Source organism: Escherichia sp. WS338 (genome assembly GCF_046486405.1).
Lineage (GTDB): Bacteria > Pseudomonadota > Gammaproteobacteria > Enterobacterales > Enterobacteriaceae > Escherichia > Escherichia coli.
This window is the reverse complement of record NZ_JBJQLL010000010.1, coordinates 1-171,637: the sequence shown is the minus strand read 5'-3', so window position 1 is coordinate 171,637 and position 171,637 is coordinate 1. Positions and strand designations below refer to the sequence as shown.

General features: G+C 50.5%; 159 protein-coding genes, 1 tRNA gene, 2 pseudogenes and 1 other annotated feature. Of the genes and pseudogenes, 102 read left to right on the top strand and 60 right to left on the bottom strand.

Features of this window, described 5'->3' with window-relative positions; translation table 11 throughout:
* Positions 1-445: 445 nt before the first annotated feature.
* Both ACJHWT_RS11955 and mdtD read left to right on the top strand, forming a co-directional pair.
* Positions 446-1,138, top strand: a complete 693-nt coding sequence (locus ACJHWT_RS11955) for a FadR/GntR family transcriptional regulator (protein WP_001131162.1) — start codon at positions 446-448, stop codon at positions 1,136-1,138.
* Positions 1,139-1,160: 22 nt separating this feature from the next.
* Positions 1,161-2,588 carry a multidrug transporter subunit MdtD gene (gene mdtD / locus ACJHWT_RS11950; protein WP_001280857.1) on the top strand — a complete coding sequence of 476 codons (1,428 nt, stop codon included), beginning with the start codon at positions 1,161-1,163 and terminating at the stop codon, positions 2,586-2,588.
* Here the strand turns inward: mdtD and rbsR are convergent.
* The 7 genes from rbsR to kup form a co-directional block, all read right to left on the bottom strand.
* Complete coding sequence (gene rbsR / locus ACJHWT_RS11945; protein WP_000224470.1) at positions 2,554-3,546, bottom strand: ribose operon transcriptional repressor RbsR; 993 nt, start codon at positions 3,544-3,546, stop codon at positions 2,554-2,556. The two genes, mdtD and rbsR, sit on opposite strands and share 35 nt — an antisense overlap.
* 3 nt (positions 3,547-3,549) lie before the next feature.
* Complete coding sequence (gene rbsK, locus ACJHWT_RS11940) at positions 3,550-4,479, bottom strand: ribokinase (RefSeq protein WP_001361088.1); 930 nt, start codon at positions 4,477-4,479, stop codon at positions 3,550-3,552.
* 125 nt (positions 4,480-4,604) lie between these two features.
* The gene (gene rbsB, locus ACJHWT_RS11935; RefSeq protein ID WP_001056273.1) at positions 4,605-5,495 is read right to left on the bottom strand and encodes a ribose ABC transporter substrate-binding protein RbsB; all 891 of its coding nucleotides are present in this window, start codon (positions 5,493-5,495) and stop codon (positions 4,605-4,607) included.
* Between the two features lie 24 nt (positions 5,496-5,519).
* Positions 5,520-6,485: a ribose ABC transporter permease gene (gene rbsC / locus ACJHWT_RS11930; RefSeq protein WP_000211858.1), complete on the bottom strand. Its 966-nt coding sequence runs from the start codon at positions 6,483-6,485 to the stop codon at positions 5,520-5,522.
* Positions 6,486-6,489: 4 nt separating this feature from the next.
* Positions 6,490-7,995, bottom strand: a complete 1,506-nt coding sequence (gene rbsA / locus ACJHWT_RS11925; protein ID WP_000387770.1) for a ribose ABC transporter ATP-binding protein RbsA — start codon at positions 7,993-7,995, stop codon at positions 6,490-6,492.
* A 7-nt stretch (positions 7,996-8,002) separates the two neighbouring features.
* Positions 8,003-8,422 carry a D-ribose pyranase gene (rbsD, locus tag ACJHWT_RS11920; RefSeq protein WP_001318146.1) on the bottom strand — a complete coding sequence of 140 codons (420 nt, stop codon included), beginning with the start codon at positions 8,420-8,422 and terminating at the stop codon, positions 8,003-8,005.
* Between the two features lie 166 nt (positions 8,423-8,588).
* Complete coding sequence (kup, locus tag ACJHWT_RS11915) at positions 8,589-10,457, bottom strand: low affinity potassium transporter Kup (RefSeq protein ID WP_000102323.1); 1,869 nt, start codon at positions 10,455-10,457, stop codon at positions 8,589-8,591.
* A gap of 222 nt (positions 10,458-10,679) precedes the next feature.
* Here kup and ravA point away from each other — a divergent pair, with 222 nt between their 5' ends.
* Together ravA and viaA are read left to right on the top strand one after the other, a co-directional pair.
* Entirely contained in the window at positions 10,680-12,176 is a 1,497-nt protein-coding gene (gene ravA / locus ACJHWT_RS11910) for an ATPase RavA (RefSeq protein WP_001318145.1), read from the top strand.
* Entirely contained in the window at positions 12,170-13,621 is a 1,452-nt protein-coding gene (gene viaA / locus ACJHWT_RS11905; protein WP_000956642.1) for an ATPase RavA stimulator ViaA, read from the top strand. Before ravA ends, viaA begins: the two co-directional genes overlap by 7 nt.
* A gap of 4 nt (positions 13,622-13,625) precedes the next feature.
* Here the strand turns inward: viaA and asnA are convergent, their stop codons facing one another.
* The gene (asnA, locus tag ACJHWT_RS11900) at positions 13,626-14,618 is read right to left on the bottom strand and encodes an aspartate--ammonia ligase (protein ID WP_000845104.1); all 993 of its coding nucleotides are present in this window, start codon (positions 14,616-14,618) and stop codon (positions 13,626-13,628) included.
* Positions 14,619-14,769: 151 nt separating this feature from the next.
* On the opposite strand from asnA, the gene asnC reads away from it, so the two are divergent.
* The 30 genes and pseudogenes from asnC to ACJHWT_RS11750 all read left to right on the top strand — a co-directional run bounded on the left by asnC (position 14,770) and on the right by ACJHWT_RS11750 (position 48,227).
* Complete coding sequence (gene asnC, locus ACJHWT_RS11895) at positions 14,770-15,228, top strand: transcriptional regulator AsnC (RefSeq protein ID WP_000432970.1); 459 nt, start codon at positions 14,770-14,772, stop codon at positions 15,226-15,228.
* 89 nt (positions 15,229-15,317) lie between these two features.
* On the top strand, positions 15,318-15,761 hold the full coding sequence (mioC, locus tag ACJHWT_RS11890; RefSeq protein ID WP_000763742.1) for an FMN-binding protein MioC: 444 nt from the start codon (positions 15,318-15,320) through the stop codon (positions 15,759-15,761).
* A 378-nt stretch (positions 15,762-16,139) separates the two neighbouring features.
* A complete protein-coding gene (gene mnmG / locus ACJHWT_RS11885) occupies positions 16,140-18,029 on the top strand; it encodes a tRNA uridine-5-carboxymethylaminomethyl(34) synthesis enzyme MnmG (protein WP_000499788.1) in 1,890 nt (629 codons plus the stop codon).
* A gap of 63 nt (positions 18,030-18,092) precedes the next feature.
* Positions 18,093-18,716 carry a 16S rRNA (guanine(527)-N(7))-methyltransferase RsmG gene (gene rsmG, locus ACJHWT_RS11880; protein WP_000932863.1) on the top strand — a complete coding sequence of 208 codons (624 nt, stop codon included), beginning with the start codon at positions 18,093-18,095 and terminating at the stop codon, positions 18,714-18,716.
* Positions 18,717-19,332: 616 nt separating this feature from the next.
* Positions 19,333-19,713: a F0F1 ATP synthase subunit I gene (gene atpI, locus ACJHWT_RS11875; RefSeq protein ID WP_000116695.1), complete on the top strand. Its 381-nt coding sequence runs from the start codon at positions 19,333-19,335 to the stop codon at positions 19,711-19,713.
* An 8-nt stretch (positions 19,714-19,721) separates the two neighbouring features.
* Positions 19,722-20,537 carry a F0F1 ATP synthase subunit A gene (gene atpB, locus ACJHWT_RS11870; RefSeq protein WP_000135618.1) on the top strand — a complete coding sequence of 272 codons (816 nt, stop codon included), beginning with the start codon at positions 19,722-19,724 and terminating at the stop codon, positions 20,535-20,537.
* 46 nt (positions 20,538-20,583) lie between these two features.
* Positions 20,584-20,823 (top strand): F0F1 ATP synthase subunit C, encoded by a 240-nt coding sequence (gene atpE, locus ACJHWT_RS11865; RefSeq protein ID WP_000429386.1) that lies wholly within the window; start codon positions 20,584-20,586, stop codon positions 20,821-20,823.
* Positions 20,824-20,884: 61 nt separating this feature from the next.
* A complete protein-coding gene (gene atpF, locus ACJHWT_RS11860) occupies positions 20,885-21,355 on the top strand; it encodes a F0F1 ATP synthase subunit B (RefSeq protein WP_001052219.1) in 471 nt (156 codons plus the stop codon).
* A gap of 14 nt (positions 21,356-21,369) precedes the next feature.
* Positions 21,370-21,903, top strand: a complete 534-nt coding sequence (gene atpH, locus ACJHWT_RS11855; protein WP_001288587.1) for a F0F1 ATP synthase subunit delta — start codon at positions 21,370-21,372, stop codon at positions 21,901-21,903.
* 12 nt (positions 21,904-21,915) lie between these two features.
* Positions 21,916-23,457 (top strand): F0F1 ATP synthase subunit alpha, encoded by a 1,542-nt coding sequence (gene atpA / locus ACJHWT_RS11850; RefSeq protein ID WP_001176745.1) that lies wholly within the window; start codon positions 21,916-21,918, stop codon positions 23,455-23,457.
* 50 nt (positions 23,458-23,507) lie between these two features.
* Positions 23,508-24,371, top strand: a complete 864-nt coding sequence (atpG, locus tag ACJHWT_RS11845) for a F0F1 ATP synthase subunit gamma (RefSeq protein WP_000896498.1) — start codon at positions 23,508-23,510, stop codon at positions 24,369-24,371.
* Between the two features lie 26 nt (positions 24,372-24,397).
* A complete protein-coding gene (gene atpD / locus ACJHWT_RS11840) occupies positions 24,398-25,780 on the top strand; it encodes a F0F1 ATP synthase subunit beta (RefSeq protein ID WP_000190506.1) in 1,383 nt (460 codons plus the stop codon).
* A 20-nt stretch (positions 25,781-25,800) separates the two neighbouring features.
* Positions 25,801-26,220: a F0F1 ATP synthase subunit epsilon gene (locus tag ACJHWT_RS11835; protein WP_001251965.1), complete on the top strand. Its 420-nt coding sequence runs from the start codon at positions 25,801-25,803 to the stop codon at positions 26,218-26,220.
* A gap of 353 nt (positions 26,221-26,573) precedes the next feature.
* Positions 26,574-27,944, top strand: a complete 1,371-nt coding sequence (gene glmU, locus ACJHWT_RS11830; RefSeq protein WP_000933736.1) for a bifunctional UDP-N-acetylglucosamine diphosphorylase/glucosamine-1-phosphate N-acetyltransferase GlmU — start codon at positions 26,574-26,576, stop codon at positions 27,942-27,944.
* Between the two features lie 161 nt (positions 27,945-28,105).
* The gene (gene glmS, locus ACJHWT_RS11825) at positions 28,106-29,935 is read left to right on the top strand and encodes a glutamine--fructose-6-phosphate transaminase (isomerizing) (protein ID WP_000334086.1); all 1,830 of its coding nucleotides are present in this window, start codon (positions 28,106-28,108) and stop codon (positions 29,933-29,935) included.
* A 307-nt stretch (positions 29,936-30,242) separates the two neighbouring features.
* A complete protein-coding gene (lpfA-O113, locus tag ACJHWT_RS11820; protein ID WP_000827818.1) occupies positions 30,243-30,815 on the top strand; it encodes a long polar fimbria major subunit LpfA-O113 in 573 nt (190 codons plus the stop codon).
* Between the two features lie 47 nt (positions 30,816-30,862).
* Positions 30,863-31,594, top strand: a complete 732-nt coding sequence (gene lpfB-O113, locus ACJHWT_RS11815) for a long polar fimbrial chaperone LpfB-O113 (RefSeq protein WP_000088121.1) — start codon at positions 30,863-30,865, stop codon at positions 31,592-31,594.
* A 24-nt stretch (positions 31,595-31,618) separates the two neighbouring features.
* Entirely contained in the window at positions 31,619-34,141 is a 2,523-nt protein-coding gene (gene lpfC-O113, locus ACJHWT_RS11810; protein WP_000989201.1) for a long polar fimbrial usher protein LpfC-O113, read from the top strand.
* A gap of 10 nt (positions 34,142-34,151) precedes the next feature.
* Positions 34,152-35,222, top strand: coding sequence for a fimbrial protein (locus ACJHWT_RS11805; RefSeq protein ID WP_001318144.1), 1,071 nt, complete (start codon positions 34,152-34,154; stop codon positions 35,220-35,222).
* A 247-nt stretch (positions 35,223-35,469) separates the two neighbouring features.
* Positions 35,470-36,510, top strand: a complete 1,041-nt coding sequence (pstS, locus tag ACJHWT_RS11800) for a phosphate ABC transporter substrate-binding protein PstS (RefSeq protein ID WP_000867146.1) — start codon at positions 35,470-35,472, stop codon at positions 36,508-36,510.
* Between the two features lie 86 nt (positions 36,511-36,596).
* Positions 36,597-37,556: a phosphate ABC transporter permease PstC gene (gene pstC, locus ACJHWT_RS11795; RefSeq protein ID WP_000741620.1), complete on the top strand. Its 960-nt coding sequence runs from the start codon at positions 36,597-36,599 to the stop codon at positions 37,554-37,556.
* Complete coding sequence (gene pstA / locus ACJHWT_RS11790) at positions 37,556-38,446, top strand: phosphate ABC transporter permease PstA (RefSeq protein WP_001251985.1); 891 nt, start codon at positions 37,556-37,558, stop codon at positions 38,444-38,446. The genes pstC and pstA overlap by 1 nt, the downstream gene beginning before the upstream one ends.
* A gap of 90 nt (positions 38,447-38,536) precedes the next feature.
* Positions 38,537-39,310 carry a phosphate ABC transporter ATP-binding protein PstB gene (pstB, locus tag ACJHWT_RS11785; RefSeq protein ID WP_000063125.1) on the top strand — a complete coding sequence of 258 codons (774 nt, stop codon included), beginning with the start codon at positions 38,537-38,539 and terminating at the stop codon, positions 39,308-39,310.
* Between the two features lie 14 nt (positions 39,311-39,324).
* Positions 39,325-40,050 carry a phosphate signaling complex protein PhoU gene (gene phoU, locus ACJHWT_RS11780; protein ID WP_000377784.1) on the top strand — a complete coding sequence of 242 codons (726 nt, stop codon included), beginning with the start codon at positions 39,325-39,327 and terminating at the stop codon, positions 40,048-40,050.
* 285 nt (positions 40,051-40,335) lie between these two features.
* Complete coding sequence (gene bglG / locus ACJHWT_RS11775; protein ID WP_001312208.1) at positions 40,336-41,172, top strand: transcriptional antiterminator BglG; 837 nt, start codon at positions 40,336-40,338, stop codon at positions 41,170-41,172.
* 133 nt (positions 41,173-41,305) lie between these two features.
* Positions 41,306-43,180 (top strand): PTS beta-glucoside transporter subunit IIABC, encoded by a 1,875-nt coding sequence (bglF, locus tag ACJHWT_RS11770; RefSeq protein WP_001318143.1) that lies wholly within the window; start codon positions 41,306-41,308, stop codon positions 43,178-43,180.
* Between the two features lie 18 nt (positions 43,181-43,198).
* Positions 43,199-44,592 (top strand): annotated as a pseudogene (bglB, locus tag ACJHWT_RS11765) (6-phospho-beta-glucosidase BglB).
* A gap of 85 nt (positions 44,593-44,677) precedes the next feature.
* Complete coding sequence (gene bglH, locus ACJHWT_RS11760) at positions 44,678-46,294, top strand: carbohydrate-specific porin BglH (RefSeq protein WP_000489882.1); 1,617 nt, start codon at positions 44,678-44,680, stop codon at positions 46,292-46,294.
* 26 nt (positions 46,295-46,320) lie between these two features.
* Complete coding sequence (locus ACJHWT_RS11755) at positions 46,321-47,490, top strand: alpha/beta hydrolase (RefSeq protein ID WP_001318142.1); 1,170 nt, start codon at positions 46,321-46,323, stop codon at positions 47,488-47,490.
* A 14-nt stretch (positions 47,491-47,504) separates the two neighbouring features.
* A complete protein-coding gene (locus ACJHWT_RS11750; RefSeq protein WP_000766879.1) occupies positions 47,505-48,227 on the top strand; it encodes a glucosamine-6-phosphate deaminase in 723 nt (240 codons plus the stop codon).
* 81 nt (positions 48,228-48,308) lie between these two features.
* Here ACJHWT_RS11750 and ACJHWT_RS11745 read toward each other — a convergent pair whose 3' ends face one another.
* Both ACJHWT_RS11745 and yieH read right to left on the bottom strand, forming a co-directional pair.
* Positions 48,309-48,782 carry a protein CbrB gene (locus ACJHWT_RS11745; protein WP_000116758.1) on the bottom strand — a complete coding sequence of 158 codons (474 nt, stop codon included), beginning with the start codon at positions 48,780-48,782 and terminating at the stop codon, positions 48,309-48,311.
* Positions 48,783-48,848: 66 nt separating this feature from the next.
* Positions 48,849-49,514 (bottom strand): 6-phosphogluconate phosphatase, encoded by a 666-nt coding sequence (gene yieH, locus ACJHWT_RS11740; RefSeq protein ID WP_000078056.1) that lies wholly within the window; start codon positions 49,512-49,514, stop codon positions 48,849-48,851.
* Between the two features lie 166 nt (positions 49,515-49,680).
* On the opposite strand from yieH, the gene adeP reads away from it, so the two are divergent.
* Positions 49,681-51,018 (top strand): adenine permease AdeP, encoded by a 1,338-nt coding sequence (gene adeP / locus ACJHWT_RS11735; RefSeq protein WP_001318140.1) that lies wholly within the window; start codon positions 49,681-49,683, stop codon positions 51,016-51,018.
* A 53-nt stretch (positions 51,019-51,071) separates the two neighbouring features.
* Here the strand turns inward: adeP and yieF are convergent, their stop codons facing one another.
* The 13 genes from yieF to ACJHWT_RS11670 all read right to left on the bottom strand — a co-directional run bounded on the left by yieF (position 51,072) and on the right by ACJHWT_RS11670 (position 62,391).
* Positions 51,072-51,638, bottom strand: coding sequence for a class I chromate reductase YieF (gene yieF / locus ACJHWT_RS11730; protein ID WP_001291252.1), 567 nt, complete (start codon positions 51,636-51,638; stop codon positions 51,072-51,074).
* 21 nt (positions 51,639-51,659) lie between these two features.
* Entirely contained in the window at positions 51,660-52,409 is a 750-nt protein-coding gene (locus ACJHWT_RS11725) for a 4'-phosphopantetheinyl transferase family protein (protein ID WP_001296581.1), read from the bottom strand.
* Positions 52,410-52,565: 156 nt separating this feature from the next.
* On the bottom strand, positions 52,566-53,525 hold the full coding sequence (yidZ, locus tag ACJHWT_RS11720) for an HTH-type transcriptional regulator YidZ (RefSeq protein WP_000748500.1): 960 nt from the start codon (positions 53,523-53,525) through the stop codon (positions 52,566-52,568).
* Positions 53,500-54,675 carry a multidrug efflux MFS transporter MdtL gene (mdtL, locus tag ACJHWT_RS11715; RefSeq protein ID WP_000085998.1) on the bottom strand — a complete coding sequence of 392 codons (1,176 nt, stop codon included), beginning with the start codon at positions 54,673-54,675 and terminating at the stop codon, positions 53,500-53,502. The genes yidZ and mdtL overlap by 26 nt, the downstream gene beginning before the upstream one ends.
* A 258-nt stretch (positions 54,676-54,933) precedes the next feature.
* A complete protein-coding gene (gene tnaB, locus ACJHWT_RS11710; RefSeq protein WP_000132070.1) occupies positions 54,934-56,181 on the bottom strand; it encodes a low affinity tryptophan permease TnaB in 1,248 nt (415 codons plus the stop codon).
* A gap of 91 nt (positions 56,182-56,272) precedes the next feature.
* Positions 56,273-57,688 carry a tryptophanase gene (tnaA, locus tag ACJHWT_RS11705; protein ID WP_001295247.1) on the bottom strand — a complete coding sequence of 472 codons (1,416 nt, stop codon included), beginning with the start codon at positions 57,686-57,688 and terminating at the stop codon, positions 56,273-56,275.
* 220 nt (positions 57,689-57,908) lie between these two features.
* A complete protein-coding gene (gene tnaC, locus ACJHWT_RS11700; protein ID WP_001364348.1) occupies positions 57,909-57,983 on the bottom strand; it encodes a tryptophanase leader peptide in 75 nt (24 codons plus the stop codon).
* 241 nt (positions 57,984-58,224) lie between these two features.
* The gene (mnmE, locus tag ACJHWT_RS11695) at positions 58,225-59,589 is read right to left on the bottom strand and encodes a tRNA uridine-5-carboxymethylaminomethyl(34) synthesis GTPase MnmE (RefSeq protein WP_001282346.1); all 1,365 of its coding nucleotides are present in this window, start codon (positions 59,587-59,589) and stop codon (positions 58,225-58,227) included.
* A 105-nt stretch (positions 59,590-59,694) separates the two neighbouring features.
* Positions 59,695-61,341, bottom strand: a complete 1,647-nt coding sequence (gene yidC, locus ACJHWT_RS11690; RefSeq protein WP_000378258.1) for a membrane protein insertase YidC — start codon at positions 61,339-61,341, stop codon at positions 59,695-59,697.
* Between the two features lie 2 nt (positions 61,342-61,343).
* The gene (gene yidD, locus ACJHWT_RS11685; protein WP_001307474.1) at positions 61,344-61,601 is read right to left on the bottom strand and encodes a membrane protein insertion efficiency factor YidD; all 258 of its coding nucleotides are present in this window, start codon (positions 61,599-61,601) and stop codon (positions 61,344-61,346) included.
* On the bottom strand, positions 61,565-61,924 hold the full coding sequence (gene rnpA, locus ACJHWT_RS11680) for a ribonuclease P protein component (RefSeq protein ID WP_000239730.1): 360 nt from the start codon (positions 61,922-61,924) through the stop codon (positions 61,565-61,567). Before rnpA ends, yidD begins: the two co-directional genes overlap by 37 nt.
* Positions 61,925-61,940: 16 nt before the next feature.
* The gene (gene rpmH / locus ACJHWT_RS11675; protein ID WP_000831330.1) at positions 61,941-62,081 is read right to left on the bottom strand and encodes a 50S ribosomal protein L34; all 141 of its coding nucleotides are present in this window, start codon (positions 62,079-62,081) and stop codon (positions 61,941-61,943) included.
* Positions 62,082-62,310: 229 nt separating this feature from the next.
* Positions 62,311-62,391 carry a hypothetical protein gene (locus ACJHWT_RS11670; RefSeq protein ID WP_122134670.1) on the bottom strand — a complete coding sequence of 27 codons (81 nt, stop codon included), beginning with the start codon at positions 62,389-62,391 and terminating at the stop codon, positions 62,311-62,313.
* 296 nt (positions 62,392-62,687) lie between these two features.
* On the opposite strand from ACJHWT_RS11670, the gene dnaA reads away from it, so the two are divergent.
* From dnaA to yidA, 6 genes are all read left to right on the top strand, one after another.
* Complete coding sequence (gene dnaA, locus ACJHWT_RS11665) at positions 62,688-64,091, top strand: chromosomal replication initiator protein DnaA (RefSeq protein WP_000059111.1); 1,404 nt, start codon at positions 62,688-62,690, stop codon at positions 64,089-64,091.
* A gap of 4 nt (positions 64,092-64,095) precedes the next feature.
* Positions 64,096-65,196 (top strand): DNA polymerase III subunit beta, encoded by a 1,101-nt coding sequence (gene dnaN / locus ACJHWT_RS11660; RefSeq protein WP_000673464.1) that lies wholly within the window; start codon positions 64,096-64,098, stop codon positions 65,194-65,196.
* The gene (recF, locus tag ACJHWT_RS11655; protein WP_000060112.1) at positions 65,196-66,269 is read left to right on the top strand and encodes a DNA replication/repair protein RecF; all 1,074 of its coding nucleotides are present in this window, start codon (positions 65,196-65,198) and stop codon (positions 66,267-66,269) included. Before dnaN ends, recF begins: the two co-directional genes overlap by 1 nt.
* 28 nt (positions 66,270-66,297) lie before the next feature.
* Positions 66,298-68,712, top strand: a complete 2,415-nt coding sequence (gene gyrB / locus ACJHWT_RS11650) for a DNA topoisomerase (ATP-hydrolyzing) subunit B (RefSeq protein WP_000072059.1) — start codon at positions 66,298-66,300, stop codon at positions 68,710-68,712.
* 239 nt (positions 68,713-68,951) lie between these two features.
* Positions 68,952-69,350, top strand: a complete 399-nt coding sequence (locus ACJHWT_RS11645; RefSeq protein WP_001318139.1) for a YidB family protein — start codon at positions 68,952-68,954, stop codon at positions 69,348-69,350.
* Positions 69,351-69,464: 114 nt separating this feature from the next.
* On the top strand, positions 69,465-70,277 hold the full coding sequence (yidA, locus tag ACJHWT_RS11640; RefSeq protein WP_000985549.1) for a sugar-phosphatase: 813 nt from the start codon (positions 69,465-69,467) through the stop codon (positions 70,275-70,277).
* A 43-nt stretch (positions 70,278-70,320) separates the two neighbouring features.
* On the opposite strand, the gene ACJHWT_RS11635 is transcribed toward yidA, so the two are convergent.
* Positions 70,321-70,977, bottom strand: a complete 657-nt coding sequence (locus ACJHWT_RS11635) for a hypothetical protein (RefSeq protein WP_000772923.1) — start codon at positions 70,975-70,977, stop codon at positions 70,321-70,323.
* 276 nt (positions 70,978-71,253) lie between these two features.
* Between ACJHWT_RS11635 and dgoR the strand changes: the two genes are divergently transcribed.
* The 5 genes from dgoR (at position 71,254) to ACJHWT_RS11610 (ending at position 75,976) form a co-directional block, all read left to right on the top strand.
* Positions 71,254-71,943: a D-galactonate utilization transcriptional regulator DgoR gene (gene dgoR / locus ACJHWT_RS11630; protein ID WP_000174305.1), complete on the top strand. Its 690-nt coding sequence runs from the start codon at positions 71,254-71,256 to the stop codon at positions 71,941-71,943.
* A complete protein-coding gene (gene dgoK / locus ACJHWT_RS11625) occupies positions 71,940-72,818 on the top strand; it encodes a 2-dehydro-3-deoxygalactonokinase (protein WP_000127052.1) in 879 nt (292 codons plus the stop codon). Before dgoR ends, dgoK begins: the two co-directional genes overlap by 4 nt.
* Positions 72,802-73,419, top strand: a complete 618-nt coding sequence (gene dgoA / locus ACJHWT_RS11620) for a 2-dehydro-3-deoxy-6-phosphogalactonate aldolase (RefSeq protein ID WP_001198707.1) — start codon at positions 72,802-72,804, stop codon at positions 73,417-73,419. The genes dgoK and dgoA overlap by 17 nt, the downstream gene beginning before the upstream one ends.
* Positions 73,416-74,564, top strand: coding sequence for a galactonate dehydratase (gene dgoD, locus ACJHWT_RS11615; protein WP_000705001.1), 1,149 nt, complete (start codon positions 73,416-73,418; stop codon positions 74,562-74,564). Before dgoA ends, dgoD begins: the two co-directional genes overlap by 4 nt.
* A gap of 74 nt (positions 74,565-74,638) precedes the next feature.
* A complete protein-coding gene (locus tag ACJHWT_RS11610; protein ID WP_000253453.1) occupies positions 74,639-75,976 on the top strand; it encodes an MFS transporter in 1,338 nt (445 codons plus the stop codon).
* Here ACJHWT_RS11610 and cbrA read toward each other — a convergent pair.
* Positions 75,937-77,037 (bottom strand): colicin M resistance lipid reductase CbrA, encoded by a 1,101-nt coding sequence (gene cbrA / locus ACJHWT_RS11605; protein WP_001318137.1) that lies wholly within the window; start codon positions 77,035-77,037, stop codon positions 75,937-75,939. The two genes, ACJHWT_RS11610 and cbrA, sit on opposite strands and share 40 nt — an antisense overlap.
* Before the next feature lie 100 nt (positions 77,038-77,137).
* Between cbrA and ACJHWT_RS11600 the strand changes: the two are divergent.
* A pseudogene (locus ACJHWT_RS11600) lies at positions 77,138-78,357 on the top strand (DUF3748 domain-containing protein).
* A gap of 3 nt (positions 78,358-78,360) precedes the next feature.
* Here the strand turns inward: ACJHWT_RS11600 and ACJHWT_RS11595 are convergent.
* Complete coding sequence (locus ACJHWT_RS11595; protein WP_001334468.1) at positions 78,361-78,693, bottom strand: YceK/YidQ family lipoprotein; 333 nt, start codon at positions 78,691-78,693, stop codon at positions 78,361-78,363.
* 239 nt (positions 78,694-78,932) lie between these two features.
* Positions 78,933-79,005 (top strand) — a sequence feature (ROSE (Repression Of Heat Shock gene Expression) occurs in the 5'-region of heat shock genes and acts as an RNA thermometer to modulate expression.).
* Between ACJHWT_RS11595 and ibpA the strand changes: the two genes are divergently transcribed.
* The 3 genes from ibpA (at position 78,999) to ACJHWT_RS11580 (ending at position 81,809) form a co-directional block, all read left to right on the top strand.
* Positions 78,999-79,412, top strand: coding sequence for a small heat shock chaperone IbpA (ibpA, locus tag ACJHWT_RS11590; RefSeq protein WP_001243437.1), 414 nt, complete (start codon positions 78,999-79,001; stop codon positions 79,410-79,412). It overlaps the preceding feature by 7 nt.
* A gap of 111 nt (positions 79,413-79,523) precedes the next feature.
* The gene (ibpB, locus tag ACJHWT_RS11585) at positions 79,524-79,952 is read left to right on the top strand and encodes a small heat shock chaperone IbpB (RefSeq protein ID WP_001243431.1); all 429 of its coding nucleotides are present in this window, start codon (positions 79,524-79,526) and stop codon (positions 79,950-79,952) included.
* Positions 79,953-80,147: 195 nt separating this feature from the next.
* Positions 80,148-81,809: a putative transporter gene (locus ACJHWT_RS11580; RefSeq protein WP_001279774.1), complete on the top strand. Its 1,662-nt coding sequence runs from the start codon at positions 80,148-80,150 to the stop codon at positions 81,807-81,809.
* An 89-nt stretch (positions 81,810-81,898) separates the two neighbouring features.
* Here the strand turns inward: ACJHWT_RS11580 and ACJHWT_RS11575 are convergent, their stop codons facing one another.
* Entirely contained in the window at positions 81,899-82,765 is an 867-nt protein-coding gene (locus ACJHWT_RS11575) for a helix-turn-helix transcriptional regulator (RefSeq protein ID WP_001318136.1), read from the bottom strand.
* A gap of 166 nt (positions 82,766-82,931) precedes the next feature.
* On the opposite strand from ACJHWT_RS11575, the gene ACJHWT_RS11570 reads away from it, so the two are divergent.
* From ACJHWT_RS11570 to ACJHWT_RS11550, 5 genes are read left to right on the top strand one after another with little or no spacing between them, the layout of a single operon-like run.
* Positions 82,932-84,647: a solute:sodium symporter family transporter gene (locus ACJHWT_RS11570; RefSeq protein WP_001087170.1), complete on the top strand. Its 1,716-nt coding sequence runs from the start codon at positions 82,932-82,934 to the stop codon at positions 84,645-84,647.
* A complete protein-coding gene (locus ACJHWT_RS11565; RefSeq protein WP_000828511.1) occupies positions 84,644-86,137 on the top strand; it encodes a sulfatase-like hydrolase/transferase in 1,494 nt (497 codons plus the stop codon). Before ACJHWT_RS11570 ends, ACJHWT_RS11565 begins: the two co-directional genes overlap by 4 nt.
* Before the next feature lie 59 nt (positions 86,138-86,196).
* The gene (locus ACJHWT_RS11560) at positions 86,197-86,544 is read left to right on the top strand and encodes a YidH family protein (protein WP_000703959.1); all 348 of its coding nucleotides are present in this window, start codon (positions 86,197-86,199) and stop codon (positions 86,542-86,544) included.
* Entirely contained in the window at positions 86,534-86,896 is a 363-nt protein-coding gene (locus ACJHWT_RS11555) for a DUF202 domain-containing protein (protein ID WP_001113432.1), read from the top strand. Before ACJHWT_RS11560 ends, ACJHWT_RS11555 begins: the two co-directional genes overlap by 11 nt.
* Positions 86,893-87,390 (top strand): radical SAM protein, encoded by a 498-nt coding sequence (locus ACJHWT_RS11550; RefSeq protein WP_000148034.1) that lies wholly within the window; start codon positions 86,893-86,895, stop codon positions 87,388-87,390. The genes ACJHWT_RS11555 and ACJHWT_RS11550 overlap by 4 nt, the downstream gene beginning before the upstream one ends.
* Positions 87,391-87,397: 7 nt before the next feature.
* On the opposite strand, the gene emrD is transcribed toward ACJHWT_RS11550, so the two are convergent.
* Positions 87,398-88,582, bottom strand: a complete 1,185-nt coding sequence (emrD, locus tag ACJHWT_RS11545; protein WP_001696327.1) for a multidrug efflux MFS transporter EmrD — start codon at positions 88,580-88,582, stop codon at positions 87,398-87,400.
* A gap of 81 nt (positions 88,583-88,663) precedes the next feature.
* On the opposite strand from emrD, the gene ysdE reads away from it, so the two are divergent.
* Positions 88,664-88,738 (top strand): protein YsdE, encoded by a 75-nt coding sequence (gene ysdE, locus ACJHWT_RS11540; protein WP_211180519.1) that lies wholly within the window; start codon positions 88,664-88,666, stop codon positions 88,736-88,738.
* Positions 88,739-88,861: 123 nt separating this feature from the next.
* Here ysdE and tisB read toward each other — a convergent pair whose 3' ends face one another.
* Positions 88,862-88,951, bottom strand: coding sequence for a type I toxin-antitoxin system toxin TisB (gene tisB, locus ACJHWT_RS11535; protein WP_000060506.1), 90 nt, complete (start codon positions 88,949-88,951; stop codon positions 88,862-88,864).
* 563 nt (positions 88,952-89,514) lie between these two features.
* Here tisB and ivbL point away from each other — a divergent pair.
* The 7 genes from ivbL (at position 89,515) to uhpT (ending at position 96,842) form a co-directional block, all read left to right on the top strand.
* Positions 89,515-89,613, top strand: coding sequence for an ilvB operon leader peptide IvbL (gene ivbL, locus ACJHWT_RS11530; RefSeq protein ID WP_001312198.1), 99 nt, complete (start codon positions 89,515-89,517; stop codon positions 89,611-89,613).
* Positions 89,614-89,718: 105 nt separating this feature from the next.
* Entirely contained in the window at positions 89,719-91,407 is a 1,689-nt protein-coding gene (ilvB, locus tag ACJHWT_RS11525) for an acetolactate synthase large subunit (protein ID WP_000168476.1), read from the top strand.
* 3 nt (positions 91,408-91,410) lie between these two features.
* Positions 91,411-91,701 carry an acetolactate synthase small subunit gene (gene ilvN, locus ACJHWT_RS11520; protein WP_001181706.1) on the top strand — a complete coding sequence of 97 codons (291 nt, stop codon included), beginning with the start codon at positions 91,411-91,413 and terminating at the stop codon, positions 91,699-91,701.
* Between the two features lie 72 nt (positions 91,702-91,773).
* On the top strand, positions 91,774-92,364 hold the full coding sequence (uhpA, locus tag ACJHWT_RS11515; RefSeq protein ID WP_000633668.1) for a transcriptional regulator UhpA: 591 nt from the start codon (positions 91,774-91,776) through the stop codon (positions 92,362-92,364).
* The gene (gene uhpB, locus ACJHWT_RS11510) at positions 92,364-93,866 is read left to right on the top strand and encodes a signal transduction histidine-protein kinase/phosphatase UhpB (protein WP_001318135.1); all 1,503 of its coding nucleotides are present in this window, start codon (positions 92,364-92,366) and stop codon (positions 93,864-93,866) included. Before uhpA ends, uhpB begins: the two co-directional genes overlap by 1 nt.
* Positions 93,867-93,875: 9 nt before the next feature.
* Positions 93,876-95,195 (top strand): MFS transporter family glucose-6-phosphate receptor UhpC, encoded by a 1,320-nt coding sequence (gene uhpC / locus ACJHWT_RS11505; RefSeq protein ID WP_001696326.1) that lies wholly within the window; start codon positions 93,876-93,878, stop codon positions 95,193-95,195.
* A 255-nt stretch (positions 95,196-95,450) separates the two neighbouring features.
* Positions 95,451-96,842 carry a hexose-6-phosphate:phosphate antiporter gene (gene uhpT / locus ACJHWT_RS11500; protein WP_000879194.1) on the top strand — a complete coding sequence of 464 codons (1,392 nt, stop codon included), beginning with the start codon at positions 95,451-95,453 and terminating at the stop codon, positions 96,840-96,842.
* Between the two features lie 46 nt (positions 96,843-96,888).
* Here uhpT and adeD read toward each other — a convergent pair whose 3' ends face one another.
* Positions 96,889-98,655: an adenine deaminase gene (gene adeD, locus ACJHWT_RS11495; protein ID WP_001065682.1), complete on the bottom strand. Its 1,767-nt coding sequence runs from the start codon at positions 98,653-98,655 to the stop codon at positions 96,889-96,891.
* Between the two features lie 174 nt (positions 98,656-98,829).
* Between adeD and adeQ the strand changes: the two genes are divergently transcribed.
* The 3 genes from adeQ to nepI all read left to right on the top strand — a co-directional run bounded on the left by adeQ (position 98,830) and on the right by nepI (position 102,070).
* Positions 98,830-100,164, top strand: a complete 1,335-nt coding sequence (gene adeQ, locus ACJHWT_RS11490; protein ID WP_001696325.1) for an adenine permease AdeQ — start codon at positions 98,830-98,832, stop codon at positions 100,162-100,164.
* Positions 100,165-100,216: 52 nt separating this feature from the next.
* Complete coding sequence (locus ACJHWT_RS11485) at positions 100,217-100,669, top strand: DUF1198 domain-containing protein (protein ID WP_001295241.1); 453 nt, start codon at positions 100,217-100,219, stop codon at positions 100,667-100,669.
* Positions 100,670-100,879: 210 nt separating this feature from the next.
* Entirely contained in the window at positions 100,880-102,070 is a 1,191-nt protein-coding gene (nepI, locus tag ACJHWT_RS11480; RefSeq protein ID WP_001696324.1) for a purine ribonucleoside efflux pump NepI, read from the top strand.
* 40 nt (positions 102,071-102,110) lie between these two features.
* On the opposite strand, the gene yicS is transcribed toward nepI, so the two are convergent.
* Entirely contained in the window at positions 102,111-102,404 is a 294-nt protein-coding gene (yicS, locus tag ACJHWT_RS11475; RefSeq protein ID WP_001297978.1) for a protein YicS, read from the bottom strand.
* A 221-nt stretch (positions 102,405-102,625) separates the two neighbouring features.
* On the opposite strand from yicS, the gene nlpA reads away from it, so the two are divergent.
* Complete coding sequence (gene nlpA / locus ACJHWT_RS11470) at positions 102,626-103,444, top strand: lipoprotein NlpA (RefSeq protein WP_000779405.1); 819 nt, start codon at positions 102,626-102,628, stop codon at positions 103,442-103,444.
* Positions 103,445-103,447: 3 nt separating this feature from the next.
* Here nlpA and ACJHWT_RS11465 read toward each other — a convergent pair whose 3' ends face one another.
* The 4 genes from ACJHWT_RS11465 to ACJHWT_RS11450 form a co-directional block, all read right to left on the bottom strand.
* Positions 103,448-104,371 (bottom strand): carboxylate/amino acid/amine transporter, encoded by a 924-nt coding sequence (locus tag ACJHWT_RS11465; RefSeq protein ID WP_000535959.1) that lies wholly within the window; start codon positions 104,369-104,371, stop codon positions 103,448-103,450.
* A gap of 166 nt (positions 104,372-104,537) precedes the next feature.
* The gene (locus tag ACJHWT_RS11460) at positions 104,538-105,035 is read right to left on the bottom strand and encodes a hypothetical protein (RefSeq protein ID WP_000509808.1); all 498 of its coding nucleotides are present in this window, start codon (positions 105,033-105,035) and stop codon (positions 104,538-104,540) included.
* Between the two features lie 569 nt (positions 105,036-105,604).
* Positions 105,605-106,642 carry a virulence RhuM family protein gene (locus ACJHWT_RS11455; protein ID WP_001280586.1) on the bottom strand — a complete coding sequence of 346 codons (1,038 nt, stop codon included), beginning with the start codon at positions 106,640-106,642 and terminating at the stop codon, positions 105,605-105,607.
* 52 nt (positions 106,643-106,694) lie between these two features.
* Positions 106,695-106,789: transfer RNA gene (locus ACJHWT_RS11450), tRNA-Sec, on the bottom strand.
* A gap of 292 nt (positions 106,790-107,081) precedes the next feature.
* Here ACJHWT_RS11450 and ACJHWT_RS11445 point away from each other — a divergent pair.
* The 10 genes from ACJHWT_RS11445 (at position 107,082) to ACJHWT_RS11400 (ending at position 118,030) form a co-directional block, all read left to right on the top strand.
* Positions 107,082-108,464, top strand: coding sequence for a glycoside-pentoside-hexuronide family transporter (locus ACJHWT_RS11445; RefSeq protein ID WP_000834421.1), 1,383 nt, complete (start codon positions 107,082-107,084; stop codon positions 108,462-108,464).
* A gap of 9 nt (positions 108,465-108,473) precedes the next feature.
* A complete protein-coding gene (gene yicI / locus ACJHWT_RS11440) occupies positions 108,474-110,792 on the top strand; it encodes an alpha-xylosidase (RefSeq protein ID WP_000702930.1) in 2,319 nt (772 codons plus the stop codon).
* A gap of 294 nt (positions 110,793-111,086) precedes the next feature.
* Positions 111,087-112,640: a BglG family transcription antiterminator gene (locus ACJHWT_RS11435; RefSeq protein WP_001318115.1), complete on the top strand. Its 1,554-nt coding sequence runs from the start codon at positions 111,087-111,089 to the stop codon at positions 112,638-112,640.
* A 26-nt stretch (positions 112,641-112,666) separates the two neighbouring features.
* The gene (locus tag ACJHWT_RS11430; protein WP_000355548.1) at positions 112,667-113,137 is read left to right on the top strand and encodes a PTS sugar transporter subunit IIA; all 471 of its coding nucleotides are present in this window, start codon (positions 112,667-112,669) and stop codon (positions 113,135-113,137) included.
* Positions 113,138-113,154: 17 nt separating this feature from the next.
* Complete coding sequence (locus ACJHWT_RS11425) at positions 113,155-113,469, top strand: PTS fructose transporter subunit IIB (protein ID WP_001028073.1); 315 nt, start codon at positions 113,155-113,157, stop codon at positions 113,467-113,469.
* A 24-nt stretch (positions 113,470-113,493) separates the two neighbouring features.
* Entirely contained in the window at positions 113,494-114,585 is a 1,092-nt protein-coding gene (locus ACJHWT_RS11420; RefSeq protein ID WP_000654324.1) for a PTS fructose transporter subunit IIC, read from the top strand.
* An 11-nt stretch (positions 114,586-114,596) separates the two neighbouring features.
* A complete protein-coding gene (locus ACJHWT_RS11415; protein WP_000457133.1) occupies positions 114,597-115,448 on the top strand; it encodes a class II fructose-bisphosphate aldolase in 852 nt (283 codons plus the stop codon).
* Between the two features lie 80 nt (positions 115,449-115,528).
* Positions 115,529-116,389, top strand: coding sequence for a ketose-bisphosphate aldolase (locus ACJHWT_RS11410; protein ID WP_000961378.1), 861 nt, complete (start codon positions 115,529-115,531; stop codon positions 116,387-116,389).
* A 47-nt stretch (positions 116,390-116,436) separates the two neighbouring features.
* The gene (locus ACJHWT_RS11405) at positions 116,437-117,369 is read left to right on the top strand and encodes an ROK family protein (RefSeq protein ID WP_000559088.1); all 933 of its coding nucleotides are present in this window, start codon (positions 116,437-116,439) and stop codon (positions 117,367-117,369) included.
* On the top strand, positions 117,350-118,030 hold the full coding sequence (locus tag ACJHWT_RS11400) for a D-lyxose/D-mannose family sugar isomerase (RefSeq protein ID WP_001318114.1): 681 nt from the start codon (positions 117,350-117,352) through the stop codon (positions 118,028-118,030). Before ACJHWT_RS11405 ends, ACJHWT_RS11400 begins: the two co-directional genes overlap by 20 nt.
* 42 nt (positions 118,031-118,072) lie before the next feature.
* Here the strand turns inward: ACJHWT_RS11400 and ACJHWT_RS11395 are convergent, their stop codons facing one another.
* Both ACJHWT_RS11395 and xanP read right to left on the bottom strand, forming a co-directional pair.
* Positions 118,073-119,782: an AsmA family protein gene (locus tag ACJHWT_RS11395; protein WP_000668608.1), complete on the bottom strand. Its 1,710-nt coding sequence runs from the start codon at positions 119,780-119,782 to the stop codon at positions 118,073-118,075.
* A gap of 120 nt (positions 119,783-119,902) precedes the next feature.
* Positions 119,903-121,294, bottom strand: a complete 1,392-nt coding sequence (gene xanP, locus ACJHWT_RS11390; protein ID WP_001295238.1) for a xanthine/proton symporter XanP — start codon at positions 121,292-121,294, stop codon at positions 119,903-119,905.
* 278 nt (positions 121,295-121,572) lie between these two features.
* Here xanP and gltS point away from each other — a divergent pair, with 278 nt between their 5' ends.
* A complete protein-coding gene (gene gltS, locus ACJHWT_RS11385) occupies positions 121,573-122,778 on the top strand; it encodes a sodium/glutamate symporter (protein WP_000468836.1) in 1,206 nt (401 codons plus the stop codon).
* Positions 122,779-122,953: 175 nt separating this feature from the next.
* Here the strand turns inward: gltS and recG are convergent, their stop codons facing one another.
* The 5 genes from recG to gmk are packed head-to-tail and all read right to left on the bottom strand — an operon-like array spanning position 122,954 to position 128,817.
* Positions 122,954-125,035 (bottom strand): ATP-dependent DNA helicase RecG, encoded by a 2,082-nt coding sequence (recG, locus tag ACJHWT_RS11380; RefSeq protein WP_000678399.1) that lies wholly within the window; start codon positions 125,033-125,035, stop codon positions 122,954-122,956.
* Between the two features lie 5 nt (positions 125,036-125,040).
* A complete protein-coding gene (trmH, locus tag ACJHWT_RS11375) occupies positions 125,041-125,730 on the bottom strand; it encodes a tRNA (guanosine(18)-2'-O)-methyltransferase TrmH (RefSeq protein ID WP_001070187.1) in 690 nt (229 codons plus the stop codon).
* A 6-nt stretch (positions 125,731-125,736) separates the two neighbouring features.
* A complete protein-coding gene (gene spoT, locus ACJHWT_RS11370; RefSeq protein WP_000280488.1) occupies positions 125,737-127,845 on the bottom strand; it encodes a bifunctional GTP diphosphokinase/guanosine-3',5'-bis pyrophosphate 3'-pyrophosphohydrolase in 2,109 nt (702 codons plus the stop codon).
* A gap of 18 nt (positions 127,846-127,863) precedes the next feature.
* Positions 127,864-128,139, bottom strand: coding sequence for a DNA-directed RNA polymerase subunit omega (gene rpoZ, locus ACJHWT_RS11365; RefSeq protein ID WP_000135058.1), 276 nt, complete (start codon positions 128,137-128,139; stop codon positions 127,864-127,866).
* A gap of 54 nt (positions 128,140-128,193) precedes the next feature.
* Positions 128,194-128,817 carry a guanylate kinase gene (gene gmk, locus ACJHWT_RS11360; RefSeq protein WP_001295237.1) on the bottom strand — a complete coding sequence of 208 codons (624 nt, stop codon included), beginning with the start codon at positions 128,815-128,817 and terminating at the stop codon, positions 128,194-128,196.
* A 257-nt stretch (positions 128,818-129,074) separates the two neighbouring features.
* Between gmk and ligB the strand changes: the two genes are divergently transcribed.
* On the top strand, positions 129,075-130,760 hold the full coding sequence (gene ligB, locus ACJHWT_RS11355) for an NAD-dependent DNA ligase LigB (protein WP_001318113.1): 1,686 nt from the start codon (positions 129,075-129,077) through the stop codon (positions 130,758-130,760).
* Here ligB and ACJHWT_RS11350 read toward each other — a convergent pair.
* Positions 130,757-131,374 (bottom strand): trimeric intracellular cation channel family protein, encoded by a 618-nt coding sequence (locus tag ACJHWT_RS11350; protein WP_000924289.1) that lies wholly within the window; start codon positions 131,372-131,374, stop codon positions 130,757-130,759. The two genes, ligB and ACJHWT_RS11350, sit on opposite strands and share 4 nt — an antisense overlap.
* A 251-nt stretch (positions 131,375-131,625) precedes the next feature.
* Positions 131,626-132,489, bottom strand: coding sequence for a YicC/YloC family endoribonuclease (locus tag ACJHWT_RS11345; RefSeq protein WP_000621330.1), 864 nt, complete (start codon positions 132,487-132,489; stop codon positions 131,626-131,628).
* A gap of 126 nt (positions 132,490-132,615) precedes the next feature.
* Between ACJHWT_RS11345 and rph the strand changes: the two genes are divergently transcribed.
* Positions 132,616-133,332, top strand: coding sequence for a ribonuclease PH (gene rph, locus ACJHWT_RS11340; protein WP_001247093.1), 717 nt, complete (start codon positions 132,616-132,618; stop codon positions 133,330-133,332).
* A gap of 65 nt (positions 133,333-133,397) precedes the next feature.
* On the top strand, positions 133,398-134,039 hold the full coding sequence (gene pyrE, locus ACJHWT_RS11335) for an orotate phosphoribosyltransferase (RefSeq protein WP_000806177.1): 642 nt from the start codon (positions 133,398-133,400) through the stop codon (positions 134,037-134,039).
* A gap of 36 nt (positions 134,040-134,075) precedes the next feature.
* Here the strand turns inward: pyrE and slmA are convergent, their stop codons facing one another.
* From slmA to coaBC, 3 genes are all read right to left on the bottom strand, one after another.
* Complete coding sequence (gene slmA / locus ACJHWT_RS11330; protein ID WP_000818601.1) at positions 134,076-134,672, bottom strand: nucleoid occlusion factor SlmA; 597 nt, start codon at positions 134,670-134,672, stop codon at positions 134,076-134,078.
* Positions 134,673-134,778: 106 nt separating this feature from the next.
* Positions 134,779-135,237, bottom strand: coding sequence for a dUTP diphosphatase (gene dut / locus ACJHWT_RS11325; RefSeq protein WP_000976070.1), 459 nt, complete (start codon positions 135,235-135,237; stop codon positions 134,779-134,781).
* Positions 135,215-136,435, bottom strand: coding sequence for a bifunctional phosphopantothenoylcysteine decarboxylase/phosphopantothenate--cysteine ligase CoaBC (coaBC, locus tag ACJHWT_RS11320; protein ID WP_000050139.1), 1,221 nt, complete (start codon positions 136,433-136,435; stop codon positions 135,215-135,217). The genes dut and coaBC overlap by 23 nt, the downstream gene beginning before the upstream one ends.
* Positions 136,436-136,606: 171 nt before the next feature.
* Between coaBC and radC the strand changes: the two genes are divergently transcribed.
* The 4 genes from radC (at position 136,607) to mutM (ending at position 138,823) form a co-directional block, all read left to right on the top strand.
* Positions 136,607-137,275: a RadC family protein gene (gene radC / locus ACJHWT_RS11315; protein WP_001318112.1), complete on the top strand. Its 669-nt coding sequence runs from the start codon at positions 136,607-136,609 to the stop codon at positions 137,273-137,275.
* A 216-nt stretch (positions 137,276-137,491) separates the two neighbouring features.
* On the top strand, positions 137,492-137,728 hold the full coding sequence (gene rpmB / locus ACJHWT_RS11310) for a 50S ribosomal protein L28 (protein ID WP_000091955.1): 237 nt from the start codon (positions 137,492-137,494) through the stop codon (positions 137,726-137,728).
* A gap of 20 nt (positions 137,729-137,748) precedes the next feature.
* A complete protein-coding gene (rpmG, locus tag ACJHWT_RS11305) occupies positions 137,749-137,916 on the top strand; it encodes a 50S ribosomal protein L33 (RefSeq protein WP_001051798.1) in 168 nt (55 codons plus the stop codon).
* A gap of 97 nt (positions 137,917-138,013) precedes the next feature.
* Positions 138,014-138,823 carry a bifunctional DNA-formamidopyrimidine glycosylase/DNA-(apurinic or apyrimidinic site) lyase gene (mutM, locus tag ACJHWT_RS11300; protein WP_001114537.1) on the top strand — a complete coding sequence of 270 codons (810 nt, stop codon included), beginning with the start codon at positions 138,014-138,016 and terminating at the stop codon, positions 138,821-138,823.
* Between the two features lie 38 nt (positions 138,824-138,861).
* Here the strand turns inward: mutM and coaD are convergent, their stop codons facing one another.
* Positions 138,862-139,341 (bottom strand): pantetheine-phosphate adenylyltransferase, encoded by a 480-nt coding sequence (gene coaD, locus ACJHWT_RS11295; RefSeq protein ID WP_001171866.1) that lies wholly within the window; start codon positions 139,339-139,341, stop codon positions 138,862-138,864.
* Positions 139,342-139,348: 7 nt separating this feature from the next.
* Entirely contained in the window at positions 139,349-140,626 is a 1,278-nt protein-coding gene (gene waaA, locus ACJHWT_RS11290; protein WP_000891562.1) for a lipid IV(A) 3-deoxy-D-manno-octulosonic acid transferase, read from the bottom strand.
* Between the two features lie 412 nt (positions 140,627-141,038).
* Between waaA and rfaQ the strand changes: the two genes are divergently transcribed.
* From rfaQ to ACJHWT_RS11245, 9 genes are read left to right on the top strand one after another with little or no spacing between them, the layout of a single operon-like run.
* Complete coding sequence (rfaQ, locus tag ACJHWT_RS11285; RefSeq protein WP_000360409.1) at positions 141,039-142,097, top strand: lipopolysaccharide core heptosyltransferase RfaQ; 1,059 nt, start codon at positions 141,039-141,041, stop codon at positions 142,095-142,097.
* The gene (locus ACJHWT_RS11280) at positions 142,094-143,218 is read left to right on the top strand and encodes a glycosyltransferase family 4 protein (RefSeq protein ID WP_000634244.1); all 1,125 of its coding nucleotides are present in this window, start codon (positions 142,094-142,096) and stop codon (positions 143,216-143,218) included. The genes rfaQ and ACJHWT_RS11280 overlap by 4 nt, the downstream gene beginning before the upstream one ends.
* Entirely contained in the window at positions 143,211-144,008 is a 798-nt protein-coding gene (gene rfaP, locus ACJHWT_RS11275) for a lipopolysaccharide core heptose(I) kinase RfaP (RefSeq protein WP_001318111.1), read from the top strand. The genes ACJHWT_RS11280 and rfaP overlap by 8 nt, the downstream gene beginning before the upstream one ends.
* Before the next feature lie 15 nt (positions 144,009-144,023).
* Positions 144,024-145,040 (top strand): lipopolysaccharide 3-alpha-galactosyltransferase, encoded by a 1,017-nt coding sequence (waaO, locus tag ACJHWT_RS11270; RefSeq protein WP_001272737.1) that lies wholly within the window; start codon positions 144,024-144,026, stop codon positions 145,038-145,040.
* Positions 145,041-145,056: 16 nt separating this feature from the next.
* On the top strand, positions 145,057-146,052 hold the full coding sequence (locus ACJHWT_RS11265; protein WP_001001722.1) for a glycosyltransferase family 8 protein: 996 nt from the start codon (positions 145,057-145,059) through the stop codon (positions 146,050-146,052).
* Between the two features lie 9 nt (positions 146,053-146,061).
* On the top strand, positions 146,062-146,754 hold the full coding sequence (gene rfaY / locus ACJHWT_RS11260; protein ID WP_000633081.1) for a lipopolysaccharide core heptose(II) kinase RfaY: 693 nt from the start codon (positions 146,062-146,064) through the stop codon (positions 146,752-146,754).
* A gap of 25 nt (positions 146,755-146,779) precedes the next feature.
* Positions 146,780-147,808, top strand: a complete 1,029-nt coding sequence (locus ACJHWT_RS11255) for a UDP-galactose--(galactosyl) LPS alpha1,2-galactosyltransferase (protein ID WP_001696312.1) — start codon at positions 146,780-146,782, stop codon at positions 147,806-147,808.
* 31 nt (positions 147,809-147,839) lie between these two features.
* Positions 147,840-148,613, top strand: coding sequence for a glycosyltransferase family 25 protein (locus tag ACJHWT_RS11250; RefSeq protein WP_001052922.1), 774 nt, complete (start codon positions 147,840-147,842; stop codon positions 148,611-148,613).
* Positions 148,614-148,647: 34 nt separating this feature from the next.
* On the top strand, positions 148,648-149,901 hold the full coding sequence (locus tag ACJHWT_RS11245; RefSeq protein WP_000453200.1) for an O-antigen ligase family protein: 1,254 nt from the start codon (positions 148,648-148,650) through the stop codon (positions 149,899-149,901).
* Positions 149,902-149,948: 47 nt separating this feature from the next.
* Here ACJHWT_RS11245 and rfaC read toward each other — a convergent pair whose 3' ends face one another.
* The 3 genes from rfaC to rfaD are packed head-to-tail and all read right to left on the bottom strand — an operon-like array spanning position 149,949 to position 152,900.
* Positions 149,949-150,908 carry a lipopolysaccharide heptosyltransferase RfaC gene (gene rfaC / locus ACJHWT_RS11240; RefSeq protein ID WP_001264589.1) on the bottom strand — a complete coding sequence of 320 codons (960 nt, stop codon included), beginning with the start codon at positions 150,906-150,908 and terminating at the stop codon, positions 149,949-149,951.
* A gap of 3 nt (positions 150,909-150,911) precedes the next feature.
* Entirely contained in the window at positions 150,912-151,958 is a 1,047-nt protein-coding gene (rfaF, locus tag ACJHWT_RS11235) for an ADP-heptose--LPS heptosyltransferase RfaF (protein WP_000699228.1), read from the bottom strand.
* 9 nt (positions 151,959-151,967) lie between these two features.
* The gene (gene rfaD / locus ACJHWT_RS11230; protein ID WP_000587750.1) at positions 151,968-152,900 is read right to left on the bottom strand and encodes an ADP-glyceromanno-heptose 6-epimerase; all 933 of its coding nucleotides are present in this window, start codon (positions 152,898-152,900) and stop codon (positions 151,968-151,970) included.
* Positions 152,901-153,113: 213 nt separating this feature from the next.
* On the opposite strand from rfaD, the gene kbl reads away from it, so the two are divergent.
* The 3 genes from kbl (at position 153,114) to waaH (ending at position 156,618) form a co-directional block, all read left to right on the top strand.
* A complete protein-coding gene (kbl, locus tag ACJHWT_RS11225) occupies positions 153,114-154,310 on the top strand; it encodes a glycine C-acetyltransferase (RefSeq protein ID WP_001213834.1) in 1,197 nt (398 codons plus the stop codon).
* A gap of 9 nt (positions 154,311-154,319) precedes the next feature.
* Positions 154,320-155,345: an L-threonine 3-dehydrogenase gene (tdh, locus tag ACJHWT_RS11220; protein WP_000646014.1), complete on the top strand. Its 1,026-nt coding sequence runs from the start codon at positions 154,320-154,322 to the stop codon at positions 155,343-155,345.
* 238 nt (positions 155,346-155,583) lie between these two features.
* The gene (waaH, locus tag ACJHWT_RS11215; protein ID WP_000982099.1) at positions 155,584-156,618 is read left to right on the top strand and encodes a UDP-glucuronate:LPS(HepIII) glycosyltransferase; all 1,035 of its coding nucleotides are present in this window, start codon (positions 155,584-155,586) and stop codon (positions 156,616-156,618) included.
* On the opposite strand, the gene ACJHWT_RS11210 is transcribed toward waaH, so the two are convergent.
* The 3 genes from ACJHWT_RS11210 to gpmM are packed head-to-tail and all read right to left on the bottom strand — an operon-like array spanning position 156,605 to position 160,405.
* The gene (locus tag ACJHWT_RS11210) at positions 156,605-157,564 is read right to left on the bottom strand and encodes a divergent polysaccharide deacetylase family protein (protein WP_000483826.1); all 960 of its coding nucleotides are present in this window, start codon (positions 157,562-157,564) and stop codon (positions 156,605-156,607) included. The two genes, waaH and ACJHWT_RS11210, sit on opposite strands and share 14 nt — an antisense overlap.
* Positions 157,565-157,567: 3 nt before the next feature.
* Entirely contained in the window at positions 157,568-158,827 is a 1,260-nt protein-coding gene (gene envC, locus ACJHWT_RS11205) for a murein hydrolase activator EnvC (protein WP_000196271.1), read from the bottom strand.
* Between the two features lie 33 nt (positions 158,828-158,860).
* Positions 158,861-160,405 (bottom strand): 2,3-bisphosphoglycerate-independent phosphoglycerate mutase, encoded by a 1,545-nt coding sequence (gene gpmM / locus ACJHWT_RS11200; protein ID WP_000116566.1) that lies wholly within the window; start codon positions 160,403-160,405, stop codon positions 158,861-158,863.
* 244 nt (positions 160,406-160,649) lie between these two features.
* Between gpmM and ACJHWT_RS11195 the strand changes: the two genes are divergently transcribed.
* The 5 genes from ACJHWT_RS11195 to cysE all read left to right on the top strand — a co-directional run bounded on the left by ACJHWT_RS11195 (position 160,650) and on the right by cysE (position 163,924).
* On the top strand, positions 160,650-161,081 hold the full coding sequence (locus tag ACJHWT_RS11195) for a rhodanese-like domain-containing protein (RefSeq protein WP_001156181.1): 432 nt from the start codon (positions 160,650-160,652) through the stop codon (positions 161,079-161,081).
* A 140-nt stretch (positions 161,082-161,221) separates the two neighbouring features.
* Positions 161,222-161,473, top strand: coding sequence for a glutaredoxin 3 (gene grxC, locus ACJHWT_RS11190; protein WP_000024392.1), 252 nt, complete (start codon positions 161,222-161,224; stop codon positions 161,471-161,473).
* Positions 161,474-161,536: 63 nt separating this feature from the next.
* Positions 161,537-162,004 carry a protein-export chaperone SecB gene (gene secB, locus ACJHWT_RS11185; protein WP_000003382.1) on the top strand — a complete coding sequence of 156 codons (468 nt, stop codon included), beginning with the start codon at positions 161,537-161,539 and terminating at the stop codon, positions 162,002-162,004.
* Positions 162,004-163,023: an NAD(P)H-dependent glycerol-3-phosphate dehydrogenase gene (gene gpsA / locus ACJHWT_RS11180; protein WP_001076194.1), complete on the top strand. Its 1,020-nt coding sequence runs from the start codon at positions 162,004-162,006 to the stop codon at positions 163,021-163,023. Before secB ends, gpsA begins: the two co-directional genes overlap by 1 nt.
* A gap of 79 nt (positions 163,024-163,102) precedes the next feature.
* Entirely contained in the window at positions 163,103-163,924 is an 822-nt protein-coding gene (cysE, locus tag ACJHWT_RS11175) for a serine O-acetyltransferase (protein WP_001277560.1), read from the top strand.
* Positions 163,925-163,976: 52 nt separating this feature from the next.
* Here the strand turns inward: cysE and trmL are convergent, their stop codons facing one another.
* The 5 genes from trmL to ACJHWT_RS11150 form a co-directional block, all read right to left on the bottom strand.
* Positions 163,977-164,450, bottom strand: a complete 474-nt coding sequence (gene trmL, locus ACJHWT_RS11170) for a tRNA (uridine(34)/cytosine(34)/5-carboxymethylaminomethyluridine(34)-2'-O)-methyltransferase TrmL (protein ID WP_000932347.1) — start codon at positions 164,448-164,450, stop codon at positions 163,977-163,979.
* 72 nt (positions 164,451-164,522) lie between these two features.
* Positions 164,523-165,713, bottom strand: a complete 1,191-nt coding sequence (gene lldD / locus ACJHWT_RS11165; protein ID WP_000586975.1) for a quinone-dependent L-lactate dehydrogenase — start codon at positions 165,711-165,713, stop codon at positions 164,523-164,525.
* Positions 165,710-166,486 (bottom strand): transcriptional regulator LldR, encoded by a 777-nt coding sequence (gene lldR / locus ACJHWT_RS11160; protein ID WP_001318110.1) that lies wholly within the window; start codon positions 166,484-166,486, stop codon positions 165,710-165,712. Before lldR ends, lldD begins: the two co-directional genes overlap by 4 nt.
* A complete protein-coding gene (gene lldP / locus ACJHWT_RS11155; protein WP_001297977.1) occupies positions 166,486-168,141 on the bottom strand; it encodes an L-lactate permease in 1,656 nt (551 codons plus the stop codon). The genes lldR and lldP overlap by 1 nt, the downstream gene beginning before the upstream one ends.
* 411 nt (positions 168,142-168,552) lie before the next feature.
* Positions 168,553-171,637, bottom strand: a 3,085-nt coding sequence (locus tag ACJHWT_RS11150) for a YadA-like family protein (protein WP_368463189.1), incomplete at its 5' end; no start/stop codon positions are given.

The following is a 171,637-nucleotide window of genomic DNA, read 5'->3' as shown; positions in this document are numbered from 1 at the left end:
GAATTACGTGTTCACTCTTGAGACTTGGTATTCATTTTTCGTCTTGCGACGTTAAGAATCCGTATCTTCGAGTGCCCACACAGATTGTCTGATAAATTGTTAAAGAGCAGTGCCGCTTCGCTTTTTCTCAGCGGCGCGGGGTGTGCATAATACGCTTTCCCGCTACAGAGTCAAGCATTTATTTTTGCTTTCTCTGCCGGAATTCTCAGGAGAACCCCGCTAACCCGGCGGCGTGTTTGCCGTTGTTCCGTGTCAGTGGTGGCGCATTATAGGGAGTTATTCCGGCCTGACAAGAGGAAATTTAAAATAATTTTCTGACCGCGCATTTTTTCAGCAAAAGCCCCGTTAATGTGCCATAAAACAAGCAATTTGCCGTTTTTGCAACCGTAATCACACTTCCTGGTGGCATACTAAGGAGGAATAAAAAGAAAAAGGAAGATTAGTAATGCCTTTAAGCGCACAACAGTTAGCTGCACAGAAAAACCTTTCGTATGTTCTGGCTGAGAAGCTGGCGCAACGCATCTTAAAAGGTGAATATGAACCCGGCACCATTTTGCCTGGTGAGATTGAGCTGGGCGAGCAATTTGGAGTGAGTCGTACAGCGGTACGCGAAGCGGTCAAAACGTTAACGGCAAAAGGGATGGTTTTACCGCGACCGCGAATTGGTACCCGGGTCATGCCACAATCAAACTGGAATTTTCTTGATCAGGAATTGCTTACCTGGTGGATGACAGAAGAGAACTTTCATCAGGTCATCGATCACTTTCTGGTTATGCGTATCTGTCTGGAGCCGCAAGCTTGCCTACTGGCAGCAATGGTTGGCACCGCGGAACAGAAGGCGCATCTCAATACGTTAATGGCCGAAATGGTGGCATTAAAAGAGAACTTTCGCCGTGAACGCTGGATTGAGGTCGATATGGCCTGGCATGAGCATATCTATGAAATGAGCGCCAATCCGTTTTTGACCTCATTCGCCTCGCTCTTCCATTCGGTTTATCACACTTACTTCACGTCAATTACCAGCGACACAGTGATAAAGCTGGATCTGCACCAGGCGATTGTTGACGCGATTATCCAAAGCGATGGCGACGCGGCATTTAAAGCTTGTCAGGCGCTGCTACGCTCACCTGATAAGTGACACCCCGATAACAGGACATTGAATGAGCGATAAAAAGAAGCGCAGTATGGCGGGTTTGCCGTGGATCGCGGCGATGGCCTTCTTCATGCAGGCACTTGATGCCACTATTCTGAATACCGCCTTACCCGCAATCGCTCATAGCCTTAATCGTTCTCCTCTCGCGATGCAATCAGCCATCATCAGTTATACGCTGACGGTGGCGATGCTTATTCCGGTAAGCGGATGGCTAGCCGATCGCTTCGGTACGCGTCGCATATTTACTCTTGCCGTGAGTCTGTTCACGTTGGGTTCTCTGGCCTGCGCACTTTCTAACTCGCTACCACAGCTGGTTGTCTTCCGGGTTATTCAGGGGATAGGCGGCGCAATGATGATGCCTGTTGCTCGGCTGGCCTTACTGCGCGCTTATCCTCGTAATGAGCTTCTTCCTGTATTGAATTTTGTCGCCATGCCGGGTCTGGTGGGGCCAATTTTAGGCCCCGTTCTTGGCGGCGTGCTGGTCACCTGGGCAACCTGGCACTGGATATTTTTAATCAATATCCCCATAGGTATTGCGGGCCTTCTTTACGCGCGCAAACATATGCCCAATTTCACCACCGCACGACGCAGATTCGATATCACTGGCTTTTTGCTGTTTGGCCTTAGCCTTGTTCTCTTCTCAAGCGGAATAGAGCTATTCGGGGAAAAGATTGTCGCCAGTTGGATTGCCTTGACGGTAATTGTCACCAGCATCGGGTTACTGCTTCTCTATATTCTCCATGCACGACGCACGCCAAACCCATTAATTTCATTAGATTTATTTAAAACCCGCACTTTCTCGATCGGTATCGTAGGCAATATTGCAACCCGTCTGGGGACCGGTTGTGTACCGTTCCTTATGCCATTGATGTTACAGGTAGGATTTGGTTATCAGGCTTTTATTGCCGGCTGTATGATGGCACCGACAGCGTTAGGTTCCATTATTGCAAAATCGATGGTTACCCAAGTCTTACGTCGTCTGGGCTATCGCCATACGTTAGTTGGGATCACGGTGATTATTGGGCTAATGATCGCTCAGTTCTATTTGCAATCACCGGCAATGGCGATATGGATGCTGATCTTGCCGTTGTTTATATTAGGGATGGCTATGTCGACGCAATTTACCGCGATGAATACCATCACACTTGCCGATCTGACCGATGACAACGCCAGCAGCGGTAACAGTGTTCTGGCGGTCACGCAGCAACTGTCTATCAGTTTAGGCGTTGCTGTAAGTGCGGCCGTCCTTCGCGTTTATGAAGGGATGGAAGGCACAACGACAGTCGAACAATTCCACTATACGTTTATCACGATGGGCATTATTACTGTTGCTTCAGCAGCAATGTTCATGCTTCTGAAAACAACTGATGGTAATAATTTGATCAAAAGACAGCGTAAATCTAAGCCGAACCGCGTTCCATCAGAATCGGAGTAAGTTGTAATCGTTGTTGCTGAAGGGTCGGCTGGGTTATCCGATGGATGAGTACATCAATCGCCAGTTCCCCCAGTTCATCTTTCGGTTGGTGGATAGTGGTTAATGGTGGCGTCATAAAGCTTGCCAGTTCGATATCGTCATAGCCAATCACCGCGATATCCTGCGGAACCTGTAACTCTGCCTGATACAGCGCCTGGTAAACGCCAACAGCCATAGCGTCATTTCCGGTAAAGACGGCCTGAGGACGCAGCGGATGTGATAACAGTTGGCGCATGGCGTCAAACCCGCCGTTAAATTCAAAATCACCAGTGACTTCATAGCCATCAGGAATGTTGAGACCCGCACGTTTCATCGCCGCCCGATAACCTTCCAACCGCAGGCGCGCCGGAGTTTTATCCAGCGGACCGGTAATACAGGCGATACGGGTATGACCTTTATCGATCAGATATTGCGTTGCTAAGTCTCCGCCCAGCAACGAGTTATCCTGAATAAGATCGCTGTCGCCATCGAACGGAGCCCAGTCCATCATCACAGTAGGCACTGTCGGATAACGTTGCATGATTTCACGCGAAGGTTGATGCGTTTCGGTGCACAGTAACAGCAAGCCATCAACGCGTTTTTGCATCAGCGTTTCCAGATTGCGATTCATCCGCTGTTCATCGCCTTCGGTATTGCAAAGGACGAGACTATAACCGCGTTCGAAGCAGCTGCGTTCAACGCCACGCACCAGTTCTGAATAGAAAGGATTGGTACTGGCAGTGATCAACATGCCAATGGTATGTGTTTGATTGAGTTTGAGGCTACGCGCCAGGGCTGATGGCGCGTAATTGAGTTCTTTAATCGCCGCTTCAACTTTGGCGGTAATCGCTTCACTGACGAAGCGATCTTTATTGATAACGTGAGAAACTGTTGAGGTAGAAACGCCCGCCAGGCGGGCAACATCTTTCATTGTAGCCAAGCGTCACCTCTGCCTGTCTAAAAATGCGTCGATCTCTTCACGCCACGGTACGGAAGGTTGTGCGCCTTTACGTGTTACGGCAATCGCAGCGGCAGCATGGGCAAACCGAATCGCCTCTGGCAATGGTTTTTCTTCCAGCAACGCCGTGATTAACGCGCCGTTAAAGGTATCTCCGGCAGCAATGGTATCGACAGCCTGCACCCGGAATCCAGGAACGCGCTGACCTTCACCATTCACGCTAGCCCATACACCACGACTTCCTAAAGTAATCAGTACAGTACGGATACCTTTTTCATGCAGTACCTGCGCCGCCTTCGCTGCATCTTCATCATTTTCAACACGAATACCGGTGAGCTTTTCTGCTTCCGTTTCGTTTGGCGTAATAATGTCCACCAGCGCCAGCAGTTCGTCAGGAAGTTCGCGAGCCGGAGCCGGGTTAAGCGCAACGATAGTCTTATTTTGATGGGCGATTTTCGCCGCTGCCATCACACTTTCGAGTGGTGATTCCAGCTGCATTAATAATGCTGACGCGTTGGCAATACGCTCACGTTGCGCTTCCACCAGCGCCGGGGAAAGGGCAGCATTAGCGCCGGCATGAATACCAATGACATTCTCACCTTCGCCATTAACAAAAATCAGCGCCACACCTGTTGATTCGCCTTTGATCACGCTGACCGGAGAAATATCGATGTTATCAGTGGCGAGCTGCTGGCGAACGCTCTCGCCAATGCTGTCATCGCCAGTACAGGCAATAAACGCGATATTCGCACCGCTACGCCCAGCAGCCACAGCCTGATTCGCGCCTTTGCCGCCAAATGCAACCTGATAGTGGTTACCGGTTACGGTTTCGCCTGGGGTAGGAAAAGATTGAAGATTAAGAATGTGGTCAGCATTAATGCTGCCAAGAACAACGAGGCTGCCTGCGTTTTGCATATTCGGGATGTCCATAAAATGCGCCACCGTGTTAGGGTGGCGCGTGCCCTGCTTTTCTTTATATTACACGTTCATCTGTCGATGCCGTATTTATGTCACCATCAGGTCATACAACCTGATTAAAACTACTGCTTAACAACCAGTTTCAGATCAACCGGATACTTAGCCTGAACTTTCTCGCCTTTCAGTACTTTATCTGCGGTTTCGACGCCTTTCGCGCCAATCTGATCGGGTAGCTGAGCGATAGTCGCTGCTAGTTTGCCATCATTCACCGCTTTTTCGCCATCCGGTGTACCATCAAATCCGACGACCATCACATCCGATTTACCGGCAGTTTGCAGTGCGCGCAGCGCGCCCAGCGCCATTTCATCATTCTGCGCGAATACAGCCTGAACATCCGGATGTGCGGTCAACAGGTTCTGCATTACGTTCAAACCTTTGGTGCGATCAAAATCTGCTGGCTGGCTGGCAAGAACATTAAACTTGTGAGCAGCAACAGCCTGCTGGAAGCCTTCGCCACGTTCACGGGCTGCGGATGTACCAGCAATGCCTTGCAGCTCGATAACTTTGGCACCTTCGCCCGCTTTCTTCGCGATGTAATCACCGGCGATTTTGCCGCCAAGTACGTTATCAGAAGCAATGTGGCTCACCACTTCACCTTTCGTTGCCTGGCGGTCAAGAGTGATAACCGGGATGTTCGCCTGGTTAGCCATCTTCACAGCATTACCCACTGCGTCGGAGTCGGTCGGGTTAATCAGCAGAATTTTGGTGCCGCGAACGGTTAAGTCCTGTACGTTCGCCAGCTCTTTCGCCGGGTTGTTCTGGGAGTCCAGCACCACCAGGTTATAACCAAGTTTATCCGCCTCTTTCTGCGCGCCATCTTTCAGCGATACAAAGAACGGGTTGTTAAGCGTGGAGACCACCAGCGCGATGGTGTCTTTTGCCATCGCATTCGCACTGACGGTGGCGCTTAGCGCAACAGCGGAAACCAGGGTAGCCAGTTTTTTCATGTTCATATTCAAGATGTCCTGTAGTCGTTATTACTGCTTTTTGTTGTCTACCAGCACCGCCAGCAAAATCACCACCGCTTTGACGATCATCTGGTAATAGGAGGAAACACCTAACAAATTCAATCCATTATTAAGGAAGCCAAGAATTAATGCACCGATCAACGTTCCAACAATGCGACCTTTTCCGCCCGCCAGACTCGTACCGCCCAGAACCACCGCAGCAATAGCATCCAGCTCATAGCCAGTCCCCGCCGTGGGTTGTGCGGAGGAGAGACGCGCCACTTCAATGATCCCGGCCAGCGATGCCAGCAGACCACAAAGAGAATAGACGATGATTTTGATTTTATTGACGTTGATACCAGAAAGACGCGTTGCCGCTTCGTTGCCGCCCAGCGCGTAGATGTAACGCCCCAAACGCGTGTGATGCAGCATGTACCAGGCCGCGAGGAAGACAATACCCATGATCCAGACTGGCGTCGGTACGCCCAGCGGACGACCAATACCAAACCAGCCAAACAGATCGGCGTTCTCAGTAAAGCCGGTATTCACTGGGCTACCGTTGGTATAAACCATGGTCACGCCGCGCAGTAAAAGCATCATAACCAGCGTAGCGATAAACGCCTGGACGCGACCTTTCGCTACAATCACCCCGGTTACCGCACCAATTGCGGCACCTAACGCGAGAGCAGCAGCAACAGCCACCAGCGCATTGACTTCAATGCCAACGATAGATGCAGCAACTGCGCCGGTCAGCGCCAACAGAGAACCTACCGACAAGTCGATGCCCGACGTCAGGATCACCAGCGTCATCCCGACTGCCATAATGGCGTTCACCGAGGTTTGCTGGAGAATATTGAATAAGTTATTGATGGTGAAAAAGTTCGGACTTAACGTCGAGACAATCGCGATCAGCACCAGCAGAGCGATAAGCGATTTCTGCTCCATCAGCCACGCTTTCGTGAAATAACGGCGACCAGAGACAGTCTGGGTTGTCATTTTTTTACTCCTGATTCACGCGATTAAGCTTGCCCACAGCGGCAGCCATTAACACTTCCTGGGTGGCCTGCTCACGAGTAAATTCCCCGCTGAGATGCCCTTCATGCATGACGATGATGCGATCGCTCATGCCTAATACTTCTGGCATCTCCGATGACACCAGAATGATGCTCAAGCCATCGGCTTTGAACTGGTTAATCAGTTGATAGATCTCTTTTTTCGCGCCGACATCTACGCCACGGGTAGGCTCATCGAGGATCAACACTTTGGGGCGTGTCATCAGACCACGGGCAATCGCCACTTTTTGCTGATTGCCACCGGAAAGCAGACCAATTGCCTGTTCCATCGACGGCGTTTTCACATTAAACAGACGAATGAAATCACTTACTGCCTGCTGTTCATCGGCATGCTTCAAACTGCCGCCAGCGCGGCTGAAGTAGCGCAGCGCGGTCAGCGACATATTCTCTTTTACTGACATGCCCAGCACTAAACCGTCACGTTTACGGTCTTCGGAGATATACACAATGCCGTTTGCCAGGCCATCCTGTGGTGAACGGGTAACGACTTCATGCCCATCCAGGGTGACGTAACCGCTGGTGCGCGGCAGTGCGCCGTAGAGCACTTTCATCAGTTCAGTACGACCTGCGCCCATCAAACCAGAGACGCCAAGGATTTCGCCTTTGCGTAAAGTAAAAGAGACATCGTTAACGCCAGGTCCGCAGAGATTATCGACTTTCAGGCGAATATCTCCCGGCGCTTTGTCCAGGTGTGGATATTGATCTTCCAGCTTGCGGCCCACCATCATCTCAATCAGCGAATCTTCGGTCAGTGATGCTACTTCACGCTCAGCAATAAATTGCCCGTCACGAAAAACGGTAACGTCATCGCAAATCTCGAAGATTTCTTTCATGCGGTGGGAAATATAGACAATACCGCGGCCTTGCGATTTCAGCTCGCGGATGACGCGGAACAAGGATTCGGTTTCGGTATCGGTCAGCGCATCGGTCGGTTCATCCATAATGATGACTTTCGACTCAAAGCTCAGCACTTTGGCTATTTCAACCATTTGCTGGTCACCGATGGAAAGATCGCCCACCAGCTTGTCGCTTTTAAAGCGCAGGTTAAGTTTAGCCAGCAATTTATCCGCTTCGGCATACATGGTTTTCCAGTCAATTTTGCCAAAGCGATTAACAAACTCACGACCGAGGAAAATGTTTTCGGCAATGGTCAACTGCGGGATCAGGTTCAGTTCCTGATGGATAATCCCAATCCCGGCTTCCTGGGAAGATTTCGGCCCGGTAAACGTCGTTTCTTTCCCCAGCCATAAAAGCGTACCGGCATCGCGAGTATAGATACCCGTAAGCACTTTCATCATGGTGGATTTACCCGCACCGTTTTCGCCCACCAGCGCCATCACACGGCCCGGATAGACATTTAACGCTGCGCCCGAGAGGGCTTTTACGCCCGGGAAGGCTTTATCGATGCCTTTAAGCTGAAGTAATGCTTCCATGACGGCCTCAGAACGTCACGCCAGCACAGAGAATGATATTCGCATACGGAGAACATTCTCCGCTGCGAATTACCGCCTGACTTTCTGCGGTTTGTTGTTTGAATTGTTCATGCGTGGTGTAACGAATTTCAATGGTATTTCCCTGGTGTTGTTGCAGCTGCTCAAGGTGAGTGAGCAACGTTTCGTGGAGATGCGGATTATGTTGTTTGATCTCTTCCGCGATAATGGCCGCCTCGACCTGCATTTCATTTGTGACGACGCCCAGCACCTGCATAAAAGAAGGTACACCCTGGGTTAATGCCATATCGATACGCGTTGTACTTTTGGGGATGGGTAAACCAGCATCACACACCACCAGCGTATCGGTATGTCCCAGACGGGAGATCACCGATGAAATATCAGAATTAAGAACGGTGCCTTTTTTCATTTTTTTCTCCATCAGCGAAACGTTTCGCTGACCCGCAGTTTAATCCTGACTGAGTTGGGAAAACCATCGTGACGTTACGGAAATGTGATCAACCTCGAAACGTTTTACATGGTGATTAACCATGAAAACAAAAACGCCCCCTTATGGAGAAAGGAGGCGTCTGGCGTTAGATTTCGACCTGAGTACCCAGTTCGATAACCCTGTTTGGTGGGATTTCAAATTGATCCGGCGCACGCAGCGCATTACGTTGCAGCAGCAAGTACAGCTTGCCGCGCAGACGCAAATACCACGGGCGTTTGCCGAGGATCAACGACTCATGCGACATAAAGAAGGAGGTTTCCATCATCCGGCAACTTAATCCTTCCAGACCGCAGCGGTGGAAAACTTCTTCCACGTTTGGCGTTTCTCGCCAACCATAACTTGCCACCACGCGCCAGAAAGTGGGCGACAGTTGTTCAATCTGTACCCGACGGACGTTATGGACATATGGCGCGTCTTCGGTGCGCAGAGTTAACAGAATCACCCGCTCATGCAATACCTTGTTATGTTTCAGGTTATGCATCAGCGCAAAGGGAATGACGTTGATTGCACGCGACATATACACCGCGGTCCCAGGCACGCGAACGGGCGGTGATTTCTCCAGCGAAGCAATCATCGCTTCCAGAGAGTTACCATGTTCATGCATCCGCCGCAGCAAGCGGAAACGCTCGCTCTTCCAGGTGGTCATCACGATAAACATCACCGTACCGAGGCTCAATGGCAACCAGCCGCCGGAGAGCAGTTTATCGAGGTTAGCGGTGAACAAGGGAATATCGACACAAAGGAAAGCAATCAGGATCAGCACAACAAAATACTTATTCCAGTGCCAGTTCTGACGTGCCACGGTAGTCGAGAGAATAGACGTCAGCACCATGGTTCCGGTCACCGCAATCCCGTACGCCGCCGCCAGGTTGCTGGAGTGCTCAAAGCTGACAATCACAATCACGACCGCGACATAGAGCATCCAGTTCACAAAGGGAATATAGATTTGCCCTGACTCCATTTCGGAAGTGTGAATAATGCGCATCGGCGACAAATATCCCAGACGTACCGCCTGACGCGTCAATGAGAAGACGCCAGAGATAACCGCCTGCGAGGCAATTACCGTCGCCAGTGCGGCGATGATCAGCAGCGGGATCAGCGCCCAGTCCGGTGCCAACAGGAAGAACGGGTTCTTAATCGCTTCCGGATTCTTTAACAACAGCGCTCCCTGGCCGAAGTAATTAAGGGTTAAGGAAGGCAATACGACGGTGAACCACGCCAGACGAATAGGGAACTTACCAAAGTGCCCCATATCAGCATACAGCGCCTCGACCCCCGTAATCGACAGCACCACTGCCCCTAATGCAATAAAAGAAACCGTTTTGTATTCAAGGAAGAAATGCACCGCCCACATCGGATTCAGTGCATGCAGCACTTCCGGGTTAGCAATAATGCTACGTAACCCCAGCCCTGCCAGAATCAAAAACCAGGTCAGCATGATCGGCGCAAACAGCTTACCGACCATAGCCGTGCCATGTTTTTGAATCATGAATAATAATGTGAGAACGATAATTGAGAGGGGAACTATCCAGGTATCCAGCTGCGGGGCGACGATTTCCAGACCTTCAATGGCGGACATCACCGAAATAGCGGGTGTTATGACGACTTCACCATAGAAAAAGCTGCCGCCGATTAGCCCCATAATCACCAGCATTGATGTGGTTCGCGCCGACGTATTACGCCCGGCAAGCGACATCAACGTCAGGATCCCCCCTTCACCGGCGTTATCTGCCCGCATCACGAAGGTGAGATATTTAATGGAAACCACAAAGATTAGCAGCCAGAAGATCAGCGATAAAAAGCCAAACACGGCATCGCGTTCAACGCCAAAACCAAACTGGCCGGACAAACATTCACGAAGTGTATATAACGGGCTGGTACCAATATCGCCGTAGACAACTCCAATCGCCGCGAGGGTAATCGCGGGCAATGATTGCTTATTATCAGTGCTCATAGACTAGTCTTTCGTTGAAATATGAAATGTGTGCTTAGTCCCTTGGCCCACAAAAAAGCGCACAGTATGCACGATTAACGGCAAAATCGTACTCCTAAATGCGGCCACATTAACCTGGCTCAAAGAAAAATACCCCCCCTTTGAGACTATTTTAGCCACCAGCAAGAAACGTCTATACTCGCAATTTACGCAGAACTTTTGACGAAAGGACGCCACTTCATTATGGCTCACCCTCATTTATTAGCGGAAAGAATTTCCCGCCTGAGCAGTTCGTTGGAAAAGGGGCTTTATGAACGTAGCCACGCCATCCGCTTGTGTTTATTAGCGGCATTAAGTGGTGAAAGTGTGTTCCTCCTTGGCCCGCCAGGTATTGCCAAAAGTTTGATCGCCCGGCGCTTAAAATTCGCCTTTCAGAATGCCCGCGCGTTTGAATATCTGATGACTCGCTTCTCCACGCCGGAAGAGGTTTTTGGTCCCCTTTCTATTCAGGCGCTAAAAGATGAAGGGCGCTATGAACGTTTAACCAGCGGTTACCTGCCGGAAGCAGAAATCGTCTTTCTGGATGAGATCTGGAAAGCGGGTCCGGCAATTCTTAATACCCTGCTCACCGCCATTAACGAGCGCCAGTTCCGCAACGGTGCACACGTAGAAAAAATCCCGATGCGCCTGCTGGTGGCGGCCTCCAACGAGCTGCCGGAAGCAGACAGCAGTCTGGAAGCGTTATATGACCGCATGCTGATTCGTCTGTGGTTAGATAAAGTGCAGGATAAAGCGAATTTCCGCTCCATGCTGACCAGTCAACAGGATGAAAACGACAATCCGGTTCCTGCCTCCTTGCAGGTCACAGATGAAGAATATGAACGCTGGCAGAAAGAGATTGGTGAAATTACGCTGCCCGATCATGTATTTGAGCTGATTTTTATGCTGCGCCAGCAACTGGATAAATTACCGGATGCGCCTTATGTCTCGGATCGTCGCTGGAAAAAAGCGATCCGCTTATTGCAGGCCAGCGCCTTTTTTAGCGGTCGCAGTGCCGTTGCCCCGGTAGATCTCATTTTGCTGAAAGATTGCCTGTGGTATGACGCGCAAAGCCTGAATTTGATACAACAACAAATTGATGTATTGATGACCGGTCATGCCTGGCAACAGCAAGGGATGTTGACCCGCCTGGGCGCGATTGTGCAACGTCACCTGCAACTCCAGCAGCAACAAAGCGATAAAACAGCCTTAACGGTAATTCGTCTGGGCGGCATTTTCAGCCGTCGTCAGCAGTATCAACTTCCTGTTAACGTTACTGCTTCCACTCTGACTCTGCTGCTGCAAAAACCGTTAAAACTGCATGATATGGAAGTGGTTCATATCTCCTTTGAGCGTAACGCGCTGGAACAGTGGCTGAGTAAAGGTGGTGAAATTCGCGGCAAACTGAACGGTATTGGCTTTGCCCAGAAACTGAATCTGGAAGTTGATAGTGCCCAACATCTTGTTGTACGCGATATAAGTTTACAAGGCAGTACGCTGGCACTTCCCGGTTCATCGGCTGAAGGTCTACCAGGTGAAATAAAACAACAACTGGAAGAGCTTGAAAGCGACTGGCGCAAGCAACACGCTTTATTCAGCGAACAGCAAAAATGTCTGTTTATCCCTGGCGACTGGTTAGGTCGCATTGAAGCCAGCCTACAGGATGTCGGTGCACAGATTCGCCAGGCACAACAATGCTAACGCTGGATACGCTTAATGTGATGCTGGCCGTCAGCGAAGAGGGATTGATCGAAGAGATGATCATCGCGCTGCTGGCCTCACCGCAGCTGGCGGTCTTCTTTGAAAAATTCCCACGACTGAAGGCGGCAATCACTGATGATGTTCCCCGCTGGCGTGAGGCGCTGCGCAGTCGGCTGAAAGATGCCCGAGTCCCGCCGGAACTCACCGAAGAGGTGATGTGCTATCAGCAAAGCCAGCTCCTCTCCACGCCGCAGTTTATTGTGCAGCTACCACAGATCCTGGACTTACTGCATCGTCTGAATTCTCCATGGGCAGAACAAGCCCGACAGTTGGTTGATGCTAACAGTACGATCACTTCAGCGTTACACACGCTTTTTCTCCAGCGCTGGCGTTTAAGTCTGATCGTGCAAGCAACGACGCTAAATCAGCAGCTATTAGAAGAAGAACGCGAACAACTGTTGAGTGAAGTTCAGGAACGCATGACGCTGAGCGGGCAACTTGAACCGATTCTCGCAGATAACAATACCGCAGCTGGTCGTCTGTGGGATATGAGCGCCGGTCAGCTTAAACGCGGCGACTATCAGTTGATTGTGAAATACGGTGAATTTCTTAACGAACAGCCGGAACTGAAACGCCTGGCAGAACAGTTGGGGCGTTCACGGGAAGCCAAATCAATACCGCGCAACGATGCGCAGATGGAAACCTTCCGCACCATGGTGCGCGAACCGGCGACGGTTCCTGAGCAGGTTGATGGTCTGCAACAAAGCGATGATATTTTACGTCTCCTGCCGCCAGAACTGGCGACACTGGGGATAACGGAACTGGAGTATGAGTTTTACCGTCGGCTGGTGGAAAAACAGTTGCTCACCTATCGCCTGCACGGTGAGTCGTGGCGTGAAAAAGTGATCGAACGCCCGGTGGTACATAAAGATTACGACGAACAGCCGCGCGGACCGTTTATTGTCTGTGTGGATACTTCCGGCTCAATGGGCGGCTTTAATGAACAGTGTGCGAAAGCGTTCTGCCTGGCCTTGATGCGCATTGCTCTCGCTGAAAACCGGCGCTGCTATATTATGTTATTTTCCACCGAGATCGTCCGTTATGAGCTTTCAGGCCCACAAGGCATCGAACAAGCAATCCGTTTTTTAAGCCAGCAGTTTCGTGGCGGCACCGATCTTGCCAGTTGTTTTCGCGCCATTATGGAACGCTTGCAAAGCAGGGAATGGTTTGATGCCGATGCGGTGGTGATTTCTGATTTTATCGCCCAGCGGTTGCCTGACGACGTGACGAGTAAAGTGAAAGAGCTACAGCGCGTACATCAGCATCGCTTTCATGCCGTGGCGATGTCTGCACATGGCAAACCCGGCATCATGCGCATTTTCGATCATATCTGGCGCTTTGATACCGGGATGCGAAGCCGCCTGCTCAGACGCTGGCGGCGATAAATTATTACAGCAGAGAAGGGACGCTCTCGCGAACAGCTGCCGGCCATACACCACACTGAACCTGGCCGATATGTGGCAGTTGCAGCAGCAGCATGGTCAAACGAGACTGCCCGATACCGCCGCCGATGGTCTGCGGCATTTCACCGCGCAGCAGCGCCTGATGCCACTCCAGCTCCAGGCGATCTTCATCACCGGTCAGCGCCAGCTGATGTTTCAACGTATCGGCATCCACGCGGATCCCCATGGAAGAAAGCTCAAACGCATCTTCCAGTACCGGGTTCCATACCAGAATATCGCCGTTCAGACCCGCATGGCCCAGCTCTGACGGGGTGCTCCAGTCATCATAATCCGGTGCGCGCACGTCGTGACGATGACCATCACTCAACTTGCCGCCAATCCCGACGAGGAATACCGCGCCAAGATCTTTCGCAATCGCCCGCTCACGCCCTTTGGCATCGAGATCCGGATAACGAGACAGTAACTCCTGGCTGTGTACGAAGTGGATCTGATCCGGCAGGAACGGTGCCAGGCCAAACTCTTCGCTAACCGCAGCTTCGGTTGCTTTAATTCCCGCCCAGATCGCCTCTACCGTGCTTTTCAGAGTCGAGAATTGACGCTCACCGTCGCCCATTACGCGTTCCCAGTCCCACTGGTCAACATAGACCGAGTGCAACGGAGAAAGACGGTCTTCATCGGGGCGAAGGGCTTTCATGTGCGTGTACAGCCCTTCGCCCGCGCTGAAGTCGTGTTGCCCTAATGTCTGACGTTTCCACTTCGCCAGTGAATGAACCACTTCGAACTGGGCATCAGGCAGAGCTTTCACTTTTACCTGCACCGCTTTTTCACAGCCCGACAAGTTATCCTGCGTGCCATCCCCCACACGGCTAAGAATCGGCGCCTGGACTTCGATCAGCCCCAGACGTTCTTCCAGTTGACGGGAAAAGTGAGATTTCACGAAGCTAATTTGACGTTGTTTGGCAATGTAAGCGGTTTTCATTTTTTATACTCCTGCGTCCTGTTGCTTATGATTAAGCAACAAAAACCGACACGCATGCAATAATCATTCAATAAAAAGCCTAACTCACTTTTGATTCATTAAAAAAGAAGGCTAAAATAGAATGAATCATCAATCCGCATAAGAAAATCCTATGGAAAATTATCTAATCGACAATCTGGACCGTGGCATCCTGGAAGCATTAATGGGCAATGCGCGCACCGCTTACGCCGAACTGGCGAAACAATTTGGCGTCAGTCCGGGGACGATTCACGTTCGAGTAGAGAAAATGAAGCAGGCGGGGATCATTACCGGGGCGCGTATTGATGTCAGCCCGAAGCAGCTCGGTTATGACGTAGGCTGCTTTATCGGCATTATATTAAAGAGCGCCAAAGACTATCCTTCCGCGCTGGCGAAACTGGAAAGCCTTGATGAAGTCACTGAAGCCTATTACACCACCGGCCACTACAGCATCTTTATAAAAGTGATGTGCCGTTCGATCGACGCTCTCCAGCATGTACTTATCAACAAGATCCAAACAATTGATGAAATTCAGTCCACCGAGACATTGATCGTCCTGCAAAACCCGATCATGCGTACCATCAAGCCCTGATCGGCTTTTTTAATCCCATACTTTTCCACAGGTAGATCCCAACGCGTTCACAGCGTACAATATGCCACTCTTAATAAAGGTGGCGGTTTATGGCAGATATCACTCTTATCAGCGGCAGCACCCTCGGCGGTGCCGAATATGTAGCAGAACACCTGGCTGAAAAGCTGGAAGAGGCGGGTTTTACCACCGAAACGCTGCACGGTCCGCTGTTGGAAGATTTATCTGCCTCTGGGATCTGGCTGGTTATCAGCTCAACCCACGGTGCCGGAGATATTCCGGACAACCTTTCTCCTTTCTATGAAGCATTGCAGGAACAGAAGCCCGATCTTTCTGCGGTCCGCTTTGGCGCAATCGGTATTGGTAGTCGTGAATATGACACCTTTTGTGGGGCTATCGATAAACTCGAGGCAGAACTCAAAAATTCCGGTGCAAAACAGACAGGCGAAACACTGAAGATCAACATTCTTGATCACGACATTCCGGAAGATCCGGCAGAAGAATGGCTGGGATCGTGGATTAATTTACTCAAATAAGTATACAGATCGTGCGATCTACTGTGGATAACTCTGTCAGGAAGCTTGGATCAACCGGTAGTTATCCAAAGAACAACCGTTGTTCAGTTTTTGAGTTGTGTATAACCCCTCATTCTGATCCCAGCTTATACGGTCCAGGATCACCGATCATTCACAGTTAATGATCCTTTCCAGGTTGTTGATCTTAAAAGCCGGATCCTTGTTATCCACAGGGCAGTGCGATCCTAATAAGAGATCACAATAGAACAGATCTCTAAATAAATAGATCTTCTTTTTAATACCCAGGATCCCAGGTCTTTCTCAAGCCGACAAAGTTGAGTAGAATCCACGGCCCGGGCTTCAATCCATTTTCATACCGCGTTATGCGAGGCAATCACCATGTTTTATCCGGATCCTTTTGACGTCATCATCATTGGCGGGGGTCATGCAGGCACCGAGGCCGCGATGGCCGCGGCGCGTATGGGTCAACAGACTCTGCTTTTGACACACAATATCGACACTCTGGGGCAGATGAGCTGCAACCCGGCGATCGGCGGTATTGGGAAGGGACATCTGGTAAAAGAAGTGGATGCACTCGGCGGTCTGATGGCGAAAGCGATCGATCAGGCGGGTATCCAGTTTAGGATACTAAACGCAAGCAAGGGACCGGCGGTTCGCGCTACCCGAGCTCAGGCGGATCGTGTGCTCTACCGTCAGGCGGTACGTACGGCGCTGGAGAACCAACCGAACCTGATGATCTTCCAGCAGGCGGTTGAAGATCTTATTGTCGAAAACGATCGCGTGGTCGGTGCTGTTACCCAAATGGGACTGAAGTTCCGTGCCAAAGCCGTCGTGCTCACCGTTGGGACGTTCCTGGACGGTAAAATTCATATCGGTCTGGATAACTACAGCGGTGGCCGTGCTGGTGATCCGCCGTCCATTCCGCTTTCTCGCCGTTTGCGTGAACTGCCGCTGCGCGTTGGTCGTCTGAAAACCGGGACTCCGCCGCGTATTGATGCTCGAACCATAGACTTTAGCGTGCTGGCGCAACAGCATGGCGATAACCCAATGCCGGTATTCTCGTTTATGGGTAATGCGTCCCAGCATCCACAGCAGGTGCCGTGTTATATCACTCATACCAACGAGAAAACCCATGATGTGATCCGCAGTAACCTCGATCGTAGCCCAATGTACGCAGGGGTGATCGAAGGTGTCGGCCCACGCTACTGCCCGTCGATCGAAGACAAAGTCATGCGCTTCGCCGACAGAAATCAGCATCAGATCTTCCTTGAACCGGAAGGGCTGACCTCAAACGAAATTTATCCGAACGGTATCTCCACCAGCCTGCCGTTCGATGTGCAGATGCAAATCGTCCGCTCCATGCAGGGGATGGAAAACGCGAAGATCGTGCGTCCAGGTTATGCCATTGAGTATGACTTCTTCGATCCACGCGACCTGAAACCGACGCTGGAGAGCAAGTTTATCCAGGGGCTGTTCTTTGCTGGTCAGATTAACGGCACTACCGGTTACGAAGAAGCCGCTGCGCAAGGTTTGCTGGCTGGTCTTAACGCTGCCCGTCTGTCTGCAGACAAAGAAGGTTGGGCTCCAGCGCGTTCTCAGGCGTATCTCGGCGTACTGGTTGATGACCTGTGCACTTTAGGAACCAAAGAACCGTATCGTATGTTTACCTCGCGCGCAGAATATCGTCTGATGCTGCGCGAAGATAATGCAGATCTGCGTTTGACTGAAATCGGTCGTGAACTGGGCCTGGTGGATGACGAACGTTGGGCGCGCTTTAACGAGAAACTTGAGAATATCGAGCGTGAGCGTCAGCGTCTGAAATCGACCTGGGTAACCCCGTCGGCGGAAGCTGCAGCCGAAGTGAATGCTCACCTGACTGCGCCGCTTTCCCGTGAAGCCAGTGGTGAAGATCTGCTACGTCGTCCTGAAATGACTTATGAAAAATTAACCACGCTGACACCGTTTGCCCCTGCGTTGACAGATGAACAGGCTGCGGAACAGGTTGAGATTCAGGTTAAATACGAAGGTTATATCGCGCGCCAGCAAGATGAGATCGAAAAGCAGCTGCGTAACGAGAATACCCTGCTACCAGCGACGCTGGATTACCGCCAGGTATCCGGTCTTTCTAACGAAGTGATCGCCAAACTTAACGATCACAAACCGGCCTCTATTGGCCAGGCTTCGCGTATTTCTGGCGTCACGCCTGCGGCTATCTCCATTCTGCTGGTGTGGCTGAAAAAACAGGGTATGCTGCGTCGTAGCGCATAACGCATTAAAAATGCCTGGTAAGCACCCGCTTACCGGGCAACGCATCAAGAACAGGTAATCACCGTGCTCAACAAACTCACCTCTCTGCTGAAAGACGCAGGTATTTCGCTTACCGATCACCAGAAAAACCAGCTTATTGCCTATGTGAATATGCTGCATAAATGGAATAAAGCGTACAACCTGACTTCGGTCCGCGATCCTAATGAGATGCTGGTACGCCATATTCTCGATAGCATTGTGGTGGCACCGTATCTGCAAGGTGAACGGTTTATCGATGTCGGCACCGGTCCAGGACTGCCTGGCATTCCACTCTCTATCGTGCGTCCTGAAGCCCATTTCACTCTGTTGGATAGCCTTGGTAAACGCGTGCGTTTCCTTCGTCAGGTGCAACATGAGCTTAAACTGGAGAATATTGAGCCAGTACAGAGCAGGGTAGAAGAGTTTCCTTCAGAGCCGCCATTTGATGGCGTAATTAGCCGCGCTTTTGCCTCTCTGAACGATATGGTGAGCTGGTGTCACCATCTTCCTGGTGAGCAAGGCCGTTTCTACGCGCTGAAAGGCCAAATGCCGGAAGATGAAATCGCTTTGTTGCCCGAAGAATATCAGGTCGAATCAGTGGTTAAACTTCACGTTCCGGCCCTGGATGGCGAACGTCATCTGGTGGTGATTAAAGCAAATAAAATTTAATTTTTATCAAAAAAATCATAAAAAATTGACCGGTTAGACTGTTAACAACAACCAGGTTTTCTACTGATATAACTGGTTACATTTAACGCCACGTTCACTCTTTTGCATCAACAAGATAACGTGGCTTTTTTTGGTAAGCAGAAAATAAGTCATAAGTGAAAATATCAGTCTGCTAAAAATCGGCGCTAAGAATCATCATTGGCTGTTAAAACATTATTAAAAATGTCAATGGGTGGTTTTTGTTGTGTAAATGTCATTTATTAAAACAGTATCTGTTTTTAGACTGAAATATCATAAACTTGCAAAGGCATCATTTGCCAAGTAAATAAATATGCTGTGCGCGAACATGCTCAATATGTGATCTGAAGCACGCTTTATCACCAGTGTTTACGCGTTATTTACAGTTTTTCATGATCGAACATGGTTTGCAGAAAAGTCGCAATTGTATGCACTGGAAAAATATTTAAACATTTATTCACCTTTTGGCTACTTATTGTTTGAAATCACGGGGGCGCACCGTATAATTTGACCGCTTTTTGATGCTTGACTCTAAGCCTTAAAGAAAGTTTTATACGACACGCGGCATACCTCGAAGGGAGCAGGAGTGAAAAACGTGATGTCTGTGTCGCTCGTGAGTCGAAACGTTGCTCGGAAGCTTCTGCTCGTTCAGTTACTGGTGGTGATAGCAAGTGGATTGCTGTTCAGCCTCAAAGACCCCTTCTGGGGCGTCTCTGCAATAAGCGGGGGCCTGGCAGTCTTTCTGCCTAACGTTTTGTTTATGATATTTGCCTGGCGTCACCAGGCGCATACACCAGCGAAAGGCCGGGTGGCCTGGACATTCGCATTTGGCGAAGCTTTCAAAGTTCTGGCGATGTTGGTGTTACTGGTGGTGGCGTTGGCGGTTTTAAAGGCGGTATTCTTGCCGCTGATCGTTACGTGGGTTTTGGTGCTGGTGGTTCAGATACTGGCACCGGCTGTAATTAACAACAAAGGGTAAAAGGCATCATGGCTTCAGAAAATATGACGCCGCAGGATTACATAGGACACCACCTGAATAACCTTCAGCTGGACCTGCGTACATTCTCGCTGGTGGATCCACATAACCCCCCAGCCACCTTCTGGACAATCAATATTGACTCCATGTTCTTCTCGGTGGTGCTGGGTCTGTTGTTCCTGGTTTTATTCCGTAGTGTAGCCAAAAAGGCAACCAGCGGCGTGCCAGGTAAGTTTCAGACCGCGATTGAGCTGGTGATCGGCTTTGTTAATGGTAGCGTGAAAGACATGTACCATGGCAAAAGCAAGCTGATTGCTCCGCTGGCCCTGACGATCTTCGTCTGGGTATTCCTGATGAACCTGATGGATTTACTGCCTATCGACCTGCTGCCGTACATTGCTGAACATGTACTGGGTCTGCCTGCACTGCGTGTGGTTCCGTCTGCTGACGTGAACGTAACGCTGTCTATGGCACTGGGCGTATTTATCCTGATTCTGTTCTACAGCATCAAAATGAAAGGCATCGGCGGCTTCACGAAAGAGTTGACGCTGCAGCCGTTCAATCACTGGGCGTTCATTCCTGTCAACTTAATCCTTGAAGGGGTAAGCCTGCTGTCCAAACCAGTTTCACTCGGTTTGCGACTGTTCGGTAACATGTATGCCGGTGAGCTGATTTTCATTCTGATTGCTGGTCTGTTGCCGTGGTGGTCACAGTGGATCCTGAATGTGCCGTGGGCCATTTTCCACATCCTGATCATTACGCTGCAAGCCTTCATCTTCATGGTTCTGACGATCGTCTATCTGTCGATGGCGTCTGAAGAACATTAATTTACCAACACTACTACGTTTTAACTGAAACAAACTGGAGACTGTCATGGAAAACCTGAATATGGATCTGCTGTACATGGCTGCCGCTGTGATGATGGGTCTGGCGGCAATCGGTGCTGCGATCGGTATCGGCATCCTCGGGGGTAAATTCCTGGAAGGCGCAGCGCGTCAACCTGATCTGATTCCTCTGCTGCGTACTCAGTTCTTTATCGTTATGGGTCTGGTGGATGCTATCCCGATGATCGCTGTAGGTCTGGGTCTGTACGTGATGTTCGCTGTCGCGTAGTAAGCGTTGCTTTTATTTAAAGAGCAATATCAGAACGTTAACTAAATAGAGGCATTGTGCTGTGAATCTTAACGCAACAATCCTCGGCCAGGCCATCGCGTTTGTCCTGTTCGTTCTGTTCTGCATGAAGTACGTATGGCCGCCATTAATGGCAGCCATCGAAAAACGTCAAAAAGAAATTGCTGACGGCCTTGCTTCCGCAGAACGAGCACATAAGGACCTTGACCTTGCAAAGGCCAGCGCGACCGACCAGCTGAAAAAAGCGAAAGCGGAAGCCCAGGTAATCATCGAGCAGGCTAACAAACGCCGCTCGCAGATTCTGGACGAAGCGAAAGCTGAGGCAGAACAGGAACGTACTAAAATCGTGGCCCAGGCGCAGGCGGAAATTGAAGCCGAGCGTAAACGTGCCCGTGAAGAGCTGCGTAAGCAAGTTGCTATCCTGGCTGTTGCTGGCGCCGAGAAGATCATCGAACGTTCCGTGGATGAAGCTGCTAACAGCGACATCGTGGATAAACTTGTCGCTGAACTGTAAGGAGGGAGGGGCTGATGTCTGAATTTATTACGGTAGCTCGCCCCTACGCCAAAGCAGCTTTTGACTTTGCCGTCGAACACCAAAGTGTAGAACGCTGGCAGGACATGCTGGCGTTTGCCGCCGAGGTAACCAAAAACGAACAAATGGCAGAGCTTCTCTCTGGCGCGCTTGCGCCAGAAACGCTCGCCGAGTCGTTTATCGCAGTTTGTGGTGAGCAACTGGACGAAAACGGTCAGAACCTGATTCGGGTTATGGCTGAAAATGGTCGTCTTAACGCGCTCCCGGATGTTCTGGAGCAGTTTATTCACCTGCGTGCCGTGAGTGAGGCTACCGCTGAGGTAGACGTCATTTCCGCTGCCGCACTGAGTGAACAACAGCTCGCGAAAATTTCTGCTGCGATGGAAAAACGTCTGTCACGCAAAGTTAAGCTGAATTGCAAAATCGATAAGTCTGTAATGGCAGGCGTTATCATCCGAGCGGGTGATATGGTCATTGATGGCAGCGTACGCGGTCGTCTTGAGCGCCTTGCAGACGTCTTGCAGTCTTAAGGGGACTGGAGCATGCAACTGAATTCCACCGAAATCAGCGAACTGATCAAGCAGCGCATTGCTCAGTTCAATGTTGTGAGTGAAGCTCACAACGAAGGTACTATTGTTTCTGTAAGTGACGGTGTTATCCGCATTCACGGCCTGGCCGATTGTATGCAGGGTGAAATGATCTCCCTGCCGGGTAACCGTTACGCTATCGCACTGAACCTCGAGCGCGACTCTGTAGGTGCGGTTGTTATGGGTCCGTACGCTGACCTTGCCGAAGGCATGAAAGTTAAGTGTACTGGCCGTATCCTGGAAGTTCCGGTTGGCCGTGGCCTGCTGGGCCGTGTGGTTAACACTCTGGGTGCACCAATCGACGGTAAAGGTCCGCTGGATCACGACGGCTTCTCTGCTGTAGAAGCAATCGCTCCGGGCGTTATCGAACGTCAGTCCGTAGATCAGCCGGTACAGACCGGTTATAAAGCCGTTGACTCCATGATCCCAATCGGTCGTGGTCAGCGTGAATTGATCATCGGTGACCGTCAGACCGGTAAAACCGCACTGGCTATCGATGCCATCATCAACCAGCGCGATTCCGGTATCAAATGTATCTATGTCGCTATCGGCCAAAAAGCGTCCACCATTTCTAACGTGGTACGTAAACTGGAAGAGCACGGCGCACTGGCTAACACCATCGTTGTGGTAGCAACCGCGTCTGAATCCGCTGCACTGCAATACCTGGCACCGTACGCTGGTTGTGCAATGGGCGAATACTTCCGTGACCGCGGTGAAGATGCGCTGATCATTTACGATGACCTGTCTAAACAGGCTGTTGCTTACCGTCAGATCTCCCTGCTGCTCCGTCGTCCGCCAGGACGTGAAGCATTCCCGGGCGACGTATTCTACCTCCACTCTCGTCTGCTGGAGCGTGCTGCGCGTGTTAACGCCGAATACGTTGAAGCCTTCACCAAAGGTGAAGTGAAAGGGAAAACCGGTTCTCTGACTGCGCTGCCGATTATCGAAACTCAGGCGGGTGACGTTTCTGCGTTCGTTCCAACCAACGTAATCTCCATTACCGATGGTCAGATCTTCCTGGAAACCAACCTGTTCAACGCCGGTATTCGTCCTGCGGTTAACCCGGGTATTTCCGTATCCCGTGTTGGTGGTGCAGCACAGACCAAGATCATGAAAAAACTGTCCGGTGGTATCCGTACCGCTCTGGCACAGTATCGTGAACTGGCAGCGTTCTCTCAGTTTGCATCCGACCTTGACGATGCAACACGTAAGCAGCTTGACCACGGTCAGAAAGTGACCGAACTGCTGAAGCAGAAACAGTATGCGCCGATGTCTGTTGCGCAACAGTCTCTGGTTCTGTTCGCAGCAGAACGTGGTTACCTGGCGGATGTAGAACTGTCGAAAATCGGCAGCTTCGAAGCCGCTCTGCTGGCTTACGTCGACCGTGATCACGCTCCGTTGATGCAAGAGATCAACCAGACCGGTGGCTACAACGACGAAATCGAAGGCAAGCTGAAAGGCATCCTCGATTCCTTCAAAGCAACCCAATCCTGGTAACGTCTGGCGGCTTGCCTTAGGGCAGGCCGCAAGGCATTGAGGAGAAGCTCATGGCCGGCGCAAAAGAGATACGTAGTAAGATCGCAAGCGTCCAGAACACGCAAAAGATCACTAAAGCGATGGAGATGGTCGCCGCTTCCAAAATGCGTAAATCGCAGGATCGCATGGCGGCCAGCCGTCCTTATGCAGAAACCATGCGCAAAGTGATTGGTCACCTTGCACACGGTAATCTGGAATATAAGCACCCTTACCTGGAAGACCGCGACGTTAAACGCGTGGGCTACCTGGTGGTGTCGACCGACCGTGGTTTGTGCGGTGGTTTGAACATTAACCTGTTCAAAAAACTGCTGGCGGAAATGAAGACCTGGACCGACAAAGGCGTTCAATGCGACCTCGCAATGATCGGCTCGAAAGGCGTGTCGTTCTTCAACTCCGTGGGCGGCAATGTTGTTGCCCAGGTCACCGGCATGGGGGATAACCCTTCCCTGTCCGAACTGATCGGTCCGGTAAAAGTGATGTTGCAGGCCTACGACGAAGGCCGTCTGGACAAGCTTTACATTGTCAGCAACAAATTTATTAACACCATGTCTCAGGTTCCGACCATCAGCCAGCTGCTGCCGTTACCGGCATCAGATGATGATGATCTGAAACATAAATCCTGGGATTACCTGTACGAACCCGATCCGAAGGCGTTGCTGGATACCCTGCTGCGTCGTTATGTCGAATCTCAGGTTTATCAGGGCGTGGTTGAAAACCTGGCCAGCGAGCAGGCCGCCCGTATGGTGGCGATGAAAGCCGCGACCGACAATGGCGGCAGCCTGATTAAAGAGCTGCAGTTGGTATACAACAAAGCTCGTCAGGCCAGCATTACTCAGGAACTCACCGAGATCGTCTCGGGGGCCGCCGCGGTTTAAACAGGTTATTTCGTAGAGGATTTAAGATGGCTACTGGAAAGATTGTCCAGGTAATCGGCGCCGTAGTTGACGTCGAATTCCCTCAGGATGCCGTACCGCGCGTGTACGATGCTCTTGAGGTGCAAAATGGTAATGAGCGTCTGGTGCTGGAAGTTCAGCAGCAGCTCGGCGGCGGTATCGTGCGTACCATCGCAATGGGTTCCTCCGACGGTCTGCGTCGCGGTCTGGATGTAAAAGACCTCGAACACCCGATCGAAGTCCCGGTAGGTAAAGCGACTCTGGGCCGTATCATGAACGTACTGGGTGAACCGGTCGACATGAAAGGCGAGATCGGTGAAGAAGAGCGTTGGGCGATTCACCGCGCAGCACCTTCCTACGAAGAGCTGTCAAACTCTCAGGAACTGCTGGAAACCGGTATCAAAGTTATCGACCTGATGTGTCCGTTCGCTAAGGGCGGTAAAGTTGGTCTGTTCGGTGGTGCGGGTGTAGGTAAAACCGTAAACATGATGGAGCTTATTCGTAACATCGCGATCGAGCACTCCGGTTACTCTGTGTTTGCGGGCGTAGGTGAACGTACTCGTGAGGGTAACGACTTCTACCACGAAATGACCGACTCCAACGTTATCGACAAAGTATCCCTGGTGTATGGCCAGATGAACGAGCCGCCGGGAAACCGTCTGCGCGTTGCTCTGACCGGTCTGACCATGGCTGAGAAATTCCGTGACGAAGGTCGTGACGTTCTGCTGTTCGTTGACAACATCTATCGTTACACCCTGGCCGGTACGGAAGTATCCGCACTGCTGGGCCGTATGCCTTCAGCGGTAGGTTATCAGCCGACCCTGGCGGAAGAGATGGGCGTTCTGCAGGAACGTATCACCTCCACCAAAACCGGTTCTATCACCTCCGTACAGGCAGTATACGTACCTGCGGATGACTTGACTGACCCGTCTCCGGCAACCACCTTTGCGCACCTTGACGCAACCGTGGTACTGAGCCGTCAGATCGCGTCTCTGGGTATCTACCCGGCCGTTGACCCGCTGGACTCCACCAGCCGTCAGCTGGACCCGCTGGTGGTTGGTCAGGAACACTACGACACCGCGCGTGGCGTTCAGTCCATCCTGCAACGTTATCAGGAACTGAAAGACATTATCGCCATCCTGGGTATGGATGAACTGTCTGAAGAAGACAAACTGGTGGTAGCGCGTGCTCGTAAGATCCAGCGCTTCCTGTCCCAGCCGTTCTTCGTGGCAGAAGTATTCACCGGTTCTCCGGGTAAATACGTCTCCCTGAAAGACACCATCCGTGGCTTTAAAGGCATCATGGAAGGCGAATACGATCACCTGCCGGAGCAGGCGTTCTACATGGTCGGTTCCATCGAAGAAGCTGTGGAAAAAGCCAAAAAACTTTAACGCCTTAATCGGAGGGTGATATGGCAATGACTTACCACCTGGACGTCGTCAGCGCAGAGCAACAAATGTTCTCTGGTCTGGTCGAGAAAATCCAGGTAACGGGTAGCGAAGGTGAACTGGGGATCTACCCTGGCCACGCACCGCTGCTCACCGCCATTAAGCCTGGTATGATTCGCATCGTGAAACAGCACGGTCACGAAGAGTTTATCTATCTGTCTGGCGGCATTCTTGAAGTGCAGCCTGGCAACGTGACTGTTCTGGCCGACACCGCAATTCGCGGCCAGGATCTCGACGAAGCGCGAGCCATGGAAGCGAAACGTAAGGCTGAAGAGCACATTAGCAGCTCTCACGGCGACGTAGATTACGCTCAGGCGTCTGCGGAACTGGCCAAAGCGATCGCGCAGCTGCGCGTTATCGAGTTGACCAAAAAAGCGATGTAACACCGGCTTGAAAAGCACAAAAGCCAGTCTGGCAACAGGCTGGCTTTTTTTTACGCGTATTGACCCGTCCTGAAAAGCGTTCACATAGATCCTGATGATATAAAACACCCCTGTTTTCCCGTTTATTCATTGATCGAAATAAGAGCAAAAACATCCACCTGACGCTTAAATGAAGGTACTGCCTTAATTTTCTGCAGACAAAAGGCGTGACGATGGTCGAAAATGGCGCTTTCGTCAGCGGGGATAATCCGTTATTGAACAATTTATCCTCTGTCCATTTCACGATGAAAAAAATGTAGTTTTTTCAAGGTGAAGCGGTTTAAATTCGTTCTCAAATTACAGTCAGGACGCGTATGTTGAATAATGCTATGAGCGTAGTGATCCTTGCCGCAGGCAAAGGCACGCGCATGTATTCCGATCTTCCGAAAGTGCTGCATACCCTTGCCGGGAAAGCGATGGTTCAGCATGTCATTGATGCTGCGAATGAATTAGGCGCAGCGCACGTTCACCTGGTTTACGGTCACGGCGGCGATCTGCTTAAACAGGCGCTGAAAGATGACAACCTGAACTGGGTGCTTCAGGCAGAACAGCTGGGTACAGGTCATGCGATGCAGCAGGCCGCACCTTTCTTTGCCGATGATGAAGACATTTTAATGCTCTACGGCGACGTGCCGCTGATCTCTGTCGAAACACTCCAGCGCCTGCGTGATGCTAAACCGCAGGGTGGCATTGGTCTGCTGACGGTAAAACTGGATGATCCGACCGGTTATGGACGTATCACCCGTGAAAACGGCAAAGTTACCGGCATTGTTGAGCACAAAGACGCCACCGACGAGCAGCGTCAGATTCAGGAGATCAACACCGGCATTCTGATTGCCAACGGCGCAGATATGAAACGCTGGCTGGCGAAGCTGACCAACAATAACGCTCAGGGTGAATACTACATCACCGACATTATTGCGCTGGCGTATCAGGAAGGGCGTGAAATCGTCGCCGTTCATCCGCAACGTTTAAGCGAAGTAGAAGGCGTGAATAACCGCCTGCAACTCTCCCGACTGGAGCGCGTTTACCAGTCCGAACAGGCTGAAAAACTGCTGTTAGCAGGCGTTATGCTGCGCGATCCGGCGCGTTTTGATCTGCGCGGTACGCTTACTCACGGGCGCGATGTTGAAATTGATACTAACGTTATCATCGAGGGCAACGTGACTCTCGGTCATCGCGTGAAAATCGGCACCGGTTGCGTGATTAAAAACAGCGTGATTGGCGATGATTGCGAAATCAGTCCGTATACCGTTGTGGAAGATGCGAATCTGGCAGCGGCCTGTACCATTGGCCCGTTTGCCCGTCTGCGTCCTGGTGCTGAGTTGCTGGAAGGTGCACACGTCGGTAACTTCGTTGAGATGAAAAAAGCGCGTCTGGGTAAAGGCTCGAAAGCTGGTCATCTGACTTACCTGGGCGATGCGGAAATTGGCGATAACGTTAACATCGGCGCGGGAACCATTACCTGCAACTACGATGGTGCGAATAAATTTAAGACCATTATCGGTGACGATGTGTTTGTCGGTTCCGACACTCAGCTGGTGGCCCCGGTAACAGTAGGCAAAGGCGCGACCATTGCTGCGGGTACAACTGTGACGCGTAATGTCGGCGAAAACGCCCTGGCGATCAGCCGTGTGCCGCAGACTCAAAAAGAAGGCTGGCGTCGTCCGGTAAAGAAAAAGTAATTCTGGCTGGGAAATCCGGTCATATGGGATGAGGAGATAACATAATCTCCCGCCCACAAGCAGTAACTATAAAAATAACCCCACTCTCTACAAGGCTCGGGGCGCCCGAAAAAACGGGCATACAGGTTGACCGACAACGATATAAATCGGAATCAAAAACTATGTGTGGAATTGTTGGCGCGATCGCGCAACGTGATGTAGCAGAAATCCTTCTTGAAGGTTTACGTCGTCTGGAATACCGCGGATATGACTCTGCCGGTCTGGCCGTTGTTGATGCAGAAGGTCATATGACCCGCCTGCGTCGCCTCGGTAAAGTACAGATGCTGGCTCAGGCAGCGGAAGAACATCCTCTGCATGGCGGCACCGGTATTGCTCATACTCGCTGGGCGACCCACGGTGAACCTTCAGAAGCTAACGCGCATCCGCATGTTTCTGAACACATTGTGGTGGTGCATAACGGCATCATCGAAAACCATGAACCGCTGCGTGAAGAGTTAAAAGCGCGTGGCTATACCTTCGTTTCTGAAACCGACACCGAAGTGATTGCACATTTGGTGAACTGGGAGCTGAAACAAGGCGGTACTCTGCGTGAGGCTGTTCTGCGTGCTATTCCGCAACTGCGTGGTGCGTACGGTACAGTGATCATGGACTCCCGTCACCCGGATACCCTGCTGGCGGCACGTTCTGGTAGCCCGCTGGTGATTGGTCTGGGCATGGGCGAAAACTTTATCGCTTCTGACCAGCTGGCGCTGTTGCCAGTGACTCGTCGCTTTATCTTCCTTGAAGAGGGCGATATTGCGGAAATCACTCGCCGTTCGGTAAACATTTTCGATAAAACTGGCGCGGAAGTAAAACGTCAGGATATTGAATCCAATCTGCAATATGACGCGGGCGATAAAGGTATTTACCGTCACTACATGCAGAAAGAGATCTATGAACAGCCAAACGCGATCAAAAACACCCTTACCGGGCGCATCAGCCACGGTCAGGTTGATTTAAGCGAGCTGGGACCGAACGCCGACGAACTGCTGTCGAAGGTTGAGCATATTCAGATCCTCGCCTGTGGTACTTCTTATAACTCCGGTATGGTTTCCCGCTACTGGTTTGAATCGCTGGCAGGTATTCCGTGCGACGTCGAAATCGCCTCTGAATTCCGCTATCGCAAATCTGCCGTGCGCCGTAACAGCCTGATGATCACCTTGTCACAGTCTGGCGAAACCGCGGATACCCTGGCGGGCCTGCGTCTGTCGAAAGAGCTGGGTTACCTTGGTTCGCTGGCAATCTGTAACGTTCCGGGTTCTTCTCTGGTGCGCGAATCCGATCTGGCGCTGATGACCAACGCCGGTACGGAAATTGGCGTGGCCTCCACCAAAGCATTCACCACCCAGTTAACTGTGCTGTTGATGCTGGTGGCGAAACTGTCTCGCCTGAAAGGTCTGGATGCCTCCATTGAACATGACATCGTGCATGGTCTGCAGGCGCTGCCGAGCCGTATTGAGCAGATGCTGTCTCAGGACAAACGCATTGAAGCGCTGGCAGAAGATTTCTCTGACAAACATCACGCGCTGTTCCTGGGACGTGGCGATCAGTACCCAATCGCGCTGGAAGGTGCATTGAAGCTGAAAGAGATCTCTTACATTCACGCTGAAGCCTACGCTGCGGGCGAACTGAAACACGGTCCGCTGGCGCTGATAGATGCCGATATGCCGGTTATCGTCGTTGCGCCGAACAACGAGTTGTTGGAAAAACTGAAATCTAACATTGAAGAAGTTCGCGCGCGTGGTGGTCAGTTGTATGTCTTCGCCGATCAGGATGCGGGTTTTGTAAGTAGCGATAACATGCACATCATCGAGATGCCGCATGTGGAAGAGGTGATTGCACCGATCTTCTACACCGTTCCGCTGCAGCTGCTGGCTTACCACGTCGCGCTGATCAAAGGCACCGACGTTGACCAGCCGCGTAACCTGGCAAAATCGGTTACGGTTGAGTAATCTCCATCGTTGATAAAAAAGGGCTGCCGACCGGCGGCCCTTTTTCATAAGTGATATCAATAAATTCATTATTCATATACCCATCGATATAAATATATTCTGAATTATTATTAATGTCTGATAATAAACTTGATTTTTTGCTGTTTTAATAATATTTAAATAATTAATTTATATTAAAATGCGACCAATTAATATTATTTTTAGATAAAATCATCTCTTTGATGTACTATGCCTTTGAATCAAAAAGGTACCTATTAATATAGGTGATGATTCATGGTAAAGGATATATTATATCAATGGAGTTTTTATGAAGCGTAATATTATAGGCGGTGCATTCACTCTGGCATCTCTAATGCTGGCCGGTAATGCACTGGCAGAAGATGGTGTTGTTCACTTCGTCGGTGAAATTGTCGACACGACTTGTGAAGTTACCTCCGATACAGCCGATCAAATTGTCCCACTGGGTAAAGTCAGTAAAAATGCTTTTTCAGGTGTAGGTAGTCTGGCGTCACCACAGCAGTTCAGTATTAAGCTTGAAAAGTGCCCGGCAACCTACACTCAGGCAGCCGTTCGTTTTGATGGTACAGAAGCGCCTGGCGGCGACGGCGACCTGAAAGTGGGTACGCCGCTTACAGCGGGCAACCCTGGCGATTTTACCGGTACAGGACAAGCGATTGCGGCAACGGGTGTCGGTATTCGTATTTTTAACCAGTCAGATAACTCGCAGGTTAAACTTTATAACGATTCTGCCTATACCGCTATCGACGCTGAAGGCAAGGCTGAAATGAAGTTTATTGCACGCTATGTGGCAACCAATGCAACCGTAACGGCGGGTACGGCGAACGCCGATTCACAATTTACTGTCGAATATAAGAAATAATTTATCAAGGGCCTTTTTATTCAGTTGGCTTTGGCCAGGGAGTCGTTATGTCCAGAAAAAGTTGTTTAATCAGGCTCTTTAAAACAACCGTTTCATGTAAGTTATTTACCGCGATTATACTCAGTGTTTTTTTAGTCCAACCAGCATTAACCTATGCAGGCGTTGTCATTGGTGGTACACGGGTAGTTTACTTAAGTAATAACCCAGATAAATCTATTTCTGTATTTAGCAAGGAAGAAAAAATTCCTTATCTCATCCAGGCATGGGTAGATCCGTTTAATAAAGAGGATAAAATCAAAGCACCGTTTACCGTTATTCCTCCGGTATCACGATTAGAACCCGCGCAAGAAAAAGTATTACGCATTATTCATACCAAAGGTGTGTCATTGCCTGATGATCGCGAGTCAGTCTTCTGGCTGAATATTAAAAATATTCCGCCCTCTGCGAGCAACAAAGCGGCGAACTCACTGGAAATCGCAGTTAAAACGCGTATCAAGCTGTTCTGGCGACCGGCAAGCATTCGCCTGATTCCCGAAGATGCTGCACCGAAGGTGAAGTGGCACCGGGAAGGACGAAACCTGATTGCAGAGAATCCCAACCCGATTCATATCAGTGTGATGGATGTCATCGTTGATGGTCATGATGTGCCCCTCAACATGATCCGTCCTTTTGAAACGCTCACGTTACCTTTACCTGCTAATTCTGCGGGAGGCCAAATGATCTGGCGATTTATTAATGATTACGGCGCAGTCAGTGACCCGATAAAAATGACGCTGTAAGCAAGGGAAAAGGATAGGCGTATTATGATGACGACCAGAATAAAGGTTGGCCTCACGGCAGGGACGTGTCTGATTTTCTCGCAAAGCCTGATGGCCGAGGTCAGTGTATTCAATCCGGCGCTTCTGGAAATCGACCATCAATCCGGAGTCGATATTCGCCAGTTTAATCGGGCAAACCTGATGCCCCCAGGTGTTTATAGCGTTGATATTTTTATCAACAGTAAAATGTTTGAACGTCAGGATGTGACCTTTGTTCAGGATAATCCCGATGCTGATTTACACGCCTGCTTTGTCGCTATTAAAAAAACGCTAACCACCTTTGGCGTAAAAGTTGATGCGCTGAAATCGCTCAATGATGTAGATGAAACAGTCTGTATTGATCCTGGGCCACGCATTGAAGGCTCATCATGGCAGTTCGACAGCGATAAACTGCAACTGAATATCTCCATTCCCCAAATCTATATGGATGCGATGGCTTATGATTACATCAGCCCCTCGCGTTGGGATGAGGGGATTAACGCGCTCACCATCAACTACGATTTTTCTGGTTCACATACTCTACGTTCGGATTATGGTTCACAAGAGACAGATACCAGTTATCTCAATCTGCGCAATGGACTGAATATTGGGCCGTGGCGATTACGCAATTACAGCACCTTAAATACGACCGATGGCAGTGCAGAATACAACTCTATAAGCACCTGGATACAACGTGATATAGCTGCGTTAAGAAGCCAGATTATGATAGGTGATACGTGGACGGCGAGCGATATCTTCGACAGTACGCAAATTCGTGGCGCACGCTTGTATACCGATAACGATATGTTGCCTGCCAGCCAAAACGGATTTGCCCCCGTAGTGCGTGGGATTGCAAAGTCTAACGCCACTGTCATTATTCGCCAGAATGGCTACGTGATTTATCAGTCAGCCGTTCCACAAGGTGCTTTTGAAATTACCGACCTCAACACCGCCAGTACAGGTGGTGATCTGGACGTAACCATCAAAGAAGAAGACGGTAGCGAACAACGATTTACTCAACCTTATGCGTCGTTAGCCATCCTCAAACGTGAAGGTCAAACTGATGTTGATGTCAGTGTGGGAGAATTACGCGATGAAGATGGCTTTACCCCTGACGTTCTTCAGGTGCAGATCCTTCATGGTTTTCCCTACGGTTTCACCTTGTATGGAGGTATGCAGGCTGCTGAAAAGTATGGTTCTGCCGCTTTGGGTGTCGGTAAAGAGCTTGGCGCACTGGGTGCAATTTCTTTCGATGTGACACATGCCCGTGCGAAATTTAGCCATGCTGATACGGAAACCGGTCAGTCTTATCGCTTTCTGTATTCGAAACGCTTTGACGATACGGATACCAGCTTGCGCCTGGTTGGCTATCGTTACTCCACCGAAGGTTACTATACTCTCAATGAATGGGCGTCGCGGCGTAATAATCCTGAAGATTTCTGGGAAACCGGTAACCGCCGCAGCCGTGTGGAAGGAACGTTAACGCAATCACTGGGCAGAGACTATGGCAACTTATATCTGACATTAAGTCGCCAGCAGTACTGGCATACCGATGATGTTGAACGATTAATGCAATTTGGCTACAGCAGTAGCTGGAAGCGTCTCTCGTGGAACGTCTCCTGGAGTTATTCCAATACTGCCCGGCAGGGGACGGGGAACAACCATGCCAGTGATAACACCAGTGAGCAGATCTACATGCTCTCTTTATCTGTTCCTTTATCGGGCTGGTGGGGAAATAGTTACGCCACCTATTCTGTTTCACAAAACGATAATTCCGGTAGCTCACATCAACTTGGACTCAGCGGTACGGCGCTGGAAAGAAATAACCTTTCCTGGAATTTAATGCAGTCCTATAACAGCCATGATGATGAGGTTGGCGGTAATATGTCCCTGACCTATGATGGCACTTATGGCACGGTGAACGGCAGCTATAACTACAGCCAAAATTCTCAGAGGCTGAATTATGGTATCAGAGGGGGAATTCTGGCGCACAGCGAAGGCGTAACGTTAAGCCAGGAGTTGGGTGAAACCATAGCTCTTGTTAAAGCACCAGGGGCTGCCGGGTTAGAAATAGACAATATGCGCGGTGCTGCGACGGACTGGCGCGGCTATACGGTCAAGACACAGCTAAACCCTTATGATGAAAACCGGGTAGCAATCAGCGATAACTATTTCTCGAAGTCGAATATAGAACTTGATAATACCGTCGTTACGATGGTTCCCACCCGTGGTGCAGTGGTTAAGGCCGAATTTGTTACTCGTGTTGGTTATCGTGTGCTTTTCAGGGTTGCGGGTACAAAAGGTAAACCAGCACCTTTTGGCGCTATTGCTACAGTACAAAATACAAGCTCCGCTGATTCAGGAATTGTCGGTGACCAGGGGGAGCTTTATCTCTCGGGCCTTCCTGAAAAAGGGCAGGTGATGCTCTCCTGGGGAGAAAATGCCGCCACTACATGCACCTTCGATTATTCACTTTCAATACCAGAAAGTGAAAGCGGCTTAATTGAACAAGGTGTGACATGTCATTAAAAGGATTTTTATGAACAAGTATATTATACCATGGTGCTTTATTGTTTTTATCTTCTCCTTTAGTGGCGCAACATTTGCGGCCCCAAAAGGTATCTGCACTTCAGATAATGGGTCCTTTCATAGCACACTTGATTTTTCCGGCTATCTGATTACGGCAGACGAGAACAGAGTGGGAAAGACCTTTAATAAAACCGTGACAAATGGGGACTCTTATCCTGCTCACTGCCATTGTGATACAGGGAACGTGGGAGAGTTTCCTTATATTTATTATACAGCGAGAATAAACGAGTCCTTAGGTTATGCAGGTGTTCGTTCTAATGTAAACTACTTTAATTTGAATCCTAATCTGGATGTTGGAATATCGATAGACCTTCTCGGTGTAGGATACATTAATGCACCTTTTGAATACCATGCTAACAGGCCTACTGGAGGTTCATATAAATGTAGTCGCACGGACCCATTAAGTATTTCCAGTGGTGCAAAAGCAATAATTTATTTTTATATTAAGAAGACTTTTGCTGGAAAGTTAATTATTCCTGAAACTCTCGTGGCAAAATTGTACGGAACCATAAGCCGTGACACTCCGGTTGATTACTCACAACCTATGGCGGATGTTTATATTCGTGGCGATATCACTGCACCGCAAAGCTGTGAAATTAACAGTTTAAGACCCATTAATTTTGATTTTAAAGAAATTCCTGCGGCAGATTTTTCTTCGGTAGCTGGAAGTACCGTGACAACGCATAAAATTACCAAAACCGTCACCATTGAGTGTGAAAATTTAGGAATACTAAATACTGATGATATCAGTACCTCTTTTTATGCTACCGAACCCAGTACTGACAACTCAATGGTCGTGACATCAAACCCGAACGTTGGGATTAAAATTTATGATAAAAATAATAAGGAAATCAATGTTAACGGTGGTGAACTGCCGACAGATATGGGTAAATCAACCGTCTTTGGTGAAAAAGCCGGTAGCGTCACTTTTTCTGCTGCTCCTGCAAGCCTTACGGGGGCTCGCCCCGCGCCAGGAACATTTACCGCGACTGCAACGATAACAATTGAGATTGTACGCTAAACGAACTGACAGCGGTGTTCCTCACACCGTTGTCATCTTACGCATTTTTGTCCGCGAGTTTTCACTCTGCATGATAAAAAGATGACATTACTTTTCTTTTTCTTAGTCAATAAAATCAAAAAGTTAATTAATAATTCTGATTTGTCATAAAACTGTCATAAACCTTACATATAACTGTCACCTGTTTGTCCTATTTTGCTTCTCGTAGCCAACAAACAATGCTTTATGAATCCTCCCAGGAGACATTATGAAAGTTATGCGTACCACCGTCGCAACTGTTGTCGCCGCGACCTTATCGATGAGTGCTTTCTCTGTGTTTGCAGAAGCAAGCCTGACAGGTGCAGGTGCAACCTTCCCTGCGCCGGTGTATGCCAAATGGGCTGACACTTACCAGAAAGAAACCGGTAATAAAGTTAACTACCAGGGTATCGGTTCTTCCGGTGGCGTAAAACAGATTATCGCTAATACCGTTGATTTCGGTGCCTCTGACGCGCCGCTGTCTGACGAAAAACTGGCTCAGGAAGGCCTGTTCCAGTTCCCGACCGTGATTGGCGGCGTAGTGCTGGCGGTTAATATTCCAGGTCTGAAGTCTGGCGAACTGGTGCTGGATGGTAAAACCCTCGGCGACATCTACCTGGGCAAAATCAAGAAGTGGGATGATGAAGCCATCGCCAAACTGAATCCGGGTCTGAAACTGCCTTCACAGAACATTGCTGTAGTACGCCGCGCAGATGGCTCCGGGACTTCCTTCGTCTTCACCAGCTACCTGGCGAAAGTGAACGAAGAGTGGAAAAACAACGTTGGTACTGGCTCTACCGTAAAATGGCCGATCGGTCTGGGCGGTAAAGGTAACGACGGTATCGCCGCGTTCGTTCAGCGTCTGCCGGGTGCAATTGGTTACGTTGAATATGCTTACGCGAAGCAGAACAACCTGGCGTACACCAAACTGATCTCCGCTGATGGCAAACCGGTGAGTCCGACCGAAGAAAACTTCGCTAATGCAGCAAAAGGCGCAGACTGGAGCAAAACCTTCGCTCAGGATCTGACCAACCAGAAAGGCGAAGATGCATGGCCTATTACCTCTACCACGTTCATTCTGATCCATAAAGATCAGAAGAAACCAGAACAAGGCACCGAAGTGCTGAAGTTCTTCGACTGGGCATACAAAACCGGGGCTAAACAGGCGAACGACCTGGATTATGCCAGCCTGCCGGATAGCGTAGTTGAACAGGTTCGCGCTGCGTGGAAGACCAATATTAAAGACAGTAGCGGCAAGCCGCTGTACTAATAAAACTCCAGGCCGGGTACGGTGTTTTACGCCGCATCCGGCATTACAAAATGACTTTGTAAACGCGTTTAACTGAAGAGTAACTTATGGCTGCAACCAAGCCTGCTTTTAACCCACCGGGTAAAAAGGGCGACATAATTTTCAGCGTGCTGGTAAAACTGGCGGCGCTGATTGTGCTATTGATGTTGGGTGGCATTATTGTCTCTCTGATCATCTCCTCCTGGCCGAGCATTCAGAAATTTGGTCTGGCTTTCCTGTGGACCAAAGAGTGGGATGCGCCGAACGATATCTACGGGGCGCTGGTGCCGATCTACGGTACGCTGGTGACCTCGTTTATCGCGCTGCTGATCGCCGTCCCGGTGAGTTTTGGTATCGCCCTGTTCCTGACCGAGCTTGCGCCTGGCTGGCTGAAACGCCCGCTGGGTATCGCCATTGAGCTGCTGGCTGCCATTCCAAGTATCGTTTACGGCATGTGGGGCCTGTTTATCTTTGCGCCGCTGTTCGCCGTTTACTTCCAGGAGCCGGTCGGCAATATCATGTCGAATATCCCGATTGTCGGCGCGCTGTTCTCCGGCCCGGCCTTTGGTATCGGTATCCTCGCGGCAGGCGTGATCCTCGCCATCATGATTATTCCGTACATTGCGGCGGTAATGCGCGATGTATTCGAACAAACCCCGGTGATGATGAAAGAGTCGGCCTACGGTATTGGCTGCACCACCTGGGAAGTTATCTGGCGTATCGTTCTTCCGTTCACCAAAAATGGTGTTATCGGCGGCATTATGTTGGGGCTGGGGCGCGCGCTCGGTGAAACCATGGCGGTGACCTTTATCATCGGTAACACCTACCAACTCGACAGCGCCTCGCTGTATATGCCGGGCAACAGTATCACCTCTGCGCTGGCCAACGAATTTGCGGAAGCGGAATCCGGTCTGCACGTCGCTGCACTGATGGAACTGGGCCTGATCCTGTTTGTGATTACCTTCATCGTCCTCGCCGCATCGAAGTTTATGATTATGCGCCTGGCTAAGAATGAGGGGGCACGCTAATGGCTATGGTTGAAATGCAAACCACTGCGGCACTGGCTGAATCCCGCCGCAAAATGCAGGCGCGTCGCCGCCTCAAAAACCGTATTGCGCTGACGCTCTCAATGGCGACGATGGCCTTCGGTCTGTTCTGGCTGATCTGGATTTTAATGTCCACCATCACTCGCGGTATCGACGGTATGTCGCTGGCGCTGTTCACCGAAATGACGCCACCACCCAATACGGAAGGCGGTGGTCTGGCGAACGCCCTGGCGGGTAGCGGCCTGTTAATTTTGTGGGCTACCGTATTCGGTACGCCGCTGGGCATTATGGCGGGGATTTACCTGGCTGAATATGGTCGTAAATCCTGGCTGGCAGAAGTGATTCGCTTCATTAACGACATTCTGCTCTCTGCGCCGTCGATTGTGGTTGGTCTGTTTGTTTACACCATTGTGGTGGCGCAGATGGAGCACTTCTCCGGCTGGGCGGGCGTGATTGCGCTGGCGCTGTTGCAGGTGCCGATTGTTATCCGCACCACCGAGAACATGCTGAAACTGGTGCCGGACAGCCTGCGTGAAGCGGCTTATGCGCTGGGTACGCCGAAGTGGAAGATGATTGCCGCGATCACGCTGAAAGCGTCGGTGTCCGGGATCATGACCGGTATCCTGCTGGCGATTGCCCGTATTGCTGGTGAAACCGCGCCGCTGCTGTTTACTGCGCTCTCCAACCAGTTCTGGAGCACGGACATGATGCAGCCGATCGCCAACCTGCCGGTGACGATCTTTAAGTTTGCGATGAGCCCGTTTGCGGAATGGCAGCAACTGGCCTGGGCCGGGGTGTTGATCATTACCCTGTGCGTACTGCTGCTGAACATTCTGGCGCGCGTTGTTTTTGCGAAGAATAAACACGGTTAACACTTTGCTGGATGCGGCGTAAACGCCTTATCCGGCCTACGGTAAGCCTGATTCGCGAAGTGCATCAGGCACGATGAGGAAAAGATTGCAATGAGTATGGTTGAAACTGCCCCGAGTAAAATTCAGGTTCGTAATTTGAACTTCTACTACGGCAAATTCCATGCCCTGAAAAACATCAACCTGGATATCGCCAAAAACCAGGTTACGGCGTTTATCGGGCCGTCCGGCTGCGGTAAATCAACGCTGCTGCGTACCTTCAACAAAATGTTTGAACTGTACCCGGAACAGCGTGCGGAAGGTGAAATTCTGCTCGATGGCGACAACATCCTGACCAACTCTCAGGATATCGCCCTGCTGCGTGCGAAAGTGGGCATGGTGTTCCAGAAACCGACGCCGTTCCCGATGTCCATCTACGACAACATCGCTTTTGGCGTGCGTCTGTTTGAGAAGCTCTCCCGTGCTGACATGGACGAGCGCGTGCAGTGGGCATTGACTAAAGCCGCATTGTGGAACGAAACCAAAGATAAATTGCACCAGAGCGGTTACTCTCTCTCTGGTGGTCAGCAACAGCGTTTGTGTATTGCGCGTGGTATCGCCATTCGCCCGGAAGTGCTGCTGCTCGACGAACCATGTTCGGCGCTCGACCCCATCTCCACCGGGCGTATTGAAGAGCTGATTACCGAACTGAAGCAGGATTACACCGTGGTGATCGTCACCCACAACATGCAGCAGGCTGCGCGTTGTTCCGACCACACGGCGTTTATGTACCTGGGCGAATTGATTGAGTTCAGCAACACGGACGATCTGTTCACCAAGCCAGCGAAGAAACAAACAGAAGACTACATCACCGGTCGTTACGGTTGATTCAGGAGTGCGTTATGGACAGTCTCAATCTTAATAAACATATTTCCGGCCAGTTCAACGCCGAACTGGAAAGCATCCGCACGCAGGTGATGACCATGGGCGGCATGGTGGAGCAGCAGCTTTCTGATGCGATCACTGCAATGCACAACCAGGACAGCGATCTGGCGAAGCGCGTCATCGAAGGCGACAAGAACGTCAACATGATGGAAGTGGCGATCGATGAAGCCTGCGTGCGCATTATTGCCAAACGCCAGCCGACGGCGAGCGACCTGCGTCTGGTTATGGTGATCAGTAAAACCATTGCCGAGCTGGAGCGTATTGGCGACGTGGCGGACAAAATCTGCCGTACTGCGCTGGAGAAATTCTCCCAGCAGCATCAGCCGTTGCTGGTAAGTCTGGAGTCGCTGGGCCGTCATACCATCCAGATGCTGCACGACGTGCTGGACGCGTTCGCGCGGATGGACATTGATGAAGCGGTACGTATTTATCGTGAAGATAAAAAAGTCGATCAGGAGTACGAAGGTATTGTTCGTCAGCTGATGACCTACATGATGGAAGATTCGCGCACCATTCCAAGCGTACTTACCGCGCTGTTTTGTGCGCGTTCAATCGAACGTATCGGCGACCGCTGCCAGAATATTTGTGAGTTTATCTTCTACTACGTGAAGGGGCAGGATTTCCGTCACGTCGGTGGTGACGAGCTCGATAAACTGCTGGCAGAAAAAGATAGCGATAAATAATTCACCAAGTAAATCCCAATAATTTAATTATTGGGATTTGTTATATATAACTTTATAAAATCCTAAAATTACACAAAATTAATAACTGCGAGCATGGTCATACTTTTATAAATAGAGCATTGCTATTTTCTCTGCACGCAACTAAATTAATTTTCGAACCTGGATGTTCGTTATAAAAACCATTGATTAATGACTGGATTGTTACTGCATTCGCAGGCAAAACCTGACATAACCAGAGAATACTGGTGAAGTCGGGTTTTTTTGTTTATAAAAAAGGTCCTTGCTATGAACATGCAAATCACCAAAATTCTCAACAATAATGTTGTGGTGGTTATTGATGATCAACAGCGGGAAAAAGTCGTCATGGGGCGCGGAATTGGCTTTCAAAAACGCCCAGGCGAAAGAATTAACTCAAGTGGAATAGAAAAAGAGTATGCCTTGAGCAGTCATGAACTGAACGGGCGATTAAGCGAACTCTTAAGTCATATGCCTCTTGAGGTGATGGCAACCTGTGATCGTATTATCTCTCTGGCGCAGGAGCGTCTGGGAAAGTTGCAGGACAGTATTTATATCTCGCTAACTGACCATTGCCAGTTTGCGATTAAACGCTTTCAGCAAAACGTGCTACTGCCCAACCCGCTGCTGTGGGATATCCAGCGACTTTACCCGAAAGAGTTCCAGCTAGGGGAAGAAGCGTTAACCATTATTGATAAACGGTTGGGCGTGCAGTTACCGAAAGATGAAGTGGGCTTTATTGCCATGCATCTGGTCAGTGCCCAAATGAGCGGAAATATGGAGGATGTTGCAGGTGTCACGCAATTAATGCGAGAAATGCTGCAATTAATAAAATTTCAGTTCAGCCTTAATTACCAGGAAGAAAGCTTGAGTTATCAGCGACTGGTTACGCATCTGAAATTTTTATCCTGGCGTATTCTTGAACATGCATCGATTAACGATAGTGATGAATCATTACAACAAGCAGTAAAGCAAAATTACCCGCAAGCATGGCAATGTGCGGAGCGGATCGCCATTTTTATTGGTTTGCAGTATCAACGTAAAATCTCACCTGCAGAGATTATGTTTTTAGCCATAAATATAGAGCGCGTGCGCAAAGAACACTGAAATATTATTACTGAATAAAGGATTGTTACCGCACTAAGCGGGCAAAACCTGAAAAAAATTGCTTGATTCACGTCAGGCCGTTTTTTTCAGGTTTTTTTTTGGAGTTTTGCCGCAAAGCGGTAGAGGGCAAGTTATGACGGAGTTAGCCAGAACAATAGTCGCAGGAGTCGGGGGCGCAGATAACATTGTGAGTCTGATGCATTGTGCAACGCGATTACGTTTTAAGTTAAAGGATGAAAGCAAAGCGCAAGCTGAGGTACTGAAAAAGACCCCCGGTATTATTATGGTGGTGGAAAGCGGTGGCCAGTTTCAGGTTGTCATAGGTAACCATGTGGCCGATGTCTTCCTGGCGGTTAACAGCGTGGCAGGCCTTGGCGAAAAAGCGCAACAGGCACCGGAAAATGATGATAAAGATAATCTGTTAAACCGCTTTGTTTATGTTATTTCAGGTATTTTTACGCCTCTGATCGGTTTGATGGCGGCAACCGGGATCCTGAAAGGTATGTTGGCTCTGGCACTCACTTTTCAGTGGGCGACCGAACAAAGTGGTACTTATTTAATTTTATTTAGCGCCAGTGATGCCTTGTTTTGGTTCTTCCCGATAATCCTGGGCTACACCGCAGGGAAACGCTTCGGCGGCAATCCATTTACTGCCATGGTGATTGGCGGAGCGTTAGTGCATCCATTAATTCTGACTGCCTTCGAGAACGGGCAAAAAGTGGATGCGCTGGGGCTGGATTTCCTGGGTATTCCGGTCACATTGTTGAATTACTCGTCATCGGTTATTCCCATTATTTTTTCTGCCTGGTTGTGCAGCATTCTGGAACGCCGACTTAATGCGTGGTTACCTTCGGCAATCAAAAATTTCTTCACACCCTTGCTATGTCTGATGGTCATCACGCCCATCACATTTCTGCTGGTGGGGCCGCTATCAACCTGGATAAGTGAACTGATTGCTGCCGGTTATCTCTGGCTTTATCAGGCGGTTCCTGCATTTGCAGGCGCGGTAATGGGCGGCTTCTGGCAAATCTTTGTGATGTTCGGTCTGCATTGGGGTTTGATACCTTTAATTATCAATAACTTCACCGTGCTGGGCTACGACACCATGATCCCGCTGTTAATGCCCGCCATTATGGCGCAAGTCGGGGCGGCGCTCGGCGTCTTCCTCTGCGAACGCGATGCACAGAAAAAAGTGGTGGCGGGATCAGCGGCGTTGACAGGTTTGTTTGGTATCACCGAACCAGCGGTATATGGCGTCAATCTGCCGCGTAAGTACCCCTTCGTTATCGCCTGCATAAGTGGGGCATTGGGGGCCACCATCATTGGCTACGCGCAAACGAAAGTTTACTCCTTTGGTTTGCCAGGTATTTTCACCTTCATGCAAACCATCCCGTCAACGGGGATTGATTTCACCGTATGGGCCAGCGTTATTGGCGGTGTCATTGCCATCGGTTGCGCATTTGTCGGTACGGTGATGTTTCATTTCATCACCGCTAAGAGTCAGTCAGCGCAAGTTGCCCAGCAAGAGAAAACACCAGAGGTTATTACACCTGAGCAGGGCGGTATCTGTTCACCGATGACGGGAGAGATTGTGCCGCTCATTCACGTCGCTGATACCACGTTTGCCAGCGGCCTGTTGGGTAAAGGTATTGCCATTCTGCCCTCTGTTGGTGAAGTGCGTTCTCCGGTGGCGGGTCGAATTGCTTCGTTGTTCGCCACATTACATGCCATCGGCATTGAGTCAGATGATGGCGTGGAGATCCTGATTCATGTCGGTATCGACACCGTAAAACTGGACGGCAAATTCTTTTCCGCTCACGTCAACGTGGGTGACAAGGTCAATACAGGCGATCGGCTGATTTCTTTTGATATCCCTGCTATTCGCGAGGCCGGATTTGATCTGACGACGCCGGTATTAATCAGTAATAGCGATGATTTTACGGACGTATTACCCCACGGCACGGCGCAGATAAACGCTGGTGAGCCGCTGTTATCCATCATTCGCTAACGATAAAAGGAGTTAATTATGAAAGCATTTCCAGAAACATTTCTTTGGGGTGGTGCAACAGCTGCCAATCAGGTGGAAGGCGCCTGGCAGGAAGATGGCAAAGGGATCACGACCTCAGATTTACAGCCTCATGGCGTAATGGGAAAAATGGAACCGCGCATCCTGGGGAAAGAGAATATCAAAGATGTCGCCATCGATTTTTATCACCGTTACCCGGAAGATATCGCGTTATTTGCCGAGATGGGCTTCACCTGTCTGCGTATTTCCATTGCCTGGGCGCGAATTTTTCCTCAGGGCGACGAAGCCGAACCGAATGAAGCGGGGTTAGCGTTTTACGATCGGCTGTTTGATGAAATGGCGCAGGTGGGGATCAAGCCGCTGGTAACGTTATCCCATTACGAAATGCCATATGGGCTGGTGAAAAACTACGGCGGTTGGGCTAATCGGGCGGTCATCGATCACTTCGAGCATTACGCACGCACGGTCTTTACCCGCTACCAACATAAAGTAGCGTTATGGCTGACGTTTAATGAAATCAACATGTCATTACACGCGCCATTCACGGGCGTGGGGCTGGCAGAAGAGAGTGGCGAGGCGGAAGTTTATCAGGCGATCCATCATCAACTGGTTGCCAGTGCGCGGGCAGTTAAAGCCTGTCATAGCCTGATCCCCGAAGCGAAAATCGGCAATATGCTTCTCGGTGGGCTGGTTTACCCCCTCACCTGCCAGCCACAGGATATGTTGCAGGCCATGGAGGAGAATCGGCGCTGGATGTTCTTTGGTGATGTTCAGGCGCGTGGTCAGTATCCCGGCTATATGCAGCGTTTCTTCCGCGACCACAATATCACCATTGAGATGACTGAAAGTGACGCAGAAGATTTAAAACATACCGTAGATTTCATCTCTTTTAGTTATTACATGACCGGTTGTGTTTCCCACGACGAAAGCATTAATAAAAATGCGCAGGGCAACATACTGAATATGATCCCAAATCCGCATCTGAAAAGTTCAGAGTGGGGGGGCAAATTGATCCGGTTGGATTACGGATTCTGTTAAATACGCTTTGGGATCGTTATCAAAAACCGTTATTTATTGTCGAGAACGGATTAGGCGCAAAAGACAGCGTTGAAGTGGATGGTTCGATACAGGACGATTATCGAATTGCCTATTTAAACGATCACCTGGTACAGGTAAATGAAGCAATTGCCGATGGTGTGGATATTATGGGGTACACCAGTTGGGGGCCAATTGATTTAGTCAGTGCATCTCATTCACAAATGTCTAAGCGCTACGGCTTTATTTATGTGGATCGTGATGATAATGGTGAAGGAAGCCTCACAAGAACGCGTAAGAAAAGCTTCGGATGGTATGCAGAAGTGATCAAAACTCGGGGGCTATCATTAAAAAAATAACCAATAAAGTACCTTAATTATCGTCGCATCCAGAACAGTCTGGATGCGATGCGTTAATTCTTTCTTTGCACCATAAAGGGATATTATGTTTAGACGAAATCTTATTACCTCTGCCATCTTATTAATGGCACCGTTAGCCTTTTCCGCACAATCATTGGCTGAATCATTAACAGTGGAACAACGCCTTGAGCTATTAGAAAAGGCGTTAAGAGAAACGCAAAGCGAACTGAAAAAATATAAAGATGAAGAGAAGAAAAAGTATACGCCAGCGACGGTGAATCGTAGCGTAAGTACGAATGATCAAGGATATGCCACCAATCCGTTCCCGACCAGTAGTGCCGCAAAACCTGATGCCGTACTGGTCAAAAATGAAGAGAAAAATGCCAGTGAGACGGGCTCGATTTATTCTTCCATGACACTGAAAGATTTCAGTAAATTTGTGAAAGATGAAATTGGCTTTAGTTACAACGGCTATTATCGTTCTGGTTGGGGTACAGCCTCTCATGGTTCACCTAAATCATGGGCGATTGGTTCTCTTGGCCGCTTTGGTAACGAATACTCCGGTTGGTTTGATTTGCAGTTAAAACAACGAGTCTACAACGAAAACGGCAAACGGGTTGATGCCGTTGTGATGATGGATGGTAACGTTGGTCAGCAGTATTCTACCGGCTGGTTTGGCGATAACGCCGGTGGTGAGAACTTTATGCAGTTCTCTGATATGTACGTTACCACCAAAGGTTTCCTGCCCTTTGCGCCAGAGGCTGATTTCTGGGTGGGTAAACACGGTGCGCCGAAAATTGAAATCCAGATGCTTGACTGGAAAACGCAGCGTACCGATGCTGCCGCAGGTGTAGGTCTGGAAAACTGGAAAGTCGGTCCGGGTAAAATTGATATCGCGCTGGTTCGTGAAGATGTCGATGATTACGATCGCAGCCTGCAAAACAAACAGCAGATTAATACCAATACCATTGATTTACGCTATAAAGATATCCCGTTATGGGATAAAGCCACCTTAATGGTGAGCGGTTGTTATGTCTCAGCAAATGAAAGCGCATCGGAAAAAGATAATCAGGATAATAACGGGTATTATGACTGGAAAGATACCTGGATGTTTGGTACATCTTTAACGCAGAAATTTGATAAGGGTGGCTTCAACGAATTCTCCTTCCTGGTTGCGAATAACTCTATCGCCAGTAACTTTGGTCGTTATGCTGGTGCAAGTCCATTTACTACCTTTAATGGTCGTTATTATGGTGATCACACAGGCGGAACTGCAGTTCGTCTGACTTCGCAGGGCGAAGCTTATATCGGCGATCATTTCATTGTGGCTAACGCGATTGTTTACTCCTTCGGTAACGATATTTATAGCTACGAAACAGGCGCACATTCTGATTTCGAATCTATTCGTGCGGTTGTTCGCCCGGCCTATATTTGGGACCAATATAACCAGACAGGTGTTGAACTGGGCTATTTCACCCAGCAAAACAAAGATGCGAATAGCAATAAATATAATGAGTCTGGTTATAAAACCACGCTCTTCCATACCTTTAAAGTCAATACCAGTATGTTGACCTCGCGCCCGGAAATTCGTTTCTACGCTACATATATCAAAGCTCTGGAAAACGAACTGGATGGCTTCACCTTTGAAGACAATAAAGACGACCAGTTTGCTGTCGGTGCCCAGGCTGAAATCTGGTGGTAATGGAACTTAATAAAAGGAATATTACGATGAATATAAAAATTGCTGCTTTAACGCTGGCTATTGCCAGCGGTATTTCTGCTCAATGGGCCATAGCAGCGGATATGCCAGCCAGCCCGGCACCCACTATTCCGGTGAAACAGTATGTGACTCAGGTCAATACCGATAACAGCGTGACCTTTCGCTACTTTGCCCCTGGGGCAAAAAATGTCTCTGTAGTGGTGGGTGTTCCGGTTCCGGACAATATTCACCCGATGACCAAAGACGAAGCAGGAGTCTGGTCGTGGCGCACGCCTGCTCTGAAAGGCAACCTGTACGAGTATTTTTTCAATGTTGATGGTGTACGCAGCATTGATACAGGTACAGCAATGACTAAGCCTCAGCGCCAGGTTAACTCCAGTATGATTCTGGTACCGGGCAGTTATCTGGATACACGTTCTGTTGTGCATGGTGATTTGATCGCCATAACTTACCACTCCAACGCATTGCAATCCGAACGTCAGATGTATGTCTGGACCCCGCCAGGATACACCGGCATAGGCGAGCCTTTGCCAGTGCTCTATTTCTATCACGGCTTTGGTGATACCGGACGTTCCGCTATTGATCAGGGGCGTATCCCGCAAATCATGGATAACCTGCTGGCTGAAGGGAAAATTAAACCGATGCTGGTGGTGATCCCGGATACCGAAACCGATGCGAAGGGCATTATTCCCGAAGATTTCGTTCCTCAGGAGAGACGTAAAGTCTTTTATCCGTTAAATGCTAAAGCGGCAGATCGCGAATTGATGAACGATATTATCCCGCTGATTAGCAAGCGTTTTAATGTCCGTAAAGATGCCGATGGTCGCGCACTGGCAGGGCTTTCACAAGGTGGGTATCAGGCACTGGTATCGGGAATGAATCATCTGGAAAGCTTTGGCTGGCTGGCCACATTCAGTGGTGTTACCACGACGACCGTACCAGATGAAGGGGTCGCTGCCCGGCTGAACGAGCCGGCAGCTATTAACCAGCAACTACGTAATTTTACTGTGGTCGTGGGCGATAAAGATGTCGTAACCGGCAAGGATATCGCCGGGCTGAAAACTGAGCTTGAGCAGAAAAAAATTAAGTTTGATTACCAGGAATATCCCGGTCTGAACCATGAAATGGATGTCTGGCGACCAGCCTATGCAGCCTTTGTACAGAAATTATTTAAATAAAATAAGGCATTAAGATGAAATTGATCATTACCGAAGATTACCAGGAAATGAGCCGTGTCGCGGCACATCATCTGCTTGGTTATATGTCGAAGATGCGCCGTGTTAACCTGGCAATTACCGCCGGGAGCACGCCCAAAGGCATGTACGAATACCTCACCACTCTGGTAAAAGGTAAGCCCTGGTACGATAACTGCTATTTCTACAATTTCGATGAAATTCCATTTCGCGGCAAAGAGGGAGAAGGCGTAACGATTACCAATCTGCGTAATCTGTTTTTCACCCCTGCGGGGATCAAAGAAGAGAGTATCCAGAAGCTCACTATTGATAACTACCGCGAGCATGATCAGAAACTGGCGCGTGAAGGCGGCCTGGATTTGGTGGTGTTGGGATTAGGTGCAGATGGTCATTTTTGTGGCAATCTGCCAAATACGACCCATTTCCATGAGCAAACCGTGGAGTTCCCGATCCAGGGAGAGATGGTTGATATTGTGGCGCATGGCGAGTTGGGCGGCGACTTTTCATTAGTGCCTGACAGCTACGTGACGATGGGGCCGAAAAGCATCATGGCGGCGAAAAACTTGCTGATAATTGTCAGTGGCGCAGGTAAAGCGCAGGCACTGAAAAATGTTCTGCAAGGTCCGGTTACCGAAGATGTTCCAGCTTCCGTATTGCAGTTGCACCCTTCGCTGATAGTCATCGCTGATAAAGCCGCTGCCGCAGAATTAGCGCTCGGTTAAGCTTAAAAATAAGGCCGGATGTGTGAATTACGCTCCGGCCTGTTCTCCAACATTTAATGACAAATAGATAAAGCATTCCGCTTAGCTTAAAGAGTCTGTTTCAGGACATGAAATATCCAATCCGGGTAGATGTGTAATGATTCTGCTCATCACTACGCCTGCCAGCAATGCTGGGATGATGCGGACAACGAGATTTTCACCAGAAAGAATGTTTTCAAACAACGCTGAGGAAGCCATGTCCTTAATATGTACGATAACAGCGCAATAGATCTCGGTGATAACGACTCCACCTATGCCGCCAACCAGACAACGATAACGTTTCTGTGACCCGATCTTTTCCGGCAGACAGGCGACCATTACGCCAGTTAACATTGCAGGAATAGCTCCCGTAGTTATCGACATTAAGAGAAACAATGGAAGTACCTGTATTATTACCAAAAGAATCAGCGGTTCTTTTGCGAAGAATATGTAGAGGACAAGAAACAGAACACCAATTAACGGCCCTAAAACCGCAAAATACAGTCCGTGATGAATTACCCGACGTGAAACAGACATATCAAACTCCCTTTACTTACCTTTGCGTGCCAATTTAAGTGGAGTAAGTGAAGGGAGTGTGAATAACTATGCCGTAATATCCCAACCACGCGCCTTCCACAGTTCCGGTAATTGCGAAAGATGGGTAAAGGTGGTGACTTTCGGGTGAACGATCTGTTTATTGTGCGGGTCAGCGCAGAAGTAAAACACTTCCATTCCGGCATCTATCCCTGATTGCGCACCTGCGCTGGAGTCATCGACCAGAATGCAGTTTTCAACGTTCACATTCATCGCTTTTGCCGCATGGAACATTAATGCCGGATCGGGCTTCCAACGCTGGATATCATAGCCGCTGAACAGTTTTTCCGGGAAGTAGTGCAGCATGTTGAGCTTACCAAGCGAATGCTGCATTTTGCTGACCGGACCGTTAGAGACGACGCACATCGGCACGTTAATGCTCGCCAGCAATTCGTTCGCTCCTGCGATGTCCGCAAGTTCGGTATCAAACAGACGTGCTACTTCTGCGCGGTAAACGTGCTCGGCATCGGCCTGGACCATCGTCACGCCCTGTTCTTTACTGATGATATCGATGATTTCGTAGAGTTTTACGCCTTTAAAACGGGTAAAAATCTCTTCCAGGTCAACGTGAATGCCAAATTCCCTGAACATCGTGACATAGGCGCGAGAGCAAATGACCTCGCTATCGACCAGCGTACCGTCGCAGTCGAAAAATACCGCTTCTATCTGGGACATGTCTTTCCTTTATCGTTAGTTTAACGTTTTCGTCATGCCAATTCGCATCACGCAATCGTTGCCGTATAAGCAAATACAATGAAAAAAAGTTATCTTCAGCCGTCCATATTGTCTCATTTTGGTATACGATAGCGACGGATTTTCCCTCCTTGTTCGGAAATAGATAATGAGTCAACAACACACAACCCAGGCTTCTGGCCAGGGGATGCTGGAACGCGTGTTTAAACTGCGCGAACATGGCACGACGGCACGGACCGAAGTGATCGCCGGTTTTACCACCTTCCTGACGATGGTTTACATCGTTTTTGTTAACCCGCAAATTCTTGGCGTTGCTGGCATGGATACCAGCGCCGTCTTCGTTACTACCTGTCTGATTGCTGCATTCGGCAGTATTATGATGGGACTGTTTGCTAACCTGCCAGTTGCACTGGCACCCGCTATGGGCCTGAATGCGTTCTTCGCTTTTGTGGTTGTGCAGGCGATGGGCTTGCCGTGGCAGGTCGGGATGGGCGCAATCTTCTGGGGCGCGATTGGTCTGCTGTTACTGACGATTTTCCGCGTTCGCTACTGGATGATAGCCAACATTCCGGTGAGTCTGCGTGTGGGCATTACCAGCGGTATCGGCCTGTTTATTGGCATGATGGGACTGAAGAATGCAGGTGTGATTGTCGCTAACCCGGAAACGCTGGTGAGCATCGGTAATCTGACTTCTCACAGCGTACTGCTGGGGATCCTCGGCTTCTTCATCATTGCTATTCTGGCCTCACGCAACATTCACGCGGCGGTGCTGGTTTCCATCGTGGTGACGACGCTGCTGGGCTGGATGCTGGGTGATGTCCACTACAATGGCATCGTTTCTGCGCCGCCGAGCGTAATGAGTGTCGTGGGTCATGTAGATTTAGCCGGGTCGTTTAACCTCGGGCTGGCAGGGGTGATTTTCTCTTTCATGCTGGTCAACCTGTTTGACTCCTCCGGTACACTGATTGGCGTGACCGATAAAGCAGGACTGGCGGATGAAAAAGGTAAATTCCCGCGCATGAAGCAGGCACTGTATGTCGACAGCATCTCTTCCGTGACCGGTTCGTTTATCGGGACTTCTTCTGTTACGGCGTATATCGAGTCTTCTTCCGGCGTTTCCGTTGGGGGGCGTACCGGCCTGACGGCAGTGGTTGTCGGTCTGCTGTTCCTGCTGGTTATCTTCCTGTCGCCGCTGGCGGGGATGGTGCCGGGATATGCCGCAGCTGGCGCGCTGATCTATGTGGGCGTACTGATGACCTCAAGTCTTGCTCGCGTGAACTGGCAGGATCTTACTGAATCTGTTCCGGCGTTTATTACCGCTGTGATGATGCCGTTCAGCTTTTCGATTACCGAAGGTATTGCGCTGGGCTTTATCTCCTACTGCGTGATGAAGATTGGTACCGGACGTCTGCGTGACATTAGCCCGTGCGTAATCATCGTTGCGCTGCTGTTTATCCTGAAGATTGTGTTTATCGACGCTCACTAAAATCGATAGCGCGTTAAAAACCCGCCATGCATGATTGCTGGCGGGTTTTTTATTTAGATCTTAACTCGCTGAATAAACTCACCAAATGCGGTCAATTGCCCGGTCAGGTGGTCCAGCGTACCCTGATCAATCACTTCCCCGGTTTGCGGATCAACTTTGTTCTGAATCACGCCGCCCATAAATTCCGGCTTGTTCATCACCATTGCATCGAGGAAAACCAGAATCTGGCGCAGGTGATACTGACAGCGCGCGCCGCCAATCACGCCCATTGAGCTGGTCTGAATCAATACCGGTTTACCTGCCAGCGGTTGATCCGGCAGGCGGGAAAGCCAGTCGATGGCATTTTTCAGCCCACCCGGTACCGAGTAGTTATATTCCGGCGTGACGATCACCACACCGTCAGCCTGACGGATCTGTTCCGCCAGAGCTTCAACCGTTGCTGGAAAACCGTCTTCCTGCTGTACGTCAGCGTCATACAGGGGAATGTCGGCAATGGAAGGTAACGCATTGATTTCCATGCTCGCCGGAGCAATTTTCGGCAGGGTACGTGCAACCATGCCATTAAATGAGCCTTTGCGCAGGCTCCCCAGTAACGTAACCACCTGCAATTTTTCAGACATGATGACTCCTGTGGTTGTCTATCAATTTGGCGAAAAAGCCTTCACGGTAGAGAGCTGGGCAAAACGCATCATCCGGCTGGTAGGATTGTTGGCGCGGCTGTGAATATCGGGCAGGCTTTTCCAGCCATGTTTGCCATCTAACTCCCAGACACTGAGCTTTTCAATCGTGGGCGTGACCGCCACGGACCACACCAGCACGTCCTCCGCGTCGCATAACGCTTCTACATGATTTACATGAGCACATTTCAGGCGTCCGGCAATGGGCAGTAGTTGCAGATCGCGCGGATCGTCATTCAAAACATCACCGGTTAGTTTTAGCACGCTTCGGCGCAGCGTGATGAGCTGCGCCCGCGCTTCGTTAGGATCGTTTTGTTTACTGATCCATAGCGATTCATTGCTGGAAAAGGTGTGGTTATCGGGCGCGTGTGGGCTATGAAACCCGCGTGTCGCACGCTGTAGTTCCATATCGAGGCCACATTCACCTTCGGTTGTTAACGCCACGCCGACCATATTCCCGGCATAGGAAATAGAAAACGAAGGCAAATTTTTATCGCTGAAAACCGGTTTTCCTTTCGGCAGGGTGACGATTTCCGGCAATTCGCCAATGCCATACAGCATGAACATCAGTTCTGCGAGTAAACCTCTGGACGCCAGAAAACGGCTTTGACGATGAGGGGGAATGTTTCGGGCTTCTTGATGACACTGGGAGGGGAGACGAACAGAAATCAGATGTCCTTCCGTTAAAATCCCTCGGGCAAAGTGAGTCGCCATTTTTCGCTCCATGCTTAATGGTCCATTATGAATACAAGAGTAATCATTTACTGGAATGATGGACAGACTAAAGCGGCTAAAAGTTCGATTCAGACAAGCTTATTACAACTTTTTTACATTTTATTGTGAAATTGGGTCGCGTTTCATACGATTCGGTTATGCCATCGACGCGTAAAGATTTTTAATGGTTTCCCGTAACCAGACGATCTTCGGATTACGGCTGTTCCGTTTATGCCACAGAAGGGTAAAAGGGACTTCCAGCTTTTTTTGCTGGCTTTCATCAAACGGGAGAGGAAGAGCAACCAACGGCAGTTGGTGGAGTTGATTGTAGTACTGGCAGTAGCGCGGCGCGGTCGCCAGTAGCAGATTGTCGGGCTGTGCTGCCATAAACAGTGACTGCTCGAATTCCGGCAGGCTCATAGCAATCGTGCGTTCGCGCCCCAGCTCCTGTAACACATTGTCCAGCGCCCAGGTATCGCTCTGTTCCCAGCAAATGCTGATATGCGGATAACGTAAAAAGGTGTCCAGATTCCATGCTTCATGCAGTGCCGGATGATCTTTGCGTAACCAGACGCAGGGCACATCACTAAACAGCACTTCATAATCAATGGCTAACGGTAGCGAGCTTAACAGCTCCCGCGAACGGGGATGACTTTCGCGACCGGAAAAACCAATATCCACTTCACCACGAGTAATGGCATCTAAGGAATCGTAATCCCAGTTACGTAATTTGATGGTCGCCTGCGGGTAACGTTGGTAGATCCGTTTCGACAGCGCATTAAGCATGATCATCATTAGCGGTGATTCTGCTGCCAGTTCAAACTTCAGGCCGCGCGGTGTCTGGTGGTGCGGTTTATCCAGCAGCAGGTTGCTCATTTGCATCCACTCCGCCAGATTTTGCTCCATGCTGACCATTAGCGGTGTGGGCGACAGCCCCAGCGGTGAGTTCACAAAGAGCGGGTCGTCAAACCACGCTCTTAACTTTGCCAGCGACTTACTCACCGCCGAAGGGGTCACGTTCATCCGCTTCGCCGCTTTGGTCACGCTGCGCTCCTGCATCAGCAGTTGCAGACAGAGCAGCAGATTGAGATCAAGCGTGGTGATGGATTTCTTCATGAGCGGCAATCGGGCGTCCAGGCGCGACGAACATAATCAGCAACAGGCTCACTATGCTACAGGCAATCAGAATCCCGATCAGCATATTCCATGCGCCGATACCAACCACCGCCGCCAGCCAAATCCACAGTGACGAACCGCAAACTTGCGCAATACCTAAGGTCGAGCTGGCTACGCCCGCGCGTAATGAAAACGGCCCTAACGCCTGACTCATCGCTACGCCAAAACCTACCGAGAAACCGGCGCAAATCAGCGTGATACCAAACAGCGAAACCGCATGGGAAGGTGAAACGGCAAGGGTGATCCCCGTCGCCAGGAATAACACCTGCGAGGTGATCATCAACGTACGTGGCTTAAAAATTCCCAGCGCAAATGGTGTGGAAAATGAAACGGTCATGCTGACGCCAGCGGTCAACGCCATAATGGTGGCGTATTCTCCGCGCTCAAAACCCATGATTTCCATCAGCAATACTGGCGACGTGTTGACGAAGGTGAGGATCACCGAAACGCTGAGGGTGGTGATAACAACACGGCTGAGGAAAAACCGGTTAAGCAGTGACTCGCTATTTTCTCGTGGTTTGTCCGAAGTTGTGGGGGCCGCAGGGCGCGTTTCTTTTAAAATAAACAAAGACAACATCAGTACTGCGATGCCCATTATTGCCATTGTCCAGAACAGACTCTGCCATGGGAATTTAAGCATAATCAGGTGTCCGAGCACCGGCGCTAACACCGGAATGATGCAGGTAATGCCGTTGAGTAACGACAGCACTTTAGCCCGACGTCGATCATCCAGTGTGTCGCGTAAAATGGCGAACGCAACCACGTAACAACAGCCCGCGCCCAGCCCCTGTAGAAAGCGCCCTGCAAGAAATAACGTGCTGGTTTCAGCCAGTGAACAGAACACCGAGGCGATAATAAATAGCGCCGCGCCGGGTATGGCGACAGGCTTTCTCCCTGAACGATCGGCCACTTTACCGGCAAATAACATCGCAGCTGCCATGCCCGCCAGATAAACGGAGAACGCAATATGCAACTGCGCTTCGCTGGCATTGAGATCGGCGGCGATGCGCGGTAAACCAACGAGGTACATATCAATCCCGGCGGGATAAAGTAAAACCAGGGCAAAACTACAAATCAAAAAGCGGGACATGGGCTAAAGCGTCCTGATAGTAAGGTGACGCAAAGCATACGTGGTGAAGGAGGATCAGGCGAGTTGCCATTTGGACATAAGTGATTTCCTGAGAGGCAAGAAGCCAGCGAATGGCTGGCTTCTATACTCGTCATACTTCAAGTTGCATGTGCTGCGTCTGCGTTCGTTCACCCCAGTCACTTACTTTAGTAAGCTCCTGGGGATTCACTCACTTGTCGCCTTCCTGCAACTCGAATTATTTAGAGTATAAGTGGCTGTTTAGCCAAATTTAGGTAACACGTTAAAGACGTTACCGAACCAGCATAAAATTACGGTTATACCAAAGAGAATGACAATCGCCGGAATAAGATTGCCGCCCCAGACCGTGAACATCTGATTGGGAAACTTCTTGCGAGCTTTGATTGCCAGCACCGCGGGGATAATGACCGCCCAGATGGTGGCACACAGTCCGGCACCGCCGATCCCGTAAATGAAGCCGTTCGGGAAGATCAGATACAACAACGCAGGTGGCAGGAAGGTTAACAGCACGGTTTTGAAACGCCCGGCGTGGGAGTTATCAATCTTAAACAGATCCGCCAGATAATCGAACAATCCCAGCGTGACACCAAAGAACGAACTGGCAACAGCTAAGTTGGAGAACACCAGCAGGCAAAACTCGATAATGCCATGCTGTTTGGTGCCGAGGAACGATTTCACCAGCGAATCAACGTTGCCGCCTGAGGAGATTATCGCCTTAAAGCTTTCTCGCGGGATATTCCCCATCGTGCAATAGAGCCAGAAGAGATAAATCACCAGCGCCAGCAGCGAACCGAAGACCACGCTTTTGATTAGCTTATCTTTGCGTTTGCCATAGCAAATAATCAGGCTGGGAATATTGCCGTGGAAACCAAATGACGCCAGACACACCGGCAAAGCCATAAAGATATACGGGAAATAAGATGTTCCCGCCGTGGTGCTGGTGGCATCGCGCAGAATGGAGTAATCGACCTGGAAGAAGAAAGAACCAAAAACAATTACAAAGGAGATAATCTTCAGCCCAAGGAACAATGAGGTAATACGACTGGCGGCTAACGAACTTATCCACAATACGCTGGCAACGAAAATGGCAGTGCAGATCCCGACAATACGTGGATTAGCATGATAACCCAAATTCATTGATATCGTTTCACTAATGATCGCACCATTAGCAGAGATATAGGCATAAGTGAGGATGTAGAGAACGAAGGCAACGGTAATACCGCTGATAATGTTCCAGGTGTTACCGATTAAATCTTTGGTGATGGTGTTAAAACTGGATCCGACGGGATAATTTAAGTTTGCTTCTAATAATAATAGCCCTGAATGTAACATTGAAAACCAGGCGATAATAAGAATAAAAGCGCCCCAAAAAAACCAGGCTCCGGCAAGGTCAACAGGTAAAGCAAACATCCCACCGCCAATTACTGTACCGGCTATAACCATAACACCCCAAAATGCAGAGTGTTTTTTTTCTGATTGATCAGTCATGATGCCACCTTTAGAGGAAGGCTATTTTTGTTATTGAGGATGTAGGGTAATAGAGTGGCTAACATCCTTATAGCCACTCTGAGTGTTTTAATTAAACTTCTTTCAGTTTTGCGGTGAAGTGACGCAATACTTTCGGTTCGTAGGTAAAGGTTAACCCTTTAATATTCGCCGCGTTCTCTTTCACATGTTTAAAGGCTTCAATAATGAAGTCCATATGTGTTTGAGTATATGTTGCGCGCGGAATGGTTAAACGCAGCAGTTCAGCCGGGCATGGCAGTTGTTTACCGGTTTTCGGATCGCGGCCTAACAGGAAAGAGCCAATTTCTACCGCACGGATACCGGCGACTTTATACAGCTCGCAGGCCAGCGCCTGTGCCGGGAACTGATCTGCCGGGATATGCGGCAACAGTTTACCTGCATCAACGAATGCCGCGTGACCGCCCGCCTGCTGACAGACAACGCCAATCTCTTCCAGACCATCGACCAGATACTGCACCTGCGCGATACGATAAGCCAGCCAGTCCAGATTCATGCCGTCATACAGACCTACCGCCAGACGCTCCATAGCGCCGCCTTCCAGGCCGCCATATGTCGGGAAGCCTTCCTGCACCACGCAAAGGGTTCTGCATTCGGTATACACATCAAAGAAGCTGTCGTCTTTCATGCACAGCAGGCCGCCCATCGGCACCATCGCATCTTTCTTGGCGGACATCGCCAGCATATCGGCATATTTGTAGGTTTCGCGGGTGATCTGCTCGATGGTCCAGTCTTTGTATTCTGCTTCACGCTGCTTGATGAAATAGGCGTTTTCGGCAAAGCGTGCGGAGTCCATGACCACCGGAATATCGTATTTCTTCGCGATGCTGTACATCGCTTTTAAGTTTGCCAGTGAAACCGGCTGACCACCTGCGGAGTTACTGGTGATGGTTGCAACGATATACGGCACGTTATTCGGGCCAACTTCTTCAATACCGCGTTCTAATCCCTCAAGGTCAAAGTTGCCTTTAAAGTCGTAACGCACGCCAGTATCGAAGGCTTCTTTGATATAGACGTTACGCACGGTACAGCCGTTAATCTGGCTATGGCCCTGAGTGGTATCAAAGAAATAGTTAGAGAACGCCACCATTTTGCTGCGATCCAGGCCTTTTTCCTGCTCGCGTTTTTTAATCAGTACCGGAATATAGATTTGCTCTGCACCACGGCCCTGGTGAGTCGGAATAGTGTATTGATAACCAAAGATATTTTTCACTGACTCGGCTAACGCGTAGTAGCTGCGGCTGCCGCTGTAGGCTTCGTCGCCACGCATCATCGCGGCCTGCATACTCTGCGTCACCGCCCCGGTGCCGCTGTCGGTCAGTAAATCGATAAACACATCTTCGCTATCCAGCAGGAACGGGTTCATACCGGATTTAATAATTGCCTCTTCACGATAAGCGCGAGTGGTACGTTTTACTGGCTCAATAACACGAATGCGGAACGGTTCAGGGAGATGTTTAAAGTTTTCCATTACATAATCCTTCATTTATTTTAATTACAGTGATCCCTGTGAATATTACATTTACAATATCTATTAATTCGCCAGATATATATGCAAGCACCATCATTTACTAAAACAAGTAAATAAACGAGAGATGGCCTTTGTAAAAGGCAAAATTAAGATATAGCAAACAAATAGATCACATTGAATCTAATCGGTTTGGCTCTGGTGATGGCTACAGAAGGGCAAATCAAGGGCGGTGATCGACAATCTTGTTGTCAATATTAAACCATTTTGAGGTCACACATATATGTAAGATATTCATAATGCACTTATCCTCGAAAGACACGAGGCTACAGTATAATACTCAAGGAATTTGTCTATTCTGAAATTGTTTAAATGTGAATCGAATCACAATCGTTCGGGACGCAATATTAAATATCTTTTTTAAAGATTATAAATTACGTAAGAATTTTAATGTTTAAAAAAGGGTTGAGGAATAACAGGAGTGCTAACAATGAAGCGAAGCCGCATCTGACAGTCAGAATGCGGCTTCGCAAGCGCGGTTACTTACCAATACAGAAGCTGGAGAAAATTCGCCCCAGCAGGTCGTCAGAAGTAAATTCCCCGGTGATCTCGCTTAAGTTCTGCTGCGCCAGACGCAGTTCTTCCGCCAGCAGCTCGCCTGCCCAGGCTCCTAACAGTTGCGCTTTACCCTGTTGCAGGTGCTCTGCCGCCTGTTCCAGTGCCTGTAGGTGACGACGACGCGCCAGGAAGCCGCCTTCCATATTGGTGTCAAAGCCCATGCTCTGTTTGAGATGGTTACGCAGCACATCCACGCCTTCGCCAGTCCGCGCCGAAAGACGAATTAACGCGTGACCGTTCACTTCGCTCATCCCCAACGTTTCGCCGGTGATATCGGCTTTATTGCGCACCACGGTGATCGGCAGTTTCGCTGGCAGACGGGCGATAAATTCCGGCCAGATCTCTGCCGGATCAACGGCGTCTGTCGTGGTGCCATCGACCATAAACAGCACGCGGTCTGCCTGTTCAATTTCCTGCCATGCGCGCTCGATACCAATACGTTCAACTTCGTCACTGGCTTCACGTAGCCCGGCGGTGTCGATGATATGCAGCGGCATTCCGTCAATGTGGATATGCTCACGCAACACGTCACGCGTAGTTCCGGCGATATCGGTTACGATTGCTGCTTCACGGCCAGCCAGCGCGTTTAACAGGCTCGATTTACCGGCGTTAGGACGTCCGGCAATCACCACTTTCATCCCTTCGCGCAACAAACTACCCTGACGTGCTTCAGCACGCACTGCATCGAGATCGGCAATCACGTCATTAAGCTGGGCTTCAATTTTGCCGTCGGAGAGGAAATCGATCTCTTCATCGGGGAAATCAATTGCCGCTTCAACGTAAATGCGCAAGTGGGTGAGGGCTTCTACCAGATGATTAACCCGTGCGGAGAATGCGCCTTGCAGCGAGTTAAGTGCCGAACGGGCCGCCTGTTCCGAACTGGCGTCGATAAGATCCGCAATCGCCTCGGCCTGGGCTAAGTCGAGTTTATCGTTAAGAAACGCGCGTTCGGAAAACTCACCAGGGCGAGCAATCCGCAGGCCGGGAATGGTCAGAATGCGTTTTAACAGCAGGTCGAGGATCACCGGACCGCCATGACCTTGCAGTTCCAGCACATCTTCGCCGGTGAACGAGTTCGGGCCAGGGAACCATAGCGCAATCCCCTGATCGAGCACGCTGCCGTCGGCGTCTTTAAACGGAAGATAATCGGCGTAGCGCGGCTTAGGCAGTTTACCCAGCACGGTTTCGGCAACTTCACGGGCTTTGAAGCCGGAGATGCGCAGGATGCCAACGCCGCCACGTCCCGGAGGCGTGGCCTGGGCTACGATAGTGTCATTATCGCTCATGATGTTCCTGTTGCTTTGTGTGGCGGATGTGCGGTGCTTATCCGCCCTACGAAAAGAAAAAAGGCGGTCAACTGACCGCCCTTATTTTAGCGAAAACTCACCGAATCAGGATTTTTTCTTCTCGCGGCTATGCAGGCCACGTTTTTCCAGACCACGGTAAATCAGCTGCTGCTGAATAATGGTTACCAGGTTGCTGACGATATAGTACAGCACCAGACCTGACGGGAACCACAGGAAGAACACAGTGAAGATGACCGGCATAAAGGTCATGATCTTCTGCTGCATCGGGTCGGTCACAGTGGTCGGCGACATCTTCTGAATGAAGAACATCGTTACGCCCATCAGGATCGGCAGGATGTAGTACGGGTCCTGTGCAGACAGGTCGTGGATCCACAGTGCAAACGGTGCCTGACGCAGTTCAACGGAACCCATCAGCATGTAGTACAACGCCAGGAAGATTGGCATCTGGATCAGCAGTGGGAAGCAGCCGCCCAGCGGGTTAACCTTCTCAGCTTTGTACAGCGCCATCATTTCCTGGCTGATACGCTGTTTGTCATCGCCCAGACGCTCACGCATTGCCTGAATCTTCGGCTGCAGCATACGCATCTTCGCCATGGAGGTGTACTGCGCTTTGGTCAGCGGGTACATGATGCCACGAACGATAAAGGTGATGATGATAATGGAGAAGCCCCAGTTACCCACAAAGCTATGGATCCATTTCAGCAGTTTGAACAGCGGCTGAGAGATGAACCACAACCAACCGTAATCAACGGTCAGATCCAGGTGCGGAGCAACAGCTGCCATTTTGTCCTGAATTTCCGGGCCAACCCACAGGGTGCTGTTCATCGCGCCAGTCTGACCAGGCTGAACCAGTACCGGCTGAGATTTATAGCCGATAGCGGCGATGCCGTTACCCAGATTAGCGGTATAGAAGTTGTTGGTACCGTCGTTATGCGGGATCCACGCCGTCGCGAAATACTGTTGCAGCATTGCCACCCAACCACCTTTCGAAGAGATGTTCAGGTTTTCGTTATCGGCAATGGTATCGAACTTGTATTTCTCGTACTTCTCGTCAGGCGTGGAGTACGCCGCGCCGCGGAAGGTGTGCAGTGCGAAGTTGCTGCTTCCGGTATCGAGATGCGGTGGCAGAGTGATGGATTGCTTCAACTGACCAAAGGTGGAGATTTCCAGCGGTTTCTCGCCAGCGTTCTGCACGTTGTAGTTGACGTTGACAGCGTAATCACCACGTTTCAGGACAAACGTTTTGGTAAACGTGTTACCTGCCGCGTCGGTATACGTCATCGGCACCTGCAGTTCGTTTTGACCTTCAGCCAGCACATAAGCGTCTTTTTCAACGTTATACAGCGGACGCGGGCCGTTAGCCGGGTTATCCGGGCCATCACGACCGGTCAGACCGCTCTGTGCCTGATAAATAAACTGCGGTGAAGTTTCCAGCAGCTGGAACGGCTGGGTAGAGTTCAGCTCTTTCGGGTAAGCAGGCAGCAGAGCTTGCTCAACATCACCACCACGGGTGTTGATGGTCAGATCAAGCACGTCGGTCTTAACCGAGATCAGTTTCCCCTGGCCACTGGCCGGTACGCCCTGGTCGGCGGCGCTACCCGCTGCGGTGGTCGTTGTCTGCGTGGTCTGTTGGGCCTGAGGTTGCGGGTTTTTATCCTGCTCCCAGGCTTGCCAGATCATGAAAGACACGAACAGCAAAGCGATGACTAAAAGATTGCGTTGCGAATCCATCGTTAGTGTTCTCTGGTATCAAATGGTCCGGGCGGGACGGGATCGTCACCACCAGGGTGTAAAGGGTGGCATTTTAATACGCGTTTCACCGTCAACCAACTGCCTTTTATCACTCCAAACCTGCGCAATGCCTCAATTCCGTAGCTTGAACAGGTTGGAGTGAAACGACAATGCGGCCCGAGTAGCGGACTAATCAGGCGTTGATAGACCCGAATGAGGGCTATCAGGACCCGCGAGCCAGGCGACAGTGGCGGCGCCATAATTTTTCCAACGCTTCCGAGAGAGCACGGTTATCGAGGTCGGCAACCCCTTTTTTCGCCACCACCACGAAATCCATAGCCGGGAGTTCATGTTGGCGCAGACGGAAGCTTTCACGCGTCAGACGTTTAATCCGATTGCGTTCATGGGCGCGTCGAACGTTTTTCTTGGCGACTGTAAGACCGATACGGGGATGCCCCAGCGAATTCAGGCGGCCGAGAATGGTAATTTGCGGCGTGCCAGCCCGTTGTGGCTGCTGGAAGACGAATGTGAATTGACTGGGAGTTAACAAGCGTAACTCCCTAGGAAATGCGAGCTTAACCACTCAGGGGTTAGCTTTATTACTTAGAAACGGTCAGACGAGCGCGGCCTTTAGCACGACGACGTGCCAGAACCTGACGACCATTTTTAGTAGCCATACGAGCACGGAAGCCGTGAGAACGGTTGCGCTTCAGTACAGACGGTTGAAAAGTGCGTTTCATGGCGATTTCTACCTAAACTTGAATAAATTCAATGGCTTTATTGGATATCCGCCGAAAAATGAAACGATGGACACCGAAGCCATGGGTGATTAAAGAGGCCGGATTGTAATAATTGTACACTCCGGAGTCAATTCTCTTTCCTTATTTACCGCGCTTTTCCGCACCTTTTCGCAGGGAAAACGTACGGCCTCACACCAGTGAAAACCAGCATGGCGCGCCGGGTGGAGGATTATACGGGCTGACGGGTAAAGCGCAAGGATCGTCCTGGATCTTTATTAGATCGATTAAGCCAATTTTTGTCTATGGTCATTAAATTTTCCAATATGCGGCGTAAATCGTGCCCGCCCTGCGGCAGGATCGTTTACACTTAGCGAGTTCTGGAAAGTCCTGTGGATAAATCGGGAAAATCTGTGAGAAACAGAAGATCTCTTGCGCAGTTTAGGCTATGATCCGCGGTCCCGATCGTTTTGCAGGATCTTGATCGGGCATATAACCGCAGACAGCGGTTCGTGCGTCACCCTCATGCAGGGTCTTTTCGACGTACGTCAACAATCATGAATGTTTCAGCCTTAGTCATTATCGACTTTTGTTCGAGTGGAGTCCGCCGTGTCACTTTCGCTTTGGCAGCAGTGTCTTGCCCGATTGCAGGATGAGTTACCAGCCACAGAATTCAGTATGTGGATACGCCCATTGCAGGCGGAACTGAGCGATAACACGCTGGCCCTGTACGCGCCAAACCGTTTTGTCCTCGATTGGGTACGGGACAAGTACCTTAATAATATCAATGGACTGCTAACCAGTTTCTGCGGAGCGGATGCCCCACAGCTGCGTTTTGAAGTCGGCACCAAACCGGTGACGCAAACGCCACAAGCGGCAGTGACGAGCAACGTCGCGGCCCCTGCACAGGTGGCGCAAACGCAGCCGCAACGTGCTGCGCCTTCTACGCGCTCAGGTTGGGATAACGTCCCGGCCCCGGCAGAACCGACCTATCGTTCTAACGTAAACGTCAAACACACGTTTGATAACTTCGTTGAAGGTAAATCTAACCAACTGGCGCGCGCGGCGGCTCGCCAGGTGGCAGATAACCCTGGCGGTGCCTATAACCCGTTGTTCCTTTATGGCGGCACGGGTCTGGGTAAAACTCACCTGCTGCATGCGGTGGGTAACGGCATTATGGCGCGCAAGCCGAATGCCAAAGTGGTTTATATGCACTCCGAGCGCTTTGTTCAGGACATGGTTAAAGCCCTGCAAAACAACGCGATCGAAGAGTTTAAACGCTACTACCGTTCCGTAGATGCACTGCTGATCGACGATATTCAGTTTTTTGCTAATAAAGAACGATCTCAGGAAGAGTTTTTCCACACCTTCAACGCCCTGTTGGAAGGTAACCAGCAGATCATTCTCACCTCGGATCGCTATCCGAAAGAGATCAATGGCGTTGAGGATCGTCTGAAATCCCGCTTCGGTTGGGGACTGACTGTGGCGATCGAACCGCCAGAGTTAGAAACCCGCGTGGCGATCCTGATGAAAAAGGCCGACGAAAACGACATTCGTTTGCCGGGCGAAGTGGCGTTCTTTATCGCCAAGCGTCTACGATCTAACGTACGTGAGCTGGAAGGCGCGCTGAACCGCGTTATTGCTAACGCCAACTTTACCGGACGGGCGATCACCATCGACTTCGTGCGTGAGGCGCTGCGCGACTTGCTGGCATTGCAGGAAAAACTGGTCACCATCGACAATATTCAGAAGACGGTGGCGGAGTACTACAAGATCAAAGTCGCGGATCTCCTTTCCAAGCGTCGATCCCGCTCGGTGGCACGTCCGCGCCAGATGGCGATGGCGCTGGCGAAAGAGCTGACTAACCACAGTCTGCCGGAGATTGGCGATGCGTTTGGTGGTCGTGACCACACGACGGTGCTTCATGCCTGCCGGAAGATCGAGCAGTTGCGTGAAGAGAGCCACGATATCAAAGAAGATTTCTCTAATTTAATCAGAACATTGTCATCGTAAACCTATGAAATTTACCGTAGAACGTGAGCATTTATTAAAACCGCTACAACAGGTGAGCGGTCCGTTAGGTGGTCGTCCTACGCTACCGATTCTCGGTAATCTGCTGTTACAGGTTGCTGACGGTACGTTGTCGCTGACCGGTACTGATCTCGAGATGGAAATGGTGGCACGCGTTGCGCTGGTTCAGCCGCACGAACCAGGGGCGACGACCGTTCCGGCGCGCAAATTCTTTGATATCTGCCGTGGTCTGCCTGAAGGCGCGGAAATTGCCGTGCAGCTGGAAGGTGAGCGGATGCTGGTGCGCTCCGGGCGTAGCCGTTTTTCGCTGTCTACCCTGCCAGCGGCAGATTTCCCGAACCTCGATGACTGGCAGAGCGAAGTCGAATTTACCCTGCCGCAGGCGACGATGAAGCGTCTGATTGAAGCGACCCAGTTTTCTATGGCACATCAGGACGTTCGCTATTACTTAAACGGTATGCTGTTTGAAACCGAAGGTGAAGAACTGCGCACCGTGGCGACCGACGGCCACCGTCTGGCGGTCTGTTCAATGCCAATTGGTCAATCTTTGCCAAGCCATTCGGTGATCGTGCCGCGTAAAGGCGTGATTGAACTGATGCGTATGCTCGACGGCGGCGACAATCCGCTGCGCGTGCAGATTGGCAGCAACAACATTCGCGCCCACGTTGGCGACTTTATCTTCACCTCGAAACTGGTGGATGGTCGCTTCCCGGATTACCGTCGCGTTCTGCCGAAGAACCCGGACAAGCATCTGGAAGCTGGCTGTGATCTGCTCAAGCAGGCGTTTGCCCGTGCGGCAATTCTCTCTAACGAGAAATTCCGCGGCGTGCGTCTGTATGTCAGCGAAAACCAGCTGAAAATCACCGCCAACAACCCAGAACAGGAAGAAGCGGAAGAGATCCTCGACGTTACCTATAGCGGTGCGGAGATGGAAATCGGCTTCAACGTCAGCTATGTGCTGGATGTTCTGAACGCACTGAAATGCGAAAACGTCCGCATGATGCTGACCGATTCGGTTTCCAGCGTGCAGATTGAAGATGCGGCCAGCCAGAGCGCGGCTTATGTTGTCATGCCAATGAGACTGTAATGTCCCTCACCCGCTTGTTGATCCGCGATTTCCGCAACATTGAAACCGCGGATCTCGCCTTATCTCCCGGCTTTAACTTTCTGGTAGGTGCCAACGGCAGTGGCAAAACCAGCGTGCTGGAAGCCATCTATACGCTCGGCCACGGTCGGGCGTTTCGCAGTTTGCAGATTGGTCGCGTCATTCGCCACGAGCAGGAGGCGTTTGTTCTACACGGGCGATTACAGGGCGAAGAGCGCGAGACGGCGATTGGCTTAACCAAAGACAAACAGGGCGACAGCAAAGTCCGCATCGACGGTACAGACGGGCATAAGGTCGCGGAACTGGCGCACCTGATGCCAATGCAGTTGATAACGCCAGAAGGGTTTACTTTACTCAACGGCGGCCCCAAATACAGAAGAGCATTCCTCGACTGGGGATGCTTTCACAACGAACCCGGATTTTTCACCGCCTGGAGCAATCTCAAGCGTTTGCTCAAGCAGCGCAATGCGGCGCTGCGCCAGGTGACACGTTACGAACAGCTGCGCCCGTGGGATAAAGAACTGATCCCGCTGGCAGAGCAAATCAGCACCTGGCGCGCGGAGTATAGCGCCGGTATCGCGGCCGATATGGCCGATACCTGTAAGCAATTTCTCCCTGAGTTTTCTCTGACTTTCTCTTTCCAGCGCGGCTGGGAGAAAGAGACAGAATATGCTGAGGTGCTGGAACGTAATTTTGAACGCGATCGCCAGCTAACCTACACCGCGCATGGCCCGCATAAAGCGGACTTACGCATTCGCGCCGACGGTGCGCCGGTGGAAGATACCTTATCGCGTGGGCAGCTTAAGCTGTTGATGTGCGCCTTACGTCTGGCGCAAGGAGAGTTCCTCACCCGTGAAAGCGGGCGGCGGTGTCTCTACCTGATAGATGATTTTGCCTCTGAGCTTGATGATGAGCGTCGCGGGCTGCTTGCCAGCCGCTTAAAAGCGACGCAATCACAGGTCTTTGTCAGCGCGATCAGTGCTGAACACGTTATAGACATGTCGGACGAAAATTCGAAGATGTTTACCGTGGAAAAGGGTAAAATAACGGATTAACCCAAGTATAAATGAGCGAGAAACGTTGATGTCGAATTCTTATGACTCCTCCAGTATCAAAGTCCTGAAAGGGCTGGATGCGGTGCGTAAGCGCCCGGGTATGTATATCGGCGACACGGATGACGGCACCGGTCTGCACCACATGGTATTCGAGGTGGTAGATAACGCTATCGACGAAGCGCTCGCGGGTCACTGTAAAGAAATTATCGTCACCATTCACGCCGATAACTCTGTCTCTGTACAGGACGACGGGCGCGGCATTCCGACCGGTATTCACCCGGAAGAGGGCGTATCGGCGGCGGAAGTGATCATGACCGTTCTGCACGCAGGCGGTAAATTTGACGATAACTCCTATAAAGTGTCCGGCGGTCTGCACGGCGTTGGTGTTTCGGTAGTAAACGCCCTGTCGCAAAAACTGGAGCTGGTTATCCAGCGCGAGGGTAAAATTCACCGTCAGATCTACGAACACGGTGTACCGCAGGCCCCGCTGGCGGTTACCGGCGAGACTGAAAAAACCGGCACCATGGTGCGTTTCTGGCCAAGCCTCGAAACCTTCACCAATGTGACCGAGTTCGAATATGAAATTCTGGCGAAACGTCTGCGTGAGTTGTCGTTCCTCAACTCCGGCGTTTCCATTCGTCTGCGCGACAAGCGCGACGGCAAAGAAGACCACTTCCACTATGAAGGCGGCATCAAGGCGTTCGTTGAATATCTGAACAAGAACAAAACGCCGATCCACCCGAATATCTTCTACTTCTCCACCGAGAAAGACGGTATTGGCGTCGAAGTGGCGTTGCAGTGGAACGATGGCTTCCAGGAAAACATCTACTGCTTTACCAACAACATTCCGCAGCGTGACGGCGGTACTCACCTGGCAGGCTTCCGTGCGGCGATGACCCGTACCCTGAACGCCTACATGGACAAAGAAGGCTACAGCAAAAAAGCCAAAGTCAGCGCCACCGGTGACGATGCGCGTGAAGGCCTGATTGCGGTCGTTTCCGTGAAAGTGCCGGACCCGAAATTCTCCTCCCAGACCAAAGACAAACTGGTTTCTTCTGAGGTGAAATCGGCGGTTGAACAGCAGATGAACGAACTGCTGGCGGAATACCTGCTGGAAAACCCAACCGACGCGAAAATCGTGGTTGGCAAAATTATCGATGCTGCCCGTGCCCGTGAAGCTGCGCGTCGCGCGCGTGAAATGACCCGCCGTAAAGGTGCGCTCGACTTAGCGGGCCTGCCGGGCAAACTGGCCGACTGCCAGGAACGCGATCCGGCGCTTTCCGAACTGTACCTGGTGGAAGGGGACTCCGCGGGCGGCTCTGCGAAGCAGGGGCGTAACCGCAAGAACCAGGCGATTCTGCCGCTGAAGGGTAAAATCCTCAACGTCGAGAAAGCGCGCTTCGATAAGATGCTCTCTTCTCAGGAAGTGGCGACGCTGATCACCGCGCTTGGTTGTGGTATCGGTCGTGACGAGTACAACCCGGACAAACTGCGTTATCACAACATCATCATCATGACCGATGCGGACGTCGACGGCTCGCACATTCGTACGCTGCTGTTGACCTTCTTCTATCGTCAGATGCCGGAAATCGTTGAACGCGGTCACGTCTACATCGCTCAGCCGCCGCTGTACAAAGTGAAGAAAGGCAAGCAGGAACAGTACATTAAAGACGACGAAGCGATGGATCAGTACCAGATCTCTATCGCGCTGGACGGCGCAACGCTGCACACCAACGCCAGCGCACCGGCATTGGCTGGCGAAGCGTTAGAGAAACTGGTGTCTGAGTACAACGCGACGCAGAAAATGATCAACCGCATGGAGCGTCGTTATCCGAAAGCAATGCTGAAAGAGCTTATCTATCAGCCGACGCTGACGGAAGCCGACCTCTCTGATGAGCAGACCGTTACCCGCTGGGTGAACGCGCTGGTCAGCGAACTGAACGACAAAGAACAGCACGGCAGCCAGTGGAAGTTTGATGTCCACACCAATGCCGAACAAAACCTGTTCGAGCCGATTGTTCGCGTGCGTACCCACGGTGTGGATACTGACTATCCGCTGGATCACGAATTTATCACTGGCGGCGAATATCGTCGTATCTGCACGCTGGGTGAGAAACTGCGTGGCTTGCTGGAAGAAGATGCATTTATCGAACGTGGCGAACGTCGTCAGCCGGTAGCCAGCTTCGAGCAGGCGCTGGACTGGCTGGTGAAAGAGTCCCGTCGCGGCCTCTCCATCCAGCGTTATAAAGGTCTGGGCGAGATGAACCCGGAACAGCTGTGGGAAACCACCATGGACCCGGAAAGCCGTCGTATGCTGCGCGTTACCGTTAAAGATGCGATTGCTGCCGACCAGTTGTTCACTACGCTTATGGGCGACGCCGTTGAACCGCGCCGTGCGTTTATTGAAGAGAACGCTCTGAAAGCGGCGAATATTGATATTTAATGGCGTTAACAATGCGAGCGTGCCTGATGCGCTACGCTTATCAGGCCTACGAGACTCCTGCAATATATTGAATTTGCATGTTTTTGTAGGCCGGATAAGGCGTTCACGCCGCATCCGGCAAGAAGCTATAAGAAAAGGGCGGAGATCATCTCCGCCCTTTTTATTCCTGCAATCCGCAATTATCATCCCACAGAACTATACTTTTTGAGTCAACACGTAACGCTTTACAGGTGATTATCATGGGCCTTTTTGATGACGTTGTCGGCGCCTTTCTGAAAGGCGATGCGGGGAAATATCAGGCGATTTTAAGTTGGGTTGAGGAGCAGGGCGGCATTCAGGTGCTGCTGGAAAAACTGCAAAGTGGCGGTTTAGGTGCCATTCTCTCAACCTGGCTGAGTAATCAACAGGGCAACCAACCAGTTAGCGGCGAGCAACTGGAATCGGCGCTCGGCACAAATGCAGTGTCCGATCTCGGGCAAAAACTGGGCGTGGATACCAGTACAGCTTCCAGTTTACTGGCAGAACAATTGCCGAAGATTATTGATGCACTCTCACCGCAAGGTGAAGTGTCACCACAAGCCAATAACGATCTGCTTTCCGCAGGCATGGAACTGCTGAAAGGGAAACTCTTCCGCTAAGCAAAAGGGGAGCACGCAACGCGCGTTGCATCCCCCTTTTCCCTCGGGTGTTGTACTGATTTTTGAGCGGAATCGCGTTAGCATGGGTCAGGAACCAATCTACCTGGGGAACTCATGGCTATCAAACTCATTGCTATCGATATGGATGGCACCCTTCTGCTGCCCGATCACACCATTTCACCCGCCGTTAAAAATGCGATTGCCGCAGCTCGCGCCCGTGGCGTGAATGTCGTGCTAACGACGGGTCGCCCTTATGCAGGTGTGCACAATTACCTGAAAGAGCTGCATATGGAACAGCCGGGCGACTACTGCATTACTTATAACGGCGCGCTGGTACAGAAGGCCGCTGATGGTAGCACCGTGGCGCAAACCGCTCTCAGCTATGACGACTACCGTTTCCTGGAAAAACTCTCTCGCGAAGTCGGTTCTCATTTCCACGCCCTGGACCGCACCACGCTGTACACCGCCAATCGTGATATCAGCTACTACACGGTGCATGAATCTTTCGTTGCCACCATTCCGCTGGTGTTCTGCGAAGCGGAGAAAATGGACCCCAATACCCAGTTCCTGAAAGTGATGATGATTGATGAACCTGCCATCCTCGACCAGGCCATCGCGCGTATTCCGCAGGAAGTGAAAGAAAAATACACCGTGCTGAAAAGTGCGCCGTACTTCCTCGAAATCCTCGATAAACGCGTTAACAAAGGTACGGGTGTGAAATCACTGGCCGACGTGTTAGGTATTAAACCGGAAGAAATCATGGCGATTGGCGATCAGGAAAACGACATCGCAATGATTGAATATGCAGGCGTCGGTGTGGCGATGGATAACGCTATTCCTTCGGTGAAAGAAGTGGCGAACTTTGTCACCAAATCCAACCTTGAAGATGGCGTGGCATTTGCTATTGAGAAGTATGTGCTGAATTAATTAGTGAATGGGCAAACGGCATGAATGCGTTTGCCCGCAGCGATTAACAATTTCTGGTCGTGCATAAAATCAGGAACTGGAGTGGTGACGTTACTATATCCAGCGTAAGAGTGACTGGCAGCAGCGCATTAACGAGGCCGCGCGGGACGCCATCTGTTGCTTTGTACTCATAAAATCCCACCGTAAAGGGTTGATGGAAAACCATCACGTTTGAGTAATCCGCTTTTTTATTTTTCTGGTGGATTGAGCCTTTCAAACCGTCCAGCATCCATGTACAACGCCGGGTATCACAAATAAAACCATATTGTGTTGCCAGTGCCTTATCTTCTTCGTTGTTCCAGTCGTAATAGAGCGTAATAGCACCAGAGAAATTCTTATTACTGCTGCTTAAAATAAATTTCGCGTTATCAGAAACGGTGATTCTTTCACCATGGATTGCCGGATCGTTCAGCATTTTAACCACCTCATCGCCGCCGGTGGTCAACAGATAGTCCAACGATTCACCAACAAAAACATAGCCTTTCGTACCGTTACTGTCTTCAGCCAGCGATAAACCCTTAATCGTGTCTGACCGCCATTGCTCGGCATGTGGACGGCTTGCAGTATTGGAAACCAATCCCCAGGTGATACATCCGGTCAACGCAAATGCCAAAGAACACAAACCGGCAGCCTTAAAAAATCCCTTAAAATTCAACTTCATGATTAATCCTTTAAACGAGTAGCTAAGCCGTTGAAAGCATACTCTTCTTTCCCTCCTGTTTAGCGCCTGACATCCCTTTTCAGATTTCTGCCCGACGCATGTCATTTTTTATGTATTGTTCTTTTTGTGATCTAAATTGTAGTACAACAATATAAGTTTGTACTACATTAGGCGCACAGCAAACGCGAACGTCATCACGCTGGTACTACAAAGTTGCCGCGTTATGCATCGATCGGGGTAAAGTAGAGAAGAACATACAGAGCACAAGGACTCTCCATGACTCTCAATAAAACCGATCGCATCGTTATTACGCTGGGTAAACAGATCGTTCACGGCAAATACGTACCAGGCTCTCCACTTCCGGCTGAGGCGGAGCTCTGTGAAGAGTTTGCAACCTCGCGCAACATCATCCGTGAGGTGTTTCGTTCGCTGATGGCGAAGCGGCTGATTGAAATGAAACGTTATCGCGGGGCGTTTGTGGCTCCGCGTAACCAGTGGAATTACCTCGACACTGACGTACTGCAATGGGTGCTGGAAAACGACTATGACCCACGGCTTATCAGTGCAATGAGCGAAGTGCGAAACCTGGTAGAGCCGGCTATTGCCCGTTGGGCAGCAGAGCGCGCGACCTCCAGCGATCTGGCGCAGATTGAATCGGCGCTGAACGAGATGATTGCCAACAATCAGGACCGCGAAGCGTTTAACGAAGCGGATATTCGCTACCACGAGGCGGTGCTGCAGTCGGTGCATAACCCGGTGTTACAGCAACTTAGCATTGCGATCAGTTCGCTGCAGCGGGCGGTTTTTGAACGAACCTGGATGGGCGATGAGGCCAACATGCCGCAAACGCTCCAGGAACATAAGGCGCTGTTCGATGCAATACGGCATCAGGACGGCGATGCGGCAGAGCAGGCGGCGCTTACCATGATCGCCAGCTCGACACGAAGGTTAAAGGAAATCACATGACAGCTCGCTACATCGCAATTGACTGGGGATCGACCAATCTGCGCGCCTGGCTTTATCAGGGCGACCACTGCCTGGACAGCAGGCAATCAGAAGCAGGCGTCACGCGCCTGAACGGAAAATCTCCGGCTGCGGTGTTAGCAGAAGTCACGACCGACTGGCGTGAAGAGAATACGCCAGTGGTGATGGCAGGAATGGTCGGCAGCAATGTCGGCTGGAAAGTTGCACCGTATTTATCTGTTCCTGCCCGTTTTTCGTCTATTGGCGATCAATTAACGTCGGTTGGCGACAATATCTGGATTATTCCCGGATTATGCGTCTCTCATGACGATAACCACAATGTGATGCGCGGCGAAGAAACACAATTGATCGGCGCGCGTGCTCTCGCTCCTTCCTCTCTTTATGTTATGCCCGGTACCCATTGCAAATGGGTGCAGGCCGATAGCCAGCAAATCAACGATTTTCGCACCGTGATGACCGGTGAATTACATCATTTACTGTTAAATCACTCATTGATTGGCGCAGGTTTGCCGCCGCAGGAAAACTCTGCCGATGCCTTCGCGGCTGGTCTTGAGCGTGGCTTTAATGCTCCCGCCATATTGCCGCAGCTTTTTGAAGTTCGCGCCTCGCATGTGCTGGGAACACTTCCCCGCGAACAGGTCAGCGAATTTCTCTCTGGTTTGTTGATTGGCGCAGAGGTTGCCAGTATGCGCGACTATGTGACCCATCAACACGCCATCACCCTTGTCGCCGGAACATCGCTGACCGCGCGCTACCAGCAAGCCTTTCAGGCGATGGGTTGCGACGTGACGGCGGTGGCGGGCGACACGGCATTTCAGGCTGGTATAAGGAGCATCGCTCATGCAGTGGCAAACTAAACTCCCGCTGATCGCCATTTTGCGCGGCATTACGCCCGACGAGGCGCTGGCGCATGTTGGCGCGGTGATTGACGCCGGGTTCGACGCGGTTGAAATCCCGCTGAATTCCCCTCAATGGGAGAAAAGCATTCCCGCCATCGTTGATGCGTATGGCGATAAGGCGTTGATTGGCGCAGGTACGGTACTGAAACCTGAACAGGTCGATGCACTCGCCAGGATGAGCTGCCAGCTCATCGTTACGCCCAATATCCATAGTGAAGTGATCCGCCGTGCGGTGGGCTACGGCATGACCGTTTGCCCCGGCTGCGCGACGGCGACCGAAGCCTTTACCGCGCTCGACGCGGGCGCTCAGGCGCTGAAAATATTTCCGTCATCGGCTTTTGGTCCGCAATACATCAAAGCGTTAAAAGCGGTATTACCACCGGACATCGCAGTCTTTGCCGTTGGCGGCGTGACGCCAGAAAACCTGGCGCAGTGGATAGACGCAGGTTGTGCAGGGGCGGGCTTAGGCAGCGATCTCTATCGCGCCGGGCAGTCCGTAGAACGCACCGCGCAGCAGGCAGCAGCATTTGTTAAGGCGTATCGAGAGGCAGTGCAATGAAAATCACCAAAATTACCACGTATCGTTTACCTCCCCGCTGGATGTTCCTGAAAATTGAAACCGATGAAGGCGTGGTCGGCTGGGGCGAGCCAGTGATTGAAGGCCGCGCCCGCACGGTGGAAGCGGCAGTTCACGAGCTGGGTGACTATTTGATTGGTCAGGATCCATCGCGCATCAATGACTTATGGCAAGTGATGTATCGCGCCGGATTTTATCGTGGCGGTCCAATCCTGATGAGCGCCATCGCCGGGATCGACCAGGCGTTATGGGATATCAAAGGCAAAGTGCTGAATGCGCCGGTCTGGCAACTGATGGGCGGCCTGGTTCGCGACAAAATTAAAGCCTACAGTTGGGTCGGCGGCGATCGTCCGGCGGATGTTATCGACGGCATTAAAACCCTGCGCGAAATCGGCTTCGATACCTTCAAACTGAACGGTTGTGAAGAACTGGGGCTAATTGATAACTCCCGCGCGGTAGATGCGGCAGTCAACACCGTGGCACAAATTCGTGAAGCTTTTGGCAATCAGATTGAGTTTGGTCTTGATTTCCACGGTCGCGTCAGCGCGCCGATGGCGAAAGTGCTGATTAAAGAACTGGAGCCGTATCGCCCGCTGTTTATTGAAGAGCCGGTGCTGGCAGAACAAGCCGAATACTACCCGAAACTGGCGGCACAAACGCATATTCCACTGGCGGCGGGTGAACGCATGTTCTCACGTTTCGATTTTAAACGTGTGCTGGAGGCGGGTGGTATTTCGATTCTGCAACCAGATCTCTCCCACGCGGGCGGTATTACCGAATGCTACAAAATTGCCGGAATGGCAGAAGCCTATGACGTGACCCTTGCGCCGCACTGTCCGCTCGGACCGATTGCACTGGCGGCTTGCCTGCATATCGACTTTGTTTCCTATAACGCCGTACTTCAGGAACAAAGTATGGGCATTCATTACAACAAAGGCGCGGAGTTACTCGACTTTGTGAAAAACAAAGAAGACTTCAGCATGGTCGGCGGTTTCTTTAAACCATTAACGAAACCGGGCTTAGGTGTGGAAATCGACGAAGCTAAAGTTATTGAGTTCAGTAAAAATGCCCCGGACTGGCGTAATCCGCTCTGGCGTCATGAAGATAACAGCGTAGCAGAGTGGTAATTCCTGCCACGTAAGCCCCTCATCGGGCACTAAAACAGCAATACAAAAATATAACCCTCTGTAAATTACAGGGCATGGTGAGCGGCTTCGCTATGCCCAAAATCTGGAGAAAGCTCGCTATGGATATTCCCGTTAATGCAGCAAAGCCGGGGCGTCGGCGTTATCTGACGCTGGTGATGATCTTTATTACGGTGGTCATTTGTTATGTTGACCGCGCTAACCTGGCCGTGGCTTCCGCCCATATTCAGGAAGAGTTCGGTATTACCAAAGCGGAAATGGGCTATGTATTTTCGGCCTTCGCCTGGCTTTATACACTATGTCAGATCCCCGGCGGTTGGTTTTTAGATCGCGTAGGTTCACGCGTGACTTATTTTATTGCGATATTTGGCTGGTCAGTGGCGACTTTATTCCAGGGCTTTGCCACGGGATTGATGTCATTAATTGGTCTGCGCGCAATAACCGGTATTTTCGAAGCGCCCGCTTTCCCGACCAATAACCGGATGGTGACCAGCTGGTTCCCGGAACATGAACGCGCTTCCGCCGTTGGTTTTTATACGTCTGGTCAGTTTGTCGGTCTGGCGTTTTTGACTCCGCTGCTGATCTGGATTCAGGAAATGTTGAGCTGGCACTGGGTGTTCATTGTCACCGGTGGTATCGGCATTATCTGGTCGCTGATTTGGTTTAAGGTTTATCAGCCGCCGCGCCTGACTAAAGGCATCAGCAAAGCTGAACTGGATTACATTCGTGATGGCGGCGGTCTGGTGGATGGTGATGCGCCGGTGAAAAAAGAGGCGCGTCAGCCGTTAACAGCCAAAGACTGGAAACTGGTGTTCCATCGTAAACTGATCGGCGTCTATCTTGGGCAATTTGCGGTGGCTTCTACACTGTGGTTTTTCTTAACCTGGTTCCCGAACTATTTAACCCAGGAAAAAGGAATCACGGCGCTGAAAGCAGGTTTTATGACCACGGTGCCATTCCTCGCGGCGTTTATTGGCGTCCTGCTCTCTGGCTGGGTCGCGGATCTGCTGGTACGTAAGGGCTTTTCACTGGGCTTTGCGCGTAAAACGCCGATTATCTGCGGCTTGCTGATCTCCACCTGCATTATGGGTGCGAACTACACCAACGATCCGATGATGATTATGTGCCTGATGGCGCTGGCATTCTTCGGCAACGGTTTTGCTTCGATAACCTGGTCGCTGGTCTCTTCTCTGGCACCGATGCGCCTGATTGGTTTAACCGGCGGTGTGTTTAACTTTGCCGGTGGTCTGGGCGGCATCACCGTTCCGCTGGTGGTGGGGTACCTTGCGCAGGGTTACGGTTTCGCGCCTGCACTGGTTTATATCTCCGCCGTCGCGTTGATTGGCGCGCTCTCTTACATCCTGCTGGTGGGCGATGTGAAGCGCGTTGGATAATCTTTCAACTGTGGAATATGCGCCACTCCACTGCGCATAATCCACTTTCTTAAAGCCGGTGCGGTCAGGCATCGGCTTTTTACTATCTTGCCGAAGAGTTTTAAACGCAGTTTGCGAGTGGCGCGCCTGTAAGCGGTATTGAGCTTCTCTGGCTGCTTCAGTAATACCGAACGCAGAATCTCTGCGCTATCCAGCGCATAGCTAATCCCCTCCAGCGAGCTGGCGCTGATAAATCCCGCCGCTTCGCCAATCAGAAAGGCGTTGTCCTTGCCGCAGACAAAATCCTGCCAGCGTGAGGGAAACAGCACCGTGCATTTTTCGCTTTTCACCGCCTTACCAAACTGGAACTGAAAGGCACTCATTTTCTCTTTTAGCGTCGTGAAACGCGTCTGACCGTCTTTCATCGGATAGGCACCGCCAAAGATAAAATAACCGTCTTTGCTGATACTCCATGAGTAACAGTCAGTTATCGCATTATCAAAGATGCAGGAGTAGAACGGCACCGGATGTTTCTCTGCGAACCACTGCTGGATGGCGACATATTTACGAATCTGATGATCCGGGTAGAGATGCCGCCGCACCATCGAGTTGGCACCATCGGCACCGACCAGATAGCGGGCGGTAATATGCTGCTCCCAGCCGTCTGCGCGAAAAATGACATGCCATTTATCATCCTCACGCCAGATTTTTCGACACAGGCTGTCGTGGTAAACCTCAACGCTGGCGGGGATCAGCGATTTCATCCACAAGTCGAAAGCATGGCGATTAATATTGATATAGCTTCGCTGGTAGTTACGCGTGAGCGATGCGGCGACGTCGACGGTTTTGACGCTGAAAATCTGCGGGTTGGCGATGACATCGACAGGAAGCGTCAGTCCATCGCGAATAAAAGATCGCTGCGCGTCCGGTGCCAGCAGACCGCCACAAGGTTTGCTGAAACCTTCTGTACCATACTGGTGCTTTTTATCCAGTGCGATCACCTGCATTTTGCCTGCTAACTTTCGCGCCAACGCCGACCCTGCCGGGCCGAGGCCAATAATCGCCACGTCGAAATGTTCCATCTTTTCACTCACATTCATCACGATGGCAAAAGACTATTGTCTGAAAGTGAAGTCCTTGTGAAGTATTATGGCGGGAACCGTTTTGTATCAGGACCGCGCCATGAAACAGATAACCTTTGCTCCTCGTAATCACCTGCTCACCAATACCAATACCTGGACGCCCGACAGCCAGTGGCTGGTGTTTGACGTGCGGCCTTCTGGGGCGTCGTTTACCGGCGAGACCATTGAGCGTGTGAATATCCATACCGGCGAGGTCGAGGTTATCTATCGCGCGTCACAGGGCGCATACGTCGGCGTGGTGACCGTTCATCCGAAGTCAGAGAAGTATGTCTTCATCCACGGCCCGGAAAATCCTGATGAAACATGGTATTACGACTTTCATCATCGGCGCGGAGTGATTGTTGAAAGCGGCAAGGTGAGCAATCTCGATGCAATGGATATTACCGCGCCATATACGCCAGGAGCGCTACGTGGCGGCAGCCATGTACATGTCTTTAGCCCGAACGGTGAAAGGGTGAGCTTTACCTACAACGACCATGTAATGCATGAACTCGATCCGGCGCTGGATTTGCGAAACGTCGGTGTTGCTGCACCGTTTGGCCCGGTCAACGTACAAAAGCAGCATCCGCGTGAATACAGCGGTAGCCACTGGTGCGTGCTGGGCTGGTAAGTAAAACCACGCCCACGCCACAGCCTGGCAGTGATGAAATCAATCGTGCTTATGAAGAAGGATGGGTAGGAAATCACGCGCTGGCGTTTATTGGCGACACACTTTCGGCAAAGGGCGAGAAAGTGCCGGAGCTGTTTATTGTCGAGTTGCCGAAAGATGAAGCTGGCTGGAAAGCGGCAGGTGATGTGCCGTTAAGTGGAACGGAAACAACCCTGCCTGCGCCACCGCGTGGTGTCGTGCAGCGACGTTTAACCTTTACGCACCATCGGGCTTATCCGGGATTAGTCAACGTCCCGCGCCACTGGGTGCGCTGTAATCCGCAGGGTACGCAAATCGCGTTTTTAATGCGTGATGATAACGGCATTGTGCAACTGTGGCTTATCTCGCCACAGGGCGGCGAGCCGCGCCAGTTAACCCATAACAAAACGGATATTCAGTCTGCATTTAACTGGCATCCGTCAGGCGAATGGCTGGGATTTGTGCTGGATAATCGGATTGCTTGTGCCCATGCGCAAAGCGGCGAGGTTGAGTATTTAACCGAAAACCACGCCAATCCACCTTCTGCGGACGCCGTGGTTTTCTCGCCGGATGGTCAATGGTTGGCGTGGATGGAGGACGGTCAGTTGTGGATCACCGAAACTGACCGCTAGCTCTCAGTTTGCAGGCATTTTGGCGGGGGGAATGACGTTATTGGTTTCTTGCGCGTCGGCTTCGCTTTTTTCAACGCGCGAGCGCACTGAGCTGTCTTTGCGGAACACATCCCACGGTAGCAATATTGTGTCCAGTACTGCGGTAAATGGCATGTCGAGTATCGCCAGCGATTTTGTGCCCCAGTTGGTTTCATCGTCGCCAATCATGGTTGCGCTGGCGCGGGTGCCAGGATACGTTCCTTCTTTCCCCCCGGTATGGGACATCACGCTGGAGCATCCTCCGAGTAATGTCATTCCGCTGCATATCATGAACGCTAACAACACATTTCTTATCATAATAAATTCATCTGTTGATCGTGGGTGTTGGCCTGATGAGTTATAGCGATCCCTTGCTGAAAATAACATCATCATTACGTCGCACTGTGGCGGCTATCGCACTTTAACGTTTCGTGCTGCCCCCTCAGTCTATGCAATAGACCATAAACTGCAAAAAAAAGTCCGCTGATAAGGCTTGAAAAGTTCATTTCCAGACCCATTTTTACATCGTAGCCGATGAGGACGCGCCTGATGGGTGTTCTGGCTACCTGACCTGTCCATTGTGGAAGGTCTTAGATTCTCGCTGATTTCAGGAGCTATTGATTATGCGTAACTTTGATTTATCCCCGCTTTACCGTTCTGCTATTGGATTTGACCGTTTGTTTAACCACTTAGAAAACAACCAGAGCCAGAGTAATGGCGGCTACCCTCCGTATAACGTTGAACTGGTAGACGAAAACCATTACCGCATTGCTATCGCTGTGGCTGGTTTTGCTGAGAGCGAACTGGAAATTACCGCCCAGGATAATCTGCTGGTGGTGAAAGGTGCTCACGCCGACGAACAAAAAGAGCGCACCTATCTGTACCAGGGCATCGCTGAACGCAACTTTGAACGCAAATTCCAGTTAGCTGAGAACATTCATGTTCGTGGTGCTAACCTGGTAAATGGTTTGCTGTATATCGATCTCGAACGCGTGATTCCGGAAGCGAAAAAACCGCGCCGTATCGAAATCAACTAATTCCCTAAGGCCGCCTTGCGCGGCCTGACATCTCCATGCTCGCCGTCAGGGAGCATATGCGAATCTTCGGATTTGCAGGTACTTACTCGCTTCTTAGAAGGAGAAATGACTATGCGTAACTTCGATTTATCCCCACTGATGCGTCAATGGATCGGTTTTGACAAACTGGCCAACGCACTGCAAAACGCCGGTGAAAGCCAGAGCTTCCCGCCGTACAACATTGAGAAAAGCGACGATAACCACTACCGCATTACCCTTGCGCTGGCAGGTTTTCGTCAGGAAGATTTAGAGATTCAACTGGAAGGTACGCGCCTGAGCGTAAAAGGCACGCCGGAGCAGCCAAAAGAAGAGAAAAAATGGCTGCATCAAGGGCTTATGAATCAGCCATTTAGCCTGAGCTTTACGCTGGCTGAAAATATGGAAGTCTCTGGTGCAACCTTCGTAAACGGTTTACTGCATATTGATTTAATTCGTAATGAGCCTGAACCCATCGCAGCGCAGCGTATCGCTATCAGCGAACGTCCCGCGTTAAATAGCTAACTAGCTATTCTCTTTGCCCCGCCATTCTGGTGGGGCTTTTTTTGTCTTTCTTCTTCAACAATGCGTTAATTTTCGCCTGTTTAAGATATTTCGGCACGTTCTTTCCCGTGATAATGTGCGCTATAAGGCAAATCTGCTTCACCGATTCAGCCATAATCCGTAGCAATTAAAATGTTATCTCAAGAGAAATGGACGATGAGTGATATAGCATTAACGGTCAGTATTCTGGCTTTGGTGGCGGTCGTCGGGTTGTTTATCGGCAACGTCAAGTTTCGCGGTGTTGGATTGGGCATTGGCGGCGTGCTGTTCGGTGGGATCATCGTCGGCCATTTTGTTTCTCAGGCGGGGATGACATTAAGTAGCGATATGCTGCATGTTATTCAGGAATTTGGCCTGATCCTGTTCGTTTATACCATCGGGATTCAGGTAGGGCCGGGCTTCTTTGCCTCATTGCGCGTCTCCGGATTACGCCTCAACCTGTTTGCTGTTCTGATCGTCATCATCGGGGGGCTGGTTACCGCCATCCTGCATAAACTGTTTGATATTCCACTGCCGGTAGTACTGGGGATTTTCTCCGGTGCGGTAACCAATACGCCAGCACTGGGGGCAGGGCAGCAGATCTTGCGCGACCTGGGGACACCGATGGCGATGGTCGATCAAATGGGGATGAGCTATGCGATGGCGTATCCATTTGGGATTTGCGGCATTTTGTTCACTATGTGGATGCTGCGGGTTATTTTCCGCGTCAATGTTGAGACTGAGGCCCAGCAGCACGAGTCCACGCGAACCAACGGCGGTGCGCTAATCAGGACGATTAACATCCGAGTTGAGAATCCTAATTTGCATAATTTAGCCATTAAAGATGTGCCGATTCTCAATGGCGATAAAGTTATTTGCTCACGATTGAAACGAGAAGAAACCCTAAAAGTGCCTTCGCCAGAAACCGTTATTCAACTGGGCGATTTGCTGCATCTGGTGGGGCAGCCTGCGGATTTACATAATGCGCAACTGGTGATTGGTCAGGAGGTCGATACCTCGCTGTCTACGAAAGGCACTGACTTGCGCGTCGAGCGTGTGGTGGTCACCAATGAAAACGTGCTCGGTAAACGTATTCGCGACCTGCACTTTAAAGAACGCTATGACGTTGTTATCTCGCGCCTGAACCGTGCTGGTGTTGAATTAGTTGCAAGTAGCGATATCAGCCTGCAGTTCGGCGATATCCTCAACCTGGTGGGGCGTCCGTCCGCAATTGATGCCGTTGCCAATGTGCTGGGGAATGCGCAGCAAAAACTGCAACAGGTTCAGATGCTGCCAGTGTTTATTGGTATCGGGCTTGGCGTATTGTTAGGTTCTATTCCCGTCTTTGTGCCTGGGTTCCCGGCGGCGTTGAAACTCGGGCTGGCGGGCGGTCCGCTGATTATGGCGTTGATCCTCGGGCGTATCGGCAGTATCGGCAAGCTGTACTGGTTTATGCCACCAAGCGCTAACCTGGCGCTACGCGAGTTAGGCATTGTGCTCTTTCTCTCGGTGGTTGGCCTGAAATCCGGCGGCGATTTTATCCATACACTGGTGGATGGCGAAGGGCTAAGCTGGATTGGTTATGGTGCCCTGATCACCGCCGTTCCGCTGATTACTGTTGGCATTCTGGCGCGGATGTTAGCCAAAATGAATTACCTGACCATGTGCGGGATGCTGGCTGGCTCCATGACCGATCCTCCGGCGCTGGCGTTTGCTAATAATCTTCATCCAACCAGCGGTGCGGCGGCGCTTTCTTACGCCACTGTCTATCCGTTGGTGATGTTCCTGCGCATTATCACCCCCCAATTACTGGCGGTGCTCTTCTGGAGTATCGGTTAACTCTTTTCCGGGTGGAGTCGCCGTAAATGGTACTCCACCTGGTATTTCTGAACATCATCGAGTCATTTACACACTCGCCATTCTGGTTATTACCTGTCCGTATTCTTCAGCACAGCTGACGGCGCATAACCAAATTTATGCTTAAAGGCTTTGCTGAAATGAAAGGAGTCGAAGAAGTTGAGCGTATCAGCGACTTCGCCAACCGAGTTCCCTTGTTGCTTTAATAGCGATAGCGCCAGATCCAGACGTGCATTGAGGTAATATTCTTTCGGCGTCTTGCCGGTATAGCGTAAAAACAGACGACGCAACCAGGCTTCGCTACAGGGGATCGTGGCAGCCATATCAGCTACGCTCCAGCGTTGTTGCAGACTGGCATGTAAAGTGGCAATTAGTTTTTCAATTTGCCGCCGTTGTGGATCTTTTTTACCGTCTGCGTACATAAGACAAATCCACTGATAAATAATTTTCGTCAGAAAAGCGACTGCCAGATTATTTTTTATTGCTTCTGGTGAAGTAATTAATTCAGCAACTTCGGTGAGTTCCTGATTATAAACTTCGCCATTATAAATAACGCTTTGCTGACCGACGGGAATATCCATCATACTGGTGGGGGTAAATTCCATCCAGTACTGTTCCCAGACCAAACCTTCACAGTGATAAGAGTGAATATCCATTGGCTTTAAAAATATAATACAGTTGCCATGCAGAGTTATTTGCTCGTCATTCTTTAAAAGAATTTTCCCACATCCTTGTACGGTATACACCGCAACCCATGAGTTGGCGATAAGCGGTTTCTTCTTGTCCCGCGGCCAGATCACCCGATAATGCTCGTCGGCGTAGGTATGCCAGAGCGATATCAGAGAAATTCCGCTGGAGATCACATTTTCGTTAATCAATAAGGGAATATTGTACGGAGTTTCGTTTTTTACATCCGAACTTTGCAATTTTCCATTCATTTTAATATCCCTCCGGCGAATTATGCTCACAACCTGAACTTAACAGAAAACAATCCGTTCAGGGATACGACGTTTGTATTTTAAGAATCTGACTGCCTGACCCGACGCATTTTACCTCTCCCTATATTCATGCGTCCGGGACATAAACATAAATAAGGGCTATGAGATGAATTCGTTACAAATCTTGAGTTTTGTCGGTTTTACGCTGCTGGTAGCGGTCATCACCTGGTGGAAGGTCCGTAAAACAGATACCGGATCGCAACAAGGCTATTTTCTTGCCGGACGTTCACTAAAAGCGCCGGTTATTGCCGCTTCGTTAATGCTAACCAACCTTTCCACGGAACAACTGGTCGGCCTTTCTGGGCAGGCCTACAAAAGTGGCATGTCGGTGATGGGCTGGGAAGTCACCTCTGCAGTGACGCTGATCTTCCTCGCGCTAATCTTTTTACCGCGCTATCTGAAGCGCGGCATTGCCACCATCCCCGATTTTCTGGAGGAACGTTATGATAAAACGACGCGTATTATCATCGACTTCTGCTTCCTCATTGCCACCGGCGTCTGCTTTCTGCCGATTGTTCTCTATTCCGGCGCGTTGGCGCTCAACAGCCTGTTTCATGTGGGTGAGTCGCTACAACTTTCCGATGGTGCGGCTATCTGGTTACTGGTTATTTTGCTTGGTCTGGCGGGAATTTTGTATGCGGTGATCGGCGGACTGCGCGCAATGGCAGTGGCGGACTCCATTAACGGTATTGGGCTGGTTATTGGCGGGTTGATGGTGCCGGTATTTGGCCTGATCGCGATGGGCAAGGGCAGCTTTATGCAGGGCATTGAGCAACTCACCACCGTTCACGCCGAGAAATTAAACTCAGTCGGCGGCCCGACCGATCCCTTGCCGATTGGCGCGGCATTTACCGGTTTGATTCTGGTGAACACCTTTTACTGGTGTACAAATCAGGGCATCGTGCAACGCACGCTGGCGTCAAAAAGCCTGGCGGAAGGGCAAAAGGGGGCGCTGTTAACGGCGGTGCTGAAAATGCTCGACCCGCTGGTACTGGTGCTGCCAGGGTTGATTGCGTTTCATCTGTATCAGGATCTACCGAAAGCCGACATGGCCTACCCGACGCTGGTCAATAACGTTCTGCCAGTGCCACTGGTGGGTTTCTTCGGCGCGGTGTTATTTGGTGCGGTGATCAGTACCTTCAACGGCTTTCTGAATAGCGCCAGTACGTTATTCAGTATGGGTATTTACCGGCGCATCATTAACCAGAATGCCGAGCCGCAGCAGCTGGTCACCGTCGGGCGCAAATTTGGTTTCTTTATCGCCATCGTTTCGGTGCTGGTAGCGCCGTGGATCGCCAACGCGCCGCAGGGGCTGTATAGCTGGATGAAACAGCTCAACGGCATTTACAACGTGCCGCTGGTTACCATCATCATTATGGGCTTTTTCTTCCCGCGCATCCCGGCGCTGGCGGCAAAAGTGGCGATGGGGATTGGCATAATCAGCTACATCACCATCAACTATCTGGTGAAGTTCGACTTCCATTTCCTCTATGTGCTGGCCTGTACGTTCTGCATCAACGTGGTCGTGATGCTGGTGATCGGTTTTATCAAACCGCGCGCCACGCCGTTCACCTTCAAAGATGCGTTTGCGGTGGACATGAAACCGTGGAAAAACGTCAAGATCGCGTCAATGGGCATCCTGTTCGCGATGATTGGCGTCTATGCCGGGCTGGCTGAATTCGGCGGCTACGGTACGCGCTGGTTAGCGATGATCAGTTATTTCATTGCCGCCGTAGTGATTGTCTACCTGATTTTTGATAGCTGGCGGCATCGTCACGACCCAGCCGTAACCTTTACTCCCGACGCGAAGGATAGCCTATGAAACGCCCCAATTTTCTGTTCATCATGACCGATACCCAGGCCACCAATATGGTCGGTTGCTATAGCGGTAAGCCGCTGAATACGCAAAATATTGATAGTCTGGCGGCGGAAAGTATTCGCTTTAATTCCGCCTATACCTGTTCACCGGTTTGTACACCAGCGCGCGCCGGGCTGTTTACCGGTATCTACGCTAACCAGTCCGGCCCGTGGACCAACAACGTCGCGCCAGGTAAAAACATTTCCACCATGGGGCGCTACTTTAAGGATGCGGGCTATCACACCTGTTACATTGGCAAATGGCATCTCGACGGTCATGACTATTTCGGCACTGGCGAGTGTCCGCCGGAGTGGGACGCTGATTACTGGTTCGATGGGGCGAACTACCTTAGCGAACTGACGGAAAAAGAGATCAGCCTGTGGCGCAATGGCCTAAACAGCGTTGAGGATTTACAGGCGAACCATATCGACGAAACCTTCACCTGGGCGCACCGCATCAGCAATCGGGCGGTAGATTTTCTGCAACAGCCCGCGCGCGCCGACGAACCTTTCCTGATGGTGGTTTCGTATGATGAGCCGCATCACCCGTTCACCTGTCCGGTGGAGTATTTAGAGAAATACGCTGATTTTTACTACGAACTTGGCGAGAAATCACAGGATGACCTGGCGAACAAACCGGAACATCACCGCTTATGGGCGCAGGCGATGCCATCGCCAGTCGGTGATGACGGGCTTTATCACCATCCGCTCTATTTTGCCTGCAATGACTTTGTTGATGACCAAATCGGACGTGTCATCAATGCCTTAACGCCAGAGCAACGTGAAAATACGTGGGTCATTTATACCTCCGATCATGGTGAAATGATGGGCGCACATAAGCTGATCAGTAAAGGGGCGGCGATGTATGACGACATCACCCGCATTCCGCTGATCATCCGTTCGCCGCAAGGGGAGCGGCGACAGGTCGATACGCCAGTCAGTCATATTGACTTACTGCCGACAATGATGGCGCTGGCAGATATTGAAAAACCAGAGATTCTGCCGGGGGATAATATCCTTGCCGTAAAAGAACCACGTGGCGTGTTGGTGGAATTTAATCGCTACGAGATTGAGCATGACAGCTTTGGCGGTTTTATTCCGGTGCGTTGCTGGGTAACGGATGACTTTAAACTGGTGCTCAACCTCTTCACCAGTGATGAACTTTACGATCGCCGTAATGACCCAAATGAAATGCATAACCTGATCGATGATATCCATTTTGCCGACGTTCGCAGCAAAATGCATGACGCCTTATTGGATTATATGGACAAAATTCGCGATCCGTTCCGCAGTTATCAATGGAACCTGCGTCCGTGGCGCAAAGATGCACAACCGCGCTGGATGGGGGCGTTTCGTCCACGCCCACAGGATGGTTATTCTCCAGTGGTACGCGACTATGACACCGGTTTACCGACACAAGGGGTGAAGGTGGAAGAGAAAAAACAGAAGTTCTGATGCATTATTGCTGTTCCTGGCCTAATTTTTCGGCGAGGAACAGTTTACAAGGAGCAACAATGAAAATTTCCCGCCTCGGAGAAGCGCCCGATTACCGCTTCTCGCTGGCTAATGAGCGTACTTTTCTGGCGTGGATCCGTACTGCACTAGGATTTCTGGCGGCGGGGGTTGGGCTTGATCAACTTGCGCCAGATTTCGCCACGCCCGTCATCCGCGAACTGCTGGCGTTGTTGTTGTGTCTGTTTTCCGGCGGGTTAGCGATGTATGGCTACTTGCGCTGGTTACGCAATGAAAAAGCGATGCGCCTGAAAGAGGACCTGCCCTATACCAACAGCTTATTAATCATCAGTTTAATATTGATGGTCGTGGCAGTGATCGTCATGGGACTGGTGTTGTATGCCGGATAGCCGCAAAGCCAGACGCATTGCCGACCCAGGGCTGCAGCCGGAACGCACATCACTGGCGTGGTTTCGTACCATGCTGGGCTACGGCGCGTTGATGGCGTTGGCTATCAAACACAACTGGCACCAGGCGGGCATGTTATTCTGGATTTCGATTGGCATCCTCGCCATCGTGGCGCTGATCCTCTGGCACTACACCCGTAATCGCAATTTAATGGATGTCACGAATAGCGATTTTTCCCAATTTCACGTAGTCCGTGACAAATTTTTGATCTCCCTCGCGGTGTTATCTCTCGCAATACTGTTTGCTGTAACGCATATACATCAACTTATCGTATTTATTGAGAGAGTCGCATGACAGGAAGTCAGGTCATTGATGCTGAAGAGGACAGGCATAAACTGGTTGTAGAGTATAAGGATGCTCTGCAACCTGCCGATTTTTATCACAATTTCAAACAGCTGGGCATCCGCTCCGTACAGCTTATTCCCCATCTTGAATTTGATGACCGGGGCGATCTGACGGCCGCTTCGGTGACAGCAGAGCTGTGGGGGAAATTTTTAATTGCCCTGTTCGAGTGTTGGGTGCGGGCAGATATCAGTCGTATTTCGATTGAACTTTTTGACACCACCTTACAAAAATGGTGTGGCAGCGAAAAGTCGCAACCGCGCCGTGACTGCCAGGCGTGCGACTGGCATCGGCTGTGCCCGCACGCTCGGGAAGATAAACCAGACAACGTGCTTTGTGCGGGCTATCAGGCGTTTTATTCTTACTCCGCGCCGCATATGCGGGTGATGCGTGATCTGATAAAGCAGCATCGTTCTCCCATGGAGCTGATGACGATGCTGCGGTGACGTGAGCTTAAACAGGCTGCCCCTGATGCGACATCCGCGTCGCCAGCGGTAGCCAGCACAGCACGATCAACAATCCCATTAAGGTCATCAACAATCCCAGGCTGCCCTGACCGGTTTGCGGCAACATCGCAGAGAGCGACGCCAGCACGCCGGAACCAATGTTTTGCAGACCGCCGACCAGCGCGCCAGCGGTGCCCGCCAGGAAGGGGAACGGCTCCATCGCGCCGCTGGTAGCCAGTGGAAACAGCATCCCGGCACCGAAAAAGAACAGCGCGGCGGGAATGAGCAGCGTCCAGACATTCATCACGCCAAACCAGTCGGGGATCCACATCAGCAAGCCAGCCAGCAGGCAGCAGATAACCGACTGCCACATTAACGTGGAGAAGCGTTTATTGGGACGTCCGGCAAACCATGCGCCAAAAAACGCTGCCGGAATCGGCAGAATAAACAAAATACTGACCGTCATACTGCTCAACCCTAACACCGCGCCCATCAGCACGCCGGAGCAGGCTTCAAAGGCGGCAATCCCGGCCAGACCGCCAATCAGCATCAGCAAATAACAGTTAAAACCGCCGTTACCGAAAAGCGTTTTATAACTGGTAAGCAGGCGCGTGCGCGGTGCGTCGACCGGACGCGTTTCCGGCATCCAGCGGGCCATACTGAAGGTCACACCGGCACAAAGAACCAACAAAAAGAGATAACAGGCGCGCCAGTTCCACATCGTATCCAGCAGACCGCCGATTAGCGGTGCGAGCAACGGACTGACAAGAATCCCCATGTTTAACAGGCTGTTAGCATGGCGCAACTGTGTCCGTTCATATAAATCACGCGGCAAAGTACGCGCCATTACGCCGCCAACGCCGGTGCCCATGCCCTGCATCGCGCTGGCGGCAATCAATACCGTCAAACTGGAGGTCGTGACCGCGACTAGCGTTGCCAGCATAAAAATGGACATTCCGACGAGGATCACCGGTCGGCGACCCACACGGTCGGAAATTGGGCCATAAAACAGCTGTGAGACACCGTAAGTCAGCAGATAAGCGCCCATTACGCTCTGCACCGCCCCTTCACGGACGTTGAGATCGCGCGCCATATCGGCAATGGCTGGAATATAAATGGTTTGCGCCATCTGACCGACGGCCACGAGTAATACCAACATCAATAACAAATTGACGTTTCTATGCCTTTTCATTATCACGGATGCTTTTATAAAAATAATTAGAATAAGTCACTACGCATTCCCATAAATGCGGGAGAGGAATCTATCACATTGATAAATGTTAGCCAGATATACGCCAGGAATGGGGAATTGTTTAGCGGCAGAATATGTAAACAAAAGCGGCAATAAATGTTGCCGGGAGAGATGGTAGGGCGGATAAGATGCGTCAGCATCGCATCCGACACCAACCCGCACGCTAAATATAAAAGGGGAGCGGTTACCCGCTCCCCTTTAGTGCGACTTGAATCTGAATTACTTCAGGTATTTCAGAACAGCATCAAGCAGTTGCAGTGCTGCAACAATGAGTTTGAGGATAAGAATGGCGATATCCACCAGGCTCATACGCGTCTCCTGTGGTTCAGGAGCACTGCCAGCTGACGTACCTTTCCGCTGCCTGTTGCCAGCTGTTGTGCACGCGGTATCTCAAGGAGAAACGTTGTGCTTGTTGACATAACACAGTGTGCTCACGCGGGGTTAAGGCGCTGACGGCACCACCCGTTTCAGCCAGGACTTAGTGCGCCGGGTAACGATGCGGCCCCCGCATAACACATTGCGTACAGTGATATTATAGAAGTTTACTGTATAAATAAACAGTAATATTGGACAAAACGCAAACTGTGATCGATACTCAACTATGCACTAAATACGTCAAAATTCGTGCCGAAATTGCGCGTTCTGCGCGGAACACGTATACTTTCAGTGTTGACATAATACAGTGTGCTTTGCGGTTACCAGCCGCAGGCGACTGACGAAACCTCGCTCCGGCGGGGTTTTTTGTTACCTGCAATTCAGTACAAAACGTGATCAACCCCTCAATTTTCCCTTGCTGAAAAATTTTCCATTGTCTCCCCTGTAAAGCTGTGCTTGTATAAATATTGTTAAACACAAAACCAACAAGGTCCCCAATGACTACTTCCATGTTCAACGCAAAACTACTACCAACTGCGCCATCCGCCGCAGTGGTCGTCGTGCGTGTGGTGGTGGTCGTCGGCAATGCGCCGTAGGGACTGGAACAACACACGATTCCAAAACCCCGCCGGCGCAAACCGGGCGGGGTTTTTCGTTTAAGCACCTCCCGGAAAGTCGGCCCAGAAGAAAAGGACTGGAGCATGGCAAGTTCGGGCACAACATCGACGCGTAAGCGCTTTACCGGCGCAGAATTTATCGTTCATTTCCTGGAACAGCAGGGCATTAAGATTGTGACGGGCATTCCGGGCGGTTCTATCCTGCCTGTTTACGATGCCTTAAGCCAAAGCACGCAAATCCGCCATATTCTGGCTCGCCATGAACAGGGCGCGGGGTTTATCGCTCAGGGAATGGCGCGCACCGACGGTAAACCGGCGGTCTGTATGGCCTGTAGCGGACCGGGGGCGACTAACCTGGTGACCGCCATTGCCGATGCACGGCTGGACTCCATCCCGCTGATTTGCATTACTGGTCAGGTTCCCGCCTCGATGATCGGCACCGACGCCTTCCAGGAAGTCGACACCTACGGCATCTCTATCCCCATCACCAAACACAACTATCTGGTCAGACATATCGAAGAACTCCCGCAGGTCATGAGCGATGCCTTCCGTATTGCGCAATCAGGCCGCCCTGGCCCGGTGTGGATAGACATTCCTAAGGATGTGCAAACGGCAGTTTTTGAGATTGAAACACAGCCCGCTATGGCAGAAAAAGCCGCCGCACCCGCCTTTAGCGAAGAAAGTATTCGTGACGCGGCGGCGATGATTAACGCCGCCAAACGCCCGGTGCTTTATCTGGGTGGTGGTGTGATCAACGCGCCTGCGCGAGTGCGTGAACTGGCGGAGAAAGCGCAACTGCCTACCACCATGACTTTAATGGCACTGGGTATGTTGCCAAAAGCGCATCCGCTGTCGCTGGGTATGCTGGGGATGCACGGTGTGCGCAGCACCAACTATATTTTGCAGGAGGCGGATCTGCTGATTGTACTCGGTGCGCGTTTTGATGACCGGGCGATTGGCAAAACCGAGCAGTTCTGTCCGAATGCCAAAATTATTCATGTCGATATCGACCGCGCAGAGCTGGGCAAAATCAAGCAACCGCATGTGGCAATTCAGGCGGATGTTGATGACGTGCTGGCGCAGTTGATCCCGCTGGTGGAAGCGCAACCGCGTGCAGAGTGGCACCAGTTGGTGGCGGATTTGCAGCGTGAATTCCCGTGTCCAATCCCGAAAGCGTGCGATCCATTAAGCCATTACGGCCTGATTAATGCCGTTGCCGCCTGCGTGGATGACAACGCGATTATTACCACTGACGTGGGTCAGCATCAGATGTGGACGGCGCAAGCCTATCCGCTCAATCGCCCACGCCAGTGGCTGACCTCCGGCGGGCTGGGCACGATGGGTTTTGGCCTGCCTGCGGCGATTGGCGCGGCGCTGGCGAACCCGGACCGCAAAGTGTTGTGCTTCTCCGGCGACGGCAGCCTGATGATGAATATTCAGGAGATGGCGACCGCCAGTGAAAATCAGCTGGATGTTAAAATCATTTTGATGAACAACGAAGCGCTGGGGCTGGTGCATCAGCAACAGAGTCTGTTCTACAAGCAGGGCGTTTTTGCCGCTACCTATCCGGGCAAAATCAACTTTATGCAGATTGCCGCAGGATTCGGCCTCGAAACCTGTGATTTGAATAACGAAGCCGATCCGCAGGCTGCATTGCAGGAAATCATCAATCGCCCTGGCCCGGCGCTGATCCACGTGCGCATTGATGCCGAAGAAAAAGTGTACCCGATGGTGCCGCCAGGTGCGGCGAATACTGAAATGGTGGGGGAATAAGCCATGCAAAACACAACTCATGACAACGTGATTCTCGAACTCACCGTTCGCAACCATCCGGGCGTAATGACCCACGTTTGTGGCCTTTTTGCCCGTCGCGCTTTTAACGTTGAAGGTATTCTCTGCCTGCCGATTCAGGACAGCGACAAAAGCCACATCTGGCTACTGGTCAATGACGACCAGCGTCTGGAGCAGATGATAAGCCAAATCGACAAGCTGGAAGATGTGGTGAAAGTGCAGCGTAATCAGTCCGATCCGACCATGTTTAACAAGATTGCGGTGTTTTTTCAGTAACCGCTCAAGGCTTGAACAACATCGCGCTTATCGTTAAGGTAAGCGCGTTTTATTACCCTCCAGGACAAGATCATGATCACCGTTGCCCTTATAGACGATCACCTTATCGTCCGCTCCGGCTTTGCGCAGCTGCTGGGGCTGGAACCTGATTTGCAGGTAGTTGCCGAGTTTGGTTCGGGGCGCGAGGCGCTGGCGGGGCTGCCGGGGCGCGGTGTGCAGGTGTGTATTTGCGATATCTCCATGCCTGATATCTCCGGTCTGGAGCTTCTAAGCCAGCTGCCGAAAGGCATGGCGACAATTATGCTCTCCGTTCACGACAGTCCGGCGCTGGTTGAGCAGGCGCTTAACGCCGGGGCGCGCGGCTTTCTCTCCAAACGCTGTAGCCCGGATGAACTCATTGCTGCGGTGCATACGGTTGCCACTGGCGGCTGTTATCTGACGCCGGATATTGCCATTAAACTGGCATCCGGTCGCCAGGACCCGCTAACCAAACGCGAACGCCAGGTGGCAGAAAAACTGGCGCAAGGAATGGCGGTGAAAGAGATTGCCGCCGAACTGGGCTTGTCACCGAAAACGGTACACGTCCATCGCGCCAATCTGATGGAAAAACTGGGCGTCAGTAACGACGTTGAACTGGCGCGCCGTATGTTTGATGGCTGGTGATGAAGACGTTGTTCTCCCGCTTAATTACCGTTATTGCCTGCTTTTTTATCTTCTCTGCCGCATGGTTTTGCCTGTGGAGTATCAGCCTGCACCTGGTTGAGCGCCCTGATATGGCGGTGCTGTTATTTCCGTTTGGTCTGCGTCTGGGGCTAATGCTGCAATGCCCGCGCGGATACTGGCCGGTGTTGCTGGGCGCGGAGTGGCTGCTGATTTACTGGTTAACGCAGGCGGTCGGTTTAACCCATTTCTTCTTATTGATGATCGGTAGTTTACTGACGTTACTGCCCGTGGCGCTGATCTCGCGCTATCGCCATCAACGTGACTGGCGCACCTTGCTGCTACAAGGGGCGGCATTAACGGCGGCGGCGTTGTTGCAGTCGCTGCCCTGGCTTTGGCACGGCAAAGAGTCGTGGAATGCGCTGTTGCTGACTTTAACTGGCGGCCTGACGCTGGCCCCGATATGTCTGGTGTTCTGGCACTATCTCGCCAATAACACCTGGCTGCCGCTCGGCCCGTCGTTAGTTTCTCAACCGATCAACTGGCGTGGGCGGCATCTGGTCTGGTACTTGCTGCTGTTTGTTATCAGTCTCTGGCTCCAGTTGGGATTGCCGGACGAACTGTCGCGCTTTACGCCATTCTGCCTGGCGCTGCCGATTATCGCGCTGGCCTGGCACTATGGCTGGCAAGGGGCGCTAATTGCGACGTTGATGAACGCCATCGCGCTGATCGCCAGTCAAACCTGGCGCGATCATTCGGTGGATTTATTGCTCTCGCTGCTGGTGCAAAGTCTGACAGGGTTGTTGCTTGGCGCTGGCATCCAGCGGTTGCGTGAACTTAACCAGTCGCTGCAAAAAGAACTGGCGCGCAATCAGCATCTGGCTGAACGTTTGTTAGAAACTGAAGAGAGCGTGCGCCGCGATGTGGCGCGTGAGCTGCATGATGATATCGGCCAGACCATCACTGCTATTCGTACTCAAGCGGGCATTGTCCAGCGACTGGCGGCAGATAATGCCAGCGTGAAGCAGAGCGGGCAGCTCATCGAACAACTGTCGCTGGGTGTTTACGATGCGGTGCGCCGTTTGTTAGGGCGGTTACGTCCGCGCCAGCTGGATGATCTCACCCTGGAGCAGGCCATCCGCTCACTGATGCGGGAAATGGAGCTGGAAGGGCGCGGCATTGTCAGCCATCTCGAATGGCGTATCGATGAGTCAGCGTTAAGTGAAAACCAGCGCGTGACGCTGTTTCGCGTCTGCCAGGAAGGGCTGAACAACATTGTGAAACATGCCGATGCCAGCGCGGTTACGCTGCAAGGCTGGCAGCAGGATGAACGGTTGATGCTGGTGATTGAAGACGATGGCAGCGGTTTGCCGCCGGGTTCCGGGCAACAAGGTTTTGGCCTCACCGGAATGCGCGAGCGCGTAACGGCGCTGGGCGGCACATTACACATTTCCTGTCTGCACGGCACGCGTGTCAGCGTTTCTCTACCTCAACGTTATGTCTAAGGTTCGATGATGTTGCCGTTTCTGAAAGCGCCTGCCGATGCGCCATTAATGACTGATAAACATGAAATTGATGCCCGCTATCGCTACTGGCGTCGGCATATTCTGCTGACCATCTGGCTGGGTTACGCGCTGTTTTACTTCACGCGTAAAAGTTTTAACGCCGCCGTACCAGAAATCCTTGCTAACGGCGTGCTCAGCCGTAGCGATATTGGCCTGTTAGCGACCCTGTTTTACATTACCTACGGCGTGTCGAAGTTTGTCTCCGGCATTGTCAGCGATCGCTCAAATGCCCGTTATTTTATGGGGATAGGGCTTATTGCCACGGGCATCATCAACATTCTGTTTGGCTTCTCGACGTCGCTATGGGCGTTTGCCGTACTCTGGGTGCTGAACGCCTTTTTCCAGGGCTGGGGTTCACCGGTGTGTGCGCGTCTGTTAACCGCCTGGTATTCTCGTACCGAGCGCGGCGGTTGGTGGGCATTATGGAACACGGCGCATAACGTCGGCGGCGCACTCATTCCCATTGTGATGGCAGCGAGCGCGCTGCATTACGGCTGGCGTGCCGGGATGATGATTGCGGGTTGTATGGCGATCGTCGTGGGGATTTTTCTCTGCTGGCGGCTACGCGATCGCCCGCAGGCGTTAGGTTTACCAGCGGTCGGTGAATGGCGGCACGACGCGCTGGAGATAGCTCAACAACAAGAAGGGGCAGGGCTGACGCGTAAAGAGATCCTCACCAAATATGTGTTGCTGAATCCGTATATCTGGCTGCTTTCGTTTTGCTATGTGCTGGTCTATGTGGTCCGGGCGGCAATCAACGACTGGGGCAATTTGTATATGTCCGAGACGCTGGGCGTCGATCTGGTCACGGCGAATACGGCAGTGACGATGTTTGAACTGGGTGGATTTATCGGTGCGCTGGTAGCCGGTTGGGGCTCGGACAAATTGTTTAACGGCAACCGTGGGCCGATGAATTTGATTTTCGCCGCCGGAATTTTGCTTTCAGTCGGCTCGCTGTGGCTGATGCCATTTGCCAGCTACGTGATGCAGGCAACCTGCTTCTTCACCATTGGTTTTTTTGTCTTTGGCCCACAGATGTTAATCGGCATGGCGGCGGCAGAGTGTTCCCACAAAGAGGCGGCAGGGGCGGCGACGGGGTTTGTCGGCTTGTTTGCTTATCTGGGGGCGTCGCTTGCTGGTTGGCCACTGGCGAAAGTACTCGATACCTGGCACTGGAGCGGATTTTTTGTGGTTATCTCTATCGCCGCCGGGGTTTCCGCACTGCTGTTACTGCCCTTTTTGAACGCCCAGACACCGCGAGAAGCGTGATGCATCTCACCTTTTCACTTCATATCCGGCAAAACTAAGAAATTTTCCAGGTTTTGCCTGGACGCTATCTCAGGCCTGATTTGCTGCTGATTTTTACAATGCCATCATTCATTAATTCTTTCCCAAAATAATTCAAGTTGCAGGAACGCAGCAAACGCGTGAGTCCCGGGAGCATAGTGAACTATGTGACCGGGAGGAATGCGTGCAGCTAAGGCACCTGCGGCTTGAAGTATGAAGGGAAATCAGGAGTAACCCATGCTGGCTTTCCTAAACCAGGTTCGCAAGCCGACCCTGGACCTTCCGCTCGAAGTGCGGCGCAAAATGTGGTTCAAACCGTTCATGCAATCCTACCTGGTGGTCTTTATCGGCTACCTTACGATGTACCTGATTCGCAAGAACTTTAACATCGCGCAGAACGACATGATCTCGACCTACGGGTTGAGCATGACGCAGCTGGGGATGATCGGCCTGGGCTTCTCCATCACTTATGGCGTGGGTAAAACGCTGGTTTCTTACTACGCCGACGGCAAAAACACCAAACAATTCCTGCCGTTCATGCTGATCCTGTCTGCCATTTGTATGCTGGGCTTCAGTGCCAGTATGGGCAGCGGCTCGGTTAGCCTGTTCCTGATGATTGCCTTCTACGCCTTAAGCGGCTTTTTCCAGAGTACCGGCGGTTCGTGCAGTTACTCCACCATCACCAAATGGACGCCGCGTCGTAAACGCGGGACATTCCTCGGTTTCTGGAACATTTCTCACAACCTTGGTGGTGCAGGCGCAGCAGGTGTGGCGCTGTTCGGCGCAAATTACCTGTTCGATGGTCATGTCATCGGCATGTTTATTTTCCCGTCGATTATCGCGCTGATTGTTGGTTTTATCGGTCTGCGTTACGGCAGCGACTCCCCGGAATCTTATGGCCTCGGCAAAGCTGAAGAGCTGTTTGGCGAGGAGATCAGTGAAGAGGATAAAGAGACAGAATCTACCGATATGACCAAGTGGCAGATCTTTGTTGAGTATGTGCTGAAAAACAAAGTGATCTGGCTGCTGTGCTTTGCCAACATTTTCCTCTATGTGGTGCGTATTGGTATCGACCAGTGGTCAACCGTGTATGCGTTCCAGGAACTGAAACTCTCTAAAGCGGTGGCGATTCAGGGCTTTACGCTGTTTGAAGCTGGTGCGCTGGTCGGTACGCTGCTGTGGGGCTGGCTCTCTGACCTGGCGAACGGTCGCCGTGGCCTGGTGGCCTGTATCGCGCTGGCGCTGATTATCGCCACGCTCGGTGTGTATCAACACGCCAGCAACGAATATATCTACCTGGCTTCTCTCTTTGCGTTGGGTTTCCTGGTCTTTGGCCCGCAATTGTTGATTGGCGTGGCGGCTGTTGGCTTTGTACCTAAAAAAGCGATTGGCGCTGCCGATGGTATTAAAGGCACCTTCGCTTACCTGATTGGTGACAGCTTTGCCAAGTTAGGTCTGGGAATGATTGCCGATGGGACGCCGGTATTTGGCCTTACCGGCTGGGCAGGCACCTTCGCCGCGCTGGATATCGCCGCGATTGGTTGTATCTGCCTGATGGCGATAGTGGCGGTGATGGAAGAACGCAAAATCCGCCGCGAGAAAAAAATTCAGCAGTTGACAGTGGCATAAACGTAACTGGTGACTTTTGCCCGGCATGACGCCGGGCTTTTTTTTATTATTCCGTGACTTCCAGCGTAGTGAAGGCAAACTTCTCACCATCAAACAGCCCCTGACTGGTTAGTTTCAGCGCGGGGATCACTGGCAGGGAAAGAAACGCCATCTGAATAAACGGCTCATCTGGTAACGGACCGCATTCACGGGCGGCGGCTTTCAAGGTGTCAATTTGCTCCGCCAGTGACTGCGCCGTGTCGGTGCTCATTAGCCCGGCAATGGGCAACGGTAGATGACTTTGTACCTGGCCGTTACGGACCACGCACAGCCCGCCGCCATCCTGAATCACCTGATTGACCGCCAGCGCCATCTCTTCTGCGCTACGACCGATCACTACAATATTATGGCTGTCATGGCTGACCGTCGCAGCCAGCGCACCTTCATTCAGGCCAAAGCCGCCGAGCAAACCACAGGCCGGAGCCAGTCGTTGTCCGTAACGCTCAAGAACGGCAATAAAGCACACATCATCGCGATCAAAACCGTTTTCGCTGTAGACGCTGGAGCGGGAGTGCGTGATCAGTTCGTTATGGATTACCTCAATAACGCGATAGCGTTTTCCGGGGGTAAATTGCAGGGCAAAGTCGCTGGCGGAAACTGGCTGGCGATCAATGGTATTGCCATATGGCGGGGCGGATTGTGCCAGTCTCGCCGACTCTTCCGCCTGTAAGGTTTGTGCATCGATCGGCTCGCCTTTCACCAGTACCTGCTGCACCGTGACCTTACGCGCATCGCTCAACAGGACGATATCGGCCTGCTTGCCGGGTGCCAGTAAGCCGAGGTGATTCAGACCAAAATGGCGCGCCGTCGACCAGCTGGCTACGCGATATGCCACATGCAGCGGTACATTGTGTTGTTCGATCAGGCGGCGAATTAAGGCATCGATGTGTCCTTCATGGGCGATTTCCCACGGGTTACGGTCATCGGTACAGAGCATGCATTGCGGGCTGTTAAATTCGTTGATCAACGGTGCCAGCGCGTTGAGATTGCGGGCAGCGGACCCTTCGCGGATCATCAACGACATGCCGAGTTGTAATTTCCGGCGTCCTTCTTCCAGCTGATAACTTTCGTGGCAGTTTTCAATACCCGCAGCAATATAGGCGTTAAGTTCTTTACCACCCAAACCCGGGCAGTGACCGTCCAGCGTCAGGTGGCGAAATGCATCCAGTTTATCGAGCAGTGCATTCTGCCCGCTAATTACGCCAGGGTAGTCCATCATTTCTGCAAGGCCGGTAACCTGCGGATGGTCCCGCCAGGCGAGCATCTGTTCAAGGGTAAAACTGGCACCGTTAACATCGCAGCCTTCCAGGGCGGGTACGCAAGAGCTGACCTGCAAGTATTGGTTTTGCCTTGCCTGTTCGGCACAGCGGGCAAACCAGGCGAAACCGGCTTCGCCCATCACGTTGACGATTTCATGAGGGTCGCAAATAACGGTCGTCAGGCCGCGCGGCAGGGTAGCAGTTTCAAAGGTGACCGGCGTCATCATGCTGGATTCAATATGCAGGTGAGCATCAATAAACCCTGGCACCGCCGTTGCGCCGCGGGCATCAATCCGCTGCAAAGCCGGAGCATCAGCGTATTCTGCGCCAACACCGGCAATGTAACGTCCTTTAATCACAATTGGGCCGGAAATTTCTCCGCCATTGATCAGGTCGAGAATAGAGACATTATCAATAATATAATCGGCAACAGCGTCTCCACGGGAAACGGCTAACAATTCCTGGTATTCAGCCCGGCTAATGTGATGAAATTTATGGTTAATAGAATTATTCATATTTTTCTCATTTTGATTTTATCAATTTGATTATTATTTATCATAAAGAAACGTCGCGAGATTATTAAAGAATATCCATTAATGTGCAATTGAAATGTGATAATTATCACTGAACCGTTGTTGTCATTTGTTTTACAAAAGCAAGGGATTAAATCTCCTCCAATGGACAAAAAAATGAATAATGACAATACCGATTACGTGAGTAATGAATCAGGGACGCTTTCGCGATTATTTAAACTACCTCAGCATGGGACCACCGTCCGCACAGAATTGATTGCGGGGATGACCACTTTTTTAACCATGGTGTACATCGTTTTTGTGAACCCGCAAATCCTCGGTGCGGCACAAATGGACCCGAAAGTGGTGTTTGTTACCACCTGTTTGATTGCCGGTATCGGCAGTATTGCGATGGGGGTATTTGCTAACTTACCCGTGGCACTGGCTCCGGCAATGGGCCTGAACGCCTTCTTTGCCTTCGTGGTCGTGGGGGCGATGGGTATCTCCTGGCAGACCGGGATGGGCGCGATATTCTGGGGCGCAGTTGGGCTATTTTTGCTCACGCTGTTTCGTATCCGGTACTGGATGATCTCCAACATTCCATTAAGTTTACGTATTGGTATCACCAGCGGAATCGGATTATTTATCGCCTTAATGGGATTAAAAAATACTGGCGTTATTGTCGCCAATAAAGACACCCTGGTGATGATTGGCGATTTAAGTTCTCACGGCGTGTTGTTAGGTATTTTAGGGTTTTTTATTATAACTGTGTTGTCATCACGTCATTTTCATGCCGCGGTGCTTGTTTCTATTGTGGTGACGTCTTGCTGTGGATTATTTTTCGGTGATGTTCATTTTAGCGGCGTCTATTCCATTCCGCCTGATATTAGCAGCGTCATTGGTGAAGTGGATTTGAGCGGCGCGTTATCACTTGAACTCGCCGGTATCATTTTCTCCTTTATGCTGATCAACCTATTTGATTCATCAGGAACATTAATTGGTGTAACTGATAAAGCTGGCTTAATAGATAGTAACGGTAAATTCCCTAATATGAATAAGGCGCTGTATGTTGATAGCGTCAGTTCGGTGGCGGGTGCGTTTATCGGCACCTCGTCTGTTACCGCCTATATTGAAAGTACTTCTGGTGTGGCAGTCGGTGGTCGCACGGGGCTGACTGCGGTTGTGGTCGGCGTTATGTTCCTGTTGGTTATGTTCTTCTCACCGCTGGTGGCGATGGTTCCTCCTTACGCAACCGCCGGAGCGTTAATCTTTGTTGGCGTGTTGATGACCTCAAGTCTGGCGCGCGTTAACTGGGATGATTTTACCGAATCGGTACCTGCGTTTATTACCACGGTGATGATGCCCTTTACTTTCTCGATCACCGAAGGGATTGCACTCGGCTTTATGTCGTACTGCATCATGAAAGTGTGCACCGGGCGCTGGCGCGATCTGAACCTGTGTGTGGTGGTGGTCGCAGCTCTGTTTGCACTGAAGATTATTCTGGTGGATTAGTAACTGGCGAGGGTTTCCAGATATCATGAGTTCTGATTACGCAGGAGAACTCATGATCTGGATAATGCTCGCCACGCTGGCGGTAGTGTTTGTGGTTGGTTTTCGGGTGCTGACATCCGGGGCCAGAAAAGCGATTCGCCGTCTCAGCGATCGGCTGAACATCGATGTCGTACCCGTGGAGTCGATGGTCGATCAAATGGGAAAGTCAGCCGGTGACGAATTTTTACGTTATTTGCATCGTCCGGATGAGTCGCACCTGCAAAACGCCGCGCAGGTGTTGCTCATCTGGCAAATTGTCATTGTCGATGGTAGCGAACAGAACTTGCTGCAATGGCATCGGATTTTACAAAAAGCCCGCCTTGCCGCTCCCATTACCGATGCTCAGGTCAGGCTGGCGCTGGGTTTTCTGCGCGAAACCGAACCTGAAATGCAGGATATTAATGCTTTTCAGATGCGCTATAACGCGTTCTTTCAGCCTGCCGAGGGCGTTCACTGGCTGCATTAAAACCGCTTCGTCTTATCAGCCTACAGACCGCGCCTGACCTGTAGGGTGGATAAGGCGTTCACGCCGCATCCGGTAATCTTTGCCCTGTTCCGTTTCGATCTTAACTCCAGCTCAAGCAACATCGTAAAAGTTGCAAAAACGTTAAATGCATCACACATTTCAATGTTAGACTGGTCGGCTTTTCCCCTGAAACATGCCACGGGTAACACCATGAGTGAATTTATTGCTGAAAACCGCGGCGCGAATGCCATCACCCGACCGAACTGGTCAGCCGTTTTCTCGGTGGCGTTTTGCGTCGCCTGTCTGATTATCGTTGAGTTTTTGCCTGTCAGTTTGTTGACGCCAATGGCCCAGGATTTAGGCATTTCGGAAGGGGTTGCCGGCCAATCGGTGACCGTGACCGCCTTTGTGGCGATGTTTGCCAGTTTGTTTATTACCCAGACCATTCAGGCCACTGACCGCCGCTACGTTGTCATTCTGTTCGCCGTTTTGCTGACGCTTTCCTGTTTGCTGGTTTCCTTTGCCAACTCATTCAGTCTGCTGTTAATCGGTCGCGCCTGTCTGGGGGTGGCGCTGGGCGGGTTCTGGGCGATATCGGCGTCGCTGACCATGCGTCTGGTACCGCCGCGTACGGTGCCGAAGGCGCTGTCGGTGATCTTCGGCGCGGTTTCTATTGCGCTGGTGATTGCTGCGCCGTTGGGCAGTTTTTTAGGCGAGCTTATCGGTTGGCGCAATGTCTTTAATGCGGCGGCGGCGATGGGTGTGCTGTGTATTTTCTGGATTATCAAATCGCTGCCTTCGCTGCCAGGTGAACCTTCGCATCAGAAACAAAATACTTTCCGCTTATTACAACGTCCGGGAGTGATGGCCGGGATGATCGCCATCTTTATGTCCTTTGCCGGACAGTTTGCTTTTTTCACTTATATTCGCCCAGTGTATATGAATCTGGCGGGATTCGGTGTTGATGGCTTAACCCTGGTGCTGCTGAGTTTTGGTATCGCCAGCTTTGTCGGGACATCGCTTTCGTCGTTTATTCTCAAACGTTCGGTGAAACTGGCCTTAGCGGGCGCACCGTTTGTGCTCGCCCTGAGCGCGCTGGTACTGACGCTGTGGGGAAGCGATAAAATTGTTGCTACTGGTGTGGCGATTATCTGGGGGCTGACCTTTGCTTTAATTCCCGTTGGTTGGTCAACGTGGATCACTCGCTCATTGACCGATCAGGCAGAAAAGGCTGGATCTATTCAGGTGGCCGTTATTCAGCTTGCTAACACCTGCGGTGCGGCAATCGGCGGTTATGCGTTGGATAACATTGGTCTGACTTCGCCGCTGATGTTGTCCGGCACATTGATGTTGCTGACTGCATTGTTGGTGACTGCAAAGGTGAAAATGAAGAAATCCTGATATCAGGTAAAGAAGCGTTGGTCAGTGGTTGTTGCCGTTCTTACATATCCGGGCATTCTACCTTACCCAACGCTTCCCAATAATTGCTCTGATTATTACGTTCCATCGCCACGATGGCCTCGCGTATATGTTGTTTATTGTTTTCATCTGACAACATTAACTTTTCCCACGCTTCATCTGATAATGACGCCTGTGGCGTGCAAATTTTACGTAAATCTTGCAATACCGTGGTTTTCTCTTTTGCCGACTGTAGAGAACTGAATGGCGACTCGGCCTGAGAAATGGCTGGAAAAATCAGGAATACGGTAATCATGAGTAGCATCGTTGGCTTCATAGCGGCAACCTTCTGCAAATGTGCATCGAATGAAGCATAAGTGTAGTTTGCTTTTGCCGCTCTCATCATGCTGTACGAAAGGTGTTTGCGTGGTCAGTAAGAAGTGCCAGACTTTATATTCCACTTTTATTCCTTTTTATTCTTATCGATAGCGTTTCGTTTTTTAAACTGCAGCGACCTTACCGCTATAGTCAGGTAATCATTAATAAAAGGATAAAAAAATGAAACTGACAACACATCATCTACGGGCGGGGGCCGCATTATTACTGGCAGGAATTCTGCTGGCAGGTTGCGACCAGAGCAGCAGCGATGAAAAGCACATTAAAGTGGGCGTTATTAATGGCGCAGAACAAGATGTCGCGGAAGTCGCTAAAAAGGTGGCAAAAGAGAAATATGGCCTCGATGTTGAACTGGTAGGATTTAGCGGTTCGTTGCTACCGAACGATGCGACAAATCATGGCGAGCTTGATGCGAACGTCTTCCAGCATCGACCCTTTCTTGAACAAGATAATCAGGCGCATGGTTATAAACTGGTAGCGGTGGGAAATACGTTTGTCTTCCCCATGGCGGGTTATTCCAAAAAAATCAAAACCGTGGCGCAAATAAAAGAAGGCGCGACAGTGGCGATCCCCAACGACCCTACCAACCTTGGTCGCGCGCTTTTACTGTTGCAAAAAGAGAAGCTAATTACTCTGAAAGAGGGAAAAGGGTTACTACCTACCGCGCTGGATATAACCGATAATCCTCGTCATTTGCAGATTATGGAACTCGAGGGGGCGCAGCTCCCGCGCGTACTGGATGATCCCAAAGTTGATGTGGCGATTATCAGCACCACTTACATTCAGCAGACCGGACTTTCTCCGGTGCACGACAGCGTATTTATTGAAGATAAAAATTCGCCGTATGTGAACATTCTGGTAGCACGGGAAGATAATAAGAATGCAGAAAACGTGAAGGAATTTCTGCAATCTTATCAATCATCTGAAGTCGCTAAAGCGGCAGAAACCATCTTTAACGGTGGCGCGGTGCCTGGCTGGTAATTCTCACTCATCCCGCGCCGGACGATTTATTTTTCTGGCGCGGCGACGGGAATCCATTGAAATCAAAATCACTGATGACAGAATCAGAAGCGTTCCCAGCCAGTCCGGTAATGTGAATGTGATCCCCAGCAACAGCAAAGAGAGCAGCGCGCTACTTAATGGTTCTGCACAGCTCAAAATGCTGGCTTTTGGACCGCCAATTAATTGTGCTCCTTTCAGGTACAGACTAAATGTCAGGGACGTACCAATGACCACCAAATAAAAAAACGCCAGAATCAAACTGCCGTTAACGACAAAGTTTGTCCCTTGTCTGGCATAAAAAGGCAACAGAATCAGACCGCCGATCAGCATACTCCAGCCGACGACAGGCAACGTGCCATAGCGGGCAATCAGCGTTGAGGGATAGGTGGTATAGAATGCCGCAGCAAATGCCGAGGCAATGCCCCAGAATAACGCGGCAGGAGAGATCGATAATGACGTCGGATTACCGTGTGTCACCAGTAAAAAAGTCCCGACCAGCGATGTCAAAATAGCGCAAAAAACCAGAATGCCCGGGCGGGATTTACGCACCAGTGAGAACCAGGCGACGATAATCGTCGGTGAGAGGAATTGCAGCACCGTTGCCGTGGCAGCATTCGATTTTTCAATGGTCAGTAAAAAGGTGAGCTGTACGGTTAGCGCGCCAACCACGGAAAAAATCAGCAGACTAATGGCATCTTTGTGATTGTTAATAATAGAAAAGATTTTATCGCCATGAACAAATGACAGCGTCAGCAGAATCAAACCGGCGAATATCAAACGCGTCATAGTCAAAAACTGCGACGACATCTGGCTTTGCTCCATGATGTATTGCGCGCAGACCCCTGAACTTCCCCACAACACGGCGGCAATCAGAACGTTCAGCATCCCCTTTCTGGTGGAACCCATTTTTCCCTCTGCATACTGTTTTGTCTTTTCATCAATATACGTTAAGGATACCACTACCGATGACGGTGAGGGAGTAGAGTAATCAATCAGTTTTAGTGAATGGAGGAAATAATGACATATAACAATTATTCATATGGTATTTAAAAAAACTCAATATGAAATTTAATTATTTAATGTTCAATAACTCTATGGCTTTAGTATATTCATCAGGAATACCAATTGTAAAACAAGGTGCGGTATCGGTAGGTAGATTTTCTTTGTTATCATCATCCAGAACAGAAATAGAAAATTGTCGTTCAGGTGTTGATGTCGTGGTTATTAAAATGGTTGGATTAGGAAGAGAAACATATGTTGTATCATTTTTTAGTTTTATTTCTTTGATGTTTTCTTTGTTAATTTTATCAATCGTTTCAATAGAGAAAAAAGAATCATACCCCATTCGCAGTTCAATTTTATTATCGTTTTCGAATAAATAAATGGCATTATTGTTTTGAAGCAGATTGAATATATTGTTAGCGCAAGTTTGAGTTGCTAGCCAGGATGCCGCTGGATGACTCAAATTAATATGCGTGCTAAAGACTTTGACGCGACTACTTCTGTTTTTCTCTTTACTTTCAATTAAATGCCTAGCGCTTTTGGCTGCTTTACAAGTTCCATGCCCCACACGGCAAAAATAATCTCCTGAAAGGATACTTACAATCAGTATTACACCAATGACGACAGAAAAAATAGTTCCGATGAGTTTGATGATGACAATCCTTGTGCAGTGTTATTTTCACCATGGATTATAATGTTATAGTGAAATTATTGCGCATGTAATTTTTCTTTGATTGTTTTAACATCACATTTATGCACTTCTTCATCTTTGTAGCAGGTAAAAGCCATATATGGATGGCTGGTGTCCGGTGCAGATAAAATGCAACTTATTCTTGATAGCTTGAAAAAAAGAGAGGTTTTTTTGAGTGACGGTTGATAGTCGGTGGCAAGGAAGACGTTTTCGTACACTCGGCAAGAAAAACGAATCACTCTGTCATACTACCAGATACATCAGCAGGGTCAGGTTGCTCAGAAATAAGCAGGATGGGGATCACTGAAGAGGCATTTTGGCGATCACAGGAGTCGCATTTGATGGTTAAGTTATTGATTTAATGTTTATATTTTGAACTTGATAAATGAGTAACCCCATAAGTACCCCCAAATGGTTTTGCGTATGGCGTTTGGGGGGATTCCGGGCTACTTTTTCGACTCTTTATTCCACTGTAGCAAACCAGCGATATCCTTCTCGCCTTCGGCTTCTTTTAAGCGCCGTTGTTGTTCGGCAAACTGAACATACTCCGCCTGCGCTTTTTCATCGGCCATTTTCTTGCTGATTTTACCAGCGCCCTGTAGAACCTCTCGGTCGTTAAATTGCAGGAACTGATCCAGCTTATCCTGCCAGTCGCGCAAAAAGACTTGCTGACGACGACGGGCCTGATCCTCGGCAAAGTCCAGCCACATATTAACCACGCGATTAAGTTCGCTGACCTCATCCTGGGTGAGATAATTTTTTGCCACCGTCACGTCGCCCTTACGTACCTCTTCACCTTTATAACTGGTCAAGCCCATGTGCGGCTGGCTGGCATCTGCTCGTTTGTGGATGAGTTCCGCAGCGGTATGCCCGGTACAGGCAAAATGCAGTTTATTCTGGATGGTTTGAAAAAATTGCGTGGTTTCTTTAAGCGATGGCTGATAGTCGGCAGCTAAAGCAAAGATCTCCCGCACCCGCAAATATACCCGACGCTCGCTGGCGCGAATATCGCGGATGCGTTCAAGCATCTCATCAAAATAGTCGGGCACAACCGATGAACCGACAGGCGGATTCTTCAGCCGCTCATCGTCCATCACAAAACCTTTGATCAGGTATTCCTGAAGCGTCTGGGTGGCCCACTGGCGGAATTGCGTGCCTCGAGGCGAGCGAACGCGATAGCCGACAGCGAGAATGGCTTCGAGGTTGTAATGGTCTATCTCTCTGGAAACCTGACGTTTTCCTTCCTGGCGAACTATCCGGAATTTCCGGATGGTTGAGTTTTGAACAAGTTCACCTTCGGAAAATATATTGATTAAATGTTCGTTAATAGTGCGAACATCTTTATCGTACAGTTCAGCCATTGCCGCCTGAGATAACCAGATTGTGTCTGACTCAAAGCGACATTCAACACGCACTCTTCCGTCACCGCTGGCAAACATAATAAACTCGCCTGCTGGGGGCTGGGTTAAGTCTTTGTCTGACATGTCGCCTCCGAAGGAGTGTTGTTGACGTCGGGAGAGTTCAGGAGAGGCATTTTGGCGGAAGATCACAGGAGTCGAACCTGCCCGGGACCGCTGGCGGCCCCAACTGGATTTGAAGTCCAGCCGCCTCACCGGAGACGACGATCTTCCGCGCCTCGATTGCTACATGGAGGCGGGGCGCATTATAGCTACTTCCTTGAGTTTCTACATCCCCCAGATCAGTTTTTTCCGCCTAATACACGCAGCGTATTATCACGAAAACATTATAGTTCATATAAAACTCATATTTTACAATGATATATGAGCGAAATTAACGCTACCACGATCACATAAAACAAGAATCATAAATTAATAACCAGATATCGGAATATTCGCTCTCGCAGGGATGGTTTACAAAATGCGTTATCGGTCTCAGCACCCCTATAGCATCAAGGAAAAGCAGATGAAGAGTGAAGTGTTGTCCGTTAAAGAGAAAATTGGTTATGGCATGGGAGACGCCGCCAGCCACATTATTTTCGATAACGTAATGTTATATATGATGTTCTTTTATACCGATATTTTTGGCATTCCTGCCGGATTTGTCGGAACCATGTTTTTGGTCGCTCGTGCACTGGATGCGATTTCCGATCCTTGCATGGGGTTGTTGGCCGATCGAACGCGCTCTCGCTGGGGTAAATTTCGTCCGTGGGTACTGTTTGGCGCACTGCCATTTGGGATCGTCTGTGTACTGGCCTATAGCACGCCAGATCTCAGTATGAACGGAAAAATGATTTATGCAGCAATTACTTACACCCTACTTACCTTACTTTATACCATCGTTAATATCCCTTACTGCGCATTGGGTGGTGTAATCACCAATGACCCGACTCAGCGTATCTCGCTGCAATCCTGGCGTTTTGTGCTGGCGACCGCGGGAGGCATGCTCTCTACTGTGCTGATGATGCCGCTGGTTAATTTAATTGGTGGTGATAATAAACCACTCGGTTTCCAGGGCGGTATCGCGGTCCTTTCCGTGGTGGCATTCATGATGCTGGCATTCTGTTTCTTCACCACTAAAGAACGCGTTGAAGCACCACCTACAACGACGTCTATGCGGGAAGATTTACGTGATATCTGGCAAAACGACCAGTGGCGTATTGTCGGTTTCCTGACCATTTTCAATATTCTGGCGGTATGCGTACGCGGCGGGGCGATGATGTATTACGTCACATGGATTTTGGGTACGCCGGAAGTGTTTGTCGCTTTTCTTACCACTTATTGCGTGGGTAACCTGATTGGTTCCGCACTGGCGAAACCGCTGACCGACTGGAAATGTAAAGTCACTATCTTCTGGTGGACGAACGCCCTGCTGGCAGTGATTAGCCTGGCGATGTTCTTTGTTCCTATGCAGGCCAGCATCACCATGTTTGTCTTCATCTTCGTGATTGGTGTGTTGCATCAACTGGTGACACCTATCCAGTGGGTAATGATGTCCGATACCGTCGATTACGGCGAGTGGTGCAATGGTAAACGCCTGACCGGGATCAGTTTTGCTGGCACGCTGTTTGTGCTCAAGCTGGGGTTGGCCTTCGGCGGCGCTCTTATCGGCTGGATGCTGGCTTATGGCGGATATGATGCGGCAGAAAAAGCGCAGAACAGCGCCACGATTAGCATCATTATCGCGCTATTCACGATTGTTCCGGCGATCTGTTACTTGCTGAGCGCGATTATCGCTAAACGCTACTACTCACTCACGACGCACAATCTGAAAACCGTTATGGAACAGCTGGCTCAGGGCAAACGCCGTTGCCAGCAACAATTCACCTCTCAAGAAGTGCAGAACTAAGGAACGGCAATGAAAATTAGCGACGGAAACTGGTTGATTCAACCTGGCCTCAATTTGATTCACCCGCTTCAGGTGTTCGAGGTTGAACAGCAGGGTAATGAAATGGTGGTCTATGCTGCCCCCCGTGATGTGCGTGAACGTACCTGGCAGCTTGATACACCTTTATTTACGCTGCGCTTTTTCTCCCCACAGGAAGGTATTGTTGGTGTACGGATTGAGCATTTTCAGGGGGCGCTGAATAACGGTCCTCATTATCCGCTCAATATTTTGCAGGATGTGAAGGTCACAATCGAAAACACAGAACGTTATGCTGAGTTTAAAAGTGGCAACTTAAGCGCGCGTGTCAGCAAAGGTGAGTTCTGGTCACTGGATTTTCTGCACAACGGCGAACGTATTACCGGTAGTCAGGTGAAAAATAATGGCTACGTGCAGGACACGAATAGTCAACGAAATTATATGTTTGAGCGGCTGGATCTTGGCGTTGGCGAAACAGTTTACGGTCTGGGAGAGCGCTTTACTGCACTGGTGCGCAATGGCCAGACGGTAGAGACCTGGAACCGGGACGGCGGCACAAGTACTGAACAGGCGTATAAAAATATTCCGTTCTATATGACTAACCGTGGTTATGGGGTACTGGTCAATCATCCTCAATGCGTCTCTTTTGAAGTGGGATCGGAGAAAGTCTCCAAAGTGCAGTTCAGCGTTGAGAGTGAATATCTCGAATACTTTGTTATCGACGGCCCGACGCCGAAAGCGGTACTTGATCGTTATACCCGTTTTACTGGTCGTCCGGCGCTGCCGCCCGCGTGGTCCTTCGGCCTGTGGCTAACCACTTCATTTACCACCAACTACGACGAAGCGACGGTAAACAGCTTTATCGATGGTATGGCGGAACGCAATCTGCCACTGCATGTTTTCCACTTTGACTGTTTCTGGATGAAAGCCTTCCAGTGGTGCGATTTTGAGTGGGACCCGCTGACTTTCCCGGACCCGGAAGGGATGATCCGCCGCCTGAAAGCGAAAGGGCTAAAAATCTGCGTCTGGATTAACCCCTATATCGGGCAAAAATCCCCTGTCTTTAAAGAGTTACAAGAGAAAGGCTATTTACTCAAACGCCCGGACGGTTCGTTATGGCAGTGGGATAAATGGCAGCCAGGTCTGGCGATTTATGACTTTACCAATCCGGATGCCTGCAAATGGTACGCCGACAAACTGAAAGGTCTGGTCGCGATGGGCGTTGATTGCTTTAAGACCGACTTTGGCGAACGTATTCCAACCGATGTTCAATGGTTTGATGGTTCCGAGCCGCAGAAAATGCATAACCATTATGCGTACATCTACAACGAACTGGTGTGGAACGTGCTCAAGGACACCGTTGGTGAGGAAGAAGCCGTCTTGTTTGCCCGCTCGGCCTCCGTCGGTGCGCAGAAATTCCCGGTACACTGGGGTGGTGACTGTTACGCTAACTACGAATCAATGGCGGAAAGCCTGCGCGGTGGTTTGTCTATTGGCCTTTCAGGTTTTGGCTTCTGGAGCCACGATATCGGCGGCTTTGAAAATACCGCTCCGGCGCACGTTTACAAACGCTGGTGCGCGTTTGGTTTGCTCTCCAGCCATAGCCGTTTACATGGCAGCAAATCTTATCGTGTGCCGTGGGCCTACGATGATGAGTCCTGTGATGTGGTGCGCTTCTTCACGCAACTGAAATGCCGCATGATGCCGTATCTGTATCGTGAAGCTGCACGTGCAAACGCGCGGGGTACGCCGATGATGCGGGCCATGATGATGGAGTTCCCGGATGATCCGGCTTGTGATTACCTTGACCGTCAATACATGTTAGGCGACAACGTGATGGTTGCGCCTGTGTTCACTGAAGCGGGCGATGTGCAGTTCTACCTGCCGGAAGGTCGCTGGACACACCTGTGGCACAACGATGAACTCGACGGTAGTCGCTGGCATAAACAGCAGCACAGCTTCCTGAGTCTGCCCGTTTATGTGCGTGATAGCACCCTACTGGCGCTGGGCAACAACGATCAACGTCCCGATTACGCGTGGCACGAAGGTACGGCATTCCACCTCTTTAATCTGCAAGACGGGCATGAAGCCGTCTGTGAAGTGCCCGATGCTGACGGTTCGGTGATCTTTACTTTAAAAGCAGCACGTACTGGCAACACGATTACTGTGACTGGTACGGGCGAGGCGAAGAACTGGACACTGTGCTTGCGCAATATTGTGAAAGTAAATGGTCTGCAAGGCGGTTCGCAGGCTGAAAGTGAGCAGGGACTGGTGGTGACTCCTCAAGGGAATGCGCTGACAATTACGTTGTAATCTATTGAAGAATGCCGGATACGAATGGTTTTGTGTCGTATCCGGTAAATAATCTCACATCTGGTAATAAATATTTCTTCCATCGTATTTGCGAGCATGATCACGATTATTCATCACGAAAATGTGATCTGTGCTGAAAAATATCCCTTAACCGCCTTGCTTTGTTTTATCACTGTCCGGATTACGGACAGATTTTAGTATTGTTGTGAAATTATTCTGCTTTATATTTACCCTCAGAGATGGCAACTGAAGCTCTTCCATATGGGGCTTCTTAATCTGTGATAAGGGTAAAAAATGCAAATGATTACCTCGCGACAAAACAGATTATTACGATTCCTTTTACCTCGAAGGGAATATACGACTATTGTTACGATTGCCGGCTATTTAAATGTTTCGGAAAAAACCATTCAACGTGATTTACGTTTACTTGAGCAATGGCTGGGACAATGGAGAATAAATGTTGAGAAGCGTGCTGGCGCGGGTGTGATGTTAAGCGCGGAGAATATTGCTGATTTGCTGCATCTTGATCATTTGTTGGTGGCAGAATGTGAAGAGATTGATGGTGTAATGAATAATGCCAGGCGCGTTAAAATAGCGTCGCAGTTATTAAGTGAAACACCGAATGAAACGTCGATCAGTAAATTGTCAGAACGCTACTTTATCAGCGGAGCCTCTATTGTTAATGACCTGAGAGTAATTGAGTCCTGGCTTGCGCCGTTGGGGTTATCATTGATCCGCAGCCCAAGTGGTACGCATATTGAAGGTAGTGAAGGGCAAGTCCGACAGGCAATGGCATTACTGATTAACGGCATTATTAACCATAATGAGCCGCAAGGTGTCGTGTATTCACGTCTGGATCCCGGAAGTTATAAAGCATTAGTCCATTATTTTGGAGAAGAAGAGGTGTTATTTGTCCAGTCATTGTTACTGGATATGGAAAATGAATTAAGTTGGTCTTTGGGAGAACCTTATTACGTTAACATTTTTACTCACATCCTTATTATGATGTATCGCAACACGCACGGGAATGCGTTATCAAGAGAAGAAGATCAAACCAGGCAATATGATGAAAATATCTTTAATGTTGCCAGTCAGATGATTCATAAGATAGAACAACGAATTGCACATACATTGCCCGATGATGAAGTCTGGTTTATTTATCAATATATCATTTCATCAGGTGTGGCGATTGATGGACAAAAAGATGTTAGCATTATTTCACATATGCAGGCCAGCAATGAAGCGCGTCTGATTACCTGGCGTTTAATTACGGTATTCAGTGACATCGTGGACTGCGATTTTAGTGAAGACAGCGCATTATATGATGGCTTATTGGTGCATATTAAACCGCTGATTAACCGACTAAATTATCGTATTCATATCCGTAATCCATTGTTGGAAGATATTAAAGCAGAACTAGCGGATGTCTGGCGGTTGACGCAATATGTGGTGAATCAGGTATTTAAAACCTGGGGTGAGAATGCAGTGAGCGAGGATGAAGTAGGTTACCTGACCGTTCATTTTCAGGCTGCGATGGAGCGGCAAATTGCCCGTAAACGCGTATTACTGGTCTGTGCAACCGGAATCGGAACTTCGCATCTACTGAAAAGTCGTATTCTGCGAGCATTTCCTGAATGGACGATTGTTGATGTTATTTCAGCAGCGAATTTATCACAGGTTTTGCCTGACAATATCGAACTGATTATTTCGACCATTAATTTGCCTACAGTCACTATGCCGGTCGCTTATGTTACCGCTTTTTTTAATGATGCCGATATTAAGCGGGTCACTGAAATGGTGATTACGGAAAAATTACATCATGCGACATCTCGGGTCGTTGAAATTTAATGTCAGAATTTTATGAGGTATGACGAATGGACATAACAAAAATCCTGAATACGAATCGCGTTATTTTAGATATGCAAGCGACGAATAAAGAGGAGGCGATTGAAGAATTAACTAATCTTCTCAAAAAAGATGGTGCGATCGATTGTCGGGAAACCTTTATTAAAGATGTCTGGCAGCGCGAAGCGGAAGGCTCGACTGGTTTTGAAAATCATATTGCGATCCCGCATGGTAAATCTTCAGCTGTGATTAATACTACGCTGGCAATTGGCCGTACCCGGCAGGATATTCCCTGGGAAACGCTGGATGGCAGTAGCGTGCGCTGTATTATTTTATTTGCGGTACGTCTTGAAGATCAAAATACCACCCATATCCGTTTACTTTCCCAGGTCGCGGGCGCGCTGGCGGATGATGACATCATAGAACAATTGTTAGTTGAGACGAGTCCGCAAAAAATCATTGATCTCTTTAGTCAGTATGCACAATCCGATGTCTGCTAAATAACAGGGAGTATGTCATGAATATTGTCTGTGTTGCCGCCTGTACGGCGGGTATTGCTCATACCTATATTGCTCGTGAAAAGTTAATCAAAGGAGCAAAAGCTCTGGGTCATACCATTAAAGTTGAAACCCAGGGAACCATTGGTACAGAAAATGAATTACAGGCGGCAGATATCTCTGCTGCTGACGTCGTGATTCTTGCTGTAGATGTGAAAATAAAAGGAGAAGAACGCTTCACCAATAAACGTATTGTGCGAGTAAAGACAGAGATCGTCATTAAATCGCCCGTTCAATTTCTTGAAAAGGTCGAAAAATCACTGGGAAACAAATGATCCTTATACTGGAGGGATCTTAATATGAAAGACAATAAAATTCCGGTTTCACAGGAAATTAAAAAACATTTATTAACCGGCATCTCGTGGATGATACCCCTTATTGTGGCCGCCGGGATATGTATTGCGTTGGGGCAAGTTCTTGGCGGTACAGATGTTGGTGAAAAAACAGGAACAATCCCGTGGATGCTTAATCAGATTGGCGGCTGGGGAATGGGGCTGATTGTGCCGCTGATTAGCGCGGCAATTGCCTATTCTATTGCCGATCGTCCCGGATTTGCCCCAGGCCTGATTGTCGGCTTTCTCTGCGGGCAAATCCATACCGGATTTATTGGCGGTATGTTGGGTGGTTTCCTGGTGGGCTACACCATTTTGCTACTTAAACGCTATATCCGCCTGCCGCAGTCGATGCAAGGACTCATGCCAATCATGGTGTTGCCGGTATTAAGCACCATTATCGGTGGGCTGTTAATGATGACGCTGATTGGTAAACCCATCGCCTGGTTACAAGAAGCACTGATTCATTTGCTCGAGTCGATGCAGGGTGGATCGCGCTTCCTGATGGGGGCCATACTTGGCGCGATGGCAACCTTCGATTTCGGTGGTCCGGTCAACAAAACCATGTCGCTGTTTTCCGATGGCTTGCTGGTCAGTGGCGTCTACGGACCAGAAGCCGTGAAATTTGTCGGCTCAATCATCCCTCCGTTTGGCATCACACTTTCGTTCTTACTGACACGCCATAAATATACCCGTGCGGAGCGCGAGGCGCTGAAAGCCGCGTTTCCGATGGGGATCTGCATGATCACTGAAGGAGTCATTCCGATCGCCGCGCGTGACCTGCTGCGAGTAGTGGGATCTTGTGTGGTGGCATCGGCGGTCGCGGGCGGCTTAATCATGGTGTGGGGCGTGGAGAGTCCGGTTCCGCATGGCGGCATGTTTGTTGTGCCTCTGTTCACCCATCCTCTGCTGTTTTGCCTGGCGCTGGGTATAGGCACGGTGATTTGTGGCGTGATGCTTTCACTCTGGAAGAAACCGGTAACGGAACGCGACGAAGAGTTTGACGAACTGAGCGATCAAAAGCTGAAAGATGAAGAGATCACTTTCACCCTCGAATAACCGGAGGCCCTATGTTTGCCGATATGAAAAGTATGGTGATGAAAGCCTGGCATGAACATTACGCCTTGCTGGCGATCAACTGTATGAATCTGGAAAGTGCTCACGCAGCTATCCGCGTGGCGGAGAAGAATCGCGCTCCGATCATTCTCAATCTCTATCAGGGGCATCTGGCGCATTTTCCTGCACCCGTCGCGGCGGCAGTGGTTAAAACGCTCGCGGAATCTGCCTCAGTACCGGTCACTCTGGCGCTTGATCATGGCAAAAATCCGGACTGTATTCGTCAGGCGTTTCGTGCTGGTTTCAGCGGATTAATGATTGATGCTTCTGCTTTTCCCCTGGAGGAAAACGTGCGCCAGACCAGGGCGGTGGTGGAACTCGCCGCCAGCGCGCAGCTCTGCGTGGAAGGCGAACTGGGCCATCTGGCAGATGCGCCGCGTTACGACCAGGCCGCCAATGCAGACCTGATGACACAACCCACTGATGTGGAAACGTTTATCGCGCAGACAGGCATTGATCTACTGGCCGTCTCGGTAGGCACGGCGCACGGCATGTACGCGCCTGGTGTTGTACCTGCTATTGATTTTCAGCGTCTGGCGGAGATTTCGCGCTGCTCGAGCGTGCCTCTGGCATTACATGGCGGTAGCGGTACGCCGTTCGATCAGCTCCAGCTCTGTACGACGCTGGGGGTAGCAAAAATCAACGTGGGGGCGGCCATTTTTGAACGGGGGAAATCCGCGCTCCTGCATACCCTCTGTCACGATATATCCATTGAACTGGTGGACGCGCTGAAAGCTATGGAACTGGCCTTCGAAGAAGCGATTACACCGTATTTACAGGCGAGCGGCTCTATCGGCAAAGCCTGATTCATTTTCTGTCATGGCCTTTATGCCAGTGCAATAACGCACCGGCAGGGCGGACTACACGCTGAAACTGGAGATTTAACATGTTAGTTTCGATGAAAGAATTACTGCAACCTACCCGCCAGCACGGCTTTGCCATTGGCGCATTTAATGTGGCGGATAACTGTTTCCTTCGCGCAGTCGTGGATGAAGCAGAAGCGACAAATACTCCGGCGATTATTGCCATCCATCCCAGCGAACATGATTTTGTGGGCGATGCCTTTTTCGCTCACGTTCGCGAAATTACCCAGCGTAGTCCGGTCCCGTTTGTACTGCACCTCGATCATGGTGCCTCTGTAGAGCATGTTTTGCGTGCGATTCGCTGCGGATTTACCTCAGTAATGATCGACGGTTCGCTGCTGCCGTATGAAGAAAACGTGGCGCTGACCGCAGAAGTGGTTCGCCTCGCTCACGCGGTTGGCGTGTCGGTTGAGGGTGAACTGGGAACCATCGGACAAACAGGAACGTCGGTAGAAGGTGGTGTTTCACAAGTGACCTACACAGATCCGGCGCAGGCCGCCGATTTTATTGCTCGTACAGGTGCCGACACACTGGCTGTGGCGATTGGTACAGCGCATGGCATCTATCCAAAAGGGATGCAGCCGAAGCTGCAAATGGACATTTTGCGCGACATTGCCGGACGTATTGATATTCCGCTGGTGCTACACGGTGGTTCGGCAAACCCGGACGCGGAGATTGCTGAATCAGTTACGCTCGGCGTCGGCAAAATCAATATCTCCAGCGATATGAAATACGCCTATTTCCAGAAAGTGCGTGAAATTCTCGCTAAAGAGAGCTGGTGGGACCCGAACGTCATCTATCCGGATGCGATTAACGCGGCGCGGGAAGTCATTCGCCACAAAATGAAACTGTTCGGTTCGCTCGGTAAAGCATCACTGTACTAAGCCAGAAGGGCGGGGTGACCCGCCTTTTACGCAACAAGGAACGAGATATGCACTATCTGGGGTTGGATATTGGTGGGACCAAAATCGCCGCCGTCGTCATGGATGCGCATGGCTGGGAGATTCGCCGTTACCGCTGCCCGACGCAAAAGTCGACATATCAACAATTTGTCTCATGCGTTGTGGCGCTTATCGAGCAGATTAGGCGGGACGTTCAACGACCGATGCTGACAGGGATCGCCTTACCCGGCAGTATCTCGCCACTCACTGGCCTGATTAAAAACGCGAATATTCAGGTGATTAACGGTCATGCGTTACAGGCTGATTTGCAGCAATTGCTTGGGCAACCGGTGGTGATAGCCAATGATGGTAACTGTTTCGCGCTATCAGAAGCTTGCGACGGTGCCGGGCAAGATTATGACGTGGTATTTGGTATTACGCTTGGTACGGGCTGCGGCGGTGGCATTGCCATCAAGCAACGACCGTTTATAGGGGCCTGGGGAAATGCTGCCGAATGCGGTCATATCACGTTGCCAGGCTATACGGAGCAGGAAGATGGTCCATCAGTCAGTTGCTATTGCGGCAAACACAACTGCGTGGAGTCGTTTGTTTCCGGCAGCGGTTTTAGTGAACGCTATCAACAGATGACTGGTAACTTGCTCACTCCTGCGGCGATTGTCACCCTGGCACAACGTGGTGATGCTTGTGCCATGCAGCAGGTGGCACGTTTTCGCCAACAGCTTGCCCGCACGCTGGCAACCATCGTTAATGTTGTTGACCCTGGCGTGATTGTGATCGGCGGCGGGCTTTCGAATGTGGAACTGCTTATCACCGATCTGAACGCAGAAGTCGCTCCACTGGTTTTCACCGATCAATTCACCACTCCCATTGTAAAAGCACAGCACGGCGACAGTAGCGGAATGCGTGGCGCTGCCTGGCTTGCTATGCGCAACGGAGAAGCCAATGAAACGTTCACAAATTAATTATGTTATTGATAAAGCACATGCCATTGCGCAGACCTTCCGCGTTTGTTTGCCAGAGTTCGCCTATTTTACGGTGGATGACTGGCTGCAGCGGGAACGGGATAACTGGCAAGAAGTGGTCGACTTACAGCTCGGTTGGGATATCACCGATTTTGGTCGTGGTGATTTCAACCAAACGGGACTAACACTGCTAACGATGCGCAACGGCGCGCTGGGGTCGGCGGCATATCCAAAACCGTATGCTGAGAAAATGTTGCAGATCCAACAAGATCAGCAGACTCCCTGGCATTTTCACACCCACAAAATGGAAGATATCCTCAATCGGGGCGGTGGAGACTTATGCATGCAGTTGGCCTGGGCCAACGAAGCCAGTCTCTGTGATGATCAACGAGTCATTACCGTGAGTGTTGATGGTCAGCGGCGTACCATGAAACCTGGTGAAACGCTGGTGCTAAAGCCGGGGCAGGGCATTTGCCTGCCGCCGCGTCTGTATCATCGCTTCTGGGCGGAAAAAGCGTTTGTTCTCGGCTGGGAAATTTCGATGGTAAATGATGACCAACACGATAATTATTTTCTTGAGCCGGGAGGACGTTTTCCGGCGATAGAAGAAGATGAACCGGTAAAATGGTTATTGTGCAGTGAGTATGCTGTTTTGCGGTAATAGCGGGGACGCTAACGTTGATATCCGTTAGCGCCCGCGTATTTACTGCACCGGCTCCGTCGATGTAACTTCGCCACTGGAAACGACGCCTGCATTCATGGTTTGAGTCACTTGCTGCTTTGTGGCGTTCATGGCATGCAATTGCCCGCTAACCGTAGGTTTCAGCGGGATATTGGCCTGAATATCGCCGCTGGCGGTAAGCTGAATATTGCCGTCGCCAGTCAACGGTAATTCAGGCCATCCCCAATGTTGCAAAATATTCACCGGCACACCGCGTCCATTCAGGCTGATATGGGTCTGACGTTGTGGCGTTTGTGAAACACTGGCGGTGGCTTCCAGAATGCCTTTTTCAGTAAATGCACTCAGTTCGCTGATATTCACCGTGCTGCTGTTGGCAGTTAGCGCCAGCGACGGACGACGGACATCAACACGATTGAATGTCGCGGCGGCGGCATTCAGATTCGCCGAGCCACTCCAGACGCCCCATTTATGATCGGTAACCAGCGTCAGATTGGCACCGTAACCATCGAGCGCGGTGAGCTGCCACGGGAAGTCAGGGTCGATATCAATGATCAGATTGCGGCTGGCGCTAAATCTCTTCAGTTGCAGGCTGTTTAACCAACCGGGTGTCGTTTCCATCCACAACTGTTGCCAGTTTTTGGGCAAGGTATATTCCAGTCCGGCAATTGCCGCATCATCGAGGATCAGCGTTTTCCCGTCGCGTTGCCAGTTTCCTGACGTTCTGACCATACCCCCTTCCCAGCGGCTGGTGAACTGGCGCAGTGCTACGCCCTGCGGGGAAAATTCCGCGTTTATAATCGGATCAAATAAATGCAGCGAGCCATAAATAAACTCGCTGGCGTTCATCGACAGTTTACCTTCCTGTGTCTGCCAGTCATCTTTACTGAAGGTCATGTTGCGCAAGCTGAGATCGAGGTCGGCCACCGCCCAGTCCGGACCTTGCAAACGAGCGTCGATGACTTCCAGGCGACCAATCTGCAACGACGGGACAGAGCGTAATGGCGCAAAGAAATCGGTTAGCGATTTTTCGCTTTGTAGACGGATATCCGCCAGCCGCAGATTTTCCACTTGCCAGCTGCCGTCGGCGTTACGCTGCGCGTTTCCGGTTAATGTCCCGCGGGCGATGTCGGCACCCAGGTTAGTCAGCGTAACGCGATCGTTATCAATACTGCCTTCAATCAGTACATTGGTGGCAGGAACATCATTGAGCGAAAGCGATCCGGCACTAAACTGAATCTGCGCCTTCGTACCCAGCACTTTACCGGCTTCAGGTGACCACGGAACCACGCCGCCATTTACTCGCTGCGCGCTTAGTTTCCATTCGCTATTCGGGCTATTAAACGCCATATCACGCAGTTGCAGACGATCGGCTTTGAACGGTAGCGGCGCGGTCTGGTCGGTGAGATTCAGCGTCCCGTTTTCCAGCAGGATGGTATCGACATGGCGTGGTTCGGTCAGTTGCCGACTGCTTAGCGCAATGTCGACACTTTTTGCCACCAGGGTCGCGGGCTGGCCATCACGACCAAACGTGACGTTCTCCAGCACGATATGAGATGGCGCGGAAAAACGGTGATCCATCGCTCCGAAGGCCAGATGATAGTCGCTATTCTCGGAAACCCATGCGCTGATATGTTCTGCTCCCCAGCGGGTTTGCAGAAGAAAATAGAGGCCAGCGATCACCACTAACAGAGCGATGAGAATGTAAAGAAGCAGCTTCCCAATAAATTTCATGGTCTTCCATCCCGTGAAAAGCACATAAGGGAGTTATGCACGATTTACGCGCAATCCTCAAGGCGGGAATGGTGAAAGAGGTGAGACTGCGGCGGTAATTATCTTACCGCCGCCAGTGAATTACTGTTTTTCTGGTGGGAAAATCAGATTCAGCACGATGGCAGTAATACCGCCCGCGGCGATCCCGGAGGAGAGCAGGTTTTTCAGCCACTCAGGGGCAAACTGCAAAATCAGCGGCTGCTGAGACACGCCCAGACCGACCGCCAGCGACAGCGCGATAATCAGAATCGCCCGACGGTTCAGCGGCTCACGAGACACAATGCGCACACCGGAGGCGGCGATGGTGCCAAACATTACAAGCGTTGCGCCGCCCAGAACCGGTTCTGGAATATGTTGTACAAAACCGCTCACTGCCGGGAACAGACCCAGCACGATCAACATCAGCGCGACGACAAAACCGACATAGCGGCTGGCAACACCGGTTAACTGGATCACTCCGTTGTTCTGCCCGAAGCAGGAGTTCGGGAAGGTGTTAAACACCGCCGAAACAAACGAGTTCAGGCCGTTTGCCAGCACGCCGCCTTTCAGGCGTTTCATGTACAGCGGACCGGACACTGGCTGTTCGGAAACGTCAGAGGTCGCCGTGATATCGCCAATGGTTTCCAGCGAAGTGATCATAAAGACCAGCATCAGCGGCAGCAGCAGACTCCATTCAATGCCAAGACCGTAATAGAGCGGCGTTGGCACCATAATCAGTTCTTGTGTCATCGGTTCGTTGCTTTCTGGCAACATGCCCATAAACCACGCCAGCGCATATCCGGCCGCCATCGCAATTACCAGTGAGGCCACGCGTAAGTAAGGGTTACGTTGACGGTTAAGCAGGATAATTAAGGCTAAAACCACGCCTGCCAGCAGCAGATTTTTCGGTGCGCCGAAGGTGTTATCGCTCATGGCTGCGTAACCGCCGCCAATGGAGGTCAGCCCCACCTGAATTAGCGACAGGCCGATAATCATCACCACAACGCCAGAAACCAGCGGCGTAATAATGCGGCGCGCCAGATGCAGAACGCGGGAGATCACCATCTCGGTGCAACTTGCCAGCATCAACGTGCCAAACAAAGCCGCCATCATGGTAGGAACATCAGCACCACCGGTTTTCAGCGCGGTACCGCCCATAATCAGCGGGGCAACAAAGTTGAAGCTGGTACCCTGAATAGACAACAGCCCGGAGCCAACCGGACCCCAGGCCTTAATTTGAATAATCGATGCCACACCGGAGGCAAACAGCGACATACTAATAATGTGTTGCGTGTCTTGTGCCGGTAAACCCAGCGCCTGGCAGATTAATAGCGCTGGCGTGATCACCGCAACGAACATCGCCAGCAAATGCTGACAGGCGGCAAACAGGGTTTGAGGAAGCGGCGGACGATCTTCAAGACGGTAAATCAGTTCGCTGTTTTGAGTCTGCGCAACCGGTTGCGCATTTTCTGACTCGAGGGTGGAAACAGACATCGAAAACAATCCCGTGGTAGCAAAGCGGGCATTTTAGCTGACCGAAAGAGAAAAGCAAACGTTTGCCACATCCTCATCTAAATATTTAAATGAGATAAATGCACTTTTTTATATAACTTTTGGTATTTTTCTGCTTAAAATCCATGCCATTTGTTCATTAACAGCTGAGAATTTGACCCAGGAAAGCATAACTCGATACCCGTCATAGTTCATAAGTTGCCACTGCGCGATGAAGTATGACGAGTATGAAAGAGTGATGCGGATACAAAGGAGTAACTATGTTTCATCTCGATACTTTAGCAACGCTTGTTGCCGCAACGCTGACGTTGCTGCTCGGGCGTAAGTTGGTCCATTCCGTCTCCTTTTTGAAGAAATACACCATACCGGAACCTGTTGCGGGTGGTTTGTTGGTGGCGCTGGCGCTACTGGTACTGAAAAAAAGCATGGGCTGGGAAGTCAACTTTGATATGTCCCTGCGCGATCCGTTAATGCTGGCATTCTTCGCCACCATTGGCCTGAACGCCAACATTGCCAGTTTGCGTGCCGGTGGGCGTGTGGTTGGCATCTTCTTGATTGTGGTTGTTGGTCTGTTGGTGATGCAAAATGCCATTGGCATTGGTATGGCTAGCCTGTTAGGGCTTGATCCGCTGATGGGGCTGTTGGCCGGTTCTATTACGCTTTCCGGCGGTCACGGTACGGGCGCTGCGTGGAGTAAATTGTTCATTGAACGCTATGGCTTCACCAATGCGACGGAAGTGGCGATGGCCTGTGCGACGTTTGGTCTGGTGCTGGGCGGCTTGATTGGCGGTCCGGTAGCGCGCTATCTGGTGAAACACTCCACCACGCCGAACGGTATTCCGGATGACCAGGAAGTCCCGACGGCGTTCGAAAAGCCGGATGTGGGCCGCATGATCACCTCGCTGGTGCTGATTGAAACTATCGCGCTGATTGCTATCTGCCTGACGGTGGGGAAAATTGTTGCGCAACTTTTGGCTGGCACTGCTTTTGAACTGCCGACCTTCGTCTGTGTACTGTTTGTTGGCGTGATTCTGAGCAACGGTCTGTCAATGATGGGCTTTTACCGCGTCTTTGAGCGTGCGGTATCCGTGCTGGGTAACGTAAGCCTGTCGTTGTTCCTGGCGATGGCGCTGATGGGGCTGAAACTATGGGAGCTGGCTTCGCTGGCGCTGCCGATGCTGGCGATTCTGGTGGTACAGACCATCTTCATGGCGTTGTATGCCATCTTCGTTACCTGGCGCATGATGGGCAAAAACTACGATGCGGCGGTGCTGGCTGCGGGTCATTGTGGTTTTGGCCTCGGTGCAACGCCAACGGCAATCGCCAACATGCAGGCGATCACTGAACGTTTTGGCCCGTCGCACATGGCATTCCTGGTAGTGCCGATGGTCGGTGCGTTCTTTATTGATATCGTTAACGCGCTGGTGATTAAGCTGTATTTAATGTTGCCGATTTTTGCCGGTTAACCGATGAAGCGGCGGTAGAAGTGCCGCCGCAACGAAGACAAATGCCTGATACGCTTCGCTTATCAAGGCTGCGCATTGATTCACAATTTATTGAGTTTATAGGTTTTTGTAGGACGAAGCACATCCGGCAGGAAGGTAGGGTAACCTGAAGCGGCGGTCTTCTCACCGCCGCCTTTTACGCATTCGAGTAACGTTCCGTCTCCGGCATCCAGCGTTCTATCAGGGCTTTTGCTTGTTGTGGGTAACGTTCGTGAATATGTCGCGCCAGGCGCTGAACTTCCGGGATCATCGCCTGATCGCGCAGTAAATCCGCCACTTTAAACTCAGCATTACCCGTCTGACGCGTACCTAACAGTTCACCCGGTCCGCGAATCTCTAAGTCTTTCTGTGCAATCACAAAACCGTCGTTGCTGTCGCGCAGTACCTGCAGGCGAATTTGCGCCGTTTTAGAGAGCGGTGTTTTGTAGAGCAACACGCAGTGAGAAGCCACCGCACCACGACCTACACGCCCGCGAAGCTGGTGCAACTGCGCCAGACCCAGACGCTCCGGGTTTTCGATAATCATCAGGCTGGCGTTAGGCACATCAACGCCGACTTCAATAACGGTAGTGGCAACCAGCAGGTGTAACTCGCCTTGTTTAAATGATGCCATGACGGCCTGCTTCTCGGCTGGTTTCATCCGTCCGTGTACCAGACCAACATTCAACTCTGGTAGCGCCAGTTTCAACTCTTCCCAGGTAGCTTCCGCCGCCTGCGCTTCCAGTAACTCTGACTCTTCAATGAGTGTGCACACCCAGTACGCCTGACGCCCTTCAGTCATACAGGCGTGGCGCACGCGGTCGATAATGTCGTTACGACGCGTATCCGGGATTGCCACTGTCGTCACTGGCGTGCGGCCTGGCGGCAGCTCATCTATCACCGAGGTATCGAGATCGGCATACGCGGTCATCGCCAGCGTGCGGGGGATCGGCGTCGCGGTCATGATCAACTGATGCGGATGGAAGCCCTGCTGCTGGCCTTTCTCCCATAACGCCAGACGCTGATGCACGCCAAAACGATGCTGTTCGTCGATAATCACCAGCGCCAGACCGTTAAACTGCACCTGTTCCTGGAAGATGGCGTGTGTACCGACAATCATCTGCACCTGACCGCTGGCGATGGCTTCCTGCTGTGCCAGTCGCGCTTTACCTTTCTGCTTACCGGCGAGCCAGCCCACTTCGATACCGAGCGGTGCAAACCAGTTGCGGAAGTTATTCGCGTGCTGTTCGGCGAGTAATTCGGTTGGTGCCATCAATGCCACCTGTTTGCCGTGCGCAATCGCACGCAGCGCGGCGAGGGCAGCGACCAGCGTTTTACCGGAACCTACATCGCCCTGTACCAGGCGCATCATCGGCGCATCCAGCGCCATATCGCGCTCGATCTCCGCCACCACGCGTGCCTGTGCGCCCGTTGGCTTGAACGGTAAGGCTGCGAGGAGTTTATTTTTCAGCGCGTCATTGGCGCTAAGCGGCTGGGCATGGAAACGTTGTGCACCAGCGCGTAACGCCAACATGCTGAGGTTGTGCGCAAGCAGTTCTTCCAGAATCAGACGGCGTTGTGCTGGATGCTGCCCGGTTTCGAGATCGCTAAGCTGTAGCGTCGGCGGCGGGCGGTGCAAAGTGCGCAACGCTTCCGGTAGCGTCATCATTCCTTGTGACAGTTCCGGCGGCAGGAGTTCTTCAATGGCGCAGGTGTCGAGCAGATCCAGCGCCTGATCGGTTAATTTACGCAGCGTGGCCTGCTTTACGCCTTCCGTTGTTGGGTAAACCGGCGTTAGCGTTTCCTGCAACTCTGGCGTACTGAGATCGCCCTGCACGCGGTATTCCGGGTGGATCATCTCCGCACCATATTTACCGCGCTTTGCTTCGCCATAGGCCAGCACGCGGCGGCCTGTCGCCAGGCTATTTTTCATTGCCGCGTTGAAGTTGAAAAAGCGCATGGTGAGAATGCCGGAACCGTCGCTGATCTGGCAGGTCATCATCCGCCGACCGCCGAAGGAGATATTGCAGTTCAGCACTTCGCCTTCCACCGTGGCATAAACGCCCGGTAGTAGTTCTCCGATGGGGTAGAGATGGGTGCGATCTTCGTAGCGCAGGGGAAGGTGTAAGAGTAGATCCTGCACGGTATGCAGGTTGATTTTCGCCAGCTTGTTACTAAGCGCTGCGCCAACGCCCGTTAGGGAACTGAGCGGGACAGCATCTAACAGGCGACCTTTCATGGCACTTACCCTGCAGCCTGCATGGTAGCCCACCAGTCAGCATCGGCTTCAATTTCGCCTTGCTGATTAACGTGGGGGTAAGGCAGGCCTTTGCGTTTTGCGACTTTCGCCAGCACCGGATAGCCGCCTTCAAACAGCAGGCGTTGTTGCTCTGCTTCCGGCAACATGCTGTTTTCACGCAGGTACATGCCTGCATTTTGCCGCTGGCGCTGGGCTTCATAAAGAATGAGGGCTGAGGCAACGGAAACATTCAGCGACTGCACCATGCCGATCATCGGTATGATGATGTCCCGATCCGCCAGGGCCAACGCTTCCTGCGTGATGCCTGTTTTCTCCTGTCCCATCAAAATACAGGTCGGGCGAGTGTAATCAATTTCGCGGAAATCGACAGCGTTATCAGAAAGATGGGTTGCCAGAATCTGCATGCCCTGGCCTTTCAGATGAGCGACGGCATCGCCAATGGTGCGGTGCGTTTTCACCTGTACCCAGCTGTTACTACCCGCAGCTGCCGAAGCCATGGTGCGCATCCGGCTACCAGGCCAGACAGCATGAACTTCATGTACACCAACGGCATCTGCGGTACGAATAATCGCAGAAACGTTATGAGGTTTGTGGACCTGCTCCATGCAGACGGTCAGATCAGGCTGCCGCCTGGCGAGCATTTCGCAGATGCGTGCATAACGTGTTGGGTTCATAAAACATTAATTTCGGTTTCGGGTGACTTTAATCACGTCTGGCATCACGCGGATTTTGCGCATGATATTCGCCAGATGCACACGGTCACGGGCGGTCAGACGAATAAAGGCGCTGTAGACGCGACCATCTTTCTCTTCCGTATTCAAACTTTGAATATTCGAGGTGGTGGTGTTAATTGCCGCTGTCAGGTTTGCCAGCGCGCCCTGATGATTGAACATCTCCACCTTGATTTCGGTGATGAACTCCTGCGCCGTCTCTTTATCCCATTCCACAGCCATAAACTTCTCTGGCTCTTTCTGGTAGCCACGGATGTTACGGCAGGATTCATGGTGGATTACCAGACCTTTACCGGGGCTGACGTGGGCGATAATCGGGTCGCCAGGAATAGGGCGGCAGCATTTCGCAAAGGTGATCAGCACGCCATCGGCACCTTTAATGGGCAGATGTCCGTGACTTTGGGTTGCCGGTGGAATGGAGGCGTCCCCATGTTGCAGATTTTTCGCGACCACCACGCTCATTGCGTTACCAAGGCCGATTTCAGCCAGCAGATCGTCAAGCGTTGCCAGCTTCATGCGGTCCAGCTCGCGCTGAATATTTTCCTGCGGGATTTCATTGAGCTTGCGGCTGCCACCCAACGCATGGTTGAGCAGACGACGGCCCAGGCTTACAGAATCATCACGCTTGAGGTTTTTCAGCAATTGACGAATTTTGGCGCGCGCTTTCGAGCTAACGACAAAGTTCAGCCACGCGGCATTCGGGCGAGCGCCCGGTGCGGTAATAATTTCAACGGTTTGACCGCTGGTAAGCGGCTGCGACAGCGGGTAAGGCTGGCGGTCGACGCGTGCGCCCACGCAGGCATGGCCGATATCGGTATGCACCGCATAAGCGAAGTCGACGGGCGTTGCACCGGCAGGCAGTTCGACAATTCGCCCTTCCGGTGTGAAAACGTAAATCTCATCCGGGAAGAGATCGGATTTAACGCTCTCGATAAATTCAAACGAGCTACCGGCACTCTGTTGCAACTCTAGCAGGCTTTGCATCCAGCGCTGGGCGCGGATTTGTGCGGTGGTGCTGGTTTCGCCGTGCTCTTTATAAGCCCAGTGCGCGGCAACACCCATCTCTGCCATCTGATCCATATCTTCGGTACGGATCTGGACCTCAACCGGCACGCCGTGCGGGCCAATCATCGAGGTGTGCAAGGACTGATAGCCGTTCGCTTTTGGAATGGCGATGTAGTCTTTCACGCGACCCGGACGCGGCTTGTACAGGCTATGCATTTGCCCGAGCACGCGATAACAGGTGTCGGAATCATTGACGATCACGCGGAAAGCGTAGATGTCCATGATTGAGTGAAAACGCTGCTCTTTGAGCACCATTTTGCAGTAAATCGAATAAAGATGCTTTTCGCGACCACTGACGCGGCACGGAATTCCCGCTTCCTGCAAACGCCCTTCGATTTCCGAGAGGATTTTTTGGATCATCTCTTTACGGTTGCCGCGCGCGGCTTTCACCACTTCTTTAATCACGCGGTAACGGTTGGGATACAGCGCCTCAAAACCCAGCTCTTCGAGTTCGGTTTTAATGTGGTGGATACCTAAACGGTGCGCCAGCGGGCTGTAAATTTCGAGAGTTTCACGGGCGATGCGGCGACGTTTGTCCGGGCGAAGTGAGCCCAGCGTGCGCATGTTGTGGGTACGGTCGGCAAGTTTGATGAGAATGACGCGGATATCCTGCACCATCGCCATAATCATCTTGCGAAAGTTTTCGGCCTGCGCCTCTTTCTTATCGCGGAACTTGAGCTTATCAAGTTTCGACACCCCCTCTACCAGCTCGGCGACGCTTTTACCAAAAAGCTGTTCCATGTCCTGGTAGGTGGCGGGAGTATCTTCAATCACGTCATGCAGCAGCGCCGCCATAAGCGTTTCATAGTCGAGTTTCATCTCGGCCAGAATGCAGGCAACCGCCACCGGGTGCGTGATATAGGGTTCACCGCTTGAACGTGTTTGCCCCTCGTGAGCATCACGTGCAACGAGATACGCCTGCCGCAGACGCTTGATTTGGTCTTCCGGCAGGTAGGTTTGAATCAGTTGATTCAGGCTTTCAAACAGATACAAGGGCGACCCGCTTTGTGATTAACGACGACCTTCAGCAATAGCGGTAACGGCTTGTAATTCAGCGGCTTCCTGCTCTTGCTGTTCCTGGCGTTCACGAACGTCGAGGATCTGGTTGTTGATCAGACCTTCTTCGATTTCGCGCAGCGCGATTACAGTGGTTTTATCGTTTTCTTCCGGTACCAGCGGATCCTTTCCGCCTACCTGCATCTGACGAGCGCGACGCGCGGCGACCAGTACCAGGTCAAAACGGTTACCAATTTTCTCTACAGCGTCCTGAACAGTTACGCGTGCCATACTTAAAAAGCTCCACAGGTGAAGAAATGACTGGGCATGATACTGAAATCAGGTTCAGTCTGCCAACAATTTGCTGATTAAAGCGTCATGACGCTGCTTTTGGCGGCTCATGCGCAGACGTTCGGCGCGAATAATGGTCTTCAAATCGGTCAACGCGGTATCGAAGTCATCATTCACAATCAGGTAATCATATTCGGCGTAATGGCTCATTTCTGCAACAGCTTGCGCCATACGCTTTGCAATGACCTCTTCGCTGTCCTGACCGCGACCGCGTAGACGGCGGTCCAGTTCAATTTTGGACGGCGGTAAAATAAAGATACTCCGCGCGTGCGGCATCTTCTGGCGAATTTGCTGCGCACCCTGCCAGTCGATATCGAGAAAAACATCGACACCGGTCGCCAGTACTTGCTCAATGGCCTCACGCGAAGTGCCATAGTAATTACCAAAAACTTCTGCGTGTTCGAGGAACGCATCTCTGCTAATCATTTCTTTAAATTCATCATGATTAACAAAGAAATAATGTTCACCGTGGACCTCACCAGGACGCGGTTGGCGTGTGGTGTGTGAAACAGAAACCTGGGTGTCATACAACGGTTGGGTTTTTAATAAAGCCTGAATCAGGCTGGATTTACCCGCGCCACTGGGGGCAGAAACAATATAAAGCGTGCCTTGAGCCATGAGTATCTTTCGTATGTGATTAGCGAAATAAAGCCTACATACGAGCTTATTATACACGGCGCGGCCATGTGACGTAGCCCTTGCTCACACTTTTTGCGCAAAGTTGTTGCGTTTTGCGTAGCTGCTTCCGCATTTACCTGTCATTCACTGCAATAAAGACGATTCTCAGGAAGCGTCCTCGCAGACTCCGTTTTTGCCACTCGGCTTTGCTTTCATCACGTTGTATATCTGCCTGACTATCTACAGCGGAGGTGATGATGAAAGTATGGATGGCGATATTAATAAGTATCTTGTGCTGGCAATCATCGGCGTGGGCAGTCTGTCCGGCCTGGTCGCCAGCCAGAGCACAGGAAGAAATTTCCCGCCTGCAACAGCAAATAAAACAGTGGGACGATGACTACTGGAAAGAAGGGAAAAGTGAGGTGGAAGACGGTATTTACGATCAGTTAAGTGCCCGTCTCACGCAGTGGCAACGCTGTTTTGGTGAAGAGACGCATCGCGACGCTATGATGCCGCCTTTAAACGGTGCGGTTATACATCCGGTTGCACATACGGGTGTACGCAAAATGGCGGATAAAATCGCATTAAGTCTGTGGATGCGCGAACGTAGCGATCTTTGGGTGCAGCCAAAAGTTGATGGCGTTGCGGTAACCCTGGTTTATCGGGACGGGAAACTGAACAAAGCAATCAGTCGCGGCAATGGCCTGAAAGGCGAGGACTGGACGCAGAAAGTTCGCTTAATTTCCGCTGTGCCGCAAACCGTTAGCGGGCCTTTAGCCAACAGTACGCTTCAGGGGGAAATATTTCTCAAACGCGAGGGGCATATCCAAAAACAAATGGGGGGAATAAATGCCCGCGCAAAAGTTGCTGGTCTGATGATGCGCCAGGACGATAGCGACACGCTGAATTCTCTGGGCGTTTTTGTCTGGGCATGGCCGGATGGACCGCAGTTAATGACCGATCGTTTAAAAGAGCTGGCTACCGCTGGTTTTACTCTAACGCAGACGTATACCCGTGCGGTGAAAAATGCTGATGAAGTTGCGCGCGTACGCAATGCGTGGTGGAAAACGAAATTACCCTTCGTCACCGATGGCGTGGTTGTGCGAGCGGCGAAAGAACCCGAATCCCGCCATTGGCTACCAGGCCAGGCAGAATGGCTGGTGGCCTGGAAATATCAACCTGTAGCTCGGGTTGCCGAAGTGAAGGCGATTCAGTTTGCGGTGGGTAAGAGCGGTAAAATATCGGTGGTTGCGTCACTCGCACCTGTCATGCTTGATGATAAAAAAGTCCAGCGGGTGAATATTGGTTCCGTCAGGCGCTGGCAGGAGTGGGATATTGCGCCTGGTGATCAGATCCTCGTCAGCCTTGCCGGTCAGGGTATTCCTCGCATTGATGATGTGGTGTGGCGCGGTGCAGAACGTACAAAACCGACACCGCCAGAAAACCGCTTTAACTCGTTGACCTGCTACTTTGCTTCTGATGTTTGTCAGGAACAGTTCATTTCACGCTTAGTCTGGCTGGGGTCAAAACAGGTTCTTGGGCTGGATGGCATTGGTGAGGCCGGCTGGCGCTCGCTGCATCAGACTCATCGCTTTGAGCATATCTTTTCCTGGCTTTTATTAACGCCAGAGCAATTACAGAACACGCCGGGGATCGCGAAAAGTAAAAGTGCGCAGCTATGGCATCAGTTTAATCTGGCTCGTAAGCAGCCTTTTACTCGCTGGGTGATGGCAATGGGAATACCGCTAACCCGGGCGGCGCTTAATGCCAGTGATGAACGGTCCTGGTCGCAACTTTTATTGAGCACGGAGCAGTTCTGGCAGCAGCTGCCGGGGACTGGATCGGGGCGTGTCAGACAGGTTATTGAATGGAAGGAAAATGCGCAAATCAAGAAGCTGGGCAGTTGGCTGGCTGCCCAGCAGATCACAGGTTTTGAACCTTAGTGTCCTTCGTGGCTGTAGTAAAAGACCGGTAATCCCAGCTTAAGGCGTAGCGCCAGTAAGCGGGCAAAAAAGCCGAATACCAGGGTGGAGATAATTACCACATCATGGTTAGAAACATAGTGTTGCAGCGCGATGTACAGCACGGCGGAGGCAAATGAGACACCGGCATACAACTCTTTCTGGAATACCAGCGGGATGCGTTTACAGAACATATCGCGCAAAACGCCGCCAAATACGCCGGTCGTCACAGCTGCGACAACGGCAATGATCGGGCCGTGTCCCATATCCAGTGCAACCTGTGCGCCAATGATAGAAAAGACCACCAGTCCGAGCGCATCGAGCACCAGAAACACTTTGCGCAGATAAGGCATTACAGGAGCAACTATAGTGGTGAGTACTGCAGCGGTAGCGACGATAATCACATATTCCGGGTGTTTGACCCAGCCGAGCGGATAGTGGCCCAGCAGAATATCGCGCACTGACCCTCCGCCAATTGCCGTGGCGGTCGCAATAATAATTACGCCAAATGTATCCATGCGCCGTCGTCCGGCCGCCAGCGCCCCCGTCATGGCTTCGGCAGTAATGCCAACCAAATACAAAATGTGTAACAGCATGGTTCTCTCCCTAAAAATCTGTCTGGAAGGGTAGCGATTTGTGCGCATTGTCACGATTGAGATTTTTTAAGGAGAGAATAGATTGATAATTTGTAGTTATGTGAAATTGCTATTTTCTGTAGTAAGAATGCATTTTTCTGATTTTGTGATAAGTAAAATGCATTAGAAAAAGTATGGAGTAAATAAATGTGAGGACGAAACTATATGCGTAGCGCCGCTGTAATTAACAACGGCCTACGGAGATATGTCGCTTACTCAATATTCTGAATCTGCTCGCGCATCTGCTCAATCAACACTTTCAGCTCGATGGCGGAGTTTGTCACTTCGGCGTTGATAGATTTCGACGCAAGAGTGTTCGACTCGCGGTTGAACTCCTGCATCATAAAGTCCAGACGACGACCAACGGCTTCTTTTTTCTTCAGAATGTTGTAGGTCTCTTTGACATGCGCTTCGAGGCGGTCCAGTTCTTCGGCAACGTCAATTCGTTGTGCCAGCAGAACCAACTCCTGCTCCAGACGGTTGTTTTCCAGTTGCACCTGAGCATCTTCCAGCTTCGCTATCAGACGCTCACGCTGCCATTGCAGGATTTCCGGCATATGGGCGCGGACTTTGGCCACTTCGGCGGTGACGCCTTCCAGACGCTGCTCAATCAACACTTTCAGTGCCTGACCTTCGGTTTCGCGCGCGATGATAAAGTCATCCAGGGTGCCATCCAACGCCGCGAGAATTTCAGCGGCAATCGCGTCGAGATCCTGCTCCTGGGCTGCCATCACGCCCGGCCAGCGTAGAATATCAACCGGGTTGATTTCCCCTTCGTCACTCTGCATTTTTACCCAGTTCGCGGCAGTTACCAGCTGTTTAGCCAGTTTTTCGTTGAGGATCAGCTCACCTTGCGCGCTAACATCTGGCTCATAGCGCAGGGTACATTCCACTTTACCGCGCGTCAGGCGAGAACGAATACGCTCACGAACGACAGGTTCAAGGCTACGGAACTGCTCCGGCAGACGAAAGTAAGTTTCCAGATAACGCTGGTTTACCGAGCGCATTTCCCAGGTTGCGCTCCCCCATTCACCCTTGATTTCACGCCGGGCGTAGGCGGTCATACTGCGGATCATAGACGTTCCTGTTTATAAAAGGAGAGGTGGAAGGATTATAGCCATCGATGCCTTGTCAGGATAGGAATAACCGCCGGAAGTCCGTATAATGCGCAGCCACATTTGTTTCAAGCCGGAGATTTCAATATGCGTCCAGCAGGCCGTAGCAATAATCAGGTGCGTCCCGTTACCCTGACTCGTAACTATACAAAACATGCAGAAGGCTCGGTGCTGGTCGAATTTGGCGATACCAAAGTGTTGTGTACCGCCTCTATTGAAGAAGGCGTGCCGCGCTTCCTGAAAGGTCAGGGCCAGGGCTGGATCACCGCAGAGTACGGTATGCTGCCACGTTCTACCCATACCCGTAACGCGCGTGAAGCGGCGAAAGGTAAGCAGGGTGGACGCACAATGGAAATCCAGCGTCTGATCGCCCGTGCTCTTCGCGCGGCAGTAGATTTGAAAGCACTGGGTGAGTTCACCATTACGCTGGACTGCGACGTGCTTCAGGCTGATGGTGGCACGCGTACCGCTTCGATTACGGGTGCCTGCGTGGCGCTGGCAGATGCGCTACAGAAGCTGGTGGAAAACGGCAAGCTGAAAACTAATCCAATGAAAGGGATGGTAGCCGCGGTCTCTGTCGGGATTGTGAACGGTGAAGCGGTTTGCGATCTGGAATATGTTGAAGACTCTGCCGCAGAGACCGACATGAACGTAGTGATGACCGAAGACGGGCGTATCATTGAAGTGCAGGGGACGGCAGAAGGCGAACCGTTCACCCACGAAGAGTTACTCACCTTGTTGGCGCTGGCCCGAGGGGGAATCGAATCCATTGTAGCGACGCAGAAGGCGGCGCTGGCAAACTGATTTTTAAGGCGACTGATGAGTCGCCTTTTTTTTGTCTGTAGAAAAGTAAGATGAGGAGCGAAGGCATGAAACCATATCAGCGCCAGTTTATTGAATTTGCGCTTAGCAAGCAGGTGTTAAAGTTTGGCGAGTTCACGCTGAAATCCGGGCGCAAAAGCCCCTATTTCTTCAACGCCGGGCTGTTTAATACCGGGCGCGATCTGGCACTGTTAGGCCGTTTTTACGCTGAAGCATTGGTGGATTCCGGCATTGAGTTCGATCTGCTGTTTGGCCCTGCTTACAAAGGGATCCCGATTGCCACCACTACCGCCGTGGCGCTGGCGGAGCATCATGACCTTGACCTGCCGTACTGCTTTAACCGCAAAGAGGCAAAAGACCACGGTGAAGGCGGTAATCTGGTTGGTAGCGCGTTACAAGGACGCGTAATGCTGGTAGATGATGTGATCACCGCCGGAACGGCGATTCGCGAGTCGATGGAAATTATTCAGGCCAATGGCGCGACGCTTGCAGGCGTGTTGATTTCGCTTGATCGTCAGGAACGCGGGCGCGGCGAAATTTCGGCGATTCAGGAAGTTGAGCGTGATTACAACTGCAAGGTGATCTCTATCATCACCCTGAAAGACCTGATTGCTTACCTGGAAGAGAAGCCGGAAATGGCGGAACATCTGGCGGCGGTTAAGGCCTATCGCGAAGAGTTCGGCGTTTAAAGAAACTCGCCGGATGAAAAGTCATCCGGCGTCATATTACTGCAACTGTGCGGCAATTAGCGGCCAGCGGGCGTCAAAATCATCCGTCGGGCGGTATTTAAACTCGCTGCGGACAAAGCGTGACAGCATACCTTCACAGAAGGCCAGGATCTGGCTTGCCAGCAGGGTTTCATCGGTGGTGTAACCTTCACCCTCACGCATTCTCTTTTCGCGCAATACCTGACGCAACTGCGCTTCAATACGCTCGAACAGCTGGTTGATGCGCCCTTGCAGGCGATCCTGTTCAAACATTAGTGCATGACCAGTGAGGATGCGGGTCAGGCCAGGATTACGCTCACCAAAACCGAGAAGCAGCAACACAATCAGACGCAGGCGCGCTGTGGTGTCCTTCTCATCTTTCAGAATCAGATTGATGCGAGTAATCAGGCTATCTTCGATAAACTCAATCAGGCTATCGAACATGCGGGTCTTACTGGGGAAGTGGCGATACAGTGCCGCTTCGGAAACGCCGACAGAGGCGGCCAGTTTTGCCGTCGTGATACGTTGGCTTCCATCGCTGGATTCCAGCATCAGCGCCAGAGACTGAAGTATTTCCTCGCGACGGTTCCTTTTCGCAGTTTGTTTTTCTGCCATGTTACAAAATACCCCTGAAAATAAGCACTTGCCAGGCGGCACCCACGCTATGACCGCAAACGAAATGTTTGCGGCTATGTTATGACGTTATTCGGATGCGTATGTGTTACTGACGACCAGAGTGACCAAAGCCGCCTTCACCGCGGTCGGTGGCGTCGAAATCTTCCACCAGATTAAATTCAGCCTGTACTACCGGAACAAAAATCATCTGGGCGATGCGTTCGCCAGGTTGAATGGTGAAGCTGTCCTGACCACGGTTCCACACGGAAATCATCAACTGGCCCTGATAGTCAGAATCGATCAATCCTACCAGGTTACCAAGCACGATACCGTGCTTATGTCCCAATCCGGAGCGCGGCAGCATCATTGCCGCCAGTGAAGGATCGGCAATATGAATCGCCAGCCCGGTCGGAACCAGCGTAGTGTCACCCGGAGCCAGTTCTACGGCGTCGTCGAGACAGGCACGCAGGTCAAGTCCGGCAGAGCCAGAGGTGGCATAAGTCGGGAGCGGAAATTCCTTCCCAACGCGCGGGTCCAGAATCTTAACGTCGATTTTTTTCATCATAACGGGTCACGATCTCGTCGAGTAATAATTGGCCAAGGAGCTCTTTGCGCTCAAGCGGTAAGACTTTATCTCCGTCCTGCCAGAAAAGGTGTAATGCGTTGTTGTCGCTGTTAAATCCTTGAGTTGGCTGGGAAACATCGTTCGCGCAGATCAGATCAAGGTTTTTACGGATACGTTTTTGCCGGGCGTATTCTTCCACATTATTTGTTTCGGCGGCAAATCCAACGACGTAGGGGCGATGGTCTTTTAGTGCGGCAACTCCTGCGACGATATCGGGGTTTTTAACCATTTTTATTGTTAATTCATCACCCTGCGTGGCCTGCTTTTTGATTTTTTCTGGGGCCACGGTAGCTGCGCGATAATCCGCCACGGCGGCGCAACCGATAAAAATATTTTGCTGCTGTACAGATGCATTCACGGCGGCTTCCATTTCCAGCGCGGTCATCACATCAACACGTTTAACAAACGGTGGCGTCGGTAGTGAAACCGGACCTGATACCAGCGTGACGTTCGCGCCACGACGGGCAGCGGCGGCGGCGATAGCAAAACCCATCTTGCCTGAGCTGTGATTAGAGATATAACGCACCGGATCGAGCGGTTCACGCGTCGGGCCGGCGGTAATCATAATGTTCAGATGTTTCAGGTCGTTGACGGGCGAAAAATGCGCTACCGCCATATCAACAATGGTTAACGGATCGAGCATTCGCCCAGGGCCGATATCACCACAAGCCTGACTGCCACTGTCTGGCCCCCAAATGAGCAAACCACGGGAAGCAAGCACCTCTAAATTATGCTGCGTGGCAGCGGCACGGTACATCTGCTGGTTCATGGCGGGGAGCACGGCTACAGGCGCAGGTGTGGCCAGACAAATCGTCGATACCAGATCATTCGCCATTCCGGCAGCAACACGGGCAATCAAATCTGCCGTGGCAGGGGCGAGAATCACTAAATCAGCCCATTTACCCAGCTCAATATGGCCCATAGCGGCTTCGGCTGCCGGGTCCAGCAGACTGTCGGAAACGGGATAACCAGAAACCGCCTGCAAGCTAAGTGGGGTGATAAAGGCTTTTGCCGCTTCGGTCATGGCTACGCGGACGTCGGCCCCGCGATCGCGCAAACGACGCACCAGTTCAGGGGTTTTATAGGCAGCAATACCGCCGCTAACGCCGAGAACGATTTTTTTACCGGCCAGGCTCATGATGATTTTTCCTGTTGGGTGACACCAGAAGTTGGCGATTTTATCACAATACTTTTGTTGTCGTGCCTTCACCTGAGAATCACTTTGCGAGGTGCTTTCCAGGATTGAAAACTGGCCGTCGATTTAACGGAACGGCTATGACAGGATGCGAGCACCACAAAGGAGGTGAAGGTGAAAAACAATGCACAGCTGTTGATGCCGCGCGAAAAAATGCTGAGGTTTGGTATTAGCGCCTTAACGGATGTCGAGCTGCTGGCGCTATTTCTGCGTACCGGAACGCGCGGTAAAGATGTATTAACCCTGGCAAAAGAGATGCTGGAGAATTTCGGCTCTCTTTATGGCTTGTTAACCTCTGAATATGAACAGTTTAGTGGCGTTCATGGAATTGGCGTGGCGAAATTTGCCCAGTTAAAGGGGATTGCTGAACTGGCGCGGCGTTACTACAACGTGCGGATGCGTGAAGAAAGCCCTTTACTCAGCCCGGAGATGACGCGGGAATTTTTACAAAGCCAGCTCACGGGTGAGGAGCGGGAGATCTTTATGGTGATCTTTCTCGACTCACAACACCGGGTTATAACGCATAGCCGTCTTTTTTCCGGCACGCTAAACCATGTTGAAGTCCATCCTCGGGAAATTATCCGCGAAGCGATAAAAATAAATGCTTCGGCGCTGATCCTTGCACATAATCACCCTTCGGGTTGTGCTGAACCCAGTAAAGCGGATAAACTCATTACTGAACGGATAATAAAGAGTTGTCAGTTCATGGATTTACGCGTGCTCGACCATATCGTGATTGGGCGTGGAGAGTATGTTTCTTTTGCCGAACGCGGCTGGATTTAACCCGCTATGCGCGATCCTTCGGGATCTTTGTCTGTTCGGGACTTGAGCACATCGCTGAGTCAGCGTATACTACGCCACCTTTGAGAATCTCGGGTTTGGCATTTGGGCCTGGCAATCGAGAGTTCACATAGAACTGCGATGACCGGGCTGTAAAGCCTGACGAGGCGCCAATACCCCATACGAAGCTCGAGCTAATTTGATTTTTGGAGAATAGACATGTCCCGAGTCTGCCAAGTTACTGGCAAGCGTCCGGTGACCGGTAACAACCGTTCCCACGCACTGAACGCGACTAAACGCCGTTTCCTGCCGAACCTGCACTCTCACCGTTTCTGGGTTGAGAGCGAGAAGCGTTTTGTCACCCTGCGCGTATCTGCTAAAGGTATGCGTGTAATCGATAAAAAAGGCATCGATACAGTTCTGGCTGAACTGCGTGCCCGTGGCGAAAAGTACTAAGTACTTAGAGGAAATAAATCATGGCTAAAGGTATTCGTGAGAAAATCAAGCTGGTTTCTTCTGCTGGTACTGGTCACTTCTATACCACTACGAAGAACAAACGTACTAAGCCGGAAAAACTGGAACTGAAAAAATTCGATCCAGTTGTTCGCCAGCACGTGATCTACAAAGAAGCGAAAATCAAATAATTTTTGCTTTGATGTAACGAAAAACCTCGCCCCGGCGGGGTTTTTTGTTATCTGCCTGCCCCCATATTGACTGCATCTGTTCATTCCTGGAGATGCTATGCCTGAATTACCCGAAGTTGAAACCAGCCGTCGCGGCATAGAACCGCATCTCGTTGGTGCAACCATTCTTCATGCGGTGGTGCGCAACGGACGCTTGCGCTGGCCGGTTTCAGAAGAGATCTACCGTTTAAGCGACCAACCAGTGCTTAGCGTGCAGCGGCGGGCTAAATATCTGCTGCTGGAGCTGCCTGAGGGCTGGATTATCATTCATTTGGGGATGTCTGGCAGTCTGCGCATCCTTCCAGAAGAACTTCCCCCTGAAAAGCATGACCATGTGGATTTGGTGATGAGCAACGGTAAAGTGCTGCGCTACACCGATCCGCGCCGCTTTGGTGCCTGGCTATGGACCAAAGAGCTGGAAGGGCACAACGTTCTGGCCCATCTTGGACCGGAGCCGCTTAGTGACGATTTCAACGGTGAGTACCTGCATCAGAAGTGCGCGAAGAAAAAAACGGCGATTAAACCGTGGCTGATGGATAACAAGCTGGTGGTAGGGGTAGGGAATATCTATGCCAGCGAATCTCTGTTTGCGGCGGGGATCCATCCGGATCGGCTGGCGTCATCACTGTCGCTGGCAGAGTGTGAATTGTTAGCTCGGGTGATTAAAGCGGTGTTGCTGCGTTCGATTGAGCAGGGCGGTACAACTCTGAAAGATTTTCTGCAAAGTGATGGTAAACCGGGCTATTTCGCTCAGGAATTGCAGGTTTACGGGCGAAAAGGTGAGTCGTGTCGGGTGTGTGGTACGCCGATTGTGGCGACTAAACATGCGCAGCGGGCAACGTTTTATTGTCGGCAGTGCCAGAAGTAATTCATGCGCGCCGGATGGCATACCATCCGGCATAAACGCTACGCTAACTTCGCCATCAGCGCCTGATGGACATTCTCCGGCAGGAAATGGGTGACATCGCCCTGATGGCGCGCCACCTCTTTCACCAACGATGAAGAGATAAACGACCACTCTTTCGACGGCATCAGAAACACACTTTCCAGTTCCGGCATTAAGTGGCGATTCATATGCGCCAGCTGCATTTCATATTCAAAATCCGCCACCGCACGCAGGCCACGAATCAGCACCGTAGCGTGTTGATTACGGGCGAAGTTCGCCATCAAATCACTAAACCCGACCACTTCCACGTTCCCCAGATGCGCGGTTGCCTGCTGTGCCAGCGCCACACGCTCTTCCAGAGTAAACATCGGTTTTTTACTGGGGCTGGCGGCAATCGCCAGAATAACGTGATCGAACATTTGCGTGGCGCGCGTCACGATATCGATATGACCATTGGTAATGGGATCGAAAGTACCCGGATAAATCGCCCGTTTTTGCATAACAACCTCAATGCGTTTTCGGTGGCAGGTAAGGTTCCAGCAGTTGAAGCAGACGCTGTAGCGCGCCCTGGTTTTGATACAGTACTTCAACGGCATGACGGCCATAGAAACTACGGTAATCGGCGTCGGTGAGTAAAGAGGAAACCTCTTTTGCAAGCGACGTGGCATCGGTAACGGTAATCAGCCCGCTTGCCTGCTCCAGCCGCGCGCAAATGTCTTTAAAGTTAAAAGTATGCGGCCCCATCAATACCGGAATAGCGTGTGCGGCAGCTTCCAGCGGATTATGCCCACCACGTTCAACCAGTGAACCGCCAACAAAGGCGAGATCGGCAATGCCGTACAGTAACATCAACTCGCCCATCGTATCGCCAACCACAACCTGCGTGCTGGTGGAGGGGACTTCCCCTGAAGATCGTGTGATATAGCTTAGTCCAGCCTGGCGGACAAGGTTAATCGCATCCGGGAAGCGTTCTGGATGACGGGGTACCAGGATGAGCAATAAATTCGGGAATTGCTGTAACAATGCCTGATGTGCGGCGATCACCACACTCTCTTCGCCTTCATGAGTGCTGGTGGCAATCCATACCGGGCGGTGTGGTGCCCATTGGCGGCGCAGCGTCACGGCTTTAGCAGCCAACTGCGGCGTTACAGAAATATCGAATTTCAGGCTACCGGTAACGGTCACCTGATTATTTTTTGCGCCCAACGCCACAAAACGAGCACCATCTTCTTCATTTTGGGCGGCAATCAGCGTAATACGACGCAGCAAGCGACGGACGAATTTACCCAGTTTGGCATAACCTGCGGCCGAGCGGGCAGAGAGTCGCGCGTTAGCGATCACCAGCGGAATTTTACGTTTATGTAGCGCCGCAATCAGGTTAGGCCATAGTTCGGTTTCCATAATCAACACCAGTTTAGGGTCGACTTTATTCAGGAAACGGTTGAGTGCATCGGGCAGGTCATACGGCAGATAAACGTGCTGAACATCCTTCCCGAAAGCCGATTGTACGCGCTCCGAACCGGTTGGAGTCATGGTTGTTACGGTAATCGGTAAATCAGGATAACGATGACGCAGTGCGCGCACCAACGGGATCGCCGCCAGAGTTTCACCGACGGAGACGGAGTGCAGCATAATGCCGCCTGGTTTTAGCGGATGGCGGTAAAAACCGTAACGTTCACCCCAGCGTTTTCGATAGGCCGGAGCCTTACGTCCGCGCACCCAGAGCCGTATCCAGATCAGTGGCTGAATAAGGTAGAGAAGGGCGGTGTAAAGCAATTCGAGCATAGTAAATAGCTGACTTATGGATGTGCTGGGGATTCTATGTATTTAGCTGTGGCTTTACCATTACTTTTCCCGTTTTTGACTTAAATAGCAATTTACCCGCCAATTCTTGCTGAACATCTATACTTTTTTTGTATTTTTATGCGATTCATTGATTTCTGCAGTACGTGCAGGAAGGAATCGCAGAGCAACAGTAAAAGAATATGGTTGCTAATGATTTTATTTGATTGATTTCTTTATTGAAAATCAACAATGTGCTTAAAAATCATTCGAGTCGGATTGCCGCGAAAGAAGTGATACACTAGCGCGTCAATATCAGTGCGGTATCAGTATTCAGGTAGCTGTTGAGCCTGGGGCGGTAGCGTGCTTTTTCTGCTTCACCTTAATCGGATAATCTCAACAAAAAGAGTTACTTGTGGATAAGCCATTTCGAAGAATTTTGCTCATTAAGATGCGTTTTCATGGGGATATGTTATTAACTACTCCCGTCATTAGTTCGCTGAAAAAAAATTACCCTGACGCAAAAATCGATGTGCTGCTTTATCAGGACACCATCCCGATCCTGTCTGAAAATCCAGAGATTAACGCGCTCTACGGCATAAAAAATAAAAAAGCAAAAGCCTCAGAAAAAATTGCCAACTTTTTTCATCTCATCAAGGTATTACGTGCCAATAAGTATGACCTTATCGTTAATCTTACCGATCAATGGATGGTTGCTATACTGGTTCGCTTATTAAATGCCCGTGTGAAAATTTCCCAGGATTATCATCATCGGCAGTCTGCTTTTTGGCGTAATAGTTTCACTCATTTGGTGCCGTTGCAGGGTGGAAATGTGGTGGAAAGTAACTTATCCGTGCTGACGCCATTGGGACTTGAATCGTTGGTGAAGCAGACAACCATGAGTTACCCGCCTGCAAGCTGGAAACGTATGCGTCGCGAACTTGATCACGCTGGTGTTGGACAAAATTATGTGGTTATCCAACCTACGGCGCGGCAAATCTTCAAATGCTGGGACAACGCCAAGTTTTCCGCTGTGATTGATGCCTTACATGCTCGTGGTTATGAAGTCGTTCTGACGTCCGGCCCAGATAAAGACGATCTGGCCTGCGTCAATGAAATTGCGCAGGGATGCCAGACGCCACCAGTAACGGCGCTGGCCGGAAAGGTGACCTTCCCGGAACTTGGTGCGTTAATCGATCATGCGCAGCTGTTTATTGGCGTTGATTCCGCACCGGCGCATATTGCCGCTGCAGTTAATACGCCGCTGATATCGCTGTTTGGTGCGACAGACCATATTTTCTGGCGTCCCTGGTCAAATAACATGATTCAATTCTGGGCGGGAGATTACCGGGAAATGCCAACGCGCGATCAGCGTGACCGAAATGAGATGTATCTTTCGGTTATTCCGGCGGCAGATGTCATTGCTGCTGTCGATAAATTACTGCCCTCCTCCACGACAGGTACGTCGTTATGATCGTTGCTTTTTGTTTATATAAATATTTTCCCTTTGGCGGTTTGCAGCGCGATTTTATGCGTATTGCTCAGACAGTCGCCGCCCGAGGTCATCATGTTCGGGTTTATACCCAGTCGTGGGAAGGCGAATGCCCTGATGTATTTGAACTGATCAAAGTGCCGGTTAAATCGCATACCAATCACGGGCGCAATGCGGAGTATTTTGCCTGGGTGCAAAAACATTTACGCGAACATCCCGTCGATAAAGTCGTTGGATTCAACAAAATGCCGGGGCTGGACGTTTATTATGCCGCTGATGTTTGTTATGCCGAGAAAGTAGCGCAGGAAAAAGGCTTTTTCTATCGCCTGACGTCACGTTATCGCCATTATGCCGCCTTTGAGCGGGCAACCTTCGAACAGGGCAAGCCGACACAGCTGCTGATGCTGACAGATAAGCAAATCGCCGATTTCCAGAAACATTATCAGACTGAAGCGGAGCGTTTTCATATTCTGCCACCGGGGATTTATCCTGATCGTAAATATAGCCAGCAGCCAGCTAATAGCCGTGAAATCTTCCGTAAGAAGAATGGAATAACCGAACAACAATATTTATTGTTGCAGGTCGGTTCAGACTTCACGCGTAAAGGTGTCGATCGTTCCATTGAAGCACTTGCTTCGTTACCGGATTCGCTGCGCCACAACACATTGCTATATGTTGTTGGGCAGGATAAACCGCGAAAATTTGAGGCGCTGGCAGAAAAACGCGGCGTGCGCAGTAATGTTCACTTCTTCTCGGGGCGCAACGATGTCTCGGAATTAATGGCGGCGGCGGATTTATTACTGCATCCTGCCTACCAGGAAGCGGCGGGAATTGTGCTGCTGGAAGCGATTACTGCAGGATTACCGGTACTAACAACTGCCGTTTGTGGCTATGCGCATTATATTGTCGACGCCAATTGCGGCGAGGCTATTGCTGAGCCATTCCGCCAGGAAACATTGAATGAGATTTTACGCAAAGCGTTAACGCAATTTTCATTGCGCCAGGCCTGGGCGGAAAATGCGCGACATTATGCTGATACACAAGATTTATACAGTCTGCCAGAGAAAGCGGCGGATATCATAACGGGTGGTCTGGATGGTTGAACTTAAAGAGCCGTTTGCCACGTTATGGCGCGGAAAAGATCCTTTTGAGGAAGTTAAAACTTTGCAGGGTGAGGTATTTCGTGAACTGGAAACTCGCCGTACTCTGCGCTTTGAAATGGCGGGCAAAAGCTATTTTCTCAAATGGCATCGCGGCACGACCCTGAAAGAGATAATCAAAAATTTACTCTCATTGCGGATGCCAGTATTAGGCGCAGACCGCGAATGGAATGCGATTCATCGACTGCGGGATGTCGGCGTTGATACTATGTATGGGGTGGCATTCGGCGAAAAAGGCATTAATCCGCTCACCAGAACCTCGTTTATTATAACCGAAGATCTGACACCAACCATCAGTCTGGAAGATTACTGTGCTGACTGGGCGACTAACCCTCCAGATGTTCGCGTAAAGCGTATGCTTATTAAGCGTGTCGCGACGATGGTGCGCGATATGCATGCTGCGGGCATTAACCACCGTGACTGTTATATCTGTCATTTCCTGCTGCACTTGCCTTTTTCCGGTAAGAAAGAGGAGTTAAAAATTTCGGTAATTGATCTGCACCGGGCGCAGCTTCGCACGCGCGTTCCACGTCGTTGGCGCGATAAAGATCTTATAGGGCTTTATTTTTCTTCGATGAATATTGGCCTGACTCAGCGGGATATCTGGCGGTTTATGAAAGTGTATTTTGTCGCCTCGCTTAAAGACATTCTCAAGCAGGAACAAGGACTGCTGTCGCAAGCAGAAGCAAAAGCCACAAAAATCAGGGAAAGAACGATTCGAAAATCGTTGTAATTTCCGGAGAGAAATATGAGTGCCCACTATTTTAATCCACAAGAGATGATCAATAAGACAATCATCTTCGATGAAAGGCCAGCGGCGTCAGTGGCATCATCATTCCATGTTGCTTATGGCATTGATAAAAACTTTCTTTTTGGTTGTGGTGTTTCAATCACGTCAGTTTTGTTACATAACAACGACGTAAGTTTTGTTTTCCACGTTTTTATTGATGATATCCCTGAAGCCGATATCCAGCGTTTAGCCCAATTGGCGAAAAGCTATCGTACCTGTATCCAGATCCATCTAGTAAATTGTGAACGGCTTAAGGCATTACCGACGACCAAAAATTGGTCTATTGCCATGTATTTCCGTTTTGTAATTGCAGATTACTTTATTGATCAACAAGATAAGATCCTTTACCTGGATGCTGATATCGCCTGTCAGGGAAACTTAAAGCCGCTGATAACAATGGATCTTGCCAATAACGTTGCTGCTGTTGTTACTGAACGCGATGCTAACTGGTGGTCGTTACGGGGTCAAAGTCTGCAGTGTAATGAACTTGAAAAGGGTTACTTTAATTCAGGTGTCCTGTTAATTAATACACTAGCGTGGGCGCAGGAGTCCGTTTCTGCTAAAGCGATGTCGATGCTTGCTGATAAAGCCATCGTTTCCCGTTTAACCTATATGGATCAAGATATCCTTAATCTTATCCTGTTAGGGAAAGTTAAACTCATTGAAGCTAAATACAATACGCAATTTAGTTTAAATTATGAATTAAAAAAATCATTTGTTTGTCCAATTAATGATGAAACCGTATTAATTCATTATGTCGGCCCGACAAAACCCTGGCATTACTGGGCCGGTTATCCAAGTGCGCAACCTTTTATCAAAGCCAAAGAAGCATCGCCCTGGAAAAATGAACCGTTAATGCGGCCAGTTAACTCAAACTATGCTCGTTATTGCGCTAAGCATAATTTTAAACAAAACAAACCAATTAACGGGATAATGAATTATATTTATTATTTTTATTTAAAGATAATAAAATGATATTGAGAAAAGTTAAATGAATGAATTTATAAAAGAACGGTTTTCATATTTAGCAGATAATAAAAAAGAAAACGCCCCAGAGCTAAATGTTTCCTACGGTATCGATAAGAATTTTTTGTATGGTGCTGGCGTTTCAATTTCTTCCGTTTTGATTAATAATTCAGATATTAATTTTGTCTTTCATGTTTTCACTGATTATGTAGATGACGATTATTTAAAGTCATTTAATGAAACGGCAAAACAATTTAATACCTCAATTATTGTATATTTAATTGACCCCAAATACTTTGCTGATCTGCCGACGTCACAGTTTTGGTCGTACGCAACATACTTCAGGGTATTGTCTTTTGAATATCTGAGTGAAAGTATTTCTACACTGCTGTATCTGGATGCCGATGTTGTTTGTAAAGGAAGCCTGAAACCTCTCACAGAAATTATATTTAAAGATGAGTTTGCTGCGGTCATTCCTGACAATGATAGTACTCAGGCGGCATGTGCAAAACGCCTCAACATTCCCGAAATGAATGGACGTTATTTCAATGCAGGCGTTATCTATGTCAATCTTAAAAAATGGCATGAAGCAAATTTGACACCGTATTTACTCACGCTTTTACGAGGGGAAACTAAATATGGCTCTCTTAAATATTTAGATCAGGATGCGTTGAATATCGCATTTAATATGAATAATATCTACCTCGCGAAGGATTTTGATACTATTTATACCCTGAAAAACGAACTTCATGATCGTAGTCATCGAAAGTATCAGCAAACCATTACCGATAAAACAGTATTGATTCACTATACAGGGATAACTAAACCATGGCATAGCTGGGCTGGATATCCATCTGCATCATACTTTAATATCGCGCGTGAACAATCTCCCTGGAAGAAATATCCTCTTAAAGAGGCGCGGACTGTTGCAGAAATGCAGAAACAATATAAGCATCTGTTTGCCCATGGTGAGTATATTAAAGGTATAACTTCATTAATTAAGTACAAGCTTAAGAAATAAATTACTCTTATGATTACAAGTATACGCTATCGCGGCTTCTCATTTTATTACAAAGATAACGATAATAAATATAAAGAAATCTTTGATGAAATACTGGCCTATAATTTTAAAACAGTAAAAGTATTACGTAATATTGATGATACCAAAGTATCGTTGATTGATACGAAATATGGTCGCTATGTTTTTAAAGTCTTTGCTCCCAAAACGAAAAGGAATGAACGTTTTTTTAAATCTTTTGTAAAAGGTGACTACTATCAGAATTTGATCGTTGAAACCGATCGTGTCAGAAGTGCAGGTCTTACTTTTCCTAATGATTTTTATTTTCTGGCTGAGCGTAAAATTTTCAACTATGCCAGTGTTTTTATCATGCTTATCGAGTATGTCGAGGGCGTAGAACTCAATGATATGCCGATTATTCCAGAAAATGTTAAAGCAGAAATTAAGGCTTCAATGGAAAAATTGCATGCCTTAAATATGCTATCGGGCGACCCTCACCGGGGTAACTTTATCGTTAGTAAAGATGGTGTCAGGATAATTGACCTATCCGGTAAAAGCTGTACGGCAGAGCGTAAAGCTCGTGATCGTCTGGCCATGGAACGTCACCTGGGTATTGCCAACGAAATAAAAGATTATGGCTACTATTCAGTAATCTACAGAACCAAACTACGCAAATTTATTAAAAAATTAAAAGGCAAAGCGTAAACCACACAGTCAAAACGGAACCAACATGGATTTATTAGCTGAGAGTATTACTGAAGTCGCTGTCTCTGGGGAAATTGCTAACACCGATCGTGTGTTAAATATCGCTTACGGTATTGACCGCAACTTTTTATTTGGTGCGGCAGTATCTATGCAATCAGTTGTTATGCATAACCCGTACCTTGCGGTTAAGTTTCATCTCTTTACTGACTACATTGATGAAGATTATCTACAACGTGTTAATGCTTTTACCAACAAAAATGCTAACGTTGAAGTAAGAATTTATAAAGTCTCCAATGCCTTTATTGATATCTTCCCCAGCCTGAAACAGTGGTCTTATGCAACATTCTTCCGTTTAGTTGCGTTCCAGTATTTGAGTGAAACTATTGAAAATCTGTTATATATCGATGCTGATGTCATCTGTAAAGGCTCATTAGCTGGATTGCTTGATATTAATTTTGATGGCGATAAGTTCGCGGCTGTTATTAAAGATGTGCCTTTTATGCAGGAAAAACCAGCGAAGCGTCTGGCTATAGAGGGACTTCCAGGGAATTATTTCAACGCCGGTGTAGTATATCTGCAGCTTGAAGCATGGGCGAAAAATGATTTTATGAATAAAGCCATTGCCATGCTGGCAAGTGACCCGCAGCACACGAAATATAAATGCCTTGATCAGGATATTTTAAATATTCTGTTCTTTGGTCATTGTATTTTTATTAGCGGCGATTATGATTGCTTTTATGGCATTGACTATGAGTTAAAAAATAAAAGCGATGAAGATTATAAAAAGACCATTACCGATGATACTAAGCTGATTCATTATGTTGGCGTAACGAAGCCCTGGAACGACTGGACGAATTATCCCTGCCAGAAGTATTTTAATGAGGCTTATCAGGCTTCTTGCTGGAATGATGTGGCGTTTATTCCAGCCACGAATGAAAAGCAGTATCAAGTGAAATCCAGACATTTGAAAAGAAATGGTAAAATTGCATCTTCATTTTACTATTTCATGCTCTATTATAGTAAGAAAATAGCGCGTAAGCATTTTTCCAAATAATTATTAAGATTAATCATCCAGAGATTTTTTAATGAACTTGCCCATTTATATTGTCTCACTTAAAAGAGATATTGAGCGAAGAAATAAAATAAATGATGTTTTTTATCGATTAAATATTAATTTTGATTTTTTTGATGCCATAGATGCTAAAGACCCTCAAAATAAAGAAATTATTGATAAAATGAGATTAAGTGGTGTCGGCGCAGAAATGACTGATGGAGAAATTGCTTGTACATTAAGTCATCAGCTTATATATCAGGATATGATAGATAAAAATATAGAATGGGCAGTCATTCTCGAGGATGATGTTATCGTCAATGAGAAATTTAAAAAATTTCTGCAATATTTTAATCTTTCTGAAAAAGACAAGTTAAAACATAATAATTTGTATTTGCTTGGAGGACAGAAAGGATTACATGATTATCCGGTATTGGGGCAAAGCCTTTTTAGTAAAGTTAAGGTAAGTACTTGTACTTTTCGGCGTGTTAATTTCAATAAAAATAAAATTCGGCGTACATGTTCATATTTGATGAATAAAGATATGGCACAAAATTTGCTCAAATTGACAAAGGATTATGGCACCTATCGAGCTGATAGCTGGAAGTTAATGCATCAACATAATATTATAAAAGAGTTTTATTTAGACGAAATAATATTACATCCTATTTTAAATGAGTTTAATAGTCATCTTGAAAGTGAAAGGCTATTAACATCGGGAAAAAAACAACCTAGAACAAGGCTTCAGAAAAGAATGAAGTTTATACGCTCCTGGATAAAGGTGGCTTTTTTTTCTCTTTTGAAATGAGATTGTTAATTTCAATTTGTTGTGAGATATTAACGTGGAAGTAAAAATTGAGCAATTTCGAAATAATAGCTGTAATTTTATTTTTTTATTGTATTTAATCGGTTTGTTGTTTGTGCCAATTGATCTTAATATCACCACTAAAATAATTAATGCGACAGGTATATTTTCTCTTTTCTTATTAATTGTAAATAAAAATCATAATTATAATAAAAATGTCATTATATTAATTCTTGGTTTACTTCTTTTAGGTGCAATGAACCTGATATGGTATGAATTTTATAAAACAGAAGATGTAGTATATAGAAATGCTTATCGAGGCTACCTTGAGTCTGGAAAACTATTAGTATTTAGCTCGTTGACATTTTTATTACTAAGTAAAAATAAATTCAGGCAAAATGAAAAACTACATTTTATTTCAGCTATCTTAGTTCAAATAATCATGCTATGTAGAGCATATTATCAAGGGATATATTTGCATGCAGACCGCATTCCCCTCTCCGCCATGAATGGGAATATTGGTCAGATGGGGGCAGCGACTATTGCGGCTTATGTGATTACATTCACTACTTTATATTCTTCAATTGTATTCATCAAAATGCAATCGAAATATAAATGGTTTCTATTTTATGCTAACTTTGCTTTAAGCTTTGCAGCAGTAATGATGACAGGAACGCGTGCGGCAATTTTCACATTCCCACTTATGATTATGGTCATATTATTTCTTCAGCATCGTGATCAAAAAGTGTTTTTATTTAAAGGATTGAGTGGTGTTTTTATATTGCTACTTGCTTGTGGTTTGATATTTAATAAGGAAATTGATAGGCGAATTAATTCATTAAAAGCTGATGTTATTTCATATGCTACAAAAAATAACAGTCAATCCTCGGTCGGAGCACGTTTTGCAATGGTTAATGCAGGAATTAAAGGAAGTCCTGATGGTTTTAATTGGCAATCTCTTGAGCAGCGTGCTGAAAAGATAAAAGCATTAAGTGCAGAAAATAATATTTATAGTGGAGCTTTATTATTCCTTGATGTACATATGCATAATGAAATTGTTGAAGCTCTTTCCACGAAAGGGAAAATTGGTCTTCTTGTTCTTATTATGTTCTATGTTGCAATGATCTACTACTGTATCCGGGAGAAAAAATATATACTTTTGGTTTTCCCTGCTTCTATTATGTTATTTGGCATTAGTGATGTCATTACGCATGCTAAACCAATACCGGCATCGTGGATTGTGTGCCTCTTCCTGTCTATATCGTTTTTGAGTAAAAAAGAACCACAATAATAAAAATGTTGATTAAGTAAGTGGGTATAATGCCCACTTACTATTTATTAAATCAATGTAATTTCTTTATAAACAGCCGCTGCTTCTAAATTATTTAAACTCTTTAGCGGAGCCCTACAAACCATCTGATTCTTCCCATACCCACCAATTAATCCCGGATCGGTTGGTCCATAAACCGTGATATTGGGTCTATCCAGTGCCGCCGTTAAATGGCTTAACCCCGTATCCACCGACACTACAAATTTAGCCCCGGCCAGCACGCGGGCAACGCCTTCCAGACTCATCTTCGGCAATACTTCAACATAAGCAAATCCTTCCGCCAGTCGTTTCGCCCGTTCTTCCTCATGCGGCGCGCCCCACGGAAGTTTAATCCGTATTCCTGAATCTGCCAGTAAACCAATCAAATCTCGCCATTGTTCTTCCGGCCAGTGTTTATCATCACGGGTCGTCGCATGAAGAAATACGGCATATTCGCCAGCATCTGTAGGCAGGTTCGTCAAGAAATGCTGTGCAATAGCATAATCGCCCTGGGTTTGCGGTTTGCTATAGCCCAGACTTTTGGCAAACAGTTCGCGGGTGCGTTCTACGGCGTGCTGCTGTTTTGCAATATGATGCTTACGATTGTAAAACAGGCTGGCTAAAGGTTCGCGAGCGGTTTGCCAGTCCATTCCATGCTTTACGCCATGCGCCAGACGCGTCACCAGCGCCGCGCTTTTTACCAGCCCCTGAGCGTCGATAACTGCGTCATAGTTCTCTGCTTGTAGCGCTTCACGAAACGCTTTCCGTTCAGCTTTTATGGGGGCCGAGAACCAGGCTTTACGCCAGCGACGTATTGCCACAGGAATAACTCGCTCAACAGCGGCGTGCCAGGAAGGAATTTGTGCGAACCCTTCTTCCACCACCCAGTCAAACTTAATCCCCGGGATTGCCTGCTGGGCATCAGTGAGTGCGGGCAACGTATGGAGAACATCGCCCATCGACGATGTTTTAACGATCAGAACCCGCATCCGTCAGGCTTCCTCTTGTAACAATAGCGCGTTAAGTTCTTCCAGTACGCGCTGGGGAGTAATGTCGATCAAGCTCTGGTGATAACCCTCCGCAGCGTCACCTTTACGCACTTTGTGATAGCCGGTAATCAGGCGGATCACGCGCGCTTTATGGGATAGCGGCGGTGTGAAGTCCGGGCTACTCGGACCATACAGGGCAACCAGCGGACGATTGAGCGCCGCCGCAACGTGCATCAGGCCAGAATCGTTAGTGACAATGGCTTTACAGGCTGCAATCAGGATAACCGCTTGATCAAGCTGTGTTTCCCCCGCCAGGTTACGACACCATGCCTGCTGCTCGGTATTCAAAGCGGCAAGAATCTCATTGCCCGCTTCATGATCTTTCGCCGAGCCAAACAGAACCACCTGATAACCTTCATCAATCAGCTGCTTTGCCAGCTCCGCATAGTGGTAGTGTGGCCAGCGTTTTGCCGGACCAAACTCCGCACCCGGGCAAAAGCCAATCATCGGACGTTCTGATGAAAGTGAAAATTGATTACAGGTATATGATTTTTCACCTTCGCTCACCTGCAACTGCGGCCATAACAATGGCTGCGGCAGATCTTGTGCGGTACGCATAATGCCTTTGTCATAGGCCAGCGCCACATAGCGTTCCACCATTAGCGGCCAGGCTTCTTTATCGAGCACGCGTACATCGTTGAGTAAACCGTAGCGCATCTCGCCGCGCCAGCCGGTGCGATGAGGAATACCCGCGAAGAAAGGCACTAATGCGGATTTGAAGGAGTTAGGTAAGACGTAGGCGCGGTCGTAGCGCTTTTCACGCAGACTATGACCCAGTTTGCGGCGTTCGCCGATTTCCAGCGCTCCGTGACCGAGAGGCATAGGAATAGCTTCGTTAACTTCCGGCATCCGCGATAATAATGGACGGCACCATGCCGGTGCCATCACGTCGATTATCGCCTGGGGATAGCGCGCCTGGAGCGTGCGATAGAGACTTTGCGACATCATCATGTCGCCCACCCATGACGGGCCGATCACCAGTATTTTCATGCAGAGCTCTTATGCGTCACGATTCAGCCAGGCCATGTATTCCGTTACGCCTTCGGCAACGGTTTTGAACGGTTTATCGTAACCCGCCGCGCGCAGATTCGTCAGATCTGCCTGAGTGAACGCCTGGTAGCGGCCTTTCAGTTTATCCGGGAACGGAATGTATTCGATTTGGCCTTTCTTGTGATAAGCAAGCGTAGCATCTGCTACTGCCTGGAAGGATTCCGCACGACCGGTGCCGAGGTTGAAGATGCCGGAAACGCCATTTTCCAGGAACCACAGGTTTACATCTGCCACATCGCCCACATAGACGAAGTCACGTTTGAAGTTCTCGCTACCTTCGAACAGCTTCGGTGATTCACCGTTATTAAGCTGGGTGTTGAGATGGAAAGCGACGCTCGCCATGCTGCCTTTATGGCCTTCACGCGGTCCATAAACGTTGAAATAACGGAAGCCAACAATCTGTGAGTTCGCTTCAGGCAGGATTTGGCGAACATATTCATCAAACAGGAATTTTGAGTAACCGTAGACATTCAACGGTTTTTCATATTCGCGGGATTCAATAAAGTCGGAGGTGCGTCCACCGTAAGTGGCTGCGGAAGAGGCATACAGGAACGGGATTTCGCGCTCCAGACAGTAGTGCAGCAGCTCTTTGGAGTATTGATAGTTGTTATCCATCATATACTTGCCGTCCCACTCGGTGGTGGAAGAGCACGCGCCTTCGTGGAAAATCGCTTCGACATCGCCGAACTCTTCGCCAGCCATAATCTGGATCAGGAAGTCTTCCTTATCCATATAGTCCGCGATATCCAGATCCACCAGGTTCACAAACTTGGTGCCGTCTTTCAGGTTGTCCACCACCAGAATATCGGTGATGCCTTTATCATTCAGGGCTTTAACGATGTTGCTTCCGATAAAGCCCGCGCCGCCGGTAACGATGATCATAACTGTAACCTTCGAATTATGGAGTCAGAGACAATCTCAGACACGAATACTTCTATCATATCACTACATGACGTTGGCTTCAGCCATTCACCAAAAGTGAGGGGGCTGGACGTTATTTATCCTGAATTTTGCAGAAGTGTTAACGCGTCATCTCGTCGCGACCTATAAGTTTGGGTAATATGTGCTGGAATTTGCCCTGTCTGGAGAATCGCAATGCGTGGAGAATTTTATCAGCAGTTAACCAACGATCTGGAAACCGCACGGGCGGAAGGGTTGTTTAAAGAAGAGCGCATTATTACGTCTGCGCAGCAAGCAGATATCACTGTGGCTGATGGAAGCCACGTCATTAACTTTTGTGCCAACAACTATCTCGGGCTGGCGAATCATCCGGATCTGATTGCGGCGGCAAAGGCGGGAATGGATTCTCACGGTTTCGGCATGGCTTCGGTGCGTTTTATTTGCGGCACTCAGGACAGCCATAAAGAGCTTGAACAGAAACTGGCGGCATTCCTGGGGATGGAAGATGCGATTCTCTACTCTTCCTGCTTTGATGCTAACGGTGGCCTGTTTGAAACGCTGTTGGGCGCGGAAGACGCCATTATCTCCGACGCACTGAACCACGCGTCTATTATTGATGGTGTGCGTCTGTGTAAAGCTAAACGCTATCGCTATGCCAACAACGATATGCAGGAGCTTGAAGCTCGTCTGAAAGAAGCGCGTGAAGCCGGTGCGCGTCATGTGCTGATTGCTACCGATGGTGTGTTCTCGATGGACGGCGTGATTGCCAACCTGAAAGGCGTTTGCGATCTGGCAGATAAATATGATGCCCTGGTGATGGTAGATGATTCACACGCGGTCGGTTTTGTCGGTGAAAATGGTCGTGGTTCCCATGAATACTGCGATGTGATGGGCCGGGTCGATATTATCACCGGTACGCTTGGTAAAGCGCTGGGCGGGGCTTCTGGTGGTTATACCGCGGCGCGCAAAGAAGTGGTTGAGTGGCTGCGCCAGCGTTCTCGTCCGTACCTGTTCTCCAACTCGCTGGCACCGGCCATTGTTGCCGCTTCCATCAAAGTGCTGGAGATGGTTGAAGCGGGTAGCGAGCTGCGTGACCGTCTGTGGGCGAACGCGCGTCAGTTCCGTGAGCAAATGTCGGCGGCGGGCTTTACCCTGGCGGGAGCCGATCACGCCATTATTCCGGTCATGCTTGGCGATGCGGTAGTAGCGCAGAAATTTGCTCGTGAGCTGCAAAAAGAGGGGATTTACGTCACCGGTTTCTTCTATCCGGTCGTTCCGAAAGGTCAGGCGCGTATTCGTACCCAGATGTCTGCGGCGCATACCCCTGAGCAAATTACGCGTGCAGTAGAAGCATTCACGCGTATTGGTAAACAACTGGGCGTTATCGCCTGAGGATGTGAGATGAAAGCGTTATCCAAACTGAAAGCGGAAGAGGGCATCTGGATGACCGACGTTCCTGTACCGGAACTCGGGCATAACGATCTGCTGATTAAAATCCGTAAAACAGCCATCTGCGGGACTGACGTTCACATCTATAACTGGGATGAGTGGTCGCAAAAAACCATCCCGGTGCCGATGGTCGTGGGCCATGAATATGTCGGTGAAGTGGTAGGTATTGGTCAGGAAGTGAAAGGCTTCAAGATTGGCGATCGCGTTTCTGGCGAAGGCCATATCACCTGCGGTCACTGTCGCAACTGTCGTGGCGGTCGTACCCATCTGTGCCGCAACACGATCGGCGTCGGCGTTAACCGTCCGGGCTGCTTCGCCGAGTATCTGGTGATTCCGGCGTTCAACGCTTTCAAAATCCCCGACAATATCTCCGATGATCTGGCTTCCATTTTTGATCCCTTCGGTAACGCCGTGCATACCGCGCTGTCGTTCGATCTGGTGGGCGAGGATGTGCTGGTCTCTGGTGCAGGCCCGATTGGTATTATGGCGGCGGCGGTGGCGAAACACGTTGGTGCACGTAACGTGGTGATTACTGATGTTAACGAATACCGCCTTGAGTTGGCGCGTAAAATGGGTATCACCCGTGCGGTTAACGTCGCTAAAGAGAACCTCAATGATGTGATGGCAGAACTGGGCATGACCGAAGGCTTTGATGTCGGTCTGGAAATGTCCGGTGCGCCGCCAGCGTTTCGTACCATGCTCGACACCATGAACCACGGCGGTCGTATTGCGATGCTGGGTATTCCACCGTCTGATATGTCTATCGACTGGACCAAAGTGATCTTTAAAGGCTTGTTCATTAAAGGTATTTACGGTCGTGAGATGTTTGAAACCTGGTACAAGATGGCGGCGCTGATTCAGTCTGGCCTCGATCTTTCGCCGATCATTACCCATCGTTTCTCTATCGATGATTTCCAGAAGGGCTTTGACGCCATGCGTTCGGGCCAGTCCGGGAAAGTTATCCTGAGCTGGGATTAACACAAACAAGGGCTGGTATTCCAGCCCTTTTTCCTGAGGATAATCTGTTAAATATGTAAAATGCTGTCAGTAAAATAAAGAATGGGTAATTGCGCTGATCTCTTATATAGCTGTTCTCATTATCTCTCTACCCTGAAGTGACTCTCTCACCTGTAAAAATAATATCTCACAGGCTTAATAGTTTCTTAATACAAAGCCTGTAAAACGTCAGGATAACTTCAGAGGTCGTCGGTAATTTATGATGAACAGCACCAATAAACTTAGTGTTATTATTCCGTTATATAATGCAGGCGATGATTTCCGCACTTGTATGGAATCTTTAATTACGCAAACCTGGACTGCTCTGGAAATCATTATTATTAATGATGGTTCAACGGATAATTCTGTTGAAATAGCAAAGCATTACGCAGAAAACTATCCGCACGTTCGTTTGTTGCATCAGGCGAATGCTGGCGCATCGGTGGCGCGTAATCGTGGGATCGAGGTGGCGACGGGCAAATATGTCGCTTTTGTCGATGCTGACGATGAGGTGTATCCCACCATGTACGAAACGCTGATGACCATGGCGTTAGAGGACGACCTCGACGTGGCGCAGTGCAACGCTGACTGGTGTTTTCGTGAAACGGGAGAAACCTGGCAATCCATCCCCACCGATCGCCTTCGCTCAACCGGCGTATTAACCGGCCCGGATTGGTTGCGGATGGGGCTTTCTTCCCGCCGTTGGACTCACGTTGTCTGGATGGGGGTTTATCGCCGCGATGTTATTGTTAAAAATAACATTAAATTTATTGCCGGATTACATCATCAGGATATTGTCTGGACAACAGAATTTATGTTTAATGCGCTGCGTGCGCGATATACCGAGCAATCGTTATATAAATATTATCTGCATAATACGTCAGTGAGTCGGTTGAATAGACAAGGGAATAAAAACCTTAATTATCAACGTCACTATATTAAGATTACCCGCCTGCTAGAGAAATTAAATCGAAATTATGCCGACAAAATTACGATTTATCCGGAATTTCATCAGCAAATAACTTACGAAGCATTGCGTGTTTGCCATGCGGTGCGCAAAGAGCCGGATATTATTACCCACCAACGGATGATTGCCGAGATATTTACTTCCGGTATGTATAAGCGCCTGATTACCAATGTGCGCAGCGTGAAGGTGGGTTATCAGGCGTTACTGTGGTCTTTCCGCTTATGGCAATGGCGCGACAAAACGCGGTCGCACCATCGCATTACGCGTAGCGCCTTTAATTTACGCTAGCGTTAAGCTTCGCCGCTTCAGGCTGTTTGCCCCAGCCTTGCCACTGATGCTGGAAGTAAACGATCAGCGTGCTCTGGCTGATGCTTTCGCTTAATACTTCAAAGAAGCGATTAGCATAAACAGGTTCTATCGGTTTCTTCGGTTTGCAGAGCTTCACGCCACGGAACGGATTACGCGGTGTGTCGGGCACAGTGTTTTTCGGCGGTGTAGACGTATCAATCTGCGGTTCATTCAGCAAGCTGCTGGCTTTCACCAGCGTAATGTCTGGCGGCAGGTTATAAACCATCTGTTGTAGCACGCGTACCGTTGAAGGGTGAGGATGCCCAATGGCAATGGTTGAACCGTTGCGACGCGCCAGATCAATTGCGCGATTGAACTGCACACGGATGTCCGCTTCATTTTGCGAATCGTCGAGGAACACTTTCCGTTTGATCACCTTCACGCCAGTGCCTTGCGCTGCGCGCATCGCCTGGGTATTACCGATGGTTACGCTGTCGAGGAAGTAAAGATTGTAACGCTCCAGCGCCTGCATCACTTTCTGCATACCAAACAGGTTAGAGGTCATCTTGCTGCCCATGTGGTTGTTGATCCCCACGGCATAGGGCACGTTATTGACCGCACTACGAATAATGCGCTCAATTTCGTCGCTGCTCATCTCCGGGCGTAGCGTATTTTTCTCCAGCGGCTGTTTACTCAGTGGTGCCATCGGTAGATGAATCAACACTTCGTGACCGCTGTTATGCGCTTTGGTTGCCATCTCTCTGGCGTGCGGTGAATCGGGTAATACAGCGACGGAGATAGCGGAAGGCATCGCCAGCACCTGGTTTTCGTTGTGCGGGCGATACCCAAAATCATCAATGACGATGGCAAGCTTGCCAGCAATTACGGGGGAGGAGAGCGCCAACAGAGCGGCAAATGCAAGAACGTTACGACGAAATGGAAACAAAACTTATCTTCCCAACCACGGCTGTGGATTGACCGCCTGACCCTGGCGGCGAATTTCGAAATAGAGTGAAGGCCGACCCTGACCGCCACTGCTGCCCACCAGTGCAATTGGCTGGCCCGCGCGAACCTGCGAACCAACGCTCACCAGTGCGCTCTGATTATAGCCGTAAAGACTCATGTCGCCTTTACCATGCTCAACCACCACCACCAGACCGTAGCCTTGCAGCCAGTCAGCCAGAATCACCCGACCGTCGGCAATGGCTTTAACTTCAGTACCTTCAGAGGCACCGATAACCATTCCTTTCCAGCGTAATTCACCCTGTAGCTGCTCGCCATAGCGATGCAGCGTCGGCCCGCGAACTGGCCAGAATGCCTGACCACGCGGCGCACCCAGGCCACCAGTTCGGGACATCAGCGATTTTTCGCTTTCGGTCGGTTTGTAGGTGGTGCCTTTGCGCGTCGCTTCTTTCTGGCGGTCGCGAACCGCCTGGGCCTCACGCGCTTCTCGTTCAGCACGCGCTTTCGCCGCGGCTTCCGCACGGGCAATGCTGTTACGCAGACGGGATTCGTTGGCGCGCAGCTCGCTCAACTGTTGCTGACCTTGCTGGATGGAAGACTCCAGCCCTGCCAGCGTCTTTTTACGCTCGTTCAGCGCCTGGGTCAGCTTCGCCTGTTGGGCGCGCTGCTCATACAACAGCGTTTGTTGCTCGCTCTGTTTCTCTTCCAGCTCGGCGCGTTGCATAGCGACTTCTTCACGCGTTTGTTTCAACTGAGCAATGGTTTCTTGTCGCGCCTGGTTGAGATAGCCGAAATAAGCCTGTAAACGCTGACCACGCTGGCTTTCTTCACCGCTAAGAATGAGCTGAATACCGGTATGTTCACCCTGACGAAACGCGGCATCCAGTTGTGCGGCGAGGCTGCGCTCCTGGGCGGCTTTTTGCTGCTCCAGTTTGGCAATCGACGCGTTCATCTCATCAATCTGTTTATTCAGTTGATTGAGCGTGTTTTGCGTTTCGCGCAGCTTACGGGTGGCTTCCGAGATCGCTTCTTCCTGCTTTTTCAACTGAGCAAGCAGGCTGGAGCGTTGTTGTTGCTTTTGGCGTACCGCGCGCTCTTTCGCGGCGATATCGGCCTGAATAGATTTGAGTTGGTCACGCTCATCCGCGTGGGCGGAAAAGGCGCACAACAATACGCCAGCGCTAAGAACGCTGGCGTAGATGATGGGCCTGATTGCAAACCTGCGCGGTTTCACGGCCCGTGTCATGGTATTAATCGCCTTTCCCCTCATGGGGAGGGATTATTCCACGATGAACAGCGGCTTACCAGTCATCTCTTGCGGGATTTCCATACCCATCAGCGACAACATGGTCGGCGCGATGTCAGAAAGTTTGCCGCCTTCAACCGCTTTCACGTTCTTATCACCAACGTAAATCAGCGGAACTGGCAGGTTGGTGTGTGCCGTGTGTGCCTGACCCGTTGCCGGATCGCGCATCTGTTCAGCGTTACCGTGGTCAGCGGTGATCAGCAGTTGTCCACCCACGGACTCAACCGCTTTCGCGACTTCTTCCACGCAGTGATCCAGCGCTTCAACCGCTTTAACCGCCGCTTCCATCACCCCGGTGTGACCTACCATGTCGCCGTTCGGATAGTTACAGATAATGGTGTCGTATTTGCCGCTCTTGATTGCCGCAACCAGTTTTTCGGTCAGCTCTGCGGAGCTCATTTCCGGTTGCAGATCGTAGGTAGCCACTTTCGGTGAGTTGATCAGAATGCGATCTTCGCCTTTGAACGATTCTTCTACGCCACCGTTGAAGAAGAAAGTAACGTGGGCATATTTTTCGGTTTCGGAAATACGCAACTGAGTTTTGTCGTTTTTCGCCATCCACTCGCCGAAGGTGTTAACCAGGGAAGCGGGTGGGTAAGCAACCGCAGTTTTGATGTCAGCGGCGTATTCGGTCAGCATCACGAAATCGACGTTAACCACTTTCTTACGCGCGAAGCCATCGAAATCAGCGTTCACGAATGCACGAGTGATTTCACGTGCGCGGTCAGCACGGAAGTTCATGAAAATCAGCGCATCGCCGTCTTCCATTGCCGCGTCTGGCTGACCTTCTGCACGAATAACGGTCGCTTTCACGAATTCGTCGTTTTCGTCGCGAGCATAAGCAGCCTGCAAACCAGCAACGGCGGTATCGGCCTGGAACTCGCCCTGCGCCAGAGTCAGCAGGTCATAAGCTTTTTCAACGCGATCCCAACGGTTATCGCGGTCCATGGCGTAGTAACGACCAATGATGGACGCTACGCGGCCTTTGCCCAGTGCGGCAAATTTCTCTTCGAATTTTTTCAGCGAGGATTCAGCACTGCGCGGCGGAGTGTCGCGACCGTCAAGGAATGCGTGCAGGTAGATTTTTTCTGCGCCGCGTTCAGCTGCCAGTTCTACCATCGCCATGATGTGATCTTCGTGGCTGTGTACACCACCTGCGGAGAGCAGACCCATAATGTGAACTGCTTTGCCTGCGTTTTTCGCTTTATCTACCGCGCCAGTCAGTACCGGGTTAGCGAAGAAAGCGCGATCTTTGATTTCAACGTCCAGACGAGTCAGGTCCTGATACACGATGCGGCCGGCACCCAGGTTAACGTGACCTACTTCGGAGTTACCCATCTGACGGTCAGGCAGACCGACTTCCAGACCGGAAGCGTCGATCAGGGTATGCGGACGATTGGCCCACAGTGCATCCATTACCGGGGTTTTAGCACTAAAAATGGCGTTATCCTGCTGTTCTTCACGATAGCCATAGCCATCCAGAATCACCAGTACCATAGGTTTTTTAGAAACCGACATTGCGACAACCTCATACTCAAGAGTCAAAATTTGCGTAATTTTACTACAGCTGAATCGATAAAATAGCCTCTGAAGATCAAAATATACGACCGCTCGCGGCAAGCAGATGCCAGATTTACGCTTTTTTTTCGTAGCGCCCCGCAAAATTGCATTCCAGTTAACGCGCTGGCTGTATTTGCCGCAACGCGCAGGTATACTCCTTTCCTGGTTTTTTTAATCACTACGTCGGGAGTTGTTACCCCCCATGCAAGAAATTATGCAATTTGTTGGCCGTCATCCCATACTGAGTATCGCCTGGATCGCGTTACTGGTGGCGGTTCTTGTGACTACGTTTAAGAGCCTGACCTCGAAAGTGAAGGTGATTACTCGTGGTGAAGCTACGCGTCTGATCAACAAAGAAGACGCTGTGGTTGTGGATTTACGTCAGCGTGATGACTTCCGTAAAGGCCATATCGCAGGTTCTATCAACCTGTTGCCGAGCGAAATCAAAGCCAACAATGTTGGTGAGCTTGAGAAGCACAAAGACAAACCGGTTATCGTGGTAGATGGTTCTGGCATGCAGTGCCAGGAGCCTGCAAACGCGCTGACGAAAGCTGGTTTTGCGCAAGTATTCGTACTGAAAGAAGGCGTCGCTGGCTGGGCTGGCGAAAACTTGCCTTTGGTGCGCGGCAAATAATTTACCTGTCGTCTTTCATGATGCAGGCCGTTAGCTGCAATTAGGCCCCCAGCGACTTATTGATATAAGCTTCTGGGGACACTCCATTTTGCTGCCGCCCTGCAACATGAAATTTCAGGGTAAAAAACAGGAGCTAATTTATGGCCAATGTTGAAATCTATACCAAAGAAACCTGCCCGTATTGCCATCGTGCAAAAGCACTGCTGAGCAGCAAGGGCGTGAGTTTTCAGGAGTTGCCGATCGATGGCAATGCCGCTAAGCGTGAAGAGATGATCAAACGCAGCGGTCGCACCACGGTTCCACAGATTTTTATTGACGCACAGCACATTGGTGGCTGTGATGACTTGTATGCATTGGATGCACGTGGTGGACTGGATCCCCTGCTGAAATAACGTGTGAACGTTGGCATTACATTGCGCAGTATTTTAAGGACAACACTTAAGGGTTTTCTACACATGTCAGAACAAAACAACACCGAAATGACTTTCCAGATCCAACGTATTTATACCAAGGATATTTCTTTCGAAGCGCCGAACGCGCCGCACGTTTTCCAGAAAGATTGGCAACCAGAAGTTAAACTTGATCTGGATACGGCATCTACTCAACTGGCAGATGACGTTTACGAAGTGGTACTGCGTGTTACCGTAACGGCCTCCCTGGGCGAAGAAACCGCGTTCCTGTGTGAAGTTCAGCAGGGCGGTATTTTCTCCATCGCGGGTATCGAAGGCACCCAGATGGCACATTGCCTGGGCGCATACTGCCCGAACATTCTGTTCCCGTATGCTCGTGAGTGCATCACCAGCATGGTATCCCGCGGTACATTCCCGCAACTGAACCTTGCGCCGGTTAACTTCGATGCGCTGTTCATGAACTATTTGCAGCAGCAGGCTGGCGAAGGTACTGAAGAACATCAGGATGCCTGATGAACCAACGTAATGCTTCAATGACTGTGATCGGTGCCGGCTCGTACGGCACCGCTCTTGCCATCACCCTGGCAAGAAATGGCCACGAGGTTGTCCTCTGGGGCCATGACCCTGAACATATCGCAACGCTTGAACGCGACCGCTGTAACGCCGCGTTTCTCCCCGATGTGCCTTTTCCCGATACGCTCCATCTTGAAAGCGATCTCGCCACTGCGCTGGCAGCCAGCCGTAATATTCTCGTCGTCGTACCCAGCCATGTCTTTGGTGAAGTGCTGCGCCAGATTAAACCGCTGATGCGTCCTGATGCGCGTCTGGTGTGGGCGACCAAAGGGCTGGAAGCAGAAACCGGACGTCTGTTACAGGACGTGGCGCGTGAGGCCTTAGGCGATCAAATTCCGCTGGCGGTTATCTCTGGCCCAACGTTTGCGAAAGAACTGGCGGCAGGTTTACCGACGGCCATTTCGCTGGCCTCGACGGACCAGACCTTTGCCGATGACCTCCAGCAATTGCTGCACTGTGGCAAAAGTTTCCGCGTTTACAGCAACCCGGATTTCATCGGTGTGCAGCTTGGCGGCGCGGTGAAAAACGTCATTGCCATTGGCGCGGGGATGTCCGACGGTATCGGTTTTGGCGCGAATGCGCGTACGGCGCTGATCACCCGTGGGCTGGCTGAGATGTCGCGTCTTGGCGCGGCGCTGGGTGCCGATCCTGCCACCTTTATGGGCATGGCGGGGCTGGGCGATCTGGTGCTTACCTGTACTGATAACCAGTCACGTAACCGCCGTTTTGGCATGATGCTCGGTCAGGGCATGGATGTACAAAGCGCGCAGGAGAAAATTGGTCAGGTGGTGGAAGGCTACCGCAATACGAAAGAAGTCCGCGAACTGGCGCATCGCTTCGGCGTTGAAATGCCAATAACCGAGGAAATTTATCAAGTATTATATTGCGGAAAAAACGCGCGCGAGGCAGCATTGACTTTACTAGGTCGTGCACGCAAGGACGAGCGCAGCAGCCACTAAACCCAGGGAACCTTTGTTACCACTATGACCCGGCCCGCGCAGAACGGGTCGGTCATTATCTTATCGTGTGGAGTAAGCAATGTCGTGTGAAGAACTGGAAATTGTCTGGAACAATATTAAAGCTGAAGCCAGAACGCTGGCGGACTGTGAGCCAATGCTGGCCAGTTTTTACCACGCGACGCTACTCAAGCACGAAAACCTTGGCAGTGCACTGAGCTACATGCTGGCGAACAAGCTGTCATCGCCCATTATGCCGGCTATTGCTATCCGTGAAGTGGTGGAAGAAGCCTACGCCGCCGACCCGGAAATGATCGCTTCTGCGGCCTGTGATATTCAGGCAGTGCGTACCCGCGACCCGGCGGTGGATAAATACTCAACCCCGTTGCTATATCTGAAGGGTTTTCATGCTTTGCAGGCGTATCGCATCGGTCACTGGTTGTGGAATCAGGGCCGTCGCGCGCTGGCTATTTTTCTACAAAACCAGGTCTCTGTAACGTTCCAGGTTGATATACACCCGGCAGCAAAAATTGGTCGCGGTATCATGCTCGACCACGCCACGGGCATCGTTGTGGGTGAAACGGCGGTGATTGAAAACGACGTATCGATTCTGCAATCTGTGACGCTTGGCGGTACGGGTAAATCTGGTGGCGACCGTCATCCGAAAATTCGTGAAGGTGTGATGATTGGCGCGGGCGCGAAAATTCTCGGCAATATTGAAGTTGGGCGCGGCGCGAAGATTGGCGCAGGTTCCGTGGTGCTGCAACCGGTGCCGCCGCATACCACCGCCGCTGGCGTTCCGGCACGCATTGTCGGCAAGCCGGATAGCGATAAACCGTCAATGGATATGGATCAGCATTTCAACGGTATTAACCATACGTTTGAAAATGGGGATGGGATCTGACGTCCTGTGATTGTGCCGGATGCGATGTAATCATCTATCCGGCATACAGTAACTAATCTCTCAACACCGCTCCCGGATATCCCAGCTGCCGCCAGGCTTCATACACCACGACCGACACCGCATTGGACAGGTTCATGCTGCGACTGTCCGGCACCATTGGAATGCGAATTTTTTGTTCAGCGGGCAGGGCATCAAGAATGCTCGCTGGCAGGCCGCGTGTTTCCGGGCCGAACATCAGATAATCGCCATCCTGATAGCTTACGGCGCTGTGAGCAGGCGTACCTTTCGTGGTGAGGGCAAACAGACGCTGGGGATTTTCTGCTTCGAGAAACGCGCGATAGTCATGATGACGCGTAACGGCGGTAAACTCGTGATAGTCCAGCCCCGCGCGGCGCAGGCGCTTATCGTCCCAGGCAAATCCCATCGGTTCGATGATATGCAGACGAAAGCCGGTATTAGCGCAAAGACGGATGATGTTGCCAGTATTTGGCGGAATTTCTGGTTCGTAAAGTACGATGTTTAGCATACTGCCCCCTTAGTGCGGGGGCAGGATAGCAGAAAATTGGTGATTGGTACGGCCTTTTCCCCTCACCCCCAACTATGCCGCATTCCCTTTCGCCATCGGAGCTAGTGCCGCAGGCAATTCTTTATCCAGCCCTTGCACCAGCGAATCTTGCGTAATTTCGCTAATCGATTTCGCGCCAGTCAGCGTCATCGCCACTTTCATCTCTTTTTCGATCAGATTTAGCAGGTTAGCTACACCCGCCTGGCCCGCTGTTGCCAGCGCATACAGGAAAGCACGACCCAGCAGTACGGTGTCGGCACCGAGCGCAATCATACGCACGACATCAAGCCCGTTACGTATTCCGCTATCCGCCAGAATGGCGATATCACCTTTCACCGCATCTGCAATAGCGGGCAACGCACGAGCGGAAGAGAGTACACCGTCCAGCTGGCGGCCACCGTGGTTAGAAACCACAATCCCATCAGCACCAAAACGTACTGCATCGCGCGCATCTTCCGGATCGAGGATCCCTTTGATCACCATCGGGCCATCCCAGAAATCGCGGATCCACTCAAGGTCTTTCCATGAGATGGACGGATCGAAGTTATTCCCCAGCCAGCCGATGTAATCTTCCAGTCCGGTCGGTTTGCCGAGATAAGCTGAGATATTACCTAAATCATGCGGACGACCGTTCAGGCCCACATCCCACGCCCATTGCGGATGCGTCACCGCCTGCAAATAGCGGCGCATTGCCGCGTTCGGGCCGCTCATCCCAGAATGCGCATCACGATAACGCGCTCCCGGTGTTGGCATATCCACGGTGAAAACCAGTGTCGAACAACCCGCTGCTTTTGCTCGCTCCAGTGCGTTACGCATAAAGCCGCGATCGCGCAGCACATAAAGCTGGAACCACATCGGACGTTTGATAGCCGGAGCCACTTCTTCAATCGGGCAAACGGAAACCGTCGAGAGAGTAAACGGAATGCCATGCGCATCCGCTGCTTTGGCAGCCTGAACTTCGCCTCGTCGCGCATACATGCCACACAAACCTACCGGACCTAGCGCCACCGGCATCGACAATTTCTCATTAAACAGCGTCGTTTCCAGGCTTAAGTCAGACATGTTTTTCAGAATACGCTGGCGCAGCGCCACTTCTGACAAATCTTCCACGTTGCGGCGCAGCGTGTATTCAGAATATGCACCCCCATCCATATAGTGGAACAGGAACGGCGGCAGAATGCGTTGCGCTGCGGCGCGATAATCGCTGGCTGCGGAAATAATCATGCGTTTTTCTCCCTCGAATGCTCATTATGGTCACCAGGCAGGCGGGTAATGCGTGCATGGCGAGCCCGATCTTCATCGAATCGTTTCATGGTGGTGTGAACAAAGCTAAGGTGCGCCATCATTGCTTTACGCGCCCCGTCAGCATCACCGGCAAAAATGGCGTCAATGACTGCCTGATGTTGTTCGGTCAGCTGTGAAAAAACCGGGGGTACCAGATACATCCGCTGGCGGCTATGCTTCACGGAGGATTGCAGGACATCGAAGAAACCGCGCATGGTTTGCAGCAGCACGATGTTATGTGAGGCTTCGGCAATCGCCAGATGAAAACGAACGTCCGCTTGTGAGGCGAGATCCGGGTCTTCACTTAGCGTTGCTTCAAAGCAAAGCTGAATCTTTTCTTTTTCGCCAGGTGTGGCGCGCATTGCCGCATGCCACGCGGTGCTGGCTTCAATGGCGTAGCGGGCTTCCAGAATATCGAAACTGTAATCCGGATCATCGGCCATCAGCGTTTTCAGCGGCTGGACGATGTTTTGCTCCGACCATGTGTCATGACGCCAGCGAATAAACGTCCCGCCGCCACGTCGACTGAGCAGCACACCTTCGCTTACCAGTTTCGCCAGCGCCTCGCGCAGTGAATTTCTCGACACGCCGAGTTGCATCGCCAGTTGACGTTCAGCGGGCAACTTCATGCCCGCTTCCAGGTTTTTTTCATCAATCAGCGCCCGCACACGATCGGCAACCTCGTCTGACAGGCGTCTGGGTAAAACAATCATTAAGGAATCATCCACGTTAAGACATAGGCCTGAAGCGTGGTGATCACGCCCACCATACAGGTGAAGATCAGGCTGTGTTTGACAGTAAAGCGGAACAAATCAGACTCTTTGCCCACCAGGCCTACCGCCGCACAGGCGATAGCGATAGATTGCGGAGAGATCATTTTGCCGGTGACACCACCGGTGGTGTTGGCAGCAACCAGCAACAGGTCAGAAACGCCAATTTGTTGTGCGGCGGTAGCCTGCAAAGCGGCAAACAAAGCATTAGATGACGTATCCGACCCGGTCAGGAATACCCCAAGCCAGCCGAGGAACGGCGAGAAGAAGGTGAATGCATGACCGGTGTGCGCCAGTGCCAGCGCCAGTGTTGATGACAAACCGGAATAGTTCGAGATAAAGGCGAACGCCAGCACCATACCGATGGAGTAGATAGGCAGAGCCAGTTCTTTCAGCGTGCTGCCGAAGGTGCTGATAGCGTCAGATGGTTTCATCTTCAGCCAGACAATCGAGAGCAGGGCAGCAAAAAGAATGGCGGTACCGGTGGCAGAGAACCAGTCAAACTTAAACACGGCGGCATACGCTGTCGCTTCGCTGACCACTGGCGGCATACGGGCAACCAGTTTATCGAGGTACGGCACCGGAATGTTGATCACCCACTCATACAGCGCACCGCCTGAAGCGAACAGGGCTTTAAACGGTGGAATACTCCACAGCGTTACGGTGGCGGTCAGGAACAGGAACGGTGTCCAGGCGCGAAGCACCTGACCTGCGGTGTAACCGGTGTGAGCCAGCGTCATATCAACCTGTGACGCCCCCAAGTCACCGAAACGGAATACGCGCACTGGTTGCCAGCGTTTGAGGAACAGCGTCAGGCAGAGCAGTGATACCAGCGAAGAGATAATGTCTGGCAGTTCCGGCCCAATGAAGTTAGAGCTGAGGTATTGAGCAATGGCAAACGAACCACCTGCCACCACGACCGCAGGCCACGTTTCTTTGATTCCGCGCCAACCGTCCATAATCGCCATGATCCAGAACAGCACGATAATGGTCATAAACGGCAGCTGACGCCCCACCATCTGACCAATCTCAAAGCTGTCGATGCCTGTTACCTGCCCGGCGACCAGAATCGGAATACCCATCGCACCAAATGCCACTGGCGCGGTGTTAACAATCAGGCACAGCCCGGCGGCGTACAGCGGTTTAAAGCCCAGGCCGACCAGCAATGCGGCGGTAATTGCTACCGGTGCGCCAAAGCCTGCGGCTCCTTCAAGGAAAGCGCCGAAACAGAAACCGACGATCAGCATTTGCAGGCGCTGGTCAGGGGTTATCGAAAGAATAGACGAGCGGATGATGTCAAACTGCCCGGTTTTCACCGAGATCTTATAGACGAACACCGCTGCAATAATGATCCACGCGATGGGCCACAACCCGTAGAAGAAGCCATAAACCACCGAGGCCAGCGCGTTAGCGACCGGCATTTTATAGAACAGCAAAGCCACGGCAAGGGCGATTGCCACCGTCCATGAGGCGGCGACGTATCCTTTCAGTTTGAGCTTAATCAGCGCAAAGAAGAAAAACAGGATGGGAAGCGATGCTATCAGGCTGGAAAGCCAGATATTCCCGGCGGGATCGTAGTTTTGTTGCCAGAGATTCATTGCAGGTCTCCTGCAGTCCACACACGCCGTGTAATGAGTCTGTTGCTCATCTCCTTGTCACACGTTGTGTAAAAGTGGCACTGCCAATTGTGTTGTGTAGGGATAATGACAATGAATAGTTAACTAAATGTTATGTATTGGCAACGTTGATGTGAGTTTTAATTGGGGAATTGTGAACCAGAGGTCAGATCAATGAAGAATTGGTAGGGCCAATTCTGGGAGAGAGGTAATGAAGAAAAGGGCAATTCCCATCAGAGAATTGCCCTCAGATTGTTGATCTGGTGCGCCTTATCTTGCCGGATGCGGCGTGAACGCATTATCCGGCCTACAGGGTAGTGCTGAATCACCCCGTAGGCCTGATAAGCGTAGCGCATCAGGCAATGTGGCGTTTACCCATTCGTTAATGGATGATTACCACTGAATACCGGCACCGAGCGCGGCGGAGTATTCACCCTGGCTATTGGTACTACCTTGTAATTTGTAGACCCAACGACCATTGGCGCTCACCATCGACACACCTAAAGCAACAGCCGATTCACCGTTGTAAGTACCGCCACCAATAGAGGCCATGCTGGCACCTGGCGTGTAAGCCTGCGGCAGACCGGTCATCGCCATTGCAGAAGCGATACCACCGCTCAACTTGCTTTCGGTTTTGGACAGTTTGTTATCTATCTCAACCATGCGCTGATCGGTGTATTGCTTCGTTTCCTGCACGCTTTGCTTCAACTGCGCGTAGTTCACCGCGTCGTTGTTGTTAACGCCAGCGGAAACGTTGCTGATGCGAGTCGTTCCGCCATTACCACCGCCGAGAGTGATGTTGCTGTAATCAACAGAACCGTCAGCTTTGGTGTCATACCGCACGCCGCCTGCTTCGGAAGACTTCAACTGCGCAACGTTAACCGCGTCAGTAGCATTTTTACCAGCGGCAACGTTGGTGATACGGCGTTGGTTAGTGGAAGAACCTACGGAGATCGTATTTTCTTCGTTTGCCACAGAGCCAGTACCCAGCGCAACGCTGTTATCAGCGGCAGCAATAGAGCCAGAGCCAATCGCAACACTGTCTTTACCCTGCGCGTTAGCATCTACGCCATCGGTGTTGGTCTTGAAGTACTTGGTGCTACCGGTGCTTACGATATCGCCAATACCGTTTTCGATATTGGTGACGCGGGTATCCAGATTCGTTACCTGAGTATTCAGGTTAGTAATGCTCTGGGTATTCTGGGAAACCTGCGCGTCCGTTACTTTCAACTGACCCACGTTAACCGCATCGGTATCCGCCGACCCCGCTGCGACGTTGGTGATCTGACGTTGACCGTCTTCGCTACCTACGGAGAATTCACCCACAGAGTTCTGCGGTGCATCCATGTTGTAGGCGGTGTAGCCAGTCTGAGCGCCGCGAGTGGTCTGAGAACCATTACCCATTGCAATACTGTTTGCATGGTTGGCGCGTGCGTTAGAACCGATAGCAATACCGTTGATGGCATCTGCCAGAACCAGAGTATTCAGGCCGATACCAATACCCGCATTACCATTGACGATAGTTTTCGCGCCCATCGCCAGCGAGTCTTCCCCGACAGCCAGTGAGTCTTCAGCCGTTGAGTTGGCGTGGAAGTATTTGGTCGGCGTGGTAGCGACTGCACCAATGGCATTTTGCAACTGGCGAACCGTAACGGCGTCATGGGCTTCGGAACCATCGGCTACGTTGATGATTTGACGATATTTACCGTCATCACCAATAGACAGCGCACCAAGTAGTTCGCCATCCGTGGTGTCATAACCAATCACAACACCTTCTTCCGACACGCTGGTGTCACGAGAACCTTTAACTATTACACGGCTGGAAACGGAGCTGCTACCCAGGGCAATACCGGTATCAACGTCGCTGTAGCTGCCCTGACCGATGGCTACGCTGCTATCGCCTTCGGCAACAGAGTTATAACCCACAGCCGTAGCGCCAATACCTGAAGCGCTGGCATCGTTGAACGCTAAGCCGTTGTCGTTGGTACGTACATAGTTAATACCCGCACCGTTATCTTCGATGTAGGTTTCGCTGGTGTTACCGGCAAGCTGATTGATGATTTCGCTGTTCTGCTGGATCATCATATTGGTGTTAAACAGCTGAGAACCGTTGATGGCGTCGGTACTGCCTTCGCCAATGTTACCATCAGCAACATTTGTGATGATGCTGGCCTTGCCGTCATGGCTGGCGTTGTAGGCACCTGCGCCGTCATTGGCCGTTGCATCCCACAGCAGAGCGTTATCGTCGAGCGCATCCAGGGCGTCACCGACGTTGTTGTACTCGGCATTTGCAATGGTGTAAGTCGGCGCAGTGATAGAACCATCAGCGTTAACTTCTGCGTCACCACCCAGGGCATCGGCAATGTACTTGTTGGTGGTATACAGTTGTGAACCGTTAATGGCATCGCTGCTGGTGGCAGAGATTGCACCGTTAGCGACGTTAGTGATTACACTGGCTGTTTTATCTTTTCCGTGAGCGGCGCTAAATGCACCATTACCATCATTGGCTGTGGCATCCCACAACAGAGCGTCATCGAGCGTGGTATCGATTGCTTCCAGCGCGTCACCGACGTTGCTGTAACTGCCGCCAGCGATGGCATAAGTCGGTGCGGTGATTGTGCCGTCAGCATTGACTTCTGCGTCACCACCCAGAGTATCGGCAATGTACTTACTGGTGTCATAGAGCTGTGAGCCGTTAATAGCGTCGCTGCTGGTAGAGGAAATTGCACCGTCTGCAACATTAGTAATGATGCTGGCCGTGTTATCTTTTCCGCGACCGGCGCTAAACGCACCGTCACCGCCCTTGGCGGTCGCATCCCAGAGTAGGGCGTCACCGAGTGATGTGCTAAATGACGTGTTAATGGCTGCCAGAGCATCACCGACGTTATTGTAGTCAGTACCACCAATAGTGTAGGTTGGCCCGGTTAATACACCCGCATCGCTGATATCAGCACCACCGCCAAGGTATGACGTAAATGAATCAGCTAAGCCATAAAGTTGTGAGCCATTAATGGCGTCAGTGCTATCAGAGGATACAGTGCCTGCCAGTAAGTTGGTGATTTTGCTGTCAGTACCGTTGGTGCCGTGTTTGGCACTGAATGCACCCGCCGTAGCGTTCCACAGCAGGGAATCGTCACCGAGACTGTCAACAGCGTCAGTCAGGTTGGTGATGTTGGTGGTGTTCGTGGCGATATTGGTGGTGTTGGCTGCCACGGCATCGTTAGTGGTTTTGAGCTGAGAGCCGTTAACCGCGTCAGTGCTGCCAGCCGTCAGGTCACCGTCTTTGACGTTAGTGATTTTGCTGGTGGCATCAGTACCGTGCGCGGCGCTGAATGCTTTCGCTGCATCATTCCACAGCAGAGAGTCATCACCGAGACTGTCAACAGCGTCAGTCAGGTTGGTGATGTTGGTGGTGTTCGTGGCGATATTGGTGGTGTTGGCTGCCACGGCATCGTTAGTGGTTTTGAGCTGAGAGCCG

Excerpts from the sequence above, each read along its gene's own strand:
- ACJHWT_RS11955 (WP_001131162.1), top strand. The coding sequence starts at position 446 with ATGCCTTTAAGCGCACAACAGTTAGCTGCACAGAAAAACCTTTCGTAT.
- mdtD (WP_001280857.1), top strand. The coding sequence starts at position 1,161 with ATGAGCGATAAAAAGAAGCGCAGTATGGCGGGTTTGCCGTGGATCGCG.
- rbsK (WP_001361088.1), bottom strand. The coding sequence starts at position 4,479 with ATGCAAAACGCAGGCAGCCTCGTTGTTCTTGGCAGCATTAATGCTGAC.
- rbsB (WP_001056273.1), bottom strand. The coding sequence starts at position 5,495 with ATGAACATGAAAAAACTGGCTACCCTGGTTTCCGCTGTTGCGCTAAGC.
- rbsC (WP_000211858.1), bottom strand. The coding sequence starts at position 6,485 with ATGACAACCCAGACTGTCTCTGGTCGCCGTTATTTCACGAAAGCGTGG.
- rbsA (WP_000387770.1), bottom strand. The coding sequence starts at position 7,995 with ATGGAAGCATTACTTCAGCTTAAAGGCATCGATAAAGCCTTCCCGGGC.
- rbsD (WP_001318146.1), bottom strand. The coding sequence starts at position 8,422 with ATGAAAAAAGGCACCGTTCTTAATTCTGATATTTCATCGGTGATCTCC.
- kup (WP_000102323.1), bottom strand. The coding sequence starts at position 10,457 with ATGAGCACTGATAATAAGCAATCATTGCCCGCGATTACCCTCGCGGCG.
- ravA (WP_001318145.1), top strand. The coding sequence starts at position 10,680 with ATGGCTCACCCTCATTTATTAGCGGAAAGAATTTCCCGCCTGAGCAGT.
- viaA (WP_000956642.1), top strand. The coding sequence starts at position 12,170 with ATGCTAACGCTGGATACGCTTAATGTGATGCTGGCCGTCAGCGAAGAG.
- asnA (WP_000845104.1), bottom strand. The coding sequence starts at position 14,618 with ATGAAAACCGCTTACATTGCCAAACAACGTCAAATTAGCTTCGTGAAA.
- asnC (WP_000432970.1), top strand. The coding sequence starts at position 14,770 with ATGGAAAATTATCTAATCGACAATCTGGACCGTGGCATCCTGGAAGCA.
- mioC (WP_000763742.1), top strand. The coding sequence starts at position 15,318 with ATGGCAGATATCACTCTTATCAGCGGCAGCACCCTCGGCGGTGCCGAA.
- mnmG (WP_000499788.1), top strand. The coding sequence starts at position 16,140 with ATGTTTTATCCGGATCCTTTTGACGTCATCATCATTGGCGGGGGTCAT.
- atpI (WP_000116695.1), top strand. The coding sequence starts at position 19,333 with ATGTCTGTGTCGCTCGTGAGTCGAAACGTTGCTCGGAAGCTTCTGCTC.
- atpB (WP_000135618.1), top strand. The coding sequence starts at position 19,722 with ATGGCTTCAGAAAATATGACGCCGCAGGATTACATAGGACACCACCTG.
- atpE (WP_000429386.1), top strand. The coding sequence starts at position 20,584 with ATGGAAAACCTGAATATGGATCTGCTGTACATGGCTGCCGCTGTGATG.
- atpH (WP_001288587.1), top strand. The coding sequence starts at position 21,370 with ATGTCTGAATTTATTACGGTAGCTCGCCCCTACGCCAAAGCAGCTTTT.
- atpA (WP_001176745.1), top strand. The coding sequence starts at position 21,916 with ATGCAACTGAATTCCACCGAAATCAGCGAACTGATCAAGCAGCGCATT.
- atpG (WP_000896498.1), top strand. The coding sequence starts at position 23,508 with ATGGCCGGCGCAAAAGAGATACGTAGTAAGATCGCAAGCGTCCAGAAC.
- atpD (WP_000190506.1), top strand. The coding sequence starts at position 24,398 with ATGGCTACTGGAAAGATTGTCCAGGTAATCGGCGCCGTAGTTGACGTC.
- ACJHWT_RS11835 (WP_001251965.1), top strand. The coding sequence starts at position 25,801 with ATGGCAATGACTTACCACCTGGACGTCGTCAGCGCAGAGCAACAAATG.
- glmU (WP_000933736.1), top strand. The coding sequence starts at position 26,574 with ATGTTGAATAATGCTATGAGCGTAGTGATCCTTGCCGCAGGCAAAGGC.
- glmS (WP_000334086.1), top strand. The coding sequence starts at position 28,106 with ATGTGTGGAATTGTTGGCGCGATCGCGCAACGTGATGTAGCAGAAATC.
- lpfA-O113 (WP_000827818.1), top strand. The coding sequence starts at position 30,243 with ATGAAGCGTAATATTATAGGCGGTGCATTCACTCTGGCATCTCTAATG.
- lpfB-O113 (WP_000088121.1), top strand. The coding sequence starts at position 30,863 with ATGTCCAGAAAAAGTTGTTTAATCAGGCTCTTTAAAACAACCGTTTCA.
- lpfC-O113 (WP_000989201.1), top strand. The coding sequence starts at position 31,619 with ATGATGACGACCAGAATAAAGGTTGGCCTCACGGCAGGGACGTGTCTG.
- ACJHWT_RS11805 (WP_001318144.1), top strand. The coding sequence starts at position 34,152 with ATGAACAAGTATATTATACCATGGTGCTTTATTGTTTTTATCTTCTCC.
- pstS (WP_000867146.1), top strand. The coding sequence starts at position 35,470 with ATGAAAGTTATGCGTACCACCGTCGCAACTGTTGTCGCCGCGACCTTA.
- pstC (WP_000741620.1), top strand. The coding sequence starts at position 36,597 with ATGGCTGCAACCAAGCCTGCTTTTAACCCACCGGGTAAAAAGGGCGAC.
- pstA (WP_001251985.1), top strand. The coding sequence starts at position 37,556 with ATGGCTATGGTTGAAATGCAAACCACTGCGGCACTGGCTGAATCCCGC.
- pstB (WP_000063125.1), top strand. The coding sequence starts at position 38,537 with ATGAGTATGGTTGAAACTGCCCCGAGTAAAATTCAGGTTCGTAATTTG.
- phoU (WP_000377784.1), top strand. The coding sequence starts at position 39,325 with ATGGACAGTCTCAATCTTAATAAACATATTTCCGGCCAGTTCAACGCC.
- bglG (WP_001312208.1), top strand. The coding sequence starts at position 40,336 with ATGAACATGCAAATCACCAAAATTCTCAACAATAATGTTGTGGTGGTT.
- bglF (WP_001318143.1), top strand. The coding sequence starts at position 41,306 with ATGACGGAGTTAGCCAGAACAATAGTCGCAGGAGTCGGGGGCGCAGAT.
- bglH (WP_000489882.1), top strand. The coding sequence starts at position 44,678 with ATGTTTAGACGAAATCTTATTACCTCTGCCATCTTATTAATGGCACCG.
- ACJHWT_RS11755 (WP_001318142.1), top strand. The coding sequence starts at position 46,321 with ATGAATATAAAAATTGCTGCTTTAACGCTGGCTATTGCCAGCGGTATT.
- ACJHWT_RS11750 (WP_000766879.1), top strand. The coding sequence starts at position 47,505 with ATGAAATTGATCATTACCGAAGATTACCAGGAAATGAGCCGTGTCGCG.
- ACJHWT_RS11745 (WP_000116758.1), bottom strand. The coding sequence starts at position 48,782 with ATGTCTGTTTCACGTCGGGTAATTCATCACGGACTGTATTTTGCGGTT.
- yieH (WP_000078056.1), bottom strand. The coding sequence starts at position 49,514 with ATGTCCCAGATAGAAGCGGTATTTTTCGACTGCGACGGTACGCTGGTC.
- adeP (WP_001318140.1), top strand. The coding sequence starts at position 49,681 with ATGAGTCAACAACACACAACCCAGGCTTCTGGCCAGGGGATGCTGGAA.
- yieF (WP_001291252.1), bottom strand. The coding sequence starts at position 51,638 with ATGTCTGAAAAATTGCAGGTGGTTACGTTACTGGGGAGCCTGCGCAAA.
- ACJHWT_RS11725 (WP_001296581.1), bottom strand. The coding sequence starts at position 52,409 with ATGGCGACTCACTTTGCCCGAGGGATTTTAACGGAAGGACATCTGATT.
- yidZ (WP_000748500.1), bottom strand. The coding sequence starts at position 53,525 with ATGAAGAAATCCATCACCACGCTTGATCTCAATCTGCTGCTCTGTCTG.
- mdtL (WP_000085998.1), bottom strand. The coding sequence starts at position 54,675 with ATGTCCCGCTTTTTGATTTGTAGTTTTGCCCTGGTTTTACTTTATCCC.
- tnaB (WP_000132070.1), bottom strand. The coding sequence starts at position 56,181 with ATGACTGATCAATCAGAAAAAAAACACTCTGCATTTTGGGGTGTTATG.
- tnaA (WP_001295247.1), bottom strand. The coding sequence starts at position 57,688 with ATGGAAAACTTTAAACATCTCCCTGAACCGTTCCGCATTCGTGTTATT.
- mnmE (WP_001282346.1), bottom strand. The coding sequence starts at position 59,589 with ATGAGCGATAATGACACTATCGTAGCCCAGGCCACGCCTCCGGGACGT.
- yidC (WP_000378258.1), bottom strand. The coding sequence starts at position 61,341 with ATGGATTCGCAACGCAATCTTTTAGTCATCGCTTTGCTGTTCGTGTCT.
- yidD (WP_001307474.1), bottom strand. The coding sequence starts at position 61,601 with ATGGCGCCGCCACTGTCGCCTGGCTCGCGGGTCCTGATAGCCCTCATT.
- rpmH (WP_000831330.1), bottom strand. The coding sequence starts at position 62,081 with ATGAAACGCACTTTTCAACCGTCTGTACTGAAGCGCAACCGTTCTCAC.
- ACJHWT_RS11670 (WP_122134670.1), bottom strand. The coding sequence starts at position 62,391 with ATGACCATAGACAAAAATTGGCTTAATCGATCTAATAAAGATCCAGGA.
- dnaN (WP_000673464.1), top strand. The coding sequence starts at position 64,096 with ATGAAATTTACCGTAGAACGTGAGCATTTATTAAAACCGCTACAACAG.
- recF (WP_000060112.1), top strand. The coding sequence starts at position 65,196 with ATGTCCCTCACCCGCTTGTTGATCCGCGATTTCCGCAACATTGAAACC.
- gyrB (WP_000072059.1), top strand. The coding sequence starts at position 66,298 with ATGTCGAATTCTTATGACTCCTCCAGTATCAAAGTCCTGAAAGGGCTG.
- ACJHWT_RS11645 (WP_001318139.1), top strand. The coding sequence starts at position 68,952 with ATGGGCCTTTTTGATGACGTTGTCGGCGCCTTTCTGAAAGGCGATGCG.
- yidA (WP_000985549.1), top strand. The coding sequence starts at position 69,465 with ATGGCTATCAAACTCATTGCTATCGATATGGATGGCACCCTTCTGCTG.
- ACJHWT_RS11635 (WP_000772923.1), bottom strand. The coding sequence starts at position 70,977 with ATGAAGTTGAATTTTAAGGGATTTTTTAAGGCTGCCGGTTTGTGTTCT.
- dgoR (WP_000174305.1), top strand. The coding sequence starts at position 71,254 with ATGACTCTCAATAAAACCGATCGCATCGTTATTACGCTGGGTAAACAG.
- dgoK (WP_000127052.1), top strand. The coding sequence starts at position 71,940 with ATGACAGCTCGCTACATCGCAATTGACTGGGGATCGACCAATCTGCGC.
- dgoA (WP_001198707.1), top strand. The coding sequence starts at position 72,802 with ATGCAGTGGCAAACTAAACTCCCGCTGATCGCCATTTTGCGCGGCATT.
- dgoD (WP_000705001.1), top strand. The coding sequence starts at position 73,416 with ATGAAAATCACCAAAATTACCACGTATCGTTTACCTCCCCGCTGGATG.
- ACJHWT_RS11610 (WP_000253453.1), top strand. The coding sequence starts at position 74,639 with ATGGTGAGCGGCTTCGCTATGCCCAAAATCTGGAGAAAGCTCGCTATG.
- cbrA (WP_001318137.1), bottom strand. The coding sequence starts at position 77,037 with ATGGAACATTTCGACGTGGCGATTATTGGCCTCGGCCCGGCAGGGTCG.
- ACJHWT_RS11595 (WP_001334468.1), bottom strand. The coding sequence starts at position 78,693 with ATGATAAGAAATGTGTTGTTAGCGTTCATGATATGCAGCGGAATGACA.
- ibpA (WP_001243437.1), top strand. The coding sequence starts at position 78,999 with ATGCGTAACTTTGATTTATCCCCGCTTTACCGTTCTGCTATTGGATTT.
- ibpB (WP_001243431.1), top strand. The coding sequence starts at position 79,524 with ATGCGTAACTTCGATTTATCCCCACTGATGCGTCAATGGATCGGTTTT.
- ACJHWT_RS11580 (WP_001279774.1), top strand. The coding sequence starts at position 80,148 with ATGAGTGATATAGCATTAACGGTCAGTATTCTGGCTTTGGTGGCGGTC.
- ACJHWT_RS11575 (WP_001318136.1), bottom strand. The coding sequence starts at position 82,765 with ATGAATGGAAAATTGCAAAGTTCGGATGTAAAAAACGAAACTCCGTAC.
- ACJHWT_RS11570 (WP_001087170.1), top strand. The coding sequence starts at position 82,932 with ATGAATTCGTTACAAATCTTGAGTTTTGTCGGTTTTACGCTGCTGGTA.
- ACJHWT_RS11565 (WP_000828511.1), top strand. The coding sequence starts at position 84,644 with ATGAAACGCCCCAATTTTCTGTTCATCATGACCGATACCCAGGCCACC.
- ACJHWT_RS11560 (WP_000703959.1), top strand. The coding sequence starts at position 86,197 with ATGAAAATTTCCCGCCTCGGAGAAGCGCCCGATTACCGCTTCTCGCTG.
- ACJHWT_RS11555 (WP_001113432.1), top strand. The coding sequence starts at position 86,534 with ATGCCGGATAGCCGCAAAGCCAGACGCATTGCCGACCCAGGGCTGCAG.
- ACJHWT_RS11550 (WP_000148034.1), top strand. The coding sequence starts at position 86,893 with ATGACAGGAAGTCAGGTCATTGATGCTGAAGAGGACAGGCATAAACTG.
- emrD (WP_001696327.1), bottom strand. The coding sequence starts at position 88,582 with ATGAAAAGGCATAGAAACGTCAATTTGTTATTGATGTTGGTATTACTC.
- tisB (WP_000060506.1), bottom strand. The coding sequence starts at position 88,951 with ATGAGCCTGGTGGATATCGCCATTCTTATCCTCAAACTCATTGTTGCA.
- ivbL (WP_001312198.1), top strand. The coding sequence starts at position 89,515 with ATGACTACTTCCATGTTCAACGCAAAACTACTACCAACTGCGCCATCC.
- ilvB (WP_000168476.1), top strand. The coding sequence starts at position 89,719 with ATGGCAAGTTCGGGCACAACATCGACGCGTAAGCGCTTTACCGGCGCA.
- ilvN (WP_001181706.1), top strand. The coding sequence starts at position 91,411 with ATGCAAAACACAACTCATGACAACGTGATTCTCGAACTCACCGTTCGC.
- uhpA (WP_000633668.1), top strand. The coding sequence starts at position 91,774 with ATGATCACCGTTGCCCTTATAGACGATCACCTTATCGTCCGCTCCGGC.
- uhpB (WP_001318135.1), top strand. The coding sequence starts at position 92,364 with ATGAAGACGTTGTTCTCCCGCTTAATTACCGTTATTGCCTGCTTTTTT.
- uhpC (WP_001696326.1), top strand. The coding sequence starts at position 93,876 with ATGTTGCCGTTTCTGAAAGCGCCTGCCGATGCGCCATTAATGACTGAT.
- uhpT (WP_000879194.1), top strand. The coding sequence starts at position 95,451 with ATGCTGGCTTTCCTAAACCAGGTTCGCAAGCCGACCCTGGACCTTCCG.
- adeD (WP_001065682.1), bottom strand. The coding sequence starts at position 98,655 with ATGAATAATTCTATTAACCATAAATTTCATCACATTAGCCGGGCTGAA.
- adeQ (WP_001696325.1), top strand. The coding sequence starts at position 98,830 with ATGAATAATGACAATACCGATTACGTGAGTAATGAATCAGGGACGCTT.
- ACJHWT_RS11485 (WP_001295241.1), top strand. The coding sequence starts at position 100,217 with ATGATCTGGATAATGCTCGCCACGCTGGCGGTAGTGTTTGTGGTTGGT.
- nepI (WP_001696324.1), top strand. The coding sequence starts at position 100,880 with ATGAGTGAATTTATTGCTGAAAACCGCGGCGCGAATGCCATCACCCGA.
- yicS (WP_001297978.1), bottom strand. The coding sequence starts at position 102,404 with ATGAAGCCAACGATGCTACTCATGATTACCGTATTCCTGATTTTTCCA.
- nlpA (WP_000779405.1), top strand. The coding sequence starts at position 102,626 with ATGAAACTGACAACACATCATCTACGGGCGGGGGCCGCATTATTACTG.
- ACJHWT_RS11465 (WP_000535959.1), bottom strand. The coding sequence starts at position 104,371 with ATGGGTTCCACCAGAAAGGGGATGCTGAACGTTCTGATTGCCGCCGTG.
- ACJHWT_RS11455 (WP_001280586.1), bottom strand. The coding sequence starts at position 106,642 with ATGTCAGACAAAGACTTAACCCAGCCCCCAGCAGGCGAGTTTATTATG.
- ACJHWT_RS11445 (WP_000834421.1), top strand. The coding sequence starts at position 107,082 with ATGAAGAGTGAAGTGTTGTCCGTTAAAGAGAAAATTGGTTATGGCATG.
- yicI (WP_000702930.1), top strand. The coding sequence starts at position 108,474 with ATGAAAATTAGCGACGGAAACTGGTTGATTCAACCTGGCCTCAATTTG.
- ACJHWT_RS11435 (WP_001318115.1), top strand. The coding sequence starts at position 111,087 with ATGCAAATGATTACCTCGCGACAAAACAGATTATTACGATTCCTTTTA.
- ACJHWT_RS11430 (WP_000355548.1), top strand. The coding sequence starts at position 112,667 with ATGGACATAACAAAAATCCTGAATACGAATCGCGTTATTTTAGATATG.
- ACJHWT_RS11425 (WP_001028073.1), top strand. The coding sequence starts at position 113,155 with ATGAATATTGTCTGTGTTGCCGCCTGTACGGCGGGTATTGCTCATACC.
- ACJHWT_RS11420 (WP_000654324.1), top strand. The coding sequence starts at position 113,494 with ATGAAAGACAATAAAATTCCGGTTTCACAGGAAATTAAAAAACATTTA.
- ACJHWT_RS11415 (WP_000457133.1), top strand. The coding sequence starts at position 114,597 with ATGTTTGCCGATATGAAAAGTATGGTGATGAAAGCCTGGCATGAACAT.
- ACJHWT_RS11410 (WP_000961378.1), top strand. The coding sequence starts at position 115,529 with ATGTTAGTTTCGATGAAAGAATTACTGCAACCTACCCGCCAGCACGGC.
- ACJHWT_RS11405 (WP_000559088.1), top strand. The coding sequence starts at position 116,437 with ATGCACTATCTGGGGTTGGATATTGGTGGGACCAAAATCGCCGCCGTC.
- ACJHWT_RS11400 (WP_001318114.1), top strand. The coding sequence starts at position 117,350 with ATGAAACGTTCACAAATTAATTATGTTATTGATAAAGCACATGCCATT.
- ACJHWT_RS11395 (WP_000668608.1), bottom strand. The coding sequence starts at position 119,782 with ATGAAATTTATTGGGAAGCTGCTTCTTTACATTCTCATCGCTCTGTTA.
- xanP (WP_001295238.1), bottom strand. The coding sequence starts at position 121,294 with ATGTCTGTTTCCACCCTCGAGTCAGAAAATGCGCAACCGGTTGCGCAG.
- gltS (WP_000468836.1), top strand. The coding sequence starts at position 121,573 with ATGTTTCATCTCGATACTTTAGCAACGCTTGTTGCCGCAACGCTGACG.
- recG (WP_000678399.1), bottom strand. The coding sequence starts at position 125,035 with ATGAAAGGTCGCCTGTTAGATGCTGTCCCGCTCAGTTCCCTAACGGGC.
- trmH (WP_001070187.1), bottom strand. The coding sequence starts at position 125,730 with ATGAACCCAACACGTTATGCACGCATCTGCGAAATGCTCGCCAGGCGG.
- rpoZ (WP_000135058.1), bottom strand. The coding sequence starts at position 128,139 with ATGGCACGCGTAACTGTTCAGGACGCTGTAGAGAAAATTGGTAACCGT.
- gmk (WP_001295237.1), bottom strand. The coding sequence starts at position 128,817 with ATGGCTCAAGGCACGCTTTATATTGTTTCTGCCCCCAGTGGCGCGGGT.
- ligB (WP_001318113.1), top strand. The coding sequence starts at position 129,075 with ATGAAAGTATGGATGGCGATATTAATAAGTATCTTGTGCTGGCAATCA.
- ACJHWT_RS11350 (WP_000924289.1), bottom strand. The coding sequence starts at position 131,374 with ATGCTGTTACACATTTTGTATTTGGTTGGCATTACTGCCGAAGCCATG.
- ACJHWT_RS11345 (WP_000621330.1), bottom strand. The coding sequence starts at position 132,489 with ATGATCCGCAGTATGACCGCCTACGCCCGGCGTGAAATCAAGGGTGAA.
- rph (WP_001247093.1), top strand. The coding sequence starts at position 132,616 with ATGCGTCCAGCAGGCCGTAGCAATAATCAGGTGCGTCCCGTTACCCTG.
- pyrE (WP_000806177.1), top strand. The coding sequence starts at position 133,398 with ATGAAACCATATCAGCGCCAGTTTATTGAATTTGCGCTTAGCAAGCAG.
- slmA (WP_000818601.1), bottom strand. The coding sequence starts at position 134,672 with ATGGCAGAAAAACAAACTGCGAAAAGGAACCGTCGCGAGGAAATACTT.
- dut (WP_000976070.1), bottom strand. The coding sequence starts at position 135,237 with ATGATGAAAAAAATCGACGTTAAGATTCTGGACCCGCGCGTTGGGAAG.
- coaBC (WP_000050139.1), bottom strand. The coding sequence starts at position 136,435 with ATGAGCCTGGCCGGTAAAAAAATCGTTCTCGGCGTTAGCGGCGGTATT.
- rpmB (WP_000091955.1), top strand. The coding sequence starts at position 137,492 with ATGTCCCGAGTCTGCCAAGTTACTGGCAAGCGTCCGGTGACCGGTAAC.
- rpmG (WP_001051798.1), top strand. The coding sequence starts at position 137,749 with ATGGCTAAAGGTATTCGTGAGAAAATCAAGCTGGTTTCTTCTGCTGGT.
- mutM (WP_001114537.1), top strand. The coding sequence starts at position 138,014 with ATGCCTGAATTACCCGAAGTTGAAACCAGCCGTCGCGGCATAGAACCG.
- coaD (WP_001171866.1), bottom strand. The coding sequence starts at position 139,341 with ATGCAAAAACGGGCGATTTATCCGGGTACTTTCGATCCCATTACCAAT.
- waaA (WP_000891562.1), bottom strand. The coding sequence starts at position 140,626 with ATGCTCGAATTGCTTTACACCGCCCTTCTCTACCTTATTCAGCCACTG.
- ACJHWT_RS11280 (WP_000634244.1), top strand. The coding sequence starts at position 142,094 with ATGATCGTTGCTTTTTGTTTATATAAATATTTTCCCTTTGGCGGTTTG.
- rfaP (WP_001318111.1), top strand. The coding sequence starts at position 143,211 with ATGGTTGAACTTAAAGAGCCGTTTGCCACGTTATGGCGCGGAAAAGAT.
- waaO (WP_001272737.1), top strand. The coding sequence starts at position 144,024 with ATGAGTGCCCACTATTTTAATCCACAAGAGATGATCAATAAGACAATC.
- ACJHWT_RS11265 (WP_001001722.1), top strand. The coding sequence starts at position 145,057 with ATGAATGAATTTATAAAAGAACGGTTTTCATATTTAGCAGATAATAAA.
- rfaY (WP_000633081.1), top strand. The coding sequence starts at position 146,062 with ATGATTACAAGTATACGCTATCGCGGCTTCTCATTTTATTACAAAGAT.
- ACJHWT_RS11255 (WP_001696312.1), top strand. The coding sequence starts at position 146,780 with ATGGATTTATTAGCTGAGAGTATTACTGAAGTCGCTGTCTCTGGGGAA.
- ACJHWT_RS11250 (WP_001052922.1), top strand. The coding sequence starts at position 147,840 with ATGAACTTGCCCATTTATATTGTCTCACTTAAAAGAGATATTGAGCGA.
- rfaC (WP_001264589.1), bottom strand. The coding sequence starts at position 150,908 with ATGCGGGTTCTGATCGTTAAAACATCGTCGATGGGCGATGTTCTCCAT.
- rfaF (WP_000699228.1), bottom strand. The coding sequence starts at position 151,958 with ATGAAAATACTGGTGATCGGCCCGTCATGGGTGGGCGACATGATGATG.
- rfaD (WP_000587750.1), bottom strand. The coding sequence starts at position 152,900 with ATGATCATCGTTACCGGCGGCGCGGGCTTTATCGGAAGCAACATCGTT.
- kbl (WP_001213834.1), top strand. The coding sequence starts at position 153,114 with ATGCGTGGAGAATTTTATCAGCAGTTAACCAACGATCTGGAAACCGCA.
- tdh (WP_000646014.1), top strand. The coding sequence starts at position 154,320 with ATGAAAGCGTTATCCAAACTGAAAGCGGAAGAGGGCATCTGGATGACC.
- waaH (WP_000982099.1), top strand. The coding sequence starts at position 155,584 with ATGATGAACAGCACCAATAAACTTAGTGTTATTATTCCGTTATATAAT.
- envC (WP_000196271.1), bottom strand. The coding sequence starts at position 158,827 with ATGACACGGGCCGTGAAACCGCGCAGGTTTGCAATCAGGCCCATCATC.
- gpmM (WP_000116566.1), bottom strand. The coding sequence starts at position 160,405 with ATGTCGGTTTCTAAAAAACCTATGGTACTGGTGATTCTGGATGGCTAT.
- ACJHWT_RS11195 (WP_001156181.1), top strand. The coding sequence starts at position 160,650 with ATGCAAGAAATTATGCAATTTGTTGGCCGTCATCCCATACTGAGTATC.
- grxC (WP_000024392.1), top strand. The coding sequence starts at position 161,222 with ATGGCCAATGTTGAAATCTATACCAAAGAAACCTGCCCGTATTGCCAT.
- secB (WP_000003382.1), top strand. The coding sequence starts at position 161,537 with ATGTCAGAACAAAACAACACCGAAATGACTTTCCAGATCCAACGTATT.
- gpsA (WP_001076194.1), top strand. The coding sequence starts at position 162,004 with ATGAACCAACGTAATGCTTCAATGACTGTGATCGGTGCCGGCTCGTAC.
- cysE (WP_001277560.1), top strand. The coding sequence starts at position 163,103 with ATGTCGTGTGAAGAACTGGAAATTGTCTGGAACAATATTAAAGCTGAA.
- trmL (WP_000932347.1), bottom strand. The coding sequence starts at position 164,450 with ATGCTAAACATCGTACTTTACGAACCAGAAATTCCGCCAAATACTGGC.
- lldD (WP_000586975.1), bottom strand. The coding sequence starts at position 165,713 with ATGATTATTTCCGCAGCCAGCGATTATCGCGCCGCAGCGCAACGCATT.
- lldR (WP_001318110.1), bottom strand. The coding sequence starts at position 166,486 with ATGATTGTTTTACCCAGACGCCTGTCAGACGAGGTTGCCGATCGTGTG.
- lldP (WP_001297977.1), bottom strand. The coding sequence starts at position 168,141 with ATGAATCTCTGGCAACAAAACTACGATCCCGCCGGGAATATCTGGCTT.